This is a genomic window from Paenibacillus pectinilyticus (assembly GCF_001700435.1).
GTDB lineage: Bacteria > Bacillota > Bacilli > Paenibacillales > NBRC-103111 > Paenibacillus_E > Paenibacillus_E pectinilyticus.
In genome coordinates, this window is record NZ_LYPC01000011.1 from 57,672 (window position 1) to 288,357 (window position 230,686).

The 230,686-nt window shown below is 49.3% G+C and carries 191 protein-coding genes, 3 pseudogenes and 1 riboswitch (2 of these 195 only partly in view); of the genes and pseudogenes, 56 read left to right on the top strand and 138 right to left on the bottom strand.

All coding sequences use genetic code 11. From position 1 onward, the window contains the following. From A8709_RS04120 to A8709_RS04190, 15 genes are all read right to left on the bottom strand, one after another. A protein-coding gene (locus tag A8709_RS04120) for an Ig-like domain-containing protein (RefSeq protein WP_244163104.1) crosses the window boundary here: on the bottom strand, positions 1 to 1,996 show its 5' end (the start). 4,463 nt of this gene lie to the left of the window's left edge; the window shows 1,996 of its 6,459 coding nt (coding positions 1-1,996); it begins with the start codon at positions 1,994 to 1,996; its stop codon lies beyond the left edge, outside the window. 273 nt (positions 1,997 to 2,269) lie between these two features. After that, positions 2,270 to 3,106, bottom strand: coding sequence for a MurR/RpiR family transcriptional regulator (locus A8709_RS04125; protein WP_065850927.1), 837 nt, complete (start codon positions 3,104 to 3,106; stop codon positions 2,270 to 2,272). Between the two features lie 25 nt (positions 3,107 to 3,131). Continuing rightward, positions 3,132 to 3,893 (bottom strand): PHP-associated domain-containing protein, encoded by a 762-nt coding sequence (locus A8709_RS04130; RefSeq protein WP_065850928.1) that lies wholly within the window; start codon positions 3,891 to 3,893, stop codon positions 3,132 to 3,134. After that, a complete protein-coding gene (locus tag A8709_RS04135) occupies positions 3,865 to 5,028 on the bottom strand; it encodes an ABC transporter ATP-binding protein (RefSeq protein WP_065850929.1) in 1,164 nt (387 codons plus the stop codon). Before A8709_RS04135 ends, A8709_RS04130 begins: the two co-directional genes overlap by 29 nt. Continuing rightward, positions 5,025 to 6,854, bottom strand: coding sequence for an ABC transporter permease (locus A8709_RS04140; RefSeq protein ID WP_244163095.1), 1,830 nt, complete (start codon positions 6,852 to 6,854; stop codon positions 5,025 to 5,027). Before A8709_RS04140 ends, A8709_RS04135 begins: the two co-directional genes overlap by 4 nt. Positions 6,855 to 6,883: 29 nt before the next feature. Continuing rightward, entirely contained in the window at positions 6,884 to 8,089 is a 1,206-nt protein-coding gene (locus A8709_RS04145; RefSeq protein ID WP_065850930.1) for an ABC transporter substrate-binding protein, read from the bottom strand. A 219-nt stretch (positions 8,090 to 8,308) separates the two neighbouring features. Then, complete coding sequence (locus A8709_RS04150; RefSeq protein WP_065850931.1) at positions 8,309 to 9,514, bottom strand: glycosyltransferase family 4 protein; 1,206 nt, start codon at positions 9,512 to 9,514, stop codon at positions 8,309 to 8,311. After that, complete coding sequence (locus tag A8709_RS04155) at positions 9,504 to 10,505, bottom strand: lysylphosphatidylglycerol synthase domain-containing protein (protein ID WP_065850932.1); 1,002 nt, start codon at positions 10,503 to 10,505, stop codon at positions 9,504 to 9,506. Before A8709_RS04155 ends, A8709_RS04150 begins: the two co-directional genes overlap by 11 nt. Positions 10,506 to 10,718: 213 nt before the next feature. Then, positions 10,719 to 11,141 (bottom strand): hypothetical protein, encoded by a 423-nt coding sequence (locus A8709_RS04160; RefSeq protein ID WP_065850933.1) that lies wholly within the window; start codon positions 11,139 to 11,141, stop codon positions 10,719 to 10,721. Between the two features lie 15 nt (positions 11,142 to 11,156). Continuing rightward, a complete protein-coding gene (locus A8709_RS04165; protein WP_084224658.1) occupies positions 11,157 to 11,852 on the bottom strand; it encodes an ATP-binding cassette domain-containing protein in 696 nt (231 codons plus the stop codon). Then, positions 11,845 to 12,222 (bottom strand): GntR family transcriptional regulator, encoded by a 378-nt coding sequence (locus tag A8709_RS04170; RefSeq protein ID WP_084224659.1) that lies wholly within the window; start codon positions 12,220 to 12,222, stop codon positions 11,845 to 11,847. The genes A8709_RS04165 and A8709_RS04170 overlap by 8 nt, the downstream gene beginning before the upstream one ends. Before the next feature lie 2 nt (positions 12,223 to 12,224). Then, positions 12,225 to 12,947, bottom strand: coding sequence for a hypothetical protein (locus tag A8709_RS04175; RefSeq protein WP_065850935.1), 723 nt, complete (start codon positions 12,945 to 12,947; stop codon positions 12,225 to 12,227). A 166-nt stretch (positions 12,948 to 13,113) separates the two neighbouring features. Further along, complete coding sequence (locus A8709_RS04180; RefSeq protein WP_065850936.1) at positions 13,114 to 13,899, bottom strand: hypothetical protein; 786 nt, start codon at positions 13,897 to 13,899, stop codon at positions 13,114 to 13,116. Positions 13,900 to 14,247: 348 nt separating this feature from the next. Then, positions 14,248 to 14,802: a hypothetical protein gene (locus tag A8709_RS04185; protein ID WP_065850937.1), complete on the bottom strand. Its 555-nt coding sequence runs from the start codon at positions 14,800 to 14,802 to the stop codon at positions 14,248 to 14,250. Positions 14,803 to 14,942: 140 nt separating this feature from the next. Continuing rightward, the gene (locus A8709_RS04190; RefSeq protein ID WP_065850938.1) at positions 14,943 to 15,416 is read right to left on the bottom strand and encodes a MarR family winged helix-turn-helix transcriptional regulator; all 474 of its coding nucleotides are present in this window, start codon (positions 15,414 to 15,416) and stop codon (positions 14,943 to 14,945) included. Positions 15,417 to 15,536: 120 nt separating this feature from the next. On the opposite strand from A8709_RS04190, the gene A8709_RS04195 reads away from it, so the two are divergent. Further along, positions 15,537 to 16,121, top strand: coding sequence for a DUF3238 domain-containing protein (locus A8709_RS04195; RefSeq protein WP_065850939.1), 585 nt, complete (start codon positions 15,537 to 15,539; stop codon positions 16,119 to 16,121). A gap of 24 nt (positions 16,122 to 16,145) precedes the next feature. On the opposite strand, the gene A8709_RS04200 is transcribed toward A8709_RS04195, so the two are convergent. The 3 genes from A8709_RS04200 to A8709_RS04210 form a co-directional block, all read right to left on the bottom strand. Then, on the bottom strand, positions 16,146 to 17,444 hold the full coding sequence (locus A8709_RS04200) for an MFS transporter (RefSeq protein ID WP_084224660.1): 1,299 nt from the start codon (positions 17,442 to 17,444) through the stop codon (positions 16,146 to 16,148). 158 nt (positions 17,445 to 17,602) lie between these two features. Continuing rightward, positions 17,603 to 18,445, bottom strand: a complete 843-nt coding sequence (locus A8709_RS04205; protein ID WP_065850940.1) for a sulfurtransferase — start codon at positions 18,443 to 18,445, stop codon at positions 17,603 to 17,605. A 34-nt stretch (positions 18,446 to 18,479) separates the two neighbouring features. Continuing rightward, positions 18,480 to 18,953 carry a GNAT family N-acetyltransferase gene (locus A8709_RS04210; protein WP_065850941.1) on the bottom strand — a complete coding sequence of 158 codons (474 nt, stop codon included), beginning with the start codon at positions 18,951 to 18,953 and terminating at the stop codon, positions 18,480 to 18,482. Between the two features lie 383 nt (positions 18,954 to 19,336). Here A8709_RS04210 and A8709_RS33495 point away from each other — a divergent pair. Further along, positions 19,337 to 19,848: pseudogene (locus A8709_RS33495) on the top strand (GNAT family N-acetyltransferase). 83 nt (positions 19,849 to 19,931) lie between these two features. Here the strand turns inward: A8709_RS33495 and A8709_RS04220 are convergent. The 3 genes from A8709_RS04220 to A8709_RS04230 all read right to left on the bottom strand — a co-directional run bounded on the left by A8709_RS04220 (position 19,932) and on the right by A8709_RS04230 (position 22,489). Beyond that, the gene (locus A8709_RS04220) at positions 19,932 to 20,240 is read right to left on the bottom strand and encodes a 4a-hydroxytetrahydrobiopterin dehydratase (protein ID WP_065851239.1); all 309 of its coding nucleotides are present in this window, start codon (positions 20,238 to 20,240) and stop codon (positions 19,932 to 19,934) included. A gap of 104 nt (positions 20,241 to 20,344) precedes the next feature. Continuing rightward, a complete protein-coding gene (gene recQ / locus A8709_RS04225) occupies positions 20,345 to 22,156 on the bottom strand; it encodes a DNA helicase RecQ (RefSeq protein WP_065850943.1) in 1,812 nt (603 codons plus the stop codon). A 39-nt stretch (positions 22,157 to 22,195) separates the two neighbouring features. Next, the gene (locus A8709_RS04230; RefSeq protein WP_065850944.1) at positions 22,196 to 22,489 is read right to left on the bottom strand and encodes a hypothetical protein; all 294 of its coding nucleotides are present in this window, start codon (positions 22,487 to 22,489) and stop codon (positions 22,196 to 22,198) included. A gap of 192 nt (positions 22,490 to 22,681) precedes the next feature. On the opposite strand from A8709_RS04230, the gene A8709_RS04235 reads away from it, so the two are divergent. Together A8709_RS04235 and A8709_RS04240 are read left to right on the top strand one after the other, a co-directional pair. Continuing rightward, positions 22,682 to 24,280, top strand: a complete 1,599-nt coding sequence (locus tag A8709_RS04235; RefSeq protein ID WP_065851240.1) for an SWIM zinc finger family protein — start codon at positions 22,682 to 22,684, stop codon at positions 24,278 to 24,280. Beyond that, complete coding sequence (locus tag A8709_RS04240; protein WP_208607636.1) at positions 24,268 to 27,141, top strand: DEAD/DEAH box helicase; 2,874 nt, start codon at positions 24,268 to 24,270, stop codon at positions 27,139 to 27,141. Before A8709_RS04235 ends, A8709_RS04240 begins: the two co-directional genes overlap by 13 nt. 948 nt (positions 27,142 to 28,089) lie before the next feature. Here the strand turns inward: A8709_RS04240 and A8709_RS04245 are convergent. Next, positions 28,090 to 29,271, bottom strand: a complete 1,182-nt coding sequence (locus tag A8709_RS04245; RefSeq protein WP_167356997.1) for an EAL domain-containing protein — start codon at positions 29,269 to 29,271, stop codon at positions 28,090 to 28,092. A 211-nt stretch (positions 29,272 to 29,482) separates the two neighbouring features. On the opposite strand from A8709_RS04245, the gene A8709_RS04250 reads away from it, so the two are divergent. From A8709_RS04250 to pyrH, 3 genes are all read left to right on the top strand, one after another. Then, positions 29,483 to 32,368, top strand: a complete 2,886-nt coding sequence (locus A8709_RS04250; protein WP_065850947.1) for an ATP-binding protein — start codon at positions 29,483 to 29,485, stop codon at positions 32,366 to 32,368. A gap of 199 nt (positions 32,369 to 32,567) precedes the next feature. After that, a complete protein-coding gene (locus tag A8709_RS04255) occupies positions 32,568 to 33,893 on the top strand; it encodes an MFS transporter (RefSeq protein ID WP_065850948.1) in 1,326 nt (441 codons plus the stop codon). Between the two features lie 107 nt (positions 33,894 to 34,000). Beyond that, positions 34,001 to 34,741 (top strand): UMP kinase, encoded by a 741-nt coding sequence (pyrH, locus tag A8709_RS04260; protein ID WP_208607637.1) that lies wholly within the window; start codon positions 34,001 to 34,003, stop codon positions 34,739 to 34,741. A 530-nt stretch (positions 34,742 to 35,271) separates the two neighbouring features. Here the strand turns inward: pyrH and A8709_RS04270 are convergent. Further along, positions 35,272 to 36,153 (bottom strand): GNAT family N-acetyltransferase, encoded by an 882-nt coding sequence (locus A8709_RS04270; protein ID WP_065850950.1) that lies wholly within the window; start codon positions 36,151 to 36,153, stop codon positions 35,272 to 35,274. A gap of 207 nt (positions 36,154 to 36,360) precedes the next feature. On the opposite strand from A8709_RS04270, the gene sigY reads away from it, so the two are divergent. From sigY to A8709_RS04285, 3 genes are all read left to right on the top strand, one after another. Then, the gene (gene sigY, locus A8709_RS04275; protein ID WP_244163096.1) at positions 36,361 to 36,885 is read left to right on the top strand and encodes an RNA polymerase sigma factor SigY; all 525 of its coding nucleotides are present in this window, start codon (positions 36,361 to 36,363) and stop codon (positions 36,883 to 36,885) included. After that, the gene (locus A8709_RS04280) at positions 36,886 to 37,326 is read left to right on the top strand and encodes a DUF5345 family protein (protein WP_065850952.1); all 441 of its coding nucleotides are present in this window, start codon (positions 36,886 to 36,888) and stop codon (positions 37,324 to 37,326) included. It abuts the gene before it with no gap. A 411-nt stretch (positions 37,327 to 37,737) separates the two neighbouring features. Then, the gene (locus A8709_RS04285; protein WP_065850953.1) at positions 37,738 to 38,943 is read left to right on the top strand and encodes an MFS transporter; all 1,206 of its coding nucleotides are present in this window, start codon (positions 37,738 to 37,740) and stop codon (positions 38,941 to 38,943) included. 423 nt (positions 38,944 to 39,366) lie between these two features. Here A8709_RS04285 and A8709_RS04290 read toward each other — a convergent pair whose 3' ends face one another. After that, positions 39,367 to 40,164, bottom strand: coding sequence for a DUF6597 domain-containing transcriptional factor (locus tag A8709_RS04290; RefSeq protein WP_065850954.1), 798 nt, complete (start codon positions 40,162 to 40,164; stop codon positions 39,367 to 39,369). A 93-nt stretch (positions 40,165 to 40,257) separates the two neighbouring features. On the opposite strand from A8709_RS04290, the gene A8709_RS04295 reads away from it, so the two are divergent. Beyond that, complete coding sequence (locus tag A8709_RS04295) at positions 40,258 to 40,707, top strand: SRPBCC domain-containing protein (protein ID WP_065851242.1); 450 nt, start codon at positions 40,258 to 40,260, stop codon at positions 40,705 to 40,707. A 281-nt stretch (positions 40,708 to 40,988) separates the two neighbouring features. On the opposite strand, the gene A8709_RS04300 is transcribed toward A8709_RS04295, so the two are convergent. From A8709_RS04300 to A8709_RS04315, 4 genes are read right to left on the bottom strand one after another with little or no spacing between them, the layout of a single operon-like run. Then, entirely contained in the window at positions 40,989 to 41,660 is a 672-nt protein-coding gene (locus A8709_RS04300; protein ID WP_065850955.1) for a GNAT family acetyltransferase, read from the bottom strand. Positions 41,661 to 41,684: 24 nt separating this feature from the next. Beyond that, a complete protein-coding gene (locus A8709_RS04305; RefSeq protein ID WP_065850956.1) occupies positions 41,685 to 42,350 on the bottom strand; it encodes a GNAT family N-acetyltransferase in 666 nt (221 codons plus the stop codon). 4 nt (positions 42,351 to 42,354) lie between these two features. Then, complete coding sequence (locus tag A8709_RS04310) at positions 42,355 to 43,212, bottom strand: carbon-nitrogen hydrolase family protein (RefSeq protein ID WP_065850957.1); 858 nt, start codon at positions 43,210 to 43,212, stop codon at positions 42,355 to 42,357. Between the two features lie 48 nt (positions 43,213 to 43,260). Beyond that, positions 43,261 to 44,250 carry an acrylyl-CoA reductase family protein gene (locus A8709_RS04315; RefSeq protein WP_065850958.1) on the bottom strand — a complete coding sequence of 330 codons (990 nt, stop codon included), beginning with the start codon at positions 44,248 to 44,250 and terminating at the stop codon, positions 43,261 to 43,263. A 220-nt stretch (positions 44,251 to 44,470) separates the two neighbouring features. Here A8709_RS04315 and A8709_RS04320 point away from each other — a divergent pair, with 220 nt between their 5' ends. Beyond that, positions 44,471 to 46,078, top strand: coding sequence for a histidine kinase N-terminal 7TM domain-containing diguanylate cyclase (locus A8709_RS04320; RefSeq protein WP_065850959.1), 1,608 nt, complete (start codon positions 44,471 to 44,473; stop codon positions 46,076 to 46,078). Between the two features lie 256 nt (positions 46,079 to 46,334). Here the strand turns inward: A8709_RS04320 and A8709_RS04325 are convergent, their stop codons facing one another. From A8709_RS04325 to A8709_RS04340, 4 genes are all read right to left on the bottom strand, one after another. Continuing rightward, positions 46,335 to 48,116: an ABC transporter ATP-binding protein gene (locus tag A8709_RS04325; protein WP_065850960.1), complete on the bottom strand. Its 1,782-nt coding sequence runs from the start codon at positions 48,114 to 48,116 to the stop codon at positions 46,335 to 46,337. After that, positions 48,109 to 49,917: an ABC transporter ATP-binding protein gene (locus A8709_RS04330; RefSeq protein ID WP_065850961.1), complete on the bottom strand. Its 1,809-nt coding sequence runs from the start codon at positions 49,915 to 49,917 to the stop codon at positions 48,109 to 48,111. Before A8709_RS04330 ends, A8709_RS04325 begins: the two co-directional genes overlap by 8 nt. A gap of 42 nt (positions 49,918 to 49,959) precedes the next feature. Beyond that, entirely contained in the window at positions 49,960 to 50,397 is a 438-nt protein-coding gene (locus tag A8709_RS04335) for a MarR family winged helix-turn-helix transcriptional regulator (RefSeq protein WP_244163097.1), read from the bottom strand. A 160-nt stretch (positions 50,398 to 50,557) separates the two neighbouring features. Continuing rightward, the gene (locus A8709_RS04340) at positions 50,558 to 51,292 is read right to left on the bottom strand and encodes an S-layer homology domain-containing protein (protein ID WP_065850962.1); all 735 of its coding nucleotides are present in this window, start codon (positions 51,290 to 51,292) and stop codon (positions 50,558 to 50,560) included. Between the two features lie 272 nt (positions 51,293 to 51,564). On the opposite strand from A8709_RS04340, the gene A8709_RS04345 reads away from it, so the two are divergent. Continuing rightward, positions 51,565 to 52,767 carry a Bcr/CflA family multidrug efflux MFS transporter gene (locus A8709_RS04345; RefSeq protein WP_065850963.1) on the top strand — a complete coding sequence of 401 codons (1,203 nt, stop codon included), beginning with the start codon at positions 51,565 to 51,567 and terminating at the stop codon, positions 52,765 to 52,767. Positions 52,768 to 52,872: 105 nt separating this feature from the next. Further along, complete coding sequence (locus tag A8709_RS04350; protein ID WP_065850964.1) at positions 52,873 to 53,208, top strand: cupin domain-containing protein; 336 nt, start codon at positions 52,873 to 52,875, stop codon at positions 53,206 to 53,208. Between the two features lie 88 nt (positions 53,209 to 53,296). Here A8709_RS04350 and A8709_RS04355 read toward each other — a convergent pair whose 3' ends face one another. From A8709_RS04355 to A8709_RS04365, 3 genes are all read right to left on the bottom strand, one after another. After that, complete coding sequence (locus A8709_RS04355) at positions 53,297 to 54,877, bottom strand: UDP-glucose--hexose-1-phosphate uridylyltransferase (RefSeq protein ID WP_065850965.1); 1,581 nt, start codon at positions 54,875 to 54,877, stop codon at positions 53,297 to 53,299. A 322-nt stretch (positions 54,878 to 55,199) separates the two neighbouring features. Beyond that, the gene (galE, locus tag A8709_RS04360; RefSeq protein ID WP_065850966.1) at positions 55,200 to 56,198 is read right to left on the bottom strand and encodes a UDP-glucose 4-epimerase GalE; all 999 of its coding nucleotides are present in this window, start codon (positions 56,196 to 56,198) and stop codon (positions 55,200 to 55,202) included. A 1-nt stretch (position 56,199) separates the two neighbouring features. After that, positions 56,200 to 57,381: a galactokinase gene (locus tag A8709_RS04365; protein ID WP_065850967.1), complete on the bottom strand. Its 1,182-nt coding sequence runs from the start codon at positions 57,379 to 57,381 to the stop codon at positions 56,200 to 56,202. Between the two features lie 209 nt (positions 57,382 to 57,590). On the opposite strand from A8709_RS04365, the gene A8709_RS04370 reads away from it, so the two are divergent. Next, on the top strand, positions 57,591 to 58,460 hold the full coding sequence (locus A8709_RS04370) for an AraC family transcriptional regulator (protein WP_065851244.1): 870 nt from the start codon (positions 57,591 to 57,593) through the stop codon (positions 58,458 to 58,460). Between the two features lie 95 nt (positions 58,461 to 58,555). Here A8709_RS04370 and A8709_RS04375 read toward each other — a convergent pair whose 3' ends face one another. From A8709_RS04375 to A8709_RS04410, 8 genes are all read right to left on the bottom strand, one after another. Next, entirely contained in the window at positions 58,556 to 61,621 is a 3,066-nt protein-coding gene (locus A8709_RS04375) for a response regulator (protein WP_065850968.1), read from the bottom strand. 127 nt (positions 61,622 to 61,748) lie between these two features. Next, a complete protein-coding gene (locus tag A8709_RS04380) occupies positions 61,749 to 63,749 on the bottom strand; it encodes a methyl-accepting chemotaxis protein (RefSeq protein WP_167356999.1) in 2,001 nt (666 codons plus the stop codon). 530 nt (positions 63,750 to 64,279) lie between these two features. Continuing rightward, complete coding sequence (locus A8709_RS04385) at positions 64,280 to 65,263, bottom strand: ABC transporter permease (protein ID WP_065850970.1); 984 nt, start codon at positions 65,261 to 65,263, stop codon at positions 64,280 to 64,282. Position 65,264: 1 nt separating this feature from the next. Continuing rightward, positions 65,265 to 66,344 (bottom strand): ABC transporter permease, encoded by a 1,080-nt coding sequence (locus tag A8709_RS04390; RefSeq protein WP_065850971.1) that lies wholly within the window; start codon positions 66,342 to 66,344, stop codon positions 65,265 to 65,267. Then, complete coding sequence (locus tag A8709_RS04395) at positions 66,337 to 67,878, bottom strand: ABC transporter ATP-binding protein (protein WP_065850972.1); 1,542 nt, start codon at positions 67,876 to 67,878, stop codon at positions 66,337 to 66,339. Before A8709_RS04395 ends, A8709_RS04390 begins: the two co-directional genes overlap by 8 nt. A gap of 131 nt (positions 67,879 to 68,009) precedes the next feature. Further along, a complete protein-coding gene (locus tag A8709_RS04400) occupies positions 68,010 to 69,065 on the bottom strand; it encodes a BMP family lipoprotein (RefSeq protein WP_065850973.1) in 1,056 nt (351 codons plus the stop codon). Between the two features lie 312 nt (positions 69,066 to 69,377). Then, positions 69,378 to 70,634: a threonine ammonia-lyase IlvA gene (gene ilvA / locus A8709_RS04405; protein ID WP_065850974.1), complete on the bottom strand. Its 1,257-nt coding sequence runs from the start codon at positions 70,632 to 70,634 to the stop codon at positions 69,378 to 69,380. A 177-nt stretch (positions 70,635 to 70,811) separates the two neighbouring features. Continuing rightward, positions 70,812 to 72,320, bottom strand: a complete 1,509-nt coding sequence (locus tag A8709_RS04410; protein ID WP_065850975.1) for a DHA2 family efflux MFS transporter permease subunit — start codon at positions 72,318 to 72,320, stop codon at positions 70,812 to 70,814. Positions 72,321 to 72,528: 208 nt separating this feature from the next. Here A8709_RS04410 and A8709_RS04415 point away from each other — a divergent pair, with 208 nt between their 5' ends. Beyond that, positions 72,529 to 73,143, top strand: a complete 615-nt coding sequence (locus A8709_RS04415; protein WP_065850976.1) for a TetR/AcrR family transcriptional regulator — start codon at positions 72,529 to 72,531, stop codon at positions 73,141 to 73,143. 66 nt (positions 73,144 to 73,209) lie between these two features. On the opposite strand, the gene A8709_RS04420 is transcribed toward A8709_RS04415, so the two are convergent. Continuing rightward, positions 73,210 to 75,570, bottom strand: a complete 2,361-nt coding sequence (locus A8709_RS04420) for a YcdB/YcdC domain-containing protein (RefSeq protein WP_167357000.1) — start codon at positions 75,568 to 75,570, stop codon at positions 73,210 to 73,212. Positions 75,571 to 75,838: 268 nt separating this feature from the next. Then, positions 75,839 to 76,552, bottom strand: a complete 714-nt coding sequence (rluF, locus tag A8709_RS04425; RefSeq protein ID WP_065850978.1) for a 23S rRNA pseudouridine(2604) synthase RluF — start codon at positions 76,550 to 76,552, stop codon at positions 75,839 to 75,841. 248 nt (positions 76,553 to 76,800) lie between these two features. Here rluF and A8709_RS04430 point away from each other — a divergent pair, with 248 nt between their 5' ends. Together A8709_RS04430 and A8709_RS04435 are read left to right on the top strand one after the other, a co-directional pair. Then, positions 76,801 to 77,421, top strand: a complete 621-nt coding sequence (locus A8709_RS04430) for an NAD(P)-dependent oxidoreductase (protein WP_065850979.1) — start codon at positions 76,801 to 76,803, stop codon at positions 77,419 to 77,421. Positions 77,422 to 77,440: 19 nt separating this feature from the next. Next, the gene (locus A8709_RS04435) at positions 77,441 to 77,620 is read left to right on the top strand and encodes a hypothetical protein (protein ID WP_065850980.1); all 180 of its coding nucleotides are present in this window, start codon (positions 77,441 to 77,443) and stop codon (positions 77,618 to 77,620) included. Between the two features lie 747 nt (positions 77,621 to 78,367). Here the strand turns inward: A8709_RS04435 and A8709_RS04440 are convergent. The 3 genes from A8709_RS04440 to A8709_RS04450 form a co-directional block, all read right to left on the bottom strand. Then, positions 78,368 to 78,670, bottom strand: a complete 303-nt coding sequence (locus A8709_RS04440) for a hypothetical protein (protein ID WP_065850981.1) — start codon at positions 78,668 to 78,670, stop codon at positions 78,368 to 78,370. Between the two features lie 123 nt (positions 78,671 to 78,793). After that, positions 78,794 to 80,878 carry an ABC transporter ATP-binding protein gene (locus A8709_RS04445; RefSeq protein WP_065851245.1) on the bottom strand — a complete coding sequence of 695 codons (2,085 nt, stop codon included), beginning with the start codon at positions 80,876 to 80,878 and terminating at the stop codon, positions 78,794 to 78,796. A 90-nt stretch (positions 80,879 to 80,968) separates the two neighbouring features. After that, positions 80,969 to 82,720, bottom strand: coding sequence for an ABC transporter ATP-binding protein (locus A8709_RS04450; protein WP_065850982.1), 1,752 nt, complete (start codon positions 82,718 to 82,720; stop codon positions 80,969 to 80,971). Positions 82,721 to 83,269: 549 nt separating this feature from the next. Here A8709_RS04450 and A8709_RS34395 point away from each other — a divergent pair. Then, a complete protein-coding gene (locus tag A8709_RS34395; RefSeq protein WP_167357001.1) occupies positions 83,270 to 83,443 on the top strand; it encodes a hypothetical protein in 174 nt (57 codons plus the stop codon). Between the two features lie 68 nt (positions 83,444 to 83,511). Here A8709_RS34395 and A8709_RS04455 read toward each other — a convergent pair whose 3' ends face one another. From A8709_RS04455 to A8709_RS04480, 6 genes are all read right to left on the bottom strand, one after another. After that, on the bottom strand, positions 83,512 to 85,707 hold the full coding sequence (locus A8709_RS04455; RefSeq protein ID WP_065850983.1) for a HAMP domain-containing sensor histidine kinase: 2,196 nt from the start codon (positions 85,705 to 85,707) through the stop codon (positions 83,512 to 83,514). Further along, on the bottom strand, positions 85,685 to 86,386 hold the full coding sequence (locus tag A8709_RS04460; RefSeq protein WP_065850984.1) for a response regulator transcription factor: 702 nt from the start codon (positions 86,384 to 86,386) through the stop codon (positions 85,685 to 85,687). The genes A8709_RS04455 and A8709_RS04460 overlap by 23 nt, the downstream gene beginning before the upstream one ends. 281 nt (positions 86,387 to 86,667) lie before the next feature. Next, the gene (locus A8709_RS04465) at positions 86,668 to 86,922 is read right to left on the bottom strand and encodes a hypothetical protein (protein WP_065850985.1); all 255 of its coding nucleotides are present in this window, start codon (positions 86,920 to 86,922) and stop codon (positions 86,668 to 86,670) included. Positions 86,923 to 87,301: 379 nt separating this feature from the next. After that, on the bottom strand, positions 87,302 to 87,952 hold the full coding sequence (locus A8709_RS34870) for a DUF2231 domain-containing protein (protein WP_208607638.1): 651 nt from the start codon (positions 87,950 to 87,952) through the stop codon (positions 87,302 to 87,304). Between the two features lie 117 nt (positions 87,953 to 88,069). Beyond that, positions 88,070 to 88,909: a M56 family metallopeptidase gene (locus A8709_RS04475; protein ID WP_065850986.1), complete on the bottom strand. Its 840-nt coding sequence runs from the start codon at positions 88,907 to 88,909 to the stop codon at positions 88,070 to 88,072. 2 nt (positions 88,910 to 88,911) lie between these two features. After that, on the bottom strand, positions 88,912 to 89,328 hold the full coding sequence (locus tag A8709_RS04480) for a BlaI/MecI/CopY family transcriptional regulator (RefSeq protein ID WP_065850987.1): 417 nt from the start codon (positions 89,326 to 89,328) through the stop codon (positions 88,912 to 88,914). A 165-nt stretch (positions 89,329 to 89,493) separates the two neighbouring features. Between A8709_RS04480 and A8709_RS34875 the strand changes: the two genes are divergently transcribed. Both A8709_RS34875 and A8709_RS04490 read left to right on the top strand, forming a co-directional pair. Beyond that, positions 89,494 to 90,372, top strand: a complete 879-nt coding sequence (locus A8709_RS34875; RefSeq protein WP_065850988.1) for a pirin family protein — start codon at positions 89,494 to 89,496, stop codon at positions 90,370 to 90,372. A gap of 710 nt (positions 90,373 to 91,082) precedes the next feature. Beyond that, positions 91,083 to 91,895, top strand: coding sequence for a (2Fe-2S)-binding protein (locus tag A8709_RS04490; protein WP_084224668.1), 813 nt, complete (start codon positions 91,083 to 91,085; stop codon positions 91,893 to 91,895). 93 nt (positions 91,896 to 91,988) lie between these two features. On the opposite strand, the gene A8709_RS04495 is transcribed toward A8709_RS04490, so the two are convergent. The 5 genes from A8709_RS04495 to A8709_RS04515 all read right to left on the bottom strand — a co-directional run bounded on the left by A8709_RS04495 (position 91,989) and on the right by A8709_RS04515 (position 100,100). Beyond that, positions 91,989 to 94,508, bottom strand: a complete 2,520-nt coding sequence (locus A8709_RS04495; protein WP_065850990.1) for a S1C family serine protease — start codon at positions 94,506 to 94,508, stop codon at positions 91,989 to 91,991. 95 nt (positions 94,509 to 94,603) lie between these two features. Beyond that, positions 94,604 to 95,539, bottom strand: coding sequence for a formate dehydrogenase accessory sulfurtransferase FdhD (gene fdhD / locus A8709_RS04500; RefSeq protein ID WP_084224669.1), 936 nt, complete (start codon positions 95,537 to 95,539; stop codon positions 94,604 to 94,606). A 2-nt stretch (positions 95,540 to 95,541) separates the two neighbouring features. Further along, a complete protein-coding gene (locus A8709_RS04505) occupies positions 95,542 to 97,899 on the bottom strand; it encodes an FdhF/YdeP family oxidoreductase (RefSeq protein WP_065850991.1) in 2,358 nt (785 codons plus the stop codon). Positions 97,900 to 98,407: 508 nt separating this feature from the next. Beyond that, the gene (locus A8709_RS04510) at positions 98,408 to 98,776 is read right to left on the bottom strand and encodes a Na-translocating system protein MpsC family protein (protein WP_065850992.1); all 369 of its coding nucleotides are present in this window, start codon (positions 98,774 to 98,776) and stop codon (positions 98,408 to 98,410) included. A gap of 94 nt (positions 98,777 to 98,870) precedes the next feature. Then, positions 98,871 to 100,100, bottom strand: coding sequence for a helix-turn-helix transcriptional regulator (locus A8709_RS04515; RefSeq protein ID WP_065851248.1), 1,230 nt, complete (start codon positions 100,098 to 100,100; stop codon positions 98,871 to 98,873). Between the two features lie 175 nt (positions 100,101 to 100,275). Between A8709_RS04515 and A8709_RS04520 the strand changes: the two genes are divergently transcribed. Beyond that, the gene (locus A8709_RS04520) at positions 100,276 to 102,594 is read left to right on the top strand and encodes a glycoside hydrolase family 2 protein (RefSeq protein ID WP_065850993.1); all 2,319 of its coding nucleotides are present in this window, start codon (positions 100,276 to 100,278) and stop codon (positions 102,592 to 102,594) included. Between the two features lie 107 nt (positions 102,595 to 102,701). Continuing rightward, positions 102,702 to 104,111 carry an MFS transporter gene (locus A8709_RS04525; RefSeq protein ID WP_065850994.1) on the top strand — a complete coding sequence of 470 codons (1,410 nt, stop codon included), beginning with the start codon at positions 102,702 to 102,704 and terminating at the stop codon, positions 104,109 to 104,111. 332 nt (positions 104,112 to 104,443) lie between these two features. Here A8709_RS04525 and A8709_RS04530 read toward each other — a convergent pair whose 3' ends face one another. After that, positions 104,444 to 105,277, bottom strand: a complete 834-nt coding sequence (locus A8709_RS04530; protein ID WP_065850995.1) for a DUF72 domain-containing protein — start codon at positions 105,275 to 105,277, stop codon at positions 104,444 to 104,446. Positions 105,278 to 105,502: 225 nt separating this feature from the next. Between A8709_RS04530 and A8709_RS04535 the strand changes: the two genes are divergently transcribed. The 4 genes from A8709_RS04535 to A8709_RS04550 all read left to right on the top strand — a co-directional run bounded on the left by A8709_RS04535 (position 105,503) and on the right by A8709_RS04550 (position 109,197). Next, positions 105,503 to 106,783, top strand: coding sequence for an ArsB/NhaD family transporter (locus tag A8709_RS04535; RefSeq protein ID WP_065850996.1), 1,281 nt, complete (start codon positions 105,503 to 105,505; stop codon positions 106,781 to 106,783). A 19-nt stretch (positions 106,784 to 106,802) separates the two neighbouring features. Beyond that, positions 106,803 to 107,081, top strand: a complete 279-nt coding sequence (locus tag A8709_RS04540) for a hypothetical protein (protein ID WP_065850997.1) — start codon at positions 106,803 to 106,805, stop codon at positions 107,079 to 107,081. A 63-nt stretch (positions 107,082 to 107,144) separates the two neighbouring features. Beyond that, complete coding sequence (locus A8709_RS04545) at positions 107,145 to 108,326, top strand: cation:proton antiporter (RefSeq protein ID WP_065850998.1); 1,182 nt, start codon at positions 107,145 to 107,147, stop codon at positions 108,324 to 108,326. Positions 108,327 to 108,717: 391 nt separating this feature from the next. Beyond that, positions 108,718 to 109,197, top strand: a complete 480-nt coding sequence (locus A8709_RS04550; RefSeq protein ID WP_065850999.1) for a hypothetical protein — start codon at positions 108,718 to 108,720, stop codon at positions 109,195 to 109,197. 66 nt (positions 109,198 to 109,263) lie between these two features. Here A8709_RS04550 and A8709_RS04555 read toward each other — a convergent pair whose 3' ends face one another. From A8709_RS04555 to A8709_RS04565, 3 genes are all read right to left on the bottom strand, one after another. After that, positions 109,264 to 109,932: a hypothetical protein gene (locus A8709_RS04555; RefSeq protein WP_065851000.1), complete on the bottom strand. Its 669-nt coding sequence runs from the start codon at positions 109,930 to 109,932 to the stop codon at positions 109,264 to 109,266. Between the two features lie 68 nt (positions 109,933 to 110,000). Continuing rightward, positions 110,001 to 111,419, bottom strand: a complete 1,419-nt coding sequence (locus A8709_RS04560) for a sensor histidine kinase (RefSeq protein ID WP_065851001.1) — start codon at positions 111,417 to 111,419, stop codon at positions 110,001 to 110,003. Continuing rightward, a complete protein-coding gene (locus A8709_RS04565) occupies positions 111,413 to 112,147 on the bottom strand; it encodes a response regulator transcription factor (RefSeq protein WP_065851002.1) in 735 nt (244 codons plus the stop codon). The genes A8709_RS04560 and A8709_RS04565 overlap by 7 nt, the downstream gene beginning before the upstream one ends. Positions 112,148 to 112,317: 170 nt before the next feature. Between A8709_RS04565 and A8709_RS04570 the strand changes: the two genes are divergently transcribed. Next, entirely contained in the window at positions 112,318 to 112,668 is a 351-nt protein-coding gene (locus tag A8709_RS04570; protein ID WP_065851003.1) for a hypothetical protein, read from the top strand. Positions 112,669 to 112,712: 44 nt separating this feature from the next. Here the strand turns inward: A8709_RS04570 and A8709_RS04575 are convergent, their stop codons facing one another. Together A8709_RS04575 and A8709_RS04580 are read right to left on the bottom strand one after the other, a co-directional pair. After that, a complete protein-coding gene (locus A8709_RS04575; RefSeq protein ID WP_065851004.1) occupies positions 112,713 to 113,156 on the bottom strand; it encodes a DUF5412 family protein in 444 nt (147 codons plus the stop codon). A gap of 334 nt (positions 113,157 to 113,490) precedes the next feature. Beyond that, positions 113,491 to 115,164 (bottom strand): glutamine--tRNA ligase/YqeY domain fusion protein, encoded by a 1,674-nt coding sequence (locus A8709_RS04580; RefSeq protein ID WP_065851005.1) that lies wholly within the window; start codon positions 115,162 to 115,164, stop codon positions 113,491 to 113,493. 84 nt (positions 115,165 to 115,248) lie between these two features. Between A8709_RS04580 and A8709_RS04585 the strand changes: the two genes are divergently transcribed. Next, a complete protein-coding gene (locus A8709_RS04585; RefSeq protein ID WP_065851006.1) occupies positions 115,249 to 116,478 on the top strand; it encodes an aminopeptidase in 1,230 nt (409 codons plus the stop codon). A gap of 92 nt (positions 116,479 to 116,570) precedes the next feature. Here A8709_RS04585 and A8709_RS04590 read toward each other — a convergent pair whose 3' ends face one another. Together A8709_RS04590 and A8709_RS04595 are read right to left on the bottom strand one after the other, a co-directional pair. Beyond that, positions 116,571 to 117,437: a hypothetical protein gene (locus tag A8709_RS04590; RefSeq protein WP_141692427.1), complete on the bottom strand. Its 867-nt coding sequence runs from the start codon at positions 117,435 to 117,437 to the stop codon at positions 116,571 to 116,573. Positions 117,438 to 117,511: 74 nt separating this feature from the next. After that, complete coding sequence (locus tag A8709_RS04595) at positions 117,512 to 118,954, bottom strand: amidase family protein (RefSeq protein ID WP_065851008.1); 1,443 nt, start codon at positions 118,952 to 118,954, stop codon at positions 117,512 to 117,514. Between the two features lie 176 nt (positions 118,955 to 119,130). On the opposite strand from A8709_RS04595, the gene A8709_RS04600 reads away from it, so the two are divergent. After that, positions 119,131 to 120,072: a helix-turn-helix transcriptional regulator gene (locus A8709_RS04600; RefSeq protein WP_065851009.1), complete on the top strand. Its 942-nt coding sequence runs from the start codon at positions 119,131 to 119,133 to the stop codon at positions 120,070 to 120,072. Positions 120,073 to 120,160: 88 nt separating this feature from the next. Here the strand turns inward: A8709_RS04600 and A8709_RS04605 are convergent, their stop codons facing one another. Then, positions 120,161 to 122,113, bottom strand: coding sequence for an S-layer homology domain-containing protein (locus A8709_RS04605; RefSeq protein WP_084224670.1), 1,953 nt, complete (start codon positions 122,111 to 122,113; stop codon positions 120,161 to 120,163). Positions 122,114 to 122,568: 455 nt separating this feature from the next. On the opposite strand from A8709_RS04605, the gene A8709_RS04610 reads away from it, so the two are divergent. Next, positions 122,569 to 123,087: a DinB family protein gene (locus tag A8709_RS04610; protein ID WP_341833412.1), complete on the top strand. Its 519-nt coding sequence runs from the start codon at positions 122,569 to 122,571 to the stop codon at positions 123,085 to 123,087. Between the two features lie 276 nt (positions 123,088 to 123,363). Here A8709_RS04610 and rpiA read toward each other — a convergent pair. Then, positions 123,364 to 124,014, bottom strand: a pseudogene (rpiA, locus tag A8709_RS04615) (ribose-5-phosphate isomerase RpiA); the annotation flags it as partial. A 160-nt stretch (positions 124,015 to 124,174) separates the two neighbouring features. Between rpiA and A8709_RS04620 the strand changes: the two are divergent. Next, a complete protein-coding gene (locus A8709_RS04620; RefSeq protein WP_065851012.1) occupies positions 124,175 to 125,023 on the top strand; it encodes an SDR family oxidoreductase in 849 nt (282 codons plus the stop codon). A 924-nt stretch (positions 125,024 to 125,947) separates the two neighbouring features. On the opposite strand, the gene A8709_RS04625 is transcribed toward A8709_RS04620, so the two are convergent. From A8709_RS04625 to A8709_RS04635, 3 genes are all read right to left on the bottom strand, one after another. Then, complete coding sequence (locus tag A8709_RS04625) at positions 125,948 to 126,565, bottom strand: TVP38/TMEM64 family protein (protein ID WP_425262307.1); 618 nt, start codon at positions 126,563 to 126,565, stop codon at positions 125,948 to 125,950. Between the two features lie 119 nt (positions 126,566 to 126,684). Next, positions 126,685 to 127,338 (bottom strand): glycosyltransferase, encoded by a 654-nt coding sequence (locus tag A8709_RS04630; protein ID WP_065851013.1) that lies wholly within the window; start codon positions 127,336 to 127,338, stop codon positions 126,685 to 126,687. Positions 127,339 to 127,480: 142 nt separating this feature from the next. After that, positions 127,481 to 128,704, bottom strand: coding sequence for an MFS transporter (locus tag A8709_RS04635; RefSeq protein ID WP_208607639.1), 1,224 nt, complete (start codon positions 128,702 to 128,704; stop codon positions 127,481 to 127,483). Between the two features lie 132 nt (positions 128,705 to 128,836). Between A8709_RS04635 and A8709_RS04640 the strand changes: the two genes are divergently transcribed. Together A8709_RS04640 and A8709_RS04645 are read left to right on the top strand one after the other, a co-directional pair. Continuing rightward, positions 128,837 to 129,727 carry a LysR family transcriptional regulator gene (locus A8709_RS04640; protein ID WP_065851015.1) on the top strand — a complete coding sequence of 297 codons (891 nt, stop codon included), beginning with the start codon at positions 128,837 to 128,839 and terminating at the stop codon, positions 129,725 to 129,727. Positions 129,728 to 129,880: 153 nt separating this feature from the next. Beyond that, positions 129,881 to 130,630 carry a C1 family peptidase gene (locus tag A8709_RS04645; RefSeq protein ID WP_084224671.1) on the top strand — a complete coding sequence of 250 codons (750 nt, stop codon included), beginning with the start codon at positions 129,881 to 129,883 and terminating at the stop codon, positions 130,628 to 130,630. A gap of 153 nt (positions 130,631 to 130,783) precedes the next feature. Here A8709_RS04645 and A8709_RS04650 read toward each other — a convergent pair whose 3' ends face one another. From A8709_RS04650 to A8709_RS04675, 6 genes are all read right to left on the bottom strand, one after another. Continuing rightward, positions 130,784 to 131,413, bottom strand: a complete 630-nt coding sequence (locus tag A8709_RS04650) for a LysE family translocator (RefSeq protein WP_065851016.1) — start codon at positions 131,411 to 131,413, stop codon at positions 130,784 to 130,786. Between the two features lie 19 nt (positions 131,414 to 131,432). Beyond that, positions 131,433 to 132,347 carry a Rossmann-fold NAD(P)-binding domain-containing protein gene (locus A8709_RS04655; protein WP_084224672.1) on the bottom strand — a complete coding sequence of 305 codons (915 nt, stop codon included), beginning with the start codon at positions 132,345 to 132,347 and terminating at the stop codon, positions 131,433 to 131,435. Positions 132,348 to 132,791: 444 nt separating this feature from the next. Then, positions 132,792 to 134,456, bottom strand: a complete 1,665-nt coding sequence (locus A8709_RS04660; protein WP_065851253.1) for a glycerol-3-phosphate dehydrogenase/oxidase — start codon at positions 134,454 to 134,456, stop codon at positions 132,792 to 132,794. Between the two features lie 247 nt (positions 134,457 to 134,703). Beyond that, positions 134,704 to 136,212 (bottom strand): glycerol kinase GlpK, encoded by a 1,509-nt coding sequence (gene glpK / locus A8709_RS04665; RefSeq protein ID WP_065851017.1) that lies wholly within the window; start codon positions 136,210 to 136,212, stop codon positions 134,704 to 134,706. A 2-nt stretch (positions 136,213 to 136,214) separates the two neighbouring features. Further along, the gene (locus tag A8709_RS04670; protein ID WP_065851018.1) at positions 136,215 to 136,790 is read right to left on the bottom strand and encodes a glycerol-3-phosphate responsive antiterminator; all 576 of its coding nucleotides are present in this window, start codon (positions 136,788 to 136,790) and stop codon (positions 136,215 to 136,217) included. Positions 136,791 to 136,958: 168 nt separating this feature from the next. Then, a complete protein-coding gene (locus A8709_RS04675) occupies positions 136,959 to 138,959 on the bottom strand; it encodes an elongation factor G (RefSeq protein ID WP_065851019.1) in 2,001 nt (666 codons plus the stop codon). 237 nt (positions 138,960 to 139,196) lie between these two features. On the opposite strand from A8709_RS04675, the gene A8709_RS04680 reads away from it, so the two are divergent. Next, positions 139,197 to 139,868, top strand: coding sequence for a DNA-3-methyladenine glycosylase family protein (locus tag A8709_RS04680; protein ID WP_084224674.1), 672 nt, complete (start codon positions 139,197 to 139,199; stop codon positions 139,866 to 139,868). 288 nt (positions 139,869 to 140,156) lie between these two features. Here A8709_RS04680 and A8709_RS04685 read toward each other — a convergent pair whose 3' ends face one another. Further along, positions 140,157 to 140,738 carry a TetR-like C-terminal domain-containing protein gene (locus A8709_RS04685; RefSeq protein ID WP_065851020.1) on the bottom strand — a complete coding sequence of 194 codons (582 nt, stop codon included), beginning with the start codon at positions 140,736 to 140,738 and terminating at the stop codon, positions 140,157 to 140,159. Positions 140,739 to 140,753: 15 nt separating this feature from the next. Further along, on the bottom strand, positions 140,754 to 141,479 hold the full coding sequence (locus A8709_RS04690) for an MBL fold metallo-hydrolase (RefSeq protein ID WP_065851021.1): 726 nt from the start codon (positions 141,477 to 141,479) through the stop codon (positions 140,754 to 140,756). A 204-nt stretch (positions 141,480 to 141,683) separates the two neighbouring features. On the opposite strand from A8709_RS04690, the gene A8709_RS04695 reads away from it, so the two are divergent. From A8709_RS04695 to A8709_RS04705, 3 genes are all read left to right on the top strand, one after another. Further along, positions 141,684 to 142,760, top strand: a complete 1,077-nt coding sequence (locus A8709_RS04695; RefSeq protein ID WP_065851022.1) for a M42 family metallopeptidase — start codon at positions 141,684 to 141,686, stop codon at positions 142,758 to 142,760. A gap of 812 nt (positions 142,761 to 143,572) precedes the next feature. Further along, positions 143,573 to 144,016, top strand: a complete 444-nt coding sequence (locus A8709_RS04700) for a hypothetical protein (protein ID WP_065851023.1) — start codon at positions 143,573 to 143,575, stop codon at positions 144,014 to 144,016. A 70-nt stretch (positions 144,017 to 144,086) separates the two neighbouring features. Continuing rightward, the gene (locus tag A8709_RS04705) at positions 144,087 to 144,479 is read left to right on the top strand and encodes a DUF2500 domain-containing protein (RefSeq protein ID WP_167357003.1); all 393 of its coding nucleotides are present in this window, start codon (positions 144,087 to 144,089) and stop codon (positions 144,477 to 144,479) included. Positions 144,480 to 145,187: 708 nt separating this feature from the next. On the opposite strand, the gene A8709_RS04710 is transcribed toward A8709_RS04705, so the two are convergent. Further along, positions 145,188 to 146,330 carry a HAMP domain-containing sensor histidine kinase gene (locus tag A8709_RS04710; RefSeq protein ID WP_341833413.1) on the bottom strand — a complete coding sequence of 381 codons (1,143 nt, stop codon included), beginning with the start codon at positions 146,328 to 146,330 and terminating at the stop codon, positions 145,188 to 145,190. Continuing rightward, entirely contained in the window at positions 146,327 to 147,001 is a 675-nt protein-coding gene (locus tag A8709_RS04715; RefSeq protein ID WP_065851024.1) for a response regulator transcription factor, read from the bottom strand. Before A8709_RS04715 ends, A8709_RS04710 begins: the two co-directional genes overlap by 4 nt. Before the next feature lie 186 nt (positions 147,002 to 147,187). On the opposite strand from A8709_RS04715, the gene A8709_RS04720 reads away from it, so the two are divergent. Continuing rightward, positions 147,188 to 147,673: a hypothetical protein gene (locus tag A8709_RS04720; protein ID WP_065851025.1), complete on the top strand. Its 486-nt coding sequence runs from the start codon at positions 147,188 to 147,190 to the stop codon at positions 147,671 to 147,673. A gap of 2 nt (positions 147,674 to 147,675) precedes the next feature. Here the strand turns inward: A8709_RS04720 and A8709_RS04725 are convergent, their stop codons facing one another. Then, a complete protein-coding gene (locus tag A8709_RS04725) occupies positions 147,676 to 148,215 on the bottom strand; it encodes a PadR family transcriptional regulator (RefSeq protein ID WP_065851026.1) in 540 nt (179 codons plus the stop codon). Positions 148,216 to 148,331: 116 nt separating this feature from the next. Here A8709_RS04725 and A8709_RS04730 point away from each other — a divergent pair, with 116 nt between their 5' ends. Then, complete coding sequence (locus A8709_RS04730; RefSeq protein WP_065851027.1) at positions 148,332 to 149,834, top strand: MDR family MFS transporter; 1,503 nt, start codon at positions 148,332 to 148,334, stop codon at positions 149,832 to 149,834. A gap of 97 nt (positions 149,835 to 149,931) precedes the next feature. On the opposite strand, the gene A8709_RS04735 is transcribed toward A8709_RS04730, so the two are convergent. Then, entirely contained in the window at positions 149,932 to 150,909 is a 978-nt protein-coding gene (locus A8709_RS04735) for a Gfo/Idh/MocA family protein (protein WP_141692428.1), read from the bottom strand. Positions 150,910 to 151,089: 180 nt separating this feature from the next. On the opposite strand from A8709_RS04735, the gene A8709_RS04740 reads away from it, so the two are divergent. Then, a complete protein-coding gene (locus A8709_RS04740) occupies positions 151,090 to 151,695 on the top strand; it encodes an FMN-binding negative transcriptional regulator (RefSeq protein WP_065851028.1) in 606 nt (201 codons plus the stop codon). 90 nt (positions 151,696 to 151,785) lie between these two features. Here the strand turns inward: A8709_RS04740 and A8709_RS04745 are convergent, their stop codons facing one another. Together A8709_RS04745 and A8709_RS04750 are read right to left on the bottom strand one after the other, a co-directional pair. Further along, positions 151,786 to 153,618, bottom strand: a complete 1,833-nt coding sequence (locus A8709_RS04745; protein ID WP_065851029.1) for an ABC transporter ATP-binding protein — start codon at positions 153,616 to 153,618, stop codon at positions 151,786 to 151,788. A gap of 214 nt (positions 153,619 to 153,832) precedes the next feature. Next, positions 153,833 to 154,228 carry a VOC family protein gene (locus tag A8709_RS04750; protein WP_065851030.1) on the bottom strand — a complete coding sequence of 132 codons (396 nt, stop codon included), beginning with the start codon at positions 154,226 to 154,228 and terminating at the stop codon, positions 153,833 to 153,835. A gap of 244 nt (positions 154,229 to 154,472) precedes the next feature. Between A8709_RS04750 and A8709_RS04755 the strand changes: the two genes are divergently transcribed. From A8709_RS04755 to A8709_RS04765, 3 genes are all read left to right on the top strand, one after another. Next, on the top strand, positions 154,473 to 155,198 hold the full coding sequence (locus A8709_RS04755; protein ID WP_065851031.1) for an SDR family NAD(P)-dependent oxidoreductase: 726 nt from the start codon (positions 154,473 to 154,475) through the stop codon (positions 155,196 to 155,198). A 22-nt stretch (positions 155,199 to 155,220) separates the two neighbouring features. After that, positions 155,221 to 155,868: a ThuA domain-containing protein gene (locus A8709_RS04760; protein ID WP_065851032.1), complete on the top strand. Its 648-nt coding sequence runs from the start codon at positions 155,221 to 155,223 to the stop codon at positions 155,866 to 155,868. A 183-nt stretch (positions 155,869 to 156,051) separates the two neighbouring features. Beyond that, positions 156,052 to 157,215 carry an iron-containing alcohol dehydrogenase gene (locus A8709_RS04765; RefSeq protein ID WP_065851033.1) on the top strand — a complete coding sequence of 388 codons (1,164 nt, stop codon included), beginning with the start codon at positions 156,052 to 156,054 and terminating at the stop codon, positions 157,213 to 157,215. A gap of 393 nt (positions 157,216 to 157,608) precedes the next feature. On the opposite strand, the gene A8709_RS04770 is transcribed toward A8709_RS04765, so the two are convergent. The 4 genes from A8709_RS04770 to A8709_RS04785 all read right to left on the bottom strand — a co-directional run bounded on the left by A8709_RS04770 (position 157,609) and on the right by A8709_RS04785 (position 162,172). Next, entirely contained in the window at positions 157,609 to 159,948 is a 2,340-nt protein-coding gene (locus A8709_RS04770; RefSeq protein ID WP_065851034.1) for an ATP-dependent DNA helicase, read from the bottom strand. A 107-nt stretch (positions 159,949 to 160,055) separates the two neighbouring features. Further along, entirely contained in the window at positions 160,056 to 161,525 is a 1,470-nt protein-coding gene (locus A8709_RS04775) for a M23 family metallopeptidase (RefSeq protein ID WP_065851035.1), read from the bottom strand. Positions 161,526 to 161,653: 128 nt separating this feature from the next. Beyond that, entirely contained in the window at positions 161,654 to 161,881 is a 228-nt protein-coding gene (locus A8709_RS04780; protein WP_056622331.1) for a cold-shock protein, read from the bottom strand. A 90-nt stretch (positions 161,882 to 161,971) separates the two neighbouring features. Next, positions 161,972 to 162,172: a cold-shock protein gene (locus A8709_RS04785; RefSeq protein ID WP_028555206.1), complete on the bottom strand. Its 201-nt coding sequence runs from the start codon at positions 162,170 to 162,172 to the stop codon at positions 161,972 to 161,974. 307 nt (positions 162,173 to 162,479) lie between these two features. On the opposite strand from A8709_RS04785, the gene A8709_RS35050 reads away from it, so the two are divergent. Together A8709_RS35050 and A8709_RS04795 are read left to right on the top strand one after the other, a co-directional pair. Beyond that, complete coding sequence (locus A8709_RS35050) at positions 162,480 to 164,696, top strand: multicopper oxidase family protein (protein ID WP_065851036.1); 2,217 nt, start codon at positions 162,480 to 162,482, stop codon at positions 164,694 to 164,696. A gap of 129 nt (positions 164,697 to 164,825) precedes the next feature. After that, positions 164,826 to 164,925: riboswitch (purine riboswitch) on the top strand. Positions 164,926 to 164,995: 70 nt separating this feature from the next. Continuing rightward, positions 164,996 to 166,330: a 5'-deoxyadenosine deaminase gene (locus tag A8709_RS04795; protein ID WP_065851037.1), complete on the top strand. Its 1,335-nt coding sequence runs from the start codon at positions 164,996 to 164,998 to the stop codon at positions 166,328 to 166,330. A gap of 144 nt (positions 166,331 to 166,474) precedes the next feature. On the opposite strand, the gene A8709_RS34405 is transcribed toward A8709_RS04795, so the two are convergent. From A8709_RS34405 to A8709_RS04935, 29 genes are all read right to left on the bottom strand, one after another. Next, positions 166,475 to 166,612: a hypothetical protein gene (locus A8709_RS34405; RefSeq protein ID WP_167357004.1), complete on the bottom strand. Its 138-nt coding sequence runs from the start codon at positions 166,610 to 166,612 to the stop codon at positions 166,475 to 166,477. A gap of 172 nt (positions 166,613 to 166,784) precedes the next feature. Continuing rightward, entirely contained in the window at positions 166,785 to 166,985 is a 201-nt protein-coding gene (locus A8709_RS04800; protein WP_028555213.1) for a cold-shock protein, read from the bottom strand. Between the two features lie 169 nt (positions 166,986 to 167,154). Beyond that, the gene (locus A8709_RS04805; RefSeq protein ID WP_065851038.1) at positions 167,155 to 167,373 is read right to left on the bottom strand and encodes a helix-turn-helix domain-containing protein; all 219 of its coding nucleotides are present in this window, start codon (positions 167,371 to 167,373) and stop codon (positions 167,155 to 167,157) included. A gap of 12 nt (positions 167,374 to 167,385) precedes the next feature. Next, positions 167,386 to 167,784 carry a pyrophosphohydrolase domain-containing protein gene (locus tag A8709_RS04810; RefSeq protein WP_065851039.1) on the bottom strand — a complete coding sequence of 133 codons (399 nt, stop codon included), beginning with the start codon at positions 167,782 to 167,784 and terminating at the stop codon, positions 167,386 to 167,388. Between the two features lie 78 nt (positions 167,785 to 167,862). Next, entirely contained in the window at positions 167,863 to 168,408 is a 546-nt protein-coding gene (locus A8709_RS04815; RefSeq protein ID WP_065851040.1) for a C40 family peptidase, read from the bottom strand. Positions 168,409 to 168,565: 157 nt separating this feature from the next. Then, the gene (locus tag A8709_RS04820; protein WP_065851041.1) at positions 168,566 to 169,765 is read right to left on the bottom strand and encodes a response regulator; all 1,200 of its coding nucleotides are present in this window, start codon (positions 169,763 to 169,765) and stop codon (positions 168,566 to 168,568) included. Positions 169,766 to 169,774: 9 nt separating this feature from the next. After that, on the bottom strand, positions 169,775 to 171,625 hold the full coding sequence (locus A8709_RS04825) for a sensor histidine kinase (protein WP_425262308.1): 1,851 nt from the start codon (positions 171,623 to 171,625) through the stop codon (positions 169,775 to 169,777). Positions 171,626 to 171,678: 53 nt separating this feature from the next. Continuing rightward, the gene (locus A8709_RS04830) at positions 171,679 to 172,560 is read right to left on the bottom strand and encodes a carbohydrate ABC transporter permease (RefSeq protein WP_065851043.1); all 882 of its coding nucleotides are present in this window, start codon (positions 172,558 to 172,560) and stop codon (positions 171,679 to 171,681) included. Between the two features lie 16 nt (positions 172,561 to 172,576). Beyond that, positions 172,577 to 173,467 (bottom strand): carbohydrate ABC transporter permease, encoded by an 891-nt coding sequence (locus A8709_RS04835; RefSeq protein WP_065851044.1) that lies wholly within the window; start codon positions 173,465 to 173,467, stop codon positions 172,577 to 172,579. 104 nt (positions 173,468 to 173,571) lie between these two features. Continuing rightward, positions 173,572 to 174,924 (bottom strand): extracellular solute-binding protein, encoded by a 1,353-nt coding sequence (locus A8709_RS04840; RefSeq protein ID WP_065851045.1) that lies wholly within the window; start codon positions 174,922 to 174,924, stop codon positions 173,572 to 173,574. A 258-nt stretch (positions 174,925 to 175,182) separates the two neighbouring features. Further along, positions 175,183 to 177,483: a DUF4962 domain-containing protein gene (locus A8709_RS04845; RefSeq protein ID WP_065851046.1), complete on the bottom strand. Its 2,301-nt coding sequence runs from the start codon at positions 177,481 to 177,483 to the stop codon at positions 175,183 to 175,185. 86 nt (positions 177,484 to 177,569) lie between these two features. After that, complete coding sequence (locus A8709_RS04850) at positions 177,570 to 179,789, bottom strand: heparinase II/III domain-containing protein (protein ID WP_065851047.1); 2,220 nt, start codon at positions 179,787 to 179,789, stop codon at positions 177,570 to 177,572. After that, on the bottom strand, positions 179,786 to 180,553 hold the full coding sequence (locus A8709_RS04855; RefSeq protein WP_065851048.1) for an SDR family NAD(P)-dependent oxidoreductase: 768 nt from the start codon (positions 180,551 to 180,553) through the stop codon (positions 179,786 to 179,788). The genes A8709_RS04850 and A8709_RS04855 overlap by 4 nt, the downstream gene beginning before the upstream one ends. A 111-nt stretch (positions 180,554 to 180,664) precedes the next feature. Continuing rightward, positions 180,665 to 182,512 carry a cache domain-containing sensor histidine kinase gene (locus tag A8709_RS04860; protein ID WP_065851049.1) on the bottom strand — a complete coding sequence of 616 codons (1,848 nt, stop codon included), beginning with the start codon at positions 182,510 to 182,512 and terminating at the stop codon, positions 180,665 to 180,667. Then, entirely contained in the window at positions 182,509 to 183,549 is a 1,041-nt protein-coding gene (locus A8709_RS04865; RefSeq protein ID WP_065851050.1) for a response regulator, read from the bottom strand. The genes A8709_RS04860 and A8709_RS04865 overlap by 4 nt, the downstream gene beginning before the upstream one ends. 119 nt (positions 183,550 to 183,668) lie before the next feature. After that, positions 183,669 to 185,267 (bottom strand): extracellular solute-binding protein, encoded by a 1,599-nt coding sequence (locus tag A8709_RS04870; RefSeq protein ID WP_065851051.1) that lies wholly within the window; start codon positions 185,265 to 185,267, stop codon positions 183,669 to 183,671. Positions 185,268 to 185,417: 150 nt separating this feature from the next. Further along, the gene (locus A8709_RS04875) at positions 185,418 to 186,299 is read right to left on the bottom strand and encodes a carbohydrate ABC transporter permease (protein WP_065851052.1); all 882 of its coding nucleotides are present in this window, start codon (positions 186,297 to 186,299) and stop codon (positions 185,418 to 185,420) included. A gap of 17 nt (positions 186,300 to 186,316) precedes the next feature. Next, positions 186,317 to 187,249 (bottom strand): ABC transporter permease, encoded by a 933-nt coding sequence (locus tag A8709_RS04880; protein WP_244163105.1) that lies wholly within the window; start codon positions 187,247 to 187,249, stop codon positions 186,317 to 186,319. A gap of 216 nt (positions 187,250 to 187,465) precedes the next feature. Next, on the bottom strand, positions 187,466 to 188,698 hold the full coding sequence (locus A8709_RS04885; protein ID WP_065851054.1) for a Ger(x)C family spore germination protein: 1,233 nt from the start codon (positions 188,696 to 188,698) through the stop codon (positions 187,466 to 187,468). Further along, positions 188,682 to 189,779, bottom strand: coding sequence for a GerAB/ArcD/ProY family transporter (locus A8709_RS04890; protein WP_065851055.1), 1,098 nt, complete (start codon positions 189,777 to 189,779; stop codon positions 188,682 to 188,684). Before A8709_RS04890 ends, A8709_RS04885 begins: the two co-directional genes overlap by 17 nt. Before the next feature lie 18 nt (positions 189,780 to 189,797). After that, positions 189,798 to 191,339: a spore germination protein gene (locus A8709_RS04895; protein ID WP_141692430.1), complete on the bottom strand. Its 1,542-nt coding sequence runs from the start codon at positions 191,337 to 191,339 to the stop codon at positions 189,798 to 189,800. Positions 191,340 to 191,349: 10 nt separating this feature from the next. Continuing rightward, positions 191,350 to 191,571 carry a hypothetical protein gene (locus tag A8709_RS04900; protein WP_141692431.1) on the bottom strand — a complete coding sequence of 74 codons (222 nt, stop codon included), beginning with the start codon at positions 191,569 to 191,571 and terminating at the stop codon, positions 191,350 to 191,352. A 170-nt stretch (positions 191,572 to 191,741) separates the two neighbouring features. Continuing rightward, on the bottom strand, positions 191,742 to 194,852 hold the full coding sequence (locus tag A8709_RS04905) for an MMPL family transporter (protein WP_065851057.1): 3,111 nt from the start codon (positions 194,850 to 194,852) through the stop codon (positions 191,742 to 191,744). Between the two features lie 157 nt (positions 194,853 to 195,009). Then, the gene (locus tag A8709_RS04910) at positions 195,010 to 195,633 is read right to left on the bottom strand and encodes a TetR/AcrR family transcriptional regulator (RefSeq protein WP_065851058.1); all 624 of its coding nucleotides are present in this window, start codon (positions 195,631 to 195,633) and stop codon (positions 195,010 to 195,012) included. A gap of 371 nt (positions 195,634 to 196,004) precedes the next feature. Continuing rightward, positions 196,005 to 197,042, bottom strand: coding sequence for a Delta(5) desaturase DesA (desA, locus tag A8709_RS04915; RefSeq protein ID WP_065851059.1), 1,038 nt, complete (start codon positions 197,040 to 197,042; stop codon positions 196,005 to 196,007). Positions 197,043 to 197,269: 227 nt separating this feature from the next. Next, positions 197,270 to 197,881, bottom strand: a complete 612-nt coding sequence (locus A8709_RS04920) for a flavin reductase family protein (protein WP_065851259.1) — start codon at positions 197,879 to 197,881, stop codon at positions 197,270 to 197,272. Positions 197,882 to 197,921: 40 nt separating this feature from the next. After that, a complete protein-coding gene (locus tag A8709_RS04925) occupies positions 197,922 to 198,530 on the bottom strand; it encodes an alpha/beta hydrolase (RefSeq protein WP_065851060.1) in 609 nt (202 codons plus the stop codon). Beyond that, positions 198,527 to 199,483 (bottom strand): ring-cleaving dioxygenase, encoded by a 957-nt coding sequence (locus A8709_RS04930; protein WP_065851061.1) that lies wholly within the window; start codon positions 199,481 to 199,483, stop codon positions 198,527 to 198,529. The genes A8709_RS04925 and A8709_RS04930 overlap by 4 nt, the downstream gene beginning before the upstream one ends. 109 nt (positions 199,484 to 199,592) lie before the next feature. Continuing rightward, positions 199,593 to 200,036, bottom strand: coding sequence for a MarR family winged helix-turn-helix transcriptional regulator (locus tag A8709_RS04935; RefSeq protein ID WP_065851062.1), 444 nt, complete (start codon positions 200,034 to 200,036; stop codon positions 199,593 to 199,595). A 269-nt stretch (positions 200,037 to 200,305) separates the two neighbouring features. Here A8709_RS04935 and A8709_RS04940 point away from each other — a divergent pair, with 269 nt between their 5' ends. After that, positions 200,306 to 201,517, top strand: coding sequence for an MFS transporter (locus tag A8709_RS04940; RefSeq protein WP_065851063.1), 1,212 nt, complete (start codon positions 200,306 to 200,308; stop codon positions 201,515 to 201,517). 920 nt (positions 201,518 to 202,437) lie between these two features. Here A8709_RS04940 and A8709_RS04945 read toward each other — a convergent pair. Together A8709_RS04945 and A8709_RS04950 are read right to left on the bottom strand one after the other, a co-directional pair. After that, positions 202,438 to 204,186 (bottom strand): ABC transporter ATP-binding protein, encoded by a 1,749-nt coding sequence (locus A8709_RS04945; RefSeq protein WP_065851064.1) that lies wholly within the window; start codon positions 204,184 to 204,186, stop codon positions 202,438 to 202,440. 62 nt (positions 204,187 to 204,248) lie between these two features. Further along, positions 204,249 to 205,979 carry an ABC transporter ATP-binding protein gene (locus A8709_RS04950; RefSeq protein ID WP_065851260.1) on the bottom strand — a complete coding sequence of 577 codons (1,731 nt, stop codon included), beginning with the start codon at positions 205,977 to 205,979 and terminating at the stop codon, positions 204,249 to 204,251. Positions 205,980 to 206,189: 210 nt separating this feature from the next. Here A8709_RS04950 and A8709_RS04955 point away from each other — a divergent pair, with 210 nt between their 5' ends. The 4 genes from A8709_RS04955 (at position 206,190) to A8709_RS04970 (ending at position 209,952) form a co-directional block, all read left to right on the top strand. Continuing rightward, positions 206,190 to 207,206 carry a copper amine oxidase N-terminal domain-containing protein gene (locus A8709_RS04955; protein WP_244163098.1) on the top strand — a complete coding sequence of 339 codons (1,017 nt, stop codon included), beginning with the start codon at positions 206,190 to 206,192 and terminating at the stop codon, positions 207,204 to 207,206. Positions 207,207 to 207,352: 146 nt separating this feature from the next. After that, complete coding sequence (thrC, locus tag A8709_RS04960) at positions 207,353 to 208,741, top strand: threonine synthase (protein ID WP_065851066.1); 1,389 nt, start codon at positions 207,353 to 207,355, stop codon at positions 208,739 to 208,741. A gap of 143 nt (positions 208,742 to 208,884) precedes the next feature. Then, a complete protein-coding gene (locus tag A8709_RS04965; protein WP_065851067.1) occupies positions 208,885 to 209,280 on the top strand; it encodes a hypothetical protein in 396 nt (131 codons plus the stop codon). Positions 209,281 to 209,451: 171 nt separating this feature from the next. After that, positions 209,452 to 209,952 carry a hypothetical protein gene (locus A8709_RS04970; RefSeq protein WP_065851261.1) on the top strand — a complete coding sequence of 167 codons (501 nt, stop codon included), beginning with the start codon at positions 209,452 to 209,454 and terminating at the stop codon, positions 209,950 to 209,952. A gap of 95 nt (positions 209,953 to 210,047) precedes the next feature. On the opposite strand, the gene rlmN is transcribed toward A8709_RS04970, so the two are convergent. The 3 genes from rlmN to A8709_RS04985 all read right to left on the bottom strand — a co-directional run bounded on the left by rlmN (position 210,048) and on the right by A8709_RS04985 (position 214,129). After that, the gene (gene rlmN, locus A8709_RS04975) at positions 210,048 to 211,130 is read right to left on the bottom strand and encodes a dual-specificity RNA methyltransferase RlmN (RefSeq protein WP_065851068.1); all 1,083 of its coding nucleotides are present in this window, start codon (positions 211,128 to 211,130) and stop codon (positions 210,048 to 210,050) included. Positions 211,131 to 211,331: 201 nt separating this feature from the next. Next, positions 211,332 to 212,183, bottom strand: coding sequence for an ABC transporter ATP-binding protein (locus A8709_RS04980; RefSeq protein ID WP_065851069.1), 852 nt, complete (start codon positions 212,181 to 212,183; stop codon positions 211,332 to 211,334). Between the two features lie 161 nt (positions 212,184 to 212,344). Further along, on the bottom strand, positions 212,345 to 214,129 hold the full coding sequence (locus A8709_RS04985) for a methyl-accepting chemotaxis protein (RefSeq protein ID WP_065851070.1): 1,785 nt from the start codon (positions 214,127 to 214,129) through the stop codon (positions 212,345 to 212,347). 276 nt (positions 214,130 to 214,405) lie between these two features. Between A8709_RS04985 and A8709_RS04990 the strand changes: the two genes are divergently transcribed. Beyond that, entirely contained in the window at positions 214,406 to 215,074 is a 669-nt protein-coding gene (locus A8709_RS04990; protein WP_065851071.1) for an HAD family hydrolase, read from the top strand. Positions 215,075 to 215,190: 116 nt separating this feature from the next. Then, complete coding sequence (locus A8709_RS04995; RefSeq protein WP_065851072.1) at positions 215,191 to 215,544, top strand: antibiotic biosynthesis monooxygenase; 354 nt, start codon at positions 215,191 to 215,193, stop codon at positions 215,542 to 215,544. Positions 215,545 to 215,609: 65 nt separating this feature from the next. On the opposite strand, the gene A8709_RS05000 is transcribed toward A8709_RS04995, so the two are convergent. The 3 genes from A8709_RS05000 to A8709_RS05010 are packed head-to-tail and all read right to left on the bottom strand — an operon-like array spanning position 215,610 to position 217,038. Next, positions 215,610 to 216,212: a DUF1349 domain-containing protein gene (locus A8709_RS05000; protein WP_065851073.1), complete on the bottom strand. Its 603-nt coding sequence runs from the start codon at positions 216,210 to 216,212 to the stop codon at positions 215,610 to 215,612. A gap of 44 nt (positions 216,213 to 216,256) precedes the next feature. Further along, positions 216,257 to 216,625, bottom strand: coding sequence for a DUF4180 domain-containing protein (locus tag A8709_RS05005; RefSeq protein WP_065851074.1), 369 nt, complete (start codon positions 216,623 to 216,625; stop codon positions 216,257 to 216,259). Further along, positions 216,622 to 217,038, bottom strand: coding sequence for a winged helix-turn-helix transcriptional regulator (locus A8709_RS05010; protein WP_065851075.1), 417 nt, complete (start codon positions 217,036 to 217,038; stop codon positions 216,622 to 216,624). The genes A8709_RS05005 and A8709_RS05010 overlap by 4 nt, the downstream gene beginning before the upstream one ends. A 136-nt stretch (positions 217,039 to 217,174) precedes the next feature. On the opposite strand from A8709_RS05010, the gene A8709_RS05015 reads away from it, so the two are divergent. The 3 genes and pseudogenes from A8709_RS05015 to A8709_RS05025 all read left to right on the top strand — a co-directional run. Beyond that, entirely contained in the window at positions 217,175 to 218,398 is a 1,224-nt protein-coding gene (locus A8709_RS05015; RefSeq protein ID WP_065851076.1) for an MFS transporter, read from the top strand. Continuing rightward, complete coding sequence (locus A8709_RS05020) at positions 218,395 to 219,285, top strand: aldo/keto reductase (protein ID WP_065851077.1); 891 nt, start codon at positions 218,395 to 218,397, stop codon at positions 219,283 to 219,285. The genes A8709_RS05015 and A8709_RS05020 overlap by 4 nt, the downstream gene beginning before the upstream one ends. Before the next feature lie 191 nt (positions 219,286 to 219,476). Then, positions 219,477 to 221,027 (top strand): annotated as a pseudogene (locus tag A8709_RS05025) (catalase); the annotation flags it as partial. Positions 221,028 to 221,611: 584 nt separating this feature from the next. On the opposite strand, the gene A8709_RS05030 reads toward A8709_RS05025, so the two are convergent. From A8709_RS05030 to A8709_RS05080, 11 genes are all read right to left on the bottom strand, one after another. After that, positions 221,612 to 221,812, bottom strand: a complete 201-nt coding sequence (locus tag A8709_RS05030) for a hypothetical protein (RefSeq protein WP_065851079.1) — start codon at positions 221,810 to 221,812, stop codon at positions 221,612 to 221,614. Continuing rightward, on the bottom strand, positions 221,802 to 223,535 hold the full coding sequence (ptsP, locus tag A8709_RS05035) for a phosphoenolpyruvate--protein phosphotransferase (protein ID WP_065851080.1): 1,734 nt from the start codon (positions 223,533 to 223,535) through the stop codon (positions 221,802 to 221,804). Before ptsP ends, A8709_RS05030 begins: the two co-directional genes overlap by 11 nt. A 33-nt stretch (positions 223,536 to 223,568) precedes the next feature. Further along, positions 223,569 to 223,826 (bottom strand): HPr family phosphocarrier protein, encoded by a 258-nt coding sequence (locus A8709_RS05040; protein WP_065851081.1) that lies wholly within the window; start codon positions 223,824 to 223,826, stop codon positions 223,569 to 223,571. Between the two features lie 23 nt (positions 223,827 to 223,849). Continuing rightward, positions 223,850 to 225,067 (bottom strand): phosphopentomutase, encoded by a 1,218-nt coding sequence (locus A8709_RS05045; protein ID WP_065851082.1) that lies wholly within the window; start codon positions 225,065 to 225,067, stop codon positions 223,850 to 223,852. Next, positions 225,067 to 226,242: an alanine racemase gene (locus A8709_RS05050; protein ID WP_244163099.1), complete on the bottom strand. Its 1,176-nt coding sequence runs from the start codon at positions 226,240 to 226,242 to the stop codon at positions 225,067 to 225,069. Before A8709_RS05050 ends, A8709_RS05045 begins: the two co-directional genes overlap by 1 nt. Before the next feature lie 50 nt (positions 226,243 to 226,292). Next, on the bottom strand, positions 226,293 to 227,198 hold the full coding sequence (locus tag A8709_RS05055; RefSeq protein WP_084224678.1) for a phosphotriesterase family protein: 906 nt from the start codon (positions 227,196 to 227,198) through the stop codon (positions 226,293 to 226,295). A gap of 15 nt (positions 227,199 to 227,213) precedes the next feature. Further along, complete coding sequence (locus A8709_RS05060; protein WP_084224679.1) at positions 227,214 to 228,599, bottom strand: YhfT family protein; 1,386 nt, start codon at positions 228,597 to 228,599, stop codon at positions 227,214 to 227,216. A 27-nt stretch (positions 228,600 to 228,626) separates the two neighbouring features. Beyond that, positions 228,627 to 228,995, bottom strand: coding sequence for a DUF2620 family protein (locus A8709_RS05065; protein ID WP_065851085.1), 369 nt, complete (start codon positions 228,993 to 228,995; stop codon positions 228,627 to 228,629). Continuing rightward, positions 228,996 to 229,403: a hypothetical protein gene (locus A8709_RS05070; protein ID WP_084224680.1), complete on the bottom strand. Its 408-nt coding sequence runs from the start codon at positions 229,401 to 229,403 to the stop codon at positions 228,996 to 228,998. After that, positions 229,381 to 230,301 carry a GntR family transcriptional regulator YhfZ gene (gene yhfZ, locus A8709_RS05075; RefSeq protein ID WP_065851264.1) on the bottom strand — a complete coding sequence of 307 codons (921 nt, stop codon included), beginning with the start codon at positions 230,299 to 230,301 and terminating at the stop codon, positions 229,381 to 229,383. Before yhfZ ends, A8709_RS05070 begins: the two co-directional genes overlap by 23 nt. A gap of 172 nt (positions 230,302 to 230,473) precedes the next feature. Further along, positions 230,474 to 230,686 carry the end of a carbohydrate ABC transporter permease gene (locus tag A8709_RS05080; RefSeq protein ID WP_065851086.1) on the bottom strand. It continues 618 nt past the right edge of the window, so the window shows 213 of its 831 coding nt (coding positions 619-831); the start codon falls outside the window, past its right edge — the gene reads right to left on this strand; the stop codon is at positions 230,474 to 230,476.

Here is a 230,686-nt window from a genome sequence, read left to right on the forward strand (position 1 = left end):
CACTATTCAGCGTTACGCTGCCGTGCGAAGGGTTTGTCACTATCGTATACGTGAGCGGATTCTCTTCAACATCGCTTCCACTAACAGTTCCGTCCACCGCTATATCTTCAGGTGTTGTCTTTGTAGACCCGTTCGCTGTAGGTACATCATTGACCGCTGTAATCGTCAGACTAACCGTAGCGGTTGCTGAATTAACCGTTCCGTCATTTACTTTGAATGTAAAGCTATCTGCTCCATTATAGTTAGCACTCGGTGTGTAGGTATACGTGCCATCTTGATTTAATGTTACTGTGCCGTGTGCAGGTTGTGTAACTACGATATAAGAAAGGCTATCCCCATCTCCATCACTTGCTGTTACAGTACCACTTACTGGAGTATCCTCCAATGTGCTTTTGCTACTATCGGCGACAATCGGCGTTTCGTTTACCAACGTAATCGTAATATTTACCGTAGCTGGAGCAGAATCTGCACTGCCATCGTTCGCCTTGAACGTAAAGCTGTCTGTTCCGTTGTAGTTGTGAACTGGTGTATATGTGTATGTACCATCGGTATTCAAAGTCACGTTACCATGAGCAGGATTCGTCACGATGATATAAGTTAACGGGCTTCCTTCCACATCACTCCCGCTCACAGAAGCGTTCAATGGTGTATTTTCTGGGGTTGTCTTACTCGACCCGTTCGCTATTGGTGCATCGTTGACAGCATTAATCGTTAAGTTTACAGTCGCTGAAGCAGAATCTACTGTTCCATCGTTGACTTTAACGGTGAAGCTGTCTGTTCCGTTGTAGTTGGCACTTGGTGTGTACGTATATGTCCCACCACTGTTTAGTGTAACCGAGCCGTGTGCGGGCTGAGACACGACTGAGTAGGTTAGGGCGTCTCCATTGTCATCTTGGCCAGTTACTGTACCACTCACTGGCGTATCCTCATTCGTTGTTTTCGTATCACCTGTAACCGTTGGCGGTTGATTAACCTTAATCGTCGTATCCGTTGCCGTTGACGCTGGGTTGCCTTGCGCATTAACGGTATTCGCTGTAACTGTTATCGTACCATAGGCGAACGTAGACAGATCTAAATTCAACGAATATGTTCCATTGTTGGCAACGGCCGCTGCATAGCTCTGTTTATAACCTTTGGAGTCAGTTGCTTCAAGGATAACCGACTGGCCCGTACCTGCATTCGTCGTTCCAGATACGTTCACACTGCCAATGTTGTCGTTTCCAGCTGTTAGCTGACCGTCGCCACCGTCATCAATGGCGACACTAAGTGTTGGAGCACTTGCATTTACGATGGTCTGTGGAGTTGTGAAATGGTCAGACGCTCCCAAGGCACCAAAGTTGATCGAGAACTGTCTGCTAGACAATGTCCCTGCGTTTCCTACAGCTAAACTTATAGAACTGATGGGTGCCGTATAGTTCGAAATGAATGACGCTGTATCTTCAAAAGTAATTCCACTAAGCGAAGAACTTCTACCTAAAAACTTCGTCCGTCCATTCGAGCCAGCTCCAATGGTTAGCTGTGTTGGATTATTAACGGTGTAGCTGGCGAATCCGGATAATTCAACAAACTCCTTCTGGGTCGTACTGCTGCCGTCGATGTCAATAACCGTTACAAAAAAGTTCTTAAGTGATACAGCCAATCCTGTATTGTGGTTAATGAAATCTACCTTTAGTGTCATCGATCCCGTTCCATTTGTTGTTGTAACAACGGGATTTAATCGCGTACTAAAAGTCGTATCATCATCTAATTTTTCAAGTGTAACACCATTATTATCGGTAATGGTCACAGTAGCATCTACCTGCACGCCATCTTTGGTGATCACGTTTAGATATTTATACACAGCATTTAGGCTGCCTGCCGTTCCCGACGTTACTGTACCGCCGTGAAAATCCATCGCATTATTTGCGATATCCACAACGTTAACCGTCGTCGCAGCGAAGGCACGCGGAATTGTTATGGACAGCAGCAGGGAGAGTAAAAGAAAAATAGATAGCATCTTCTTCAAAAATAGTGAACCAGTTGAACGCAGTATCATCGTTACCCTTCTTTCTAAATGAATAGGTTTGTTGAACTAATTTAATACATTATAATCTATGATTCGACATATAAATAGTATTAAATAACCAGAAAATCCGCAAGGTTCTTTTGCATATTAATAGGTATTTATACCCATTAAAAATGCTGATATTACGTAAACCTAAGCTAAACAAAAAAAAGCGTAAGCCCGGCGACATTCGCCTGAACTCACGCTATCCTTTTTAAAACAACCCTATACCCGCTTCGGCAGCCACTTCTCGTAACGCCGGCGCAACTGATGCAGCTCCTCACCGTTCGCCAGCGCTTCCTGCTCCCGCAGTTTCCCAACTGCGACAACAAGGGCCTCAACCATGGCAATCGGCGCTACCATGGAGTGAAACTCCCACAGCTGGCCACGCGCAGTGTATATCGACATATCCGCCTTGTCGATCATATCGCTGACGACAAGATCGGTAATCAGCAGCGTCTTACAGCCGCGCGCCGTCGCGAAGTCAAACAGCACCTTCATCTCGGGCGATTCCGAGACGAAGCCGAAAATAACAATCACATCTTGATCCGCGATGTGAACGAGACTATCGAACAGCTCGTGTCCACCGCGGTCCAACCGGCGTACCTGCACACCGAACCGCGTCAGCCTGAAGTCCATGAGGGCCGACAGGCTTTCTGCTGATCCCGGTCCGTACAGATAGACCGTTCTCCCAGAGGCGAGCATGTTAACACCACGATCAAACTCTGCCTGCACTAACCGCGCTGCAGATTGCTGCAAATAATCAGCTCCCGCCAGTAGACTCGCTGTCGCGCCTGAGCTAGGGCTCCACTTGTCAAAAGCGGATTGCAGCTTGCGCGCTGGCGAGATCATCACCTCATCCTTGACGCGCTGTCTGAAGTCCTTGAGGCTCTGGGACCCAATCTCCGCCCAGAATCGGGAAACGGTGGAGATGCTCACCTGACAAGCCTTCGCCAAATCCTCTTCGACCATATAGGGAATATCGTCCACGTTTTTACTGATATAATCCGCGATTCGCTGATGGGCGCGGGACAATTTCTTGTTGGCAAACATCAAATCCATATCTGCTCATCCATTCTTATCGTAGTTAGGACACAACTTCCGTCTTCTTCTTGAGCAGCTTCTTCACCAGATTCGCCGCGCGTACCTGCAAATGCAGGGAAGGAGAGAGTACCCGTTTGTAAGCCCGATCACGGATAGCCATTTTAAGCTCCGCAATAGTTTCATAATGGGCTGGAAATTCATTGTGCACACAGCCTACTTGGAACATTTGATGCGCATCGCTGCCAGCAACGACAGGCACACCCAGTTCTTCGCCAAGTGTCAGCACTTTAGCAATATTCTCTTGAATACCGATTTCATGCAAGTCCTTACCGTTCAAATCAAAGGCATCGAATCTGCGAAGCAGGCTCTTATCGATTTTATAAAGTGAATTCGATTCGCGGAACGGATGGCCGCCAATGACCATCATCCCTCTAGGCTCACATAACTCAAAGAGCTGTTGCAAACCGATGAAATTGTCAGATGACGTATGCGCCTCAAGCGCGGCACGAACCTCCAAAAGCTGATCTCTAGGTCCACTGACCAAAATGTGCCCGCCTTCGGCAATATCAACCTCCATGCCCGTGAACACTTTGAAGCCCTGAATATCATAGTAGTGATTGTTGCAAGGAAATGTTGCGTCGAGCGTGCCATACACATCTTCAAATCGGTGTGTGTTAAAATGTTCCGTTAACGTGAACGCATCTAACCCATTAGCCCGTGCCTCGTCGATCATACTGGTAAAGTGCTCCATGCTGAAATTTGTCTTTTTGGATAGTTTAACGTGAATGTGAAAATCTATTTTCATGATGTAGTTCCTCCCGTGGTTGTATAAATTGAATAGGTACTTCTAGCAGTCTGCCGGTCATCTTATCATACAGATTGATGCGATCCATCCGGGGTTTCGCGTAGAGTTGACTGCCAACCTCAACCTCCATGTCGCCCATAACGCGAATCATTAAGCTTAGTTCCCCTGCTCTCGTCTGCACCAAGGTCTCCGATCCTGATGGAAATACAGCTTCTATATGGACGGCAAGGCTGTCAGGCCCCATCATTTCGGATAAACGAATATCTTCAGGCTTGAGAGTAAGTATGATTTCGCGCCCCGTCTCCCCAACCTCACCATCCACCTCTAGGAAGCCTAATGATGTTTCAAGCCTTTGCCCTCCTTCACTGCCAACAATGGTTCCTTCTATATAATTCAAATGAAGACCTGCATTGCCAATAAATTCGGCAACCTCCAGTGTGCGTGGTCGGTGATACAATTGTCTCGGTTTATCGACTTGGACAACCTTCCCTCCGAAAAACACTGCCACCTGGGTCGATAAGGTCATCGCCTCATGCTGATCATGCGTGACGTAAATGATAGTCGTCTTCAGCTCATGGTGGAGCCGCTTCAGCTCCGCCCTCATCTCGATGCGAAGCTTTGCATCAAGATTCGACAGCGGCTCATCAAGCAGCAGAATCTCCGGCTCTGTTACGATAGCCCGAGCAATAGCGACTCGCTGCTGCTGGCCACCGGACAACTGGCCAGGATACCGAGTCTCAAGCTCAGAGATACGCATGTTAGCCAGCGCCACCCGAACCCGCGCTTGGGTCTGATCCTTGGGCAGCTTCTGCACTTGCAAGCCGAAGGCAACGTTCTCGTACACGGTCATATGCGGCCACAATGCATAGCTCTGGAATACGAGGTTAACGCCTCGTTTGGAAGCCTCCAGGTAGTGCCCAGTCGCACTATTCACCGCTTCTTTGTTTCCGATACGAAGTGTACCCTCGTCTGCTGACTGCAACCCGGCAATGGTGCGGAGCAGTGTCGTTTTACCGCAGCCGGATGGACCTAGGAAGGTCATGAACTCCCCTTTGGCAATCGTCAGGTCAATGCCCTTCAGCACATGCTTGCCATGAATGGAAACGTTAATGTTAGTTATTTCGATGGCGTTCATGAAGATCCTCCTATTCCTTGAGTCAGATCAGCCTTGCCGAACCGCACAGCCAGCAGGTACACGGTAATCACGATGCCAATAATAACCATGAGAATGACATTGGTCAGCTGATCATACCCTTTTTCTGCATAATAGAAAGTTAGCGTTGTCAGTGTTTCTGTGCGGGGTGTAACCAGCAAGATAATGAGCTCCATTTCTTTCATAGCACCAATGAACACAAGCAGGAAGACGGAAGCTATGCTCTTATGCGTGAGCGGCAGCAGGATGCGCCGAAACCTAGTAAGCCAGGATGCCCCGCTAATTTGGGCTGCTTCCTCTAGTTCCGGGCTGATCTGCATCAGCGCAGCGCTGCCTGCTTTAACGGTGAACGGAAGCTCCTTCACGACCGTGATAACGATAAGGATCGCAATCGTGCCATAGAGCGCCGGGATGAACAACGTTGGTTTGGCAAACATCGTAATGTACATAGCGGCCAGTGAGATACCGGGAATTAAGTAAGGCAGGAATGAAATCTGATCGACTGTACGACCGAGCCAATTCTGTCTGCCGCGTGCCACTACATAGCCGATTACTAGACCCACGATGGCAGCAATCACCGAAGAAATACCTGCGATGGTCAGTGAATTCTTCAAAGCGAGCAGGAAAATATCATTTCGAAGGGCGCCTTTCTCCCCTGTATTAATAGCAGGATCCGAACCTCCCCACCAGTAGTGCATCGTCAAGTTGCTTAGCGTATAAACGCCTTCTTTGAGCATGAACGTTTGAAGGAGCAAAATGAGAAGCGGTACAACAGCTAAGATCACCATCAATACGGTCATCATACTCGCAACCGGCCATTTGGATCGGCCTAGTGCAGTCAGCGTCTGTGCGCCTGCTTTCCCCGTAACGGTGATGTAGCTCCTGTGCTTCCCAATCACCCGCTGATTGATATAAATGGTAACCATCGTAATCGCCATTAAGGTTAGGCTGAGCACATTTGCTTCCGTCATTAGGCGGGATCGCATACTGGCATACAGCATCGTAGATATCATATCGAAATTGACTGGCGTACCCAGCATAGCTGGAACCCCGTAAGAGCTAATCGCTTTCGTAAATATAAGAATAAAGGCGGACAGGACAGATGGCATGACGAGTGGAAACACGATACGGCGCATGACCGTTAATCGACTCGCTCCCGTTAAACTGGCCGCCTCTTCCAATTGGCTATTCATGGCACTCAGTGCTGCGCCAACAAGCAGGAAGACGAAGACACTGTCGTGCACCGTTATGGTCAACGTGATCGGTACGAAACCGTAGGCCAGCCAGTCAGGCGGGGTGATATGCAGAATGGACTGCAGGATGCCTGGCGTGCCGCCAATTTTGCTATTTTTGAAAAAAAGCAGCCAAGCTCGTGACAATATCCAATTTGGAAGCAAATAGGGAATCACAATTAGAAATGAAATCATCCGCTTGAGCGGCATATCCGTTCTAGTTACGAACCAAGCCAGCACACAGCCGAACAGCAACGAAAGGACTGAGACCGAAACCCCAACAACGAGCGAATGCAGAATCGGCTTATAAAATAAAGGCAAACTGATGTCACTAGCCAGGACCCTGTGCCAATGAAAGAGTGTGAAATGTCCCGGATTAGCCTGCGGCGCTAACCTTGCGTCCTGCACCTTCCAGACGAAGGTGGTTGAAATCAGCTTCACGACAGGCCATAGAATGACGTATGTTAATAAGAGAAGTGCAGGAACCCCAATCCAGTAGATGGGATTCCTTAGCCTACTCAGGGTATGGTTGCGCAACCGGACAAGACGAGCTTGCGGCATCGTTCTTTCTGTCAATGTGTTCCCCACCCTTGGTCATATGTAAATTACTTTTGCTTAATCCAGAAATCACGTACCTTCGGTGCCGCTTTGTACAACGCATCCCCGTCGAACGTCCATAGATTCAACTGCTTGAATGTCACTTGATTCTTCGTGATGACATCAGAGCGCGGCACCCATGAGCCAATTTGGTTAAATGGCGCCATGCCTTCACCTTTACCATCTGTCTCACCCATCATCCATCGAATGAACAGCTTCGCTGCATCATCGTGTGGCGCTTTCTTCGCAAGGAACAGGTACCCTGCATCGGGAACAGCTGTTTTCGGTTTAATGTCATAGATTGGTTGGATCGTCCAACCCTTCTCTTCGTTCTTCGATACGTCGCCGGAAACCGCCAAACCAATCGCTTCACTATTGGCTTTACCAATCGCATCAAGCACATCATCACTGCCTTTTAACACGACAAGTCCATTCGCAAAAAGTTCCTTAATGAATTCATAGCCTGCATTCTCTGTGCCTTGCAGCACGATATCCTTGCCGAATTTATCTTTATAAGCAGCCGCCATCTCATCGCTATGTAAGACCATCGTTGTGAATAGATCCATGAACGCTGGAGAGCTCAACGGATCTGCCGTATATACTTTCCCCTTGAATTCCGGTGTCGTAAGGTCCCACCAGTTCTTCACAGGAGCTTCCTTGTAATGCGCTGTGTTGTAGAAAATGGTACGGAACTCCACGTAGTTGGCATACGCTTCGTCCTGCGTACGGAACGGTTCTTCAACCTTAGGTGCAATGTCCTCTGGCAAATATTTGAGATAACGTCCTTGCTTGACCATTTCCTCAAATACAGCTCCGCTGACTTCCTTCGTCACGATGACGTCCGGATTGAATTGCCCCGCGTCCTGCTCCTTGGTCACTTTATCCATCATCTGATCGGATTTCACTTTACTCACTTCCACTTTAATGCCAGGATATTGCTTCATGAACGTCTCTGCAGCGTCATTCGCACGCCCTGAGGTCGAGTAGACAATCAACTTGCCCTCTTCCTTCGCTTTTGCATACAATTGATCGACTGTCTCCTGGGGTGCGGCTGTTGTTGCCACAGTTTTGGTTGCATTTGCGCCCGAGTCGCTTGCGGATGCCCCTTTATCACTTCCGGCGGTTTGTCCACATGCGGTCATGAGCATTAGTCCTGATGTCAAAATGAGGCCCACTTTAGCAGGCTTGCGAACAGCTTGAAAACGATTTTTCATATTTACGCTCCTCCTGATAAGATGGACCTGATGAGGTCGCACCCATATTCGTTCTTACTTCTCTGACTATAAGGACGAATTGTCAAAGCGGGATTAACGTTCATCACGATTTTTGTAAAAAAATATTATTTATATAAATTTGGTATAAAATTATTATTTTATGAAAACAGAAAAACAGACCACGGACGACGAGCGTCTGTAGCCTGTTTTGCCATCCTTTTATCGAACATCATGATTCACATCAGAACGATTTCTAACAAACTTCTTCCCTGTAGGAATGTCCACACAGAGACTCTCCACATAATGATCGAACTTCTCCGTGAGCACTTCATATTGGAAAAAGGACTTCGCCCGTTGATAACCAGCCTGCACAAGTCTCTCCCTAATCTCCTCATCCCGTGCCAGAAGGATAACGCTTTCTACAATTTCGGCATGTGAATCCGGATCAACGAGAACTCCCGTCACCCCGTCCAGTACAGCCTCCAAAGCGCCGCCGGATCTTCCAGCAATCACAGGGACTCCCGTAGAAGCGGCTTCTAAATAGACGATGCCGAAGCCTTCCGCGTCGCCCTTCTCGAGCTCCCGACAAACCATGATAAACTGATCCGCCAAGTTGTAATAGTCATTCAAATCTTCGCTTCCACTAACACTTCCTACGAATACTACAGCATCGGCGACACCGTGCGTAATCGCAAGCTGCTCCAAACGCGCACGATCTGGACCATCACCAACAATGACATATACCGCATTCGGAATATGCTGGATGATTTCCGGCATCGACTCGATAACCCGATCCTGCCCCTTGCGGGTGACCAAGCGACCGACAGACAGAATGACATACTTGCCTTCCAGTCCAAACCGTCTTACGAGCTCCAAATTGGCTGTCTCCTTATTGAACACAGCCTCCACGCCAGGATGGACGAGACTGATACGAGAAGGATCAACACCATAGTCTTCCACTAATTTTTTCGTAAATAAACTATTCGTCAACACGCCATCGGCATGAACTAAAATCTGCTTCACCATGTAATTCAAACCAAAGAAACGGCGGAACATCAGCATATCCATCCCATGGGTGGAGATCACATAACACCGTCGTCCAAACACTTTAAACAGCAAACCGATGAAACCGATAAGCACGTAGCCATACACCGTGACATCCGGCTCCTCAACAGTCATCATTTTCTTCACATGACGGAACAATCGACCCCAGCTCGTGAAGTTCGCACGTTCTCCACGCATAAAGGATCCGCGCACAGTCCGAAACGACTGTTCTCCGTCGAACGCATCACTCCCTGGATACTCAGGCGCTAGCACAGTAATATCATGTTTGGTATGCTTCGATAGGTTGTAGTAGTAACTTTGCATGCCCCCGATGCCTGGCGGAAACACACCAGCAACGAGTACGACCTTTCTACGATTCATAACCTCTCACCCTCCTCGCGAGTCTGCTAACCGATTGAATAAGGGCCCAGAATGTAACTTCAGCCATCATGTTCCACAATCGAGCTATGATGGATATTTGCAGCGCCGCACTTGTACCTAACTTCATCGATAAAAAGTAAACAAGAAAGCCCTCTCGTAGACCGAGCCCGCCAGGAAGCGGACTTAATAAACCAAGCAGCCACGCGGTCGCAAACGTTCCCGCCGCATAGAGCACGCTGATATGACCAGCGTCGAAACTGGCTGTCAGCATCCAAAAAGCGATGCCCATCACAAAATGACTGCCCAGAAAACAAGCCAAATACCCAAAAAACTGATTGCGGGTCAACGTATAGGCCGAGTCCCTATTCGGTACTGCTTCATCCGATTTGGTTATTCGATCTAGCAGTTTCTTCATCCATTTCCATCTTGAAGCTCCACCAACTACACGGCTTATCCAGCTTGTCATGCGAGCGTAGTACACATAACCACAAGCAGCAACCGCCAGCATGATGGATAAAAGAATAGGAGATGGCGTCACACCTAGGTCCATCGCAAGTAGGAGCGCGTATGAAAGCGCCGCAGACACCAACAGTATGTTCTCGTACAAAATCGCAGCGAACTGCGCTGCCAACGAGACCCCTGCCCTCGTAGCAAGCACGACGCGGCCTGCATAATTCCAGATGCCGCCTGGGATGTACTTCGCGAATTGGGAATCGATAAAGATCCTTAACCCTGACAGTAAACCGAGCTTCGTGCGGTTGTCTGATTCCACATCTTTTACATGTACCGTGTTGACGATGAGTACCCAGATGCTCGCCTGCAGCATTAAAAAGACAGCAAATAGAACCATCGATAGGTAAAACCGATAATCCGCACGCTTCAGAAAAGCAACCAGGTCGACCGCTCGAAGAGGCAAGCTTCGTAGAGCAAAATACACGATTACTGCTACGAGGATGGTTTTCAGCGTCGTCAGCAACCATTTGGGAATCATCGCCTCGCCTCGCTTCCCTTTCCTTTCATACAGCAATCCACACATTGTATAACTAAATTGTAAAGCCTATTACAGGTAAACATGTTTGTTTTGTTAATTATCGAGAGAATAACAAGTTATCTACTGCCATTTCTAAAAGGAATAGAAAAACCCGGCCTTATGGCCGGGCTTCATCTTCCATTTGATTATCGGTGTCCTAGGGCAACCCCCCATTCACCCGGCAATTCCGGATTTCCTGCCGACCCAACGATCCGAACGCTTCTTTATATAAGAATAGAACACATAACGCCAAGGCATGCAGAAGGGGAAAATCGCCACGACCAAACATTCAAATACGATTCCCAAAGTTGAGTCGTCTAACTGCCCGGCAGTCCAGAGCGGCAGAGCGACGACAGATAGCCAGATCAGCTTCCAAATCATTTCCCATAGGAGCAACGGAAGCATTTGCAAAGGATACCGGAGACCTAAGAGGGAGAGAGCCGAGAAGGCGGCCAGCATGCATTGGACGATGCCCTCCATCAAATCCCACTGTTCGTGGCGGATGACGCCAGGCCATACCACGATTCCGAGTCCTACGACAACAAGAAGGTAAAGAGCACGCAGCAGGTAAAGATGAACCACCGAGACTTCTTTCATAATTAGCCCCTCCTCTTAATAAGCTTTCTTCATCCACGCCTTGATACCCATTCCGTCCGAGTCATGCAATTCCTCGACATCGGCATAGCGAAGCAGAGCTCCGTCCTTGATCGCGATGAAGCTATCCCATATCGGCTCGAGCTCCGAGATCTCGTGGCTGGTCATGATTAGCGTCTGGGATTCCAAGTCAAGGTAAGAAATCATTCCTCTGACAATCGATTCCTGCACCATCGGATCCAGTCCAGACAACGGCTCATCCATCAGAATGTACGGCACTTCTCTGGCTAATGTGAGCATGATTTTGACCCGGCTGCGTTTGCCCTTCGACAGATCACTAATTCTCGCAGTTGGCTCCAACTGCATAAATGCCATGATCTCTTCCGCCTTGGCGGCATTAAAATCAGGGAATTGCGCAGACTGATAGGCGATTGCTTCTCTTACCGTAAACCAGGCATAAGTCGAGTCCTTGTCGGATAAATAGGAGACAAGCGTGCTAATTCTTCGGTGCGCCTTCTCCCCATTTATGGTGACAGAACCCCCAGTTGGCTGAAGAAGTCCCGCAATAAGCTTTAATAAGGTAGATTTGCCGCTGCCGTTCTCTCCTACGATTCCAATGATTTTCCCCACAGGCAATGTTAAAGTAATGTCTCGAATGACGGATTTCTTGTTATATGTCTTCGAAACGTTAGACAATGCGATCACGTTACTCATCTCCCTTATCCTTCTTATTCAAGTGATCCTGCAATCCGGCGACGATCTCCTCTGAACGATAGCCCATCTCCCGCATTACCAGGACAAAGGAGGCAATCTGCTCTTCGATCATGCTTAAGCGAAGCTGAGTCAATAGCTCTTCCTGCTCCGTTACGAACGTGCCTTGTCCTCTTCTCGTCTCCAGAATCCCTTCCCTTTCCAGCTCGCTGTAGGTGCGTTGGATGGTATTAGGGTTAACACTATAGGTTACCGCCATCTCCCGGACGGATTGAAGCTTCTGGCCCGCTTGTAGTTCCTGACTTACGATTTGTCTCTTGATTCGATCGGCAACCTGGAGATAGATCGATTTGGAAGAATGAAAATCATCCATGATTAAACCTCGACTTTCCTGTCAACGATCCATGAACTCAGATAGAAAAGAGCGATGACAATAATTAAGTTATAGAAATATTCGCCCAAGTAGAGGGAGAACGGATCCACCGAGAACGTCGGAAAATTGATCTCCATGCCACCCCATTGCGTAACGAGCTTATAAAGACTCGAAGAAGTGATGATATCGTCGATCCAACTCGACAAGAGAACGACGCCGATAAGGACTACCCAGGACCAACGCCCGATTCGATGTTTGACCGCATGGTAGAGGGACCACAGAAGGATGACCCAGACGCCGATCGCCACAGAAATAAGGATTGCGTGCAGGAAGATCAACCATCCCGCACTCCAAGTATCCGTCCAGTACGCTTCCATTAAACGAAACTTTGCCCGAAGCAAGATTCCAGCCATCGCGTACAGAACGGCCAAGGAGACGATCATCGTGGCCAATCCACTCGTTAGCTTGCTTAGAAGCAAGCTTGCAGCGGATCTCGGATTGTGAAGCCAGACGTGCAATTGAGAGCCTTCCGTTCGTAGGCTTGCGAACAACGCGATCGGAAGATAAAAGACATGGAACCCCGCAGCGGCTAACAACGGAATGAACAGATATTGGCCGACAAGTCCAGCAATGACGATGCTCATGACGTTTATAACAAGCCCCGCGAATAAGACGGTCGTCGATAATCGTAAATCCTTTTTTACTATAGCTGCCCATTTGACCATTGTGCTATCCCCTTTTAATTAGTGTTACCGTATTAGTTATATAGTACACCAATACATTAGATCACGTCAATAGACAAAAATTAAGCTTGCCGCTTACCGGCAAGAAGGGAATTAAACTCAAAAAGCGCTCTCTCACCATCCGGTGGGAGAACGCTTTTTGAGTTTATCAATAATCAAAAGTTATATTCCGTCTACGTCGACGCAGGAAGGTTCTGATACGTCTGTACATATAAAATCCAAGCAGAGACATCTCAAGTCCCCAAATCATATAGGTCGATGTATTACTAACTTCAATTTGCAAATAGTTAAAATCCGCAAACTGCTTTCTCACGAATTGGTCCGCGACCATCTGCGCCACATGATTCACAATCGGCACGAAATCCTGGCCAGCCCCCTGCTCCATCAGGTAATCCTGAACCTCAAGCTTGAGTATATCCACTTCACTCCAAGAGAAAGCGTGTACCCAGTTCATAGAGCCGTCCGATGCTGGGCTAAAGCTGACAATGAAATCATTCTTGTTGCCGTTCTTCCATTTATCCTGAAGAGCGTAGCCATATTCTTGCGGCAGATCCGTCCCCATATTCACAAAAATCAGATTAACCTGCTTCCACGACATCGTCTTTCCCGGATGATCTGGATCAGGCACTGTCTGGTTCAGTTCGGTATTCCTGGCGGCCAACGCGTCCAAGGCTTTCGACTTGTTCGGCACATCGCCTACAATTCGATCGACATGGAGCACCTCCGAGACGTAGCTTGGATAGGACGGCAGATCTGGAAAATCTTTCAGATCAATGTCACTATGTCTAAAAAGGCTGTACGAACTTCTCACCTTATTCACATACCGATGTACGGAGGCTGAAGGCGTCCCCAGCGGATAATACCGGGCCAACTCTGCAGTCGTATTAGGGGACCGATCCGTAAACGATGTCCTTCCGTTTATGGACTCGTCCACCTCAAACCATCCTTTGTCCGACGTTTCAATCTTGTTTGTCGCATCGTGGTGCTCATAGTGCCCGGGCCTTTTGGTGCAGCTCTTGCGACCATTGCTGTCTGTGGAACAATCTTCGCTGCCCGGGATCCACTCATCCCACTCTTCTTTGTGCTCTACGTTAGTAACAGCCCCGGACCATACCTCCGTATCGAACGTTCGCAGATAAAAATCACTGGCTATTACACTTGCGAATAGGATGGCGGCCAGCAGCTAAGTCAAGACAAACCGCCACCATTTGCGGCCCGTCACAAGTTCCGTGGCAAAACCAACAAGCAGAACGAGAAATAACGCTGTCCAATACGCCATTTGCTACCTCAGCTTCACTTCGTTATCTTTGCCTGTTTGATACGCATCGCTCGTTCGGTCCGAAGTAATAATAAATTTCTCCGCGTCCATCGTTTCGAAATGGAAAATCGCGTTCATCAGGACATGCTTCCGAATATGGGTGTTATACTCACGGACTAGATCGGCAATTTTCTTTTGATTGCGGTCAAACTCCGTTCGCGCCGAAGAGACTTCATTTTGCAGCTTCGTATACAAAGAACTACTCATTTGCGGGTTCTGCTCTTGTATCATTTGAAAAAGAGCTTGTGTATTCGTATAACGGCCTCCAATGAGGTCGGTATATACTTTTTTGATATCATCAGCCTGCATGTCGGTAACTTGCGCCATTTCTTTGAAACGTTTCCACATGTTATCGTAGTTGGACTTATTCGCGACGTGCTGCGACTTAATTTGCTCATCCAATGAAATCGCCGTCCCCCGTTGCCCCCATACTACTGCTGCTGTGATGATGGCAATTAACACCAGTATGCCAATAAAACCAAGACAACCCACCACGAGAATCCCACTCTTGTTCCTCATCCATAAACCCCTCTGCTTCTTATTCCATCTGATTCTCTTATTCTAGCATATTGGGGTGACAGATTAGGTCAAGATTTTACAAAATTTGTGGGTCGCGGGGGTGATTTTGGAATGGAAGTCCCTTCTATACGCTCTATGGATTACCAAACAGGTCTTACTGTCGTTGGTAATTTACCTTCATTTGCTTCAATAACTAATTTTGTTAAATCTTCCTTGAGCATTTGCAGTCGTTCGGCACCTATATTTTTAATCCAACGTTCCTCAATTTCATGTAGTATCTTCTCTTTTGCTCTCACTGCCAGCCAACCTCGTTCGGTCAAAATAATCATTTTCCCTCTTTTATCAGTGGGATGATTATCTCGCATTACATAGCCACTTTTTTCAAGATAATCTACCATTTTACTCACAGCTTGCTTTGTAATTCCTAAAAACTCGGCTAGTTCTATACCTGTTGCTCCGTTGAGGGTGATGCATTTTAACATATAACCGTGTACGGGTCTAATATCTCCAAATCCCAATTCACTCAATCTTTCATGTAGTTCATTAATAGATGAACTAAAGGATAATGACAAAAGTGATGTAAGATTCAATTCACTTACTACTTCATGAGTCATACATAAACCCCCTCAAATAAAGTCAATTAAGTTGACTATATTTCGAACACATTGTACTATACAAGAAATAGTCAATCAAGTTGACTATAATAGAATAAATCACTTATGGAGGGGATTCTCATGGCTAACATCGTCAAAATTAGAGCAAGTGTTTTCATCCCAATGTCTTGGACTGAGCCTAGGAAGGATATTAAAACTGGACATATCATTCAATTCGAAGGTGATTCACGTGAGTTTACACCAAATGCGGTAAACACAATGCTTTCCAGAATTGAACAAGAAGTCGTTGTAGATTTTGATAAAAAAGAAATTTTTACATATGCGAATACAGGAATAACAACGGAAAGAATCACACTTCCAGATGGTTCTGTTATTAAAAGATCAGGAAAAGCTAGTACAGATGATATTTTGTGCCTGGATGTTGGTTGGGGGACGGATGACGTCAAATTTCAAATGAGTGCTAGTGCCAGCAACCCATTAAACGAATACGCGCCTCCCGCTGATTATCTATTAACGTTACATGTCACAAAAGATGGTACTGTCGATATCCAAGGTGCGCATGATGGATTCCCTTGTTATGAATTTTATAAACAAGTAAATCTAGGTCCGTTTGAAGAAATTCATACACATGATTTCAGAGAAACTGGCGATACCGCTGAAGCTCTAGGCGGAGAGATGGAGTATAGTTTCAAAAAGATAGTATAAAATCTTAAGCACCGAGTTCGTATTTCACGTGCGTGTCTCCTCCGACAAGGACTTCATCCGCCGAAGCGATGGGAACATATACATCCATAACCCGGCAACCGCCAAAGTGCCAATGCCGCCAATTAACGCCGCAGGCGCTGCGCCGACAAAGCCGGCTACAATGCCTGATTCAAACTCACCAAGCTGGTTTGACGTCCCGATAAACAGCGAGTTCACAGCGTTCACGCGGCCCCTCATCTCATCCGGTGTTTGCAGCTGGACCAACGAAGACCTAATGACAACACTGATCACATCCGAAGCACCGATGAGGAAAAGTGCAAATAACGACAAGTACACATTGGTCGAGATGGCAAAAAGCATCGTTGCAAGCCCAAACACACCCAGTGCTCCAAACAGCTTAAGGCCGACAGATTTTCGCAACGGATAGTAGGCTAGTACAATCGACATCAGCAAGGCCCCAACCGCTGGTGCGGTACGCAGCAAACCTAGTCCCACCGGGCCAGCATGTAAAATATCCTGTGCAAAAATTGGCAGCAATGCCGTCGCTCCGCCAAGCAGCACTGCGAACAGGTCCAGCGAAATCGTACCTAGAATAATTGGATGACGGTATATAAAGGACAATCCCATAAAGACCGAACGCATCGTAATCGGTTCGAATTTTCGTTCGACAGGCTCTGTGCGAATCAAAAACGTCAAAATCGCCCCAGCAAACAAAGCAATTGCCGCAGTGCTGTAAAGAGAAGTTGCTCCTAGCGAAAAAAGTACCCCGCCCAGCGCCGGACCTAAAATTTGCGTCGTTTGCCCGACGGACGTACTCCAGGCGATCGCCTGCTGCATAATCGTTTTGGGTACCAGCATCGGGAGCAAGGCCGACGAAGTAGGGCCTTCAAAGGCTCGACATGCACCGAGCACCGCGGCTGCCACCAAAATCTCCTCACGGCCCAGCCAACCGTGAAGGTTGCCAAATAACAATAAAGCTGCGACAAGTGCTTCAATAACTTGGCAAATATACACAATTTTTCTCCGGTCAAAACGATCGGCGACCTGCCCCACTACGAACGTCAGCAACACCATCGGTAAGAACTGCGCAAGTCCCACAAACCCGAGACTGAACGCATCGTGGGTCAAGTCATACATCTGCCACCCAATCGCAACGGACAACATCTGGAAAGAAGTCGATGAGAACATCCGGGAAACCCAGAACTTGTTAAATGATGGATGACGAAGAACAGAATCTTTTGCTTTAAACAACACGGTCACGCCCTTTTCTGAAAATGAAGTTAGATCACGCGGTCGGGCTGTCCCTTCCCAAGTAGATAACATTCATTATACGACGACCTCTTTGAGAATTGAAACGTTTTACACTGGAGGAATGGAACGTCCTTTCTGAGTCGCTTGCTTACCGATATTCATTATATTTTGAACATAAAAATACATCGCCAGGACATGGAGCCCTAGCGATGTATTTATTATAAGTACTGTTATTCCTTCTCCTCACCCGTCGCAATCGGGTTATCTTCCCACGAAATCCAGTCGCTCCAGCTTCCGCTATAGAGCTTCACGTTATCGAAGCCCGCTTCGCTGAGGCCCAGCACATTCGGGCACGCCGTCACGCCCGAGCCGCAATAGACGATGATTTCATCAGCGTCGCGCAGCGCGGCAAAGTGTTGCTCTTGCTCCGCAGCTGGCAACCAAGCGCCGTTCTCGCCGAGAACGCCTTTCCAGAAGAAGTTGCGCGCACCCGGGATATGGCCGGCCACCGCATCAATCGGCTCTTCCAAGCCGAGGTAGCGGCGCTCCTCGCGCGAGTCCACAAGCACGGTGCCTGGGCGACCGAGCTTGTCCTTCACTTCGTCCATGCTAGCGAGCATGGACCGGTTCACCTTCGGTGAGAAGGTGCGCGGGAATACCGCTGGCTCTTCGTCCGTTACAGGGTATCCGGCGGATTTCCACGCGGTGTACCCTTGATCCAATACATATACCTCGGAGTGGCCGAGGAATTTCAGCATCCACCATAGGCGCGAAGCCATGGCCCCTCCTTGATCGTCGTAAGCTACGACGGTCTTCGTCCCGTCGATACCGAGCTTGCCGACGAGGATGGAGAATCCGCCGAGATCCGGCAGCGGATGTCGACCGCCATGCGCCATCAGGGCGCCGGACAAATCTTTTTCCAAATCGACATACACCGCTCCCGCGATGTGATCCTGTTCATACTGCTCGCGGCCGGAATCCGGCTTCCCAAGCGCAAAACGACAATCAGCGATAACGATATTCGCATCCCCCAGCTGCCCTAGCAGCCAAGTTTGACTTACGATATTTTCCACGGTTCCTGCCACCTTCCCCTACTTACAGTTAATCTCAATCTCCCATCCCACTTGTGGGATTAGCGGAGTACGATTGCCAATTACTTCGGTCTCCACCCATTTTATCGTAAAAAGCTTGCGCGCGTAAGTTATCTGGAGCCGTTGTCCAGGTTAAATTTGCATAACCGTGTCTAGCCGAATACCCTTTGCAAGCAGCGAATAGCTTTGCCGCCGCGCCCTGCCCACGTTCAGCTTCAACAACGAATAAATCATTCATGACCGCAATCTTGGAAGCACGCAGCGTGCTGAATGTGAAGTATAACGTCGCAAAGCCCACTAATGTCCCATCCTCGGTCTCAGCTACGAATTGAATGCCAATCTTCTGTTCGAGCAGTTCATGAATCAAAGCGTTCAGCTTATCATCCTCAGGTTGTCGGTACTGATAGAAATCCACAATATAAGCGATCATTAAAGTTCTGAGCTGGGGGATATCGGACATTGCGGCTTCACGAATGGTTACTTGTGTCATCACGGGTGCCCTCCTTATTCTTCAAATGGTATGGTATACATAATGTGATGGTAGGCTAATCAACTAGCACAAATTAAAATCATAAGAAATGAGTATACACATCATCTCAACAGCGGCCCGATCGGAATTACAATAAGCATACTCGAAGGTCTTTTCCACACTACAATCGAGGTAAATCCTCAAATAGGACCCCGACACATGCTTATTTGACTTATATCTTTACTTTCAGCATGGATATGCCGACAATAAGACAAGTTCGTTTACTTATACAACCATTTATAGATGCATAGATAAAATAGGACATTTTAGTTGTCTTATCCATCGTCTTATCGTCTTACACAATTCACATAACAAATACTGCCTATAGAAAGGTTGCCCCATATATGCCTCAACCTATTACCGAACCTTTACCATGGCTTGTGGTTCCTCTAACCGAAGAGGCTTGTCAGGAAATCTGCACATGGCGCTATCCGGCTCCCTACGATATTTACAACTGGTCGCCCTGGACCCTTATGCTTGAAAATGAATCTGAATTTGCAGATCCGCAAATCAGAAAGAGCAGTACCGCGGAGTCATCGATACCAACGGCACGCTCACTGGGTTCGTTCAGTTCTTCCCGATCGTCGGTGTCACCCGACTGGGCCTCGGGCTTCGCCCTGATCTCTGCGGTGGCATCGGCACACGCTTCGTTCAGCTCCTCGTAGTCGAAGCACAGCGCCGCACCCCCGAGCAGGAGATCGATCTCGAGGTGCTCGTTTGGAACGAGCGCGCCATCCGCGCCTACCAGCGTGCGGGCTTCACGATTACGGATACCTACGAGAAATGGACGCCCACCGGGATGGCTGACTTCCACTGTATGGTATACACAGGTCTACCAAACTCTCAGAGGACTTAGTCCTCTGCTAAAATCACATACACAGGAGGAATGGCGTGGAAATTTCGAGTCAACGTGCTACACCACGAACCCACGTCTCCACACTACTCCCGGTTCGCCGTAATCTCCGCATACGCCTGATCGAACTTTGCAGCGGTCGTAAAATCAAGCTCCGTCAAGCCTCCGGCAGACCACGTGGTCAGGCGCAGTGTCACCATTTGATAATCGATCGCAATCATAGGATGGTGGTTCACTGCTTCTGATAATAGAGCTATCTTATTCACGAATGAGATTCCCTGCAGGAAAGCCTTAAATCGATACTTGCGTATGATCCACTTGCTCTCTTCCGCCTCCAGGCTCCATGTCCCCAGCTCGGCAAGCCTTCCAGCAACCTCAGCACGCTCTAGCTTCACCCTCACCAACACCTTCACTCCCCTACTCGACATTAGTCCACAACGCCATCTAGGAGGCGCATGCCACTCAGGCTAGTTCAGCAATCTAAAGCTATCCATGGCACTTACTCGTAATCGTAAACCACTGCGCCTACATCACTTTCTCCCGCGTAGGTACGCAAAAGCTCAAGGAACGGCTTCCCGTAGTTGCGGTATTTCACCTCTCCGACCCCTTTGATGCGCAGCATGGCGGCTTCCGTCGTCGGACAGCTCTCACTCATCTCACGCAGCGTACTGTCGGCGAAAATAATATACGGCGGCACCTTCTCGCGCGCAGCCATTTCACGACGCAGCAAACGAAGCTGCTCGAATAACGTATTGTCCATCGCGGCGGCAGCGCGAACAGGTTGTTTGCGCACCTTTTGATTCACGGACAGCTTGCCCTGAAGCACCTCAGCGGCAGGCTGCATCAACTGTACAACTGGGTATTGACCCTCGGACAGCCGCAAAAAACCTTCCGAAATCAATACATTGATTAATTCGGCGATCTCTTTCTCCGGCAGATTGCTCATAATCCCGTGCGTCGGCAGACGATCGAAACGATACTCCATGATCTTCTTCGCCTTCGAGCCCTTGAGGACCGATGCGACCATCGAAATCCCGAAACGCTCGTTCATGCGGCGAATGCAGGAGAAAATCTTCTGCGCCTCGACAGTAATGTCGACGGTGTCGCGATCATCCTTGCAGGAACTGCAGTTCCCGCAGGTATCTTTAATATTTTGCTCATCAAAATAATGTAAAATAGCGTTCCGCAAACAGCGCGGCGAATAGCAATAATCGATCATCGTTTGGAGCTTCTTGTACTCGTTCGCTTTGCGCTCCGGCGAAAGCTGGTTCTGCTCGATCAAGAACTTCTGTGTCATGATATCCTGCGCGCTGAACAGCAAAATACACTCGCTCGGCTCGCCATCGCGTCCTGCACGGCCTGCCTCCTGGTAGTAAGCTTCCATGTTTTTCGGCATGTTATAGTGAATGACGTACCGCACGTTGGACTTATCGATCCCCATCCCGAATGCGTTCGTCGCGATCATCACGCGAATATCATCATAGAGAAACGCCTCCTGCATGTAGGAGCGCTCATCATCCGAAAGCCCAGCATGATACTTACCGGCGGCATAGCCTTTTTTGCGCAGCGTTTCATACAAATCCTCAACATCCTTACGCGTCGCAGCGTAAATAATGCCGGGCTGATGGGTATGTTCCTTCACATAATTCTGTATGTAATCGCGTTTATTTTCGCCACGAAGAATCGTTAGCTCCAAATTGTCGCGCGAGAAGCCGTTGATGAAAATCCCTGCGGTATCCAGCTCCAACAAGCGGGCGATGTCCGCTGTCACTTCAGCCGTAGCCGTTGCTGTGAACGCCGCCACAATTGGACGATTCGGCAGCTGACGAATGAAAGGCGCAATCGAGACATAGCTCGGTCGGAAATCATGTCCCCACTGCGAGACACAGTGCGCCTCATCGATCGCAACCAGCGGCAGATTCAAAGCAGCCATGCGTGCGCGGAAACGCTCCGATTCCAGACGCTCCGGCGCGATATAGAGCAGCTTATATTTGCCCTGCATCGCCCCTTGCATGCGCTGTTCCACTTCCCTAGCTTCCAGCGTGCTATTGATGAACGTCGCAGGTACACCGAGTGCACCCAATGCATCGACCTGATCCTTCATTAAAGAAATTAGAGGGGATATGACTAATGTCACACCCTCCATCAGCATCGCTGGCACTTGGTAACAGATCGATTTCCCGCCGCCTGTCGGCATAATGCCGAGCGTATCTTTACCTTCGAGAAGATTCGTTATGATATTTTTCTGGCCCTCGCGGAATTCCGGGTACCCATAAACTTGTTGCAGAACTTTCCTTGCTCCATCCAGCATCGCTTCTTTACACCTTTCTATATCTCACTTCTGGCTGTTTTAGACCAGATAGATGACAGAAACCAACTTCTCACCATCGTGCACCTTGAGCACGTGATTGCTCGCATCATGCCGTACAGAACCCGCTCCAACATTCATAACCGGGCTGCTGCCTAATCCATAGAAAATATCGTCAGCCAGCGTGCGCAGGCATTGTTCCTGATCCTCGGTATCGAGCTCCTGCCAGTCCTCTGCACTCATCTCCAGCAGCTCATAAAATCCATTAACCAACTCGATCCCACGTACAAAATCGGTGACAATATCCTTATATTCCCGACCAAATTTAATACCCATTGCACAGTCTCCCTCCGAAAAGCTTTTCATCTAGCTTCACTTTATCATATTCTAGGTGAGAATGCAGGGTTAACCCCTTTTGAACGGATTAAAAATATCCTCTTTGGCATAAACTGTGGAAATGGGCAATTTCGGAAAAAATCTGTTACTATGGAAGAAGGAATGTACGGCTCGGAGGGTAGGAAAGCACATATGCTGAAACTTCAGATTCCCAAAAATCGAATGAACTACCTGATCAAACAAATCCCGCTTCACTTCGACGCTATCCGTCTGGAGCAAGGCTGGGAGTACTATCATAAAGGCCGTGTGACCGAGGTTGATCTGAAAGGCTCGAGCGTCCATGCGACCGTCACAAGCAAAAAGACGCACCATGTAGAAGTCGATTTAGAAAATTTTGCAGCGAGTACCTGTACGTGTTCCTTTGATGGCTTCTGTCAGCATATTGGGGCTACGTTTTTTAACCTATACGCTACTTATGGCCGACCTGAACTTGTCCTACAGCAGTTAAAACAACAAATACACACACGCAAAAAACCAGCTCGGGGCGCTGCGGCTTCCATTATGCAAGAGCGCAAAGCGGCTGCACAGGCCAATGTACCTCTGGAAGAGAGCATGCCTAGCGATTGGCATCGTTTTTTCGAAGGGAAATTCCATGGTTTCTCGATTTCTCACCAGCACTCCATCGAAACCTTCTATGAGTCCGCCCTAGAGTCGTTGCCCCCTTATGCAGCGAGCTGGCGAGATGCGACTCGTGAGCTTTATATGTTCCATATTGTGCTTTTCATGATGCGGAAGATCGAACAATTTTACCAAGAAACGAAAAGCTCCTACCTGTCTTATTACCATGAAAATGGGTGCAAAATCGCCGCCAAAAACTGTGAGGATAAGCTTGTCGAATTCGTCGAACGCATGGACGTGAATCGTTCCTTCCTAGCGGAGCCGAAGATTTGGCTGTCTACGATGAAAATGGTCGGAGAATCCGCCCTGCAAGGCAAGGACAGTCCCGTAGATTGGCTGTTCGTGTATCGATTCATTTGGTGGAAACTCACGGAGCAGACAGCAGCGCAGAAAGAAGAAATGACACGCCTCGATACCCAGCTTGCGAAGAAAGAAATGCTTCCAAAGAAGAGGGATGTTTTGCTTGCGGCTAGGGCGCATTTTGATATTATGCAGGGGAACACGGATCAGGCTTTCGAACGTCTGGGACAGCTGACGCACCCGCATGCCAAGGATTTCTTCCTTTACTTGAACAAATTTGCGAACGACGGGCAGTGGGATCAGATGCTGATCTGGCTGCGGTGGTTATTCCCCGCGATTGCGAATGCCAATCATGATGATTTCCGTACCTTCTGCCAATATTGGTTAGACACCACCAAGCATTTGGCGAACGATAGTGAGTGGGTACAGGTGATGGAGTCCTTACTTCCGCGTTCCTACTACTATTACACAGCCTATTTGCTGCAAACAAAGCGGTACCGGCAATGGGTAGATTTGCAGCTTGCGAATCGTATTTCCCCCTTGAATCTGTATGGGATGGAGCTCAAAGCGATTGAGGAGCATGATTCCGCGCTGCTTCTTCCGCTCTATCATCAAGCAGCTGAACGGGCTGTACTTGAGAAAAATAGGGCTTCCTATAAGACGGCTGTCCGTCTTCTCAAAAAGCTGCACAGCATTTATAAACAGATTGGCCAGGATGACCGCTGGGAGCACTATATTTATCGCTTAGCGGATAAGTTCTCGCGTTTGCGTGCTTTCCAAGAAGAGCTCAAGAAAGGAAAATGGATTCGATGATCGAAACCAGCGCGCTGACCGTTCACGTTAGTTCATTACCTAACGGGTCATTATTTCTATGGGGTTCCCGCGAAAACGGCGGTATTTGGGATGCTCTTGATTTAAAACATATGCTCTTCGCCTGGCATCGCGCCTCCTTCTTCGGCACCTTCATGGAACCGAGCGAGTGGCAAAATCGGGAGGGCATCGAGCTGCAGCCCTTGGAGGCGCTCGACTATTTCAGCGAGCCGCAGCCGGTGCAGCATCTTCGGCTCAACTGGCACGCTTCCTGCGCAGATCTGATGCGATTAGCTCCGGCTGTGCGCGAGTCGCTTGCGACAGGTCGGTTCATGCCGGACTATGAGAAATGGAAGGCCGGCGAAATCGGCTGGAAGCTGCAGCTGCCAGAAGAGCTGCAGCTCTTAGAAACACCAGCGGTTTCACGCTGGATTCATGCCTTGATCCCCGAGTGGGTCGATGCCGATGGGATCATGAAAGACAATTTACGCAAGCTCGAAGCTGCGTATCCGTTAATGCGCCGCGCGGATGCCAGCGCGGAAGTCTGGCTGGACGAGGAGGACTGGCTCGTCAGCATTGGTTGGCGCCAGGACCGGTCGCCGATGCGGACGTGCCTGCAGCTCGCCGAGCCAGACCTCGCGCATGGCGCGGGCTGGCAGCTGCGCGTGATGCTGCAGGACCGGCTGGCGCCGGAGGTGCTGCGCACCGTCACGACGGGCGGCGAGCCGGTCGCGGGGGAACAGCCACTGCCGGAGGCGTGGCTGCCTGAGATAGGCCGCGTCGAGCGCGACGCGGCGAAGTGGCTGCGCATCCTGCCATGGCTGGATGCGGGCGAGGGCGTCCTCCGTCAGACGTTGACGGAGGAGGAGGCTTGGCGCTTCCTCGCAGAGGGAAGCGTGCGGTTGGTTGAGGCAGGAACGAGTGTGTTCCTGCCCGCGTGGTGGGAGCGCATCCGCAAGATGCGGCCGAAGCTGCGCGCGCGCATTAAGTCTTCCGTCGGTTCGGGACGGGAGACGATGTTCGGGCTAACCCAGCTGATGCAGTTCGACTGGAAGCTGGCTATCGGTGATCTGGAGCTGACGGAGGAAGAATTCCGTCTGCTGTTAGAGGAGAAGCGCAAGCTGATCCAGATTCGCGGCAACTGGATCCAGCTTGACCCGCAATTCATGGCGCAGGTCGAGCAGATCATGAAGCAGGTGCATAAGAAGCAGGGGCTATCTTTCCGCGATGTGTTGGAGCTGCATTTTGCCGGTGATGCGGGCGGCCTACTGCCGGCTGAGGATGATCCCGAAGCAATGCGTTACCTCGACATGGAGGTCGAGCTCAACGAACAACTGCGCCACATGATCGATCAATTGACGCAGACATCAGCCATTCCGACCATCGAGCCGCCGCCTAGCTTTCATGGCTCACTGCGCCATTATCAAGTGGACGGCATCTCTTGGCTGTTGTTCTTACGGCGTTTTGGCCTTGGCGGCTGCTTAGCGGATGACATGGGCCTTGGGAAAACCATCCAATGGATTACCTATTTGCTTACGGTAAAAGAAACCGATCAGCCGGATACCCCGTCACTGCTAATCTGTCCGACCTCCGTGCTAGGTAACTGGCAAATGGAGCTGAAACGATTTGCGCCTTCCCTGCGCGTACATCTTCATTATGGACCGCAGCGGTTAAAGGGTAGTGCTTTTCAAGAAAAAATCGTTGGCAAGTATGATCTTGTTTTGACGTCTTATACGCTTTCCCATCTAGATGAGAGTGAGCTCGGCGCTATTGCTTGGAACTCCATCTGTTTGGATGAAGCTCAAAATATCAAAAATGCTTATACGAAACAAGCTACGGCGATTCGCCGTTTGAATGGGTATCATCGCATTGCACTAACAGGAACGCCGATTGAGAATCGACTGACGGAGCTCTGGTCAATCTTCGACTTCGCGAATCCCGGCTATCTCGGCACGGTGCGCGAGTTCACGCATCGCTATGTGAATGCCATCGAGAAAACACGCGATGAGGCAACCATCGGCAAGGTTCAAAAGCTGATCCGCCCCTTCCTGCTGCGTCGGGAGAAGAAGGATCCTGCCATTCAGCTGGATCTGCCTGAAAAGAACGAGTCCAAAACGTTCATCTCACTCACAGCGGAGCAAGGTTCGTTGTACGAGAACTACATCCAGGATATGTTCGATCGGCTGGATAAGCTCTCTGCCATGGAGCGGCGAGGCCTTATCCTGGCAGCGCTAACGAAGCTTAAGCAGGTGTGTAATCACCCGGCTTTGCTGCTCAAAGAAGGGCTCGGCGCCCCGTGGAGCGGCCGCTCCAACAAACTGGAGCGCCTGCTTGAGATGGTGCAGGAGCTGCGGCAAGAGGGCGACAAATGTTTGATTTTCACGCAGTTTGTCGAGACCGGCAACCTGCTGCAGCATGTGCTGCAACAGGAGCTTGGCGAGAAAGTCTTGTTCCTCCACGGCGGAACATCCAAGAATGGGCGCGATGAAATGATCGCGCACTTCCAAGATCTGAGCCAGCCTGCGGAAGAGCAGCGGAATGTGTTCATCCTTTCGCTGAAAGCCGGCGGCATCGGGCTCAACCTGACGGCGGCGAATCATGTGTTCCACTACGATCGTTGGTGGAACCCCGCCGTCGAGAATCAAGCGACAGACCGTGCCTTCCGGATCGGCCAGACACGTCATGTGCAGGTGCACAAGTTCGTGACGCTGGGCACGTTGGAGGAGCGCATCGACGAGATGATCGAGCGCAAGCTGGGCCTCAGCCAGCAGATCGTCGGCTCCGGCGAGAACTGGATCACGGAGCTGTCGACAGACGAGCTGAAGGATCTGTTCTCACTCCGCCGCGAGTGGGTGGAGGCGTAGAGGGTCGTGGGGTATTTGTATGGGGTAAGGGGTATGGGGTGTCAGGTGTCAGTTCTTGTGGATCTGTGGGTTGCCACTTCCCTACTCTTCACCTTCTATTTACGCAACACAAAAGAGGTTATCCCAAGCTTCACCTGGGGTAACCTCTTTTGTGTTCCCATCACATCCGATTTTCTATACGTTTCCGTTTCTATGTATACATCTCTCAATTTCTAATTCTGCTCATTTGTCTGTCGTCTGTCTATCTCTATCTCTATTTCTATCTCTATTTCTATCTCTATTTCTATCTCTATTCTGCATCTCTATGTATCTTTATGTATCTTTATGTATGTCTATGTATCTCTATGTCTATCTCTATGTCTATGTATCTCTATGTATCTCTTCCCATACCTCATTCTCTCTATCTCCTACGATCTCCACCTATCTCATCTACCTTACACTCTTTATCTCTATCAATCTCTACGCGCCTCCGTCCAATCCCTACCTACTTTAAGGCTCCTCTTTCGATCCCTTTGCCGCTATGCACTTCCAACTCAAGCTTAACTCCCCTTACCTCCTGTCACCTGCCCAACCACTCCACCTCGTCCACCACCAACAAGCTAATCCGTTAACTGTATAACCTCCAGTTAATTTTACGTTCTTTAGTCTTTTTATCCAATTAAATGGAAAAACTACATCTAATTCTCTCGATTCCTTCACCTCGGGTCCAAAAGGTCCGAAATACCTGCATCTTTTCCACTTAAACGTTTCATTTTGAGTTAAACGTCGGAATTAACTGTACCTTTTCCATCTAACGTCGCTGATATTGGCCCAACTGGTTGCTTGAATCTTATACTTGGATCTTCTTCTTGAATCTTTGTTCTTGGATCTTGTTCTTAGATCTTGCTCTTGAATCTTGTTCTTGAATCCTCTTCCTGGCTCAGCACTTACCATGGCTCTTCCCAACCCTCAAATTTCCAAATCCAAAAACAGATAATACCCCTCTCCCAACGCGCACGAATACGTCTGAATCTGACGTGAGGTGTCCAAGTCGGCATAGGCTTGGGAAAGAATCCCTTGCTTTTGCAGATTCATCATCAGAATGTTGGAGATGAAATAAGGGCGCCACGTCCAATTCGCTTGACGGTAGCTCTCGTCCTTGCTCCATCCCTCTTCTCTACGCGTGTAGTTAGAGGAAGTCTGATAGCCATCTTCTCGGCATATGTACATCCGTATGCAATTATCGGAGACGGTGCTGATGGTTTGCTCGATAACGGTGTCCGCCTCATCAGCCGTCGAAATCCCCACGTTCGTGTGGATGAGTGTAGACAAACTTTGATGTACACTCAGCAGTCGGCTGTAACGACTAAATTCCTCTTGGCCGAACAGCTTCATTTCCTTTTCCAGCATGGATTTGTAGGCATCTGGCCGCTGAAGTTCCGGCTCCGCTTTCGAGAAGAGGAAACCCTGCACATATCTAGCGCCAACCTGTAAAGCCGTATGCAGTTCCTGCTTGGTTTCGACACCTTCGACAAGTAAAGATGCCCCCATTTGTGCAGCTAAAATGGAGAACGATTGCATCAAGGCCTTATAGCCGTCATGGATGATGCTTTTTTTCAAAATGTTCAGATCAATCTTCAAAATCTTCGGCTGCAGGCTGGCTATGCGGTCGAAATTGCTAAATCCGCTTCCCACATCATCAATCGCAATCGTGCAGCCAAATTCACGGTATAATTCGACAATCCAAGTGAGCTCTTGGAGCTTACCTGTGAATTCTTCCTCCGTAATTTCAATCACAATACGAGAGGGGTTAATATGATATTTTTTCAATAGCTCGATCGTTGGCAGTACGCCTGTCCGCTTGTAAGTTCGATAGATCCAAGAGGGCTTCAGGTTGATGAATAACGAGCCTTCACCAGGTGCTGCAGCTATCTGTTCTATGGCCTGTTCCCTCAAATGCCGATCGATCATTAACTGCATGTCTTCAGAAATATCAGGATCATTAAAAAATGGCCCTAAGCTTTCCACACCGCTCTCACGTATCCATCTGCCTAGCGTCTCATATCCGATTATTTCTTGACTCTGCAAGGAAATAATAGGCTGAAAAAATGGACGTACCTCATGACGTGGCGGTATCCTGATGTTTTTCACCTGCACTGTGCGCCTCCTTCATCTACCCTTATTTCATGTCTACTTTCATCACATCACTTGCCTATTGACTCATATTTTAAACGACATCACCACTTTCCGCAATCATTGATGGAAGAAAACATGACATTATCGGTTTTTAAAGGAATTTGTTGAGGCTTGTCGAATTTGATGTAGAACTTTCAATCTATTAGAAGCTAGGTGAACGCTTGCTATGAAAACATTCACGAGGTCCCGGATCTCTATGCTTTATGTTATTTTAATCGTTGTTTTGCTGGCTTTCGTCAGTGTATCTAACTATATGGCCTCTCGAAATATGGAAAAAGAGAACAACGCCATCGTGAATGATGCGATACCTATTTTGACGACAGCCAACAGCATCCTGACTAGTTTGATTAATCAAGAAACAGGGATCCGTGGCTATGAATTAACATTGAACGAGCAGTTCCTTGAACCTTACACCATGGGTAAAGCGCAATTAGCTGCCGATTTAAACACGATGGCCACCTTTGACAAAAAGTACCCTACGCTGCAGATCATCATGGATACACAGGCCACACCGGCCATAACGAATTTACAGAAGCACTATGATTCCCAATTAGATTTAATCCGTGCTGGGAAGCTTGAAGACGCCAAGGCTCGTGTGACCACCGGCAAAACGATGATGGATCGTTACCGTGTCATTCATACGAGTATCGCAAATAATATCGAACAGATTACTTCCAATGCTTACTCTGCTTCTCATGAAGCAGGCAAAACTTCCCGCACGATTACCATGATCGGCAGCATTATTGCACTGATCGCAGGCGCGATGTCGATTTTCATCTCTCTACGGTCCTTCGAGGCGGAGAAAGAGCTTCGGAAAAGCGAGGAAACCTATCGCTATATGGCGGAGAGCTTGGAAGCACAGAACGAGGAAATTATCGCGCAGCAAGAAGAGCAGCAAATTACGCTTGCTAAACTATCCGAACGGGAACGGGATTTGGAACTCATCTCCTCTTACCAAGAAAAGCTAACTGGCTATGTGAAGTTAACCGATTTCTTGAAACATACTTTACCTGCCTTGCTGAACTCACTCGCACAAGATGCGGCTTTAGTTGTTCTTGAGCGTCCTTCTGCGGATGGTTCCACCTATGATGTCATTCATTCAATCGGTTATCCGAAAAATCATATTCACACTTCACGCAACGAGCTCTTCGGGCCAGCTAAGCGCGTTTTTGATGAGGGTGTTAACATTGTTCATTCACGCGACGTTTCCGGAGATGAACTTGGTGTGCATGGCGGCATGACTCTCGCTGTCGATCAGTACATTCCTCTCACCGATGATAAACAAGCCGTTCTCGGGTTTCTATTATTAACGAGCTACCAAAGCTCACAGTATCAAGATGATAATCAACGTCTAACCAAAGGAATAGTCCGCCAGTTTGGACTTGCCTTCTACGCCCAGGTCGTAAATGATGAGAAATTGCAGCAGGCTGACAGCTTGGCTGAGTTGAATGATCAATTGACCATAGAGAAACAACTTCTGGAAGGACAGCGCGATCTGATTCAAAATATTTTGGAATCTGCCCACGAAGGCATGATGATGTGCGACTCGCAAGGAACGATCCTCTTCTCCAATCAACGGATGAATCAATATTTCGGACTCAATGATCGTATTGGTGAAAATCTTGTTGCTTGCAGTTATGAAATTGGCGCTGAAACGCCTAGCTTCCATGGGGTAGCCGCTTCCATTGAAGCGCTGATTGACCGCTCGCTTTCTCATTTGACGCAGCGTTTTAGCTTCCAACGGGAGGAGGAACACCTCCAGCATGCGGAGCTGTATGCCACCATCGTAAGTGAAGGTACAGAGCAGCAAGGCTACTTATTCGTGTTCCGTGACCGTACGGAAGAAGAACGTATTGATGAAATGAAGAATGAATTCATTTCGATCGTTTCACATGAGCTGCGGACACCGCTGGCGAGCGTGCTTGGGTTTATCGAGATCTTGCTGCATCGCGAACTTCCGCAAGAGAAGCAGAAGCGCTACATGGAAACCATTTATAACGAAGCGCTGCGCCTATCGAACTTAATTAATGATTTCTTGGATTTGCAGCGCATGGAATCGGGCCGTCAGTCGTACCATTTCTCACCGATAAATCTGCAAGCTATCGTTACTGAGATCGCCGAGCAATGGCAGGATAAGCAGCACCATCGCATTGTCCTGCATCAACAGGAGCCTGAACTTTGGGTGCGGGCTGATGTCGCTCGAATTCGTCAAGTCTTTGACAACTTGATTTCCAATGCGATTAAGTACTCGCCTTCGGCAGATCACATCGACATTCACCTGACTGCTCATGATGGTAAAGTAACGATTGCGATTCAAGATTTCGGACTCGGAATTCCGCAGGATGCGAATGAGCATATGTTCTCGAAATTTTTCCGCGTCGATAACTCCGACCGCCGTCAAATCGGGGGCACTGGCCTAGGACTGGCCATTGTGAAAGAGATCGTCGAGGGGCACAACGGGCATATTTCATATACGTCCGAGATGGGTCATGGCACGACGTTCCGTATTGAGTTAGACCAATATGAAATTTCAGATTTGGATGGAAAAATTATTATTTTTGAAGATGATGATAATCTAGCCAAATTAATTCAGGTAGCCTTAAACAAGTTAAGTCTCCCTTCCATTCAGTTACGTTCAGCCGAAGAGGGCATGATTGCGCTGAACCGTTGTGTAGGAGAAGGCCCGATTCTCTTCATTGTCGATATTCACCTTGAAGGCGAGAAAACCGGCTGGGACTTCATTTCTGACCTGTATAAGCACCCTGTCCATGCACAGACACCGGTGATTGTTTCTACAGCACTCGATCCACCGCATGACTATCATGAGAAGGAGATCGAGAAATATCTCAAAAAGCCGTTCACGATGGAGCGACTCGTGCAGGTGGCGAAACGATTGCTCGACAATAAGAGCAGCTTAGCGTATGTCTTCCCAGCTCAAAACAAAGAAGCACTCTCCACCACTTTACAGCGCAACGGCATCAATGTTCGGAAAATGCAAGAGAATCAGGACATGATTGAGGTCGATATTATTCAGCCGCAGTCAGAAGAGTGATCTTACGAAGCACCTGTTGTCTGATTAGGTTCATGACGAACCCCTTCCTTTCCCAAGGAGGGGGTTATTTTCATAAAGGTCACTTAGCGCTTCACGAAAACTTAAACTTTCCTATGCGGAAAACAAAAGGGATTTCTCTTCTGAATCGCCAATATAGTAATACCATAGTAGGTAAATGAAGAGAAAGGGTGTGCCCTTCATGGCGAAGCTTGAATCCGTTTCCAATCCCTTGCACAAGCGCAACGTATGGGCGTTATTTTTCTCCTTGCCCATTTTGGCATGGGCGATGTACGATTTTGCAAATACGATTTTCTCTTCCAATATCGTGACCGTTTTCTACCCTTTTTACCTCAAAGAAACGCTAGGCAAAAGCGAAGAATTGAACCAAATTGCAAGCACCTTCATCACTTACTCCAATGCACTGTCCAGTTTCTTTCTTGTGCTCTTGTCGCCTCTATTCGGCGTTTGGATTGACCGCACGGGCAAGAAAAAAGCTTACCTCATCCCCTTCACACTTGTGGCCATCATCGCCACGCTGCTCATGGGGGCATCCGCACAATGGAAAACAGATCAAGAATGGCTAGGTCTCAACACATCAATTCTCGGTGTGATTCTCTTTTTCATGATTGCCAAATTTTTCTATAATTCCAGCTTAGTTTTCTACGACTCGATGATTTCTGATTTGGGTACAGAACGGGAGATTCCCCTGATCTCCGGCTTTGGGGTAGCCGTTGGGTATGTCGGCACACTAGTTGGACTCATCGTCTTCCCGTTGGTTCACGATAATCACTTCGAAAGCACGTTCATTCCCAGCGCGGCCATGTTCCTCATTTTTTCCTTGCCCATTATGCTGTTTTATAAAGAGAAACCGCAGAAGCCCGTCGCTAGCAGCAAGTCATTGCTTAGCGGCTACCGCGAGATCTGGGCCACATTCAAGGAAGCGCGTAAGTATCAAGCGGCCTTCACGTTCATGATTGCCTATTTCTTCTTTAATGACGCGATTGCCACAGCCATTGCGGTAATGGCCATCTATGCCAATACGGTGATGGGCTTCTCTACGGGGCAGTTCATTCTGCTCTATCTCGTATCGACGGTGTCGAGCATCATCGGCTCCTTCCTCTTCGGCTATATTACGCGCAGCGTAGGCCCCAAACGAGCGGTGACCATCGTCGCCATCATTCTGATCGTTGCGATTTCGTTGGCCTCGCTGGCAACGAGCAAGAGCATCTTCTGGGTTGCCGGCAGCCTTTACGGCGTGTCCATGGGCGCTATGTGGGTGACGTCCCGTACCCTCATCGTGCAGCTAACGCCGGAAGAGAAGCGCGGCCAATTTTTCGGCCTATTCGCCTTCTCCGGCAAGGTGTCCTCCATCGTTGGACCTGCCTTATATGGCTCGATCACGTGGGCGATGGCCTCCACTGGCAACCTCGCCAGCCGAGTCGCACTGGGCTCCCTTTTAATCTTAGTCATCATAGGACTTATTGTTCACATGCGTGTTCCACAGAAATTGCAAAATCCTTCGTAATTCGTGTACAATTATCTCTAATCACAACTGGAAGACACAGGAAAACACTAGAGCAAATAAGGCTTTAGTGTTTTTTGTAGCATCCGTCAGAGAGAGGGGATATGGTTATGGCTTTGAGGTACAAACGCGTCCTCATTAAACTTAGTGGCGGGGCTGTCGCTGGAGACAATTCCTTCGGATTCGATCCCACACAGCTCGATCATATTGCCAATGAAATTATGACCGTCGTGAATTTGGGTGTTGAGGTGTGTCTGGTTATCGGCGGGGGCAATATTTTCCGCGGGAATATGGGGGAAAGCTGGGGCATCGAAAAGGCCGAAGCCGACAACATCGGCACGCTCGCCACCGTCATCAACAGCCTGATGCTGCGCGGTGTGCTGAAGGCGAAAACCAAAGCCGAAGTGCGCGTCATGACGGCGATTCCGATTGCCTCGGTGGCGGAGCCTTTCATTCGTTTACGGGCGATTCATCACCTGGAAAAAGGGTACATCGTCATTTTCGCCGGCGGCAATGGACAGCCTTTCGTCACGACGGATTACCCATCCGTTCAACGCGCCATTGAAGTGAACTGCGATGCCATTCTGGTTGCCAAGCAGGGCGTGGACGGTGTGTTCGATAAGGATCCGAAGCATCACCAAGAGGCGCTCCAGTACAAATCTCTCCATTACAACGATGTGATACAGCACAATTTGAAGGTGATGGATCAATCCGCTTTTATCTTAGCGAGGGATTATCATATTCCCATTCATGTGTTCAATTTCGACAAGCCAGGCTCGATGAAAGACATCTGTGCCGGGCTCAATACGGGTACGATTATTAGCGGGTCTTCTGAACTCATTTATCATTAAATACACAAAATAAGCAGCTACGCCGTCCTACTAGGACGAGTGAGTTTATGGAGAAATACAGCTAGCTGACTCTCTGCACCAACTACACACTATGGCTCTCTCAGTGCCGCTGCATGTTTAACTGTAAAAACTGCAGTTAATTTCCCATTTTCCTCACATCTGATAAACTAACTGGATTTCCTGTAGTTATAATTTGAACAAGTTTCTCCCAAATGGCCGATAATGGGCATTTTAACTGTAGATTTTCCATTTAATCGTCTGTTTCGAGCTAATTCTGTGAAAATAGATGGAGGATTTCCAGTTAACTTGGGAACTTCGTGTGAAAACAAAGACCAGGCAGTTGGTCTCGGGCAGAAGACCAGGAAGTTGGTCTCGGGCAGAAGACCAGGCAGTTGGCCTCGAGCAGAAGGCCAGGCAACTGGTCTCGAAGAGAGGCGGGGGGCGTGACAAGGTGGAACCGCCGGATAACGTCATCCCCCGAAACAAAAAGGATAGACCGCAGAGGAAATCTGCTGATCTATCCTTTGTTGTTAGCTGAGCAGTAACACGTAGTAATCGTTCGCATTCTTCGTTGCAAAGCCGCAGGACTCATAGAGGCCAAGTGCCTTCTCATTTTCAACCGACACTTCCAGCTTGATATGCTCCGCTTGTTCCTGTTCCTTCAGTGCTGTAATCGTTTGGCTCAAAATCTGCCGACCATAGCCTTTACCGCGCACGCTTGGCACTACGCAAAAACCATAAATAAAGCCGCTGACACCCCGCTCCACCATCGCGCCGATTTTGCCAATGGGCTCTCGGTTTTCGCCTATTTCTGCGATCCAAGTCCGTTCCTTGTCACCTATAATCGTCTGATTCACGTATTCACGCGTGTCGTCTTCCGTCATGTCGAAGCCTGACATATTCAGCTCTACCAGTAGCTCAGTGTCCGTGCTGTCCGCTAAGCGAATACGTAATTCGGTTTGCGTGGAAACGGGTGGAATGACTTGCTCTTGCAGGACCATCACATATTCCGAAAACGAGTAACTTGCGCCCAGCCCCATCAGAAAAGCCTTGCCACTCTCCGACGCGTGCTCATTAATAAAAATGATCTTCGGGACTTCTCTCTCTCGGCACGTTTCTATGGCCCTCTGAACCAGACGCCCGAAAACCCCTCGGCGCCGCGCCTCCGGGTGTACCATCCCGCTGATTTCCACTTCGGTGGAGAGGAAGCTATAGATCGCAAGAAAGCCGATGATCTTGTCTTTTTCATAATAGACGAAGTCATTCGTTATGCCTGCAGGGCGGCTAGATAACGTGCTCCAATTTAGTTTAATTTCGATCGCTTCATGCTCGTTACAGACTTCCCACAACGCTCGAACTTCCTCCAACTCTTGCGGAGTTAAGCCCGCTTTTGCATATATCCCTTGTTTCATATGTTGTCCTCCATTATTCTTCTCATTCGTGACTCTCATCAATGATTATCAATCAAAAAAACGACTTACTTGCAGTCATTATACATGTCTAGCTGCTGATGTGGTAAGCTAAAAAATCATTCTACATATTTTTTCGTAAACGCGTGAACGATTTGCCCCCGTCCTTCGTACTATCTATGAAATCAGACAGAGAGGATGTTCAATCACTTGGAAGAGCACGAACTGATTCGGCAAGCCATGGTAGGCGACACGACTGCTCTGTCTCAGCTGCTGCAGCAGCATTACGCGTTCGTCTATAAGTATTTGCTCAAAATCACGCTAAATCCGTCCCAAGCGGAGGATCTCACCCAAGATACGATGGCACGATGCATCGAAAAAATAAAGCTCTACAACGGGACCTCGAAATTCTCGTCTTGGTTAATCACGATCGCCACACGCTTAATGATTGATCAGGGGAGACGGCGTCTTTGGGAGCGCAAATGGCAGAAGAATGAACAGCAGGTTACCTTGCGTCAGCTGCAATGGCAAACCGCACATCATACGAATGAAGCTTGGCCCGATGTGCTGGATGCACTTGCTGCAATGCCGCGGGAAAGTCGCATTCCACTCATTCTCAAGCATTACTACGGGTACACCTACGAAGAAATTGGCGGTATGCTCGCCATCGCGGAAGGCACCGTGAAATCGCGTGTGCATAACGCATTGAAACAACTACGGAAGGAGCTCAAGTAGATGGACGACGAATCCTTTAAGCGGCAGGAGCCGCAAAATAAAACTGACGCCAATCAAGCGGTCAATGAGAAGCGCAGCGCGGCGACAAGCGACGAGCAAGCGCTCAACGAGACGCAGAGCGAGGAGCAAGCAGATGAGCAGACGGCCCGCGAGCTGCGCGAGGGGCTGGATCTGCTTGATGCGGCCATCCACGTACCGACGCCAAGCGCAGCTTGGTTCGATCAGCACATCGCCGTGACGCAGAGCAGGCGGCGATCCCGATTGCTGCGCGATTTGCTGATCCTGTGGATCGGCGCGATGCTGGTGTTTTATATTTTTTATGTAACGGTAACTGTTCAACCCGTTGCTTTCCTGTCCATCCAGGCCGTAGCCACCCTAGTGCCGCTCGCTTGGTTAATCTTTCGAAGGCTGGTGACATCTCATGACAACAACGGACTCTAAATTCGATCAACTACCACTCTGGGCATGGATCGGCATCGCTTTGATTTTACTGGTACAGGGTACCTGGCTATACATGGACTCGCGTAAACATGGCTCCCGTTACCCCTTGATGTGGGGCATTTGGGGCATCCTGTCTGCCCCCCTGCCCTCTATTGTTTATCTGTTTGTCGTAAGAAAAATTCACCGAAAATGATCCCGTCCCGATCGAATCTCATCATTTTCTACACGTGTAACGGTTGCCTTTGTGGCAGCCGTTTTTTTATTTTGCCTGCCACATCTATCTGTAAATATCTAGAAATCCACAAAACCATATTGACTTCACCACATGTCTGGGCTATGATTTGGTTGTCATTTTACTAACTTAGTAAATTAGTAATTTAGTAAATAATAAATCAAAAAGGAATGAGACTCATGTTTGCCAATCGCTACGTTCGAACCATCATCCTGTCCCGCGTGCTGCTACAGCTCGGTATTTGGATTCGTAATTTCGCCATCCTCCTCTACATTTCGGACATCACTAACAACAATTCAAATTATGTATCCTTGATTTCCGTGGTGGAGACGGCACCTATTTTTATCTTTGCACTCATTGGCGGCACGCTGGCTGATCGTTGGCGGCCCAAACGGACCATGGTGTGGAGTGACCTTATCTCCGGCGGGACGGTGTTCCTTGTACTGCTTACCCTTCTGTCCGGTTCATGGTACGCGCTATTGGTGGGGACGTTCGTTTCCGCTAGTCTGTCGCAATTTTCACAGCCTTCTGCGATGAAACTGTATAAGAAAAACGTACCCGCGGAGCACCTCCAAGGGGTTATGGCGATGTCCCAATCCTTAATTGCTATTTTCATGGTCTTGGGGCCGATTATGGGCACCTTTATCTTTTTACACTATGGCGTTAAGGTATCACTTGCCCTTACAGGCATCCTGTTTCTGGGATCATCGCTCGTCCTTTCTTTCCTCCCGAAAGATGACGCAGCAGAAGCAGCCTCAGCCAGCACGAACTTTATGAACGACTTAATGGCGGGTCTGCGCTATGTGCAAAATAATTTCGCACTCCGAAAGCTGAGCCTTACCTTCGGAATAACGGGATTAGCTGCTGGCTTGACCCAGCCCCTTGCCCTCTTTATTGCCATTGAGAAACTCGGATTGAGCAAACAATCCCTGCAATGGTTTCTAATGGCCAATGGAGCCTCCATGCTGATCGGTGGGGCCCTGATCATGGGGATTGCCAAAAAGGTCAAACCGCAATTTCTGCTAGCAACTGGCTTGCTGGTTAGTGCGATTTGCACCGTGGGTGTAGGAGCCTCTACGTTTGTTCCGGTGACGCTGCTCTTGCAGATCGTGAGCGGATTGTTCTATCCCTGTATTCAGGTGGGGATTCAGACCCTCCTTGTACGCAACACAGAAGGCCCGTTCATGGGGCGAGTTGGCGGCGCGATAACGCCGATTTTTATGGGGATGATGTTGGTGGGTATGGCCTTGTCGGGGTATTTGAAAGATGCAACTTCGCTGCTTGCGGTCTATGTTTTGAGTGGTTTGCTGCTGTTGGTGGGGATCGTCTTCCTAAGCCCGCTTCTGCGGAAAGAGCAACAGAAAGGGACGCCGCAAGTTATGTAGTGATATTTTGGAATAAAAAGAGGAGATAACTGCGGTGCATGTTGCGAGAGTGGGAGTGGGAGTAAGAGTCGGAGTGAGAGTAGGAGTGAGAGTAGGAGTGAGAGCAAGATTGGGAGTGGAAGCGAAAGTGGAGCAGCTCCGATGCAATTAACTGGATAACCTCCAGTTATAATCACCGTTTCCCACTCATTAATCAAATTAGATGTATTTCCTCACGTTAATTCATACCTTTTCAGCGTAATTGGGTAGATAGGGCGTTTTTACATGTACGTTTTACAGTTAAACTCTCCAAATAATCGAAAACAGGACATATAGCTGTACCTTTTCCAGTTAATTTAAAAAAGGGTGAACTAGCGCTGCCCCGATCTGCAGTTCAGACTTGCTGACCTTACAGGGACAGAGAACCTAGCTCACCTGACCGCCTCACTTCGCACGCTTGAGCGCAGCATACTCTTCCGGTGTCTGTCCAATGACAGACTTGAAATCTTTAATAAAATGCGACTGATCGTGATAGCCGAGATCCATGGAGAGCTTCGTCCAGTTGTGTGTATCGTTGCCATCGGTCGTTTCTGCTGCATTCTGAATACGGGCGATCTTGATGACCCATTTCGGGCTGACCCCGACATACTGGTCGAACAAACGCTGAAGCGTTCGGATATTCATTTGAAAATGCTCGCAAAGTGCTTCAACCTTAGTGATATCTCTTTGCTCATACACGTAATCGACCATCCGATTAATCAAGGTGACCTGGTCATCCTGTGCAGGCAGCTTCGCCCTAATCATCTGTTCGACCAAATGAACGTTCCGCCCATCTTCACTGTGGCTAAACACTTGCGCTTCCAAGGAACGCGAATCCGTACCAAAAACATGCTCAACGCTTAGCGGATTGTTCAACATGCTGGATACGGCTTCTTTGACAAAGGGATAGAAACCGCCTGGCTTAAATTTCACGCCAAACACACTTCCCTGACCTTCCAGATGATGTCCATATTTCTCTTTACCTGGCCCATAAATAGCCGTGCGCTCCGGCTCTACAACGAGATTCACGCAGGGATTGGGGATTACATGTTGCGTGTAGGGGTCTTTCCCAGCTAGGTCCCATCTGACAACCCAATAATGCCGAACGAAAAAGGCGACATCGTCAGCAGGCGCATAGCGGCAGAGCTGAAATTTGTGCCCACTTTGCTGAAAATTGATGATACCCAGACTTGGCATTGACATATCGAACACTCCTTGTCGCGTTTTTACAATACATGGGAATACGAGTTCGGTTATGATAGGTAGGATCACTGATATGAAGGAGTGTAAGCGATGATGGAACTGAAGTATGAATTTTATATTGGCGCAAGTCCAAAGCAAATTTGGGATATTCTCATCACACCAGAGGGAACTCGGCAAATCTTGTTCGGCAGTGTCTTGCAGTCTACTTTTGAAATCGGATCGGACTATGCCTACGTAGGGCCAGGCGCTGATGGTGAGGAAACCGTCCACGTGTATGGCAAAATTCTGGCTTATGAGCCAGAGAAACTCCTTAGCTGCACGGAGCACGCAGGCCCTTCTTATCGGGAGAACCACGCTGAGTTTGAATCTCGCATGACCATCACACTGGAAACCGTCGGCAGTTGCACGAAGTTAACCCTTGTGAATGATCAATGGACACCAGACCACCCTAGTTTTGAGTCGACGAAGGCGAGCTGGTGGATGATTTTAAGCAACATCAAGACTTTAGCCGAGACGGGTAAAACGTTAGATTTCGGTTGGTAAGGTTCACCAGCTCTAACCCCATGGTATAAATACAGTGTCTTTTTCAAATAAGAGCAAAAATCGGCTGTTATATTGGATTATTCCAGTAGCAAAGCCCCAAATCGACCCCTACAGGGTCTTTTTTTCTGACTTGAATGGATTTGTCCAATGAAATGAATTTTTTACGCTACCTTTGAATGCTATCCACTGGATTTATCCAATAAAATCACTATCACTCATTAGACTGCGGTATGGATATAGGCAATTCAGGAGTCCATGAGGACTCCTTTTTCATAACCTTCCTACAACGGCTGCAGCGCTAACGTCGTTTGCCCCTCTAAACCAGCAACCATCGCTTCCCAAGCCTCCGGTTTATTCGCAAGTACGGCATAATACTGTCGCAGGAACTTCGCCACCAACGCAGCGCTGATTTCCGTCTGATCTTCATCCGTCGGCAAGAAACAGAGATCCAACTCCTCGACCGCTTCCCCGTTGTTCTCCCAGGATGGGTGCACGTAAGGGAAGTCAATCCGCTTATAACCAAGATGCGATAACACCTCACGCCGTACGTAAGGATCCATCGGCTTCACGCCGCCAAAAGCATGATCTTCGATCCGATATGGATCGTAAATCTCAGCGAACATCCCTGCCATCGGCTTACCCGATTCAGCAGCTAATCGCTCAAGGTCCTGCCAGCGTTTTCTCGCTAGGAACCGACCGATCCCAAGTCCCGCACCACCAATGATCGTGAAATCCGTCATCGCCACTTGCCAATCCTCGTAGTACCGGTACTCGGTCGTACCGACGACTTTACCTTCGTGAACCGCTACGAACACACGGATACCCGGGTCCTCTAACGGCTCCCTCCACAGTGGATAATCCAGCACTTCCTCCGGCGGAAATACCTCTTTCATCAGATCATGCATTGATCGAAACAAAGGATCCTCAATACTCGTTATACGTATGAATTCCATAAGGTCAACTCACTCCTATTTTAGTTATCTAAACGGATTCCGCCACTCCATCAACAACGCATGATTCAGTGACTCCTCATCCTCCAAATAATTCGCAACCACGCGCACAGGCGTCCGGCCGCATCGCAGCAAAAAAGTAACCACCGGGTCCTTCATCTTCCCCGCCATAACCGCCGCCGCATACGCGTCAGCGCTCATCGTCTCGGCTACCCTATGATAGCCCGGCATACGTCCGCCTCCGAGCAAGCGATTCAGCCCCAGCTGCACCACCACCTCGTACATGGACTGCATCAGCCATTTGCCCAGCCCAAACTTACGGTAAGCGGGCATGATGCACACGTCCACAATGTAGAGCGTATCGCCATCAGGGTAATGCGTGCGGATAAACCCATCGTCCGTCATCGCTGACCAGCTATGATCAGCGCCAGCATCCATTGCCTCGCTGCTCACGCGAAGCCCTGTAATCGAGCCCACAACCTGACCCGCCACCTCCACGCACAGCGCTCCCTCCGGGAAACGTGTCACATGCTCCGTCAGTTGCTCCTTCGTCCACCAGAGCTCCGAGGGAAATGGCGGCGGAAAGCTCAACTGCTGAACTCGGATTAACGCATCGAAATCCGCCACGCTGTACGTGCGAATAACCGCCTGCACCGGGGTGTCGCCATCAAACACATAGAGCTGTTTTCTCATGACATCAGGACCAATCTGTGTATAGATCAGTTCTGCGGTCGCGCCAGGTCGTGACGGAGCCTCGCTCACGAACGAGCGTCAGCAGATCCAGATCAAGGTCCGCAGTCACAACCATATCCCCGTTAATCTCGCCTTCGACCAAAATGCCTTTCGGCGGGAATGGCACATCGTTGGGCGTAATGACAGCAGCCTGTCCGAAGTTCGCTCGCATGAAATCAACCGTTGGTAAAGCGCCAACAGTCCCCGTTGTCACCACGTAGATTTGATTCTCAATCGTACGGGCATGACACGTATACCGAACCCGATGGAAGCCGTGCCGGTCATCCGTACACGAAGGTGCGAATAACACATCTGCACCACGCGCTCTCGCCATCCGCACGATTTCTGGAAATTCCACATCGTAACAGACCAGAATGGCAATCCGCCCTTTGTCCGTATCAAAAACCTGCAAGGAATCCCCCGCTCCCATCCCCCATTCCTTCACTTCCGTCGGGGTGATATGCAGTTTCTTCTGCTCACCGATACGTCCATCCGGATAGAACAAGAATGCGGTATTATACAGCTTGTCCCCTTCTGACGTAATGTGCGTGCCACCGATGATTTGCATACCTGTTTGCTGCGCGAGACCTTGAAATAAGTCACGATACTTCTCCGTAAAAGAAGGCAAATCCTCGATCGTCAACGCCTTCCCATTCTCGTCGCCAATGGACATCAATTGCGTCGTAAACAACTCCGGGAATAACACGAAATCCGCCTCAAACTCCTGCGCCACCTTCACATAATGCTCCACCTGAGCAGCGAACTCTTCAAAACTGCTAATCGTATGTAAATGATACTGTACGGCTGACACCCGCATTTTCAATATTCTCAACTCTCCTCATATGCAAAATGGATCTATAAGGCAGAACCCTTACAGCCTAACCAGCACCCGGCCTCTAACTTGGCCTGCTAATACGAGCTGCGCCGCCTCGGCAACGCCTTCTAAGGTCACTTCTTTATATACCGTCTGCTCAAGCAGCTGCGGTTTCAATTCCAACGCGATCCGCTCCCACAACGGTTTGCGTACAGCCACAGGACAATAGACCGAATCAATGCCCAGTACATTCACCCCTCGGAGGATAAAAGGGTACACCGTCGCCGCAAAATCCGCGCCGCCCGTCAACCCGCTCAGCGCCACGGAGGCGCCGTATTTCATGCGGCTGAGCACATAGCCGAGGGACTGCCCCCCGACGGGATCTACAGCGCCAGCCCAGTACTCTTTGCCGATCGGCTTACTCTCGGAAGGCGAAAGCTCCTCTCGCGACAGCACACGCGTCGCGCCAAGCTCAAGCAAGTAATCGTGGTCGGCGGATTTCCCTGTGCTCGCTTCGACCTCGTAGCCGAGGGCGGCGAGCATCGAGACGCTGCTGCTCCCTACACCACCCGTTGCTCCGCGCACGAGCACGGGTCCCTGCCCTGGGCGCAGCCCATTCGCCTCCATGCGGTGAATGGACAGCGCTGCTGTAAATCCCGCAGTGCCGAGGATCATCGCTTCGCGATGCGTCAGTCCCTGCGGGAGTGGTACGACCCAATCGGCGGGAACGCGCGCATATGCGCTGAATCCGCCGAAATGCCCTGTGCCCAGCTCGTAGCTGGTCACGAGTACCTCATCCCCCTCGCGATAGCGGGGATCTGACGAGGCGACCACCGTGCCGGCCAAGTCAATGCCCGGCACCATCGGGTATTGGCGCACGACCCGCCCCGATGGGCTGCAGGCCATCGCATCTTTGTAGTTCATCCCGGAGTAAGCGACGCGGATGGTCACTTCCCCAGCGGGCAACTCCTCGATGCGGAGTTCTTTTATTTGTAAAGAAAACTGATCCTGTATTCGCTCTACGATTAGTGCGTTAAAGCTATCCATGTTCACGCCTCCTCCTCATCACATCATGGCTCGTACCTTGTGTTTATTTTACCACACAAAATAAACGTCTACGCCGTCCTTTTAGGACGAGTGTGTGTATCTAAAAGTATAGTCGAATAACCTATTTTTCCCAAAAATCTCCCTGTGACTTCCTACTCGAATGTGATACCATTAAATCGACAAATTCTCCAATAATCCTACAAATGATGGAGTCCGACTTATGAATCCTATATTAACAATGTTCATTTCACTCATCGCCACTTCGGGCGTTTTTACCGTTTTCCTGTGCATCTATGCGTATTTGAAACGCAAGGATATACCTGGTGCATATACCTTCATCATTTATACGGCGGTCCAAGCTATTTATATTTTTGCACATGCTTTCGAAATGGCTAGCGATACGTTAGCTCAGGTAAAGGGATGGACGATGATCGAATATATCGGCATCGCGGGAGCGCCTGCCATTGGCTTGCTGATTGTCATGCAGTACGTTGGCATCAACATGAATCGTAAACGGATCTCCCTGTTATTCGTTATTCCGACCCTTACATTTATCATCGTGATTACCAATGATTTTCATCATTTGTTTTATAAAAGCATGTATTTTCGCGAAAATACTCCTTTCCTTACGACGGATACGGTCATCGGGCAATATTACATCGTTCACGGGGCTTATACATTCGGTTGCATGCTGGCGGCAGTCGTTCTCCTCCTGCGCAGATGGCGGCAAACCAAGAAAGCCTACCGCTTGCAGCTGCTGACTTTAATGGCAGGACAATTTCTGCCGATGACGGGGGCATTTGTTTATTTGATGGGTGTAACACCTTATGGGGTTGATCCTGTACCAATGCTCCTTTGCGTGACTTCTGCCATGTACATCTGGGCGATCGTATCGACAAAGATGCTGACAGTGATACCGATTGCGAAGGAAAGTATTTTTGAAAGTATGCGTGAGGGTGTTGTTGTTCTGGACTTTGCCGATCGGCTGATTGACTTCAATGGTGCGATGATCTACATGTTTCCAGGCTTATCGACGCAGATGCTAGGGTTAACCCTGGATGAAGCTTGGATTCAGTTGTCGGGTACGCCATTCCCCGTGGAGCGCTCGCAAGATGGTGAGCAAGTAGAAATGGTTTGGCGAAATACCGCTGGCAGAGAGTTCTATTATCAAATCCGGTCCTCCGTTGTGCGGGGGCGTAATGGTGATCCGATCGGGAGCCTGCTAATGCTGATCGATGTGACGGAGCAGCACCTGCTGCAAGATCAACTAGAGCAGTTAGCCTACTATGATGGCTTGACGAAGCTGTTCAATCGGACGGAGTTCCTTCGTCGGAGTAAATCTTTGCTAACGGAAATGCAAAGAGATAATCTACCTTTGAGTATCATTCTCTTCGATATTGACCATTTCAAAAACATTAATGATACGTATGGTCACGATGTTGGCGACCTCGCCATTCAGCACGTTGTGGCCATCGTTAAACGGCTAGAAGCCGAAGCACCTGAAGCGCTTATCGGCCGTTATGGCGGCGAGGAGTTCGTCATCGCCCTGCCGGGTTGCTCGCTGGAGCAAGCCGCCATATTGGCGGAGCGCATTCGCGCGCAGCTCGCAGCGGAGTCGATGAGCGGGAGCTTCGGCACGATGAGCGTAACGGCGAGCTTCGGTTTATCGCAAGCAGGCTCGGGGCAGTTCGAGCTGTCGGGGAAGGCAGGGCAAACGCTGGAGTCATTGCTGCGTGATGCCGACATAGCCCTGTATCAGGCTAAGCGAGCGGGGCGGAATCAGGTACGAGTCTTTGAGCCACAAGCAGCTAGCCCCCTCCTCACCTAACTGGAAAACATACAGCTAAATCTGGGACATGTACCTTCCACACTGTTCGAAATGGAAAAGATACAGCTAATTAGTCCACATGGAGCGATTTCAGTGAAAATGACGTGATTTAACTGGAGGAAATCCATTTATTTAGAGGGCTGTCCTGGTAGACGGGAATTTGAATCTCTCCTCGCTACGACGCATGAGAAAAAGGGAGTTCCCATTCATCGGGAACTCCCTTTTTGCCCTTGCTGCGGTAAGCTACGCGCCGCCGTTAAAGCGAACTAGCCTGGCTGAATTGGTTCGCGTACAAGTCATAATAATGCCCGCGTCGCGCCAGCAGCTCCTCGTGCGTGCCGCGCTCCACGATCTCGCCGCCGTGGATGACCAAGATCGCACTCGCTTCGCGAATCGTGCTAAGTCGGTGGGCGATCACGAAGCTCGTGCGCCCTTTCATGAGCACGCCCATCGCCTGTTGGATGTGCAGTTCCGTGCGCGTATCGACGGAGCTCGTCGCCTCGTCGAGCACGAGAATCGCGGGGTCGGCGAGAATCGCCCGCGCGATCGTGAGCAGCTGCCGCTGGCCCTGACTCAGGTTGCCGCCGCCTGCGGTCAACATGGCGTCATAGCCCTCAGGCAGCTTGCGGATGAATCCGTCCGCGTTGGCCAGCTTCGCGGCGGCCTCGACCTCTTCGTCCGTTGCGTCCAAGCGGCCGAACCGAATATTTTCTCGGATCGAATCCGAGAACAGGTATACATCTTGCAGAACCATACCAAGGTGACTGCGTAGATTATCTTTCTCCATGTCGCGAATATCGAGACCATCGATGGTGATGCTTCCCGCTTCGACATCGTAAAATCGTGTCAGCAAGTTGATGATCGTCGTTTTGCCAGCACCCGTGGGACCGACTAGCGCGATCATATCGCCCGGTTCTGCCGTAAACGAAATACCACTCAGCGTAGGCGTATCATCCGTGTAGCGGAACGTTACCTTGTCGAACACCACTTCCCCTTTTACCCCAGACAATTGTACGCCGCCTCTGCCCGATTCATATTCCGTCTGGCTATCCATCACTTCAAATACCCGCTCCGCCCCCGCAATCCCGGACTGAATCATATTGTACTGATTGGCGAGATCGTTGATCGGCCGGCTGAACTGCTTGGAATAATTAAGGAAACTAATGATCACGCCGACCATCGTCCATCCTTTCAGCACCATCCAACCCCCAATTGCAGCGAGCAGAATGAAGCTAAAATGATTGATCATATTCATGCTCGGCCCCATCATGCCGGAAAGCTGCTGAGCACCTGTTCCAGCTGCACGAAGCTGCTTGTTAATGACAGCGAGCTGATCGACAGAAGCGGCTTCGCGTCGGAAGGTTTTGACCACCTTTTGCCCAGAAATCGTCTCTTCAATGAAGCCATTCAGTTCACCGAGTCGTTGCTGCTGTTCTTTGAACAAGCGCTGTGTGCGTTTTGTAATTTGCTTCGTCGTATAGAGAACGAGCGGTACAGTAACGAGGGCGATCAGCGTCAGCCATATATTCAAGGCAATCATCATGATCAAAGAACCCACAATCATAATGATACTCGTGATGATCTGCGTTAAATTCTGACTGAGCGTCGTTGCTACGTTATCGACATCGTTGGTCGTACGGCTCATGAGCTCCCCATGGGAGGTCTTGTCAAAATAACTAATAGGCAGCTTATGCAGATGGCGAAAGAGATCCTGTCTCATTTCCCAGACCGTTCGCTGGGCAACGCCTGCCATCATGTAAGATTGCACCCAAGAGGCGACTCCGCTGAACAAGTAACACCCGAGCAAAAGAAGGCAAAGCCCGATCAATCCGCTCCGATCCCGCGGTATGATGTACTCGTCGATGGCTACGCCGATTAAGTAAGGTCCGAGCAGAGCAAGGCCGCTGCCGAGTATCGTAAGAGCCGTCACCGTGAACAGCCCTGCGCGTTGGCGTCGTAGATAGCCCCAGGTGCGAAGGAGGGTTGCACCGATGTTTTTGGCGCGCGGTTTGCGCGTGGCCGGTTGCGTTTTAGCCATGAAGGGCAGTCTCCTTTCCTTGCTGGGAGCGATAAATATCCTGATAAATGGCACTGGATGCCAGCAGCTCCTCATGCGTTCCTTGTGCGGCGATGCGGCCTTCATCCAACACAAGAATCCGATCGGCGTGCAGCACCGATGAGACGCGCTGTGCGATCACGATGCATGTGCTGCCAGCCATCAGCGATTGTAAGGAGCGTTGGATACGCTTCTCCGTGCCTAGATCAATCGCACTTGTGCTGTCATCCAGCACGAGCAGCGGTGATCTTAAGAGCAATGCCCGCGCGATTGCTATCCGTTGCTTTTGACCGCCGGATAAATTCACACCGCGCTGTCCGAGCTTCGCTTCATAGCCCTCGGGCAGCTTGCGGATGAAGCCATCTGCTTCCGCAGCTTTGGCGACGGCTTCGATCTCGGCATCCGAAGCCCCAGGCTTGCCGAACAGGATATTGTCGCGTATTGTGCCGCTAAATAAAATAGACTGCTGCAGCACAATTCCGATCTGACTTCGTAACTGTTCGACAGGCAGATCTTTGACATCAACGCCATTCAGGCGGATGTGCCCGCTGGTTACATCGTAGAGTCGGGGGATCAAGCTGACGAGTGTCGATTTACCGGAGCCTGTTGCTCCGAGTATGCCAATCGTTTGACCTGGCAGCGCTTTGAACGAAATATCCGCGAGAATTGGCTGGTCAGGCGCTGTTTCATAGACGAATGAGACATGTTCAAATTCCAGTTCGCAACCCTGAAGAGGTTCAGGAGGACCTTTTTCTGACAGTTGTTGTTCTTGCTGTAGCTGCGGTAGCTGCGGTTGTCGTGATTGTTCCACTTGGTCCGCATGCTTAGGCTCGTTCGGGTCCAGTTTCGTATCAAGGACTTCATGAATACGCTCAGCAGACACTTGTGCTCGTGAAATGTTCATGAGTGTGTTGCTAATCGATACCAGCGAGAACAGTACTTGGCTAATATAGATGATGAATGCGGCCAGATCCCCAATTGCCATCGATCCGCTCCACGTTTGAGCACCCCCGAACCAGAGCACGGCTACGATACTCACGTTCAAAATCAATGTCATCAACGGTCCGCTTGTCGCCAATGCACGTGCGGAGCTAAGACTGGCGTCCAGCAAATCCGTGTTCGCTTTGCCAAAGCGAGTCCGCTCGAAAGCGGCACGAACGAAAGCTTTGATCACACGAATGCCTGACGTGCTTTCCTGCATAACGGTGTTCACACGATCTACCCTGCTCTGCATAAGGCGGAAAAGTGGAGTCGAACGCTTCATCAACACATAGAGAATGATGAACTGAATTGGTACGACGGCTAGCAAAATCAAGGAAAGTCGCGGCGAAATGACCACGGCCATGATGATGCTGCCGATCAGTAGAGACGCTTCACGCGTAAATTGGCGCAAGAGAATCTGCAAGATGTTGAGCATTTGCATGACATCGCCGGTTAATCGGGTAATCAATGACCCGGTCGAAAACGTGTCTAATTGTCGGAACGATAAGGATTGTACCTTTTCGAAAACGCTTAGCCGCAGGTCGGCTCCGAAGTTTTGCGCTGCTTTCACGGTGAAGAAGGTACAGCCTACGCCACCGATTAGACCGATGAAGGCGACGCCTAGCATATGTAGGCCGGTTGACCACACCAACGCGAGATTCCCCTCGGCAACGCCGTGGTTCACAATCGTCGCCATCAGGCGGGGCTGTGATAAATCCATGCACACCTCCATCACCATCAGCAATGGGGCTAGCAGGGTTATGAACCAATATGGTTTAACAAATGAGCGTAGTTTCCACATGTCGGGATATCCTTTCTTTTATTGTTTGTCGGCTAACTAATTTTATTCATCTTTAGGACGAAGATTATCTTGCATTTGAAGCAGAAGGCGTCGAAACAAGAGGATCTCTTCCGGTAAAAAGTTTGAAAAGGTCCTATCATCCGTTTCCTTGATCGCTTCCTTGACATGTACAGTGACTTCCTTGCCTTTATCCGTCAAATAGACACGCGTAACACGCTGATCATCAGGGTCAGGGCGGCGTTCGACGAGGCCTGTTTTCTCCATACGGTCAACCATCACGCTCAGCGTTGCCCGTTTGTTATGGATACGCGAGGCAAGTTCGCTATGGCTGAGACCGTCCTCAACAGACAGCGCCAGCAGCAATGGCGGCTGACCTGGGTAAACATCATAAGGATGAATGATTTGATCAATCGTATGTCGGTGCATTTTCAGCAAATGATGCATGATATGTGTAAGAGATTCTGGATTAGAGTGGTGCAAAGTTTCAACCCCTTATTAGTTAGTCGGCTAACTAATAGTTTAGGTGCGCTTCCTCGTCCTGTCAAGAAGGTATTTGCCAGATGTAACCTGCCCATAGGGACAAATGAAAAAGCAGCACAGGCACCTCTCGGTACCTACGCTGCTCTATAATGAAACTCATTTAGTTCGTTCCGTATGTACTTCCTGTCACTGTGCTATCTGTGGTTGTGTCTGCCGGGACATCAACGATGACGTTGTTTTTGAGCAGCCGATACAGGAGTGTAGCTGCCTCCGCCCGTGTTAGCGTTACATTAGGATGAAATCTGTGCTGATCGTCACCTTGAATGAGGTTATGCTGCACAGCCGTAGCTACATATGGTCGTAATACCTCAGGAATCGAAGCCGTATCCGTAAACGTAGTCGTCAATAACGTGTCCGCTGCCGCAGCATCCATGAGAACGAGTGTTGGATCCTGTTTCATCAACACCTTGACCAAGGTAACGGTCACGTCTTCCCGTTTCGCTCCGAGGACGGGTTCGAAGTTGTAGCCGCCTTCTAGACTTTTGAAACGATCGAAGTAATCCTTCGTCGCCTCAATCACATCGAACGACCAACGTTTGGGTCCGACATCATTAAAATCCTGTATGGTTGACGTATTTTTCAAATGGAACGTACGTGCCACCATCGCTGCGAACGCCTCGCGAGACACCGATTTATCCGGATGAAAATGGTGATCATCCTCCCCTTGCAAAATCCCCTTATCAACCAGCGCATCAATCGCTTCTTGTGCCCAATGCCCTTTAACGTCATCCAGAGCTAATTTCACCTTGACTGTCCCACTCGTCGCGGCAAAAGCCGGCACCGCACTCATCGAAAGCATCGATACGATCGCTGTCATGACAATCCACTTTTTCATCATTTCATTCTCCTTTGGCTTCGTTATTTTATCTATGTATCTCGTTCACATCTTCATTATGGATAAAAGATATTTCTAAATGATGTCATCGGGAAAAAACAATTATATTAAAACCTTGTAATTGTCGGAATCCGTATTGATGTGTTAGGATGAAAACCAGACTCTGCTTCGAATTATACAAGCCGACTTCCGGATCTTGTGCGAGTTCGAAAGCGACAAATAGAGATAACGAGTCTTGGATATGGAATGAAGAAGAGGAGATTCCCTTTACAATGACCAACAAGAACAATCAGCACGTGTTTAGACTCGCTTTGCTGCTCGGTCTATTTTCGACACTCGGCCCTTTTACCATCGATATGTATTTACCGGCATTCCCGGAGATTGTGAAGCAATTCGATACGACGGCTTCGCTGGTACAGCTTAGCTTGACGGCTTGTTTACTCGGGCTCGCGATTGGCCAGCTCGTCATGGGTTCACTCAGTGACGTCTACGGCAGACGTAATCCGTTGCTCATCTCCATGGCTGTTTATGTCATTGCTGCTTTAGCTTGCGCATTCTCGCCAAATATTGGGATGCTAATCGTGTTCCGGTTCGTACAGGGTTTTGCTGCTTCGGCAGGCATTGTCATTTCTCGCGCGATCGCGCGCGACTTGTACAGCGGCCATGAGCTTACCAAATTTTTCTCGTTACTCTTGCTTGTCGGTAATTTAGGCCCGCTCGTGGCACCTGTAACCGGCAGTGGGATTCTATCTTTTACATCGTGGGTCGGCGTATTTATTGCGCTGTCCGTGCTAGGCATCTATCTATTCACGATGACCAAATGGAGGCTGCGGGAGACTTTACCTGCGGATCGCCGCAGGCCCAGCAACTTCATGGAGCAGCTGCGGAACTACGGATTGCTCATGCGAGATCGCCAGTTTGTCGGTTACATGCTAGCACAAGGCATTATGATCGCGGGGGTCTTTGCGTATGTTTCGGGTACGCCCTTTATTTATCAAAACATTTACGGGGCTTCGCCGACCTTATTCGCTCTCCTGTTCGGATCGAACGGCATCAGCCTGATCATCGGCTCCCAAGTGGTCGGACGTATGTCCCATCGGGTATCTGAACACGCCTTTTTATTGTTCGGCCTGTGTCTCGCCGCTCTTGCAAGTATCGTCGTCTTGGTGGTGGCCATCGTCCATGGACCGCTCTTCGCACTCGTGATCCCACTGTTTTTCTTTGTTGGGGCCATCGGTATTACTTCAACGGCAGCCTTCCCACTTGCCATGGAGCGCCAAGGTCATATGGCGGGCAGCGCCGCTGCGCTGCTTGGTGTCATTCCCTTCTTGCTCGGTGCGGTCGTCTCTCCGCTAGTCGGCATCGCAGGCGAAGACACAGCCGTTCCGCTGGGCGTACTTATCTTAGCAACAAGTGCAGCAGCCATGCTGTCATACTTCTTCTTGGTTAGAAAAAGCTCGCATGACGTAGCTTAAAATGAAGGTAAATGAAAACCAGTCTGTCACTGAAAGGTAGTGATGGACTGGTTTTTTAAATCCAAAATTATCGAACCAAAATTGCAGATGAAGGGGGAACCTACAATGAATTTCAAACTAGCTGACTTACATCATCATATCAACCAATTAAAAGAATCAGATCAAACCTCCTATTATGAATTTCTGAAGGTACCCTCCATGAGCGTAGGACTTTATAAGCTGAATAAAGGTGAAGAGGATAAACAACAGCCTCATACCGAAGATGAGCTTTATTTGATCATTGAAGGTAAAGCCTCGTTTCAAAATGGCGATGAAATTACTGAGGTCAGTCAAGGTGACCTCCTTTTCGTAGAAGCTCATAAAGAGCATAGATTCTTTGATATGACGGAGGATTTAACGACCTTGGTCTTTTTCTCCCCAGCCGAACATGCCAATAAATAAAGCATTGGCGAACCTTGTTGCGCGCGCGGAGCATCCGCCTATAGCAAAAAAATCCCTGGTCATCTACCCGACACCAGGGATTTTTCATTTAAGCTTGCGGGGCAAAGCCCACCGCAGCCAAAAACCGTCCGAACGCCGCTTGCCCAGCGACGTCACGTTTGAAGACGCCCGCATCCGCGAGGACGTCCATGAACTTGCTGCCGACCTCGGTCTGCAGCAGCGCATTCGCCGCGTCCGCCGTCAGCGACGCGCCATGCTTCGCGAGCAGCGCCGCGATCCAATCCGCATGCTTATGCAGCGGATGACCGGCATCTGCGAGCGCTTCGCGGCTGAGCTCGGCTTCGCCGGTGAGCAGCTTGGCGATAGCCGCCAGCTCCTCTTGCAGGCGGCCTGGCAGCACCGCCAGCCCCATCACCTCAATCAAGCCGATGTTCTCCTTCTTGATGTGGTGCAAGTGCTGATGCGGATGGAAAATCCCATCCGGATGTTCCTCACTCGTGCGGTTGTTTCGCAGCACCAGATCAAGCTCGTACTCGCCGCGCGCATTGTTGCGGGCGATCGGCGTGATCGTGTTATGCGGGATCCGCTGTCCGTCCTTCTCGCTGAACGCGAGGACGTCCGCTTCCGCATCGCTGTAAGCACGCCAGTCTTCGAGCAGCTTGCTCGCCAGCTTATACAACTGCTGTTTGTTGTGCCCGCTCAAGCGAAGTACAGACATCGGCCACTTCACAATCGCGGCTTTCACACCTGTATAATCCGCATGTGAGAACACTTTCTCACTTGGCGCTTTTTCCATCGGGAACTTGTGACGCCCGCCTTGGAAGTGATCGTGGTTCAGAATAGATCCTCCCACGATCGGCAGATCCGCATTCGATCCGATGAAATAATGCGGGAATTGTTCGATGAAGTCCAGCAAACGATAGAACGTGTTCGCCGTTGTTTTCATCGGAATGTGCTTCTCATGGAAGATGATGCTGTGCTCGTTGTAGTACACGTAAGGTGAATACTGCAGGTACCATTTCTCGTTATCCAATTCCAACGGAATGACGCGAAGGTTCTGTCTAGCCGGGTGATTCACACGGCCTGCATACCCCAAATTGTCGACGCAAAGTAGACAGAGTGGGTAGCTGCTTTGTGGCAGCGTTTTGAGCAGCGCAATTTCCTTCGGATCCTTCTCCGGCTTGGAGAGGTTGATCGTGATTTCCAAATCGCCATAGGCTGTTTCAGCAAGCCAATAAGCATTCTTGGCAATCCGATCCATACGAATATAGTTGGAATCGATCGATTGTTTGTAAAAGTAATCTGTCGCCGCTTCGACGTTCGTTGTTTTTGCTAGCTTCCAGAATTGACTCACGACCTCCGAAGGTCGAGGCATCATGAGCCCCATAATGCGTGCGTCGAGCAAATCGCGGTACGTCATTGTGTTCTCTTCCAAAAGTCCCGCTTCCCACGCTGCATCGAGCAATTCCTCCAGCAGCCCAACAGGAGTGCTCAACTTCTCATTAGGCACTTCCCCTTGGAAGGGCTCCGCAAGCTGAAACAAATCCAGCAAAGCATTGCGCGACGTGTATACATCCAGCTGTTCGATCAACCCATTTTGGGCAGCGAACTGAAGGAGTCTTTCTATAGTTAACGCTGCAAACTGCGGCGTTCGTAATGTGCGTTCCATCATGCCACTTTCCTTTCTTGTCTAACACAACTACCCAACTCATATTTCTAAACACGCTACTCAAGCACCTTACATTGGATAAATCCAGTCAACCGTTCATAAAACACGCTTAAAAAGTAATTTGACTGGACAAATCCACTCAAACTCACTGAAACCGAGCTTTTTGGCTCCTTTTCAAGCCTCTTGAATGGATAAATCCAATAGAACGCCAGAATTTGAGCTTTCAAACGTAGATTCTACTGTATTTATCCAATAGAGAAAGGCTTATGGGCAAGTTTGTGTCGTAGGATAGGTTTGCTAACAAACATAAATTTCGCCTATATTAAACGTTCACTTCAGCCGCATACCCCTTCGGGTGCTTCTGATGCCAGTTCCACGCGCTCTCAATGATCGCTTCCAACGAATCCAAAGCTGGCTTCCAGCCAAGCTCGGCTCTTGCACGCTCTGACGATGCAATCAACGTCGCTGGGTCGCCTGCTCGACGAGGCTCAACAACCGCTGGGATGGCATGACCTGTGACTTTGCGTGCAATGTCGATCACTTGCTTCACAGAGAAGCCTGTGCCATTGCCAAGGTTATAGATGTTGCTGTCCGCACCGCCGCGCAGCTTCTCTACCGCTAGCACGTGTGCACTTGCTAGATCGCTGACGTGGATGTAGTCACGTACGCATGTGCCGTCTTCTGTTGCATAATCCTCGCCGAAAATCGAGATATGCGCTCTTTGCCCCAGCGCAACCTGCAAAATAATCGGGATCAGATGCGTCTCTGGGCTGTGGTCTTCTCCGATTTGGCCGCCAGCATGCGCGCCAGCTGCATTGAAGTAGCGCAGCGACACATATTTGATACCATGCGCAGTATCGAACCATTTCATCATTTTTTCCATCGCCAGCTTCGTTTCGCCATACGTATTCGTCGGCAGGGTACGATCGCTCTCAAGGATTGGAATGTTCTCAGGCTCGCCATACGTTGCAGCCGTGGAAGAGAAGACGATGCGTTTCACGCCGTATTGTGTCATTTTTTCAAGTAAGCAAAGCGTTCCGTACACGTTGTTGTGGTAGTATTTCGCCGGATTGGTCATGCTCTCACCAACGAGTGAATTTGCTGCAAAATGGATAATGGCATCGATCTTATTTTCCGCAAAAACCGTATCCATAAAGTTGCCGTCGCGCAGATCACCCACGTACAATTTACCGCCAAGCACTGCGTCCTTGTGACCTTGTTGCAGGTTATCGACAATAACAACTTCCTCGCCTTTGGCCAATAGCTCTGCTACCGCATGCGAACCGATATAACCCGCTCCACCTGTGACTAGAATTGCCATTTTACAACGCCTCCTCAAGTTGCTCTACACCGTTGCCAATATCGCAAACATAGAAGCTTGGTGTAAGCCCTGTTTTTTCCGTATATTCCGCGCCCACTTGGTCGATGAACGTTTGAACGCTGTCTTCATGCACTAAAGAAACTGTACATCCGCCGAAGCCTGCACCTGTCATCCGCGCACCAAGTACGCCTGGTACTTTCAATGCTGCGGCTACCATCGTATCCAGCTCCACTCCTGTTACTTCATACAGATCACGAAGGGAATCATGGGAGCCAATCATCAGCTTGCCGAAGGACTCAAGATCATTCTTTTCAAGTACTTCGATGGATTTCAAAACACGATCAATCTCTTCCACAACGTGCTCCGCTCTGCGGCGAACCGTTTCGTCTGGGATCAGATGTTTATATTCATTAAACTGCTCTAGGTTCAGTTGACCCAGCAGCGTGATGTTAGGGAATTGCTTTTGCAGATAAGTAACGGCCTGCTCGCATTGGCTTCTTCTCTCATTGTAAGCGGAGTCGACGAGACCTCTGCGTTTGTTCGTGTTACCGATCACAAGCTTATAGCTGCCGCTTTGAAAAGGAACATGACGATACTCCAACGTATCGCACATCAACAGAATCGCGTTGTCTTTCTTGCCATTCGCTACCGCGAATTGGTCCATGATCCCGCAATTCACGCCAACGAATTGGTTCTCTGTTTCTTGTGCGAGCAGCGCGATTTTCACCGTATCGATCGGATAGTTTTCTAGTGTCAGCAAGCTGAACGCTGTAACCACTTCGATGGAAGCCGAGGAGGAAAGTCCTGCGCCATTCGGGATTTCGCCGTGGAACAACAGATCATATCCTTGCGTTACAGGGAAACCTGCTTTCGCCAAGTGAACGAAAATGCCTTTCGGATAATTAATCCAATCATCTTCTTCTTGATAGGACAAGTCATCTATGGAAATTTGTTTGCGCAGTGCCAAATTGGTAGACGCAAAGCCAATCACACGATCTTGTCTCGGACGAATGATCAAAGTCGTTCCGAACGTCAAAGCTGCTGGAAACACATATCCGCCGTTATAATCCGTGTGCTCGCCGATCAAATTCACACGACCTGGCGCGTGGAATGCTGAGATTTTCGCTGCCGTTTCTCCGTAAATTTCAATAAACGTGTCTTTTAGAGCTTGCAAATCTGCCATGTGTGGCACCGCCTTCAGTGGTTTTTGTTAGTTCGTTTAGTGGTTGTGTACAATCAGGTTGATGTAAGTTTATAGCTTAAGTATAAGAGATGAGCCATCGGTTGGCTATGGAGGCATGTTATTTTCACATGGATAAATGTGATATGAAGTTTCCGTTTCGTGTGAGATCTATGATACAGTGGAAGGAACGAAAAGCTTTTCGATCGGAGATGAACATCGGCATGGATAAGCGCTATAGCTATTATGTGGTCTCGAATCCCCTCCCTGCTGGGGAGAGTGATTTCACGGTTTTATTTGCAGGCGAAAGTCAGACCAAACCCGAACATCGACTAGGACCGAAAGTCTACGACTACTACTTAATCCATTATGTCATATCGGGTCGCGGCGTATTCACCTCACATGGAGAAGAGTATGCGCTTGGCGCTGGCGACAGCTTCGTCATCGAGCCAGAGCAATTGATCAGCTATGTCTCCGACGAGGCGGATCCGTGGCACTATTGCTGGATCGCTTTTACTGGGTCGCAGGCAGTGAAGCTAGTTGAGGCAACGGGCCTTACGTCCAGCAGCCCTGTGATTCACATCGCGCGTAATCGGCATATGCCGGTGCTGTGCCGTCAGATTCAGCAGGCGCTGAAATCCAAGAAATCCAACGCGCAGCTCAAAGCGACCGGATACTTAAGCTTACTGCTCGGCGAGTACTGTGAAGCCTTGTCTGCACCTGCGGTGACCGGAATGGTCACCGATGCCGAGAGCGACCGCATCGTGCAGCAAGCCATCCATTACTTGTCCACGCAATATGCGGAACCGATCACTATCGAAATGATGGCCGAGAGCTTAGGCTATAATCGCGCCTATCTATCGCGCATGTTCAAGCGGCACACCCAGGTGACGCCAGTCACCTTCCTGCTCAAGCTGCGCGTGGATAAAGCGCGCTTATTGCTACGGGAGCGGCTAGAGCTCACCATTGAGCAGATTGCCGCGTCGGTCGGCTTCTATGATCCGCTGTACTTCTCCAAGCAGTTCCGGCGGTGGTACGGCGTCTCGCCGAGCGAGTATCGCAATCAGATCAAATCGCTATGATTGCCCGCATGCAAGCCGTTAGCGTCAAGCCACCGTTGACGCACCCAACTACAAAAGGCCAGATCAGCACATCCCCTGCTGATCTGGCCTTCTCTTTATTTTGTCTCAAAATAGTCTCGTATCGCTTGATTCACGAACAGAAGCTTGTTCTCCGCAATGTCTAACAGCTCCTCGAATAGTTCCGACGAGCCCTGATGAATCGCGGTTTGAAGCTCATCTGCGATTTGACTCAGTGGCGTGGCGCCAATGTTAGAGGCAACTCCCTTCAACGTATGCGCAAGCATCAGCGCTTCGGGAAAGTCATTGCTCGTTATGGCATCACGGATCCCCTCAATCGCCTGCTCATGGTTCGCAAGAAACTTCTGTAAGATCCGTTCGTAGAGATTTACGTTGCGTCCCAGACGTTCCAAGGCTTCTTCTACGTTCAGAGCGGGCAATTCCCGGGCCTGTTTCGCTGCTGCAACCTCGGCATAGCCTTTCCCTCGTATGCTCTGTATCGTTCTCTGCAAGACACTGAACAACTGAATAGGCTCGAAAGGTTTTGAAATATAAGCATCCATCCCAGCTTCCAGTACTTGCTCCTTAACGCCCTGCATCGCATCAGCAGTCATCGCAATAATCGGCGTCTCTTGATCAAAATCCCTAATATTTCGAGTCGCCTCAAACCCATCCATCAGCGGCATCTGCAAATCCATTAGAATGGCATCATATCGCTTAGCCACCGTTCGCTTCAACGCCTCGATGCCATTCTCCGCTACGTCGACACGAATATCCATCTCCTGAAGGATGGCTTGTGCCACCTGTTGATTTATTTCATTATCCTCCACCAATAACACTTCCGTGTTGCGGAGCAGATGCAGCTTTTTCGCATCATGTTCACCTTGGGGCAAAGCTTTGTGCATCTGAAGCTGCTCCTGGAACAGATTAGTAATCTGGTTATACAACTGTGACTGACTCATTGGATAATAGAGCACTTTTTTTACCGAGGACGACTGCGCCTTCAATTGAAGCTCCGCTTCATGATACGAGCTAATAAGTACGATAACCTGTATCGGTGTAGCATATTCAAGCTTAATTCGCTCCGCCAAGGATTGCGCTTGCTCATCATGAAGCTTCCAATCAATAATAACCAAATCATAACGTCCATTGGAACGAATTTGTTCCAGTGCTTGCTCAGCAGAATCCACAGCGTTCACAATAAACTGAAACTGTTCAAGCTGACTCTTCAGCACGAGGCGCATTTCCTGATCATCGCAAACGAGAAGAACGCGTAAGAATTTCAAATAGGAAACTACTGGTGCGCTAAACACATGCTCAGAGCCTACGTCGAACTTCACCGTAAAGATGAATGAGCTCCCTCTTCCCAGTTCACTCTCTACATAGATATCGCCTTCCATTAGCTCTACGATACTCTTACTTATGACAAGCCCTAGCCCTGTTCCTCCATACTTACGCGTTGTCGACATATCAGCTTGCGTAAAGCCGTGGAACAATAGCGCTTGCTGCGCAGGTGTCATCCCGATTCCTGTATCCCTGACTTCAAATTGAAGGGAAACCCCGCGGGCGTCTCGCGCAGCAACACTTACCGCAATCGCGATTTCACCTTCATCGGTAAATTTCAAAGCATTGTTCACCAAATTAAGTAAAACTTGATTCAATCGGAAGGGATCACCATTCAATACCTGAGGTACGTCATGATGGATGGAGAAATGCAATTTAAGTCCTTTTTCGTACAAAGAAAAACCGATGATATTCGAAATATTGCTCATGATTTCATACAAGTCAAAATCAATGCGCTCCAGCACGATCTTCTTCGCTTCGATTTTCGAGAAATCAAGAATGTCACTGATGATCGTCAGTAAACTTTTGGCGGACAGTACCGTCTTCTCCACATAACCTTTCTGCCGCTCCGTTAAATCAGTTTGCTGGAGCAAATAATTCAATCCGATGATCGCGTTCATGGGTGTTCGGATTTCATGGCTCATGTTCGCCAGAAATTCGCTTTTCGCGCGATTGGCAGACTCGGCAGATTCCTTCGCATCAGCGAGGAGTATATTTTTATTTTCCAACTCCACTGTGCGTTCCTCTACCAAGATCTCAAGATGTTCTTTATATTGATTCAGCGTTTCTTCGGCTTGTTTACGTTCGGTAATATCTACACCAGCAAGAATAGCACCGCCAATTTCGCCAGTCTCTTTCCATAGCAAATTATTGTTCCACCCCAGAAGACGCTCCTCGCCTGAGCTGCTCAGAATCACATTCTCATAGTAATCCTGTGCTGGGTTGCCATCCATGACTCCCTGAAAGTACTGCTTCCGTACATCCCATTGATCCCTGGGCACACAAATCTCAAACCAGCTCTTTCCGATAAGCTCAGCTTCCTCATACCCCAGCATGGCGCAGCCTTTGCGGTTTAACAGCTCAATTCTGCAATCCCGGTCCAGCACCACAATCATCACATCGACGAGATCGAGATAGCTTTGAGCTTTCTCCTTCTCCTTCATCAGCTTACGTTCGCCCTTTCTCCGAATCGAACGCGTCTGAAACGCGAGACCAGCCCCGACCAATATCGCCACAATAGTAAAAATAACCCCCATCCAGAGTGCAAGCTCTCGCTGACTAGATGTTCGATCTATATCCTTTTGGGATCCTGTCAAATTGTAAGTGATCCAATTGTGTAAACTTGCATCTGCTAGCTCTCTATTCGGTGTAAGCTTATCCAACAGGTTCTTCCCTAGTACATAATCACCGCTTTGAACAGCATCAATAATAAGCTGCCCCTTCTGTAGGTAGTCTATGGTTTTATGAGCCACATCTTCGTAAATTACCCTCTCTTCCTCAGAGTTGATGAATGGCGCATAGTCCTCATATTTCTCATCAAACAGTTTCCGCGTATTCTGATAAGAGGTAATCACCGTGAGAGCACTGCCCTTGTCGGTTTCAAGCAACATTTTATGTAAAAGAACTCTCTCTTGGGTAACGATGTCTTGCATCTCTATGATTCTAGCAATGCTCGGCATCCAATTCCTTTTCACATGATCAATCGTCCCCTTCAGCGCAAACATCTGATAGAAATTCGTTCCAATAACAACTAGTAATAATACAATGATGATGATAAAAGTCCAAATTGACTTCATTATAGTAACCGCTTTCATATGCATCCACACCTCTCATTTCCGATTATAGCATACCGCCAATTACGATAGTATAAAAGTCCTGCTCCTTCACGCAAAGCGGCAGGAATCACATGAAAAAACGCCCCTCCCGAAACCGGAAGAGGCGCCTATTTTATTTCAGCTTGAATCGGCTGATTTGATCTTGTAAATCCACAGCCAGTTCACTGAGTGACTCGGATGAGGAGGTGATTTCCTCCATCGACTGCAACTGGCTGCCAGCTGACATCGCGATGGTTTGCAGCTCGTCCATGCCTTGCTTCACAATGTTGACCGTTTCGTGAGATGACGCGGCCACTTCTTCGGTTCCTGCGGAAATTTGCTCCGTCGCGGCAGAAACTTCTTGAATCAGGTCGTTCACTTGCTCAATGGAGCCTAGGATTGAGTGGAACACACGACCGGCCGTTTCCACAAGCTCGGAGCCCTTCTGAGCTTCGATTAGGCCGCTTTGCATAGCGCTAGACGCTTCTTTCGTCGCTTGCACCGTTTCACCGATCATCGTGGTAATATTCACGGTCGCGCGGCTTGTTTGCTCAGCAAGCTTCTTCACTTCGTTCGCAACGACGGCGAAGCCCCGACCCTGCTCGCCCGCTCTTGCTGCCTCAATCGAAGCATTCAGGGCAAGCAGATTTGTCTGCGAAGCAATTTCCGATATAAACCGGACGATTTGCCGGATTTCCTCTGATTTCTCCTCTAATCGTCGCATAACGTCCGCTGTTTGTGCAACCGATTGACTCACGGTATTCATTTGAGTGATTGCGAGTTGAATCTCCGCATTCCCGCGATTAACTTCTTGAACGACGCTTTGCGCACTTTCAGATACATGCCCAGATGACTCGGCAATTTTCTGCACGCCAGAGGCCATTTCACTCATCGCTGTTGAGATTTGCTCGGATGCCTGATAGTTGGCTTCTGAGCCTTGAACGACACCCTGAACAGCTTTGGTAATGTGTTCAGATGCTTTCGTGGATTCATTCGCGATAGCCGTTAACTGCTCCGAGGAGGCAGCGGTATGTGAAACAGCATCCGCTATTTTGGCAATCATGGTAGAGAAGGAATCCAGCATCATATTAATATTTTGGCGCATCGAGGCGATCTCATCATTTCCACGCTCGGTCAATCTACCAGATAGATCCCCTTGTCCGACCCGCTGCATAAGCGAGGATATCGCCGTAATGGGGCGGATCACCATCTGTGAAATGACAATTGCCAAGCCCGCTACGAGCACTGCTGAAATCACCAGAATCAGGTAAGCTACATGTTTGATATGATCGACCTTGTTGAACACTTCGGATTGTTCAGCCGTTAAAACTAGCTTCCAACCTGTTACATCTATGGTGTTAAAAGCCGCAGATTTCTTCGTGCCATCCGGCTCTGAATAGAAGATATAGCCATCATGCTGAGCAAATACTGTTTTTTTATACAAGTCCATCTTTGCAGGGGTAGAGGATTCTTCCAGCTTTTGGCCTGTCTTCTTAGGATGGACGAGATACGTGCCGCTAGGTGAAAGCAGATACCCGTAGCCTGTTTCACCAAACTTGATCACATTAACGAGTGACTTCAATTGATCAAGACTCACGAACGCCTGAACAATACCTTGGAAAGAACTACTGGCATCAACAATCGGAACATCGATAATGACGATATCTTTACCGCTGCTCCCTTCCTTAATAATACCGGAAACCGCGACTTTCTTATCCGTAGTTGCCTTCTTGAAATTATCAAATCCGCTGGCATCTAACTTCTCACCAGCTGTATCTATCGACATTCCTTTCGCATCAATGTAAGCATAACGAAACACTTCTGGATCGCTCTCATCCATCACCTTCATGACAGATAAAATCGTCGTCGCATTGCCGCCGATAAACTCCGGATGAGCTTTGACAACCGCTTGAATCGCCGTAATTTTACTCATAAACCAGGTATTAATTTCAGCCGTATTAACCGCCGCAAGTTGGCTCTGATGCTGCTTCGTTTCGGATTCCATATCAGCAGACGATTGCGAAGTCAGAATGAGGATTGAAATCAGAAGCGGAATTAGAGCAACCGCTAGTAGTAGTATGGTCATTTTCATCTTCAGTGACTTGGTATTGAACAGGGTTCGCAGATGAGACATGGGTGACATTCTTCCTTCCTGGTTACAAATAGTAAATACTGAAACTGAATTTGTTAGGAAGAGATTCTACAATATTCGACATAATTCCTCTTTATTTCGACATTTATCGCTAGATGACGACAACTTCTCTGACAATCAAAAACAGAAAAAAGACAGCCCTCCAAAGGAGTGACTGTCCCGATGCTTTCAGTTATTCATGTAGGTACAGTATTGCAAGTGATCCATGCCCTGTCAGTAGAAGAAAGCAGCTCGTTCCTGTTGGAAGATACCATCCAGACATATGTACGACTATAGCCACTTCAACTTGAATAAGGCCACCACGATTGCCTATTTTCCTAATAACTACCGTTCAATTCCCCTTAAGCAACCGCAGGTTGCTTATTCATCCTAAATGCGCTGATTATGTGGCAGTTCGCTGATATTAAGCAGATCGGTGGTCTTAATCTATCACCAGCTGCTCTCTATGTCAGAATAAGACAGCTTAGCTTGCTTATTTACCTGCTCGGGGCCACTACCTTCAGTAATTCTCCCTATCTTTTGCCTGGATCGTACGGCTCACCCAGTGCAGACGGTGCTTTCGCCCGGCCAACGGCCCCTGCTAATACAAGGATCGTCAGTACGTACGGCAGCATATACAGGAACTCCTGCGGAATGTTTTTCGAGAAATCGAACAACCGCATGAAGTTGTTGAGCGCTTGCGCCATTCCGAAGAAGACCGCGGCGCCCAGCGCGCCAAATGGATGCCATTTGCCGAAAATCATCGCGGCCATAGCAATAAACCCTTGACCCGAGATCGTGTTATGCGAGAACGCGCTCGTGGTTGTGAGCGTAATCGTCGCCCCGCCAAGCCCACCAAACACACCGCTGATAAGAACGGCGATATAACGGACACGTTTCACTTTGATCCCCACCGTGTCAGCAGCACTTGGATGTTCACCCACGGCACGCAAGCGCAGACCGAAAGGGGTTTTGAACAGCACGTACCACGTCACGCAAACGAGAATTAACGCAAGATAAGTCGTTGGATACGCCGTGAATAACGCCTTCCCCAGATAAGGAATTTGGGAGAGCAGCGGTATTTCCCATTTGGAGAACACATCATTCAAGGTTTCGGTTTGACCCGCACCATTGAACAATACCTTAACCAAATACAAGGTCACGCCTGCTGCCAAGAAATTGATTACCACGCCGCTGATTACTTGATTCGCCTTGAAGGTAATCGTCGCTACCGCATGAATCAAAGCGAATATCAGTGCGAATAGCACCGCGCACAAGAGTCCGATCCAAGGCGACCACGCCCCGAAGTTAGCTTCTTCCGCATAATAAGCCCCGACTGCTGAAGCGAAGGCCCCCGAAACCATGAGACCCTCGATCCCAATGTTCACGACACCGGAACGTTCTGAGTAGATCCCGCCTAAAGCTCCGAAAATAAGCGCTGTGGAATAGACCAGCGTTGTATTAATAAGTTCACTAAATTTCGAGAAGAACGCATTAAGCATACTGAGTAGGTCCATGTTAGGAAGCCCTCTCTTTCTTGCGTTTGCCGTAGAACGGTAGCAGCACCCATTTGACAATACCTTGGGTAGCCACGAAGAAAATAACCGATCCGATGACGATCCGGATAATTTCTGGCGGCACGTCCGCCCCGAAGCTCATCCCCGCAGAACCGTACGATAACCCGCCGAATAGCGTCGCGCCAAGTACAACCCCGATTGGGTTGTTGGCACCAAGCAAGGAAACGGCAATGCCATCGAACCCATATCCCGGAGACGCTGCGGCAACAACCTGGTAGTGGAATACGCCGAGAACCTCGAACACACCCGCCAGACCGGCAAAAACACCGGAAATAAACATCGCTTTGATAATGTTCTTATTCACATTCATCCCCGCGTACTTGGCTGCATCGATATTATGTCCGACCGCACGCAGCTCGTACCCCTGCTTCGTTTTCCATAGAATCAGATAGAAGACCACCGCTGCCAGAATAGCAATCAAGGTCCCCCAATGGAGCCTCGCGTGATTCATTGCATCCGACAACCAACCAATGCTCAGTGAAGCCGAGTCTTGAATCATATATGAACGTTGCTGCTTCGGCTCCAGAAGGAATGTATTCACGATATAGTTGGACAGGAATAAGGATATCCAGTTCAACATGATCGTCGTAATGACCTCGTTCACACCGCGCTTCGCCTTCAAATAGCCCGCGATTGCCCCCCAAAGTCCGCCAACTAAAGCGCCGACAATAACCGCAAGTGGAGCATGAATGATCCACGGCAGGCTATGGATTTTGACACCAATAAAGGTAGCCCCCGTCATCCCCATCACGAACTGCCCTTCAGCACCAATGTTGAAAAGCCCCGTACGGAAAGCGAATGCAACGGATAAACCAGTTAAAATCAAAGGCGTGATCGCCCGAATGGACTCTCCAATGTCATACGGACTGCCCAAAATCCGAGAGAACAGGGAGCTGTAAGCCGCAATCGGATTGTAACCGCCAGCCAGCATCACGAGCGCTCCGAATAGCAGCCCCAGCACAATCGCCACAAGGGGATTTACAGCTGATTCACTTGTCATAATGCGAACAACTTTATTCATGAGGGGCTCCTTTCTGTGTGCGCTTACTGCCTGCCATGAGCAGACCGATCTCTTGATCGTTCGTATCCTGCGGCATCACTTCTCCTACAATTTGGCCTTCATAGATAACAGCAATCCGGTCCGACACATTCATAATCTCATCCAGTTCAAAAGAAATTAACAGAACAGCCTTCCCTTTATTACGCTGCTCAATCAATTGTCTGTGCACGAATTCGATCGCGCCCACATCCAAACCACGCGTCGGCTGAGCCGCAATGAGTAGATTCGGATTCTTATGGATTTCTCTCGCGATAATTGCCTTTTGTTGGTTACCGCCCGAGAGGGAACGCGCTTTGTTGTAGATGCTCGGTGTTCTCACATCGAACTGCTTAATCAACGCTTCGGCATGACGATCGATGGCCTCATAGTTCAAGAAGCCGGCTTTGTTATATTCAGGGTGGAAATATGTTTCCAACACCATATTCTCACTCATGCTAAAATCAAGCACAAGCCCGTGCTTATGACGATCCTCAGGGATATGCGACAAGCCCGCTTCTGAAATCTGTCTAGGCGTTTGATTCGTAATATCGCTGCCCATGAGCAGCACAGTGCCGCTATCCACGCCACGCAAGCCCGTCAACGCCTCGATCAACTCACTCTGACCGTTGCCGTCCACACCTGCAATGCCAAGGATTTCTCCAGCTTTCACCTCAAAATTAAGCCCTTTGAGCGCAGCTAAGCCTTGTTGATTCCGCACCATTAAATCCTGGACCTGAAGAACAGGCGTTCCAAGCTTCACTTCTTCCTTGTTTACTTTGAAGGAAACATCACGTCCGACCATTTTCTCAGCCAGAATTTGCGGGTTTGCCTCAGAGCACGCCAAGGAATCGATCACTTTCCCGCGACGAATAATCGTCACCGTATCGGCGATCTCCATAATTTCTTTCAGCTTATGTGTAATGAGAATGATGGATTTGCCCTCTTTCACAAGGTTGCGCATGATTACCATCAATTCACTAATTTCTTGCGGCGTTAGTACAGCTGTTGGCTCATCAAAAATAAGAATATCGGCGCCGCGATATAGCGTTTTCAATATTTCGACACGCTGCTGCATACCGACTGAAATATCTTCAATCTTGGCTTTGGGATCTACGCGTAAACCGTATTGTTCCGAAAGCTTACGTACTTTGTCCTGCGCTGTCTTAATATCGACGTTCAAACCACGTTTGGGTTCCATCCCCAAAATGATGTTTTCCGTAACGCTAAAAGGTTGTACCAGCTTGAAATGCTGATGCACCATCCCAATTCCCAGCTCAATCGCTCGATTCGGGCTATCAATAAATACTTCTTTGCCTTGTACATGAATACTACCTTCATCCGGCTGATATAAACCGAACAAAATGTTCATCAGCGTTGACTTACCTGCACCATTTTCACCTAGCAAGGCATGAATTTCGCCTTTTCTCAACTTCAAGCTAATAGCATCATTCGCTACAATGCCCGGAAATCGTTTCGTAATGTTGCGAAGTTCAACAACTGGGACTGCTTCACTCATCAGATCACCCTAAGGATCAATTTTTTGGTTCCATGCCCTCTAAAACTAAAGAACAAGGCTAGTTAGTATAACTAGCCTTGTTTGTACAGAAGCAAACCTATCCTTCTTACACCATCTCGTCCGTTCGACGATTATGGAGTTTCAGGAACTTTGATTTCGCCGCTAATAATTTTGGCTTTGTACTCGTCAACTTTTTTCAAGATATCAGCAGAAACGTTTTTCTTGGATGTTTCCGGAAGGCCTACACCATCATCTTTAAGACCAAGTGTTACAACTTTACCACCTTGGAATTTGTTAGCAATGACGTCTTTGGAAACACGAAGTACCGCAGAGTCAACACGTTTCAACATGGAAGTCAGGGTAACTTCATCACCAAACTCAAGGGATTGGTCTTTATCTACACCGATAACCCATACTTTTTTACCGTTTTTCGTGCGATCTTTCGCTTCGTTGAACACACCATTACCTGTGGATCCAGCTGCGTGGAAAATGATATCCGCGCCATCGTTGTAGATGGTTGCTGCTGCTGCTTTACCAAGGTCAGGCTTGTCGAAAGCGCCTGTGTAGTTAATTTGGATTTTAGCGGAAGGATTTACCGCTTTAACACCAGCTACGAAGCCTGCTTCGAAACGTTTGATAACCGGAATGTCGACGCCGCCAACGAAACCAATTTTATTTGTTTTTGTTGTAAGACCTGCAACCACACCTACAAGGTAAGAACCTTCTTGCTCGGAGAAAGTAACAGATTCCACGTTTGGAGCTTCTACAACGTTATCAATGATCGCAAGTTTCGCGTTCGGGTTTTGAGTTGCTACTGTTTTCAAAGCATCACCCATCAAGAAACCAATACCCCAGGTCAGGTTGTAACCGTCTTTAACGAATTGATTCAAGTTAGGCGTGTAATCAGCATCGCTTTTACTTTCAAGGTTTTTCACGCTAGCACTTGTTTGCTTTTTCAGAAGGTTCAAACCTTCCCAAGCGCTTTGGTTAAAGGATTTGTCGTTTACGCCGCCAATATCGGTTACCATACCGATTTTAAAATCTTTACCTGTGTTGTCGCTAGCTACAGCAGTAGCTGCAGGTGATGCGGATGAGCCTGTATTTGTTTCTTCTTTTTTGGCACAACCGGAAAGCACAAGCGCAGATACCGTTACAGACATCAGTACTGTTGCAAAAATCTTTTTCATAGATTTTACCCCCATCGTCTCATCATTATATTGAAAACCATGAAGCCCACACTGTAGGTTGACCAAACTCAGTAAAATTATGTAAGTTGACTACGTAGACTTCGAAATAAGTGTATCACTTCGAATTCTAGCCGCATAGTAAATCGATCTCAGATTCACATAATTCGTCATGTCACACAAGTTGACACAAACTTTTTGTTTTCGCCGACAATATAGGTTCCAAGCCCCAATTATTGATTATACATCCAGTGGTTAATAAAATCTACATAACTATATGTTCTTTTTATTACGGTTGTTGTAACAGCAAATTCCTTAAATAAGAAGGTTAAAAAGCTTAGGATCCTTGTTGATTTCGATATACCCGTAATCCTTACTCGATAGGCGTTCAATGAGCCCTTCGTAGTCATCTTTATTCTTCAGTTCGATCCCGACAAGCGCCGGCGCATCATCCCGATTATTCTTCTTGGTGTACTCAAAACGTGTAATATCGTCCGATGGGCCTAGGACTTCTTCTAGGAATTCACGCAATGCGCCCGCCCGCTGAGGGAAGTTCAATATAAAGTAATGCTTCAAGCCCTCATAGATGAGGGAGCGCTCTTTGATTTGCTGCATCCGGTCAATATCGTTGTTCCCACCGCTGATGATACACACGACGTTCTTACCGCGAATTTGCTCACGATAAGCATCTAGTGCGGCTACAGGCAGCGCTCCCGCAGGCTCAATGACAATCGCGTTGCTGTTATAGAGTTCTAGAATGGTTGTACATTCTTTACCTGACGGGATGATGACGATATCCTCTAACTTCTCTTTGCAGATGTCAAAAGTCATCTCACCCACCTGTGCGACAGCCGCACCGTCAACGAACTTCTCGATGGATGGTAGTTTAATGACGCTTCCTTGCTTCAATGCTTCTGTCATGCTAGCCGCACCCTCCGGCTCCGCACCAATGATACGCGTTCGCGGGGATACGCTCGCTACATAAGTAGCGACACCGGCAGCTAGTCCACCTCCGCCGATCGTGGCAAAGATGAAATCTGGCGTCTCCGGCATTTGGTTCATGATTTCGAGGCCCACTGTACCTTGCCCAGCGATTGTGCGCACATCATCGAAGGGGTGAATGAACACCTTGTTCTCCTTGAGGCAGTAGGCTTTGGCTTGCGTCGAGGAATCGTCGAAGGAATCGCCCGTGAGGATGACTTCCACGAAAGAGCCGCCAAACAGCTTCACTTGGGAGATTTTCTGACGCGGTGTCGTCGTAGGCATGAAAATCTTGCCCTCTATCCCTAGCTGCTTACAGGAATATGCCACACCCTGCGCATGGTTACCTGCGCTTGCACACACAACGCCAGCTGCGCGTTCTTCTTCGGTTAAGCTCTGAATCACATTGTATGCGCCACGGATCTTGAAGGAACGCACGATTTGCATATCTTCACGTTTGAGATAAACGTTGCACTCATACTGGTTGGAGAGCAGCTCATTGCGTTGCAATGGCGATGGATCGATCACCTTGCTGAGCACATGATTGGCTCTAATAATATCTTCTAAACCCACTTTACCAGAAACAACCATTTCCTCTACACCCTTTCTTTGATGAAGCTTCCATTGAATTGAATAACATGTATTGTAACATATGTCCGGCGATCTGTACGAAAATATAGCAACAGAATGAAAGGAAGCCGCCCCCGAGGTCCACGACCTTGAAGAGCGGCTTCTTATACATTGTCACACGTGTGCGACGATTGTTTATTAGTGGCCTACCATCATTGGAATTTCAGCCGTATTCACGGCATCGCCTTCCGCTTTCTTAGGCTTTTGAAGCATCAACCCGAGCAATCCGCCAAGTACTGCGATGCCGAGCAAAATGAGGAACGTATAGCCGAATGAGGAAGCATACAAGCCTACATCTGGCTTCTGTGCATGTTGCTCGGTCATTAGATCTTTCATCTTCGTTGTGAAAATCGTCATCAGAATCGCGATCGCGAAGGACATCATAACTTGCTGCGCCGCATTCGTAAGTGACGTTACGCGGCCAACCAAGTTCTGAGGCGCTGATTGAATCAAATGATTATTCAGCGGCATCATGAATAGTCCCATACCCGCGCCCAGTAATCCAAGCGGAAGCATAACTGTACCCACGCCGGAATCTCCCGAAATGTTGGAGAGCAAGAACGCAGAAATCGTCGTAAGCACCATACCTGCGATAACAAGCGGACGCGCACCGAAGCGATCGGATAGTTTACCGCCAATCGGCATGAATAAGCCAGAAGCCAATGCTTGTGGAAGCATAATAAGTCCAGTTTTCAAAGGGCTGTAGCCATGTGCTTGCTGCAAATACAACGGCACTAGGAACATCGTTCCGAACATCGCAATTTGCGAAATCCATTGTACGATAATGCCCTTCGTGAAGTTACCAGAACGGAATACGCGAAGCTCAAGCAATGGATCTTTGCGTCTTAGCTCTACAATAATAAACAAGATGAGCGCAACAATACCAACACCTGATCCAATCAACGTGTCCGCATCCATCCATGTGGATTTCCCTGTAATTGGATCAATCCCACCGTTGGAAACCCCATAAACAAGAGCAGCGAATGCGATCGGTCCTAGAATCATGCCCCATAGATCCAATGAAGCGACCGATTGTCCCTTCATATTCGGCAAAGTACGAATACCTAGGATAACACCAATGACACCGATTGGCAGATTGATAAGGAAAATCCACTGCCAGCTGTGATACTCAACTAACCATCCTGCAACAACCGGTCCTAAAGCTGGACCAAGTAGAATTGGAATACCCATCATTCCCATGACCGCTCCAACTTTACCTGGAGGGGATAAGCGATAGATGAACGCCATCGCAATCGGAACCACGACGCCTCCACCCAAACCTTGAATAACACGGAATGTAATCAATAATTCAACGGTATTTGCTAATGCACATAAACCGGAACCAATCGTAAATAAGCCTACAGAAATCAAGAAAACCTTCTTAGCGCCGAAGCGATCGGATAACCAACCTGCTAACGGAATCACCGCTGCTTGTGCCAAGGCATAACCAATGACGGTCCATTGAACAAGCGATAAGTTTAAGAGGTTGAACTCTTCTTGCAGCTTTGGAAGTGCAACGTTAACCGCTGTTCCATCCAAAATAACCATGAAAATCCCGACAACAATCGCAATAAGCGGCCCCAAAATGCTGCGCATTGAAAACGGGGCTTCCGTTGCTGCTGTTGTTGATGTTGCTTTCGAAGACATGTAATCCCTCCATCCGATATTTGATTCTCTCTTTGTCTTGTCTATCATTGACCACACATGGCCTTCGGCGTACAATAGTGACTTGTATGAACCCTAATGATAGACTGTTGTAAGCGGACAATTGTCCGTTTACATTATGATGCTAACGGACTTTCATTTCTTTGTCAATACGAACACATTAAATTTCATTCACCGAGGTGGTTATATCATGTCCATTCGTCACGAACGCAAGGACGCCATGGAAAATCGCCAAAGAATCCTTCAAACTGCCAATCAACTATTTGATGAATACGGCGTTCAGTCGGTCAGCATGCACCAAATCGCGAAGATGGCAGGAATCGGACAAGCAACCCTCTATCGCAGATACGCGCATAAAGGTGATCTGTGCTATGACGTTCTCCAGCATTACGGAACGAAATTCATCAACGAGGTTACGTCATATCTGGAAAGCTATCGTACTTCCCCTCCGCTTGAGCGAATTTGTTGGATTTTAGACCATTGGATCGATGCCATAGAGGAAAAAGCCGAGTTAATCGTAGGCATGGCGTCCAAAATGGATCTTACCTGTGAGGATGATCGCGGTAATTTCTTCCTCTCACCCATGTACCGTTTCATCCGGGATAACATGTCGGCGTTAATACTTGAAGTCGTTGGAACGAGCCAAGATAAGCGATCGGCATCGGACTTTGACGCTCATACGCTCATATGCTCCCTGTCGCCCATCGGCTATTTCTATATTAAGAATGAGAAGGCCTATACGAAAGTGGATATGAAAGAGCATTATCACCGAATCTGTTCGCAACTTTTCCAAAAGAACACCTAAAAAAGACCTCTCAATGTGTGCATTGAGAGGTCTTCTGTCGTTCTAGCGTTGTCTACTCACCAACACTTAGTAGTAGTAACGAGGCTGATCCTGCAGTTCAGCTCTTCGTTGTAAGAACCGGAAGAACGCGCTTGCCGCTTGTGCTTTCGTCACTTCCGCTTGCGGAGCGAAGGCCCCGTCCGTAAGGGACATAATGTTCAAACCAACAACAATGGCAGCATCACCTAGGTGGGCAAGCTTTCCTGCGTCGGCAAATTGGTTGTTAAATACGCCGTCGTATTTGGCTAAATTTTGGTAGCCGAGGGCCTTCACAATCAACTGCGCCATAGCTTCACGATCCATTTTAGCCTCTGGATTGAATTCGGAACCCACATCGATCAGTCCGCGATCGACAGCATTTTCAACATAAGCAAAGTAAGGGGAGCTATTGCTGACATCCGCAAAGGATGCTTTGCGCTCCGCTCCGTAATAGATGCCGCCGTTGCCGCCATTCATCGCGATGACCAACATTTTGACCAACTCACCGCGCTTGATCGTTTGATCTGGATTCACTTTCCCATCAGTTACATCCAATGCTTGGTAGTCAAGCATCAGTTGCAGTTCATTGCGAGCCCAGTGGTTATCGATATCGCTGACAGTAATTTTTTCCAAGGAGATCGCATCCCCCGACTGCGCACTGCGCCATTGACCGGACTCCGCATCCAGAAGGAAAGCTTCACGATTGCTGTTTTTGGAAATGAGGCTGTACACAAGCTTCGCTTTCACTTGCCCGTCTTTATTAGCAGCTACTGGTGACATAGGGAGCTCACCTGCTGCCATCATCACTTTGTATTTCTCGATCGGCAATCCACCCATGTACCCATCATTCTCAGCTACATAATTTAGTCTGATATCATACTGAGCGAGCCACAGATCCTTTGCTTTATCCACGGAAATGACTGCTGGCTTCGTCGCTGGATAAGCTACACTGCTCAAGTTTGCATAATAATTCGTAATTTCTCCGGTTACACGGTCGATCGATACGCGCACTTCTTCATTGTTCGCAGCGACACCATCAATCACGCGCTTGTAGCTAATTTCCCACACGCGCATTTGCTTTAAGACATCCTCCGGATAATCCTTCTGAACGCTCAGAACGAGCTGATCGGTCGAGGCAGGAAGCTGCGCCTTCACAAAATTATTACTTTTAGAGATCGCGTCGTCCAACGAGATTTTGCCTACAACAGGCTTATCATTATCAGGGGTATAAGGCACGTAGAAATTGAAGTTGGTGATCTCTCCGGTTTTGCTGTTCACATTCGCCCAGACGTTGCTTCCCAACACCATTTTGGAATTGGCTGATGAATCCGTTACTGGCTTGTTCCAACTCATATTCCAAGTGGACGTTGTCTCCCCTGTTTCTGGATCCTTCGTTTCCGAATAATTGGCTTCTTGCAGCTTATACTCGGAGGACAAGTTAAATGTCGTCGTAATCTTCTTCACCGCTTCTTCCTTCGTCAAATTCAAGGAGGCCGTCGGTTTATCGCCAAGCGGTTTATCGGTCAATGGTTTATTGACTGCTTGTTGTGGGAATGGATTCGAAACTTCGCCTGTTGTCGCGTCTAAGTCAAAACTGTTCATAAAGTAGGAAATAATCGGCAATTTCTTCCCACGGGTGTTATATGGAATTTGATATTGCAGCGAAAGATCTAACTTATCGTGGAATAGCTGAGCTGCTTTTTCTTTGGAGATCGGTGTGCTCGTCTGATCAAATACGATATTATCATCCCAATTGTAGTTGTAATTCGTAATTTGACCATCCCCATTAACGCTAACATTGAGGCCATTACCAGCGTAAGGGATACCTCCCACAGAACGATCATAGCGAATACCGTACTGATAATTGCCGTCTAACGGGGTACGGAATGCTTTCTCCGCCGTATCATTGTATAGCAGTTCCTTCTGCTTCGATGGGTTTACTTTGGCAACGAAGGCAGCAGCAAGCTCTTTCGCAGCTTGATAATCCACCTTAGGCGGGTAGGATAACTTATGGTCAGGATCATTATCATTCATGGAGTAGGATACTAAAGTGCCATCTAACCCATTAATAGCGATATTGGCAGAGCCGTAATAACGATCTTTCACTTTTTTCACATAGCTGATGTTCCACGTTGGGACACTTTTACCATTCATGCCGTAATACGCATTTAGACCAATCGACTGAAACGAATAATCAGCGGGTAGTGTTATGTAGGTTTTGGCGCGTTCAATGGCTTGTTCTTTCGTGATTTTGGCATCGAGAACCGATGCATCGACTTGTCCAGGGAAGGCTGATGTAGATACGGCAACCGGTCCAGGTCCAAAATCAGCCGCCCATACTGCTGGAGCAGCAGTAAGCAGCAAGGTTGAAGCGAGTACCATCGTGCTTGCTTGTTTCAATAATTTCAAAGTCATCTTCCTCCTTAGTGATATCCATACAACATTGGGATCATCATGGCTTTCGGCTGTTCGAACGTGTCCAATTGCCATATATTACTTGACGCGGGCCACAGGAAGAAGGTTGCAAGACACCAAGAAAATATTAACAAAAAAAATAAAGACCCTGCGCATCCATGTTGGATGGTCGGGTCTGTGTTGGTGCAAAAAATATTGGAGGACACGCTAGGCAAATATAGGCCACGTCCATTTAAGGTTAATATCAGCTTGGACTTGTTAGCTAGGGGTTGGACTTGGCATTCTCTTGGCTCAGCATCTGCATTAAATCCTTCAACTCGCCTTGCGTCAAATCCCGCCACTTGCCAACCTTCAAGGCTCCCAAATGAATATGCATGATACGAACGCGCTGCAGGCGCACTACGCGATACCCAAAGGCTTCGCACATACGGCGAATTTGCCGATTCAAGCCTTGTGTAAGAATGATGCGAAACACGCGTTCATTCACTTGCACAATCTCACAAGGTTTCGTCATCGTACCTAGAATACGGACGCCACTGGCCATCCCTTTCAGGAACATCTGTGTAATCGGCCTATTCACGGTCACAATGTATTCTTTATCGTGATTGTTCTCAGCACGCAGGATCTGATTCACAATATCTCCGTTATTCGTCAGCAGGATGAGTCCCTCCGAGTCCTTATCCAACCGTCCAATGGGGAAAATCCGCTCCGAATGCCCTACGAAATCAACGATATTCCCTCGAATATGCGCTTCCGTCGTACTCGTAATCCCAACAGGCTTGTTGAGCGCAATATAGACATGCTCCTTCTTCGCACCAATGGCCCGGCCATCGACCTTCACTTCATCGCCAGGGCCGACTACACTACCTAGTCCTGCGATTTCACCGTTGATGGTTACACGCCGCGCTTCTACCCACTTGTCCGCTTCTCGTCTGGAGCATACCCCAGTCTCGCTAATAAACTTATTAATTCTCATGCTTGGAGAAATCCCCTTCTATCCCGTCATCATCAAACGAACTCAATACCTTCTATTATGCGGGATTCGTCACGACGGTTCAAGTCAGCACGGTTTGGCAGGCTGGAACTGTCCGTTGTACCTACTGACGTATTCCAAATAAATAACGACATTTCCCTCTTAGGATGAGCGCGTCGATGGAACATCCACATCACGGATAAGGTTTGATATACTGGACTAACTAGCTTACCTACCAAAGGAGAACAATCATGCACTTTCTATTATTAGGAGCAACAGGCCGTGTGGGGCAGCGTGTCCTTGCACAGGCTTTGCAGGATGGCCATGACGTAACCGCTATCGTGCGCAATGTTGAAAAAGTAGCCCTGCGCTCCGATCGGCTCACCTTGCTCCAAGGTGATGCTTGCTCCGCAGTGGATCTAGCGAGCGCCATGACCGGCGTTGACACGGTCGTGAGCTGTCTTGGCACCGATGGCGGCACGGTGCTGACCGAGGCGACGCCCCTGCTCATCGGGGCGATGCGGGCTTCTGGCGTGAGCCGCGTCGTGACCGTCGGCACGGCGGGCATCCTGCAGAGCCGAGAGCATCCGGGTCTGCTTCGCTTTGAGGCGCCGGATACGCGGCGCTCGAGTACTCGCGCAGCCGAGGAGCACCGCCAGGCGTGGGCGCTGCTCGCCGCGTCAGGCTTACGTTGGACCGTTGTGTGTCCAACGTATTTGCCAGACGGCGAGCCGCTGGGTCAGTTCCGTGCGGAGCGCGAGTTCTTGCCGGACGGCGGAACGTCCATCTCCGTCGGCGACACCGCGGCGTTCACCTACCGCGTCGCGGTGGATGGGACGTACGTGGGGTGCCGTGTGGGGTTGGCGTATTAGCGGAGGCGTGGATTACGAGATGAGGTGGCTGGTGGGGGGCCGTGAGGGCTGGCGGATTAGCGGTGGCGGCGGATTACGAGTTGAAGCAGGTCGTGGGGCCTTAAGATCTGGCGGATTAGCAGTGGTTCGGATTACTAGAGAGACTGCTCGTGGGGGCCCTGCGGGCTGGCGGCTCGTACTTGCAGGCACACCTCTTTAGCCTCACTTCGAGGCAGATCGGGATTTGCAGCCGTGGAAACCCGTCCCATCAGGAGAACCACTTTCCAGAGCAGCTCCACTGGCGCCTAACTGGATTTTATGTAGCTAATTCCAACGAAATCGACTGATTGAGAGGTTTAACTGGATTTTCTACAGCTATTTGCTGGCTATAAGCACTAGATCGCCATTTCTAGCGAAATTAACTACAGGAAATCCATCTATTTTCACATTTGTGGCATATAGGAAGAAATTAACTGTACTTTTTACAGTTAGTTGTCTGATTTGCCGGGGATATGAGTCCAAGTGTGGTAGTGGCGTGCTGATGTGCTGATGTGCTGGTGTGTGGCGTACCGCTGTGTGGCGTACTGCTGTGTAGCGTACCGCTGTGTGGCGTACCGCTGTGTGGCGTACTGCTGTGTGGCGTACTGCTGTGTGGCGTACCGCTGTGTGGCGTGCTGGTGTGTGACCTGCTGATATGTGGCGTGATGGTATGTGGTGTGCTGCTGTGTGGCGTGCTGCTGTGTGGCGCGCTGGTGTTTTGCTGCAATTTGTTGTGTTGTGTCTTATTCTGCCTTGCGCTGTGCTATAAGTAACCTTGTGAATGTTCTTGAGTAGCTTTGTCTTATTTACTATTCAGTCGGCTAATATGTACGTTCGATTTGCTGCTCCGTGAGCCATCAACCTAAATAAACAACAAAAAAACGGATGCGCTTCTTTCGAAGCCATCCGTTTTCTCATACCATGCCTACTATCGTCCCTTCGACAACTCTTTCAAGTTCAATCCTGACATCAGCAGTCCGCCGAATCGGAAAACGTAGCCAAGCAAAGGGATGAGACTGAGGAACGCCATGACGATGTTGATGATCGTTTTGACCGTAGTCCCGTTGCCTGTGAGAATGGCAAATACCAAATTCACGAAGACGAGCGGGATCACCCATGAGCATGACCACGCATAAACAAAAGGGATCAGACCAAGTAAATACCCTACTGCAATACCAACTTCGGACAGCAGCTGCAATAAGTTTAAAAGACGAATTGTCTCTGAACGCATAACGACTCCTCCATTTCGTGCAAACCTGAATTGCTTTTATTGTAACATATTGGAAAGTTGGAGTCGTTAGCCTTTTGTCGCGTTTCGTCCACGACTCGCGACGGAGTCCTTGCGCCCAAACGCCTACAGGTTGCTACGCACTTCGTCCTCCGCAGCAGCCGCAGCAATCTCCGGATGTCCAGCCTGCAGCTGATACATCTGGTAGTACCGCCCGAGGAGCGCCATCAGCTCCTCATGGCTGCCGCGCTCGACGATCTCGCCGTGGTCGAGCACAAGAATGAGGTCGGCGCTGCGAATCGTCGACAATCTATGGGCAATGATGAAGGTGGTACGCCCCTTCTTCAATACATCGAGCGCGGCCTGAATGATGGCCTCGGTCTCCGTGTCGATGGAGGCCGTCGCCTCATCGAGGATCAAGATCGCCGGGTCGAACGCCAGCGCCCGGGCAAAAGAGATCAGCTGCCGCTGCCCAGCAGACAGCGTGCTGCCCTTCTCGATGACAGGCTCATCGAGGCCGTTCGGCAGCGCACCAAGCATTTCCGCTGCGCCGACCTCGCGCAGCGCCGCTTCCACCCGTTCCCGGGTGATAGACGGATCGTCCAAGGAGACATTGGACGCAATCGTCCCCGTGAACAGGAACGGATCCTGCAGCACGATGCCCATGTGCTGGCGAAGCTGCTGCTTCGATAACTCGCGGATGTCACGGCCATCCACCGTGATGCGCCCTTCGTTAACCTCGTAGAACCGGAAGAGCAGGTTCAGGATGGAACTTTTGCCTGAGCCGGTGTGACCCACTAGGGCAACGGTTTGCCCTTGCTTGGCCTCGAAGGTGATGTCCTTGAGGACATCCTCCCCTTCTTTGTAGGCGAAGCGAACGTGCTCGAAGCTCACGTGGCCCTTGTAACGGTCTGCTTTTTCAGCTGCGACGTCGATACCTTGCTCATCCAGCAGCTCGAATACGCGGTCTGCCGATACAATTGCTCGCTCCAAGTTCGGGAGCTGATTCACAATACCTACCATCGGATGGAACATCCGGTTGAGGTAATCAACGAAGGCGTAGAGGACGCCGACGGTAATCAGGGTATTCAGCGAACTGCCGCCGACATACCAAATCAACCCGAAGAAGAACAGGTTCCGCACCACGTTCATCAAATTATGAGAGGTCAAAGAGTTCAGACTGAGCAGCTTGTTTTGATACCGCGTATATTCCTCGTTGAGGATTTCGAATTCTTCAGTTGTTTCCTTTTGCCGGCGAAAAGCACGAATGATCGTCATCCCTTGAATGGCCTCATTGATCATCCCGTTGATCGCGCTAATACGCTCCCGGATTTCGTGATTGATGGTCGAAGCATACTTACGGTACACAATAATCCAAGCAATGAGCAGTGGAATAATCGGCAATGTGAAGAGCGCCAAACGGTAGTCCAGGATGAAAATAGCTGCAATAATGCCCACAATATAGATCGCACCAGTAAAAAAGTTCGCCAATACCTGCACATACAAATCCCGGACAGACTCGGTGTCGTTCGTAATGCGTGAAACAATTTTGCCCGCAGGCTGATTATCAAAATAATTGATCGGAAGTCGCTGGATTTGCGCGAATACATCTCTGCGCATGCGCTGAATGATGCGGTTCGCCGCGGATTGGAGCAAATATTTCTGCCCGTAGGTAAAGCCGGCTCCCACGAAAATCAGGATCACATAGAATCCCGCCAGCGTCATTAAATCCGCAAATTGCGGCTGATAGAAGGTGTAGAGCTCCTGCACACTTAGCTGTTTCACGGAATATTCGGCCTGCATGCCATCTTGCGTAACTTGCAGCTTACCGCCATCCGCTAGCTTGCGCACCCCATCCCAAGGGAGCGATTGGTCCAGCCATACAAACTTACTCCCGACTTGCAAAATACGAACCTCTTTGCCCTTCGGCTCGCCTTCTGTGAAGTTATCACTCCGCTTATAAAAGGTTCCCGCAAACGCCACAGCCTTCTCGCCCTTTGTCGCGGACTGTGTCTCATACCATGGCTTCTCGATGCCGAGAATGTGGGTGTCAATCATGTGCTTAGCAATGAACGGTCCCGCTAGCTCAGTTGCCACAGCTAAAGATAAGAATACTAGGGCGATGAGCAAGGTTTGCTTGAACTTCGCCGCGTATTGGAACAACCGTTTCCCGGTTTGCTTTGATTTTTTAGTTTGTGCAGCTTGCTTCATTTGTTCTGTTGGCTTCGTTGCCTTCCGTTGTTTCGTTTCTTCCATCAGGAGTCTCACCTTCTTTTCTTTTGTTTCTTTAATCACGATTGTCTACTCCATCCCAACCGTTTCTTCCTCTAACTGCTGCCGGTCGTACTGTTCTTTATACCAGCCGCCATGTGCAAGCAGCGTCTCATGCGTGCCTTCTTCGACGATATAGCCCTCATCCAGCACGACAATCCAGTCCGCATGCTGCACGGCGGAGAGCCGGTGCGTGGTGATCAGGGTTGTTTTTCCAGCTCGTTCGGAGCGAATACCGCGAATAATCTCGGCTTCGGTCTTCGCATCAACCGCGGAGAGTGCGTCGTCGAGCAGGAGAATCTCCGGATCAACGAACAGCGCCCGCGCGATGGACACGCGCTGTTTCTGGCCGCCGGATAAGGCGACGCCTTTTTCCCCGACGAGTGTCTGCAGACCTTCCGGCAGGAACTCGACGTCCTTGCGGAAAGCAGCCAAATCTAGCGCACGCAGCAGTTCTTCTTCGGTACCCTGCGCCTTGCCGAACATGATGTTCTCACGGACGCTTTTGGAGAAAAGAATCGGCTCCTGCGGCACATACCCAATCCAGCTATGAAGCGTATCGATCGCGATCTGCTCAATCGGCGTATCCGTGATCGTGATGCTGCCCTGACCCACCGGGTACTCACGCAGCAGTTGCTTCAATAGTGTTGTTTTGCCGCTGCCTGTTCGGCCGACGATGCCGAGCGTCTGTCCGCGCTCTAGACGGAACGTCATTTTAACCAAATTATCAATAGAGGAGGACGGGTAACGGAAGGTGACTTGTTTAAAATCGATCGAATCCGGCTTCAACTGCGTCGCAGCGTTCGGCGCTTCTTTGACATCGGGCTTGTAGCCGAGTGTTTCGTTCACACGATCTAGCGATGCGTTCCCGCGCTGCATGATATTCATCAGCTCACCGATCGCAAACATCGGCCAAATGAGCATACCCAGGAAGGTATTGAAGGACACCAGCTCACCCAGCGTCAGCTCACTGTGGAACACGAGGAAGCCTCCGTAACAAAGCCCGATCAGGTAAGAAATTCCTACCAGAATTTTGACCGTCGGTTCAAAAAGAGCGTCTATGACCGCTACGGCGATATTTTTGCGATATACATCATCTGTCATCGTCTCGAAGTTGTGTTCACTTGCTTTCTCCTGCACAAAAGCGCGGATCACCCGCACACCTGCAATCGTTTCGAGCACGCGGTCATTCATTTGCCCAAATGCATCCTGCGCAAGGATAAATCGTTCATGGATGCGGCCCCCGTAGATCGTAATGGCGACGGCCATAATCGGCAGTGGCAAAATCGAGGCCAACGTCAGCTTCCAGCTAATGAAAAAGCCCATCATACTAAGGATGGTCACCATGAATAGCGTGGAATCCACGAACGTCAAAATCCCAAAACCCGCTGTCGTCGACACGGCTTGCAGGTCATTCGTCGCTCTCGCCATGAGATCGCCCGTGCGGTTACGTTCATAGAACGTTGGCGTCATCTTCAAGAGCTGTCGCATGAATCGTGAACGAAGCACACGCTCGAGTACGAAGGCCCCGCCGAACAACTGATATAACCAGACATAGGACAGTCCGTAGCCAGCGACGATCAGCACACCCCAAAAGGCGAGTAATTGAACTAATTTGGCCCCCGTCAAGGTGCCCATGTGTATCCCATCAATCGCATAGCCAATCAGCTTCGGCGGCATCACATCAATGATTCCTACGATGATGAGCAGCCCGATGGCGAGGCTGTAGCGTTTCCAATTCATTCTGAAAAACCAAGCTAATTTTTTTAAAACCGTAAACATATATGCATTCACTCCTCTCAAATCGTACCGTTACCTGATAGCCCCAAAGACACAAAAAGACATATCGCACGCAGCGATATGCCTTCTCTCCAATAGAAAAGCGCTCGTTACGAACTTCTCGTAACCCGCGCCTCATAACTAAGCTTATATGAAGGGGTGCTAACTTCCGAACATGCGTATCAATCGCTCGGTCCAGCCAGCGGGTTACCATCTATGAAATTAGGTTGGGCGTGTGTCCATGTATGATGCGCGCGAACATCCATCAACATAATATCCATAGTGAAACCCTCCTTAGCGTTTGGTATGTGCACATGCGTGCTGATCAACTTTTCCAAAAGATGTCTATTCAAACCTTACACGGTGATCTTACCATCCCTCTTCTGAACGTGTCAATCGGAGAAAAAGACTATAACGCAACTATCACAGCCCGACATTTCCGATGTCTATACTCGCCATGAGAAGACTTCTGATTGTCACACATGTTTCAAATTCGAGCCGCATATTCATAAAGTAGTAAGCATTCAGCGCACTCGAAGGGAGTCGATCCGCATGGTAGATCAGGTGTTTGCACTCATGGGTTGGATTGTGGCGTTCGGAACGATCTTAGGCGGCGTCTGCGCCGGTGTTGCCAGGATTATCTCCAGAGACTCGATTAAGTATGACATGATTTTCTTGTGGGACAACCGGTATACGTTGGAGGAGTTAGAGCTTAAGACGAGGTAGCTGAAAATAAACAGAGGAGCTAAGCGCAAACGCCTAGCTCCTTTTCTTCTGATGGGCACGATATACGGCTACGCCTGCATCGCCGACAGCACGTCCCGTTTCTCAAATTCAGCAATCACCTTGAATTGGTCACCATCTATGTCAATCGTGAGCGTGCCGCCTTGCAGCTCTACAATGCTCTTAGCGATCGCGAGACCGAGGCCGGAGCCTTCGGTAAAGCGCGACTGGTCGCCCCGCTTGAAGCGCTCGAACAACTCCTCTACGCCATAATTCAACTCGTGCAGCGAGATATTCTGAATGACGAGGATAATGCGCTCTTGATTTTCCGTCAGCGTGACGTAAACACGTGTTCCCGGCAGCGCATATTTCAAGGCGTTGCCGATGAGATTCTCAAAGACGCGCCATGTTTTTTTGCCATCCAGCAGGGCATACATGTGCGGGCTTTGCACATTTACTCGAAAGGCTAGCGTGGATGCCTCGATTTTATCGCTGAACTCCGCTAGGGCCTGTGTGAGCAAGGCGGAGACGTCGACTTTTTCCCAATAAAGCTCCGTTGCACCGCTCGCCATCTTGGATGCTTCGAAGAGATCTTCGATGAGGACCTTGAGCCGCTGCGTTTTCCGATCTAGCACCTCCAGATAGTGCGTGGATTGATCAGCGGACAAGCCTTCTTTTTTAAGTAAATCCACATAATTGATAATGGAGGTTAACGGTGTTTTCAAGTCGTGTGAAACATTCGTAATCAGCTCCGTTTTGAGCCGATCGCTAACCCGTTGTTTCTCGAGCGAAAGCTGCAAGCCGTACTTCAAATTGTTAATGTTCATCGCCATGCGGGACAGTTGGCCTTTCCCTTTGGCTGGCAGGGTCACATCGAAGTTGCCTTGCGACATTTGTTCCACGCCTTTGATGATGGCACGAAGCTGCTTAATCTTCCGCATCATGTAAGGCAGCACGACAAGGAGGAACATGATGTACCAGGCAAACGTGAACAGGATAACAAACTCTTCGCCCTGTGAAGCAACGACACATACTGGCAGGAAGCCCATAATTGCGATGATCGCCATAAAAGCTACTAGCTTGAAGCGTAAACCTCTCTGCTCAAGAGCCTCTTTCGTCGTTTGCCAGAAGGACGCGGTTAAACTGCTCCTCCATTCTCTGGCAAGCTCTTCCGGATGTGCGAGCAATGTGAAGGCACCACGAATACCGCTGCTTACTAGGACAAGCAAAGCCGATGCGATGATAACGATACTGATTTGATATAAGCTTATATAGGTCGGGGACCAGTAATAGATCTCATTTTTCATCAGGATACCGAACAGCGCAATTGCTGAGATGAAAGTCGTCCAAGCCCGTACATCGAGCGGAAAGCGTTCCCTTACCACCGTTTGGATATGGATTAGCGACATGTCATCTGTCCGATATTTTCTTGCCAAGTAGGTAAGTGCGAGTGTGAGAACCACAAGTGCTGCAAGCAAGTAAACCGTTGCTGTCGCATGCCGCTTCATGGACTGATAGGAGAGATAATCTGCTTGAATAATGCCAGAGCCTTGCGATGGGTTCAAGATGTAGTACGTAGCATTGACCTGATCATCATTCACTGCAACATACATTCGGTTCGGTTCATCGATTTTGGGTAATGTCAGTGTATACATGAACGCCTGTTGATCTATCTTTTTTTGCAGCGCTTCCTGTGCGATATTGCTATAGGTTTCACCCGTTTTCAAATTTTTCACGACGTAGTTAAGTGATTTTAGACGATTATCCAGACTCGTCTTGGCTGCCATGAATTGCTTTTGCTTAGCGGCGATTGCCACCTTCAGATTTTGTTGAAAAGTCGCTTCCTTCTCCTTATTCAACTCCGCAATTTTCGCATCTCTTTCAGCTTCGAGCTGATCTACCTCTGTATTATTTTCACGGCTGCGAGCCGCTTCGATGCGCTGCCTGTACTTCTGCTCCAGATTGTTGATGCGATCTTGTACGGTTCGTTCCGCATCTTGCCTCACATTATAATACTCATTATTGCCGAGTTGTTCCTCGGGCGTTTTCTCACTAAAATGCGGAGCCTCCAGGTAATATAACTCAATGTTCTGATAAACGGAATTCATTTCCCTGGCGAATGCCCCGCTTTTGAAATAGGCGTAATCACCGAAGTACACGCTGTTCTTATAGACATTCGTCGCAGCGAATAATGTCAATGTCCACATGACGAAAACAATGACAAGGAGCACGCGCAGGGTCGATTTATTTCTCCATTTTATAGCCAACACCCCACACCACCTTCAAATATTTCGGATCCTTCGGATTGATTTCGATTTTCTCACGAATTCTGCGCACATGCACAGCCACGGTATTCTCAGCATGGAAGGAGGGGTCTTTCCACACCTTTTCATAAATGTCATCAATGGAAAATACACGTCCCTTATTCACCATCAACAGCTCCAAAATTTTGAATTCTGTTGGGGTCATACGCACATCCTCACCATCAACTGTGACTTCCTTGGTAACTTGATTGAGCACAAGGCCGCGAACGCTTAATGCCTCGCCTGCTGCCTTTTCCGTCGTGCCAAAGGGTCCTAGCGTCGTGTAGCGCCTTAACTGCGACTTCACTCTGGCAATCAGCTCTAGCGGATTGAATGGCTTCGTTACATAATCGTCAGCGCCAACATTGAGGCCGACAATTTTGTCCGTATCCTCCGTTTTGGCGGAAAGCATCAGAATCGGCACATTGCGGCTCTCTCTGATCTTGAATGTCGCTTGAATTCCGTCCATCTGCGGCATCATTATATCGAGGATGATCAAATGGATCTCCTTGTCCTCCAGCACACGCAACGCTTCAAGACCGTTGTTCGCTTTGATGACTTCCATGCCTTCACCTTTCAAATAAATCTCAATCGCTTCCTGAATGTCGATATCGTCATCGACGACAAGCACCTGGTATTTCATTGCGTCAACGCACCCTTTTTTCTTCATCTCACTTCAACCCGCCGTATTAGCCTAATAATAATAGACACTATTTACAAAACAGTTACTAAAATTCTTACGAAATTATGAAGACAAGTCTGACAAACGATTCGTCTCTTTAGTGTAGCATGGAAGTACCCGTTTCATCATGAGGTCTGTACAAGCAGTACGCGTTGGAAAACGCAAAAAAGCCGTCTCCACTGTAGTTATAACTACGGGATACGGCCTTGAAAGCTCCACGTGGGAATCGGGGATTACTGTGTTTATTCCAGATTGGCGAGTCGTTCCTTATCTTCATCTAAGGATTCCATAGCTTGCTGCACTGCAGGGCTGTCGGATTGAGCGCTTGCCTGGGAGACGGCATTTCCCGCCTTGGAAATGGCGTTCTGCGCATCTTCCGTCGTTTGCGCTGTCGGGTGAGATAGGGCATGTTTTACCGCTTGATGAACATTATCTACGGAATTCTGTGCGGATGAGATTGGATTTTGCGATTGCAAGCTTGAGTCAGTTTTCGTCATATCGTGGTTGGTGCCTCCTCAAAAGGATATGTAGTACCTTTGCTAGGATGAGGTATCTGAGGCCATTTTATTCGCAGCTTCCTCGCACTTAAATAGAAGCATGCGAAACGTGCCTATTTCTTCTATATTCGGTGTATTTAGACGAATAGGCACTCCGCAGATGCTTATTGCCTCTGCTGCATCATACTTCGACCCTCATGTGGCAGAATAAGCATTCTAGGCGTGCTTAAGCGGTACGGGTCGAGGGCTACGGGGAGCATAGGCACTCTCTGCGTGCCTATTTTGAATGCGCGCGTTGGGCGTGCTCGCTGGAACAACCAGCATGCACGCAGCAAAAAAGGGATATCCAGTCGCTGATCAGCGCGGATATCCCTTGGTATTATTTCGCTGGTGCAGGAGAAGCCTGCGCTCCTTGGCTGCCTTGAGTACCGGAGCCACCTGTTCCACCTTGGCCCTGTCCTTGTTTGCCTTGTCCTTGCTGGCCCTGTCCTTGGCCACCTTGGCCACCCTGTCCTTGCTGGCCTTGTCCCTGACCGCCTTGGCCACCTTGACCTGGACCCTGTCCTTGGCCGCCAAAGCCGCCGTTGCCACCAGGCCCACCCTGCATACCAGGCCCTCCGCCTGGAAAGCCTGTCATATCGCGGTGCACCATTTTGCCGCCAAGATGCCCTGTGTAACTAACGAGCAGCACCGCTGCAAGCGAAGCAACGAGAAAGATCGGGTTGCGGCCGATTTCGAGTTTTTTCCACACGAGTAAGCCTACGCGCACAACAGCCAGCACAATCGCGAGTGTCATCGTGATCTTCGCGTAAAATTCGTGGGAGCTGACAAGCGTATTCCGCGACTCTGGCCCCGTCATCACGCTGGCAATCGCGCCAAGCGCCCCAACTACGAGGCACAGCATGCCCGCTGAGTGCCATTCTTTCTTTTTAAAAATAAGTGCAGCTACATCAAAAACAAAGCTAAAAATCAAAAGCGCAATCGGTACGTGGATAAATATAAAATGCAGATTTTTCATTATGTAGTCCATGCTATTCTCTCCCTTATATCTCCGAAAATAGTTACACTACAAAGTGTAGTGTTCATGGTCATAAATGTCAATTCTTTTCTGACAAGCCTATTTTCGCACATGCCAAAAAGGGCTTATTCACATAAGCCCCATTACGAATAGGAAGATGAGTATGGAAATCGCCAGTCGAGCGAGCGGCCAACGTAACGTTACCTGTTTCTGCGGATCCAAAATATGCTGAATGCGCACATTCATCGACGTCTCTGCGAAGGAAGCGTGCGAGAGTGGAAACCGCGGCTTGGCTGTTTGTTTCAGCATTTTGAGCAGCGCACTGCCTAAGTCGGTTGCTTGTTCCATTTGTTCAATCGCATACTTATCTGCTCGAAGCTCAATCATCATGGGATATTTGTGCGCGATCCAATGAAAAATAGGGATGTAACGCATCGCTTTGGAAATCATCGCAAGCAGGAAAATCGCTCCTGGATCCCGATGCTGCACATGGCATTTCTCATGCTCAATTACTGCACGCAGCTCGTTTGGCTCCAGCATGTCCATGAGTCCTGTGGAAACGAGAATGCGCGGCCTCCATAATCCAATGGTCATAGCCAGCGAGACGGGATAGCGAACGATCTGGAGTTGTTGCGCTGTAAGCTGAAAGCTTTCCGCATACTGAGCCGACAGCTCCGCGTCGTGATAGGTCTTCACGAGCTTATTCGCCTTCAGCACGTCATAGCCATGCTTGATCGCGATCCAAATCATCGTACCCAATGTGTAAAGAATCAACAGGTTTACCAAGGTCATAGGCACGGGCCCCGGCACATGCAGATAGTGAAAAAGAATCATACACAAATCGAATATGTTATGTGAGGGTCGTAAGTGAAGTAAATGTCCAAGTAGGAAGGCAACCATCTGCCAAACAATCGTGCCACCAATCACCAGTGCAGCCGCGTACAGCCATTTAAACCGCGATTCCGTCATCGTTATCGATCCTTTTTGAGAAGTAGAATGTGCTGCTCCAACTGGTCCAGAAGCTCGGGGTCCACTTTATCGAGAGCATCGACCATATGGGTAACCGCCAAGGAGCCAAACTGTTCAATGAGGTCAAATGTCAGCTCTTTGGATTGCGTGTCCATGAACTCTTCAATGGTGACAACCGGCTTATACTGAAACGATCTGGCGACAGATTGCTTCTGTAAAATCCCTTTATCCACCAACCGATTCATCACGGTCATCACGGTATTGAAATTGATTGCTTTGTCACCGTCCAGCTTGAGTTGGACGTCTTTGATCGTCATTTCTGCGGAGTTCGTCCAGAGAATTTCCATGATTCGAGACTCTAGTGGACCGAAAAAGCGGTTCAATCCGCTCTCCTTCAACTTAAAGTTAGGCATCTTCATGTTAGGCCACACTCCTTACACTATCGATTGTAGTGCTGCCATGGGGAGGAAGTCAAGAATCGATGTGCGGATGAGGAAATACCTTTTGACATCAGGAGGAGACGGCGGTATAATACTTACATAAAGTAAGTTGTTAAAAATAATATAGTTAAGGGAGCGATTCTCATGCGTATTCAAATATATGGCGTGAATGAGCAAGGCGTTGGCGCATTTGATAATGGGAAGTTCATCGAACAACGGGCAATTAGCTTTCCTGGCGAAAAAACAGCGGTAGACCGCGTCGGCCCCCTTTTCTACTGGGCATGGGGCAAAGCGACCGATGTCTCGGAAATCGGTTTGCATCCGCACAAAGCATTCGAAATCGTCACGTACGTGATCGATGGGCTTGTGGAGCACCGCGACACGCTAGGTTCCTTAGAAACCGTGACAAACGGTGGTGCGCAAGTGATTCAAGCAGGTTCAGGCGTCTCCCACGCCGAAGCATTCCGCAGAGCAGGCAGCGAAGCCATGCAGATCTGGTTCGAGCCTCATTTGAGCGAAACGGTGAAGAAGCCAGCCACCTATCGCCAGTACAACCACGAGCAATTCCCCGTCCGCGTGCAAAATGGCGTTACGCTGAAATCAGTGATCGGCGGGGATGCTCCTATTCAGCTGGACGCCGACGTTCGGCTGTATGATTGGGAGCTAGCGCCTGGTACAGCCTTCAGCTATAGCTTGGAGCCAGGCCGCAGGTTGGCTATGCTCGTGATTCGCGGGCATGGCGCGGGCATGGTTGCCGCGGCGGGGCTTGGGGCTGCGGGTGAGATGGGGCAAGAGCTAGAGCAAGGTCAAGAGCAAGGTCAAGAGCAAGGTCAAGAGCAAGGGCAAGGGCAAGAGCAAGGGCAAGGGCAAGAGCGCAAATCCTTGTCACACAAGGATTTTGTAGTGGTGCAAGCGAGCGGTGAAAGCGAGGCTCTTCACCTGCAAGCCGACAGCGCGGAAGGTATGCGCCTCATTGCGATCGACGTGCCGGAGAATCCGGGCTACGCACTGTACCGCAAGTAAGCTAGGATCGCTTAGCTTCTATAAGCAGCAAACAGCAACGGAGATCACAGTCCAACATCTCTAAGCGCCAGCAACAACGGAAAACACTCGTACAGCATCTCTAATCGCCGAACAGCGACGCAGATCACCTGTACAGCATTTCAAAGCACCGACAGCAACGGAGATCCACTCACAGCATCTCTAAGCACCGAACAGTAACGGAGATCCACTCACAGCATCTCTAAGCACCGAACAGTAACGGAGATCCACTCACAGTTTATAGCGCCTCCCAGTCCACACGGATTGGGGGGCTTTGTCTTTCTTTAGGTGCACGATAGCTCCTCTCCTTTCTCCCCTCCCCAACACATCCCCATCTCAAACCAACGCCAACCTTACTCCCATTTCCAACTAGCCAGCACTCCTACCGAATTAGATGGATTTCCTCCAGCTATTCAGAGCGGTTTAGCCGCTTTTTCTCAATTAAATGGAAAACATACAGCTAATATCGACCATTTCCCCTTGGAACGCCGATAATCGCAAATATAACTGCACCTTTTCCATCTATCCGTCCATTTCTGTGAATATGTAGCTAATTACATGTACATTTTCCATTTAAAAGCAGGATCCTCTTCCTTTTCTGAAAGATACCAAATTGACACTTCAGTCTGGCATCTAGTATGATCAACGTAAAGCATTGATAACGATTATCATTATTAAATTGGAGCGTGCTAATGATGCCCATCGAGTCGAACGTTGATTTTTCGCTAGTTGAAAGTTACTTTCACATTTCACCCAAAGGGATGGAGCACCCGCTTCTGCACATCCCAGGACGGCAGCTAGTAGATGGCGCCACCATGCTTGATATCCTGCAGCAGGGCCAAACTTTGCTTCGAGGCAAAGGACTCGATATTTCGGCATCGTTCTTAGGGCGCACGCTTTTTCATTTGGTGGCTACAAACTACCTTTTCTTAGCCCAGTACAATCAATGGTTAGTTTTTGATCTCGAGAATATCGCATTTGAGGTGGAAAATCACGGCGACCATGCCCACGCAGGCTATAAAATCATTCATCTCCAATGGAAGAAAGTTCCGACGGAAGACCGTGATCTTTTCATTGAGTTGGAGATGCGCGCCCTATTTGCAAATCTCATCGTTCCCGTCATGACGGTCATCGCTCAACAGGCGAAAGTAAATCAAGCCATGATGTGGAACCAATTTGCATCTAGAATGACTTTCGTCCGTGACTATGTGATGGAAAATGACCCTCGCCCCCATGTCCGAGAGCAGTTCGCGGCTGACTACGATGCCCTGACAAAGCAGTTCACGCCCGATGTTTTTGGCCATAAGGTAAACCCTTTCGCCCATGAGCCGTGCTACATAGACAGCCCTTATCAAGAAGGCAAGCAGATGCTGATTCGCTCTTCCTGTTGCTTGTACTACCGCCGCGAAGACGGCCAAAAATGCTTCAACTGCCCGCTCCTCAAAGATTCACAACGCGAAGAAATGCGCGTACAGATTAAGCAAGCCAGTGCCGCGGCTGGATAAGACCTTCACAACAAAGCAAAGCCCCCGAGATCATCCTCGGGGGCTTTCATTATTTGAACCATTGGAAATCAACGACACTTAAGCTTATTTACTCTATTTCCCGCCCGTACCGTTCACGAAGGTGAACGAAGTGAACGCTTTATTCAACCGTGCGACATTGGCGTCGGTGCCAACGGCATCATCGATACGCAACGTCACAGTGTAGTTAATTTGTTTCCGAGTAAACAGATACACGGTTTCCGTATAAGGGATATGCTTTTTCGTATAACTCACCGTGTACTTCTTGGCTTTCACATCACCGAATAACGTGACGTCCTCGGACGTGTATTTGTAGTCACTATCGTTGTTGTGATTGGTCTTTTGCCCATCCTCAGCATCTTTCACCATGTCGGCGTAAGCTTTTTTGCTGTCGGTATCCACACGCAAGTAACCGCCTGTGAAGTTAAATGACTTCGACACAGGATCACTGCCATCGTAAGAGCGGATGGACGTCCATTGCTCAGGAATACGCAGCGTGTAGTTGAACTTCTCGTTCTTGTACAGAGTTGTTTGATCCGGGTCCGTGATCTCATCGAGATCCTGAATGAAGCCCAGCTCCCCATCCATCGTCTCTTTATTGACGGAGATGGAAGCCACCATTTTATCCCAAGCCTTCTCAAGTTCTTCCCCTTGATCAGCTTGCGGGTAGGTCATCTGTACCTCGTATTTATACTTGTCTTTGATGAAAAAGAGCGAACTTCCCGCTTCCCACTCATCTCCCAAGGAACTCGCATAGCTTACTTTCCAAGCAGGTACACCAGCTACAGTCAGCTCTACCGGCTTGTCTACACGACGATAATCTGCGGTATACTGCGCTTCGAATTTCCCGGTCTCCCGGTCTATCCAGTTCTGCAGCGTATCACCAGAAGAAGCTGAAGTCACATTAACATGAACGGCTTGAGAATAATCATCGTTATAAAAAGAGGTGCTTCCGCCATGATCCTGCTGCCATTCCGCAGGCAAATCAATCGATAGCCCATACTCACTGGTGTACGTTACATCGTCGGAATTAAAAACGGAGATATCCTTCAGAGACCCATCCGCGTTATTAAAAGATAGCTTAAAGCTATCGAGTAGATCGTTGTAGATGTTTTGCTTGGAATGATTCGTGTACTGCTCTTTCGTAACGAATAATTGTACGGTATACAACCGACCGCCGTGGACGTAGCCGCGTGTCTGCACGTAGCCTTCCTCGCCGGAGCGGCTTACGACTTTGGCATAGGGACTTTCTGCGCGTTTCACATACTGGCGCTCTAGAATCGTCGTGCCTCCGCTCGAATAATTACTGCTATCATCACCTGCTAGTTTGTTCAGTAAGGCAGATGGTGACAGATCATCACTTTGATCATCGTCGACGTGAATGGCAAGGGCGAATTCACCTTTGGCATCGATGAAGCTGATGGAGTCGCCATCGTCGGATTGCTGTCTTTTGACAAGACCAGCCGGATATTTCATCGACCAGCCGAAGTGGCTGTCGCCAATCTTCGTTTTGCCGCTGTCTGCATCGATCGAGGTTCCACCCTCGTTATCCCCCGTTAACGTCACTTCTTTGCTAGCTAGCTCGCCAAGTTTCACTGTCTTGGTAATCGTCGCAGCACCTGATTGGAGCTTAATATCGACCGATTGGCCGGGTAAATAGGTTTTGATCGCCTCGTTGTAGTCCACGAGTGTTTTCACTGCGCTGTTGCCGACAGAGACCAGGATCTCGTCTTGCTCAATGCCCGCCTCAGCCGCTGGTGAGTCTGCATCAACATAAGACACTCTAAGTCCTGTTGAGCTCGGTAAACCTACGACAGCTTCCCAGCTTTCTTCCAGTTCTAGCCCTAAGTAGGCGCGCTTCACTTTGCCATACAGCTCAAAATTCTTCAACACATACTTCACTGTATCCACGGGAATAGCAAATCCGAGATTCTCCACGCCCAAATCGGCGTATTTCATCGTATTAATTCCGATAACTTCACCCTTCATATTGATCAGGGCGCCGCCGCTATTGCCGGGATTGATAGCCGCATCCGTCTGAATGAGCTGATACTGCGAGCTCACAGAGCGGTCTAGACCGCTGACAATACCGACTGTAACGGAGTTGCGGAGGGCGAACGAAATCGGCGTGCCAATCGCCGCCACAGTTTCCCCAACTTTAATATCCGAAGAGGATGCAAAAGTAGCTGGTTTTAAGCCTGTTGCGTCGATCTTCACTAACGCCAGATCGCTCTCCTCATCTATGTTCGACGCGTGCCCACGATAGGTTGTTCCATCTGAGGTGACGACGACGATGTTTTTCATATTTTTCACGACATGCGCATTGGTTACAATCACGCCGTTCGATGCCACAATGACACCCGTGCCGTGTGCAAGGTTAAATCGATTCGTCTCTAACGACTTGTCCATCTCGGAGGATGGCTTTCCAATAATGGCAACTACGGAAGGTGAAGCTTTCTCGATCACCTGCGGAATTTCTGCATTCACTTCAGCTGCATACGCATGCGAAGACACTGGCTGTGCAACCACCCCAAGTACGAAGGCTGCGAGCAGCGTGATGCCCCCTTTTTTCATCCAAACTTTCCAATTCCCCATAGTGTCGTTCCTCTCTTAACAAAAGTTGGCAATAGCTAGAATCTAGCACACTTCTGATAGAGAGACAATATAAATATTTCCACAAAAAGGTAACTTTATCGACATTCGACGATGCGTTCTGGATGCGTATACACGGTTAAATGATCTCTGCGAATGAACCCGACAACCGTAATCCCTAGATCCTCAGCTAAGCGGAGTGCTAAATCGGTTGGAGCGGATTTCGACAATAGGATACCAACGCCCATCTTGGCCGCTTTGAGCGCCACTTCGGAAGAGATTCTACCGCTGAATGCTAAGACCTTATCACGTACCGAAAGGCGATGCCTCAGGATGTGTCCATATATTTTATCCAGTGCGTTGTGCCTGCCGATATCAGCCCTGGTCAGGAGCAGCTTGTTTACCGTGCACAGTGCCGCATTATGCAGACCTCCCGTGAGGCGGAATTCAGCCGATTGCTCTTGGAGCTCGTTCATTAGATGAAAGCATTGGGGGATCGTGAGCTGGAGTTTGGTGGTCACCGTTTTGGCCGTGCGCATATCATTGTGAAAATAAAACTGACGACTTTTCCCACAGCAGGAGCCGATGAACCGTTTGGACACCAACTGACGGCTCAGCTGATGAAGCTGCCGCAGTTTTACATGGGCGAATCCTCGGTCCTCTTCCAAGGTGAGCGACTCGATCTGATCGATGAAGCGGATCAATCCCTCGGAGGCGAGAAAGCCAGTGACCAAATCGATCGTATCGCTTGGCGTGTAGACGAGTGTAGCAAATTCTTCGCCATCGAGCTGAATCGTCAGCGGCGCTTCAATTGCGACGGTATCCTCTTCAGGAAGTACTTCTGAGCCGTTATAGCGGTGGATGGACCAAGTGGTGGTTGTCGGAAACGTAGTCGCAGCGGGCTCCTCAGATATGGCGTGTTCAGTAAGCTTCACGGCTTCCTTAGACAAAGAAAGTTCAGGATGCGGGATTTCAGTGGCTTCTTGCTGCGATTGGCTTTCTGGTTCCACGTGTTCAATTTCCCTTTCCTCCATCCCTATCCCTCCATTTCGGTTTCCAGCTCTAGAATCCGCTTCTCTACATAACGCGTGTCTTTGTGTGCATGATAGGTCTCGGCTTTTTCCACGATAACCGCCGTATTGTACTCAGGAATACCTGCATAGGGCTCATATACCCCCTTAGGTATTAAACTGTTCCCCTCTGGCCAATGCACCTCAATGTTGCCCTGCTTGACCTCCGCCAGCTTGGCTCTGCCATGCATGTTGCCATAGCCATTGTAGACGACGATGGCTTCCCCCTCGTTCAAAGCGAGTGCTTTCGCGTCTTCTTTATGAATCAACACATCGTAGCGATCCGCTTCATTGAAGGGATCAACGTCGCTGTAAATCATCGAGTTGAATTGCTTGCCGCGGCGCGTTGTCACCGCAAAATGCCCTTCCGGCTTCCGCAGCTCTGGAAGCTGAATCGGCAGCAGCGCGCCGCGGCCATCCGTGGTCGGACAGACACCGTCTTCGCACAGCCACGCGCCGCCGTATTGGAACACATCGCCGCGCTCGCGCAGGTGCTGGATGCCGTCGTAGCTCGGCGCGGCCAGCGCGATCTCCGCGCGGATCGCTTCCGCACTCGCGCAGCCTAACTGCGCCGCAGCTTCGGGCTTCACACGGCGAGCGAGATCGACGTAGATATCCCACTCCGCGCGGGCTTCGCCGATGCGGGGACCGGCGATCTCGGGCGAGAAGTACACCATCCGCTCCGTCGAGGTGGAGGTGCCTCCGCCAGGCTGCTCGTAGCGTGTCATCGCGGGCAGCACGACCACAGCCTCCCGCGCGTCTAGCAGCGTGGAGGTATTGAGGATGATGTCCTGGTGGACACGGACGTCCATGCTTGTGAGAGCGGTGCGGACGAAATCCGGGTCCGGCATCGTCTCTAGGAAGTTGCCTCCGGATGTGTAAAACAGCCGGAGCTTCCGCTCCTGCTCCTCGGGCAGGAGCGCGTTCTCGAGGGTGACACCGACGATGTCACCCTGCCAGCTCGGCAGCTCGAAGCCCCAGAGCTGCTCGATGCGTTTGCGGTCGGCGGCGCTATTGATCTCTCCGCCGGGCAGGGAGAAGGGATCGGCGCCCATCTCGCCGGATCCCTGCACGCCGCTGTGGCCGCGGATGGGCATCAACCCACAGTGCTCGCGGCCAAGAAAGCCCCGCAGGAGGGCAAGATTCGCCACCTGCGAGATGTTGTCCGTGCCGAAGCGGTGCTGTGTGAGCCCCATGCTCCACACGAAAACCGCGCTAGCGGCACGCGCAAGCAGTGCAGCGAGCTCGCTGATGCGCTCGCGGGTGAGGCCAGACGACTGCGTCAGCGTCGTCCAGTCTTGCTGCGCCACGTGGGCGCGCAGCTGCTCGTAGCCGTTCGTGTGCGCTTGCACGAACGCATGGTCAATCGCGGAGCCAGGCTCGCGCTCCTCCATCTCAAACCACACCTTCATGATGCCATTCATGAAGGCAATATCGCCGCCGATGTTCACTTGGTACACATCATCGGCCAGCTTGGTGCCGAATAGCGCCGATTCGGCAATCGAAGGGATCCAGTACTTCTCCATGGAAGGCTCGTAGTACGGGTTAATGACAATGATTTTCGTGCCTTTGCGCTTGGCCGCATACATATACTTCGTCGAAACCGGTTGGTTGTTCGCCGCTACACTGCCCCAGAACACAAGGACGTCCGTGCCAATCCAGTCCTTGTAATTACACGTCGATGCGCCCACGCCTACGGAGCGCTTCAAAGCCGTCTTCGACGGTGAGTGGCAGATGCGCGAAGCATTATCGATGTTGTTCGTGCCGAGCAATCTTGCTACCTTTGCTGCCACATAATACGACTCGTTCGTGATACCTCTCGCCGTTAGGTAAAACGCCATCTGCTTCGGATTCAACCCGTGCATCTTCGTTGCAACCAGGTCTAGCGCCTCGTCCCACGTGGCTCGACGGAACTTTCGCTCGCCCTTCCTGCGGATGAGCGGATACGGAATGCGCCCGAGCTGGCGGAGCTCGGTGGAGCTCATGCGGCTGAGCTCGTCGATATCCGCATGCAGCACGTCCTCGCGGATCGCTGGCATCGTATTCAGCCGCAGCACGTTCAGTCGCGTCGTGCAGATATGCGGTCCGGCCAGCGTTTGATCATAGAGACCGGATACGCCCAGTGCGCAGCCGTCACACACCCCCTGTGTCAGAATTCGCACCGCATAGGGTAGATTATCTCGGTTCTGCCAAGCAATTTTGGCAGTTTCCCGAATATGCTTCGGTTTTACTTTGCCAAGTCCGAAAGGTATCTTGCTAACCCACAGCTTCGGATCGGGCTTCGCGGGCAGCTTAATCGGCCCCGTGTGCTTCGTTTTTCCCAATTAAAACGCCTCCTGTTTACGTTCATCTATTGTTCTTCCTTACTCCCATCCACCAAAAACCTGCAATTCTGCATCCTTTTTTAGATCAAGTACCCTTATTTATTCAAAAACCTGCGATTATGCATGTTTTTCTCCTATTTATAACGTTTTATCACTATTTTTCTCCAAATACCTTCATATTTGCAGGCATTCCATCTTTTCGAGGCATTTCTCGAGAAATTCCTGCACTTTTACAGTTTTTCCTATAGGTGGGGGCGGGAGAGTGCGCTTAGCTGGACTGATCTTGTGCCCAGTGTGACCAACCTCAACTTTTCCATCAGGCGCTGGTTACCGCCTATCACCACGCACCCCACCCTCCCCCTAGAAGCAAAAAACCACCGCAAAACAACCCCAAGCCCCTCTTTTACAAGAGGAATCTCGAGTTGTCTCACAGTGGTTAGTCTCCGGCAGGTTCGCTACCAAGTGCCAAGCACCTTACTTATGTATATGTCGGTGTACGAGCGGTTAGTTATCCGGTCTTTGTACCAAATTTCTTTTCCAAATCTTCATCAAATACGAAAATGGACATGCCCACATCCTGCTCAATATCGATATCGACGAATAGCTGGACGAATTTCGCGCCGAGCAGCGTTTCCATTTCTACTGGAGGATGATCCTTGTAAATCTCTTTGACCATTTCGGTGCGCGCCGTGCGGAGCATTTGCCTGCCATCGCCGGTCTTCGCCATAAACTTCTCTACAGGGGAGAGGTTCCCTGCCATTTCACAGATCGCCCAGCTTTTGCAGAAGGTCGTTGTCACACGCTCTGGCCCTTTGCCCATATGCCTCTTGCGGTACGCCTTCACGAGGTTACTGAATTCGGCCTCCATACGGTTCATCGGCCAGCCACCTTTATGTTTACTAGCTTCTATTCCCTTCATCATAGCAAGAAAGCCCTTACCTGACAACATCATAAAGGCCTATTCGCACGGCTTATCTGCTAGCTTTGATATACTGGGTAGGTGTCATCGCTGTAAACTTTTTAAACACTCTAGCGAAGTAATTGAGATCATTAAAGCCGACCATAAACGCGATTTCCGTGATGGCGATGTTCCCTCTTTGCAAATACAGCTTAGATTCCTCGACGCGCTTATGGTTAATGAAATCCATCATATTCATGCCGACCTCTTGCTTGAATTTCCGAGACAGATGCGAAGCATTGACATGAATAACAGCAGCAATCTCTTGCAGCGTTAATGACTTTTCTAAATTTAAATCAATATGGTTGACGGCGTTTTTGACAATGGTACTGTAGCTCCGCGTGGAAAAGGTATGAACCGCTTCGCAATATTCCTCGATCATGACGCTATTGAGCTTTTTCAGCTTCGGCAGGTTCGTAGACCTTTCGATCATGATGGAAAACTTCTCGGAGATATGGTGTAGATACACCGGATGAATGCCGCCTCTCTCGGCTGCAATTCTACACAAGGTATTGAGGGTGATCATGATGTTTTTCGTAGAGCGAATCGGGCTTTCGGGAATACGATCTGGGAGGTTCGCATAGCTATTCATTTCGCCAATCATTCTGGCGATTTCGACCCTGTCCCCTCTAGCAATCGCATCCATGAACTTTTTTTCATAGAGATATCTGTGTTCGATCGTCGTTTTATTATCGGCAATATCCGAAGTTTGCTGCTCTTTGTTCAGATCAGGCTGGATGAAGTCAGCGGTAATGAGCTGGGAATCCGTATGCCGATGGGCGCAAAGATTAACTAGTAAGTCGCCTAGGCTATTTGAATCATTCGAGCTAATCACAGTCAAAGAGCTATAGAATTCCTGCAGCTGCTTCCGCTCACTAACCGGCAAATAATGCTGAGCAATCAGATCGCTAATGAACGCTGTATCTGGATAAATCGAGAGGAAGGGACCCAGCAGGACGAATCCTTGAAAAATTGAATCCCTCCACACACCTACTGCTATATATTCAAGACTGAAGGCATTCGTATAGTAAAAAAAGCGATTCGGCATCGTGGACCGTAGCGTTTCAGCAAGCGACTCGTAGACCGTATCTGACGGCTGAATAACCGCTGGAATCCGATGGTCCACCATTTGCAGCACAACTTGGTTCTCTTTATCGATAAACCTCGCATCCATTCTGGTAATGGCATGCAACAGGCTGAAGGTTTTATTGAAGTCAGTGAGATCGAAATCAACCTCGTTCACCGCGATCATCTCCTTTTTATCCTTTCCTCATTTTAAAACTTACCAATCGCAAAAAGCAATATCTGTGCTAATTCAATCAAAATCGTACGATCCAAGATCTGCGAAATCCATTAATATGATGGTGTAATCGTTTTCACTTAAAGCGTCATCATATGAAAAGGATGGGATACCTACGATGAGAAAACATATAAATTTGAACGCCAATTGGAAATTTAGCAAGCAAGCTGATTTTACTTCAATTGAAGCCACACACGATGATAGCCAATGGGAATCTGTGAACGTTCCACATACTTGGAATGCCATTGATGGGGCTAATGGGTTCGATTTTTATAAAGGTGCCTGCTGGTACCGCAAATCATTCGCTGTCGATCCTTCGGCACAAGGGAATAACGTCTTTATCGAATTCGAAGGTTCTAACAGCATTACAGATGTTTATGTAAACGGTCAGCATTTGGGTCAGCATCGCGGCGGTTACTCTACGTTCCGTTTTGATATGACGCATGTGATTACGTTTGATGGGTTGAACACGCTCAGTGTGAAAGTTGACAATACGGTTGTCGACGATGTGTATCCGCAAATGGCCGACTTTACGTTCTTCGGTGGGATTTACCGGAATGTGAATTTGATCATCGCGAGTCCCGTTCATTTTGACCTGATGGATTATGGCTCTACAGGTGTTTATGTGATTCAAGAAGACATTAGCCATGAGCGGGCAGCTCTTACTATCAAATCTAAACTAACGAATTCGGAAGCTGCTGATAAAAAGGTGCGACTTTGGGTCGACATCCAGGACGCCGCTGGCGGTCACGTGGCTTACGCTGCCAAAGAAGTGGTGCTAGCCGCTGGCGAAACACAGGACGTTGAAACACCTATTGTGATCAAGAACCCAACACTATGGAACGGCCGAAAGCATGCGTACCTGTATACAGCTAACGTCTCCTTGATCTCCTATAACGATACGATTGATGCATTGTCGATCCCATTCGGGGTGCGCTATTTCGAAGTTGATGCAGACAAAGGCTTCTTCTTGAACGGTGAACATCTCGCCTTGAACGGCGTTTCCCGTCACCAGGATCGGAAGGATATGGGTTGGGCGATTACACCTCGTGAGCATGAGGAAGATATGACTTTGATCAAAGAGGTTGGTGCAACGTCCATTCGCTTGGCGCATTACCAGCATGATCAATATTTCTACAATCTGTGCGATCAAGAGGGGATGGTCATTTGGGCAGAGATCCCGTTCATATCCGTCATGTCCAAAACGGAGCTGGAAGGCATCAATGCGAAGCAGCAGATGATTGAATTGATTCGTCAGAATTTTAACCATCCGTCCATTATGTTCTGGGGCATTCAGAATGAGATTCAAATCGGCGGCGACACGCCTGCACTTCGCAAGCTCGTTCGTGAGTTGAATGAGTTAACGAAGAAAGAAGATCCTACGCGGTTGACGACGATGGCGAATGTGATGTTCGTGGAAGATAACGATGACTATAACAGAGCCACCGATATTATCGGCTATAACAAATACTACGGTTGGTATAACGGGAAAGCGGAAGATTTCGCGGAATGGATCGATGGTTTCCGCCGGACGAACCCTACTGCGAAGCTCGGGATCTCCGAATACGGTGCTGAAGGCATACTTCAGTACCACAGCAACGATCCGAAGGTCAAAGATTATACCGAAGAATACCACGCGCTATACCATGAAATTGTGTGGGATATTTTCGCCAAACGTCCTTTCCTCTGGGCTACGTATGTATGGAATATGTTCGATTTCGGCGCTAACATCCGCGATGAGGGCGGCGTGAAAGGTCGTAACAACAAGGGTTTAGTCACCTACGATCGCAAGATTAAGAAGGATGCTTTCTATATGTATAAAGCGAACTGGTCCGATGAGAAGTTCGTGCACATCACGAGCAAACGCTATATCGACCGTGCGGACGACGTGATTACAGTGAAAGTGTACACCAACTGCGACAGCGTGACGCTTACTGTGAATGGCGCAACGTTAGCCGCACAAACGAGCGCGAATCGTATTTTCACTTTCGAGAACGTGGCCTTGCAAGCGGGGAACAATGAAATCTCCGCCGTGGCTCACCACGATGGCCGAACGTTCGAAGACACGGCTTTCTTCAACAAAGTGGCTGTTGCGAATCCGAGCTATGAAGCACCTGAAGAAAAAGGTGGCGTCGTGAAGAACTGGTTCCAAGTACCTGATCTTGGCGATGTTCACATCGAAGAGCTTGTCATCACCGATGACGTCTACTCCACGCGCTGCACGATGGGCGAGATGATGGACAATGACGCGGCACGCGCTGTGCTTGAGAAATATCTCGGCAAATTCTCCGAACATCCGATGTTCGGCATGGCATCAGCGATGAAAATTGATATGCTGGCTTCGCTTGCGAGTGATATTTTCAACGAAACCTTGTTATATGCCCTGAATAAAGAGTTGACGAAGATTAGCAAATCATCCGAAGTCAGCTCACGTTAAATCATAATCGTACAAGATGAGAGGCTTTTTGCCCCTTGTCTTGTACCTATCTTATCTATCACGCCATGCGAAGAAGCAATGGGAATATGGACTTGGAGGGATCACCTATGAGCACAATGACGAATGTACACACCCAACAAATAGAAGTAACAGCTAGTGGAGCTAGAAAATTCGGTATGCGGGACAAAATCGGGTACTTGTTCGGAGATTTTGGAAACGATTTCTTTTTTATCCTGGTGAGTTCATTCCTGATGGTGTATTACACCGATATCTTTCATATCAGCGCAGCTACCGTCGGTATTCTTTTCCTAGTGGCTCGCATCTGGGATGCGGTTGCAGACGTAACATGGGGCAGATTTATCGATACGCGCAAAGCAAGTAAGCATGGTAAATTCAAGCCTTGGATTCTTAGAATGTCCTTCCCGCTTGTCGTGTCCGGCATCCTCATGTTCGTTCACATTCCAGGTATGTCGAATGGCTTCTACCTAGCTTATGCCTTCATTACGTACATTCTATGGGGAACCTTGTACAGTACGGTCAATATTCCTTATGGCTCCATGGCTTCCTTCATTACGAGTGACCCGGTTGAGCGCACCAGCTTATCCACGTTTCGAACGATGGGCGGATTGTTCGCCAGCTTGATTATCAATGTGGTTGGGCCCCTTATTTTGTTCGTTAACAACAAAGCGAATTCGAATCACTTCATGCTGGGGGCGGTGCTTTTCGGCATCCTGTCGATTTCTTGTTACTTAGCTTGCTACAAATTATCTACAGAGCGTGTCAGCACACCTGCCTCACAAGAGAACTCTGCGAATTTAAAAGTTACTTTGAAAGCGCTAGTCAAAAACAAACCGTTACTTTCCATTCTTGCGATTTCGCTTATTTTCATGATGCTGAACATGCTGACAGGTGCGGTGAACGTATATTTGTTTAAAGATTACTTTGGAAGCGCATCCTCCTTAAGCATTGTGGGACTTGTCCAAGTGGTTATCATCCTTATTGCCATTCCAATGGCTAAACCTTTAGTCGCGAAATTTGGTAAAAAAGAAGTTGCCGCCGCAGGCATGCTGCTTGCTGGCATCGTGAATCTGATCCTTGCCTTCCTTCCAGGCCTAACGGCGATGCAGTTCATTGGCATTTCCTCCGTCGCAACGTTCGGTTTCGCTTTCTTCAACCTCGTGGTGTGGGCATTTGTCACCGATGTCATTGACTACCACGAGCTCCTAACCGGCATGCGGGAGGATGGAACGGTCTACTCAGTCTATTCCTTCGCGCGCAAATTAGGGCAAGCCATCGCCGGCGGCATTGGCGGCTTCGCGATTGCCGCAGTCGGTTACAACTCCCTGCTGCCGAAGCAAACGCAAGAAGCGCTGGATGGCATCTACCGACTCGTCACGCTGGTGCCAGGCATTGTGTTCCTCTTGATCTTCGTCATGCTTGTTTTCATCTATCCGTTGAACAAGCAGCGCACATTGAAGCTTGCAACGGACTTGGCTGAAAAACGGAGTAATCTCTAGTCTACCTCAGCAAAACACCCTTGTAAGAAGCACTTTCATTAAGTGCTTCCTACAAGGGTATTTGCGCTTCTAAGCACGCTTTAATCCCGCTGCTATTCCTCATCTTCCCACTTACGCGAATAGGCTTTCTTCGTGATCCAAATCGTCAACCCAATCACAATCAGAATGGCAATGATACTTCCAATGATCGCTCCAACCATTTTTCAGACTTCCCCCTTATCTGCTCTTACTACCCATTGTAACAAATGTGATCTCTACGGACAGCGCTCACTTCGACAATTCAGCGTCAGAGGGCCAGGCGGCGACTCTCAGGTTGCCAGCTCCCCCATGCCCTAGAACAAATCCAACTGTCTCGGCGCAAGCCCCTCGTAATCCAAGCCCAGCATGCTCATCAATGTCTTCGCATTTCCAGCAGCATGTCCACCCGAGTTGTTGTTGAAAATAACACACACCTCGCGCGTCTGCTCCTGCAAGCGGAGCAGTCTCAACTTCCACTCCAACAATTCCTGCGGATTGTAGTCGTACAAATACCGCACATCGCGCCAATTGGCTTCGTTGTTCTGCACCCATCCACTGACGTTGCGTCCGTGGAAGCGAACCATCGTCATGTCGGGATGTGTCGCCTCCAGAACGATCGGAACCGATCCAATACCTGCCTGCGGCTCGTCGCAGATGCTGTGCATCCAGCCCTCGCGCTTCATGAAGGCCAGCGTCTTATCGCGCATGTCCTCCGTGAACCAGCTCTGGTGTCGGAACTCCAGCGCCAACGGCACATCGCCCATTCTCGCCTTCGCATCGCGAATAACATCCACATTCGCCTTGTTGCACGCGAACCAAGGCGGGTACTGAAACAGCACGGCCCTTAGCTTTCCTGCGTCCTGCACAGGCCGAATGGACTGCCGGAACGCTTCATACATTTGCCCCGTCCCGCCTGCAAAAGGGCTCTCCCCCCGCAGATGCCCCGTCATCCCTTGGTAGGCCTTAATGATAAATCCAAAGTTGGCCGGGGTTTCTTGGACCCATTTTGCATAGTTGCGTTCGGGCTGAACCGCGTAGAACGAGGTATCCACCTCGACAATCGGGAAATGCGCCCCGTACATTGCCAGCTTCCCTTTGCTCCCGCCTAATTCATGGTCTCCCCAACCTGCCAAACCGATATGGATCATGATCATCACCCCGTGCTTAATCGTTCCCTCTATTGTATCAAATGACTTTCTCTTTACAACTCCCAATAGAGTCGGTATAGTTGTGGGTATATAGGATTGACCCGGAGGAGCCTGCCAACAGCGGGCTCTTTTTGTCTTTTTCAGGGGACTCCGGGGGTCATGTATCCAAGCATAACTCAGGGGAATTATGGAAAACCTGAAATAACGCTATAGGGGGCAAACATCGTGGGACTACAAGCCTATTGGGCTATCGGCATCTTTTTAGTTATTTATGCCATAATTATTTCAGAGAAGATTCACCGTACCATCATTGCGATGATCGGCGCGGTGCTTATGGTTGTTTTCGGCATCGTCAGTCAAGAAACCGCTCTGCATCACATCGATTTCAACACGCTGGGCCTGCTCATCGGGATGATGATTATGGTGGGCATTACAGCAGAAACGGGACTATTCAAGTACATCGCCGTGAAGGCGGCGAAACTTGCCAAAGGGCAGCCGCGAAGAATTCTGATCGCGCTCGTGATCATTACAGCGGTATGCTCGGCTTTTTTGGACAATGTGACGACGGTCCTTCTGATGGTCCCTGTCACGTTAAGTATTACGAGACAGCTTCGCGTAAATCCGTTTCCGTTTCTTTTTACACAAATCATCGCATCTAATGTGGGGGGGACTGCGACGCTGATCGGTGATCCGCCGAATATCATGATTGGCAGCGCGGTGAAAGAGCTCACCTTCATGGCGTTTATTACGAACCTGACGCCAATCGTGATCATCATCATGCTGGCTTACATTCCTTTATTCCTTGTGCTTTTTGGAAAGCAAATCAAGTCCACACCTGAGCTGCAGCAAAGCATTATGGAAATGGATGAGACGGCGATGCTGACGGATCGCAAGCTGCTTTGGAAGTGCCTAGCCGTGCTAGCCCTTACGATCATCGGTTTCTTCCTGCATCAGAGCTTGCATCTGGAATCGGCAACGGTTGCCTTGTGCGGCGCGTTCCTGCTTCTCCTCCTGACAGGGGAGCACATGCTGGAGCATGCTTTTGCCAGTATCGAGTGGCCTACGATCTTCTTCTTTGTCGGGCTTTTCGTGCTCGTATCGGGACTTGTGGAAACTGGCGTCATTAACCAATTAGCGGAACAAGCGATCAAGCTCACGGGCGGGAATGAATTCGCGACTTCCATGCTGATCCTGTGGCTCAGTGCGATTGCGTCAGCCTTCCTCGACAATATCCCTTTCGTCGCAACCATGATTCCGATGATTCAGGAGATGGGAACGATGGGCGTTAGCAACCTAGAGCCGCTATGGTGGAGTCTTGCTTTGGGCGCTTGTTTGGGCGGAAATGGTACGTTAATCGGGGCAAGTGCCAACCTTATCGTAGCTGGCCTAGCCGGCAAAGAAGGCTATCCGATCTCCTTTATCAAATATTTAAAATATGGCTTCCCGTTAATGCTCCTATCAATTGTGCTGTCCAGCTTGTACATTTACTTCCGGTATTTGATGTGAAAATGAGGAGGTGCCTGCGATGCTAACGTATACATTTGATGTAAAAACGCTTGAAATCAGCGAAATAGCGAACGGACAGGATGTGGAATTTCACATTTATGTTCATGGGGATGCAGCTATGGAGCAAAGGGTGAAAGACATCCAACACGATTTCGAACATAACCATGTGCTTATGGATGTGTTGTTCTATGCCTTTAAGAATCATCACTATCAGTTCATTGTTCGTAAGGATTACTACGAGGAATTTATTCTATCTCTTATGAAGCATCGATTATTAACCAGTGTTAGCTGGGTATAGAACTTTCGTCTCATCTGTGAACACCATGGGTACACTTAGACGGAAACAAGAGGAGGGACTAACATGATACACTACTGGCTCGTCCTGCTTGCCATCGCAGTGGCCATTGCGTATGTAGCTGATAAAACGAAGCAACCTTATCCCACCCTGCTCGTCATCGCTGGCTTGCTCATTGGGATTCTTCCCATCCCTGCCATGCATAAACTCAAAGATTACATTTCATCGGATCACGTGTTCCAAACAACGGTTATCCTGATTTTCTTGTCAGCCCTCATTGGGGATGCGGCGATTAAGCTGCACTTCCATGAGGTGAAAGAGAGCAAAAGGCCGATCCTGCTCCTCTCCTTGCTAGGGACACTGATTACCTTCCTACTCGTTGCCGTCATGTGCTCCCTGTTCTTAGGTCTGTCCTTACAAAAATCGCTCGTATTCGGCGCCCTGATGGCGGCCACCGATCCCGTTTCCGTGCTCAGTATCTTCAAATCGCTGGGGCTCAACTCGAAGCTCTCCACCATCGTTGAGGGTGAAAGTTTGGCTAACGACGGCGTCGCCGTCGTGCTATTCAAAATCGCGCTAGTCACTACGATGCTCAGCATGTCCAGTCTCATGGATGGCACACTTGAGTTCGCCAAGGTTGTGCTGGGCAGCATGCTCATCGGGATTGTCGGTGGCTTCCTAGCTTCCAGAATCACCTCGCGCATTGATAACTACCTCGTGGAAATCGGCCTTTCGATTGTGTTGTTTTATGGCGTTTTCGAGGTCGCCGAGATGTTCCATCTATCCGGCGTGATTTCGGTCGTTTTTGCTGGGATACTGTTAGGCACCTATGGCAAAAACATCGGCATGTCCGACACCACACTGGAGAAAATGGACTCCTTCTGGGAGGTTATCGCCTTCATTGGCAATGCGCTTATTTTCCTTATGGTCGGCTTAGAAATATCGAACATCGATTTCACGGACAAATGGCAGATGATCGCCGGCAGCATTCTGATCGTCTTGGCTGCACGTTTCATCGCCGTGTATGCGAGTCTCTCCCTGGATCGCAGCATGCCTCGTGCATGGAAGCCCATCATCGCTTGGGGCGGCCTCAAAGGCTCGCTGTCGATTGCACTCCTGCTAGGCGTGTCTCCCGCGTTCGAAGGGCGCGATTTACTACTGGCGATGACCTTTAGCAATGTCGTGTTCTCGCTGTTAGTTCAAGGGACAACGTTGAGCCGGTTGGTTACACTTTTGAAGGTGAAATAGTAGCTCTTGAGCTATCTTCTGTTGTAGTCCATTGGACAAATACAGTGGAATCGCCATTTTGCGGCCGATATTTCCTATTTGATTGGACATATCCAGTCACTTGCCCCAATTCAGGCTAATAAGTGACCCTTTTTAGAGGTTTCAATGGATTTGTCCAATGAAATTAATGTTTTTGCTGCGTAGAAGGCAATTTCATTGGATTATTCCAATGGAGGTAGAATTTTCCCGACCCCACCCTCCCCCTGCGTTTCCTTATCCCAAATGACTTCACCTCATCAGCGAAAATGAACACCGCCCTGTAGGATATCAGGAATAACTCTTTCTTCTACAGGACATCCTACTTTAGGTTGTACACATCTAACCGATACCGAAAATGTAGGAGGAGAACAAGATGAAATATGGATTATCGAAGCTGCTCGTAGCTTTCATGCTCTCACTTTCCCTAACAGGGCTGGGGGTGTCACAGGCCCACGCTGCTCAGCATGAAGAACAACCGCCGATGAGGGTAGTCCCCATGCTCGCCGAGCTAAAGCAGATATCCCCCAATCAGCTCCAAGTGACTTATGACCAACCTGTCGACTTGACCAAAGGTATGACACCTACGAATTATTGGATTCAAGATATGATGAACGTGACACCCAAGGGCATTGCCACATTAGGGAAAAACGATACCGTCAATGCGACGAACTCGCTTACTATGGCTACGGTCACGATCCAACCTGTCAGTGGTGCCAATCAGAGCTTTATTCTTACCTTGAAGCACAAAATTCCTAAAGGCAAAGCCTATAAGATGATTATCTGCTATGTGACAAAACCAGGCGATCCGCCATTTAGCGGGGACAATGGCTCAGCTGCATTCGTAGGCAACTAGACTTGTCGACAGACAAACAAACCCCAGCGCCATCTAATTGGCACTGGGGTTTTTACATGTAACAGCTTACTTCGCGGCCTTCTTCGCCCACTTCGCTTGCAACGCGCTTTCAATCTCAGCCGTCACTTGCTCGGTTGTTTTCCCGTCCGTCGAGATGCCTAATTTGGCTGCGCGCTTGTTTAATGCCTCTGACTTCTTCGTGTCTTTCGCAGCTTTCTTAGCGTCTTTGTCAGCCTTCAGTGCTGTACGGAGTTCTTTCGCTGTTTTGCCATCGGTCGCGATCCCCGCTGCCGTTGCTTTCGATTGCAGCTTCGCTAATACCGCAGGCTTCAAAGCTGCTCGCAGCTCTTTGTTCGTCAGCCCATCGGCGTTTACACCAAGCTTAGCAGCTCTCGCTTGCAGCTTTGCACTAACCGCCGCTTTGATCTCCGTTTGGAGTTGATCCGTGGTTTTACCCTCGCTGGAAATACCTAATTTGGCTGCCGCAGCGTTTAAGCGTGCGGTGTGCTTGGCTGTAGCTGCTGCTTTCAGCTCAGTTTTAATCTCTTGATTCGTTTTACCATCCGTCGATAGGCCGAAAGCCTTCGCTTTATCCAACAAAAGTTGCTTCAATGGATGTGTTTTACTTGTTGATGCCGCTGTCGTATCACCTTGTCCACTCTCCGCAAAAGCCGCTATCGGAACTGCACATACAATCGCGCCTACCAGCACGAGTCCTGCTAACTTCTTCAACATAGGAATCACTCCTCGATTCGTCTACTATCATGGGCTAAGTACCCTACGAATCCTATCTTATCTCAGAGTTATGTCATAAGTTTGTCATGTGAAGAGGTAGCGGCATTAGGCAAAAAGATTTTGAAAACCGTCCCAGCCCCCAGCTGCGACTCTACCCTAATCGAGCCGCCATGCGCCTCGACAATATGCTTGCAAATCGTCAAGCCAAGCCCAGCGCCAGTGCGGTTGCGGCTTTCGTCCGCTTTGAAGAACCGATCAAACAGATGGGGCAGCTTCTCTGGCGCGATGCCTTGCCCCTGATCCCACACCTCGATCCAGCGCTCCTGTCGGACCGCTTTCACTCGGATCCCTGCTTGCGAACCTGCGGGAATGTGGTTAATCGCATTATCCAGCAGATTAATGAATACCTGTCGCAGTCGGTCTGCATCCGCCTGCACGATGTATGGACCCTCGACGTCGGCACTGAGCTCAATCTCCTTGCCTTTGGCCTTCATCTTGAGCTGTGTCACGACAAGACCAATCAGATCAGCGACATCCACCACGTGCATATTCATCTTCACCTGCTTCTCCTCAAAAGAAGACAACTCCAGCAGATCATCCACCAAATGGCTCAGTCGAAGTGTCTCCTGGAGGGAGATATCGATGAATTCTCTCGCATCTCCGGGTTCCACGACCGCATCAGTGATCCCCTGCAGGGAAGCCCGAATCGTCGTGAGCGGCGTCCGCAGCTCGTGAGAAATTTCGGAGAGGAACCGCTTGCGGCCTTCCTCGACTTTCTGAAGCTTGCCGGCCATTCGGTTCAGTGAACCCGACAGGGAGGCGATTTCATCTTTTCCACGCACAGGGACCCTGCCACTGAAATCGCCCATCGCCAGCGCCTCCGCCGTCTTGCTCATTTGTTGAATCGGCTTCACAAAATGCCGCGATACAAAATAAAGAACAGCCGTAGCAAGCAACGCTACAACCAAAGCAGACCAATAAATCGCGCGATTGATTTCATTAATCGTTCCCTGAATGTCCTCGAGCGGTGTATACAGAAAAATAGCCCCAACAACGCGATTGTCCAGCAGTACAGGACGACCTACGATCAGCATTTTCACCTTGCTATTCTGTGTGAAATTGCTTTTTACCGTCACGGGTTTACCAGAGAGGACTTTCTCCACCCAATCCAGTCGGGCCGGGACTTCGCCTACCGCTTGGATTTTGTCCAGGGCAGCTTTAGGGTGCTTGACCACCGAGACACGTACATTCGAGCTTTTCTCAATGGTGTTAATTTGCTTGCGGAAATCCTTCTGAGCCGTCGCATTATCGAACAAATCGGTTGCCAGCTCCTCGACCTGCTCTACCTTCTCCAGCAGCAGCGTCTCGCTCCGGTCATACGTCTTCTGCTTCATCGTATACCCGATCGTGCCTGATATCGCTAGAATCGACACCACCGTAATCGTGATATACATCACCAATAATTTACGATAAAAGGAGTTTAGCATGCACCAGGCCCCTCAAATTTGTAGCCCACGCCCCATACAGTGCGGATGCTCCAGTCTTCTTTGCGTTCGGAGTGAGCCGTAAGCTTTTCTCTTAGACGTTTGATGTATAAATCGACCACACGGTCCTCGCCCTCGAAATCCCATCCCCAAATTTTGGTGATCAGATCCTCGCGGGTGAAAACTTGATTCGGGTTCCGCACGAAAAACAAGAGCAGCTCGTACTCCTTCTTCGGCAACGGCACAACCTGACCTTCCACCGTGACCTCATGTCCCAAGCTGTCTATGCGCAGACTGCCGCTTTCATACAGGTGAGGCACTGGCATAACTTGCGTACGAAGCCCTGTGCGACGCAGGATCGATGTAACCCGGGCGACCAGTTCGTTCGGGTCAAAAGGTTTCACCAGATAATCGTCGGCCCCCATCTGCAAGCCCTCCACCCGTTCGTCCACGTGACCTCTCGCCGTCAGCATCAGAATCGGCACATCGCTTTGCGCGCGAATGTTCTGGCAGACCGACCAGCCGTCCCGCTTCGGCAGCATAATATCCAGCACGATGAAATCGGGCTGGATCTCCTTAAACCTCGTGAGCGCCTGCTCACCATCGTTCGCGGTCACTACCTCGTAGCCGCTCTTCTCCAAGTACAGCTTCGTAATTTTACATATATTCAAATCATCATCTACGACCAATACCGTTGTCACGTATGGACACGCTCCCTTATGTATAACCATAATCTCTCTATCCTACTGGATAATTGTGAAGGAAAAATTTATTTCGCTGTCATTCTAGCAAGTGCACCTGATTCATATACACATTTTTAATAGAGTAGGGGAATCTTCCTATCGGGCAATGCTTTTCTAGCATTTACTATAGCAGATAGCAACGAAAGGAGGTGAAACGCATGCCTACTAAACTTCTTCGTCCTACCAAACTTGATAAAGGTCAAGGCAAAGCACTTTATACGCTGCCAAAAAGTATCAAACCCACACAACGACTATCTAGATTCACTGTCCTCTGGGTAAACAACGCAGGTGTTCCTTTCAATACAACTGGCTTTGTTTGCGAAGCGCGTACCCTCGGTGGAATTTTCATTGCTGCTGTTCGATTCGACAGCTTTGGCACAGCTGTATTTAACAACATCTTTACACCAACGAACCGTACACTAATCATCCGTACCTTCAATGCTAACGGTGTCTTATTCCGTACACGCACGGTTCCGGCCCGGGTTGCTGCTTATGCTATTATTGGTTAATTGGGTCAAAAAGACGCTCTCTAGCGAAAGCTGGAGAGCATTTTTTAGTTAGCGTAGCGGATTTGTATACCTTTATAGCTTGTTTCCCGTTCGAATCCATCATTTGCTCTAGCGTGAATGAAAATTGATTTGTCATTCTCCCAAAAGGCTACAAAGTTTTCTTTCGAAACGAATTTATTGCCACCTTGGTTCTTTAGATCGGAATTAGCTTTAATAAGCGAAAGATGATAGCTATAAGCTGTAGTCGCTCCACAATTCCTTTCAAACACAACTAGTTTATAATCACCATCTGGCTGGCTATGTTCAGACAGGATATCGTTTGAGCACATGCCAGATAACATATTAATTGCTTGACTGAATAACATATAAATGCCTATACTTAAAATCAGTCCTACTACAATTACAGCAATTGCTATTGCTTTTACCCCTACTCGAATACGTTCCCTTTTATCCGATTCTTCCCTTGACCAATCCGTAGGTTGATCCATTCGAATCTCCTATCTTTCAGGTTTTCATTTTCATGAATCCCTTAAAAAATTCAAAATTACATAGAACTCCTAACTATCACTAATTCTTACTTATCTTCACTATTCGTGATAGACCAGCGCTATCCTGCTCTTGCGTTCAGCGAGTATCTGCGATTATGCATTCCTTTTCCAGTAGACTCCCCCATGCCTCTAAATATCTGCGATTATGCATCCTTTTCCCACTACGCTCCCTCGTGCGGCTAAATTCCTGCGAATGCTCCGCTTCTCCCCGAGGCGCCTCAAACAAAACACCCCCCAGCATCAGCTAGGGGGTGTGCACCGCACGATTCGTTCGTTACAGCACGAACGAGCTTTTCAACGACACGATCAAGTTGAACACCAGATGATCTGGGGTTGTGTACTTCGGATCCACGTTGAAGTAACCGTGGCGGAAGAACTGGAACTTGTCATGCGGGTTCGCGCTCTTCATGTTGTCTTCGACGAAGCCTTGCACGATTTGCAAGGAATTCGGGTTCAAGTTCTCAAGGAACGATGCTCCCTCTTCGCCTTCCTCATCATCCAAGATCAAAGGCTCATACAAGCGGAACTCCGCCGGTACAGCACTTTTCGCATCCACCCAGTGGATGGTGCCTTTAACTTTGCGGCCAGTGAAGCCGCTACCGCTCTTCGTCTCCACATCATAGGTGCAATGCAACTCAACTACGTTGCCATCCTCATCCTTGATGAAGTCGTTGCACTTGATGAAGTAGGCGTTTTTCAAACGCACTTCGTTGCCAGGGAAAAGGCGGAAATATTTGTTCGGCGGATTTTCCATAAAATCGTCTTGCTCGATGTAGATCTCGCGGGAGAATGGAATCATGCGATTGCCCATCTCCGGATTCTCGGAGTTGTTCTCCGCTTCCAGCATCTCCACTTGATCCTCGGGATAGTTAGTGATGACGACTTTGAGCGGATTCAGCACGCCCATCGTGCGCAGCGCCTTCAGCTTCAAATCCTCGCGAATGAAGTGATCGAGCATTTTCGCATCGACAACGCTGTAGCTGCGAGCTACGCCGATTTCGCGCGCGAAATTGCGGATCGATTCGGCTGTGTAGCCTCTGCGGCGAAGACCAGAGATGGTCGGCATCCGCGGATCGTCCCAACCGTCAACGGCTTTCTCGTCGACGAGTTGTTTCAGCTTTCTTTTGCTCATCACGGTATTGGTTAAGTTCAAGCGTGCAAATTCATACTGTCTCGGCACATTCGGCATCTCACACTCACGAATAACCCAGTCATAGAATGGACGTTGATCTTCAAATTCTAGGGTACAAATGGAGTGCGTTACGCCCTCGATCGCATCCTCCAACGGGTGCGCGTACGCATACATCGGATAGATGCACCATGCGTCCCCAGTGTTATGATGATGTGCATGCACGACACGGTAAATGATCGGATCACGGAAGTTGATATTCGGTGACGACATATCGATTTTGGCGCGAAGCACCCGCTCCCCGTCCTTAAACTCGCCTGCACGCATCCGCTCAAATAGCGCTAAATTCTCTTCCACCGTGCGATCACGGTGAGGACTGTTCGTGCCCGGCTGCGTCAATGTTCCACGCGTTTCACGGATTTCGTCAGCGGTTTGATCATCCACGAAGGCCAAGCCTTTGCGAATCAGCACTAGCGCACGATTGTACATTTCCTCGAAATAATCCGATGCGAAGAACAGGCCATCCCACTCAAAACCAAGCCAAGCGACATCCGCCTTGATGGATTCCACGTACTCGGTATCTTCCTTAACCGGATTCGTATCGTCGAATCGCAGGTTCGTTCTGCCTTTAAATTCATCCGCTAGCTCGAAATTGAGACAAATGGACTTCGCATGTCCTATATGAAGGTAACCGTTCGGCTCCGGGGGAAATCGGGTCACGACCTGACTGACTTTGCCTGATTTCAAATCTTCGTTTACAATGTTCTTAATGAAATTCGATGGCGTGCTTACGTTAGCTTCCGCGTTTTTCGTTTCCATATGTGCCCAGCCTTTCTCCCACGGGTTAAAGTTTTATTTTCTATCATACACTAAATGGTACTCAAATATAAAGGAGCCAATGAGATGGAATCATTCGAGCATTACTTAGATCAATATGCAGAGCTTGCAATACGTGTAGGATTAAATGTACAAAAGGACCAAACGGTCGTCATCACAACGCCAATTGCGTGTGCGGACTTCGTTCGAAAGCTCGCGCAGAAAGCCTATGACGCTGGCGCTAAGGATGTTGTCGTAGACTGGGACGACGATGTCGTGAAGGCGCTACGACTGAAGAATGCCCCCGAAGATACCCTTCGGACCTACCCTGCTTGGCGTGCAGCCGGCATGGAGGAGATGGCCAAGGAAGGTGCAGCGTTCCTGTCTATTTATGCACCGAACTCGGATTTGCTCAAAGACATTGATCCCGCTCGCGTCGCGATGTCCAGCAAAGCAGCAGCAACGGCTCGTGCCGGCTACCTGAACTATACACGCAGCAATAAAGTTAACTGGTTGATGGTTTCCTACCCAACACCGGAATGGTCAGCGAAGGTATTCCCGAATCTGAGCGAGTCCGAGCGGATTAACCAGCTATGGGAGCAAATTTTCAAACTCACACGCGCAGATCAAGCAGATCCAGTGGCGGCATGGAAAGAACATATCGGCACATTGACGGCGAAGCAGAATCTGCTGAACGACAAAAAGTTTAAACAACTTCATTTCCAAGCACCAGGCACCGACCTGTACATAGAGCTAGCACAGAAGCATCAATGGGTTGCCGCAGGCAGCGAGTCTGAGAAGGGCATTTTCTTCGTACCGAACATCCCAACGGAAGAAGTGTTCACGATGCCAGCCCGTAACGGCACGAACGGAACCGTTCGCAGCACGTTGCCGCTAAGCTACCAAGGCTCGTTGATCGACGGCTTCTCCCTCACTTTCAAAGATGGCCGCGTCGTCGAAGCGAAAGCAGAAGTGGGTCAAGAAGTGCTGGACAACATGTTGAACATGGATGAAGGCGCTCGTTATTTGGGTGAAGTGGCACTCGTACCTTATGACTCACCAATTTCACAGTCTGGCCTTATCTATTACAACACTCTTTTTGACGAAAATGCTTCCTGCCACGTCGCGCTTGGCAATTCCTACCCGTTCACCATCGAGGGTGGAACGGCAATGAATGAGGAAGAGCTTGCCTCGAATGGCTATAACAAAAGCTTAATCCACGTGGACTTCATGATCGGTTCGCCGGAGATGGCCATTGACGGCATTACAGCCGACGGTACACGTCAGCCGCTATTCCGCAATGGGAACTGGGCTTAACGGCATTTGAACGTCATCATCTGCTCAAAATAAGATAAAGACCGCACCTACTTGGAGTCAACTCCGTGTAAGAGCGGTCTTTTTCACGTCTACTAGTCCTCGTCTTCCGGACGCGGTACACGCATCAGGCTCGTCTTCAAAGTCTGGACGACGGCTGCTTCTTTCAGCTGCCACTTGCCCTTGTGCCATTTCCATAACGAAGTGACGTAGCCTAGCGTGTCCGCATTGGCGATACCCGTAATTCGCTGAACACCCTTCAGCTCACAGAAGCCATCCTTTTTCACATCAACAGGCTTCAATAAGCTGTAGGCATCGACATTCACGATAATCGGCTTCACAAGCTTCCCTTGGTTGTAGATGCCGAACTGCTCATAAGCTTCCTTGCGATCCGCGATATCGAGAATGAACGCTTTGCCGGTCTCCTGGATTTTCATCTTCACCTTATAGTTATTCTTAAAGGTCGCATTCACATGGAGCGGTTCCGGCATCGGAATCTGCGTGGGTACATTATTTTTCAGCGAGTAGATGTAATTAGAAGTGAAACCACCGCTACCTCCTGTATCATAGGTCACATAGATCTGAGGCATCTTGTCGTGGATAAAATCACAAAAATCCATCCGTGGATTATAGCCGCCCTCCAGCGGAATCACAACCTGTGCCTGCCCTTGGCCTACGACGGAAATAAACAGCCTGTCATAATACGGACTGTTCATGTCCGATTTCAAACCAACGAGCGAAACCATGTCGGCTTTGCCATCACCTGTGACGTCGATTTCACGCGTTTGGATCAGCTGCCCTTGCCCGCTTTGAGGGGGTGTTAGCTGTGAAGAAGATGACGGTGGTGGAACAGCCTCGTTAAAAGCTTCTGCAGGTCCGCTTAAAGACAAGCCTCCGCCCAGAATGATACAGATTGCTGCCATCCGCAGCATGTTGTTAACTCTTTTTCTAAACCGAATCATTGGTCGCACTTCCCATCATGGAATTGATTTCGGTTTATTATTTCAAATTTTTCCATGGGGTATGCGAGGGATTGTTACATAATTGGCGGTTCGCGGTGCTGGGTGGCCTGCTCAAACGCGTACGCCAGCTTAATGAGCATCGGCTCACTGAACGCACTCGCCGCGAACATGACGCCCCTAGGCCCCTTACTTGTGTAACCTGCGGGTACGATCAATAGGGGATAGCCTGCACGAGCAGCCAGATCATACCCTTCATCCCGAGGGAAGAACAGCGCATCTAACTGATGCTCCTTAAGCGCATGATCGATTCCCTGCGACCTCGTGAGCTCCCTGTACTTGTGTAAACTCGCCAGATACGCCTCCTCTGTGAGCGTTCCGTTCTTATCTGCTGCCCATCTCAGCGTATCTTGCCCATACACCAGCGCCTGCTCGGCATGCGACTCGTTGAAGGCGATCACCTCCTGCAAGGAGTGAACTGGTAAGGATGGATCCAGCTTCTGCAGGTACGCATTGAGATCTCTTTTGAACTCATAGAGCAGCACATTGTAGTCCCACACCGCTTCTTGGCAAGGCAGCATCACGCCATCGATGACAATCGCACCCTCATCACGCAAAACCTGAATAGCTTGCTCAGCAAGCTGTCGTTCTTCCTCGTCCAAATGCTGATAATACCAGCGCGGAATACCTATTCTGGCTTGTTGAAGGCCTTCGCGGTCAAGAAATGGCGTATAATCTCGATGTCCCTGGCCATCGCTGGCCTGACTATGCGCATCCTGAGCATCTACACCCGTCATCGCACCTAATAGCACAGCCGTATCACTTACTGAGCGCGTCATCGGACCTGGTGTATCTTGGGAGCTAGAAAGCGGGATAATGCCTGAACGGCTTAGCAATCCGATCGTCGGCTTCAGACCCACTAAGCTATTGTGACCCGCTGGATTGACGATCGACCCTGACGTCTCGGTGCCAATTGCTCCCGCCGCAAAACCCGCTGCAACCGCCGCACCAGAACCCGAGCTGGAACCGCCCACTTCAAACACACCGGGCCCATAAGGGTTCACCACCTGCCCGCCTCTTGAGCTATAGCCTGACGGCATCGCCACGGCCATGAAATTGGCCCATTCCGTCATATTGGCTTTGCCAAGCAGCACGGCTCCAGCCTCACGCAGCTTCGCAGCTATATAAGCATCCTCGGTCGCCACGTGCTCCGCTAAACAAACCGAACCCGCACTTGTGTGCATCCGATCGGCCGTCTGTATATTGTCTTTGAGCAAAATAGGAATCCCATGCAGAGGCCCGCGACTCCCTCCAGTCTGGCGCTCCCGATCTAGCGCTTCTGCAATCTCCAATGCATCTGGATTTAGCTCTAGTACCGCATGAATCGTGGGATTATAAGCTGCAATCCGCTGGGTATAATAGGTAACCAAGTCGACCGAACTGAGTTCCTGACGTTCCATTGCTTGTTGAAGAGAGAGCACATCCGCTTCTGCCAACCATTCTTCTGAACGTAATGTCACCTTGCACCGCCACCCTTCCATCATTCATGCTACACTTATTCCCTAGACTTGCGGTTATACCTTCTAGCAGATGGCGTTTCCCACTAACCTGCTGGCAACGATCGCAGCAAAGGGATTTCCTTCTCTGAAATCGAATAGATAAGAGAACATTATTGGATTAATGAGGTGCTTCTTTTTTGAAAATAGATCGTTTACTGGCCATCACCATGCTGCTGCTGAATCGTCGACGCATAAGCGCAAAGGAGCTCTCCGAGCGATTCGAGGTGTCCATGCGCACCATATATCGGGACGTAGAAGCTATTAACCAAGCTGGTATTCCCGTCGTTTCCTACGCGGGTCTGAGCGGTGGCTATGAAATCATGGACCAATATCGGCTCGACCGTCAGTTCTTGTCCTTGGAGGAGCTCCAGTCCATCATCATCGGCCTCAAGGGCATTCGTGCTACCGTCGGTGAGCAGGAAATCAGCGGGCTGCTGGATAAAGTCGGTGCACTCGTCGCCAAATCAGAGAAGCCTACTGTCGATCATCTCAACAACCAACTGATCATTGATATCAATCCATGGCGCAGCGGCCATCAGAATCAAGAGCAGCTTACGGTGCTTCGCACAGCGGTTCGTGAGACCAAGCTGGTCTCCTTCTCTTACCTCTCCTCGCAGAGCGAATCCTCCACCCGTACGGTCGAGCCTATGGGCATCGTCGTCAAAGGGTTCGGTTGGTATTTGTACGGATACTGCTTGCTGCGCGAGGACTTCCGGGTTTTTCGGTTATCTCGCATGCACGAAATCAACGTGCTGTCACAAACGTTCGAGCGCAAACAAGAAACCATCGAGAAGCTCGATCATCAATGGGGCAAAAGAGACCCTTCTAGTCTCATTCAGCTGGTACTCATCGCTCAGCCCAATGTGCGCGCACAGATTGAGGACTATTTCCGCCCTGAGCAAGTGACTCTGCAGCCTGACGGAACGCTGTTGGTCAAAGCTACGCAACCCGATGAGCCTTGGCTGCACGGTATGTTGCTCGGCTATGGTCCGAACCTCCGAGTTGTCGAGCCTGCGCACGTTGCGGCCGTGATTAAAGAGAAAGCTCAGCAAATTGTTGATCTGTATTCAACTTCATAGCTCAGTAAACTAAAAAACGCTACCCCCGCTGTAAAGCTGGAGAATAGCGTTTTTAAAGCTGCCTACTTCGTCATTCTTCAGGGTCTTCTTAATTCCCGTAGTAGACGCTCTTCGTTACTGTTGTCGTTCCACCAATGCTATTGGTAGCTTTGAATACCAGGTCATTGGCACCTAATTGCAATGTGATCGTCTTGCTAAAATAGGAATAGCCATTGCTGATTTTCACGTTATTTAAATACACAACTGGGAATGAATCGTTAATATCACTTACTGTACCTGAAACATCCAATGAACTCTTCGTCACAGAGTCAGGTAGGTCATTCACTCTTAATACAGGCCCATTCACTTTCAAAGTAACGGTCTTCGTGATCGTTGTTTTCTTGCCTACACTGTTGGTTGCTTCAAAAACAAGGGTATTAGCCCCTTCTTTTAAGGTAATCGTTTTAGAAAAATAAGAGTACCCATTGCTGATTTTTTCATTATTCAGTCTGACAATGGGATTCGAATCATTCTTATCAGATACCGTACCTGAAACACTCAACGATTGATTGGTTACAACCTCGGGTAGATCATCAATTTTTAATGCGGGACCGCCCGCCGTCCATGTAATTCTCTTCGTAATCGTGGTTACTTTACCAAGCTTATTTATCGCTTTAAATACGAGTATATTCTCTCCTTCTTGAAGGTCAACCGTCTTAGAGAAGTAAGAATATCCATTGCTGATTTTCACATTATTTAATTGAACTATAGGTTGGTCATCATTCTTATCTTGCACAGTACCTGAAACAGAAACCGTACTAAGACTCGTTGTATCTGGAATATCATCTATTTTCAGGGACGGACCATTATCGGAGTATGTAATTTGTTTGGTAATCGTCGTCGTTTTGCCATTGCTGTTGGTTGCTTTAAACACTAATGTGTTCTCGCCTTCCACTAGGTTGGCAGTCGCTGAAAAATAACTATATCCGGTACTAATTTTCTTATCATTCAAATAAACCGTTGGAGTTCGTCCATTTTCGTCTTGTACCGATCCTGAAACACTAACCGTATTTATGTCCGTAGTATCTGGCAAGTCATCAACGGTTAAAGTCGGCCCCGGCATCTCAAATTTAATTTTCTTAGTTATGGAATTAGACTTCCCATTCGACCACTTCGCTGTAATTACAATATTGTAAGTGCCTTCTTTATCTAGTTTGAAACCTTCTCTGAATTGCCCATTTTCATCTACCTGTGCTTCTTCATCATTAATCATGACTTTTGCATTTTTATCCGTCTGGCCGGATACATAATAGGTGCCATCCGTTGTGTTAACGGGCACGCTTGCTTTGAGCGTAGGGCCATTGGTTTGATCACCAGAGGATGACTTGATACAACGATACAGGAGTGAAGCCACTTCCGCTCTCGTAATTGGCTGCTCAGGGCGGAACGTGCCATCATCGTAACCATTAATGAGACTTTTCTCTGTAGCAATAGCTACATAATCTCTCAGATTGTATGAGATCTGATCAATATCCCTAAATTTATAGGACAAGATATCGGGATCCTGCAAATCCTTTTGTGTAAACCCTAGTACCTTAACTAAAGCTACCGCCACATCTTCTCTAGTCGCATTTGTATCAGGGCTGAAAAAGGCTTTCCCTTTGGGAGGGTAATATCCCGTTAAGTAGTCTTTGGCCGCTTCAACGTATTTATAGGACCACAGATCAGACTGGACATCAGCAAAAGTCGCTGCGGTCTGTGAAGGTAAATCCAAGTAAAATGAGGTTGCAATTAGCTTGGCAAACTCTTGTCTTGTAATCGGATTGGCTGGTTTAAATGATTTATCATCATAACCATTGATGAATCCCCGCTTATTCATATCAGATATGGCTTGATACGCCCAGTGATCTGAACTAAGATCAATAAACGTAATATTTTGATTAATAACCCCACCATCAACAGCTTGGTTTTGCAAGACAGTATTATCCGCTAAAGCAACATAAGTAGGACATAAGGCCACTATAAAAGTTAGTAGAAATAAGAACATTTTTCTTTTAATCATGTTTATTCGCAACTCCTTGTTTGTATTATAAACGCAACACACAGTCCGAAAAGGCCTGTTAGGAAGGCTCCGTGAAGAATTCACTATTTTATTCAAATAAAGTTAATTGACGTCAAATCCGACGCCCTATTTGTGATCCCCTCTCTTTTTTATCCAAGGTAAACTATTCCAATAATAGCTGATATCTCCCTGTTTGTCATAGGAAATTTTGCCTATATAGACCAAGTAAGCCAATAATCTGTTGAAATATGTAAAAAATATTGTTCCAAGCAACTCTCGTAGATTAAAATCATAATAAAAGATAACGAGAGAAAATATGTTGATCCGTATTCGAATCACTGACAAACTGTTGTCAGTGATGTTTGTCTATAATGAGCGAATAAGGCTGCGAAAGAGACAGCAGGACTACTTTTACACATCGCATGCTCACTGCGCCAGTTTTCTGGCGAAAAACCTTGAGGAGGACCACCCCCATGTTTAGAACGATTGCGGATTTTGTAACCGAATACACGAATGAATCCAAAACCACTCAGCGCGTGATGGATACCCTGACAGATGCTTCACTCGCCCAAAAAATCACGCCCGAGCTCCGCTCGCTTGGCCAACTCGGCTGGCATATCGGCACGACGATCCACGAAATGATTTCGCGTACAGGCCTCGAATTTGCAGCTCCTGAAGGCGAGGAACATGCTCCCGCTTCCGCTTTAACGATCGCAGACACCTACCGCACCTCCGCTGCGGCCGCTATCGACGCAATTCAGTCACAGTGGACTGACGCGAAGCTGTCTGAAAGCAGCGACATGTACGGTGAACAATGGCTCAACGGGCTTACACTGCGGATCTTCCTATCCCATGAGATTCACCACCGGGGTGAAATGATCGTCTTGATGCGACAAGCAGGGCTGCGCGTTCCAGATATTTACGGTCCGACACGGGAAGATTGGATCGAGCGCGGGATGGAGCCGTTGGTGTAGGCTAACTCAACTGCTTTTTAGCAAAAAGAGTCGTTCAGCAAGTAATGATTACTTGTTAAACGGCTCTTTTGTCACGTAGTAAAGGGAGACTAGCCTGTGTATCAAAGTCTAATCAAATCTAATCTCCATGAGCTGATATCCTCAAATCAATTCGTCTCCGGTAATACCAAGATCAATTCCATCGTGATGATCAGAATCCGGCTTTATTTTTGAGAGAAGCATTTTCAAATGAGCTCGCAACTCTTCATTCGACTCTTGCTTTTTCGCAGGCCTCACCACCGAACCATTCTTATACCCAACGATGACCTGACTCGCCATCCCGATAAAAAGCCCATTCTCCACCACACCTGGAATCCCGTTGATCGCTTGGTGAAGCTCCGCTGGGTTCGAAATGCTCTTGAAATGGCAATCGACGATATAATTTCCATTGTCTGTTACATACGGGTTACCTTCGGAAACCCTGACTTTGGGCTCACAGCCTAGCGCACGCAACTTGTTGACCGTCAGTTCATAGCCAAACTTCACAACCTCTACAGGTAGAGGGAAGGCACCAAGTCGTTGTACGATTTTACTCTCATCCACGACAATGATTAGCTTTTTACTCGAATATGCCACGATTTTCTCTCGCAGCAGCGCGCCTCCGCCACCTTTAATGAGGTGCCAAGCTTGATCAACTTCGTCTGCGCCATCTATCGTGACATCAATTTCTGAGATATCTGCAAAAGGAATAAGCGGAATTCCCAGCTCCTTTGCTAGGTTTTCCGAGACTACCGATGTGGCAACTGCCTGGATGCGCAGGCCATTTTGTACCCGTGCCCCAATCCCCTGTATCGCCCAATAGGCCGTCGACCCTGTGCCCAAACCGACAATCATCCCATCTTGGATAGCATCTATCGCTAATTCTGCTGCAGCTTTTTTGGCTTCCATCTGCACTCGCTCCTCACTTTCACAACTCGTAACCTGCTGAACTACTCTTCTCTCTATTTTACCACATTTAGAAAAATCGGCAGAATCCCACGCACGCATAGGAATGTATGCGAAGATTCACCCCTTCCGCTATACTGGAAATAAAAGGAGGCATTCCGCTATGCAAAATCAAACAGTTCTCGTTACCGGGGCCAACTCGGGTATGGGCCTTGCCACCACGGTGGCTCTGGCAAAAGAAGGCGCCCATGTCGTCATGCTCTGCCGCAGCCGGGAGCGCGGCGAGCAGGCGCTCGTAGAAGCGCGCCATCAAAGCAGCTCCGAACGCATCGAGCTCATGCTGTGCGACCTCGCATCGTTAGCGAGCATTCGGGCTTTTGCTGCGGCGTTTCTGGCTAAGCACAACGTGCTTGATGTGCTCGTGAACAACGCCGGTGTCGTCACCTTGAAGAGGCGGACTACAGCAGATGGCTTCGAGAGCATGATGGGTGTTAACCATCTCGGCCATTTCCTGCTGACCCAGCTTCTGCTGGATGCTGTGATCCGCGCTCCGCAGGGGCGGATCGTTAATGTTTCCTCAGGCGCCCACAAAATCGGGCGCATCGACTGGGCGAACCCTCACCTGCAGCGAGGGTTCCGGGTCTGGAACGGATACGCCCAGTCGAAGCTGGCGAATATCCTGTTCACGCGCGAGCTCGCGAAGCGGCTCGCGGGCACTTCAGCCACGGCCAACTCGCTCCACCCTGGAGCCGTGGGCACGAACATCGGTGTCGATCGCGACACCGGCTTTGGCAAGGCCGTCCTCGCGATGGTGCGGCCGTTTTTCTTGACGCCGGCGCAGGGCGCGGATACGGCGGTGTACTTGGCCACGAGCCCGGACGTTAGGACGGTCAGCGGCGAGTACTACTACAGGCGGAAAATTGCGCCTGTGTCCGCCAGAGCAAAGGACGAGGCGCTGGCTCGTCAGCTCTGGGCTTGGAGCGAGGAGCAAGTTGGGCTACCTTCGAAGTAAGGTAAGGATCTTTTCTGGGTTAGAGGTGAAGATACGAGCTGCGGGGGCCCAGCTAGAGCACGATATGCTCGAAGCTATTAATGACCCAAAGCCAGATGTGCGTACACGGCAATATGCATAAGCTCCATTGGACAAATACAGCAGATTTCAAAAAAACAGACCAAAATCACCAGCTACATTGGATTTATCCATTCGAATGACCCGCAATCGGTCAAAAAGAGCGTAAAATGATAAATCCGACTGGATTTATCCAATCAAAGTCAAATTCTGGCTACTTTTAAGAGCAATACACTGGATTTATCCAATGGGAGCAGTGGGAGGAAGACAGCTGGGTTGGCGCGTGAAGTACGGGTATGGCGGTGGGTAGATGAATAATGGTGCTGGTGTGCTGGCGCTAGTGTTTTCTCACTCGTTTGGTGGCGCTCGTGCTGATACTAGTGTTGGGGTTGCGGTTGGTACTGGAGTTGGCGTTTTGGTGCTGGGGTTGGGGTCGGGTTCGGGGTCGGGTTCGGGGTCGGGTTGGGGTTGGGGTCGGGTTGGGCATGATACTAGTGTTGCGCTTCATCTCACCCAACCTAAATGGATTTCCTACATCTATTTCCCCCATTTATGCCCTTTTCGCTAATCTAGATGGAAAACCTCCATCTAATATCCCCGGATTTCCAATTTCAGGTCCAAAAGCACGAAATTAGCTGTACATTTTCCAGTTATTTGTCCCTACTTCGAATTTCCCGCAATTTTAACTACATGAAATCCAGTTATTTCACCACATCTACTCACTTCGTGCCCATAGAGAAGCGATGCCCCTTCATTTTACCTACAATATTAAAATAAAATGACCCCAACCCTAGCTATGGCTTCGCTACCTACACAAAAATAGGTACGTCCAGCGCTAGAGGCGGGGTCATCGTCTAATCTCACATCTCACATAAACCGTTTTTCCACTCGTTTGCTAATCACCAGCGAAATAGCAATGAATAAGGCTACATACAGAAGTTCATAAGGTTTGTCCACGAACCGCTTTAGGTCGTAACCTATGAAGCTCACGGACATGACCATCACTGCTTTTCCCGCCGCAACCGCCACTAAGAAGGAGCGGAAACGCATCCGTACCAGCCCTGCCGCCATATTGATGACGACAAAGGGGCCAAGCGGGAACAGACTTAGTATAAACACATAATTGAAAGCTTGACGACGAGCCCAGTTGAGGCTTTTTTGCACGTTAGGCTTCTGCGACCAGCGTACGAGATAAGGGTGGGCAGCCACCTTTTTCACAATCGCAAACGTGACCAAACAACCGCACACGATGCCAATCCAAGAGTAGAGAAAACCGAGCCACAGTCCATACACAGCCGCATTCACGCTGATAATCACCATGGTCGGGAGCGGTGGAATGAATGATTTCAGGAAAGGGAGCAGCAGCCCCGGCAACGGACCGAGAGAACGATACTTGTCCAGCAGCAGCATGAGATTCGCTTCAGTAAAATAAGATAAGAGCTCTTTGATATCCATATGGTCTGAAAAGCCGACAACGTTCGGCATTTTCTCTCCTCTCGTTCATATGGCACGATTATAGCACGCCCGCACGGTTCCGCGCACCGTTACCGTAACGCAAAGAAGCTGACACCCGACGAATCAGGTATCAGCTTACATTTTTCCGTTCATTTAAACTTATCAGGAAACTGCTTGATAATCCCATCAGCCAGCATATCCGCATACATGATCATATGGTCCTCATTTTTATCATAGGCGAGGATATCGGCCTTCCAATCCTTTTTAAGTCTCGCAACGACTTGGTCGGTAACCAGCTGTAAGTGTGTGTACAGCATGTCCTGCTGGGATTTCATTGACCAATTCGGATTCGCCCCGCTTAGAAACTTAGAGATGTCGTCCGCGTTCCGGTGCCATTCTTTATTATATTTGGCTAAATCGGCTTGATTACCGCTCTTGGCCGCGTCGATGACACTTCCTGCGAGAAGGATATGTTCTCTTAAAAGGTCAGCCAGCTTATTACCCGCGGCCTCGCCATAAAAAGGCTTGATCGCGTTCCCAATATCCTGCTGGTTTTGCAGCAGTCTAGCCAACACGTCCTTCTGATCCTCCAATCCTGCAAGGGCACTGACAATGTAGCTTCTCGTCCAAAGCACATGGTCCATCCATAGCTTTCTTAGATCATTCTGAAGCTTGACCTTAGAAGGCGACCAGCACGCCGCGATACCAGGCTCTTTGCCAGCAGCATGGGCCTGCGTCGGCATCCAAGCGGTTGACACAACCATCGTAACAAGTAACGTGAATAGTAGAAATCTGCGTTTCATGAATGTATCTTCTCCTCTGTAAGCATTTCTGCATTTCTCGAACATGGTTATTGTGAACTAATCCCTTTTATTTATGCCATATCGTGTAAGCAAAAAGAGCCCCTCAGCACCCGCTGAGAGACTCTCCATCTAACAGTTATTTTTAGACCAACTTCGCATTCTGCTTAGGAACCGCCAGCTTCGCGCGCGGGCGATGGTGCAGCACATAGTAGAGCGCTGCGGATAGCAAGGGAACAAGCCCTGCAACCACATACATCATCCGATAATCGGCTACGGACGCGATGAATCCCATCACATACGACCCAATGCCATACCCTAGGTCAAATAATAGGAAAAACGTCCCCGTTGCACTCCCTCTGCGGTGTTCAGGGGCCAGCTTCATCGCTAAAGCCTGAAAACAAGGCAGCAGCGCCCCATAACCAAGTCCCATAATGACACCTGCCACCAAAACCATCGTCCCGGAGTTCGCCTGACTTAATAGCAGCATCCCCACCGCGAACAACACGATCCCTGGATAGTACAGAAAATGCTCGTTATACGTGTCGAAAACTTTCCCAATCAGCGGGCGGAATGCCACGATCATCAGCGCAAATACAACAAAGAACGTACCTGCAACCTGTGTTTGATGAATTTCAATCGTAAATGAGGAGATAAATCCAGATAATGAGCTATAGGCAAAAGCCAAAATAAAGCCGACCACTGAAATTGGCAACGCCTTAAGCTCGATAAAATCACTCCAACGCAGACGTTGTTTCACGTGTTTCACAGGCGCGACCGGCTGCACGACTTCCTGTGTAGTCTTAGGCACACGCATACCCAATGTGAATAGTAACGAGAGGGCCGCAATCACACAAATGGCCGCTAACAAGACATGAATGTTCTTATCCCTCCATAAAAAGAGACCCATCGCCGGCCCAATAACCATTCCTACGCTCATGAACATGCTGAAGTAGCCCATGCCTGTTCCTTGACGTGAATTCGGTACGAGTGACGATGCAATCGTGCTCGTCGCCGTCGACGCAATGGCATAGCTCATGCCGTGAATGAGACGAATCACTAGAAATAGGAACATTCCCTTCGCACTGAAATAGCTAAGGCAAGCCAATAAGAAAATGACCATTCCAATGATGGCCATTTTCTTTTTCCCATAACGATCCACCCATTGCCCCGAGAAAGGCCTCACCAACACGCCCCCAATGACATAAATCGTAATCGACAGCCCCATCTGCTGCTGGCTTCCGTGCAGGCTATCCTTCACATAAAGCGGAAATGCGGTAGCAAGTATATAAAAAGTGAGAAACATGAAAAAGCTGCTCATACACACAACGACAAAATTCTTCGTCCAAATTCGTTCCCTCGTCAACATACGGCACTCCATTCTCTACGCCATTTTCTATCTCTACGTTGAACTAGTATAAGAGGGAAAATCAATTAAGTATAATACATATTTCATGATAAAATGATCACATCAAAGCTATAAGTAAAGCGAGGATTCAGCATGGAATTCTTACAGCTTCATTATTTTCAAACTGTCGCACGCCTGGAGCATATGACCCAAGCTGCCAAAGAGCTGAACGTTTCGCAGCCTTCCCTTAGCAACGCCATTCAACGTCTCGAAAAGAGGCTGGGCATCCCGCTATTCGAGCGCCAAGGCCGGCACGTCAAATTAAATGCCTTTGGGAAAACGTATCTGCGCCGCGTCGAACAAGCCTTCCTGGAGCTCAAAGAAGGCGAGCGTGAAATCCAAGATATGGCTGGCCTCGAGCATGGCACCGTCTCTCTTTTCGTCACATTGCCTTATGTACTGCCGAACCTGCTCAAACAATTCCTGACCGTGCATCCGCACGTCAAAGTCATCCAACGCCAATTGGGCTCTGCCCTAGAAATGCGGAATGATCTTGAGAATGCCGAAATCGACTTCTGCATCTCCTCTACACCCGTGACCGGCCCTGATATTGAATGGCTGACCCTTGTCGAAGAGGAGCTTTGTTTGACCGTGCCGAAGGGGCACCGATTTGCCTCCAGAACGAGCATTTCGCTAATTGAAGCTGCTAATGAGCCCTTCATTTCCCTCTCCTCGCGATCGAATTTCCGAGAAATTACCGACGGCTTCTGTCGTCAGGCGGGCTTTGAGCCTCAGATTGCCTTTGAGCTTGAGGAGGTCAGTGCCATTCAAACTTTGGTAGAAATGGGACTCGGTATCACCTTCACCCTGCCTCTCTCCCTAGGCGGTAGAGCTTCCAACCCTGACACTGTGCAGCTGCAAATAACCGAACCGTACTGCCATCGCACCTTCGGGATTGCCTGGAATCGCAAGCATTATCTCTCGCAGGCGGCGATTCATTTCAGAGCGTTTGTGATTGAATTTTTCAAAATGAAATCAAATTGAATCTATCATCATGATAGAATTAGCATCTTAAGACCCCAGCGATCCGCTGCCGGTCTTTTTATATTTTTATCTCTACTAACAGCTTATCCTCATTGGCCGTTACCGCTTGTACCACAGATTCATATAGTAGTAGAAAAAAGGAGATGTTGTTCGATGTCTCAAATGATCTATCGATTGAAACAAGATTTAGAAGACCTGCGTGATCTCATTTTCCACCATAACCATACCGATGCAACAACACTACCAGCCAGTGTAGATCTACGTCCGAAACTTTCTCCTGTCGTAGATCAGGGCCAACTGGGAAGCTGTACAGCCAACGCCATTGCTTCAGGTTTAGGCGAATACCTTGAACTACAAGCTGGGAAGCCATTAACCCGATTGAGTCGTCTTTATCTGTACTGGCATGAACGCAGTATGGAAGGAACAGTTAATAATGACTCTGGCGCGTACATCCGGGATGGTATGAAGGTGCTGCAAACGCTGGGCTGTGCTCCGGAAACCGATTATCCGTACGACATTAGTAAATTTACACTGCCACCATCCACCAAAGCTGAAACCGATGCACGCGCGTTTAAAATTAGTGAGTACCATCGCGTGACGGACTTCACTTCGATGCAGGCAGCCCTTGCGGCTGGTAGCCCGGTCGTGTTGGGAATTTCCGTGTATGCCAGCTTTGAATCTGCGGCCGTCGCCGCAACAGGAATGGTTTCTCTTCCTAAGCATGGCGAACAGCTTCTAGGTGGACATGCTGTCCTAGCGGTTGGTTACAAGAAAATCGGGGACGCTTTGTACGCGATTGTTCGCAACTCTTGGGGGACAAGCTGGGGGGATCACGGCTACTTCTATTTGCCTAAAACATTCTTTGATAAAGGCTATGTGTCCGATATGTGGACTGGGAAATAGGTGGGGTGACTATTAGGGAATCACGATTTCTACGCCTGTAGCAATGGGAAATATAAGTACAGGCGCGGAAATACTACATATATGCGGAATTGAGAGAGTCTCAAGCTGCAGGGGGAAAACTACCTTAGAGGAGTCCGTTCGTAACTCCCCTCATTATTGCCTCCGCTCGAAAGCCAATCGTACAGCCAAGCCCGTCAGCACCGTTCCCATCAGCCAACGCTGGATCTGCAGCCATTTCGGACGCGTACCGAACCATCTGGCGATATGACTTGCTGTTAGCACGATCAAGAGATTTACCGTAAAACTCACCGTAATTTGCGTGAGTCCAAGCGTCGCACTTTGCAGGAATAAGGAGCCTTTAGCTGGATCTTCGAACTGAGGCAGCAGTGATACATAGAGTACCGCGGCTTTCGGATTGAGCAGATTCGTCATAAAGCCCATCAGAAATAACTTTTTAGGAGGATCCACCGGGAGATCCCGCGGGGTAAGAACTGATCTGGCGCCAGGCCTAACAGCCTGCCAGGCCAGCCAAAGTAAATAAGCCGCGCCAGCTAGCTTCACAGCATCGAACACGTACGGCGCCGCCATAAATAGCGCAGAAAGCCCTAGCATCGTGGTCACGATGTAAACAAGGAAAGCCAGAACGATACCAAAAAGCGAAATAATCCCTGCTTTTCGCCCTTGCGTAATCGAGCGCGAGATTAAATAGATCATGTTAGGGCCAGGAGAACATACCATGCCTAGTGAGACAAGGGCGAAGGCGAGCAGTGTGGTGAGCGTCATAGTGATGTGCTCCTTTCGGTTATGCGTTTAGCAGGTGTAGTAAAAGGCTTTTCTGGACATGCATGCGATTCTCTGCTTGTTGATAAATGATCGCGTTCTCAGATTCAATAACATCTTCCGCGATTTCGAAGCCCGGATGAATCGGCATATCATGCATGATATAGGGTGAATACCCCTTTAAACTTTCACTATTAATTTGATACGGCATCATGATGTCAATTCGTTTATTTTTCTCTTCTTGGTAATTTGCGTCGTTGTAAAACTCCATATCAATCCACGTATCCGTATAAATAAAATCCGTCCGCTCCATAGCTTCAGGCAACGTTTTCACATTTTCAATGTAACCACTTTGGTAGGCTTCTTCCATAAGACCCCCATCCCAAGATGCCTCATTGATGATCGGTGTGACTAGCAACAGCTTTACGCCTAGCGTCATACAGCCTGCAACCAGTGAATTCACAACGTTATTATGTATGCCAACGTAGGCCAAGGTTACCCCCTCAAAGGTGCCTTTAACTTCATAGATCGTCATTAAATCAGCTAGCGCTTGGCACGGATGATACTTCTCACAGCACCCATTGATCACAGGCACCTGCGAATAGGTGGCTAATTCAAGCAAATCCGCATGCTTTTTGAGCCTCGCCATAATCACATCGCAGTTCCTCGAGGCATAACGAACCTCGTATTTAATTGGTGAGAGACTGAAATTACTAGCATCCCAATCCATATTCACCGCATAGCCGCCCAGTTGATGGATCCCTGACTGAAAGGACAGCGCCGTTCGGGTTGATGATTTCTGAAAAAGCATGAGCAGCCCTTTGCGCTCACCGTGATGGTGGTAGGCATTTGGGTTGTTTTTGATCTCAATACCTCTATGAATGATGGAGAGCAAAGTAGCTTTGTCGAGTTCTTTGAGGGATAGTAGGTGCTGCAAGAATATCACCGCTTTCGTATATTTATGCACTAATATGTATTTTAATACATTTTAGTGTGAGGGGGAGTGGGTTGTCAAGGGAGGGAACGGTAAAAACAGGGCTGCAACGGCCTGTAAGCGAGATATCAAAGCGGCCTTCGTAGGGTTACACAAAATAAAACCGCATCCTATTCTGAGGATACGGTCTTATTGGATTTCGATTACGCTATTTTGAATAAGCATTCTAAGCTTACTTATTTATTCAAAAAGAATGATAGACCGTCACATAAGCCCACCACATGTGCTTTTCAGGCCAAATTAGCTGGATTCATAGCAGGTTTTCCATGAATAAGCACTCCTAGCTTGCTTACCCATTCAGTACAGCTGGCGCTCAAGAGAATAAGCAACTTCAGTTGCCTTATCTTCTTGATGAGCCCAGATCCGAGCTCAACTGTTAGGCTAGGATTAAGCCTCCAGCGGATGCACCGCCTCATGGAGCAGCTGCTCCAGCTCGGCCGCATAAGCCGCTGTTTGCGCTTCGCTCCAGCCGAAGCGCTCCGCCAGGAAGGCCGTCGCCGCAGCCTTCCACTGCCTTGCCCACGCGATGTCGAAGAAGAGTGCGCCCGTCCGGCGGATGAAGAAATCCGCCGGCTTCACGACCATCTCGCGCTCGATCGCGTACACGAGCGCAGCGAGCACCGCGGCAGGCATGCCCCGCCGCTCGGCTTCACCCCGATGCTGTTCCAGCAGCGCGAATACGGTGTCCACGTTGGACCCGTATCGCTGCGCGAGCAGCATCGCCTCTGGCTCGGTCAGCCCCAGCCGCAGGCCTTGGCTGACCTTGCTGCGCAAGAACGGCGCCAGCTGCGCGGAGCCGCCCACATCGCCGCCGGATATCGGCAGCGTACGGGTGCGGCTCGGCGGGAGCGCCGCCGAGACCTTGCCCTCCGCCGCCAGCAGGGCGGCGATCTGGTTCACGACCGACTCCGCCATTTTGCGGTAGCCGGTCAACTTGCCCCCGGCCATCGAAATGAGGCCGGACCCCGACACGAAGATTTCGTCGCGACGCGAAATCTCGGATGGGTCTTTGCCCTCCTGATGGATCAGCGGGCGCAGCCCGGTCCAGCTCGACTCGACGTCAGCCTCGGTCAACCCGAGGGACGGAAACATTTCGTTCGCGGCGTGCAGCACGTAGGCGCGATCGGCCACAGTAATACGGGGATTCGCGATATCCCCTTTGTAGTTCGTGTCCGTCGTGCCGACATAGGTTTTGCCATCGCGCGGAATCGCAAACACCATCCGCCCGTCCGGTGTATCGAAATAGATCGCCTGCCCCAACGGGAACCGGCTCTGATCAAAAACCAAATGAACACCCTTGGTCAAATGCAAGGTTTTGCCCTGCTTGGAGTGGTCCATCTCACGAAGTGTGTCTACCCACGGCCCCGCCGCATTCACGATTTTGCTCGCATACAGCGTGTAGGAGGTTGGTTGATCTTTTAAATCCCCCGCTTCTTCTTTGCCCCCAGCTCCAACCAACTGATCCACAACCCGCACCCCGACCAACGTGCCATCCTTCACGATCAGCTCTTCCACCTTCGCGTAATTCACCGCCAATGCGCCAAGCTCCACCGCTTTTTTCATAACCTCGATCGTTAACCGCGCATCGTCAGTCCGATACTCCACATAGTAGCCGCCGCCCTTGAGATCCTTCTTCCGAAGCAAAGGCTCATGCTGCAACGTCACCGCGGGGTTGAACATCTTGCGTCTTTCCGAGCGCTTAACACCCGCCAAGAAATCGTACACCCGCAAGCCGAGAGATGTGGACAATTTACCGAACGTCCCGCCTTTATAAAAAGGCAGCAGCATCCACTCCGGCGTCGTCACATGCGGTCCATTTTCGTACACAATCGCCCGCTCTTTGCCCACTTCCGCCACAACCTTCACGTCCAGCTGCTTCAGATAGCGTAATCCGCCATGCACCAATTTCGTCGAGCGACTTGACGTCCCCGATGCGAAATCCTGCATCTCAATCAACGCCGTGCGAAGCCCGCGACTCTGCGCGTCCAGGGCAATACCTGCGCCGGTAATCCCGCCGCCGATCACAATCACATCGAAGTGCTGCTGCGCCATCGCCTCAAGCGTCTCTCTCCTTTTTAATCCGTTAAACTCTTTATATTGGTCTTTTGCTGTATGTTGATTTGTCCCTTTATGTTTTTCAGCCTGTTTCTCCACTGTTATCATGCTAATCTCTCCCTTTTTTCTGAAAATGAAAAAACCACAACACACCTATCACGTTTGCACGTTTAGGTCCGCTGTGGTTTCTCCTAGTCTCCAACCGAGTATGAACTTGTTAGGTGTAGTATAACACTGTATGCCATTATTTAAAAGCGATCGCGGCATTTACCGCCTTTTTCCATCCGCCATATAACTTTTCTTGCAAATCGGCTTCCATTTCCTGTTCAAAAGCCCGATCCACCTGCCACTGCGCCGCAATTTCCGCCTGATCCTGCCAGAAGCCAACCGCGAGACCGGCCAAGTATGCCGCCCCAAGCGCTGTCGTCTCGTTGATCACCGGACGCTCAACTGTGACGCCCAGCATGTCGCTTTGGAACTGCATGAGGAAGTCATTCTTCACGACACCGCCATCCACCCGCAGCTTCGTAAGCTCAATGCCCGAATCGTCCTCCATCGCCTGCAGCACATCTTTCGTCTGATACGCGAGGGATTCCAACGTTGCCCGGATAAAATGTTCCTTCGACGTCCCCCGTGTCAGCCCAAAAACCGCGCCCCGCACATCGCTGTCCCAATACGGCGTCCCTAGCCCGACAAAAGCTGGAACCACGTACACACCATCGGTCGATACGACCCGTTTAGCATATTCCTCTGAATCCTTCGCGGATTTGATCATGCGCAGCCCATCTCGCAGCCACTGGATTGCCGATCCCGCCACGAAAATGCTGCCTTCCAGCGCATACTCCACTTTCCCGTTCAATCCCCAAGCGATGGTTGTCAAAAGGCCGCTGCGCGATGGAATCGCATGATTCCCTGTGTTCATCAGCATGAAGCAGCCGGTGCCGTAGGTGTTTTTGGCCATACCTTTTTCAAAACAGGCTTGACCGAATAGTGCCGCTTGCTGATCGCCTGCCGCGCCTGCAATCGGAATCGCCGCACCGAAGAATAGGCTTTCCTGCGTATACCCGTACACCTCGGACGACGACCGTACCTCCGGCAGCATCGCTGCAGGAATGTCCAAATGCCCCATCAGCTCCTCATCCCATTTCAGCTCGTGAATGTTGTAGATGAGCGTCCGTGAAGCGTTGGAGTAATCCGTGACGTGCGCCTTACCACCGGTCAATTTCCATATGATCCACGTATCCATCGTGCCAAAGAGCAAATCCCCCTGCTCCGCCTTGGCTCTGGCGCCATCGACGTGGTCGAGAATCCATTTGATTTTAGTCGCCGAAAAATACGCATCAATCAACAGCCCCGTCCGCTCCCGGAACAGGTCGCTGAGCCCTTGAGCTTTCAGCTCCTCACAAATGTCAGCCGTCTGCCGCGACTGCCACACGATCGCGTGGTACACGGGCATGCCCGTATGCCGATCCCACACAACCGCCGTTTCCCGCTGGTTCGTAATGCCAATTCCCGCAATCTCCGCAGGCTGCACCCCGGTCTCGGACAGAAGTGTCGCGATCACACTTTGGATCGACAGCCAAATTTCGTTTGCATCATGCTCCACCCAGCCTGGCTTCGGAAAATACTGCTTAAACTCCTGCTGAGCGGTGTGGATAATACTCCCTTTTTGATCAAATAAAATCGCTCTAGAACTTGTAGTCCCCTGATCGAGGGAAAGAATATATGAGGGCTTGGATCCCGTCGTTGTCATGTTTACGTTTGCCTCCTTTTGGCGCCATCATAATGCTGCCACAGCTCATGGTTCGAGGTCGTCACCGCTGTCGCGCCTGCCGCAAGTGCCTGCTCCACATCATCTACAGAACGAATCAGGCCCCCTGCAAAAATCGGAATACCGGACCGCTCCTTCACCTCTTTAATGATGTGTGGAATAACACCAGGCATAACCTCGATGTAGTCCGGCTGCGTGCGTTCGAGCAGGGTGTAGCTTTTATCAAGCGCCGAGCTATCCAGCAGAAAAAGCCGTTGAATTGCGATCAGGCCGTTCTGCCTTGTCTTGGTAATGACATTACCACGCGTCGAAATGATCCCCGCAGGGCGAATGCTTTGACACAGAAATTCAGCGGCGAACTCGTCGTTTTTCAGCCCCTCGATCAAATCCGCATGCAGCAGCAGTTTCTTCCCGTGGGATCTGCCGAGATCGACAATGCTTTTGAGCTGACCAATATGACTGTCGAGCAATACGATATAGGTGTACGACGACTTCATCAACTTCTCTAAATCCTTCATCTTGCGTATCGCTGGCAAAATACACTGATCCTGCAGTGACATGCGCTCACCTCTATTTTCTGAAAACAAAAAAGACGCACCAAGATATGCCTTCTCTATTCAAAGGGCAATCCGAGTGAGTCTCCTGTTCTCCGTCACATGTTATTAACTTACCTGTATTTTACTCATAGGATGGAAGCCCTGTCAATGGGAGCTGCCACCAGATGAAGCTTAAGTCGATAACGCCTTCCTCACCGCCAAAATATATTTCGACTGATCCAGCGGATTCACACCTCGCCGCTTACGCTCGGCATGAACATCGGGAGGACTTGGCTGATACCCGGCAAAAGAGGACGTAATCACGCCGCGCCCACCTGACATGGCGCTTAACTTCACGGGATATTCCAGCGACGTTGCCACAGGCAGGCGGCCCTCCAGAACAAACCGTCCACCCGCTATGCTAGGCGGATCAAAAGTTGCCCTCATCTGCACGAGGTCGCTCAGCACCTTGCCGCCGAACTCTTCTGGCACGGTGATCCGCACCTGCAGCATCGGCTCCAGCAGCGTAGTGCCTGTCTGTGCCAGCCCTTGCATGATACCCATCGGCGTCGCCACCGCAAAATCGAGCGGATGGGTGTGCCACACGTGGTGCTCACCTTCGAGGAGCGTCACCTTCAAGTCGGTGACCTCCCAACCGAGCAGACCTTGCTGCAGCGCCTCCGGCACGCGGCGCGCCACCTCGTTCTGGTACTGCACGAGCAGCTGCTCGCCGCGTACCTGGGACGCATACACGAGCCCGCTGCCTGGGCTGCCCGGCTCGATGTGGAAACGTAAGATCGCCCAGCACGGCTTGGGCATCGTATAGGCAATGAAGCCTTCCCCCGCTTGCGAAGGTGTTTCTTTGTAGATGACGGAAGGTTGGTCGAACCTTACGTGAAGTCCGAACCGCGAGCTCAAGAGACTCGTCAAAATCTCGAGCTGGATCGCGCCCATGACTTTGACATGCAGCTCACGCTCGTCCTGCAGCCACTGCAGATCGAGCAGCGGATCTTCGTCCGTGAGCTCCTGCAGCGCGGCGACAAGTGCGGGGTACTGCGCGTCGTTCGCCGCGTGCACCTGCACGGTCAACAGCGGCACCGCCATGCGCGGCGCTGGCGGCACGCTGTCCGGTCGGCCCAGCACATCGCCGATGCGCACCTGCGTCAAGCCGCAGACGGCCGCGATGTCGCCCGCCGCGACAACCCCAAGATCTTCGGCTTTGCGCCCGTCGATTCGGCGAATCTGGGTCACCTTCTCCTCCACGCCCTGCGTGGCATTGACGACGGTGTCCCGGTTACGGATCGTCCCCTCGTAGAGGCGGACGTACGCCATGCGCCCCATGGTCTTGTCGCGCTCGACCTTGAAGACCACAGCCGACAGCGGCCGCTCTGCATCGCCGCGCGGCTCAGGCAAGTAATCGAGGATCGCTGCGAGCAGCTCCTCGATCCCTATGGCTTTGCTGGAGGCTCCCACCAGCAGAGGGAAAGCCTCACCCTGCCGCGCGTATCGCTGCAGGGTGGTCTTGACGTCGTGCGCCGCGATGGGCGCACCTTCAATGTAGCTCGTGAGCATCGGCTCATCGAGCTCGGAGAGCTTTTCGACCGCGGATGCGAGGTCGAATCCAGGGAGCGCGCCGTCTGCGGGCAGCGCGGCGTCCAGCACGTTCCGCGCCCCGCGGAACGTATCTTCAATGCCTATCGGCGCATAAATCGGCACCGCCATCCCCGTGAGCTGCTTATGAATCTCTTGCAGGACGCGTTCCGGCTCCGCCCCGACACGATCTAATTTATTCATATATAGCAAAGTCGGAATGCGAAGCGATTGCAGCGCATGCCAGATCATTTCCGTCTGTGACTGTACGCCCTCCACCGCAGAAATGATGAGGATTGCCCCATCCATCACCCGCAGGGAGCGCTCCACCTCCGACAAGAAATCGACATGACCTGGCGTATCGACTAGATTGATCCACGTATTTTGCCAGACTAAGCTCGTCGTTGCACTCCGAACCGAAATCCCCCGCTCACGCTCCACATCAAGGGAATCCGTCTGCGCCGTCCCGCTATCTACACTGCCAAGCGCACGAATACGCCCGCTGAGATACAGCAGGTGCTCTGTCGTTGTCGTCTTCCCCGCATCAACGTGCGCAAAAATCCCTACATTTCTTCTGGATGTTATGCCTTTACCCTCTGTCATGCCAGCTCCGAGCCCCTTTGGCTTTCATTCTTGCATCTATTATACTAAAAGAGCGTCAATTTGGATAAGTTCACCAGCTTTATCAGTCAGTGTTTCGGAGTCATTCCTGGCTGGCCAAGCGCTTGATGAGTGATAGGAACCATCCGAAAGCCGAAATCTCCAAAGCGCATTGTGTGAATAAGCACTCCCCGTATGTGGTAGTCTTTTGGGAAATATTTTTTCTGAGGAGGATCCGTTATGCAGTCCACTGCCCCTGCAACCATCAGACTCGATGACCAGCATCCCGCCATTATCGCGTTATCTCAAGCGGACCCCAAATTGGCTCGTCTTATCACGTTGATCGGCGAGCTCACACTTACACCCAGCGATCGCCCCTACGAATCCCTCGTGATGTCGATTATTTCCCAGCAGCTTTCTGCCAAAGCGGCACTAACCATCAAAACGAGAGTCAAAACCATCCTCCCCGCCATCACACCTGAGCATGTGCTCGCCATGGATGAAGAAGCCATCCGCCAATGCGGCGTCTCCTATCCCAAAATCCGCTACATCCGCGACCTCAGCACCAAAGTGCTAAACGGTGAAGTGATGCTTGATCAGCTGCATGATGTAGATTCCTCCGAACTTTTGAATCAGCTCACAAGTGTCAAAGGTATCGGCGTATGGACCGCGGAAATGTTTCTCCTCTTCGCACTCGGCCGACCCGACATCCTATCGCTAGGCGATGCTGGTCTGCAGCGTGCGGCACGCTGGCTGCATGCCCTCCCTGAGCGCCCTGACAAGAACTACTTAGGCGTAGCCGCAGCTAACTGGGCACCTTATCGCAGCTTCGGCTCGCTCTACTTATGGCGAGCAATTGATACGGGCCTCGTGGATTCTGGCCTGCCGGTAGAGGCGTGTGAGAAAACATAGCCCCCATAACCCCCTAGTCACCCGCTCTTCTAAGTTGCACTTTGTACAACAAGATGAGGGCCATTCCACCTTTTTCACTCATCAGGCTGCATAAACTACAACATTTTTGCCCAAAATGCTGCTCAATGCGCGGAATCGTTTATACATGTTGTATGTTTTACAACATTCTCGGCTAAAATCGAAAAATCGCCTAAATATGTTGCACAAAATACAACAATGGATGCAATGGTTGCCAAACTACATCAATGCAAAAAGACATGAGCAGCCCAACTAGGCTGCTCATGTTTTTCACTTAATCTTATCCGCAGCATCCGCCCGCAGACCCCGCAAATACGTCTGCAATAACCGGCGCAAGCTCTCATCCCGATCCAATTCCATGCGGAAGCCATTCTGATTCTCGAGCGAGGCAAATCCATGCACCATGCTGCGAAAAGCGCGTACCACGTGCAGCGCGTCTTCTTCACTGAGCCCATATGCCGCAAGAATGCGCAGCAGGAAGCTGACGACTTGCGCCCCCGCCTCTTGCAGCTCAGGATCCTCATAGTCCGGAAGCGCCGAGATTGCCTCGTATAGGCCCGGCTGCTTGCGAGCAAAAGCCACATAAGCCATGCCCGCAGCCAAAAGGGCGTCATCCTCGGATTTCCCAAGGACAGCCTCGATCATCGCTTCTTTTACAAGAACAAGTCCTCGCTTGGAAAGCTGCTTCCTCAGGTCTGGCAAGCCTTTGATGTGATTATATAGCGAAGGTGTTTTGATGTTTAATTTGGCTGCCAGCGCAGCAAGTGAAAGCTGTTCTACCCCTAGTTGATCGGCGATTTCTATCGCTGTTTGCAGTACGATTTCTGCGTCTAATCCTTGTCGTGTTGCCATTTACTGTCCTCTTTTCTAAATCGTCGCTGATGCTCCTTGAAATTTCGCCGTTGCTTCTTCAATGGCTGCATCCATGATAGCAACGGGCTTCTCTAGCATACGTCCATGTCCAACAGCAAGCAAGCTGGGCTCTAGCATTCTTAATTTGCGCGTGCTCTCCAAGGAATCCTCTTTACTCCACGTCGCCATTGCTGGGAACGGGAACCAGAATTTCACCACACCAGACACCGCTACCCCGCCTCGTACTTGAAAAGCATCCCCGGCAATTAGCGCCTTGCTGCGCACATCTAGGAAAGCCATCGAACCCGGCGTATGGCCTGGGGCAGCCCATGCTTGCAAAGAACCGATTCGATCCCCATCCGTAAGCAAAACATCAGGCTTCGTCTGAACACCTTTTGGAACCCCGCCTTTAATCGGCGTTTGTGCCTCCCCAGCCTCCAACTCCACATTGCCTGCCAGCAGCTTCGCGTCTCTACGAGAAATGTATACCTGCGCTTGGGGCAGCGCCTTTTTCAATCCATCCAGCGCTCCGATATGATCACCATGCGCATGAGTCAGCACGATTCGTGTGATCGGCTTTCCAATTTGCTCGGCTGCCTGCAGGATCCCTTTCACACTGAATGGCAGAGCGGCATCAATTAGGGTTAATTCCGACTCTTCTTCGACCAAGTAACAATTCACGGGGAACATTCTCGGCATAAAAGCCAGCTGATACAAAAATCCGTTTCGCGTTATTTTCATCTTTCAACGCCTCCTGTTTACTATTTATATTAGTATAATAACTAATGTTATTAGTTTTGTAAATAGGCGATCCCAACTTTCCCCTAAAATATATTGGCGGCCTTGCCCATTAGCCCTCCGACTCGACATTGGCACATTCCGTTGTGGTAAAATAGATCTCATCTTGATCGATGACATTCCATTACAGATAGTGAGGTCCCCCTAATGAATCATGAAACATTAGCACTTTTTAAAACATTAACTGAAATGCAGGCTGCCCCTGGCTTTGAACGAGAGATCCGTGCATTTGTACGCGGCGAGCTTGCCAAATATACCGATGAATTCGTGCAGGACGGGCTTGGCAGCCTTTTTGGGGTTGTGCGCGGCGATGAAACTGGCCCGCGCATCATGGTAGCCGGCCACTTCGACGAGGTCGGCTTCCTGGTCAGTGGCATCACCGAGCACGGCACGGTGAAGTTCCAGCCGCTCGGCGGCTGGTTCAGTCAGGTGCTGCCCGCGCAGCGTGTGCAGATCATGACGGCGAACGGGCCGATCATCGGTGTGATCGGCTCCGTGCCTGTGCACTTGCTGGACGAGGCTGCTCGCAGCAAGCCAGCCGACATCAAGTCGATGTACATTGACATCGGCGCGGAAGATAAAGCCGATGCCATCGCCATCGGCATCAAGCTCGGACAGCAGATCGTGCCGATCTGCCCGTTCACCCCCCTGGCCAATCCGAAACGGATTATGGCCAAGGCTTGGGACAATCGCTACGGCGTCGGCCTCGCGATTGAGCTGTTGAAGGAGCTTCACGGCGGGCCGAAGCTCCCGAATATCCTGTACGCGGGTGCCACCGTACAGGAAGAGGTTGGCCTGCGCGGCGCAAGAACGGCTGCCAATATGATCCAGCCCGACTTGTTCTACGGGCTGGATGCCAGTGCCGCCGGGGATATGACCGGCGACCGCCAGGCTTTCGGGCAGCTAGGGCGCGGAGCGCTGCTGCGGATCTTCGATCCCACGATGATTACCCACCGTGGGATGGTCGAGTTCATTCTGGATACGGCGGAGACGCACAAGATCCCGTATCAGTACTTCATCTCGCAAGGCGGAACGGATGCTGGGCAAGTGCACTTGCAAGGCAGCGGGGTTCCGTCCGCTGTCATCGGGGTGTGCGCGCGCTATATCCACACGTCCACGTCGATTCTTCACGTGGATGACTACGCTGCCGCGAAAGAGTTGCTGATCAAGCTGGTGCAAGCCAGCGATCGCACGACATTGAACACGATTCATGCGCAAGCCTAGACTACCGCATATGTCCCACCACTTCACCGAAGTTAGTCGATTTCATCGACTAACTTCTTTTGCTTTCTCTCTTTTGCCCATCAGTTAACCCGCTTCTCCGACTATCTCCCCTCCATTTCCCTCTCACCCACCAGTTAACCCACTTTCCCGAGTATCTCCCCTCCATTCCTCTCTCTCACCCACCAGTTAACCCGCTTCTCCGACTATCTCCCTTCCATTTTCCTCATTCACTCACCAATTAAACCGCTTCTACGACTATCTCCACTGCCTTCCCCTCATTCACTCACAAGTTAACCCGCTTTTCCGACTATCTCCTCTCCATTTCCCTCTTTCACCCACCAGTTAACCCATTTTTCCGACTATCTCCACTGCCTTCCCCTCATTCACTCACAAGTTAACCCGCTTCTCCGATTATCTCCTCTCCATTCCTCTCTCTCACCCACCAGTTAACCCGCTTTCCCGACTATCTCCCCTCCATTCCCCTCATTCACTCCCAAGTTAGCCCGCTTTCCCGACTATCTCCCCTCCATTTCCCTCTTTCACCCACAAGTTAGCCCGCTTTCCCGACTATCTCCCCTCCATTTCCCTCTCTCACCCACCAGTTAACCCACTTTTCCGACTATCTCCCCTCCATTCCCCTCTCTCAACCACCAATTAACCCACTTTTCCGACTATTTCCCCTCCATTTTCGGCACTAAATCTAACACTTCATGTTATGTAAAATTCCTGGATTTTTTTCATAATTATAGAACTAATGTTCCAATATATGGTACAATTAACATTATCAATCGTATTTAGAAAGAAGGATAACCATGAACTCTAACATTCGTGAAGCAACCCCCCAAGATACTACGGCCATTAGCTCGCTCGTTTCTCACCTGACTGGCAAGGCTATTTCCCCTTTACATATTGAGAACAGGCTACATAATCTGCGGGATAATCCTGATGAATTACTCTATGTTTACGAAGACAAGAATCGCATTCTGGGTACGTTAAGCTTTCGGATTCGCAGAGGAAGCGAGGAGCCGAGCCTATCATTTAGTGAAATTTCCGTCATTTCCATCCAGCAAGATCCAGATAGTAACCAGGATCCGCAGGATCGATTAAGAAATTATGCGGAGCAGCTCACCAGCGAGCATAACTGTGCCGGGATGATGTGGCTAACTGGCGGAGAAACATCCGATAAATCCCGTGCCTCTCAAGCACCCATCGGTTTTCACGAATCCGGTTACCGTTTTGTCAAACGGTTCCTTTAAACCGCACCCTACGGAAATTAACGGTTGATGTACTTGTGATTCTACAATTCATGCTGAGGAGTGCTTTCATTTGCTGACTGGCTTTAATGTAGGACCTTTCCCTAATGGGAGCAGTGGGTATCTGTTTCTTATTATTTTCATCAGTATTTTCATTCTCGTTATTGGTACATTTTTATTCGTCATTATTAAGTCACTTATGGATTGGACATCAAATAACAATGCCCCTATTCAGGATCGGCATTGTCTGGTTGTCGCCAAAAGAATGCAGTTGTCTAGTGGATCCGGCCATTTGAGTTCTGTCACCTCCTACTCCTATTACATTACTTTTGAGTTCGAAGATCAGAGCAGGTTAGAGCTATCCGTTGAACGTCAACCATTTGGACATATCCTAGAGGGTGACAGGGGAAATCTAACGTTCCAAGGTACTCGTTTCAAAGATTTCGTGCGAAGAAATGCCGTATAAACCAACGCGACAACCACGGAATGCCCAGTATGATTCACTTCGCCGCGCCTCCTGTAATCATTGTCTAGCCGTCTGTCCTTCCCTCTTCCACTGACGGCTCCGTGAACCCTATAAGTATAATCTCTTCAAAACAACGCAATCGTGAGATAACCTACGAAAACTTTATAAAACAGGCATATTTCCATCGATAATTGAATAATCTGAATATTTACAATATTTTAATAATAGGCTAATATAAATCCAAGGCACACAGGGAGGACAACCCGCACCAGACGGTGCAGCAAGCAACGAAGAAGCCTAAATACCACCTTAGAGAGGGGATAGTCCATTGGGCCATGTTAGCGAAGCATGCTACTCACTTGATCTCTACACGACAGGAGTCAACTGAGGAACGTCCCACTCGTTCAATGAGCATGCGGGGAATCCGTGAAATCCGATCATAGGTACACATCCGAGGAAAGGTCATCGAGTGAGGGAATGTCGCTCTAGATTCATGAATGGTTGTTTGATAAGGGTTTGACTATCGTGGAAAGGATACTTAGACATCGAAACTTACTTATCTCTTACCAATTCGGGTTTACGAAATTTCGGAGAATGGAGTGTGTAACAACCTAATTGAATAGGCAAAATGACGCATAGAGCCCTCCGGTTATCATTGATAAGCGGAGGGCTTTATTTGCGTTTAACAACGTTGCATCGAGCGACTAGTTAATTCGGTATCTGCTGAAGAATCGGCAATCGCACGACGAAGGTCGTCATCTCGCCTGCCGGGCTTTCCGCGGCAATCGATCCATGATGCATATCCACGATTTTCTTCACAATGGATAATCCAAGTCCATTCCCGCCAGCCGTGCGATTCCTTGATTTATCCCCTTTATAGAATCGTTCGAAGATATGCGTCAAATCCTCTTCTTGGATGCTGGGGCCATTATTAGAAATGCGAACGACAGCCTCTTCGCCGTTGCTTACCACACGAACACGAATGATCCCGCCGGCAGGTACGAATTTCACAGCATTGTGGATCAAATTCGTCCAGACTTGGCTAAGTAAATCCTCATCCGCCGTAATGGTTACGTGGTCTAACTCGATATCCATCTCTATATCTTTATCGACCCATTGGGGCTCACAAGCCAGGATATGATTCCTCAACTGTTTATCCAGTCGATACGTCTTCGGCTCAAAGGGATGATGCTGTGATTCCAACGAAGTTAGCTTGAGCAAATTATCACTCAGCTTCGAAAGTCGTACACTCTCGGTCTCGATGATGTTCAAATAATGTTTACGCTCCTCGGCCGATAGCTGATCATTCTGCAGCGCGCGGGAGAAACCGCTAATGGACGTCAACGGAGATTGGATCTCATGCGATACGTTCGAAATGAACTCCTGTCTCATCTTCTCCAGCTGTCCAAGATCTGTGGCCATTTGGTTAATGGAATCCACCAGCTCTCCGAAGTAACCATTGCGAGGGTCATTTTTCACCGACACCGTGAAATCTCCTCTAGACATACTCCGAATCGCATTGACAAGACTTTTAAAGAAAATCATCTGGTGGCTTTGAATGAAATTACCGAGAATTGCCATCGTAATTCCCCACAAGAACATACCGCCAACACAATTGATCAATTGGACTACGACTTCTGAGGGACGCTTTCCCAAATATGCGTAGATATGCTGCGACCCATAGTAGGCGGCGAGCCAGTACACAATAAGGAGGATAATCACCCCTGTTCCGAACAAGACAGAGCCTACTTTCTGACGAAGGGTCATTTTACCAGAGCGACCATTCCGTTTCTGCCGCCATTCCTTGCGTTCACGTTTCTTTCTTCTTCTTTCCTCTCTGTGATGCGTCACCTCAGCACCTCCATTCGGTAGCCCAAGCCCCGAATGGTCGAGATGCGAAAAGCATGCTTTTCCTCAGGGAATCGTTCACGCAGCCGATTAATATGCACATCGACGGTCCGCTCATTCCCTTCGTAGTCGAAGCCCCAGATCTGCTCGATGAGCTGATCGCGCGAGAACGTTTTGCCCGGATAGCTCGCGAGCTTGTAGAGCAGTTCAAATTCTTTGAGCGGCAGCGTGATGCCCTCGGAACCCGCGATGACTTCGTAGGTTTTGCGATTCATACTGAGATCGCCAGCCTGAACGATCTGAGAAGAGGCGATTTTATACCGCTTCAGCAGCGCTCTCACTCGCACCGCCAGCTCCACCGGTTCGAAAGGCTTGACGAGGTAATCGTCCGCGCCAAGCTCGAAGCCCTTGACCTTCTGAGACGTCTCCCCTTTGGCAGTGAGCATCAGTATAGGAAGTTCGTAATGCGCTCGGAGCTCTTCGCATAGCTCCCACCCATCCATGTTCGGCATCATCACATCGAGGATAACCATATCCACTTGCACCGTTTGCAGCTTCTTAAGCGCTTCTAGACCGTCCGAAGCCTCAACGACATCGAAGCCCTCGTTCAACATAAATACGCGAACCAACTCACGAATATAAGGATCATCATCAACGATCATAATAGGTGCCATTGTTTCTTCAGCCTCGCTTCTTTGAAGTCATGTACTTCCTGTTTTCGTATACTTGATAGCATAACCCCGCAATATAAACTGAATTTAAACCAAGTGCATTACCTGTGAATGAAAGTGCTTTATTTGGTAAAAACTTTATGATAAATTTGGGGAAAGAACCGATTCTTATGGGGGGATGTGGCCTGCATGACAAATAACACATTGGCGGATTTCAACAAGCTGACGACTGCGGAAGCAGAGGCTTTGTATCAACGTGAAGTCCTTGCGGAAGGGTTCGCGGGGTTTAGACGTCTACTGGATAGCCTTACGGAGGCCATCAAAGCAGCGAGAGACACGGATATGGAAACGGTGGCGCATGCGGTCGCCAAAGCAAAGCGGCTTTTCCCAGAGCCTTTGGAATTCAGCCCGTCCTGGGAGAACATTTGGCCCGAACTCGAGTCAACGATTGCCGCGAAAACGCACATTTTCACCAACATCCCCCCGGGCGATCGCGTCGGCGAATGGCAGGTCATCATGGATAACCCGCTCGTTGTGCAAGAGGTTGTCTGCTACCCAGCCCTATCCTTCGAAGATGCCGCATACCTCTATGCGTACTTCAGGCCACAGTTGGAAAAGTCGGAATACATTCGCTTACAGAAAATCCAAACCGTGATTCAAGAAATCGGCGGTTAGTTTCACTTCAGTTTCTCCTTCATCCACTCACACCATATTAAATCCGTATCTACCTTCATTGTTGCTTTATGTACCAAAACATACATGCCAAATGCATCATCACCAATCTCTAATTGCGCGAGCGGTTTGTCACTTCCTTGTTGGAGCTTATCCATCAGGGAGCCGAACCGCTCTTTTTTCTTCCTATAATATACCTCTCTTACCGCAAGCATCTTCCTCGCCTGCTCTTTATCCACTAAACCGATGCAGTACACCTTCAAAGAGAGTTCATCCCTCGTCACAGGCTCATCGGTTGGTTCAGCAATCCATTCCCGCAAAGCTTCCTTTCCTTGCTCCGTGATCGAATAGACCTTCTTATCCGGTTTATCGGATTGTGGAACATGTACGTAAGCAACATGCCCCTTCTGCTCCAGCAGTGCCAAAAGCGGGTAAATCTGACTATGTTTAGCAGACCAGAATGGCTGAATATGCAGCATGAGTTCGTAGCCGGAACGGGAATTTTTGGTTAAAAGGCTTAGTAGTCCATATGAAAGGGTATTCATCGCCGCTCCTTATCTATGTCATTATTGACATATAAATATATCGGTAGTATGATGATTTTCATTCAAATTATAGAGAATTCTATTGTCAAGTTCAATGGATAGAGCGGAGGATTATTTTGAGCAATACAAGTAAAGATGAATTAAAGCAGGTGCGGTTCTGGCCGATTATGATCGCCATCTTCTTCGGATCATTCGTTTCGATCTTAAGTATGAGTACGATCAATATCGCAATCCCGATTCTAAGTGAGCATTTCCATTCCGATTTGAGCAAAATCCAATGGACGATTACCGGATTCATGCTCGCCAGCGGTACGATTGCCCCGATTACCGGATATTTCGGTGAGAAATTCAGTTACAAGCGTTTATATGTAATAGCACTTATCGGTTTTACTGTATTTTCCTTGTTATGCGCACTCTCTTGGGATGCTTCATCCCTCATTGTTTTCCGGATTCTGCAAGGGGCTTTCAGTGGTCTGATTATGCCTGCTACAATGACCATTGTGTATCAAGTTATTCCTCGTGAGAAACAACCTATTGCCATTTCCCTATGGTCTTTGTCTGCCATGATGGCTCCTGCCTTCGGACCGACGCTTAGCGGCTGGTTGCTGCAAAATTGGAGCTGGCACTGGTTGTTCCTTTTAAACGTACCTGTCGGCGTTATCGCTGTTATTCTTGTTATGAAACTAATCCCGTATTATCGTCTTTCCGTTCCTAAAAAATTCGATTTACTCGGCTTAGTAACCGTAGTTACATCCAGTCTTGCCCTCCTTGTTGGCTTCTCGCAAGGTCACGCTTGGGGATGGACATCCGGCCGCACCCTCGGGTTGTTCGCAGCTGGTCTAGCCATTCTTGCCATCTTCATCTGGAGAGAGCTTAAGGCTGATTCACCACTACTTAACATTCGTGTTATGAAAAATGCACGCTACACCCTGTCACTCTTAATCTCGAGTATCGTTACGATGAGCTTGTACTCCGGTACCTTCTTGACGCCGATTTTCCTGCAAAATATTCAACATGTCACACCTCTCGATACAGGATTGATCCTGTTGCCTGCTTCCCTTGTCATGGCACTCTGTATGCCACTGGTAGGTAAGCTTTATACGATTGTCGGGCCACGCGTTTTGATCTTTACCGGGATCACCTTGATTGGCGTCGGGACGCTTACCCTTAGCTGGTTGAGTACTGACGTTTCACGCACTTATATCGTATTCTGGATGATCGTTCGTAACATTGGGATTGCTTGTGCCATGATGCCATCCAGTAATGCTGCAATGGAGCAAATCCCGAGAACGTTGACGGGTCATGCAACTTCGATTAATAACTGGGTCCGTAACGTATTCGGTTCCTTGGCCATTGCCCTATTCACTTCCGTGTTATCCTCCAAAACTGCCACACACAGCAAGGAATTAGTTCTTGGCGGTATGACGGACAAACTGCAAATTGGTTCACATGCCTTTACGATGGGTGTCAATGATGTTTACTTATTAGCTACGTGTATTTCACTTGTTGCGTTGCCGATTTCTTTGTTTATTCGTAAAAATGTCGTTACACCTGACAAAACAGCAGCACCAACGACAACACCTGCGCCTGCTGTCGCAGCAACAAGCACAAAAGCATAAACAACTCCGCCTTCCTACTAGGGAGCGCAGCATAAAGAACCCCAGTCTGATGTGTAAACACGCATCCGGCTGGGGTTTTCGTTGATTAGGGACTTGTCTAGGCCCGGTAAAAATCGCGCAGCAGCTCGTCCATGACGCGATTCGTCCGCGCGGCCGATATGCCTGTGCTCGGGCATCGCCCAAGGCCACTGAGATCGTCTACCATCGTCTGTATCAGCGGTTGCTGGACGTGTGGCGGATTCGGAATCTCCACCTCTTCTACGGTGCCGTCAGCGCTTTCTATGCGAAGATCCCCGCTGAAGGTGGAGAAAGAAAGCTTGCCGCGGCTGCCGACAATTTCATTCAGGTCCAGGTGCTTGTGGGAGCTGAAGCTCCATACGCCTGTCCCCATCACACCGGATTCGAACGCATAACTCGTCGTTACGATATCTTCTACCTTCTGCTGACCGGATTGGTTGCTTGCGAAACCTTTGACTTCACCGATCGGTCCAAGTAAAAAGTCGAGAACATCCAGCGCGTGACTCGCCAAATCCACGAATAAGCCGCCGCCAGACAACTCTGGTTGAATGCGCCAAGGCTCTAGCCCGTCTTGATAGGCTCTCATTGGCTGCGTGTAAGTCGACTGAACAAAACGCACATCACCAATGACGCCGCTATCTAGCAGGCGCTTGATTTCGACGAACTTAGGAAGCCCTCTGCGATAATAGGCCACAAACAAGGGAACACCCGCTTCTTCACAAGCCGCGATCATCTCTTGGCACTCTGCGTGATTGCGAGCCATCGGTTTTTCCACGTAGACGGGCTTGCCGGCCTTTGCAGCCAGCAATGTATATTCGCGATGGAAACCTGGCGGTGTTGCGACATAGATCGCGTTTACATCTGGATCATTCACCAGCGCTTCCGCATCATCATACCACTTTGCGACACCGTGTCTGCGCGCATAATCCTCTGCCAGCGCCCCATTGCGGCGCATCACCGCGACTAGCTCCGAGCCTTCTGCCTTCTGCAAGGCGGGACCGCTTTTGACCTCCGTCACATCGCCGCAGCCGATAATTCCCCAACGTACCTTTTCCATATCTGAAGCCTCCTTATTGATATTGAAGTTAGTTACGTATTCGACGCCCGTAGTCGCTCCTCCTCCGCCCGCAAAGTTTAACCCCGCAGGTGGTCCATTCAAATCAACCTAAATTGGCACTTTGTATGTACCATATGGATTGCTATACTATTCCTCAAAAAGGAAAAGCAGGTGGAAACCATGTATGTTCCCTCCCATTTCAAAATCGATGACCTTACCAGGCTATATGCGTTAATAGATGCGCATAGCTTCGCTACGGTCATTTCGCAGGTTCAAGGACATCCTTTCGCGACGCATATTCCCTTGCTGCTCGATCCGGCGACTCACATCTTATACGGGCATTTTGCCCGCCCCAACCCGCAATGGCAGGAAATCGAAGACCAAGAGACCCTTGTCATTTTCCAAGGTCATCATGGTTATATCTCGCCTTCTTGGTACGGCACAGCCTCCGCGGTTCCAACTTGGAACTATACGGCCGTTCATGTTTATGGCAAAGCACAACTCATGCAAGAGGAAGAGGAGGTACTGCACGTACTGCAACAGTTAACACGCAAATACGAAGAATCCAACAGCCCGTACAACCTAGACGCGGTTGACCCAGCGTATCTAGCTGGCTTGAGCAAAGGAATCCAGGGCTTCAAGCTCCCCATTGCGCGCATCGAAGGGAAGGCTAAGCTGAGCCAGAATCACCCGATCGAGCGGCAGGAACGCATTGTTGCGGCGTTGGAACAGAAAGGCTGTGCCGAGCGAGAAATCGCTGCATGGATGAGGGAGAATCTCAAGTAATTGCGCCACCAGTGACGAACCTGCCTGTCTCCTTAAGAGCACAAAAATGCCCCTATCACCCATATACCATGGGGATAGAGGCATTTTTTATTAGGAATGAACTTGCTCCGCTGCTACGGGCACAGTCTCCGACTTCACCGGTGAATGCTCCGCCACTAGCTGCTCTTGAATCTGCAGCTGCTGCGTGGCAAATTCACGATACATCTCGTGAGACTCGATGAGCTCTTGATGCGTGCCGCGGCCTGTAACGACGCCCTTGTCGAGGAAGATAATCTGATCGGCGTCCACGACCGTGGACAAGCGATGCGCAATAACTAGTGTCGTGCGGCCTTGCATCAAATTCTGCAGAGCTTGTTGCACAACTACCTCGGACTTGCTGTCCAAGCTAGAAGTAGCTTCATCCAACATGAGAATCTTCGGATCACGAAGCAGTGCTCTCGCGATTGCAATCCGTTGGCGTTGGCCACCAGAGAGCTTAATGCCGCGTTCACCGACCTCTGTGTCATATTGCTGCGGTAGATCATCAATGAAGGCATCTGCATAAGCCATCTTGGATGCACGTTTCAGCTGCTCATCCGTCACCTCATGCTGCAAGCCATAACAGATATTATCGCGAATTGTCCCGACAATGAGCGGACTTTCCTGCGAAACATAGCCGATTTGGCTGCGCCACGAAACGAGTGAGTACTGCCCAATGCTCTCCTTACCGAGCGTGATATTCCCTTCCTGCTGTGTGTAAAACCGCTCCAGCAAGGAGAACATCGTTGTCTTCCCGCTTCCGCTCGGCCCTACAATCGCCGTGACCTTACCTGCTTCCATTGTGAAGCTGACATCTTTCAATATCGTATCGTCTTCTTTATATCCAAAGGATACGTTCTCGAAGTGCAGGGACTGGGAAGCATCTGTTACCGGTACACCTGCATGTGGGTCCTCTTCCTCGTGATCCAATACCTTAAGGATTGTATCTGTCGCCCCCATCGCTTTCTGAGCCTGCGTGAAGAATTGCGTGATTTGTGTAATCGGCATGACAATTTGGAACAAATAGAGCATGAATGCTACGAGCTGACCGGCTGAGATCGCGCCTGACGCGACACGCGTCCCGCCATAGCCGAACAGCACGACAAACAGCATTAGCATCACAAACATAATCAGCGGCGACATGAGCGCTTGGATACGGCCTTCTTTGAGTCCGAATTTAAATAGTCTCTGGATCCCTTCGCTGCCTTCCTTGTACTCCACAGGCTCTGCATTTGCCGCTTTCACCAAACGGATTTCGGAAAGCACACGATTCAATACAGAAGTGAAGCTGGCTGTCTCGGCTTGCATGCCTTTAGAGATTTTGTACATTTGCATACCGAGTGGAAAAAGAATAAGAAAAGCGATCGGGAAAATGCTGAACATGATCAACGTCATTTTCCAATCCATATAGAGCAGCACGACGATCGATCCGATAATCGAAATCATACCTGTAATAAAGCCGGCCATATGCTCGGCAATTAATCCTTTGATAATAGCGGTGTCATTCGTCATCCGGGAGATCGTGTCGCCCGTTTGATGATTATCATAATAACGAACTGGCAGCACAAGCAGCTTTTTCCAAAGACGATCCCTGATTCCAGCTACAACCCGCTGTCCTGAATAGTTAAGTAAGTAAGTGGCGACACCGGAAGCCACGGCTGAAGCGATGAACGCAGCGCCCATCCCGCTAATTTGCCACCAATTTAGTGAGGATATCGAGAAGTTATCGACCACATTTTTCGTAAACATTGGAATGACTAAGCTGACTAATGTACCAATTACACTCAACACTAAGGCGATAGTCAGTATGAGCTTGGGAGGATTCGCCCCTGTTAATAAGCGAAGAAACCCTCGCCAGTCATTTTTTTGTTTTGGATTTTCTGATTTTGTTCTTGTTTGTGCCATCTATCTCTACTCCTTTACCCGATCGGATATGAATCTGTTCTTTACGATGGTTTCTCTCTAACACTTGTTTAGATCATACTCCCCTATTTTAAACAGAATATAAACAAGGTCGAATCGGTCCGAGGGCGGAATAGATGTATAGCGCAAAACCCCAAATAAAAAAGCTCCCTCATGTAAGCCGCGCGGCCTCTCACGAAGGAACTCTATGTACAACCTATGATTCCGTCGCCACCTGCCACATGACACCGTAACGATCTCTCACCCGCCCAAGCATCGTTCCCCAGAACATACGCTCAAAGGGCATTATAATATCACCGTCTAGAGCTAATCCTTCGAAAATCTTGCCCGCTTCCTCTTCATCTTTGAAAGAGAGCGCCAAATCCATACCGGTGCCCCGATCATGGGCATCTGCCGCAGCGTCTGCCATAAAGAATCGTAGACCTAGCGCTTGCAGCTCAAGGTGCATGACCAAGTGCTTCTTAGACTCCTCCATACCCGGTAGATCGCCATAGGATTGTATGCTTACAATTTCCCCACCGAATACGTTCACGTAGAAATCTGCGTGCTTTCTTGCATCATGGCTATAAATATAAGGAGATAAATTGGCCATTGCGATTTTCCATCCCTTCTTTACAAAAACGCCTTCATGACACTAATCATAAGTAGGCAACTATATTGATCCGCTTTTAACACTCATTCTATACACGAATTGCATTGTCCTGCTTATCGACTTCTCCATCGATGATACCATTCTTTTGGCTGGAAGAATCGACCCATTTCGCTATCTGAGATTTGGCAGGGCATGGTAAAATAGGACGCATTAGCCCCTCTATTATACGTAAGGAGTGAATACGATGAGCGTTGGACAATCCGTTTGTATATCCGGCACCGATCGAGGTATTGGTTTGGCGCTGGTTAAGAACTATCTCCATCTGGGCTGCACGGTTTATGCTGGCGGTATTAACCCGGATTATGAGGCCCTAGCTCAGCTTGGCGAGCAGTTTCCAGGGCAACTTCATATTAGTAGACTTGATGTCGGAAGTGATGAGAGCGTAAAAGCGTTTGCAGCTTCTATTGCGAGCCAAACAGATAAGCTGGATCTTCTCATTAACAATGCCGCCATTCTTGGCGAAACGAAGCTGACGATTGAGGATGAGATGGATTTCGATGAGATTCAGCGTGTCTACAATATCTCCGCGGTTGGCGCCATCCGCTTAACGAATGCCCTTATTCACCCTATCATGAATGGCGGCAAACAGATCGTCATGATCTCTTCGGAAGCAGGAAGTATCGGGGACAGTTATCGTGAGGCTTGGTTTGGGTATTGCATGGCAAAAGCTGCTTTGAATATGGGCTCAACGATGATACATAACCGGATCCGTGAGCGGGGTGGACGCGTGCTGGTACTCCATCCAGGCTGGGTGAAAACCGCCATGAGCGGTACTTGGAGCGACGAAGGCAGGTACACGCCGGAGAAAGCGGCGGCTAACATTGTGCACCAAATCCATATTCTGCAAGGTGAAATTCGTGAACAACCGATCTATATCGCAGTAGATAGCGGTAAAGAATTGGCTTGGTAGCCGTAAAAGGAGGAGTGTTCCTATGACCAATCTCATGAAGATTTTATTAGTCGGTGACGATGCATCCATAGCTCCCTATCATCCCTTGGAACCGGTCAGCGCGAAGCTTGCCGCGATTTTTGGAGATGAATTTGAACTTGTCAGTACGGATAATTATGACGCTTTTGCTGATTTGAAAAGGAGTGAGTTTCCGATATGCATCTCCTATACAGATTGCTGGAATCGTGACCTTACCGCTAGTCAAACGGCCGGACTGCTGACCTTTGTGGCGGGCGGCGGAAACCTGATCGTCCTCCATAGCGGTATCTCCATCCAGCGCAGCTACGAGCTTCTACAAATGGTTGGTGCCAAATTCATGCATCACCCGCCTTTTCAAACCTTATCGTATTACGGTATCGAAGAGGGGCATCCTTTGTTAGAAGGGGTGACGAATTTCTCGGTGGATGAGGAGCCTTATATGTTCGAATTCGATCCTTTTACACCGAAAACCGTATTCCTGACTTACGAGTTTGAAGGTGCGCGATATCCAGCTGGCTGGGAGCATGATTACGCGTTAGGCAAAATCATTTATTTACAGCCGGGGCATCACGCCCCTTCATTTGACCCTCCCGCTTATCGTCAGCTGCTTCTGAACAGTGCTCGTTGGTTAGCGGCACGAAGGGTTGAGTAGGAGTCGACTGGCGTTTCTGTAGATGGCTGGCAGGTCAGAAGGCTTCTCAGCAACGGTAAATATGTCACCTCTCCTACAGTTGCCCTGTGTATAGCTCGGAGATTTTGTTTTTATGGAATGGTTTCTATACAATAGGAAGAGGACAGAGATTCAATCCCTAGTCATATTCAAGGAGGCATGATCATGAATACTTTCACATTTTATAATCCAACCACCCTGCATTTCGGTCAGGATCAACTAGACAAGCTAACTACCGAGGTACCGAAGTACGGGAAACATATTCTACTCGTGTACGGCGGAGGCAGCATCAAAAGTAACGGCATCTACGACAAAGTCGTAACCTTGCTGCAAGGTTTGGATGCAACGATCGTTGAACTTAGCGGCGTTGAGCCCAATCCTCGACTAACGACCGTTCACCGCGGCGTTGAGTTGTGCCGTAGTCAAAACATCGATCTCATCCTTGCTGTCGGCGGTGGCAGTGTTATCGACTGTGCCAAAGCGATTGCTGTTGGCGCCAAATACGATGGCGACTTCTGGGATATTGCAACGCGTAAAGCTGCTGCTACTGGTGCTCTTCCCCTTGCTACGGTATTGACGATTGCGGCGACGGGCTCGGAAATGAACGCTGGTTCCGTTATCACCAACTGGGAGACTCAAGATAAACTCGGTTGGGGCAGCCCCTACTCTTTCCCAAAATTCTCCATTCTCGACCCAGCTCACACGACATCTTTGCCTGAAAATCAAACTGTGTATGGCATGGTTGATATTATGTCACATGTGTTTGAACAGTACTTCCATCATGGTGCTAACACGCCGTTGCAGGATGGTTTCTGCGAAACCATTCTTCGCACCGTGATTGAAACAGCTCCTTTGTTGCTGCAGGATCTGGGCAATCTCGATCACCGCGCAACGATTCTCTACAGCGGTACAATGGCGCTGAATGGCATCCTTAGCATGGGCGTGCGCGGGGATTGGGCGACACATAACCTGGAGCATGCGGTTTCCGCTGTCCATGATATCCCGCACGGCGGCGGTCTGGCGATTCTCTTCCCGAACTGGATGACCTACACCCTCGATTCCAATGTGGGGCGCTTCAAGCAGTTCGCGCAGCGCGTCTTCGGCATCGATGCCGCTGGCAAAACTGATAAACAAGTGGCAGAAGAAGGCATCGCGGCTCTACGCGCGTTCTTCACAAGCATTGGCGCACCTAGCCGCTTGGCCGACTACAACATCGATGACTCCACCATCGAGCTCATGGCTGATAAAGCCATGATTTATGGCGACTTCGGCAACTTCCAGAAGCTGACGCGTGCGGATGTGGTGAAGATTTATCAGATGTCGCTATAGGCGATAACGAATATAGAAGAAGCGTTGCACTAGGTGCAACGCTTTTTTCCGTGCCCGGCGGCGGTTTGCTCCGCACTGGGCGCTGGTTCCCGAAGCTTAAGGCCTCAAATAGGCCTTACAGCTGCTCCTCCAGCAGCCACGGTATGCTGTAACGACCAAAATGGGCGCTACAGCATCATTTACTCTGCGCCCGCACTGATTCCCAACCCCTAAGGCCCCAAATGGGCCTTACAGCTACTCCTCCAGCAAACACGGGATGCGGTAGCGACCAAAATGGGCGCTACAGTCGCGCTACAGTATCTTTCGCCTACACTGGGCGCTGGTTCCCTAACCGTAGGATCCAAAATGAGCCTTCCAGACGCTCCTCCAGCCATCTCTTGGCTCACGTTACCACTAACGCTGCACCGGCAGCACCGTATATTCGCGCCACTCCTCCGGCAGCAACCGCTGATAGCGCGGCTGCAAGTACCGATCGTCGATCAGCAGCAGCACGCCGTGATCCATTTCGGAGCGAATCAACCGCCCGCCAGCCTGCTGCACTTTGTTCATGCCGGGATAGACATAAGCATAGTCGTAGCCATTGCGGCCTGTACGCTCCATATAATCCTTGATTAGGTTGCGTTCCGGACCCAATTGCGGCAAGCCGACGCCTACGACGACTACGCCCGTGAGTCGGTCGCCAACCAAGTCGATGCCCTCGGAGAAAATGCCGCCCATCACCGCAAAGCCTACCAGCGTCTGCTCCGCCCCCGCCTGGAAGGCCGCAAGAAAGTGCTCCCGCTCCTCTTCCGACATTTTGGCCTGCTGCACGAGCACGTTAAGCTCATTCCCTTCCAGGCTATCCTGCGCCTCGCTCACCAGATCTGTGAAAGCCTCATAGACGCTGCTCATATACGCATACGAAGGGAAAAACACCAAATAATTACCCGCTCGTCCCGCGACCAGCTCATAAATGGAACGAGCAATCTGCGTGCGGCTGATCTCCCGATCTTGATACCGCGTCGACAGCGGCTGCACGAAAACTTCCAGCTGCTCCTTAGCAAAAGGTGACGGTACCGTCACCGAATAATCGTCCTCCCCTGCACCCAGGGTGTCCATGAAATAGGTCAAAGGCGACAGTGTCGCCGAGAAAAACACATGCGCCCGATACCCCTTCCCCATCTGCCGCAGCAGATGCGACGGATCCAAGCAAACGAGCTTCACGCTAACCTCGTTCCGGTCACTCACTGCCAGCGTCACATAACGCTCGTCATACAGCTTAGAGATGCGCACGAAGTTCTGCGCCCCAAAATACGCTTCCAACAGTGCCGCATTCGCTGCACCGCCCCCGGCCGACCTGGCCAATTCTTTTTCAGCTGCTGCAATAAATATCTCTACATGACCAATTAACGACTCCGGGAGCGCGAACTCCACCATCATCTCCCGATCCCCTACCTGCTTGCGCAGCGCAATAAAATACGTATTTATCGCCTTTGCTGCATCATGCAGATCTGCTCGAACCCCTTTAAATTCTCGCTGAAGCGCAAGAAAGCCCGATTTATGCAGCTCGCTCCCATACATCTCCCGCGCACGGTCCACCAGATTATGGGCCTCATCAATAAGTAACGTCGTGTGGCGCTTTTGTTCTTCGAACAGTCTTTTCAAATTGACACGCGGGTCAAAAATGTAATTATAATCGCAAATCACCGCATCCGCCGCGTACGCCACATCCAGCGAGAACTCAAACGGACACACCCGATGCTTGCGCGCATACGTCTCAATCACCGTACGGGTCATCACCGTTTCCTGCCTCAGCAGATCCAGCACCGCCTCATTCACCCGATCATAGTACCCATCTGCGAACTCGCAATGCGCCGGCGTGCACCGCACCTCGTCCTTCAAGCACACTTTATCCTTCGCCGTAATGGTCACAACCTGAAGCCGCAAGCCTTTCTCCTGCAAAAGATAAAAAGCTTCCTCCGCCGCTGTACGTGTAATCGTCTTCGCCGTTAAATAAAAGAACCGTTGCAGCACGCCCTCCCCCATTGCTTTCACAGACGGAAACAGCGTCGACATCGTCTTCCCAATCCCTGTAGGCGCCTTGGCGAACAGCTTGTGCCCATCCTGAATGGTTTTGTACACCGCACCTACCAGCTTGCGCTGCCCTTCCCGATATTGCGGAAAAGGAAACGGCAGCTCCTTGATGCTCTGATTTCGACGCACCTCATGCTCGTGCTTCACTTGTGCATACGGATGGTAGCGCTGAATCACCTCATAGACGAAGGCCTCCAGCTCCTCAAACGTCGCATCCCTTACAAAATGCCGCGTCTCCTCCGTCTCCACCTGCGTATACGTAAGTTGAATTCGCATCCCACGGAGATCCCGGTCTCGAGCCACCATATAGGCGTAGCAGGTCGCCTGCGCCCAGTGCACCGGATAGGAATTCTCCTCGATTAGCGCGATATCGCCGGACGTCGATTTAATTTCATCCACAGTTAGCACGTCGCCGTCATCCTTACCCGCAAGCAGCCCATCACAACGCCCATCTATCACAAATAGGAGCCCCTCATACGCAATCTCGGCGGTTACATACACCTCATGCTGATCGGACTCCCCGTATTCCTTTTGCAATCTTTGATGCGCCTTCGTGCCATCTCTCAGCGCTTTACTTGATCGAAACTCCGAATCGATACTTCCACGGCTAAACACATACTCCACGAGCGATCGTACGGATAGTTGAACAAGAGGCAGCATATCATATCTCCATTTAAGAACATTTGTTCCTTATTATAACATGTGCCAGTTTGAAAAACTACTAACGACAAAAGGACACCAGCCGAAGCTGATGTCCTACACTTTTGTTATTGTTTCACCCACTGAAACGGGGATGTATTAAAAAATAAGTCCGGATTAGCCTGAATATTATGCGCCCAAAAGGTAAAATGCAAATGCGGCCCTGTTGAAAACCCCGTCGTGCCGACAAGACCGATGATATCGCCCTGTTTCACATGGTCGCCTGCTTTGACGCGCAGCTCGGAGAGATGCGCATACTGCGAGAACAACCCCATCCCATGGTCAATATAGATGGAATTGCCGGTCAAATACAGGGGTTCCGCCAACGCGACAACCCCATCGTTCGTAGCCTTGATCGGGGTGCCTTCTTTAGCGGCCAGATCAAGGGCCATGTGCGAGCTGTCGTATTTCCCGTTGACATAACGGGTGTACCCATACGGCGTCGTCAAAATCCCCTCGATCGGCTTCACGAACGGCCCTCGGAACAGAAACGTCGGCTCCGACTTGCTGCGTGCCAGATCAATCTTCTTCTGATCGGCGTCAATGCGCGCCGTATCCTGCTTCATGCTTTCCATCTGCTCCGTGACCTTCAAATACTGCGTCTCGAATTTCTTCGCTTGAATGGTCAGCTTCTGATCACCGATCGGATATATGCCAGGCTTCGTGTCCATCGTGATCGGCAAGTACGTGAAATACCCCGCTTCATACGGTTGCAGCGTGTACGTCTTATTCGCCAGCGTAACGCTGCCAGGCTCCTTGCTCCGCACAAGCACTGCATCGCCCGGCGAAGCATGGTCCGGCAGGAGCTTCCAGCTAGCGCTCATGACCGCCTGCGCCCCTGCTTCTGTGACATATAAAGAAGCTTCATCTTTGAGCTGTTGGAGATGCTTCTCCTCACCGATAATGGCGGCTTTCGTCGCCTCTGTCATCCCATCCACCCAGGTCTGTCCCCCATCCACGGTTACGAGGAGAGGGCTTTTGCTGGCTGCCGAATTGGCCAAAAGCACCCAGCCAATCTTCGGCGTCACGAACTGGGATTGCTTCACAGGCAGTGTATTGCCGTTCATCGTCACGGTGCTTAGAGCACCTTGCGCCGTAGTTGTCCCGCCCGTTCCTACAGTTGCTGCGGCGGCATCTCCTGCTGGGGTCGCTGCACTGGAAGCAGCGCCTCCGGAACCGGCCTCCAAGCTTAGCAGCTTGGCAATCGTTTCAATCCCCGCCGCATCGACACCGCTATCCGTTGACGGCGTTTCCGTCCCCGTAACTGCTACGTCCTGCCAACTTGCACCGCCATCCGAAGTTTGGACAGTACCGTCCGCGTATTTGACCCAGCCTCGATCCAGATCGAGCATCCGAAATGCCAAAGCGACACGCGGTGTCGGTGTTGGCACAGGTGCTGCTGTTACGAGGTCAGCTATTTTATCATTCGATGTTGATAATGATCCCCACGGTGATTTCCCGATCCCGATCACTATACAAGCTGCAAGGATGCAAGCACCGGCCAATAGCGGCCATTGGCGCCTTTTTCTTGATTTCACAGACGCTCCTACCTCCCTTGACGACTACGGGTTGTCCGCTTGCTGGTCGCCTTCATCTCTTCCTTCGCTAATCTCATCGTAACACAAAAAACCCGAAGACATCTACATGTCTCCGGGTTTCATAAAACCTATATTTGTACACCCTTTTTGAGCGTTTTCTGATCACTATTCGTATTATTAACTAATGGAAGTAACTTGACACTTCGAACCATTGTGGACTGACATAAATGACATGTCGGCACGTGATCGAATGCAAAATTATCTCGCATCCAGCCTTTACAGCCTTCATTTTCACAAGACCATACCGTCACATTTTCTAGAGGCATCTCTTCAAGCGACTTTTTTCTGGAATACATGGATAAACCTCCTTAGAGTACTAAGCGTCAGCTAGCTTTAAATTGAAAAAGACTGCCATTACTTACGTAAAGGCAGTCTTTTTAATTATATTACAGTTTTACAACGTTCTCAGCTTGTGGACCGCGGTTGCCTTGAACTACGCTGAATTCAACTGCTTGACCTTCGTCCAAAGTTTTGAAGCCGTCGCCTTGGATTGCGGAGAAGTGAACGAATACATCGTTGCCGCCTTCAACTTCGATGAAACCGAAACCTTTTTCTGCGTTAAACCATTTTACTGTACCAGTAGCCATTGTGAAATACCTCCAAAAATTATTAACATGTTTTTTATTCTTCAAAGAGAAAAAATTCACACATTGTAAAAGGTTCACTAACAAAAATGAAAACCCTTTAAAATATGTGAATTCAGGTTCTATTTGTCGATTGGATTTATCATACCACACGATTTATGAAAACGCAAACTATTTCCAGAGTTTACAAGTAAAAATTATGCATAGCTCGCCCCAACTTTAGTCTAGGTTCGACCTTGGTCTCCAGACGGTTTGAGGCATCGAGCAGGGGATCTATACTGGAAGTACTGAGTCTAGGAGGGTTTTCATCATGTATAACGCAAGTATCCAAACGATATTAGCCGCAAGTTTATTATTTGTCATTTTCACATCGATCGGCGCCAGCAAGGCGTCCCGATTATTGTACAGCGGGAGCTTAGAGAAGCTGAACCGCAAATCGCGTAAGCTGCTTTTCTGGGCGTGGTTCCCGGCCATTCCAGCAGCAGCTATTCTTGCCGCCATCACGTGGCTTCAGGTGAACATGGATCCGATTTTTTGGAAGGACCGCCTGTTCCTGCAGGCGCCCTTAGTCCTTGTTCCTCTTTTGAGCATATGGGTCGTGGCTGTCCCTAAATTGTTGAAGCTTCGCTATGTAATGAAACCAAGCGCAGCTGAAGGCAGCACGACAATCGAACCTGCGTTGTTCCAACGAGCCGCGAGTCTTGCCCTCATTTTTCCCTACCAATTCACTGCGCTAGGTGCCTTAACTTCCCTCTATTTCACGTTAGTGCCTTCTGTTCCTTTCTATTGGATGGACACTGCGATCCCGCTTGCCGTCTTCGTCGCTTTGGCCGCAGGGCTATGGTGGAGGCATCAATTCCGCTCCAAGCAGGTGCGCAAAATGGAGACCTATCAGGCTCCGCAGCTATGGAAACGCGCATTGACGATGACAGGCGTGCTTGCAATTATCGCGGGTGTTGGCTTTTATTTATTCACGTATGCGATGGACCAAAGTGTACTTCCCGCCGAGATGGATATGGCAAGCGGGACGGTGGATTACGGGGGCGGTGCTGCTGGCCAGCATGCCCATCATGATATGGCGGCTATGGCTGGCATGGTGTCCGTCGCAGACCTCACGGGTCCCAAAGAGGGGACACCAGATCGTCATTTCAACCTCGTCGCACAGAAGAAAACAGTCACACTCAGCTCTGGCAAAACCGTAGATGCTTGGACTTACAATGGCCAGATCCCGGGTCCTGAGCTTCGCATGAAAGAAGGGGATCTCGTTGAGGTTACCTTGACGAATCAAGATATTGAAGAGGGCGTAACGGCCCATTGGCATGGTCTTGACGTACCGAATGCGGAGGACGGCGTCGCTGGTGCTACGCAAAATGCTGTTATGCCTGGTGAAACGTATACGTATCGATTCCGTGCTGAGCAGGTGGGAACCTTCTGGTACCATTCGCATCAGGATTCGCAAGAAGCCGTTAGTAAAGGGCTTTTCGGGGCGTTGATTGTGGAACCGAAGGACGTTTCGCAAGCTAGCGGAACGGTTGGTACGGCCGCGTATGGAAGCAGCGGTGAAAATGCAGGTTTAGACCTGAACACAAACTCCAACACAAGTTCAAATTCAAATTCAATCACAAATACCACAGCATTACCCGCTGCTGCTCTGCCTTTGAAAGATATCACCGTTATGACCCATCGTTGGAAAGACACGTTCGCGATTGGCGCCAATGATGAGCTCGATCATCAAACCGTTGCACCTGGGACGCCGGTCCGCATGCGATTAATCAACACGGATGACTGGGTCGATCAAACAAACACACTGGTGGGCACGCCATTTGTAGTGTCCGCTATTGATGGCACGGATCTCAACAAGCCAGATATTCTTACCAATACACACGTAATTGTGCCAACTGGCGGTCGTTATGATCTTACGTTCGTCATGCCCGAACATCCCGTTTATTTACAGGTAGGCGATATGAAAAAGGGGGGCATGCTTCTTTCTTCTGACGGCCAGGGTAATGTCCCGGAGATGCCGAAGTCGGTGGCTTTCGATCCACTTCATTATGGAAGTCCTAAGGCAACGCCTTTTGATGCAAACACGAAATTCGATCGTGATTTCACCCTTATTTTAGATAACAAATTAGGCTTCTATAATCGAAATTTCGATTTCCTGTACACATTGAATGGTAAAGTGTTTCCGGATGCGCCGATGTTCATGGTGAAAGAGGGGGACTTGGTTAAAACGACATTCATCAATCGCGGCAATGTGGAGCATCCGATGCATTTGCATGGACATCATGTGCTGGTGCTGAGTCGCAACGGCAAACCTTCAACAGGAAGTCCGTGGTGGTCGGATACGTTAGATATTCAGCCGGGTGAAACGTATGAGGTGGCTTTCGTCGCCGATAATCCGGGTTTATGGATGGATCATTGCCATAATCTTGTTCACGCTGCTGCCGGGATGTCGATGCACCTCATGTATGAAGGGGTCGCAACGCCTTATTTTGTCGGAAGTGGCACGACGAATCACCCCGAATAACGAAAATAGCGGAAAAGCGTGTCGAATGAAAGCCGATTTTCAGAAAAGAGGGAGGGCATGTTATATTAACTAACACACTGTTGACAAAACAGCCCTCTGCGGTTTACTCTAAAGAAAAGCAGGCACGACATAATTGCATATGACTTCTTTCGTATAACCTTAATAATTGGATTAAGGGTCTCTACTTAGAAACCGTAAATTTCTAGCTACGAAAAATGTGCTGCAGATGGGCATATTTTTCATGGCTAGTTTTTTTATGCCTTCATTTTCATATATTAGGGGAGTAGGGGGATGGTTCGATGACAACGATTGTAATTAAAGATGCACAGATCGTGACGATGAATCGCAATGGAGATATTATTACGGGGGATATACGGATCGAAAATGACCGTATCACCGCGATCGGACCTGATTTGGATACTACACACGCAGATAAAATCATCAACGCCAAGAATCGCACTGTCATTCCTGGCTTTATTCAAACGCATATACATCTGTGTCAGACGTTGTTCCGTGGCAAGGGAGACGATCTGGAGCTGATGGATTGGTTAAAAAAGCGGATTTGGCCGCTGGAAGCCTCCCATGATGAGGAGTCGATCTATTACTCGGCGATGCTTGGGATTGGCGAGTTGATTCAAAGCGGCACGACGACGATCGTGGATATGGAGACGGTGCATCATACCGATTTTGCTTTTCAAGCGATTGCCGAGAGCGGTATCCGGGCATTGTCTGGCAAGGTGATGATGGACAAAGGGGACGAAGTTCCTTTCGCCTTGCAGGAAAATACGAGGGATTCCCTTCAACAAAGCGTCGATTTGCTGGAGAAATGGAACGGACATGATGACGGCCGCATCCAGTACGCGTTTTCACCGCGTTTTGTTATCTCGTGTACGGAAGAGCTGCTGCGCGAGGTGCGCAACTTATCGGAGCAGTACCAAGTGAAGGTGCACACGCACGCTTCTGAAAATCGCGGAGAAATCGAGATTGTGCAAGCCGAAACGGGCATGCGCAACGTCGTTTACCTCGATCATCTCGGCTTAGCCAATGAGCGGCTGATCTTAGCGCACTGCATCTGGCTCGATGATGAGGAGAAACGCATCATTCACGAGCGTGGCGTGCATCTCAGCCATTGTCCCGGTTCGAACCTGAAGCTCGCTTCAGGGATCGCCGAGACGCCAGAGATGCTGAAGCTGGACATCTCGCTCAGCTTAGGAGCCGATGGTGCGCCGTGCAACAACAATCTCGATATGTTCAACGAGATGCGGCTCGCTGCGCTCATCCAGAAGCCCCTCCACGGGCCGACAACGATGAACGCGCAGACGGTCTTCCGCATGGCGACCATCGGCGGCGCTCGCGCGGTCGGCATGGCGGATGAGATCGGTTCGCTCGAAGTCGGCAAGAAAGCCGACTTAGCGATCCTCGATCTCAACAACTTCCACACGTATCCGTCCTACGACGTGGATCCGATCTCGCGCATCGTCTACTCGGCGACGCGCGCTGATGTCGAAACGACCATTATCAATGGTCGCATCGTCATGGAAAACCGCATCCTGCGAACGGTTGATAAGGACATCGTCCTGCCTGAAGCCAACCGCTCGATTCAGCGGTTGTTGAAGCGAGCTAACCTGCGCTGATGTCCGTACCGCACGTTTAGAAACGGAACGAGCGTCCTCTATTTCGGCATTATGCGGTTTTCGGTTGAGTTACGGAACGACGTTCCGTTTCTCCTCAACTTATAGATATAAAATCCTCCAAGCCTCTTAGGAAATGGAGGATTTTTATTTGGCAGGTCTGTCCTCGTAATCGTAGGCCTCATCGCCATGGATGCAGCCATATAGCCCTGTCCGTGAATAGAGCGCGGGCATACCATACAGGGCGCCTTCAGGCTCTACGAGGCCGCAGAGCGTCCACAGCATGTCCATAACACTTGCTTACACTAACCAATCCCACGCACAACGAGCTAAATACAGAAAAAGAAACACTTGCACCCTAAACATTCGCACGCATTACGATCAACATACACAAAAAAGAAAGACCCTTAACAAGTTAAGGGTCTTTCTGGAGAATGCTATATTTGCAAGCTGAAGCTTACAGTTTTACAACGTTCTCAGCTTGTGGTCCGCGGTTGCCTTGAACTACGTTGAACTCAACGCGTTGGCCTTCGTCCAAAGATTTGAAACCTTCGCCAGTGATTGCGGAGAAATGTACGAATACATCGTTTCCACCTTCAACTTCGATAAATCCAAATCCTTTTTCTGCGTTAAACCATTTAACTGTTCCTACTGCCATGGGTAATACCTCCAAAGTTTTATTAACATGTCTTTTTTCTTGTTTCGAACAAAAAAATTACACATTGGAAAAGGTTTCATTTACTTAAATGATAACCCTTTGCAATACGCAATTCAGGTTTTCCCTTTAAGACTATTAATACTGTACCACACAATATTAGGTATTGCAATTATAGCTGAGAGGGATTTATTGCTAAAGCTACGAAGGATTCCCTGTCGTCAATTTTAAGCGCCACAGCTAGTGCTAATGCGACATCTTTCGACGGGACGATTCGACCATTCTCAATAGAATTTAAGATCGAATACGAGATGCCGGCTTTCTCGCCGAGCTTCCGAAGTGTAAGATTTTGCTGCTGCCGCAGCTCTTTGAGCCGGTTGTGAAAGGCCATGAGCGCCTCACCTCAACTTTCTTTATTTTTTTGTCTATGAATTTCAGTTCTAATTTTGTCGAATGGGTCTTCCCACGCTGGCGGCTTGATGGTTTTGCCCATTTCATTCTTGTGAACCGTACCGTCGGGCCAAACTTTGGACATGTTCGCATGCTGAACGATATCAAAGATCGGGCCAGGCTCAACACCCATTTCCACAAGTGTCCCCAGGACAAAATACAGCTCATCAATCATGGCATCGACTTCGTCCTCTAAGGTCGCTGCTTCCTCAAATTCATTCAGTTCTTCCTGCATCCAAGCCAGCCGCGCAGCCTTCCGCTCTTCGGACAAGCGCTGAGGAGTCACGCCCACTGGGTGTTCAAATGTTTCATGGAATTTCTTCACGGCTTCGAACGCTAATTTAAGTGTCATCGTCTATGTAGCTCCCTTGAAATGGTTTTCTACTATATACCATTTCGAGGGAGGAATGGTCAATATACGGTTTATATTTTAAAAATGACGGCCCATAATGAAACGATCTTTCCAATATCCCGAGTTCATTTCACGAACAACAACGCCTGAGCTTGTCGTATTGGAGATGAACTGCCCATTGCCAATATAAATCCCAACATGATTAATCTTGCCAGGTGTCGTCGTGCTGAACATGACTAAGTCACCCTTCACCAGGCTTGTCTTCGATTTCACCAGCGTCCCATAACTCGCTTGCGCTTTGGAGCCCCACGGGATCGTAATGCCATTCTTGCTGAATACCATTTGAGTGAACGCGGAGCAATCCATAATGAGATTCTTCGTATCTCGCACACCGTAACGATATTTCACTTTACCGATGTAGGACTTCGCTGTACTTAGAATGCTGGCAACACGGGACGAGCTTAATGACGTTGCAGACACGGTCGCTGATACATTCGCCTCCGCCACACTTGCCGTCGCGGCAGAAGCATTGTGAGGGCTTAACAGGGCAGTCCCTGTGACGAGTAAGGATAGGCTTAGGCCAACTAGAGAGTGCTTAAGGCGGTTCTTCTTCACAAAAATCATGATTGATTTCCTCCTTCGGATTAGGAATACTAGGCAATTGCCATGCTACAACCATAGCACATGCCAAATACCCTAATATTTAACAACGAAGGAGGAAAGTCGCGCCAATGCTAAACAAATGAGCAATTCTGAAAATTCCCTGAGAATTCCATGAGAATCAATCTCTTGACACCAATGAATCCGCTTTATCGCCAGTCTGTTCCTGCCTAAACTCAGAGGGCGTGACGCCGTACTTTTTCTTAAACACTTGGGAAAAATGACGCATATCTTGATAACCAATTCGCTCGGCTACGTCTGCTAGCTTCAACTTCGGGTTCAGCAGTAGCTGTTTGGCCTGCTCTAACCGCAGGTTAATGACGAAGTCCTTAAATCCTTGGCCTGTCTTTTGCTTAAACAACTGGCTGAAATATACAGGGTTCAAATAGACAATGGAAGCGACTTTCTCCAATGAAAGGTCGTCATGATAATGCGTCCGCATGTATTGGAGCGCAACTTCAACAGAACGGTCGCTGCCGCTAGCCGCGTGATGCTCATAGACCTGTGTTGTTGAGGCTTGCCGCATCCGCTGGACCTCTGCCGGCACGGATTGGAACTGCTCGATCCGCTCTGTGCTCATAATCTGAAAAGGCACCTTCAGATACTTGATGAGATGGCTTCTAAGCTCCTCTACGAGCTGAGCGATACTTGTACCCTCAGGCGGCGTAACGAGCCCTAGGAGGCTCTTACTGTCGTGTACGGTTACGAAACCCTTACCATAGCGGTCAATCAACTCTTGCAGAACGTTCTCGATAATGAAATTTTCGAGGAAGACGGCTTTATCGGTCTCCATTTTAACCATAATCAAATAGAAAAAGGGATGCTGCATAGCGAATGGGCCCATATCGATCCGCCCCGTATCCAGCCCCTGCACCCAGCGTTGGAAGACCGCTTCCTGTAGAAACCGACGATTCGTTTTCAACACTTCGGCCTCTTCGATCAGTTCCGCATCGCGGGCGATTTCCTCGCTGAGCTTCCTAATCATCTCACTGAGCACCTCTTTGCCAATCGGCTTCAGTAAATAATCCTTCGCGCCAAGCCGCACCGCCTCTTGTGCATAGGAAAACTCCGAATACGCGGAGATCACCACCCATTTCACATGGGGATGACGGCTCCGCGACATATTCATCAGCTCTAGACCTGTCATGCCTGGCATCAGAATATCTGTCAGCACGATATGTATCGTGTGGCTGCGCAGCAGAGCGATCGCCTGCTCCGCATTCGAGGCTAAGTGGATCTTATGCTCCGGATAGCGATTCTGAAGCGTTCGCTGAATGCCTTCTCGAATAATCGTTTCATCATCTACGATAAGAATATCCATGATTGATTGTTATACCCCCTTACGAGGAATCGGCATCACAATGATCACCGTAGTTCCTACCTCTTGTTTACTTTGTATACGAAGTCCATAGGTGTCTCCAAACATGAGTACAATGCGTCTATGTACATTTGTAAGGCCGATACCTCGTCGTGTTTGCTTGTTCGTGTCGATGGTGAGATCATGCGTCTTAGAGTATGGATCGCCAATGAACCTAGCATCCTCTACGAGCCGTTCCTGCATCTGGAGAAGCAGCCCTTCTTCAATCCCCACCCCATTATCTGAAATGACGATATGCAGCTCCTGCTCATGAATTTGCGTGTATACACGAAGTACACCAGGCTCACGCAAGGGCTCAAGTCCGTACTTAACGGCGTTCTCGATAATAGGCTGCAAGGTCATTTTGGGCAAAGTTACTTCCAGCCATTCCGGATCAATATCGATCTCGGTTGACACCCTGCCCTCTAAACGGTTCTCAATAATCGTCATATAATGACGCATCTGATCCAGCTCTTGCTGGAGTGTTGTTTTGGAGGCTTCCTGCCAATCACTGCTGTATCGGAACATATGTGATAAAGCTAGGATGACTTTGCCCAGGCGATCGTTCTCCCGTTCGTCCAGCATCCAGTAAATCATATCCAAGGTGTTATAGAGGAAATGAGGGTTCACTTGCGACTGCAGCGCCTGCAGCTCTGCGTTCTTCTCGCTCATTGAAGCCAATGTAATACGCTCAATTAACTCGTCCATCCGATTCACCATGCGGTTAAAAGAGGATACGAGCGAGTTAATCTCTTCGAACGATCTAACCGTTACGGAGCCTTTGAAATTCCCCATCTCGACCTGTTTCATTTCACGAATCAAGAGCTTGAGCGGAGAAGAGATGTTTTGTGAGATCAAACTAGCCAAAGCGGTAGAAAGAATAATAAGGACCACGATGACAACATATAAGTATTCCCTTGTTTTCACTATCTCGGAGTTAATATCTTGCTTGGGCGTTAGGCCAAACACGGTCCAATCCGACATTTTCGCCTTGGCGGCAACAATGAGCTGATCGGTTTGATCATCCACGATGACTTCATCCCGTTCAGGACGTGACAAACCAAGAAAGGATGGGAAGTTCTTCTTATCCTCCGCGGTCGTCGCAATGAGCCGATTCTCTCGGTCAACGATATACACACGGCTGTTCGGACTGATCGTAACGTTCGATAAGGCCGACAGAATCGGCTGCGGATTCGTTTCAATTAGCATGACACCAATGACACGGTGGTCGGTCAGATCATACAGCTTACGTCCAAATACAAAAAGCGGATTTCTCTGAAACTGATTGATCATCGACCCTTGAACCAGTCCTAACCAGACCATTTCTCCCGTGGAATCCTGCAACTTTTGGTACCAGTCCGCGGAGGCATAGTTCGTATCGATAACACTATCGAAGCCGCGCTCATAGTTGTAGTTCTTGCCGGCATTTGTGATGACATGAATCCCGATAATATCATCCCGCGAGTAATAAATCGCTCCCAAAATATTGGTAATCGTCCGCTCATTCAAAATGTTAGCGGTCATATCTGTATTCGTATCCCGATCTTCGATCAATCGAAGCATTTCATAGTTACTATTCAAGGATTTCGTAATACTATCATAGCCTTGCAGCAGCAAATCAAATAAACCAACGGTTTGTGAAATATTTTTTTGGGCCAAATCGTTAATTTTACTATGTATAATTTGAGTCGTCTTCTGATAATAAAGCACACTTACCAGCAGCACCAGTACGAGCATAGAGGTGATAAATAGCATAAAAAGCCGGTTATGAATGGAATTGAAGCCCCGTTTCACGTTGATCGTGATCCCCTTTCGCAGCGGCAATATTTGCTATTTTAACACAGCCACTACCAAATGAAAAAAAGAGAGGGGTGAAGTTAACCCTTCACCGCTCCCGCTACCATACCTTTTGTAATTTTGTCCGCTAGTAAGAAGTACACGATAATAACCGGTAATGCCCCAAGTACGAGGAAGGCACCGATTGCCCCGTAGTTAACGGAATATTGACTGACGAAGCTATTCACCCCGAATGGAAGTGTCTTGAGTCGCTCGGACGAAATGAACGTCGCCGCGAGGATGTACTCGTTCCATATATTAATGAAGGTAAGAATACATACCGTCATCATTGGAGGAACCGAGATTGGAAGAATAATCCCGGTGAAAATTTTGAAGATCCCTGCTCCATCCACAACTGCAGACTCTTCAATTTCTGCCGGAATGGATTTCATAAAGCCGCTGAGAATGAAGACTGCAACCGGCGTCTGAAATGCAATGTAAGGCAGGATAATTGAAAGATGCGTGTTCAGGATGTGCATATGTTTAAAAATAATCATGAGCGGCAACAATGTTGCCTGCATCGGCACCATCATCCCAATAAGGAAGATGAGCATAACGAGCTGGCCGTATTTCCATTTGAACCGCGTAATTGCAAAGGATGTTAGGGAACTCAAGAACAGTACGCACACCATGGTAATCAAGGTAACGAAGAGACTGTTCTTTAAGTATTGAAAGTAATGTCCCGCTTTAATGGCATTCGAGAAGTTGCTCCATTGGAACACATGCGGCAGAGCGAAAAAGCGGCCCGAGAGAATTTCCTCATTGGTTTTGAGCGAGTAAATAAACAGCCAAAGCAATGGATATACCTGTGTGACCACAAGTAGAGATAGTAAAATGATTACAAGCACTTTCAGGATAGAGAAGCCTTTGCGTCTCCGGATGATGGCAGGTTTAGCCGAAACTGCTTCCCTGGCGTTTTGCATGGTGACACTTCCCTTCCTACGTGAATTTCTTCTCTAATTTATTGAAGACGGTGTTGATAATAACGGTAGCTACGAGACATACCACAACCAAGAAGGCTGCAATCGCACTTCCATATCCATATTTCAGGGACAGGAATGAATTGTTGTACATCAGGGTTGAAATAACGTCTGTGGCATGAGCTGGACCCCCGCCTGTCATGACCATAATCATGTCAAACGCTTGTAGGGAACCGATGAAAGCTAGGACGATCGATATTTTGAAAATCGGAATATTCATAGGGAAAGTAATGTACCAGTCGGCTTTGAGGCCATCCGCTCCGTCGATCCGTGCAGCTTCATAAATATCAGCCGGGATGTTCTGAATACCGGTAAACTGGATCAATGTGTGATACCCCAGATACTGCCATAGGGCCACAAAATATAAGGAGTACATAGCGATCTTCGGATCCGTTAACCACGATCTCGTCCAGCTATGTAGATGTAGCAAATCTAACACTTGGTTAAGCATACCGCCCATTGACGCTGGGTTATAGATCGTTTTCCATAATTGACCGACAATAACAACTGATAGAATAACAGGCAAAAAGTAAGCAGAAACGAGGAAATTCGGTTTTTTGATAAAACGATTCAGCAGCATTGCCACAAGCAACGCAACCGGAATTTCAATCATAGAGAAGACAGCAAACATTAACGTACGTTTAACCGATGGCCAGAAAACAACATCATGGAACAACATGGTACGGAAATTATCAAGTCCAATGAATTTCGAAGCACCAATCCCATTCCACTCCAACAATCCACTGTACATGGATACGAGGATAGGTACAAACACAAGACCGACATAGATAATTAAACAGGGCAGTACAAACATGGCAATCGTCCACTTGGAGACTCTTAACACATTCACTTGGCTCGCCTCCTTCATGGGGATATACCCATGGGGAACTTACCTCTGCACCTCTTAGGCGCTCCAGGTAAATTCCCGATGGGGCAACTACATTAATTTATTATTTATTTCTTGTTGTTTGTGTCGTAAGCTGTTTGGTGCTCTTTCGCTACAGTAGCAGGATCTACTTTTTGTACGAATAGGTTTTGAATGCTTGTTAAGTGACCTTGTGCAGTTCCTGGGTTCATTGTGTTATCGAACGCTAGGTCGCCACCTTTAACTTTCTTGAACAGGGCAAGAACGTCCATTGCCATATCGGAGTATCCAGCAGCTTTGAAGTCGCCGTCAACTTTTTGACCTACACCAACTGCGCCTTTAACTTTGAAAGCTTCTTTCGGGTAGTTCAACATGAAGAAGTTTAAGAAATCTTTTGTTTCTTTCAAGTGTTTGCTGTTTGCAGAGATCGCGAATGCGGATCCTGGAGCCAACATGAACTCATCTGGGTTACCTTTACCTTTAACTGTAGGGAATTGGAACACGCCAACTTTACCGTTAACGGATGAAGTTTCGATACCGCCAGTTGCCCAGCTGCCCATGTAGTACATAGCTGCTTTACCTGTTTTGAACAAGTTCTCGCCTGCGTTGTAGTCAAAGGATGTTGCGCCTTCTTGGAATGCGCCAGCTTGGATCAAGTCTTCCATGGAACCAACAGCGTCTGTGAATGCTGGGTCAGCGAATGTTTTCTTACCGTCAACAACTTGTTGTAAGAATCCAGGTCCACCGTTCGTACGAAGCAAGATGTTCATGAACAAGAAGGATCCAGTCCAAGAATCTTTCTCACCGATTGCCATTGGCTGAATGCCTTTAGCTTTCAACGTTTTCACGTCAGCAACCATTTCTTCGAATGTTTTTGGAACGTCTGCGATACCCGCTTGTTGGAACAATTCTTTGTTGTAGTAAACAACACCGATGTTGTTACCGTCTGGCAAAGCGTAGATGTTCTTGTTGAAGCTGTAGAAGTCAAGGATACCGGATTGGAACGTATCTTTAAGTCCGTTTTGCTCAACCATGTCATTCAATGGTGCGAATAGGCCAGCATCTACGAATGGTTTCATTTGTGCAGCTGGGTTCACGATTGTGATGTCCGGAACTTCTTTGGATGCTGCTTGAGTTTTCAATTTAAGCTTTTGTTGATCCGTGTTCAAGGAATCAAGCTCGATTTTGATGTTAGGGTTTTTAGCTTGGTAATCGGCAACGATTTTCTTCAACATGCCGTTTTTCGGATCCGTAGGATCTGGATATATATTTTGGAACGTGATCGTAATGTTCTCAGCTTTTGCTGTTGCAGCTGGAGCAGTTGACGCGCCTGCAGATGGTGAAGCCGTGCTTGTGCTGTCCTTAGTCGATCCGCATGCTGTTAAACTAATAGCAAGTAAGCTTGCTCCAATAACTTGTAGTGATTTGTACTTTTTCACCAATGTAAATCCCCCTCGTTTTGAGTGAATGTCTTTATGTCCTTATTATGCCGTGAAATTGGCACCCCTTACAATGTGTGAACTTTAGGTATCATGTTTGATTTCTATAGATTTATCACTTCACTTAACTTTCCCGCATAGGCGATTTTTTATGAGCTGAAATGAAATTTCATAGATTTCCCTACATCAAAGATGGAAAAAAAACGCCCTCCACTCACAGCAAATTGCTGCAAGGGAAGACGCTGATTATACGGGATATATTTAGTAGGCCTTTGGCACTTCTACGCGGTTGGTGACACCGTCTTCCGTGAAGTAAATGTGCGTATCAAACCCTTGATCGTCCATAAAATAGGATACATATTTCGGCTCGCCATGCTTGATCGGTACGAGGAGCGTCGCAATCCGATGACTCCGCGCAGACTTCGTCGTTGCTTTCAGATGCCATTGCGGCGGCAGTCCCTCGATCTCCGACTGATCGATGTCTGTAAAGCTTTGATGCTGCGAAAGCGCTAGCTCGCCCGAAGAGCAATAGACGAAACGGCCGTCCATGTCGGCCTTCCGGCCTTGCACTTTGAAGGTTTGGCCTTTTAGCTGCATCTCGTACAGCGTTTGGAACAGCCAATCCACGGTTCCCGCTTGCGCCAGATCAATATGATCCACCACCACGACGTAAGTACCAAAGAAGTAAAGCTCTCGGACATATCGTTCTAGATACGGAACGTACTCCTGGTAGGCCGCGGTCGCGTTGCTGCGCGAGTAGCCATAGCCTTTGCGCTGCTCGGCAACCTCGACGAACCCGTTAGCTGCCATGTTCAGCACTTTATTCTTCTCGGCATATTGACCCAAGCCGTCGATTAAGATGTTATTCGTGGAGCGCGTTTGCCGGCGCCAATTCATGTGCATGGTGGAGCTGAATGCCACGTAATAACCGCTCTCGATAGCCAGCGGCTCGCCATAGGCATGCAGCAAGAAGCCATTCTGGTCGCCATGACTATGGCTGACAGAGCCGTATTTGCTGCTCTTGGTCAGGAGCATAATATGACGTTCGGGGTCAGCCATATTCGAATGAAAGGCTACCCAGTCGATGTCGCGGAACCATTTGACCGACTGAATATTCGCATCTGTTGGAGCGATTGCCTCCACCTGCGGATAGTCATGGCGGTAGACCATTTCGTCAAAACGGAAATCCCACCAGCCGTAATTATAAAATTTCATCTCCGAATCCGTATCTGTCTCGCGTACACGTTCAAAGTACCATTGATACAATCCGTTTCCTGTTACCCCTGCAAATTGACGGATATTAAAGCCCGTTTTCAAACTCACGGGGTCGCCTAACGTCGATTGATCGCCAAAGCTAGCTCTTAGCGTGTCAGGACTGAACGTATATAATGGGAAATCACCGGTTTTGGTGAAAAAAGGACGTTTATAGAAGTCAATCCCCGTATACTTCTTGAGTAAATTCATCGCTTCCGTCACGAAAGCCATGCCCGTTGTCCAGTACATCGGGCCTTCCGCCCAACCACCGTCTGGCCCGCCCCATGGCGAATAGAGACACGCATAATACTCAAGCGTATAGTCTAGCCATTCCTGAACCTCTGGCTCTTCCTGCAAAAGCACGATACAGCACGGCACGAGGACGCTCGATAAGGAACGCACAGCGTGACTGTCGAAGGGAACATGATGGATTTTGGAATGTTCGATGACATGCTGAGCAATTTGGCGAGTACGCTCCAGTAGAACGTGTCGAATTTGCCCTCGTTCATCTTCGGAGAGCAAATCATACAACCAATCATAGCCCCACGCTATGGCCCCTGCCATACGAAAAGAGGCTTCATCATTGTAGTCGCGGCAGGTGGTACCGTTGACGTCCCATGTGCAGATATGGAGCAGCCAGGTTTTGGCGCGATCTTGTAAGTCAGCATTGTTGAGTAGTTTGCCTGCCACAGCCAAATGACGTACCGCATATTGCGCTTCCTGCGTATCCATATACATCTGACGCCATAGCTTGGCTACCCGCTTATTTCCTGGGTAATGAAACGGCTCGGGGATCAAATCCCGTTCGATCCAAGGTTTGACAGACTTTTCAAAGAAAATGTCGAACCCGCAATAGGTCGGATCAGCAGCTAGTTCAGTGCGGAAAGCTTCCACCTCCGAAGATTGCAGCCACAATCTTGGATGCTGGGTGTTTATTTCCGCGTAGCGCTTTGCTCTGCTCGGTAACGGCGTTTCAGGCAAATCTGCCGGTACATCGAAACGTCTGGTGCAGCTCCAAGCTGTTTGTTCGCCGCTCTCTTGGAGTAATGCATACCGCCAGTAGTATGTGCCTGCTTCTAGCGCAGCATCAGGCGTATATAAATTATACGGGATTGGTTGGATCGTCTGCGTGCCCGCTGACTCGAATGCCTCAGATTGTGCGATCTGCAGCACATAACGATCATTCTCCAGCTGCGCAGGAATCCACGTGAAGCGAGGCGGGTTCTCAAGCAACACCGTCTTCTCATTCGGCTCATATTGTACAGTTAACACACCGCTCTGCGGTTCATAAAGTGGAGATAATGGCATTGATAATTCCCTCCAGGCTGGGTTCTGTTAGGCATGATTTGGATCGTGACAGGGTCGGATTCCGGGCTTATTCCTATATGAATGGACTACAGGATCTGTAATCCTTTGTCTTTCGTTAATTGAACGTGAACAGCACCCTGCGGATGATTCGGGACGGTGATCCAGATATCATGCTCTGAAGGTTGAGATAGTTGAACTGCACTCCCCGCACGGTACACATGAATGAAATCCGCCTTGCGATCATGGCGGCGGTGGAGAATTGCCATTAATGAACAGCTTGGATCAATAGCATCGCCTGGTGTTTGTACGGCTATAACCTCATCGCCAGGTTGCACAAGTGCGGTATGGAAGACGGAAGCGGTAGTTACATTGCCTGAAGTGCTTGAACTTCTTAAAGTATTGGAAGTGCTTGAAGCACCAGATGTGCTTGGAGTGCTTGGAGTACTAGAAGTACCTAAAACACCTGAAACACCTGAAACACCTGATGACTCTAAAGGAGTTACACCGCTGGAACCCCCATTAAGACCGTAAGTAAGCTGCAGTTGACCCGCTCCTATAGCATCAACCCCCTCATCAGGCACGAATTGACCAAGAATCGGCAGCTGATGCTCCTTCAGCATCGTCTCGTCCCCTGCTTTCTCAGCGACGAACATGCGGTAAGGTGCTGCTTCGGTAAGCGTTTGCTGCGCAACATCTGGCGCTACAATCGGGTGCATCCACCACTCGATTGGCTGCGGCTCATCGCCAGCCAGCTCAACTTGAAACCAATCCAGGAGCCAATCCTCCGTGAGCAAAAGGTGACGATTCATCGTGCAGCCCTCGTAGCTGCCCGTGGATTGCAGCCAGGCGTAGACCGAGGTCTCCGTCGCCTCGTAATGCATGCAGCGCCCTTCATGCGGCGCTTGCGATAGACCGCCCAGCGACACGGTGTTGTGGCTGGCTGTTTCGGCAAACCACGATCTGCGCATGGTCGAGCCGTAAGGCACCATCCCAAGATCGGGCGTTAAGGTCTGAGCCTGATGCATCAACGTCAGATGCAGCTTGTCGTAGTGGCCGTGGGAACCGCCGTGCTCGCCGAAGTCGGCGAGGAACGACAGCGGGTTCCCCGCAACACGGCCGATGACGAAGCCGGCGTCCGGCCAGAGCCGCGAGCCCCTCGGCTCGCCATCCGCAGCGGTGCGGTCAGCGCCATAGAGCAGCGCCTCGAGCTGCTCATCCCCGGCAGCGCCGAGCTGCCGGTACGCCTCGCGCAGCACCGGCGCGAGCCCGGCGATGCCGTAGATCGCGAGCCCCTGCTCCGCGATCTCGGCGATCTCGCGGGCGTAAGGCCCCCGCGCGAGCGGCCCATCATGCAGCGCCGGCAAGGCGCCCTGGTCGTCGGCCAAATCGGCCAACGCCTGAAGCATGCCGTGCATCGACTGTCCCTCTGCGCCTGTCGTGGCGTAGAGATCAATGCCGAAGCGCTGCGCCATTTCCGCAGCGATTAAGTACGCACGAAGCACGAAAACGTGATAATACGTGCTTCCCTCGAATTCAAACTGATCGGGTTTGACACCGATCGACAAATGATGAATGAAGCCCCCTTGGCCTTCAATGAGTGCTTCTAGCTCAGCCTGCTCACCTCGTGCTGCATACACACAAGATAAGGACGCGTTCAGCCAAGCCGTGTAGTTGTTCTCCGCATTGTTCCGCTCATGAATCAACACATGGCGGTACTCTTCCATGCTCTCCGACAACAGCCCCAAAAACACGTCGATCGCGACCTGCTCCCTCGCTTCAAACGCAATCCCCTCATCACGCAGAAGAAGATAGGCGCGTATTAACGTGGTTGACCAAATCGCCTCCGTCAGTGCTTGATGGAAGGCACGTCCTTTGAGCATCCAGCTTTGAGCCTCTGGATGCACAGGATAGAGCGGGAATTGCTCCGCATATTCGACAAGCAGTCGCTTGCTAAGCTCCGCATACCGCTTCTCACCCTGTGCCGCATAGACAGCCGCAGCTTGCAACGCCACTCGCGCTAAAGATTGATGCTTGAACACTAGCCAAGCTCCTTGATAGGCCTCGCCTTCAATGACACAGCCATGCGGGCAGTGAAACTCGGATGCATCCACACAGCTTTCATCGAACAACAGTTCGGTGTGATGGTGTGGACAAACATACTGGTGCCACCATCCCCCAGGATCCTTAGGAACGACCAAGCTGCCAGCTAACTGCAGTTGATCGATCTCATTTTGCAGACGACCCACCGTTTCATCCAACCATACCTTATTCCCATGCTTGGCAGCGAACCTCAATGCGGTACTCATCGCATCATCATCCCGCCGTTAATTTCAATCGTTTCTCCGGTTACATAAGCAGCTAGATCGGAAGCTAGATAGAGCACAGCCCCTGCTACATCATCCGGTGTTCCTTCTCTCTGCAGAGGAATGCCATTAATCGTTGCTTGGCGCGCTGCGTCTGTCGTGAATGTCGCGTGGAACATCGTATTCCCGATAAAGCCAGGGGACACATTGTTCACCGTAATGCCGCTTGCGGCCACTTCTTTGGCTAAACCTTTGGAGAACGTCAGAACGGCCGCTTTACTTGCTGCATACACACTGCCTCCGGGTCCGCCACCATTATGTGCAGCTACGGAAGTCATGTTGATAATGCGGCCGTATCCTTTCTCTTTCATGCCAGCCATGACACGTTTCGACACGAATACTGTGCTTTTCAAGTTAACATCCATAATACGTGCATACATCTCTTCGGTCATTTCCGCATTCGGCACGCGCTGTACCAAATGACCGGCATTGTTGACGAGAATATCGATCGTTCCACCTAACGCTTGCTCAACTTCACTCACCAATCGATCGATTTGTTCCACGTTGGTTACATCAGCCTGAACCAAAACAGCTTCCCCGCCCAGGGCTTGAATCGCTGCAACAACTTCCTGTCCTTGTGCCACATTGTTCAAACAGTTCACGCCAACCTTAGCGCCGTTACTAGCCAAAGCCAGTGCAATTGCGCGCCCAATCCCCGCATTCGATCCTGTGACAAGTGCAATTTTCCCCGTTAAGTTGATGTTCATTGTGATATCCTCCCATGGATGTTCATTATTTTATATGAAAAACGCTGCTTAAGCAGCGTGACTACCGCCATTCCATTAATACAACGTTTACATTCCCCGCAAAATAGAACCTCACCCTCGCAGCCTCGGCCGCATCGTTTCCGGCATCGTCATCGTGAAGCACGTCCCGTGCCCCCACTCGCTGTCGACTGACAGCCCATAGGCTTCCCCGAACACCATCTGAATGCGTCGATGAACGTTCATCAGGCCAATGCCGCCACGGCGCGATGAACCATTCTTCTCTTCCGGCTCCGCCAAGCGATTCTCCTCTAGCTTTTGCCGCAGCTCATGCAGTCGTTCCGGCTTCATACCTGTACCGTTATCCGCTACGGTCACCCGGAATAAGCCGCCTTCTTTGCTCGCATCAATGCGAATCCAATGATGCTCCTCCACACCATCTGGGAACGCATGTTGGAAAATATTTTCGATTAATGGCTGCAGCGTCAGTCGCACCATTTTCTCCAGCAGCAAGCCCGGCGGTATCGCGACATCGATCTCGAATTCCCGCTCCGTGCGATGCTGCAAAATAATCATATAATTACGCACATGATTCAATTCATTGGCTACGGTGATTTCTTCCAAGTTCGTCTGCACCGAGTAACGAAGCATGAACGCCATCGCTTCCACCATTTCGGTGATTTCATGAGAATCTTGGACGATGGCGTAGCAATTGATCGTTTCCAATGTGTTATAAAGGAAATGCGGATTAATTTGCAGCTGCAGGGATTGGAATTCCGCCCTCTGCCTCTCCAGCTCCGATTGACCGAGCTCCAAAGCCTTCTTCTGCTGTTCTAATTCGGCTTCATAGACACGCCCGATCATATCCGATAATCGTGTGACCATGAGATTATAGCTATGAATGAGCCCGCCGATCTCATCGGTTCGACCGACCTCATCGATGTACTGCCAGTTACCTTTTTCCGTTTCGCGCATACTATCCTTTAACCACCGAATCGGCGCGATAATCGAGCGGCCGAAGCGGAATGCCAGCCACAGTGCCACAGCCAAAGTAACCAGACCCACAATAATCGTCGTAGTCCGAATCGTATTGACGGGTCGTCTTAACTCCTTCACCGGCATGGATGCGACCAGATTCCAATCGGAATAACCCGATTTCCGCGATACAAACATACGTTCTTCGCCATTATATTTATGCAAAAAAGTTTGATTCCCACTCGATAAGACAAGCGAAGCCAGTTCATCCTTCGGCGCACGCTGCTCCATCGAAGGCGGATACACATAATTACCGGCATCATCGACGATGAAGAAAAATCCGTCTTTCCCCAAGCTGACGCGATCCCACGTTTTGGCCAGCTCCGCCAACTTGATTTCAATCGCAACAACCCCGCGATTCTCATCACCGTAAGAGGGGCCTCTTACTTTGCGCGCCATGGTCACGACCGTGCCTTTATCCGCAGCTTGAATGCTCATATTGAGGAGGGCTATTCGCCCGTCCCCCGATACTTTCATGAGGCTGTCAAACTTCTCTTGCACAAGAACGGGATCAAAATTAATTACATTCTGATTCTCATAAATGACCGAGCGGCCATGCTGACCCACAACATAAAGCATGTTTAACTGTTTATACAAAGTGACGATGGATTTCACGGACGATTCCGCGAATTTCTTGATTTTGTCCGAATAAACGTAGTACTCATAAGGATCATTCGGATTGATTTCCATGAAGGCACGCACGTCGGAATTCGATGAAAATGCATTGCTAAGCAGCTCATACGCCTGCAAATAGCTATCTGTTTGGTAATTGGCGCTATCGATCATTTGCCCCATGTACTGCTTTACTTGGTCATCCAGGGCGCGTGAAGATTGCACGTAGGAAAAGAGCCCCACCGAGACTAGCGAAAGGATAATCACGATCAGGAAATACACGTATATCTGGCCAGATAGTGTTTTCCTTTTCATGCACGAATCCCCATCTGCTGTCGATATTCCGAAGGCAGACAACCCTCATATTTCTTAAAGGTTTTCGTAAAATGAGGATGATCCGCATAGCCCACCTCACCTGAAATATCGGTGATGCGCCATTGCGGCTGTTGCAGCAGCTTCTTCGCCTTTTCCATACGGCGGCGTGTCCGGTATTGCACGAAAGTCTCTTGTGTGGATTGTTTGAACAATTGACTGAAATAGGATGGATTCAGCCCGATATGATCAGCGACCTCCTCTAAGGAAACCTCTTCCGCAAGATGCGATTCGATATACAGCTTCGCTTCCTCCACGGGATCCTTCAGCTTGCCCTTGCGCTTAGCTTTCAGTTCCTCCAAATAGCCGTGGATCGCAGCTGTAAAGCACGCCCATACCGCTTCCTCATTCTCGGCACCCGCCAAGTCGAAATCACGCTGCATCACATATACATCACGCGCATTTAGACGCTGTTCCAGAAGTGTGTTGATCTCCGCTAACATATCGACCACGCGGTTCAGCTTGAAATGTTTGGTCTTCAGTTCCTCCTGGATCTCGTCCAGCACCAGATCTAGCTCTGCGTCCTGCAGCATCCACACCGCTTGTTCCATGCGGCTCGCCCATTGCTCTAACAGGGTGACAGCGATGAAAGATTCTGAGCTAACCTTGCTTTTGGTGCGGATTAGTTTCTCCAGCACACCTTTAAAACCCTTAACACTGACCGGCTTAAGCAGATACTCTTTAACTCCATAGGACACGCATTTCTGCGCATATTCGAAATCACCATAACCCGAAATCACCACAACCTGAATGTCCGCATCCATCTCGGCCACGTGCTGGCAGAGCTCGAGTCCATCCATTTTGGGCATTCGGATATCCGTAAATACAAAGTCAGGGCGCTCCTCCTTGATCCGTTGCAAGGCCACGACGCCGTTCTCTGCCGTTCTCAGGCTTTCAATCGGCAGCTCCGACTGTTCCACGAGTTTCTGTAATCCTTTCCGTATCATCGGTTCGTCATCGACAATGAGAATGCGGTACATGGGGAATGCTCCTTTCTTCGTATCTACTGTGAATTTTTACCTGCTATATTTAAATAAAAACCCGCTCCCCCTAGGCTTATAGCCCAAGAGGAGACGGTTATCATGTCGTGCGATGCTTCCTATTTTCTACGACTCAACGTGACCGTTGAATCCGAATCTTTGGAATCTTTGTTTTTGAATTTCTCTGTTGCTTCTTTGATCACATCGTTGCCGCCTTTGGACTTCCACTCTTCGATGACTTTCGGCCAGTCGGAGATCGGCTCTTTCCCGTACACCATTTTCACCATATGTTGCAGAACAACTGGAGGCGCTTGGTCGGAAAGCGGTGCGATATCAGGGTTTTTCACATAAGCATCTAGACGAGGCTCGAAGTTAATGCCGTCACGGCCTTCGTTCGCTAACGTCGTATCGTACGTTTTCATTAGCTTTTTACCATCTTCTGTTAAGCTAAGTGTGCCTTTATTATACGTCGTGTCTTGAACAAGCCACAAGAATGATTGACGGTAACGTTCTTCATCGATGCCTGCCGGATCGGTCGGGCTCTTGTATTCGATTTTGCCATCAACGGTCTTGTATGTGTCGCCTTCAATTCCGAAAGTGAAGAATTTCTCCGCTTCATCGGACATCATCCAGTCAAAGAACTTAATAATACCCGCGGCATCTTTCACACTTTTGTTTACAAAATAAGCACGTGTATTCGGGCCATACAAGTAGTGTCCACCGCTGCCATCAGGTCCTGTCGGCGAAGCAATGATATCGATTTTCGCAGTAGGTACCGTCGCTCTCAACTGTTGCTCCCATTGCAGCACTTCGTTCGCATTCATGGACCACATGCCTGCTTTTCCTGCAAGGATCGCATTTTTCCAAACGGTAGCATTCGTTGTCGCGAACTCTTTATTCATCAAGCCATCGTCATACATTGTTTTGTACGTCTGTAGCGCTTTCGTCATGTTCTCCGTATCGAAGAACTTCGGTACGATTTGATCGCCTTGCTGCTCTAGCATAGAAAGGTAAGGGTACACATCATAGGATCCGAAGAAGACATCGGAATACTTGAAGTTCTCGCGGCCCATGTAAGGGAACTCAACGCCCATTTCTTTGAACTTGCGAAGCACAGCCATGTACTCATCCGTTGTTTTCGGCACGCCTAAGCCTGCTTTGTCCAACAAATCTTTACGGATAAAGACGGAACGACGGGATGGATTCGATAGGAATTCTGGAATCGCGTAAATTTTACCTTGGTAGGTCACTTGGTTCCAGGATTCTTTCGGAATCTTTTTCAGCAAATTCTGACCGTACTTGTTCAGCAGGTCGTCCAAGGGTTGAAATACGCCAGCTTTCACGGAACCGGCCATTTCCTTCCCGCTCCAGCTTCCGCTGCCTTGAACGACGTCGGGAATATCATTCGTCGCGAACATTTGGATCATTTTTTGCTCATAGTCCTTGTGCGGCACAAGCACGATATTCATATCGGTATTCGTTAATTCTTCCAACTTTTTAACCCATTTATCTTCGTTGATATTGGGGGATTTCTCCACGTGTCCGAACGCTAGTGTGCGAAGCCCGATCGAGAACTTGGTTTTCTCTGCTGGTTTCGTGCTTGCTGCAGCTGTTCCTTGAGCTCCTGTTGCTTCATTGGTCTTGGTACTCGTTCCACAAGCGGCCAACATACTTGCCATCAATACCGTTGCCATCGTAGCTGGAATCCATTTTTTCATAGTACCCCTCTTTTCATTCTTTGGATGAATAGCCTTTCATACTCTCATTGTAAAAGCGTTTTCATAATCCAACTATGGAATGAATTTAGTTCGTGTTGTCTTTTTTTAGAATTTTGTTTAAATCTTGTATTTTTGTAAAAATCATCATATTTATGATTTCACAGAGCCTACCATCATGCCTTTAACGAAATGCTTTTGCAGAAAAGGATAAATAAGAATGATTGGAATCGTAGCCAGAATAATCGTGGCCATTTTAATACCCTCTGGATCCATATGAGCTAGTCCGCTAAATTGTGAAGATGCAGGATCGATCGCAATATTGTCGCTGTCTATTAATTGGCGAAGCTTTACTTGAAGCGGCCATAAGGCTGGCTTATTTAAATAATACATCGCACTCTGATACGTGTTCCAATGTCCGACTGCGTAGAAAATCCCTAAGGACGCCATAACCGGCTTTGATAAAGGCAGTACAATATTCCAAATCATGCGTAGCTCTGAGCAGCCATCGATCCGTCCGGAATCAATGAGTTCGCTTGGAATTTGCATGAAGAACGAACGCATCACGAAGAAATTAAAAGCGCTGATCGCGCCTGGCAAAAGCAGTGCCCATAAGGTATTCGTCAGATGCAAGCCCTTCATCAGAATGAAGTTCGGAATGAGCGGTGCGCTGAACACCATCGTGATCAATACCATAATGACAATCACTTTGCGGCCTTTGTACTCCGGTCTAGATACGGGATATGCCAGTGAGGACGTGGCGATTAGATTAATCAGTGTCCCCACAACCGTGATATAAATCGTAACACCGAAAGCGCGCCAGATGGAAGCGTCACTGAAAACGTACTCGTAATTGATCGTAGTGAATTGAACAGGAAGGAATAATACCTTGCCTCCAACTATCGCTTCCGAGGAACTGAAAGATTGTGCCAGCACGTTTAGAAACGGCAGTAGCATCGCTAACGATAGCAGCGTTAGAAAAAGCACATTAAACACATTAAAGACTTGCCAACTGGCAGTCGGTTTGCGATTCATCCGATGTACACCTCCGTCTAGTATAAACTCTCGCCTGTCGTTTTTTTGCTAAAGAAGTTACCTGTTGAGATTAAGAATAAGCCCACTAGTGCTTTAAAGAGTCCAATCGCCGTCGTATAACTGAATTGCTGATCCATGAGCCCAGCCTGATAAATATACGTATCTAGAATTTCGCCATTATCTTTGTTAAGCGGGTTCAAGAATACGAAGACCCGTTCGAAACCGAAATCTAAGAATTTCCCTATATGCAACAGGAACAAAATCATAATCGTTGGCAACAACGATGGTAAGGTAATCGAAAGCGTCTGTCTCCAGCGGCTAGCGCCATCTACTTCAGCAGCTTCATAGAGATCTGGATTAATACCAGCCAGCGCCGCTAAATAAATAATCGTACCGTAACCGGAATCCCGCCAAACCCCTGACCCAATGAGCACCGTGCGAATCCAAGATTCTTCACCTAAGAAGTAGATTTTCTCGAACCCTAGCCAAGCGATGAATTGATTCACCGCACCCGTTGAGGGGGAAAGAATCCCAACCGCGATCCCGCTCACAATGACCCACGAAAGGAAATGCGGCATGTAGACGACCGTTTGCAGTAATCGCTTGTACACCACAACTCGCAGTTCATTCAGCAAGAGCGCTAGAACGATTGGTGCTGGGAAGGCAATGACTAAATCATATAAGCCAATGAGTAACGTATTTTTGAGAACATTCAGGAAATCGTAATGAGCGAACATGCGATGAAAATGTTCAAGTCCCACCCATTCGCTGCCTTTGATGCCGCTGAAAATATTGTAATCCTGGAACGCAATCACGGAACCCAATAGAGGGACATACTTGAATACAATGAAATATATAATGCCTGGTACCGAAATCAAATACAACGCCCTATACTTCCAAAACGTCCGTAGCAAGGCTTTCCCCTTACTCACTTGCGCACGCTGATTCATCTGTTTCACTGCTTGTGCGTTGACCGCCATCCTCTGGCCCCCCTCACTCATCTTCGTCGATGTTATACGTGTATCGTACCCCGATAGAGCGCTTCCAACAATGGAATGGCTTTTCACTCACTTGTGTTTTTTTTAGGTGCCCTTAGGTAGCGCAATAGGGGACGACAACGCTTTATTAGTGCGTCATACGTCCCTCTTTTCCAATTTAGCGCTGTATTAAGAATGTTTTTCTTGCACCCATGGGGAGTATAGCGTCCTTGATGTTCGCCGAAGTTTGGCGTTTACTTGGATGTCCAAGTCAGCCTCAGGTAAAATACTTTCCTCCCATTGGTCTTTAATTTGTTTCCACAGTTTGGGATCGCGGTCTTCCAACCGATTGCCAAAAGCAAATATGTCTGATTTATACTTGATAGCAATCTTGCGAAATGCCAATTGTACTTCACTGCGAATCGTACCCGACAATTGATCTTCCAAATAGGTGATCGTTTTGGCATCCGTTTGAAACTGAGTGCTAGCTTTATCCCCAATATTAAATTCCACAGCAATATGGAGCTGGATGGTTGCTTTACCATCGCGGTAATAAACCTTTTGACGACTCTTCTTTTCACCAGCGATTTCCAAGGATATTCGACAATTCGAGTCATCTGGGCAAGGGACGACAACAATCGACGATTTCAGCTTACCCCTGACCCACATGAAGCCTCTCGTCTCTGTGCCATTCAAGGTTCCTACCAGCTTCCCATTGGAGAATACGCCAGTTCCTGATGTGTAAAATAAACTGGATTGATGTGTCTCCCCTCCTTGGTAGGGCTTCACGCCAACCGTGTCTTTCACATAGTCCGATTGTTCAACTAACTGAAGCATAGAAGTGAAAGGTTGCCCGCCCGTTGGTTCTGCAAGCTTGCGAGCGAATTCAGTAAAATGTACTTTGACGGATTTACCTTCTAAATCCGTATTCGTAATGCTATCCTTCAAATAATTCGAAGATAAGGCCGTAATGTCTGGACTTGACTCCAGCATATCGAGCGCACGTCCTTTGGCCAGCGCAATGTATGCTGTACCTCTGAGCTCAGGGTCCGATGAGAAGAAATCCAGATAGTGGTTCACGTTGGTCTTTGCAGCTTCTTCTCCAATTATCAATACCTGCAAGTGGGACCAATATAGCTTTCTTCCCACAATTTTTATATAGCTCCGCGCGGCCTCGAAGGTTGTATTTCCGACAACACTCAATGTTTTCTTTTGCTCACCCTTTAAGCCGCTCGTTGGTTTCATAGCCTCCAATACAGGTGTGAGAACCGTGAGAACGATCTGTCCTTTATCGTTAAGGTCGATACCCGCAGCAAGGACATATTCAATCTTATCGGCTTCTTGTCTATTCCAACATCCCGTGGTTAAGAGGAGAATTGCGATCAGCAACAGCATGTTGATGCTTCTACACCGTGTGCTCATTCGCGGCTCTCCTTGCTTTCATCTTACCTGCTAACCATAGAACCGTGAGTACTACGAGCGCATACAGGCAGAATGTAGCCCCTTTGGCTATTTCGAAACTCACGATGCTAGCGTAGATATTGTCTGGGATTAAAGATAAATAAAAGATGATCACAGATATAGGAATCATCAGTTTCCCAACGTCCACTGTGCCGAACCAGTCACGAGAACCGACACAGCAAGCGTAGAACATCAAAGTTCCTTTGGTTACATTAATGAATAACCATAAGGCCAAGAAGGGACTCTCCAAGTGCTCAATAAATTCAAATATGGCAATGTCTTTTACCAATTCAATAACAGGAAAAATAAGTCTTTGTGTAAAAGCATTCCCGTAGGTCCCCATCGTAATTAAGAAGATCACTTCAAACAAACACACAACAATGAACATCGACCACAAAAGTGCAGGAAACACTTGGCCTTTATTCTTGACTTGCGGGTAAATAAGCAGGAGCACGGTGAACTCAGAGAACACACTGCAAATGCCTAAAGAACCCTTAAAAACATCCATCATTGAGGCATTAAATAAAGGTTCTATACGCTCCATATCTACGTTTTCTAGCGAAAGGGTAAGCATAATAACGAGCAGGACAACAACGCCGGGTGCGATGATTTCCCCCCAGCGAGCAATCGATAACATCCCGCCAAGCGCTAAATAATAACGCAGAACGAGCAACATGAAAATTACCAGCTCCAAGGGCGTTTCCGGAAGAACGAGTGAAACGATAATTTCCGCAATGATACGTATGATAACTGCGGAAAAAAACACCAAGGGCAACAAAAGAAGAAGTGCATACAAACGCCCGAAGATGGGCCCAAATAGGCTTAAGCAATACCCGATAAGGCTCATCTCTTGCATGGATGAACCTATTTGTTTAATTAACCATAAAATGGGAATTGTCATAAGGCTGCCTATGAGAATCGACAACCATCCACTATGCCCTGAAGCTTGAGCTAACGTGCGCGGTAGTGTAAAAAAGATCGTACCAAAAGCAATGAAGCATAGCAGGATCATAATTTGCTTGGTTGTTAGGTGTGCTGACAAGGCTATTCCTCCACTCGCTTACGGTTTGTGCCTCTTAAAACCAAGAAAAGCTGGACGATATTTCAAAGCGAACGCTGGCTTTTTGAGAACAACGGAATCATCCACAACTTGTAAGGATTGAGGGGTCAGAGAAGCCAGATAGCTGACACCAAAGGAACGTAGATGAATCATATGGATGAGAATACAACCGGTGGCGAACACGATACCGAAAATACCCAATACCGCTGCTAACGCCATAATCGGAAAACGCAACAGCCTAATCGCTAAGGAGGCATTATAATTCGGTATAGCAAAGGCGCCAATGGCCGTAAATGATACGATAATGGTCAAGACAGGGCCAACGATATTAGCTTGAACGGCGGCCTGCCCAATCACAAGTGCGCCAACGATGCCAACGGTTTGACCCATTGTGCCAGGCAGGCGGAGACTAGCTTCGCGAAGCAGCTCCAAGCTGATTTCCATAATCAGCGCTTCAGAAAATGCCGGAAATGGGATGCCGCTGCGATTGCTCGCAATGGCCAGCATCAGCTCTGTCGGCAGCATTTCCTGATGAAATGTCGTAATCGCAATATAGATGGAAGGCAGCATCAGCGCCATAAGCATCGCCAGGAATCGCACCCAGCGAATCATCGTGGCCGCCCAAAAGTTCGTGTAATAATCTTCCGTAGCCAGTAGAAATTCGGTGAAAGTGATTGGCATCGTCAGTGCAAATGGCGTGCCGTCAACAAGAACGACAATTTTACCCTCCAAGATCGCCGCCGCTGTTTTATCCGCTCGTTCTGTTGAGCTGATTTGCGGGAATGGCGAGTACGGAGAGTCCTTCAAATAATCCTCCAGCTGACCGCTGTCCAGAATCCCTTCCGTTTCAATCTTGGCAAGTCTTCTCTTAACCTCATTCACGATGCTCGGATTCGCAACATCCTGTAGATACGCGATCACACCATCCGTCAATGTTCGTGTACCTATTTGAATAGGGAAGAGCACCAATTTCGGGTCTTTAATTTTTCTTCTGATCAAGGCTGTGTTCGTTCGAAGCACCTCATTAAACGCATCCTGAGGGCCCCGAATAATAGGCTCACTAGTCGGATTGGAGACGAAGCGATGTTCCCAGCCTTCGGAGGTAATGAGTAAGATGTCCGTACTCCCATCGAGCAAAACAAGCGTATTTGAATAGAGCAATCCGGCGATGCTCTCATGCAGTGTATTGACCCGTTTGATCCCACTAGCCGTTATAACAAAATTCTCAATATACGTTAAGGTGACTTGCGCATTAGCATCGATTTGCATGAGGGGAAGGATGACACATTGATGGACAATATCTTTTTCAGCAAGCCCATCAATGTAAAGAACAGCAGCTCGAATCTCCGAACCATCCCCCTTCTCCAGAAGAAGCTCCCGAACAATAAGATCGGACGGATTCTGAGTAGCTCCACGGATCAAGTTCAAATCCTTCTCTAGGTCGCCGCTCAACTGCTCGACGGACTGCTCTAGTAATTCAACGGCTTCCGTCAGTGTACCGGACGGTGCGCTCGCTGCTGATTTCTTAAGAAGCTTTCCCATAAAAGACACACTATCCGCCCACCTTTTCAGCAATACTGTTCATGATGTTTTGTAATACATTCGTTAGTATATAAGTTGTTTCCGTCACATGAAGAACAGCGAGAATGAGACTAATCACAGCCAAGGAAACATAGGCAATAACGATTCTGCTATCTTGTTGGCGCGTGCTTTTTCGAGGAAAACCAATACTGAGCAGAAAAAGAGTAACAAGGAACGATAGCATAGGTATCACCTAATTTTATTTTGACACTAGGTTCTGCATATTTTCCTACTTTTATCCAAATCTAGCTGTACTGGATGCGAACATTGCAGGAATAAGTGCGTAAACACAAAAGGCCTCCCCCCAGGCACAATCAGCCTGGAAGGAAGCCTTCCTGTAATTACGATAGTTTTATTCTACACTTACACTGTACGACTCTCCGTAGATGCCTTGCGCGACGCCACGCCGCGCTTCGCTCTTAGCGATTCTGGCAGTGCCAGCAAAGCTGGCAGCAGCATCGGCAGCAGAACGAAGCAGAGCACGACAAGGCCGACGATGACAGCCACGGCCAGCTCGATCAACAAGACGAGACCGGATGGCACGAGTGTGGCGAAAGTTCCGCCGAGGATCACCATGGCCGAGATCACCACGCCGCCGATGTGCTTGGCGGCCTGAACAATCGCCTTCGCCGGCGATAATTCGCCAAGCTCTTTGTAACGCATCATGAGGAAGATGCTGTAGTCGACACCAACCGCAATAATAATGATGAAGGAGAAGAACGGTACGAAGGAAGAAACGCCGTCGGCACCGATAATTTTATCCGTGACGACATTCGTCGCCGTCATCGCTACATAGTAGGAAATCAATAAGCTCACTATGATGTAAACGGTTGGCCAGAACGTGCGAATCACGAACAACAAGACAATGAACACGCCGATGATCACGATGATCGCCGTACTGTTGAACGACTTCACCTGCGCCTTGTTCGTGTCATACGTGGTCGAGCTCGGCCCTGCTGCGCCCACCTTCGCGTTCTCTAGAACCGTGCCCTTCACGCTAGCTGCAAGCTCAGCGTTAATGCCTTCAATCGTATCCATCGCTGACGACGAATACGGGTCATCCTTCAAGATGACGATCATCTTCGTCATCGTCCGATCCTTGGACATGAAATTGTCCAAGGACTTCCCGAAATCCGCGCTCGACAGCGCTTCTTTCGGGATAAAGAACGTTCTCGAGCCGTTCAGCTGCGTCAGGAACTGGCTCGTTTTGCCAAGCCCATCGGACACGTCACCGAGTCCGTTGCCGCTCTGGCCAAGGCCGTCCTTCAGCTGGCCCATGCCGCCGCTGAGCCCTGACAAGCCTTCGCTCAGCTTCTGCTGACCGTCCTTGACGCTGCCAAGCGCAGCGTTCAGCTTCGCCATGTTGGCAGCGATCTCGCGGCTGCCAGCGCTGCCTTGCTTCAGCCCTTTCGCGAGCTCATCCGCTCCGCTCTGCAGCTGCGCCAATCCAGCGGCAAGCTGCGCCTGCGCGCCGTTCACTTGCGCCAAGCCTTTCGTCGTGTCCGCGAAAGCGCCATTCAGCTTGGCTGCGTTCTTGCCAAGCTCCGCAAGTCCGCCGCTCAGCTGCGTCAGACCGGAGGCAAGCCCTTCGCCGGTTTGCTTCAGCTTGATGTAATCAGCATCGGTTGTCAGCTGGCTGTACTTCGTACCAAGCCCGCCAATCAACCCATTCATCCCAACAAGTCCTTGCTGGATGCCCGTAAGCTGACTTTCAATCTGCGTGTAACCATCTGTGACTGACGTATACCCCTGCTGTAACTGTGTAAGTCCATCACTGATCTTACCGGTATTGCTCTCGACTTGCGTCATGCCATCTTTCAATCCGGCAATCCCCTTGCTCAGATCTCCCGCACCGTTAGCACCTTGCGCGATACCGCTAGCTACTTGATCCAGCGCCGTCGTTAGCTTGCCATAGCCGTCCTGCACCTGACTCGTGCCATCCACGAGCTGTCCAACGCTGGATGTATCTGGCGCAGCCAGTTTACTTTGCATCTGTGTAAGTCCGTCACGAATTTGGTTCACACCTTTTTGGGAAGCGGTAATCCCATCCGCAACGGTCTTGGTTTGACTAGAAATATAGAAATCGTCGATCGGCTTCGATTGCGGCTGCGTCACACTGGATACTTTGTCGACGCCTGGCACACTTTTCAGCTTCTCCGTCACTTTATCAATCGCGGCTAAGCCGTCGTTCGTATTGAGTGGTGTGTCGTTCTGAATCACGACCATCGTCGGAAGCGCCTGACCGCGGCTGAAATGATCCGCCACAATGCTGAAGCCCTTAGTGGACTCATGCCCCGTGCCTAGCTCCTTCAACTGGTCAAACGACAGCTTCTGATGATTCGACAATGCCAACGGAACCGTCACGATCAGAATGATCACCGTTGTAATGATCGGTCTTTTGACTGCAATACTTGTTAGGCCTGCCCAGAATTTGCTTTCCTTGTGCCCTGTGGCACCTTTGGAAGGCCAATAGAGTTTATTCCCGAGCATTTTCATGAAGAATGGTGTAACCGTTAGAATTTGCAGCAACAGGATCGCCGTTCCAATGGCCACCACGTTACCTGATTTATAAATACCGAAGTCCGAGAACGTCAATGCCGCAAACGCGATAAACACGGTTAAAATGCTGTAAAAAATCGTTTTACCCGCTGTACGGTACGTCACGCTGATCGCTTCATCCACGGATAAGCCGTGGGATAATTCCTCTTTGAATCGATTAAATAAGAGAATGTTATAATCCGTGCCGATTCCGAAAAGAATTAAGATCAGCAGCATCTGCGTCACACTCGTCACCGGGAAATTGAACTTATCAATAAGCTGCGCGGCGATCCCCATCGAAACCAGATAGGAGATACCGACGGCCAGCAGGGAGACGAAGGGAATGACAATCGAACGGAACATAATAACAAGGACTGCGAGGATAAAAATAACCGTTAACGCAGCGCTTTTCGCTACCCCAGATTCCGATGCCTTGATGTAGTCATTCTGGATGAAATCCTCCCCAGAGAGGTAATAATCGACCTTCACATCAGTCAAAACCGCCTCAAATTCCTTCTGAATGTCGTCGACGTGACGTCCTCTTTTATCCAAAGAGAAGCTCGCCATCAAGGTCGTGCCATCCTCCGAAATAAGCGAAGACTTCGCGTCTGGTAAGGAGAAGGGATCCAGCAGTTGATCGAAGCCAAGCTCCTTTTGATGGCTTTTCATACTCGTAATGCCCGCCTCGATACCCTTCATATCCGCATCAGACAGCTTATTCGGGTTATGGAAAACGACGATATCACTCGTCCCCTCGACCCCATTAATCTTGTTCAAAATCGTCGAAGCTACCTTCGAGGGACTGTCACTGCGCAGCGGGTCTTGCCCTCTAAGTCCAAGAATGGCATTCACGTCTGGTTGAATAACCGTCAGCAGCACCGTGGCGACTAGCCAGATCGCAACAATGACCCAGCGCCATTTAATAATTGATTTCATCTCTCTCTTCTCCTCCAGTAAACAAGCGTTCATTATTGAGCCAAAAAAAAGGTCGTGCCTATATATGAAATGACGTGACCGCCCTTGAGGGGCGATCCCGTGTGTCATGGCGAAGCTAGGAACTGCCTGGAACTACATGGACATGCATCACAGCCGCTTAGGCTTTCAGCAGCTTTATTTTTTCTGAAATACCTGTGCAATAGAGGTACAACAGTTCATCAACGAGCATTTTGATCGTATCGCCATCCTCATGGTCGCGCAGGATCAGGCTTATGCTCTCAATCATGGTGGTCGCAATCATGCTAGCGGCTAACTGCTCCTTCGGTGATAACACGCCTGATGGTGCAATCTCCTCGGTGAATACCTCGGTGATAATCTGGTTCACGAGCGTTATCACATCTTGTTTCGCCGACGCGAAGCGCGAGCCCTCGCTCAGATTGAGCAGAATCGTGAGCTCTGTGCTGGACTCCTTAAACAGCAGCATCAGCGAAGCATCAATTCTACGTAGGATCAGCAAATGATCGGATAATTCGGTACAAAGCGTGCTGTCTACTTCTTGCTTCGTTACACGCAGAACTTCGGCTAATTGCTCTTGAATCGGCTGGATCAGCTCGTCGAACAAGTCATCCTTGCTCTTGAAGTAGCGGTAGATGTTACCTGGTGTGATGCCGGCGGCATCTGCAATTTGCCGAATGGAGGCTTTCAAATATCCATGCTTCTTGAACTCGGACAAGGCCGCTTTGCGGATACTCTTTTTGACTTCATCTTTTAAAATTTGCATTAATAAACACCTGTTCACTTTTTGACGTCATAAAGGGATTATACAGCGCCCATCAGGCTATTGCAACAGGAAGTGTTAAGCACTTCACGAGTGCTTATCCAGTCTGATCGCGAGGGATCCAGGCAGATAAGACCACCAGGCTTGCTAGTGAGCTTCATGTCCGCACATATGCAACTGATTATGCACGAATAAGCACACCTCGCTTGCTTATCCCCTCGAGTTGGCTTCGATTTCGACAAATAGGCACGCTGTGCGGGCTTATTTGAGAATACCATAAGAGAGGCACGACTAGTTGATGTGTGCCCTTACTAACCAAAAAACCGTCACCCTGAAGTTATTCAGAACAGACGGCTCCATAATCATTCTACATCTCACTCTACATCTACGGCTTTAATAATACGCGGCTTCACTTTCATCCGGAATTGCTTCAAATCCTTGAACTGAATGAACTTCTTGGACTCCTCATTCCAGATGCGGAATTTGAGAGATTCTAGACTCGTTTTCAACGTAATCGTTTGCACATTGCGAAGCGCTGCGCTCTTATTATGAACTTTGCGCAGATGGTAATTCGGCACGCGAGGACTTAAATGATGAATATGATGATACCCAATATCCCCCGTGATCCAGTGCAGGATACGCGGCAAATTGTAGAACGAGCTGCCGTGCATGGCCGCTTTGACATAATCCCATTCGGTATCGTTTTCAAAATAGGATTCCTCATAATTATGTTGAACATAGAACAACCAGATGCCCGCCATGCCTGAGAAGAAGAACATCGGTCCTTGAATCAGCAGGAAGGATTCCCACCCCATGCCCCAGCAAAGCAATGCACTGCTGCCAACGATGGCAACATTCGTGATATACGTATTGATGCGTTCTTTCATCCCCGCACGCTTGCGGTTAAATCGGTAATCAATCAGGAAGATGAAGATTGGTCCCACAACGAACATCACAAAAGGGCTGCGGTACAAGCGGTACGTCATTCTTTTGAGCCATGATGCTTTCATATATTCATCCACGGTATATGTCCAAATATCACCCACACCTCTACGATCTAAGTTGCCGCTGGAAGCATGATGAACGGAGTGCGTATGACGCCACTGATGGTAAGGTACGAAGGTTAGTATGCCTGTTAGTGTGCCGACAATTTCATTGGCTAATTTGTTTTTGAAAAAGGATTTGTGGCAGCAATCATGAAAAATAATGAAAATTCGGATCAGAAATCCTGCTGCAAGGAGATCGATGGCAAACGTAAGCCATACGGATACTGAAAGACTTAGAAAAGCTAAATACCATAGCACGAAAAAGGGTCCCACTGTATTGATGATTTGCCACACACTATGCTTCATATGTGGTCTTTCGAAAGGCGCGATATCAGACCGCCACCCACCCTTGTCCTCATGCTTCATCCTGTTAGAACTCCTTCTCTCCGCATTGTGTCGGATCTCGTCAGTTATTATCACTTGATGTAGTACGTTGCGAATCGGATTAAGTTCCCGTTCTAGGATAATTAATGTTACATAGCCCTCTCATCATACGGGGGTAACCCGTTTTTGTAAAAGGCAATATAAGTAAGCTATGAAAAAAAAGACGAAGTGCCACTCGTTCTGCGGAAGAACGGGGCCCTTCGTCTCTTTTATTGGGGTCGATCTAGGGTAAAAAGCTCGCCAAGCTTCGCATACGAACTGCCGGCTAACCGGCTGACGGGCTTCAACTGCTGCGGATCAATATGCCCGTGATCGATCAATGTCTCGTTGATGTGAAAAAAGACGACACGGCCGATCAATAAATCTGCCGAAGGCGACTCCTTGGTTCCTCCGAGGGGAACCACCTGCTCGAGCACGCATTCCATGCGAATGCTGGCTTCTGCGACGCCAGGGACCCTGATGCGGCTGCTCGCGACGGGCGTCAGCCCCGTCAGCGCCACTTCGCTTTCCTCGGGCGGCAGCGCGGCCGCAGCTTGGTTGATCTGGTCGATGTAGGACTCGTCGGCGATATGGACGACGAACTCGCCGGTATCGACCGCATTGCGGGAGGTGTCCTTGCGGACACCCTGCTTCCGCTGCACGGAGACGGCCACCATCGGCGGGTCAGCCGTCACGATGGTGAAATAGCTGAACGGCGCAGCGTTCAGCACGCCTTCTGAGGACAACGTCGTGACGAAGGCAATCGGCCGTGGAATGATACTGCCGATCAGCAGCTTGTAGTTGTTACGTTCAGTTTGCGTTGCTGGGTCGATGCCTAACATCGCGTCCATTCGATCACTCCTCCCATGGATGGATCACGGCTTAAAACGAAATGCCCTTCAGCCACTCCGCTGCGGCAAAAACCTCCGAACGCGTCAATTGGTGACCGGAATTCTCCCAATGCACATGCACATCGGAGCCTGCATCGCTCAGCAGGCGCTCCAGCTCCTCTGACTCCTCTGGTGAGCAGATCGGGTCGTTCTTGCCCGCGCCGATGAAAACCGGCGTGTTCGTGAGGTCTGGCAGCTGCAGGCCGCGCCGCGGCACCATCGGGTGATGCAGGATGGCGGCGCGCAGCGCATCCGGGTAATGGAACAACAGGCTGCCCGCGATGTTCGCGCCGTTTGAGTAACCGATCGCCACCACATTGCAGCGATCGAAACCATGCTCTACGGCTGCCGCGTCGAGGAAGTCATACACTTCCTTCGTGCGGAAGATGAGATCCTCCTCATCGAAGATGCCCTCCGAAAGCCGGCGGAAGAACCGCGGCATACCATTCTCTAGGACATTCCCCCTCACGCTTAGCACGGAGGACGTTGGTGAAATGGCCTGCGCCAAAGGCAGCAGGTCTTGCTCGGTCCCGCCCGTTCCGTGAAACAGAACGAGCACAGGAGCAGTTAGATCAGATCCTTGCTGATAGATATGTTTCATTGTTTATCCCCCTCCAATACGCGCACCTCAATTGGCGGCAGGTTTTTCACGATTTGGTCACGGCTTTCTTCGAACCATTCTGGCAGCATTAATTTCTCACCAAGCGCCTCTGGCTGCTCATCTCTCGCAAACCCCGGTGGATCTGTGGCAATCTCAAATAGGATGCCCCCTTCCTCACGGAAGTAAATCGCATTGAAATACTGACGGTCAATGATCGGTGTAGGGTGGTAGCCTTGGCTAGCCACATGGCTTCTCCAGAGCTCGTGCTCCGCATCATCTTTGGCACGCCAAGCGATATGATGCACCGTACCCGCTCCGCCAGCGCCATAGTCCATCGGCGTTACGTTGATATCGACGATGTTGCCGAGGTCGCCAAAGGATGCGAAGCGTGCGTAGGCGCCTTCTTGCCCTACTTTTTGCAGCCCCATCACGTTCTGCAGCAGCTGTGAGGTTTTGTCAGGAGCCGTGCTGTACAGAACAGCGCCTCCGAAGCCTTTGATCGCTTTATCCGTTGGTACGCCGCCGAAGGACCATTGGCTAGCCGCGCCTTGCTCGCGCTCGACGATCTCAAGTTTTAGACCATCGGGGTCTTTGAACTGAAGATAAGTCTCCGCGAAGCGGTTTGTTTTTTCAAAAGCAACACCGAACTGAGCTAGACGCGCTTCCCAGAAGGACAAGCTGCCTATTGGTACTGCATACGTTGTGATTCCAACTTGACCGCCGCCAATCCGACCTTTACGGGAACCCGCATAAGGGAAGAAAGTAATGATCGTGCCCGGGCTGCCGGCTTCGTTACCGAAATAGAGATGATACACTTCTGGCGCATCGAAATTGATCGTTTTTTTGATCATACGAAGTCCCAAAATACCTGCATAAAAGTCTACGGTTGCCTGTGCATGTTGAACGAAAGCGGTGATATGGTGGATACCTGCGGTTTGTTGTTGTGTTGTCATTATAGCCAACTCCTTCATATTTAAGAATCTTTATTTAAAGATAGTTTACATGCAATGGTGATCTACTAGGATGAAAAGAGAGCTGCGTTAGAAGAACTCATTCGTTCCTCTACTTGAATCCCTCTTGTGCGAATTTGCCAAGCTTCTTCAAAAGCTTACTTGCCAGCTTCTTCTCGTCTTCCGTCAGGCCCGCCACTGCATTCTCAATCACTTCGGCATGCCTCGGAAATACATCCTCAATAAATTGTTTCCCTTTTTCCGTAATTTCAGCAAAAATTAATCGGCGATCTTCTGTGGATGTGTTGCGAACTACATATTCCTTTTTCACCAGCTTATCGACGACATACGTAATGTTCCCGCTGCTCATCAGCACCTTGCTGCCTATTTGTTGAATCGCCTGCGCGCCCTTGTGGTAAAGCAGCTCCAGAACACCAAACTCTGTGCGGTTCAGTCCATGCTTGCGAATATCTCGATCCCCGTGGGCATTCACCCACTCGCTCGCTCTGGAAAGGGCGATATACAGATCTAGAGAATCATTTCTCATTTCGCTCATGTTGCTTCACCTCATTTCATCGCTTCGTTTATCTTAATTTAAAGATACTTTATTTAAAGATAAATGTCAACAGGTGTGATTAAAATAATTTACTGACTCAGCAGCTCGAATGGAGGGCCTTTTTATACGTTGCACCTTACTAGCTAGTATGTCCTTTCACTCCCCCTCATACTTATGGCAAAATCTTGAACAGATTGTCACAACTTTTAGACCAGTCCTCATGGTATGATTAGACCTTTAGAACGGAAGAAAGGTTGGTTAGTCCATTCATGCATACTTCACACGTTTTACAAGGGACGGCGGCCGAGAAAGAACGGTTCCCTATCTCCCTTTTCTCCCTTACGGTCGGCGCTTTCGCCATTGGTATGACCGAGTTCGTCATCATGGGAATTCTACCGAATGTCGCGGATGACTTGAACGTTAGTATATCTCAAGCGGGGCAGCTCATTACGGGCTATGCGCTCGGCGTGGCTTTCGGCGCCCCTATTCTTGCCATGCTTACGCACAAGCTGCCGCAAAAGCGCCTGCTGTTGGTGCTGATGCTTATTTTCATCTTAGGTAACGGATTAGCGGCCCTCGCACCGAGCTATAGCGTTGTGCTCATAGCAAGGCTGATCACAGCCTTGGCACACGGTACCTTCTTCGGTGTGGGCTCCGTCATCGCAGCGAATTTAGTCAGGCCCGAGAAAAGGGCGAGCGCCATATCCGTCATGATGGCAGGTCTGACCATTGCCAATATCCTAGGCGTGCCACTTGGCACATTCATCGGTCAGCATCTCGGCTGGCGTGCCTCCTTTGGTTCAGTTGTCATCATGGGGATCATTTCATTCATCGGCATTCTTATCTTCATCCCGCAAATTCAGTCCAAAACGAATAGCAGCCTTCAAAGGCAGGTTCGTTCTCTCTTGCAGCCGCGGCTTTTGCTAGTTTTTCTAATTGGCGCGCTAGGCTGCAGCAGCTTGTTCGCGGTGTTTACTTACATTGCACCGATCTTGATTCAAGTAACGGGCTTTAAAGAAAGCAGCGTGACGTGGATTCTCGTCTTATTCGGCTTTGGGGTCACGTTAGGCAACATCGTTGGCGGCAAACTCGCCGACTGGAAGCTGATGCCGTCCTTGATCGGCAACTTTGCCGCTCTGGCCCTCATCCTAGCCGTATTTGCTTATACGGACCAGTTCCCTGTTGCCGCGATCGTCACCATCTTCATCTGGGGGATCGCATCGTTCGGGATTTTGCCTGGGCTGCAGATTCGCATCATGAATCTGGCCAAAGAAGCACCGGAGCTCGCAGCCACCTCAACGCATTCCGCGTTGAATCTTGGCAATGCGGGCGGCGCTTTCCTCGGCGGCTGGGCGATTACGCACACCGGCCTGACGTCCCTGCCTTGGATCGGCGCCGGTTTAACCGGGGCTGGGTTTGTATTAATGGTGTGGAGTTATTTGAAGGAACGCAACGTGAAGAACTTAAATAAAGCAGCTTAAGCGTAACGCGAGTCTGCATAAGTGCGCCAGCGGCAGCTAGGACTTGGTCATCAAGTCTTAACATGCCGCTGTTTTTTTAGCCTAAATAACCCTCGTCTCGATGCTAGGGGTACGTGTTGTTAACAAATTAATGGTTTGGCTACTCTCTCACGTTCAAGCTAACTGTAAAACGTACAGCTAATTTCGCCACTTTCCTCACTTTCCGTTGTGCTAACTGTATTTCCTGCAGGTAATTTGGCCGTATTTTGCAGATCAGGCGCATTTCGGTGATTTTAACTGTAGGAAATCAATCTAATCCTTCGTCAGGAGTAAAATTCTCGAAATTAACTGGAGGTTTTCCAGTTAGCCGAGGTGGGGTCAGGGTTAGTGACGGAAGAGCCACGAAGTTGCGGGCACTCCGCCACTTCGCAATTCCTGCATCAAATGAAGTAATTAGCGTGTTTATTAGTGCGTTAGCTTGCTGTTGCGAGGATACGTTCTGATGATGGGTTAAGCGACTTTTGAGGGATATGTGTTGTTAACAAATTAAATGGTTTAGCTACTCTGTCACGTTCAAGCTAATGGCCTAATGGTTTAGCTACTCGCTCACGTTCAAGCTAACTGTATAACGTACAGCTAATTTAGCAACTTTCCTCACTTCTCTGCTTGCTAACTGTATTTCCTGCAACTAATTTGGCCGTATTTTGCGGATCAGGCGCATTTCGATGATTTTAGCTGTAGGAAATCCATCTAATCCTTCGTCAGGAGCAAAATATTCGAAATTAACTGTAGGTTTTCCAGTTAGCGTCGGTCGAGCTGCTGGGACTTGGGCTGAACGGCGGTGGAGCCTACGCTTGCGCCGGTATGCCGCGCCATATCACGCGGCGCTTGCCCAACACAAAAAATGCGCTCCCTCAATCACCCGAGGGAGCGCATTTCTACTATCCTACAACTGCTGAAGCGCCCTTCTGCAGTTGGTACATTTTCGCGTAGCGGCCGCCCAGCGCCATAAGCGTGTCATGATTGCCACGCTCGGCGATCTCGCCGCGGTGCAGCACAAGAATTTGATCCGCATCGCGGATCGTGGACAACCGGTGCGCGATGACGAGCGTTGTGCGCCCTTCACTCACAACCTTCAGCGCGCGCTGGATGAGGCCTTCCGTCTCGCTGTCGATGGAGGCTGTCGCCTCATCGAGAATCAGGATCGACGGATCGAACGCCAGCGCTCGCGCGAAGGAGATCAACTGCCGCTGGCCCGAGGACAGCGTGCTTCCCCGCTCGACGACTTGCTCGTCGTAGCCGTTTGGCAGCTGCTCGATAAAACCAGCAGCGCCGACATCGCGCAGCGCCCCCTTCACTCTGTCCAGCGAGATATCCTCGTTGTACAGACTGACGTTGAACTTGATGTCCCCTGCGAACAAGAACGGATCCTGCAGGACGATCCCCATATGCTTGCGGAGCGCTTGCTTGGACATACCCTTGATGTTGCGTCCATCAATCGTAATCGCGCCCTCCTGCGGCTCGTAGAAGCCGAGGAGCAGGTTCATGATGGAGCTTTTGCCTGAGCCGGTGTGCCCGACTAGGGCAATAGTTTCCCCTTTTCGCGCCTCAAAGGAAATGCCTTTCAGTACGTTTTCCCCTTCTTTATAAGCAAAGGTCACATTGTCGAACTTCACGATACCCTCTGGTCGCTGCACGTGGCCAACCTTCTCGACATCTTGACCTTCCATGTCGAGGATGGTGAATACCTTCTCCGCAGACACAAAAGCCCGCTGCGCATTCGTCAACTGATCGAAAATACCGATAATTGGTTGGAAAATCCGACCCAAATAATCAATATACGCATAAAACACCCCGAAGGAGATGGCGCTCCCCAACGATTTTCCGCCAAAATACCAAATTACCATCGCCGTCACCAAGCTGCCGATCGTCCCCACTACGTTCCGCGAGGAAAGGGCATAAATTCGGAACTGTTTCAGCTGGTTTACATAGCGATCTTTGTTCAGGACTTCGAACTCATCCAGTGTAACCTTCTCACGGCGAAAAGCCTGAATAATCGGCATCACGACGATCGATTCATTAATCATCGCATTCATATCGCTAAGTCTAGCGCGCATGATGGTGATGAAGATTTTGGAATATTTGAGATGAACATACATAATCACAACAAAGATCGGCGGAAGCACTAAGCCATATAAGGCCAGATGCCAATCCAACAAGAAGAGTGCCACATAAATACCTATGAGCTGCATGATGCTGACAACGAAGGTCGCCATGAAGCTCATGAAAAGGTCACGTACCGCTTCGGTATCATTCGCAATTCGGGAAACAACCTGCCCAATCGGCGTGGTATCGAAATAACGCAGTGAAATGCGCTGAATATGCTGCATGAGATCCATCCGCATATTTTTGATAATTTGCAGCGCGGTGGATTGTAAGATGTATGCTTGCGAATAATTACAAAGACCAGCCGTTAGCAGCAGCCCCATATAGAGGCCAAGCAGCTTAAGCACGGGAGCAATTTCTTGCGCACCGGTTGAGAGATGGTGATCAATAATGGTTTTCGTTATATAAGGCCCGCCCAGCTCGGCAGCGACGGAACAACAAAGAATGAGCATCGCGCCGAGAATTCTGAACTTGTAGACGAGGGCGTAAGAAATAAGTCGCCTGGCCGTAGTCGGTTTAGACAATCTGTCGTCCTCCTAAAAGTTTTACTTTGGTAAAACGATTTTCGTAAGCATGAGCTAAGTTCTCACTCTTCAAGACTGGCTTCCATCTGTTGACGATCCCACTGCTCGCGGTACCAACCGCCGAACTGCATCAGTTCTTCATGGGTACCTTCTTCAATAACTCTGCCCTCGTCGAGGACAAGAATCCAGTTGGCATGGCTCACAGCGGACAACCGGTGTGTGGAAATCAGCGTCGTACGACCCGCACGTTCCTTACGGATGTGCTGGAGAATACGGCTTTCGGTGCGCGCATCTACCGCGGAGAGCGAGTCATCCAGCAGCAAAATCTCCGAATCAATCAGAAGCGCTCGCGCAATCGCCAGACGTTGTTTCTGTCCACCGGACAGCATGACGCCATTCTCACCGACAATGGTCGCTAATCCTTCTGGCATTTGAGCAATATCTTGGGTAAAAGAAGCCATCTCCACGGCGTGTGCAATCTCTTCCGGCGAAGCCGTGTGCTTGCCTAACGCGATGTTATCGCGAATCGACTTCGATAGCAGCAAATGCTCTTGCGGCACGTAAGCGACCCAGCGCTTCATTTGATCCATGGCGATTTGTTCAATCGGCACATCGGAAATGAGCAATCTGCCTGGCTCGATCTGATATTGGCGCAGCAACTGCTTCAGCAGCGTCGATTTACCGCTACCGGTACGGCCGACAATGCCGAGCGTTTGTCCCCGCTCGAGCTCGAAGGAAACGTTAACCAAGCTCGGATGGTTTGCCGTCGGGTACGTGAAGGTCAAGCCATTCATCGCGATCCGATTTGGAACAGCGACGGGAATCGGCAAGTCGACATCGACCAGATCGGCTTTCTGCGACAGCGCCTTATCCAGACGATCTGCCGAGGCGCTTCCGCGCTGCAGAACGTTAATAAACTCGCCGAAGGAAATCATCGGCCAGATGAGCATACCGAGGTAAATATTGAAGGAAATCAGCTGCCCCAGCGTGATTTCACCTTGGAATACGAGATACGAGCCGTATCCGATGCCAATGGAATAGCTGAGACCAACAATCAACGAAGTCAACGGTTGGAACAGCGCATTGAGCATGGAGACGCGGCGGTTTTTGTTCATGACGTCGGAGGTAACCGCATCGAACGCCTTCAAATCCTGCGTTTCTTGCACGTACGAGCGAATCACACGGATGCCGGAGATCGATTCCAGCGCATGATCATTCATCACACCGAAGGAGGCCTGTGCCGCAAGGAAGCGAACTCTCACTTTTTTGCCTAGCAGATTAATCATCACAGCAAGAAAAGGCAGCGGAATAAGTGCCGCAAGCATTAACTTGAAGGAGATCAGCGACACCATCGTAATGATAACGACTGAAGCACCAACGATCGTAGATACGAGTGTCATGACCCCGTAACCGGAAGTTTGACCAATGGCTAGAATATCATTCGTCGCCAGCGCCATCAGCTGTCCCGTCGAGTTGCGTTGGAAGAACGCCGGAGACATTTTGGACAAATGCGTCAGCAACCGCCCTCGAAGCAGCTTCTCCACCAGCGCGGAGTTACCGAATAGGTTCGTGATCCATAAATAGGCCATCACATAAAGAAGTAGAGAAAGTCCAACAAGCAATAAGACCGTATGATGAAGCCCGGAAGCTGTTAAATTCCCATTACGAATATGGTCAATGGTATTCCCTATCATTTTAGGCGGAATTGTAGCTAATAAATTCACACCGACTAACAGTGAGATTGCCAGTACATAATACTTCCATCTCTCTTTAAAAAACCATCGAAGCTTCATAACAAAAGACAAATTTTCCACCTCTTTTTCAATTTCTAAGCACACTCATTGATTCTATAGTTTCCACTCTATGAAGTCCACTCAGGATCTTGGTTAAAATGAAACTTTCAGCTCGTCTGCAACCTTATCGCGAGACGGAGCGTTAGAGATAGCAGAACAACATCCATAATTTACATACGGAAAGGAAGTAAACGAACTATGAAACCCATGATGAAAAAGACACTAGCGATCCTCTCCCTATCCAGCATGATGACAACAGGAGCGGCTTATGCAGCTACCACGGAAACGGTCGTTCCCGATATGCACACGATGCAAATTCAGCCTGTGAAAACTCAACTTGATGTTACCGTTCAAGTAAACGGGGCAGCAACAGAGAAAGGCTATCTAAAATCCGGCGCTGTTGAGCCTATGATCCCGCTTCGCGCAGTAACTGAAAGCCTTGGCTTTACGTTAACTTGGAACCCAGAAACCTATTCTGTTGATATATCGAAAGGCAATGTATTCACAACCGTGAAGAGGGGTGAGGACCGTTATACGGTTAATAAAATGTTTACTGAGCTAGGTACGGCGCCTGAATTGGTGGACAGTAAGCTGTATGTTCCAGCCTCCTTCGTCGATAAAATTCTTCATGGTTCGGTTGTGACTGACGGCACTTCCGTTTCCGTTTCCAGTAAAGCGGAGGCTAAAAAGGTGCAAACGACGGGTGTCATTACTTCTATTAACACATCGGGTAAATACACATCCATTCATATTCAAGATGCGGGGATGGGCGGTCTTGTTCTCAATATCGGCCCCGATACCACATTTAAAATGCTAGATGGCACAAAACTAAGTCTTGCAGATCTGAACGTTGGTTTAACGATCTCTGCGGAGCACTCCTTAGCGATGACGCTTAGCTTGCCTCCTCAAACATCTGCAACTGCCATCACAGTGCTGGACAAGACCCTTCATAAGGATGCGCTTGGTACTGAGGGTGTTATTGAAGCTGTGCGCGAAGATGGCAGCCTACTCGTTAAAGGGAAAGGCCTTACGGAGAATGCACAAAATGAGATCGTTCTTCAATTAGGCGCTGACACAGCTATCGTGGATGGCAACGGTGACCCTGTAGAGAAATCCGCTCTTGTCAAAGGGGCTAAAGTCATCGGCTTCTACAGCCCTGTGATGACCAAGAGCTTGCCGCCGATCAGCAACGCATGGAAAATCGTTGTGGAAGCGGAGCAAGAGTAACCTATCGCGAGTAACGCATGCGGGCCGTCCTTATGGGACAGCCCGTTTTTGTTATGTGAGGCGAGTACCCCTGATGGATGTACACTGTCCAAATGTTCTGTTTTTTGATACAATAACTGAAAATTCAATCGTATAAGGGGACTCATATGGAATACATTAGCACTCGCGGCAAAGTAGAACCCATCGGCTTTATCGATGCGATCCTGATGGGATTGGCCAATGACGGCGGTCTACTCGTACCGAAAAACATCCCGCAGCTATCCGCTGACACGCTTCAAAGCTGGTCAAAGCTCTCCTACTCAGAGCTGGCCCTAGAAATCTTCTCGCTTTATGTGAACAACGAAATTCCACGCGCTGAGCTGAAGCAGCTCGTTGATGAAAGCTACGCAACGTTCCGTGACGAGGCCGTTACACCGGTTAAACGCCTGAACGACGACACCTACGTGCTCGAATTGTTCCACGGCCCGACGTTTGCTTTCAAGGATATTGCTCTGCAATTCCTTGGCAACCTATATTCGTACGTTTCACGCAAAACGAATTCCATCATCCATATCCTCGGAGCGACCTCCGGTGATACAGGCGCTTCTGCGATCGAGGGCGTTCGCGGCAAAGAGGGCATTCGCATTTGTATCCTGCACCCACACCAGAAGGTGAGTCAAGTGCAAGAGCTGCAAATGACGACTGTCAATGATGCGAATGTGTTGAATCTTTCAGTTGAAGGTACGTTCGATGATTGCCAACGCATTATCAAGGAGCTTTTTGCTGACGTTGAGTTCAAGCACCGCTACCACTTGCGCGCGATTAACTCGATCAACATTGCCCGCATTTTAGCGCAAACGGTGTACTACTTCTACGCTTACTTCCAATTATCTCAGGAGCAACAGGCTGGGAAGGTCAACTTCTCCGTTCCGACGGGTAACTTTGGTGATATTTTTGCAGGCTATCTCGCTCAAAAAATGGGACTTCCGGTCGGCAAGCTCATTCTTGCCACGAATGAAAATAATATTCTTGAGCGCTTCGTGCAAGAAGGCGTCTACCAACCAGGCGAGTTCCGCGGCACGTACAGCCCGTCCATGGATATTCAAGTCGCGAGCAACTTCGAGCGCTACTTGTTCTACCTCTATGGCGAAGACCCGCAAGCGGTCTCTGCGATCATGGAGCAGTTCAAGGCCGAAGGCCGCGTGGTTATCCCTGCTGACAAGCTGCAAGCGGTGCAGGCTGATTTCGCCGCGTATGGCGTGAAGAACGAGGAGTGTCTCGACACAATCAGCGCGTACCACGCCAAATACGACTACCTGCTCGATCCGCACACCGCGTGCGGCGTTGCAGCTGCCGATAAGCTCGCCGTTCCAGGCGAGGTAACGGTGTCCTTGTCCACCGCGCATCCGGCAAAGTTCGATGAGTCGATCCGTTTACGCGGGATTGCGCAGACGTATCCGGAGCAAATCCAAGCTCTGTTCGACAAACCACAGTTCCAGAAGGTGGTTGGCGGTTCGAACGACGAGATCAAGGATGAGCTCGTGAAGTTCTTCTAATTAGAAGGAGGCTCCTGCCTCCAACGCATACCAGCCTTCCTTCCACTTTGAGGTGGAGAGAGGGCTTTTTTGTCATTTTTAAGCAAACCAATACTATACTACTAAAGGGATGCTCATTGGATCTCACTAGAACAGGAGTGAACATGAAAAAATTACTCAGCAAAGGACTGGCATGCAAGATTATCATTGCCATGAACACGATCATCCTTATGATGCATGTCCTGATTCTGCTAAGGATACTGCCCGCAGATTTTGTTTGGGGAGGACGCGTATATAGCGAGTCTGATGTCACGATCTTAGAGAGCATTTCGATCGTCGTGCAAGCACTATTTATCCTCATTATTGCGGTAAAAGCGGGATACCTGCTCCACGGACATTTCAAACGAACGGTGCATGCAGCTATATGGGTAATGTTTGGTTTCATGGTGCTGAATACGCTAGGTAATTTAGCTTCTAACTCGAGTATGGAGACCATCATCATGACGCCTTTAACGGGTGTACTTGCACTTCTGCTATTCCGATTAGGAATTGAAAAATGACAAGCCCTTAAATGACAAGCGGCTTGTCATTTTTGAATTGTTATCCTTTCTCATTTTCACGAATCAGTCCTCAGACCGATATTATCCTCCCCTATAGTCGGAAGACACCTGTACCTTGTCATGGTATTCTAGGAGTAATGAATCTATAAAGTAGGAGTGAGATAATTGAATATGAATCGCAGCGCCTTTCTCGGCCCGATCTTGATTTTGTTAGGAGTTTTCTTGTTTCTCAAAGGGGATGTATCCTTCACCTCTGGTTCCATGTTCGCCTATTTTTGGCCGACGCTGTTCGTTATTCCCATCGGTGTCTTCTTCCATTGGATGTATTTCTTCATCCTGCAACGACGCGGCTCGGGTGTCTTAGTTCCGGGAGGCATCCTGTTAACTGCAGGGATTGTGTGCCAAATCTCCACCTTGTTCGATATCTGGAGCTTAATGTGGCCAGGTTTCATGCTGGCGGTGGCCATCGGTCTATTCGAGCTGTATTGGTTCGGCGGACGCAACCGATATTTGCTTATTCCGATCAACATTCTGGCGGTCATGTCGCTGCTGTTCTTCGCGGTCTTCTCCATCGGATCGCTGTTCTCAGCCCTGTTCCATAATAATTCGATCATCGCCATCGGGCTTATCGTAGTGGGCGGTATCATGATGATGATGCGAAATCGGGGTTAAAAACTAGCAAAATACTCATTCTCTAGGCCATGAAGAAAAGGTGCGTACCCTTAACAGTTTCCGTTAAGAGTACACACCTTTATTTGGGTTACTTATTACCCCACCGAGACGTTATCCCCTGTGGATTGTTTAATTTGTTTGCTGCGCAATTGTCCACAAGCGGCATCAATGTCCGTCCCGTGCTCCAAGCGCACGCTACAGGAGATCCCTTGCTTCTTGAGCGTGTCATAGAAGGCCCGCACAGATTCACGTTCACTCCGCTGATACTGACTGTGCTCATCCACCGGATTGTACGGAATCAAGTTCACATTCGCCAGCTGGCGGATATGCTGAATCAGCTCAGCCAATTGAAGCGCATGCTCCCTGCCGTCGTTCACGTCTTTGAGCAAAATATACTCGAGCGTAATGCGGCGATTCGTTTTCTCCAAATAGTACTCGATCGCTTCCATCAACGTTTCGATAGGAATCGCTTTGTTGATTTTCATAATGCGGGTACGAAGCTCGTTCGTCGGCGCATGTAGAGAAATCGCTAGATTGACTTTCAAATCCGAGTCGGCAAACTCTTTGATCTTGCTAGCGAGACCACTGGTGGAGACTGTGATATGTCTGGCCGCGAGATCCAAGCCCTTCTGATCCTTCACGACGCGGATGAAATCGACCATATTCGCGAAGTTGTCGAACGGCTCACCGATCCCCATCACGACAATGTGGCTGACGCGTTCGTCTTTGCCCATCGCGTCCAAATGAAATTGGACCTTCATTATTTGTTCCACGATTTCCGCGGCGGATAAATCACGGCTTTTGGCCAGCAACCCGCTCGCACAGAAGCTGCAACCAATGTTACAACCGACCTGTGTTGTCACACAGACAGATAAGCCGAATTTATGGCGCATTAAGACCGTCTCGATGAGATTGCCATCCGCTAGCTTGAACAAGAACTTCATCGTCCCGTCGGCCGATTCCTGGCGCGTATGCTCGGTCAAGGTGTGAATGGCAAAATGCTCGCTTAGCGTCGCCAAGCAATCCGCTTTCACATCCGTCATTTCCGCGAACGAGGCGACCCGCTTGCGGTACAGCCAATCCCACACTTGCAGGGCGCGCGACTTTTTGTAGCCCTTTTCCGCGAGCCATGCGACTAATTGATCAAAAGTTAATCCATAAATGGATGATGTATTCATTATGTTATCCTCTTTTCGAGACTATCGCGTGCAGTCTAATTCTTCTAAACAGCCGAAGCTTACTATTTTGCATGACATTCTACCTATCTAGTTAGTATTGTGCCAAAAATCCTCCCTGAACACAAGGGAAGTCCTCAATTCCACAAAGAAAAGGCACCTCCCTCACCCGGGGGCACCTCGATTTATTGTCATTTTAGCTGATTACGCGCTAGTTACTTCCAATTTCCGTTCCTCTACCGCCGGGACCGGGGCTTCATCCGCACTTACCAAACCGTAAGGGATGCAAAGCGGCACGCCCGCTCTCGGATCCACAATCACATCCGCATGAATCGCGAATACATCCAGCAGCATCTTCGGTGTTACAATGTCCATCGGTGCGCCTTCGTAGACGACATTCCCTGATTTGATAGCGATCAAATGGTCCGCATACCGCGTCGCATGATTCAAATCATGCACAACCATCACGATCGTCGTTTGGTGACGTTCGTTGATTTCTTTTAACAGACAAAGAACCTCTAATTGATGCGCCATATCCAAGTACGTGGTCGGCTCATCCAAGAACAACATATCGGTTTGCTGCGCTAACGCCATCGCAATCCACACACGTTGACGCTGTCCACCTGACAGATGATCGATCGGACGATCCTTGAACGGTGTCATTCCTGTCACTTCAAACGCCCAGTTGATGATCTCGCGATCCCCGCTGGACATCTTCTGGAAGCCGCGCTGATGCGGGAAACGGCCATATCCGACTAACTCCTCGGCGGTAATGCCTTCCGGTGCTGTAGGAGATTGCGGCAGAATCGCTAACTTCTTCGCAATTTCTTTCGTCGATTGATGATGAATGGAATGCCCATCTAAGAACACAGTACCGTCTGTCGGCTTCAATAGCCGCGACATGGCCTTCAAAATCGTCGATTTCCCCGACCCATTCGCCCCGACTAGGGCCGTGATTTTGCCAGTTGGAATCTCGATGCTTAAGTCGTTAATGATTTTTAATTTATCATAAGAAACATGTAACTGTTCGGTATAGATGCGAGTAGCTGTTTGCATGAGGAGCCTCCCCTTCTTCCAATATGTATATAGGTTGAATGATTTCGTAATTTCTATCCATTAATAGAAAATGATAATCATTATCAATGGAATTGTCAAGGTTTTTTCCCATAAAAAAAGGATGCCCCCTAGGCACCCTTCTTCTTCCATTCGTGTGTTATTTATACCTTAAACCGAGCGACCGCTAGCTGCAGCTCATCCGACATTTCGCTTAATTCGTTAGCTGTCCGCGACACCTCGGATATCGTCGTCAATTGCTGCTCCGATGCCTTTGCTACCGCCTGCGTAAGCTCCGTTGTCATCCGTGTTAGCTCCGCCATCTCCACGATGCCAGCCAGCACTTCCTCTGAGCTTGCTGACATTTGCTCTGACACGGCGGAAACTTCGCTCATCTGATCAACAACCTCTTGCACAGTGTTGGACAATTGCTTGAAGGTGCCGTCCGTCTGCTCGACGATCGTTTGCATCGCTTCCACCTCGCCAAGCCCGCGATCCATCGCAACAACAGCCGCTCCTGTCTCCTGCTGAACCCGTTCAACAAGCTCGACAATACGCTCTGTTGCCTGACGTGATTGATCCGCAAGCTTGCGAATTTCCGTGGAGACCACTACGAAGCCTTTGCCGTGCTCGCCTGCTCTCGCTGCCTCGATGGACGCATTCAGTGCCAGCAGGTTCGTCTGTTTGGTCACACTGGAGATCAGAATCGTGATCTCGCCGATTTCTTCGGACATCGTTTTCAAACTCTGAATCGCTTGTACAGCATCCTGCACGGAACGAAGTGCTTCCGTAATTTGCTTCATGCTTTGCCCCATACGCGCATTCCCTTCGTTCGTATGCGCATGAGCATTGCTCGAAATGTCCGTCGCGTGCCCCGCCGATTCCGCTACTCGCTGGATGCCCACCGCCATTTCATTCATCGCATGGCTGCTTTCCTCCGTACCTTGGCGCTGTTGCGTCGAGTGCGAAGCGAGCTGCCCCATCATGCCTGAAACCGACGTTGTCGATACACTCGTCTGCTGAGCACCCTCTAGGAGGGTCCCTGAAGCCGTAGAGACCTGCTGTGCGGCTTGCGCGATCTGAACGATGAGTCCCCGCAAATTGCCGACCATATCCTTCAAATGATTGCCGAGCACGCCTAATTCATCCCGGCTATTGCTTTTGATCAGGGCAGCCTGTGATAAATCCCCTGCTGCTGCCGCTTCTGCCAGCTTAACGAGCGGGTTAATCGGACTCATATAAAACCTAACAACAACTCGGATCAAGATCGATCCGATTATAATGGCTATCAATCCTACCCATATCGATTGCATGGTGTATGCATCCATTTGCGCTTGAATAACGCTGTAATTAAAATCGAGTCCAGCAAAAGCAACTAATTTGCCGTTCGTATCTCTAATGGCACTTACTGCACTTATCCATGTGCCTAAGGAGTCCTTGTACGTGCCTGTGATGCCGAATCCCGTCTTCTCGGCTTTTTGCAGTGCATCCCGCAGCTCTTTCACTGGTACATAAGGCTCTGCTGGCTTCTCATCCACATAGAGATCTGAATTTGATAACAGATTCAAAAGCGCCGGCTCTCCCTCCGAAGTGATCCAATCGGGGTAGAATAAGTACGCATTTTCCACTAGGTCACCCTGGGAAACACGGTCCATATCATCCTGTACGCTCATTACTGCAGGCTCATATTTATAAGCTTCATTATTTTTCTTTAACTCAATCTTCGATTTCTCGATGCTATCTATTTTCTGCATGAGCGGCGCATGGAAAATACCTTCGAGCGCACTCAAATTGTCTGCCATTTGTTGCCGATGCTGTTGATAGGAAATGAAGGTTAGCAGCACACAAAGGACAATATAGCAGGTGGCCGTCCAGGCTGAGATTTTGAAAGAAATCGTACGAAAAAAGCCAACGGATGCTCGCTTGCCTTGTGGTTTAGCTTGTGACATAGTTAACAACACACCTCCAGAATTGTACAGCACAGCAGTCAGGAAAACTTATGTAAAATCAGGCTAGTCTACTACTTACTTTCGACAAAGTTTTTAGAAACCCTTCCCTTTTTTTATTTAGAATTTATAGTGGTCACCAGAAATTTGCAGATTTCGACAAAGCCCCTGTGATGATCGAAAAGCTTGAGAATGCCAGCATTCATATGGAGAAAATGATTGAGAAAGTTAAGCATCGCGAATAACGAATGTTCCGAACACTAAGGAGGCTTACTACCTATGTCTGTTATAAAAGCACTGATCTTTGATTTCGATGGTACCATTCTAGATACGGAAACGGCTTGGTATGAGGCCTTTCGCGAGATTGCACGCGAGCATGACATTGAGTTGACCCTGGAAACGTACGGCCAATGTATAGGTACGTCACTTCACGTATTCGATCCCTATGACTATCTGATTACAGATCAGAAAGTACCTATGGATCGTGAGATGCTTCACAAGGACGTACATAGCAGGCATACAAGAATGATGGCCGAGGAAGGGATTCGTCCGGGGATCCTTGATTATTTAGCAGGCGCTAAGCAATTAGGCCTGCGTATCGGCTTGGCATCCAGCTCCAAGCGGTCCTGGATCGATAAGTACCTGGCGCAGCTAGGGATTGGCGACTATTTCGAAACGATCCGCACCGCCGAGGATGTGGAGCTGGTGAAGCCTCACCCAGCGCTGTACGAGCTCGCGCTGCAGGATCTAGGCGTGCAGCCGAATGAGGCCATCGCGATCGAGGACTCGCCGAACGGCGCTCGTGCCGCGGCAGCGGCAGGCATGCACTACATCGTGGTGCCTAACCCGGTCACCACGTTCCTCGCCTTCGACGGCGAGCCGCATCGGCTGCAGTCGCTGGAGGAGCTTTCACTGCAGGCGTTGCTGGACGGTATCGCAGCAAAATAAGCATGACAGGTGTCTATACACGATAAACCTTTGATTGACAGAGCCCCTCCTTTGAATGATAATGATTCTCATATACAATTCTTGAGACAAATTGGTATAAAAAGGAGAACGACTGCATGCTCATTCAACAAAGAACGATTATAGTGCAACCCGGCAACAGCGAGAAAGTCGTGGAACGTTTTAGCAAAGAGGGCCCATTGGACGGGATGGAAGGGCTCATCGATGTGACCGTTATGGTCAACAAAAAGAGTAAAGAGACCGAGGAGGTCGTCGTTCTTATCCGTTGGGAGTCCGAGCAAGCGTGGAAAAACTGGGAGAAAAGCCCCGAGCATCTCGCCGGTCACCGCAACAGCAGAGGGCAGGAGCCGCCTGAGTACGTCATCTCCACGAATGTCAGCATGTTTGAAGTGAAGAAAGTAAGGCCCGGCCAGTTCGGGAAAAGGGAAGCGGTAGATGCTGCCGGTGTCTAGCACGATCCAAATAAAAAACCAGCAACTCCTAAGAGTGCTGGTTTCACAGATATTGGCCGCTCAAACTAGCCAATGGAAATATTTTTAAACACGGCTGTTGCAGACTTATCCTCATTATGTGAAGTGACAGCAAGTCCTACCAGTAACGAGTTGTTTAGCTCTAGCACTTTCGAAGAGAATAGCTGCCAGTCTGTGCCGTCCGCGCTATACCATGAATGGAACTCATTGTTGACGCGTTGCAGTCGCAGCCACGTATTCGGGTAATCGACAGGGAATGTCGGCGGTTCCGTCGTGTAATCTTCCGGGTAAATGGCAGCACTATCACCTTGGCTCACTTCTCTATATTGAAATTCATACCCGCCATTGTTCTTGTTCCGCGGACTATTGTCAGGAAACACGACCAAATAAGCATGTGCGCTATCTGCTGCTAGGGATTCACGGGCCATGAGACCTGCTTTCGTGTACAAGTGCGCCCCTTCCAAAGCCTCCAGCCGAACTTGGATATTAAAATCTCCTTCGCAAGCCTGATGGGAGAAATGAAACTCATCCGATAAACCCCATACATCGGCACCGCCTGCTTGTACTTCATAACCATCCGCCAAACGCTTCGTACTTCCCTCTATCGTTGGATTCCCTATATCTGCACCTTTTAGTTCGATTTGACTCATTTAAATTCGCTCCATTTCTATGATCTATTGATTTCGACAATTTCCTATTTCACGCCATGAAGAGCATCCAGAGCTGCCTGCTCATCTTGGACGAAGAAGAATTGATTTCCATGATTGCATTCGTAGATGAAATCGCGGAGGCTTTTGCTATTGTAGTGGTCAAATTCGCCAATAATCGCCAATTTCACTTGATAGTTCGTATATTTCTGGAGAACATCGCCAGCAAGTTTCGTTTTGAGCTCGAAGAAATCCTCCGTCACATTCCACTGTTGAATGATAAACTTGTCGCATCCCGTCAAATATTGGATAGATGCCATTAAATCCAGCGCATCTTGGACGTTGCTGATCAGAATATCCGTGCTCTCCACAATGGCTACTTGGGAATCGCCCCTCTGATTGACCGTTGTGTTCATGTCATTTCAACCTCTCTCTCCATAAGGTCGGGTACTAGTACCTCTTCGTCTCGTCGATTCAGCTCATTTTCTTCAAGAACGATGAATTTATCTCCGTATTCTTTAATAATATGCCTTTCTCCCCAATTACAGAGCGAATCCAGAATGGGTGTTAAGCTTGCACCGTATTCGCTGAGCTCATACTCCACTTTAGGCGGTACTTGATTGTACACGATCCGCTTCACGATCCCATCGTCCTCGAGCTCTCTAAGCTGCTGTGTCAGCATTTTCTGCGTGATTCTAGGCATGAGACGTTTGAGATCACTGGTTCTCCGTTTACCATGGGTCAAATGGCAAAGAATCACGCATTTCCATTTGCCGCCGATAACTTCTAGCGTGGCTTCTACGGAAATGTTGTACATTTTATGAGCCATGCGGCTGTTCCCCTCCGTTCCGTTCATAGGCACTAGAAAGTACCTACCGTACTTGAAAGTACGTACTGGTCAATCAGACTATAATGTCTGATAATAGCACTTACCGGCCGGGACATTCAAGTTTGGAGGGAATGCAATGAACCACACTAACCATCGCAATACACTGGCGCTGCTTGCCCTCGCGGTTAGCGCCTTCGCCATAGGCACAACCGAGTTTATCAGTGTCGGATTACTTCCGCTCATTGCTGAAGACCTTCATATATCGATCACAGGTGCAGGACTAACTGTCACTTTATATGCCCTTGGCGTTACTTTTGGAGCGCCCATCTTAACATCCCTAACCTCCACCGTCTCACGCAAAACGCTGCTGCTTTGGATCATGCTGGTGTTTATCGCAGGTAATCTACTAGCTGCCACGGCAAGCGGCATTGTGATGTTACTCATCGCCCGCGTCATCTCTTCGCTGGCGCACGGTGTCTTCATGTCGATCGGCTCCACCATCGCCGCCGATCTCGTCCCCGAGAACCGCAGAGCCAGCGCCATTGCGCTGATGTTCTCGGGCCTTACCGTCGCCACCGTGACCGGTGTGCCGATCGGCACCTACCTCGGCCAGCAGCTAGGCTGGCGGGCCGCGTTCTTCGCCATTGTTGCGGTTGGCGTAGTGGCGCTCATCGCGAACCTGGTATTGGTGTCCGGGAATTTGCGCAAAGGCACCCGCACGAAGCTTGGTACACAGCTGAAGCTAGTCACGAACGGGCGACTGCTGCTTGCGTTCTCGATTACAGCCTTAGGCTATGGCGGCACGTTCGTGGTGTTCACGTATTTATCTCCCTTGTTACATGAGATTACAGGTTTTCAAGAGCACACAGTAGCGTTAATTTTGCTGTTGTATGGGGTTGCTATTGCGATCGGGAATTTAATCGGAGGACGCGCGGCAAACCGCAATGTAAGCAAAGCATTGCTCATTATGTTTCTTTTACAATCCCTCGTGCTATTTCTCTTTATGTTTACAGCGCCGTTCAAAGCCGCAGGGTTACTCACGATTGTTGCAATGGGCCTGCTTGCTTTCATGAACGTACCTGGACTTCAAGTTTATGTCGTACAGCTCGCTGAGCGATTTGCACCTGAGGCCAAAGATGTGGCGTCCGCCTTTAATATTGCCGCTTTTAATGCAGGTATTGCAGGTGGAGCTTTCCTTGGTGGTATCATTACGGACTCCATCGGACTGATTCATACCACATGGGTAGGCGGATTAATGGTTTTCGGAGCCGTTATTCTCACCGCTTGGAGCCGAAGGCTTGAAAAATCAGATCAACTAGAACAATCACACTCAACCATTTTAGGAGGAATACCACAATGACCAATCATGTAAACCATACAAACAACAATAGCCCGGAAGAAACAAATGCAAGCAACCTGAGCACTACAATCACGCTGAACAATGGCGTAACCATGCCTTATCTCGGCCTTGGCGTCTTTAAAGTGGAGGATGGCCCAGAGGTCGTGCAAGCTGTCAAATCCGCGATGAAGCTTGGCTACCGCAGTATCGATACCGCGGCGATCTATGGCAATGAAGCAAGCGTCGGGCAAGGCATTCGCGAGGGGATGGCGGCGTACGGCATCTCCCGTGAGGAGCTTTTCGTGACTTCTAAAGTGTGGAATGCCGATCTCGGCTATGAAGCTACACTTGCAGCCTATGAAGCCAGCTTAGCGAAGCTGGGCTTGGATTATCTGGATCTGTACCTCATCCATTGGCCGGTTCAAGGCAAATATGTGGATGCTTGGCGAGCGCTTGAGACACTCTATCAAGAGGGTCGTGTCAAAGCGATTGGCGTCAGCAATTTCCAGATTCATCATCTGGAGGATGTGATGGGCAGCGGGAAAATTAAACCAATGGTCAATCAAGTGGAGCTTCATCCCCTTCTCGCTCAAACGGACTTGCACCAATTCTGTTTGGCGAATGGCATACAGTTAGAAGCTTGGTCACCGCTGATGCAGGGGCAGCTTTTGGACAACCCGATATTGAAAGGTATAGCCGAGCATCATGGGAAATCGATTGCCCAAGTCATCTTGCGTTGGGATTTTCAACGTGGCATCGTGACAATTCCGAAATCAACGAAGGAGCATCGCATCCTCGAAAATGGCTCGATCTTCGATTTTGAACTAACGAACGACGACATGACGGCGATCCAAGGGATGAACGAGAATCTGCGTGTCGGACCGGATCCGGACAATTTTGATTTTTAAGCGTCGTATCGTGTTGAAAATCTTGCAAGATCTTATAAGTCCTCGCCTTCTTTCTCAGGAAAGAGGTTGAGGGCTTTTTGGTAAGGAATAATTTCCCTCTTCTTGGTAAAAGTTACTTCTAACTACGTTTAGGAGGATGTAACAGGAATATGAGCCATGATAAAATCGATCCAACTACAACAACTGACACAAGCAAAATGACCTTAACCAACCGTCAGGGCCATCCGATTTCAGATAATCAAAACATCCGCACGATTGGTAATCGAGGTCCTTCGACGCTCGAAAATTACCATTATATCGAGAAGATTTCCCATTTTGATCGGGAGCGTATTCCAGAGCGTGTCGTGCATGCGCGCGGGGCTGGGGCTCACGGGTATTTCGAGGCGTATGGTACGGTCGGCGACGAGCCGGTCTCTACGTATACGCGGGCTAAGCTTTTTCAGGAGAAAGGGAAGCGTACGCCTGTTTTTGTGCGTTTTTCGACGGTCATACACGGCACGTATTCGCCAGAAACGCTGCGCGATCCGCGCGGCTTTGCCACGAAATTTTATACCGAAGATGGGAACTGGGATTTGGTCGGCAATAATTTAAAAATCTTTTTCATCCGTGATCCCTTGAAATTCCCTGATATGGTGCACGCGTTCAAGCCAGATCCGGTCACAAACCTGCAGAACCCCGAGAAAATGTTCGATTTCGTCTCCAATTCACCGGAAGCGACGCATATGATTACCTTCCTCTTCTCACCTTGGGGCATTCCCGCCAATTATCGGCAGATGCAGGGATCTGGCGTTAACACGTACAAATGGGTCAATCAGAAAGGCGACGCGGTGCTGGTCAAATACCACTGGGAGCCGCTGAAGCAAGGCATGAAGAACCTGACACAGTCCGAAGCCGAGGCGATTCAAGGCAAAAACATCAGCCATGCCACGCAGGATCTGTACGAAGCGATCGCACGTGAGGATTACCCGGAGTGGGAGCTGTGCGTGCAGATTCTAAGCGACGATGAGCACCCTGAGCTCGATTTCGATCCGCTGGATCCGACGAAGCTGTGGGATCATGAGAAATTTCCATTTCGTAAAGTAGGCAAAATGGTGCTGGACCGCAATCCGGAGAACTATTTTGCGGAAGTGGAGCAGGCTGCTTTCGGGACCGGCGTTCTCGTCGATGGCCTCGACTTCTCGGACGATAAGCTGCTGCAAGGACGGACCTTCTCCTACTCGGATACCCAGCGGTATCGCGTGGGAACGAATTATTTGCAGCTGCCGATTAATGCGCCGAAATCGCCTGTCGCGACGAATCAGCGAGATGGGCAGATGACGCTGATTGTGGATAAAGCTGCGGGGCAGAACCCGCATGTGAACTACGAGCCCTCCTCGCTCGGCGGCTTGCAAGAGGCGGCACCTTCGGGCCGCGAGCATCAGCCGATGTACAATGACCGGCTCGTTCGCGAGAAAATTAGCCGTACGAATGATTTTGGGCAGGCGGGCGATACGTACCGCAAGTTCGAGGATTGGGAGCGCGAGGAGTTGATCGCGAATTTGGTCGATGCGTTGAAGATCTGTAAGCCTGTGATACAGGCCAACATGATCACGTATTTCACGAACGCCGATCCGGATTACGGACGGCGTGTAGCGGAGGGGCTCGCGCAAGCGAAGGTTGCGATGGAGCACCTCGGGTCTGACAACGCGAAGGCGGGAGCTGAGCTGGCCGAGAACGCCGGACAGCGGACGGACGGCTATTGATTGGAAGGAGAGGCACCCGTGAGTAAAATTTACTGCTTCTGGAGTGGCTATCTTCTTTTGACAAATAAGCACCCGCAGTGGTCTTATCGTACGAATAATGGTGAGATCTGAAGCAATAGCCACGCTAGGACTGCTTATCAGGCAAATATGCGCTCAAAATGGCACCTGATGTGACCAATACGCACTCGCCGTGGGCTTATCGTATGAAGAATCACGATTTCTGAAGCAATAAGCACACTAGGCTTCCCTATTCGGCAAATACTCGCTCAAACAAGGCTGTCTCTAAGTCTACCAAGACCTAAAAGATAGCTTTGTTTTTTTGTTTTAAAATAGTCAGAAACAAGGGGCTAATCAATTTTTCCCCGATCGCAATTCTGTTGGCTTTTGGGATACATTTTTGCTTTACGTGAGCAAGGCGTCCCCTGGCAGATGGCTTGGCGGTGGAGAGTGCGGAGGTATGCGTGGTGACCTTTATTTACGCAGAAGATCCAATATGAATGTCTGTAAACTTGAGAAATATCACTACAGACTAATTAAGCCTACCTTCGTGCGACTTCTGCACGTTGTAGCGTAGTTCGGATATATCAAACTGAATCATGCATGTTTGCGGGCGCTGTGTCCGCTTCTACTCGCTGCATGCACAGCCTTTTCACTAATGTACAACGCTTGGATGCCGCTAATCCGCCGATATACACCATCCGCGCCCACACCAAAAAGCGTACTCCCAGCACGCTCAGCCCACAGGGCTTAGCACGACTGCGAATACGCTCTTTATCATCTTGCATGCAAGGCCGCACGCACATAGTTCTCAATGTCCTCCGCCGATTCCAGCTGCAAGACCTCCTGCGCAAGCTTCGCCATCGCTTCGCGCTTCAAACCAGCTATCAGCTCTCTAGCTGGCAGCACTGCTGCAGGGCTCATGCTGAATTCATCCAGCCCCAAGCCGAGCAGAACTGGTATCGCATCAGGGTGACCCGCCATCTCACCGCACATACCGACCCATTTCCCCTGTCCGTGTGCAGCACGTATGACGAGATCGATCAATCGCAGCACAGCCGGATGCAGCGGCTGTGTGAGGTACGCCACCTGCTCGTTCATGCGATCCGCCGCCATCGTATACTGCACAAGATCATTGGTGCCGATGCTGAAAAAATCGACTTCTTTGGCAAGCTGATCCGCGATGAGCGCAGCGGCGGGCACTTCGATCATGATGCCGACCTCCATCTGATCGTTGTAGCTCTCACCTTGCGCACGCAATTCCGCCTTTGCTTCCGCCAGCAAGCGATTGGCCGCGCGAAGCTCTTGCAGCGTTGTGATCATCGGGTACATGAGCTTGACGTTGCCGTGTTGACTAGCCCGAAGAATAGCACGCAATTGCGTAAGAAACATCGCCTTGTTCTCTTCCCCCAAGCATAACCGAATGGCTCGGTAGCCTAGGAAAGGATTGGACTCTTTCGCCTGCTGCAGGTAGGCAATTTCTTTGTCGCCACCCACATCAAGCGTGCGAATGATCACTGGATGCTCAGCGCCTGAGGCTAGAACAGCCGCTTTATAAGCGGCGTACTGCTCATCTTCGCTCGGCATCCGATCCCTATCCATGAACAGAAACTCTGTTCGGTACAGGCCAATGCCTTCTGCTCCAACCTTACTCACTGCAAGCGCATCCTGTGGATTCGCAATATTGATCGCGAGCTGCACACGATGACCATCCGCGGTTACCGTTGAAAGCTCCCTAAAACGATCATACTGCGCTAACCGCACGGTCTCCGCCAGCTGTAGGACCCGATACGTATCCTGCACCTCATCCGGCGGGTTCACAAGAATAATGCCTTGATGTCCGTCGACAATGAGAAAGTCTCCCGTCTGTACACAACTGGAGATTCCCACCACGCCTACCACAGCGGGAATGCCAAGCGAACGGGCAATAATCGCGGAGTGCGAGGTTTTTCCACCGATATCAACCGCGAACCCTGCAACCTGGCTGGGTTGTAACTTCGCGGTGAGCGATGGAGCCAAGTCCATACCGATCATGATGACCGGTTCTGGGAATTCCATCGGTACCGCCATGCCATTTCCGCTCAAATACGCACCAATTCTCGCACTGACATCGCGTAAGTCGGAACAACGTTCCTTCAAATAATCGTTGTCCATCGCAGCGAACACATCCATTAACTCCGCGGTCACTTCACTCAATGCTGCTTCTGCATTAATGGCTTCCTCTTGCATACGCTGTGTAACTTCACCGATATATTCAGGATCTCGCAGCAGTGAAAGATGCGTAGCAAAAATGGCCGCTTGAACGTCTCGGTTCTCTGCAGCCGCACTTTCCTGGAGCTTGCGGATATCACCTGCAGCCAAAGAGACCATCTCATTAAATCTGCGTATTTCCGGCTCTACCTCATCCGCGTTTAGCTGCCTTTTGCTCGGGTCATATGAAATCTCCGGAAGCACATAAGCCTTTCCTAGCGCATAGCCAGTCGAAGCAGCAATCCCTTTCCACTCATTCATCTGGCTCTCTCCTTACTTCGACAGTTGCTGCCCTTAGTCCACATGTGATTGCAGGATTTCAGCAATGGCTGCCATGGCCTCCAGCTCATCTTCGCCTTCCGTCACTACCGTGACGGTTTCCCCCATTTTGACACCTAGCTTCAGAAGACTTACCATGCTTTTCGCATTGGCTGTCTTGGCATCCTTCTGAAGGACGATTCGACTAGAGAACGTCACCGCTTTATCCATAATCGCATTAGCCGGTCTAGCATGTATACCTGCAGGATTCATCACAAGAAACTGTTTTTCCATGATTGTACATGCCCCAATCTCATTTAATTTAGTAACTTCGTCAGGAAAGAGTGACCATTCTCAGGCCGTTCGACTCTGAAATAATCCGCCACCGATGCGCCAATATCCGAAAGGGTTGGCAGACACCCCAGCTTAATGCCCTGCACGCCTTCCTTATAGATAAGAATCGGTACCCGCTCCCGCGTATGATGGCTGTGCCCAATCGTTGGGTCATTACCATGATCAGCTGTGACTATCAAGAGATCATCCCCATGAAGCATCATCAACAGCTTACCTAGATACCGATCTGAAACTTGAAGACGATCGGCGTACCGCTCAGCATTTTCAGCGTGTCCAGCTAGATCTGTTTCCTGAATATTCAGGCAAATAAAACCGTGCCCGATCCGCTGCACTTCATTTAAACATTCTTCAAACAACGCTTCTGTTTCCACGCCTGGGAATGCCCGGCCTTCCCGATTATCAACAATATCGCCAACTTTTCCAATGAAGGAAACTTCTATTCCTTTTAACCCGAGTAGGGTGGGCACCTGAACACTAGGATCCACGCCATATCCGAGATGGGTAACACGATAGCCTTGCTCATATAGGCCTGATTTTGGCGTATCAATGCCGGTATATAGACCGTCTGCCTTCGAGCTCTTCGCCTCCATCAGCTGCTCAAAGCTCACCCCTTCACCGCCAAAGGCAATGACGCGCGAAACCTTGACAACACTGCGGACAACACGCCCTATCTGGACAATTTCTTCATAACTCATGGCATCCAAACAGCCTGAAACATTATATACTTGGCCCAAATCTGTCTCTAGATTATCTCCGACAACGGCGCTATCGTTCACCGCTACGAGCTGTGTCTGCTCGCCAACGCCAACCAAGCTAACGCGATATCCTGCCCTAGTCAAAGCAGCAGCGACTTCCTCTTTCACATCTCGAAAAGGTTGCAGAAGCGGCTCCTGCGGCAAGGTTCCCATGATCTCTTGATGACCATAGAACGAGTCTGCGCCGATATGCATCAACTCCGCTACACCATAAACAGCAGTCGAAGAAAAGTGATTCTCCCCGATTTCTTCGCCCAAGGCATTCATCAACCCAAGCTGACACAGCGTTGGCAAGCGCAGCTCAGAAACTTTTTGCATAATATGCTTACATGTATTCGCACCAACGTCCTGCGGCCTAACAAGCGCCACATCGTCCATGGCCCCGACACCGAAGCTATCTAACACAACAACCACGAATCTGCCCATTACTTGGCACCCTTCAACGACTTGCTCAGCGTTTTACCTAAGCTATCATAAAGGCCTAAGAGCTGTGGACGATTCTTGGACAAGCCCCCCACAATTGCAACTACGCTGCGTGTCACGAAGATTTGCGTGCGGAACGCCATGATGACCGATTGACCCACCGCATGACTGCCTTCCAGCTCAAAATGATAATCAATCGAGTCTAACGAAGGGGAATGGACTGCGCTTCGCTGTAAGTTGCCGAATGCATCCGGAACGATCGCTTCTTTGATCAGCGTCCGTTGGTAATACCCCCCACCGTATGCATAACTTTTATCATCCAGCTTATGTGAAATTTCGCTGACATACACAATCGCGGGGCGTTCAACCAAGTTGGTCACAGCGTGCATAGGTGTTGTCCCTAGTAAACCATGCCCCGGCTCCCCGTGCGTACCTCCGCAAGCTTTAATTTTCTCAATACTATGCGTACAGGTGGCCGATGGCATGTTCATCTGTTCCATTTGGAGGCCGTAGCGATCCTGCAGCAGCAGTTTTGCGGCTTGCATCGTACGGACGTTCTCCGTGGCAACGAAGTCCCCTGCTTTCGCATCAAACAGAAAACATGGAAATGAGGTCAATCCACTCACTTTGATATGTTTAAGTTCAAGCAATTGCTCGATGCTGCTAGGAAGATCCTCTAGCCGTATGCCGCCGTACTGCCCTGGATATAGAACATCATTGCGATCGATGACCCGCAGGATCACATTCTGTATGCAGCCTAATTTCCGGCAAGCCTCGTCGATCTCTCTGGCCTTCTCCACGGTATACACAGTCATCCAGGATGGCCTCATACGCACAACACGATCGATCATCCGGGAGGGTGTTTGCACCAAATGACCCACATGCGCCAGCGGTATGCCATATTCATATAGCGTTTCGGCTTCCCTGAAGTCGACCGCAACGGCTCCTTCGAAACCCAATCGAACCAGTTCCTTCGAGACGATGGGGTTTCTACCGAGCTGTTTGGTCATAAAAAACAGCTTGATTTGATGCCGGTTCGCTTCCTGAAGCATGAGACTGGCATTCTCCGATACGGCATCCAAATCAATGACATACGTATCGGGCATAATGATTCCTGATTGATGCAGCTCGATCGCATACTGAATGAGTGCGGCGTTTCTCTCCACCGTTTTTTCCAAGAACATGGCGATCTCCTTACCTTATGTCTTAGTCTTGCTATCTCGTCTGCCTAGAAGGCCAAAAATCGGCGTGGATTGGTCACGAGCATTTTCGTAAATATCGCCTCTGTCACACCGTGATTCCTTAATGCAGGTAGGAAGCTGTCAAATAAATGCCTATAGCCGTACCCGCCCGAATGGCGTAAATGCGACTTCCGTGTAATATCACAGGAAAGCATTAAGCTGTCCTCATAACCATCTTCCAGTAGTTGAACTAAATTCAGGGCACGTTCTTCATCAGGACGATAGTTGTTCTTGCCAACCGTATCGAATTGGATATAAGCGCCGCTTCTGAGCAGTAAACGCTGCTCTTCCACATCGAGATTCAAATCCTGGTGTCCGAAAGACACCCGGCTAAGATCTGCGCCATAGGCCTCGAACAAGGCCAACTGCTCCTTGCCCATCGTTCCGATTTCACAATGTGTACTTATTGGCGCTCCTGTAGCTCGATGTGCAAGAATCGCTGCCCGAAAGACAACCTCTTCCGCTGCTGTGATCTCGTTCAAGCTGCTGCCAATCTCGGCAATTAAGCCAGCCTTGATGGCGGTTCCGTCCATTCCTACTTCGATATCCTGAATAAAAATTTCAGATAATGCCTCACTGCTGCGCTCAAACACATAGGACGGATAAAAGATTTCTTTATAGAAACCGGTCGAAGCCACAATCATGCTTCCGGTTTGTTCGGATATTTCAAGCATGGCCAGAGGGTCCCGACCCATGCCGATATTCGATACTTCGACAATCAAATTACAGCCTACGGACTGAAGGTCTTGGACTTCTTCGATAACGTCGCTGCTGCGCAATTGGGAGTCCATATCATTCCGCACGCCCGTTAAATCGAAAACAAGGTGCTCGTGAATCATCGTACGGCCAATGTCTGCAGCGTCCACAAGTCCGCTAATGGTATGCAGCTTCAATGGTGATTCCTCCTTCTAGAGCAAGTGGGTAACGTGAAGAACGTTCAACGCAATCCCCACCAGCATGGCGGCGAGCGGCCCAAATGCCATACGCATAATGGGTCTGCCTAGCGCTTCGTTCGCAGCATAAAGCAGCATGTAGATCATCAAGCCAAGGCCAGGTACGCTTACGCCCATTTGTGCTACGGCAAAAGCACCGCCGATCATGAGGCCGAGTTCGATCATCGTATTCATCGCGGAACGAACGGCATCCGATGTTTCTCGTACGATGGGGTAGCGCTGCAGCCAAGTGGCAATTCGGGTCAAAAGAATGGCTTCCACGCCAATCACGATAGCCCCCAGCACACCAGCTACCACAGGGTTCGGGGATAGATACCCGATGGGGAATACAACCATGAGGCCTACCAGCCCATATACCCCAGTCGCCAACGCCGTTGTCACCAGCAGCGGGATAAAACTTACTAAACGTATGACATCGATGAGGGCTGCACTTAGTATTAATTCGCTACGTGCCTCACCGGTATTGGCCCAAGCCGTATGTAAGAACGGCATTGCCGCATCTGATCCTGTGAAAATGCCTAAATTACACGCGATAGCTGTACAGCTCCCAATCGCTATAAAAAGAGGGAGTCCTCGCCGCACTTTCTTAGCTTGCTGGTTAACCAATTCCCGCTCCTCTGCCTCCGCTTCAAGCTGCGACGCAGTGTCCTCAACGTCTCCCGAAGTGCGCCGCAGCTCTCGCCTCTCCGCCAATGCCTTGTAGACGACAAAGCAAAGCAAGAGCACGACTGCCACCAGCGTAGCACTGGAAACTTGCAAAAACATGCTGCTATCCGTATGCACCACCAGCAGTTGTCGCACTACGAGCACAACAACAGCGCTGAATAAGGCGCGTTTCCAACCAAACTGATTCAGTATGGCCACCAGCGGGTACACCGAGATGGCAAGCATAAACGGTACCGTCATATCGCCAAGCGGTCCTAGCAGATCTACCGGCAGTTCGGTAAGAGCGGACAAGATGCCCGTAAGTCCCAATAAGGCGACACCGCCCCAAATCGCCCCTAAGCCTGCCGCAATCCACCGGCGGACAGCCAGAATGCCCAGGATATCTGTTGGCAGAAAGAGCAGCCAAGGATTCAGCATGCGGAAGGAAAAGGCAAAGGAAATGCCTACAGAGAAAATGAACCCGAAGCTCAGCCCATAAGCAATTCCTGCTAATTCTCGCCGGCTCATCCGCCCTTCCAGGACTTCTGGTAAAATGGGACGCACGCCATCATGAAATACAGCTTTACCGAGGTGAGCTGCGAGTGCCGATAACGCGGTTAAACACATCACAGTAATAACTTGCGCGATGGATAAAGGCTGCATGAGAACGAAGCGGCTCCAATCGATCTTACCCATCTCCTTTATGTATGACGTAGACGCTCTCTACGTGGCATGCTTCTTCAGTAGGCTATCCATGATAAAAGCAACAGCCGTTTCTATACTCTCTTCGGCGATGCCGAAGGCTATCGTGCCTTTGCTCACAAGCGCCTCAATGTTCTGCGCATCCGGCTTACTGCCACTCTTGGCAACTGTTGCGCAGCGGCCATATCCCAGCAAACCGATGGCGATTGAAAGCGCAGCGCCTCCTCCGGAATTACAGGCGCCAATGTAATAGTCGGCTTGGCCATTTTTCACTTTTTTAGCCCCATCCATATCTGTTGTTACCGTCGCTTCTACACGATCGCCACCCGCGGCCACGACGCATTTCGCAATCCGATCCTTCTGCAAACCAGCGATCACAATCCGTATCATTTAGACTTCCTCCCCGTCGGTTAGCGTTAGTAAATAGGAGGCAATGAAGGCCGCCTCCGCGTCTACATTCGTCTCATGGGCATTAAATGGAGCGAGAATCCCACGGGAGAAGGCGTAGATACGTGAATCTGATGCCGCTTGCTGCTCCAGGGCCGCAGAACAAGATTGCACCGCTTGATTGGTCTTCATCCGCTGCATAGCTTTCATCAAATGAGAGGTGAAGGAACCCGCATTCTCCTCTTCCAATTGCACACCCAAGAAGGCTTCTACCGTACGCAAAACCACGGGTGTCTGCTCGAAGATATCGCGGTCAACCTGGCCTGTTTCATATAAAAGCTCGATCCGCTCGTTCAGTGACATGGTTCCTGTCTCCCATCTGTTGATATCAATAGCTCGGGTCAATGTCATATGCCACCACCTTGCGCTGAACATCGAGTACAATGTCGGTTTGAATCATTTCCTTCAAAATATTTGTGATCCCTTTATTATTCTTGGCCGTCAAAATAACAGCTTCCGAGGTCTCGACAAAGGCCGTATGGTTGGCAATGCTTTGATACGAAATTTGCAATTCCTTTTCCTTAATTTCATCTAAGTTCCATACGCCAGCGTCGATTTTATGAGATTGAATGCTGTGAACGATTTGGTTATACGGCATTTCCAACAGCTTCACTTGTTTGCCTTCGCACAAAGCTTTCGTAATGTAAGATTGGTCAATGGACTTCGGATCCAGCCCGATTGTCATGCCATCCTCAATCTGCTTCTTCGTTCCGTCAGCAAACAGAATAACGTGCTCGGATAAATACGATTTTTCGCCGAAATAGAGCGCAATCTCTACTTCAAGTCCCTCCGCAATCGCTTGCTTCGCAGCCAGTCGTGAAATGACGACGAAATCGTACGCGCCTTTCAGCAGCATTTGGATCCGCACACTCGCCCCTCGGACATAGGCCATATTGAGATCCGCGCTGTGCGTGGCAACGGACTTATACAAGCCTGTCGCGAAGCCTTCATACAGCTTGGAATAAGGCAGCGGCATCGCGCCCATAATGAAATCAATGCCTGTGAACATCCACACGAGCTTGTAGTCGATTTCTCTGACATATGTACCCACGTGTCCTCTGCTCTCTAAGGTAACAGCGCCCTCATTCTTCAATACCGAAAGTGCATTTTGAATCGTGCCTCGAGCATAGCCCAACTCGTGCTCATACTCAGATACCGTTTCAATGCGGTCACCCTTCTTCTTGGTCATAAACATTCTAGCCAAGTGCATAATAACGACGCCGCTTTTCTGATACAATTTATCTTTCATGCCAATCCCGCTCCAATTCATTCATGTATTTCTTCTAAAATACATAATTTTGTATATTGGTTATTATACAGGAGCTTTGGGAAGGATGTAAAGTCTTTATCCGTTGTTCCTAAGGCAGAGAAGAACCTGATCGCTTCCTTTTCTTGACACAGGTTCGCCTGCCCTACATGGACTAGCCCTTCACACTGCCTGCAGTGACACCTTCGATGATGCTTTTTTGGAAAAAGCCATACATGATCATGACCGGAACCACGCTGATCGCGATCGATGCCGTCAAGGCGCCATAATTCATATTGAATTTATCGGCAAAAGCCACCACAGCCACTGGCATCGTACGAAGCTCTTGGGAGGATAAGAATAAGCTGGCCATGATGTACTCATTCCA

What these genes read in the sequence shown, in the direction of transcription:
- A8709_RS04125 (WP_065850927.1), bottom strand. Translation starts at nt 3,106, where the DNA reads ATGGATTTGATGTTTGCCAACAAGAAATTGTCCCGCGCCCATCAGCGA.
- A8709_RS04130 (WP_065850928.1), bottom strand. Translation starts at nt 3,893, where the DNA reads ATGAAAATAGATTTTCACATTCACGTTAAACTATCCAAAAAGACAAAT.
- A8709_RS04135 (WP_065850929.1), bottom strand. Translation starts at nt 5,028, where the DNA reads ATGAACGCCATCGAAATAACTAACATTAACGTTTCCATTCATGGCAAG.
- A8709_RS04145 (WP_065850930.1), bottom strand. Translation starts at nt 8,089, where the DNA reads ATGAAAAATCGTTTTCAAGCTGTTCGCAAGCCTGCTAAAGTGGGCCTC.
- A8709_RS04150 (WP_065850931.1), bottom strand. Translation starts at nt 9,514, where the DNA reads ATGAATCGTAGAAAGGTCGTACTCGTTGCTGGTGTGTTTCCGCCAGGC.
- A8709_RS04155 (WP_065850932.1), bottom strand. Translation starts at nt 10,505, where the DNA reads ATGATTCCCAAATGGTTGCTGACGACGCTGAAAACCATCCTCGTAGCA.
- A8709_RS04160 (WP_065850933.1), bottom strand. Translation starts at nt 11,141, where the DNA reads ATGAAAGAAGTCTCGGTGGTTCATCTTTACCTGCTGCGTGCTCTTTAC.
- A8709_RS04165 (WP_084224658.1), bottom strand. Translation starts at nt 11,852, where the DNA reads ATGAGTAACGTGATCGCATTGTCTAACGTTTCGAAGACATATAACAAG.
- A8709_RS04170 (WP_084224659.1), bottom strand. Translation starts at nt 12,222, where the DNA reads ATGGATGATTTTCATTCTTCCAAATCGATCTATCTCCAGGTTGCCGAT.
- A8709_RS04175 (WP_065850935.1), bottom strand. Translation starts at nt 12,947, where the DNA reads ATGGTCAAATGGGCAGCTATAGTAAAAAAGGATTTACGATTATCGACG.
- A8709_RS04185 (WP_065850937.1), bottom strand. Translation starts at nt 14,802, where the DNA reads ATGAGGAACAAGAGTGGGATTCTCGTGGTGGGTTGTCTTGGTTTTATT.
- A8709_RS04190 (WP_065850938.1), bottom strand. Translation starts at nt 15,416, where the DNA reads ATGACTCATGAAGTAGTAAGTGAATTGAATCTTACATCACTTTTGTCA.
- A8709_RS04195 (WP_065850939.1), top strand. Translation starts at nt 15,537, where the DNA reads ATGGCTAACATCGTCAAAATTAGAGCAAGTGTTTTCATCCCAATGTCT.
- A8709_RS04200 (WP_084224660.1), bottom strand. Translation starts at nt 17,444, where the DNA reads ATGTTATCTACTTGGGAAGGGACAGCCCGACCGCGTGATCTAACTTCA.
- A8709_RS04210 (WP_065850941.1), bottom strand. Translation starts at nt 18,953, where the DNA reads ATGACACAAGTAACCATTCGTGAAGCCGCAATGTCCGATATCCCCCAG.
- recQ (WP_065850943.1), bottom strand. Translation starts at nt 22,156, where the DNA reads ATGCTGGATGGAGCAAGGAAAGTTCTGCAACAAGTTTATGGGTACCCG.
- A8709_RS04230 (WP_065850944.1), bottom strand. Translation starts at nt 22,489, where the DNA reads ATGGGTATTAAATTTGGTCGGGAATATAAGGATATTGTCACCGATTTT.
- A8709_RS04235 (WP_065851240.1), top strand. Translation starts at nt 22,682, where the DNA reads ATGCTGAAACTTCAGATTCCCAAAAATCGAATGAACTACCTGATCAAA.
- A8709_RS04240 (WP_208607636.1), top strand. Translation starts at nt 24,268, where the DNA reads ATGGATTCGATGATCGAAACCAGCGCGCTGACCGTTCACGTTAGTTCA.
- A8709_RS04250 (WP_065850947.1), top strand. Translation starts at nt 29,483, where the DNA reads ATGAAAACATTCACGAGGTCCCGGATCTCTATGCTTTATGTTATTTTA.
- A8709_RS04255 (WP_065850948.1), top strand. Translation starts at nt 32,568, where the DNA reads ATGGCGAAGCTTGAATCCGTTTCCAATCCCTTGCACAAGCGCAACGTA.
- pyrH (WP_208607637.1), top strand. Translation starts at nt 34,001, where the DNA reads ATGGCTTTGAGGTACAAACGCGTCCTCATTAAACTTAGTGGCGGGGCT.
- A8709_RS04270 (WP_065850950.1), bottom strand. Translation starts at nt 36,153, where the DNA reads ATGAAACAAGGGATATATGCAAAAGCGGGCTTAACTCCGCAAGAGTTG.
- A8709_RS04280 (WP_065850952.1), top strand. Translation starts at nt 36,886, where the DNA reads ATGGACGACGAATCCTTTAAGCGGCAGGAGCCGCAAAATAAAACTGAC.
- A8709_RS04285 (WP_065850953.1), top strand. Translation starts at nt 37,738, where the DNA reads ATGTTTGCCAATCGCTACGTTCGAACCATCATCCTGTCCCGCGTGCTG.
- A8709_RS04290 (WP_065850954.1), bottom strand. Translation starts at nt 40,164, where the DNA reads ATGTCAATGCCAAGTCTGGGTATCATCAATTTTCAGCAAAGTGGGCAC.
- A8709_RS04295 (WP_065851242.1), top strand. Translation starts at nt 40,258, where the DNA reads ATGGAACTGAAGTATGAATTTTATATTGGCGCAAGTCCAAAGCAAATT.
- A8709_RS04300 (WP_065850955.1), bottom strand. Translation starts at nt 41,660, where the DNA reads ATGGAATTCATACGTATAACGAGTATTGAGGATCCTTTGTTTCGATCA.
- A8709_RS04305 (WP_065850956.1), bottom strand. Translation starts at nt 42,350, where the DNA reads ATGAGAAAACAGCTCTATGTGTTTGATGGCGACACCCCGGTGCAGGCG.
- A8709_RS04315 (WP_065850958.1), bottom strand. Translation starts at nt 44,250, where the DNA reads ATGGATAGCTTTAACGCACTAATCGTAGAGCGAATACAGGATCAGTTT.
- A8709_RS04320 (WP_065850959.1), top strand. Translation starts at nt 44,471, where the DNA reads ATGAATCCTATATTAACAATGTTCATTTCACTCATCGCCACTTCGGGC.
- A8709_RS04325 (WP_065850960.1), bottom strand. Translation starts at nt 48,116, where the DNA reads ATGGCTAAAACGCAACCGGCCACGCGCAAACCGCGCGCCAAAAACATC.
- A8709_RS04330 (WP_065850961.1), bottom strand. Translation starts at nt 49,917, where the DNA reads ATGTGGAAACTACGCTCATTTGTTAAACCATATTGGTTCATAACCCTG.
- A8709_RS04340 (WP_065850962.1), bottom strand. Translation starts at nt 51,292, where the DNA reads ATGAAAAAGTGGATTGTCATGACAGCGATCGTATCGATGCTTTCGATG.
- A8709_RS04345 (WP_065850963.1), top strand. Translation starts at nt 51,565, where the DNA reads ATGACCAACAAGAACAATCAGCACGTGTTTAGACTCGCTTTGCTGCTC.
- A8709_RS04350 (WP_065850964.1), top strand. Translation starts at nt 52,873, where the DNA reads ATGAATTTCAAACTAGCTGACTTACATCATCATATCAACCAATTAAAA.
- A8709_RS04355 (WP_065850965.1), bottom strand. Translation starts at nt 54,877, where the DNA reads ATGGAACGCACATTACGAACGCCGCAGTTTGCAGCGTTAACTATAGAA.
- galE (WP_065850966.1), bottom strand. Translation starts at nt 56,198, where the DNA reads ATGGCAATTCTAGTCACAGGTGGAGCGGGTTATATCGGTTCGCATGCG.
- A8709_RS04365 (WP_065850967.1), bottom strand. Translation starts at nt 57,381, where the DNA reads ATGGCAGATTTGCAAGCTCTAAAAGACACGTTTATTGAAATTTACGGA.
- A8709_RS04370 (WP_065851244.1), top strand. Translation starts at nt 57,591, where the DNA reads ATGAACATCGGCATGGATAAGCGCTATAGCTATTATGTGGTCTCGAAT.
- A8709_RS04375 (WP_065850968.1), bottom strand. Translation starts at nt 61,621, where the DNA reads ATGCATATGAAAGCGGTTACTATAATGAAGTCAATTTGGACTTTTATC.
- A8709_RS04380 (WP_167356999.1), bottom strand. Translation starts at nt 63,749, where the DNA reads ATGTCTCATCTGCGAACCCTGTTCAATACCAAGTCACTGAAGATGAAA.
- A8709_RS04385 (WP_065850970.1), bottom strand. Translation starts at nt 65,263, where the DNA reads ATGGACCTACTCAGTATGCTTAATGCGTTCTTCTCGAAATTTAGTGAA.
- A8709_RS04390 (WP_065850971.1), bottom strand. Translation starts at nt 66,344, where the DNA reads ATGAATAAAGTTGTTCGCATTATGACAAGTGAATCAGCTGTAAATCCC.
- A8709_RS04395 (WP_065850972.1), bottom strand. Translation starts at nt 67,878, where the DNA reads ATGAGTGAAGCAGTCCCAGTTGTTGAACTTCGCAACATTACGAAACGA.
- A8709_RS04400 (WP_065850973.1), bottom strand. Translation starts at nt 69,065, where the DNA reads ATGAAAAAGATTTTTGCAACAGTACTGATGTCTGTAACGGTATCTGCG.
- ilvA (WP_065850974.1), bottom strand. Translation starts at nt 70,634, where the DNA reads ATGGTTGTTTCTGGTAAAGTGGGTTTAGAAGATATTATTAGAGCCAAT.
- A8709_RS04410 (WP_065850975.1), bottom strand. Translation starts at nt 72,320, where the DNA reads ATGTCTTCGAAAGCAACATCAACAACAGCAGCAACGGAAGCCCCGTTT.
- A8709_RS04415 (WP_065850976.1), top strand. Translation starts at nt 72,529, where the DNA reads ATGTCCATTCGTCACGAACGCAAGGACGCCATGGAAAATCGCCAAAGA.
- rluF (WP_065850978.1), bottom strand. Translation starts at nt 76,552, where the DNA reads ATGAGAATTAATAAGTTTATTAGCGAGACTGGGGTATGCTCCAGACGA.
- A8709_RS04430 (WP_065850979.1), top strand. Translation starts at nt 76,801, where the DNA reads ATGCACTTTCTATTATTAGGAGCAACAGGCCGTGTGGGGCAGCGTGTC.
- A8709_RS04435 (WP_065850980.1), top strand. Translation starts at nt 77,441, where the DNA reads ATGAGGTGGCTGGTGGGGGGCCGTGAGGGCTGGCGGATTAGCGGTGGC.
- A8709_RS04440 (WP_065850981.1), bottom strand. Translation starts at nt 78,670, where the DNA reads ATGCGTTCAGAGACAATTCGTCTTTTAAACTTATTGCAGCTGCTGTCC.
- A8709_RS04445 (WP_065851245.1), bottom strand. Translation starts at nt 80,878, where the DNA reads ATGAAGCAAGCTGCACAAACTAAAAAATCAAAGCAAACCGGGAAACGG.
- A8709_RS04450 (WP_065850982.1), bottom strand. Translation starts at nt 82,720, where the DNA reads ATGTTTACGGTTTTAAAAAAATTAGCTTGGTTTTTCAGAATGAATTGG.
- A8709_RS34395 (WP_167357001.1), top strand. Translation starts at nt 83,270, where the DNA reads ATGGTAGATCAGGTGTTTGCACTCATGGGTTGGATTGTGGCGTTCGGA.
- A8709_RS04460 (WP_065850984.1), bottom strand. Translation starts at nt 86,386, where the DNA reads ATGAAATACCAGGTGCTTGTCGTCGATGACGATATCGACATTCAGGAA.
- A8709_RS04465 (WP_065850985.1), bottom strand. Translation starts at nt 86,922, where the DNA reads ATGACGAAAACTGACTCAAGCTTGCAATCGCAAAATCCAATCTCATCC.
- A8709_RS34870 (WP_208607638.1), bottom strand. Translation starts at nt 87,952, where the DNA reads ATGGACTACATAATGAAAAATCTGCATTTTATATTTATCCACGTACCG.
- A8709_RS04475 (WP_065850986.1), bottom strand. Translation starts at nt 88,909, where the DNA reads ATGACGGAATCGCGGTTTAAATGGCTGTACGCGGCTGCACTGGTGATT.
- A8709_RS04480 (WP_065850987.1), bottom strand. Translation starts at nt 89,328, where the DNA reads ATGAAGATGCCTAACTTTAAGTTGAAGGAGAGCGGATTGAACCGCTTT.
- A8709_RS34875 (WP_065850988.1), top strand. Translation starts at nt 89,494, where the DNA reads ATGCGTATTCAAATATATGGCGTGAATGAGCAAGGCGTTGGCGCATTT.
- A8709_RS04490 (WP_084224668.1), top strand. Translation starts at nt 91,083, where the DNA reads ATGATGCCCATCGAGTCGAACGTTGATTTTTCGCTAGTTGAAAGTTAC.
- A8709_RS04495 (WP_065850990.1), bottom strand. Translation starts at nt 94,508, where the DNA reads ATGGGGAATTGGAAAGTTTGGATGAAAAAAGGGGGCATCACGCTGCTC.
- fdhD (WP_084224669.1), bottom strand. Translation starts at nt 95,539, where the DNA reads ATGGAGGAAAGGGAAATTGAACACGTGGAACCAGAAAGCCAATCGCAG.
- A8709_RS04510 (WP_065850992.1), bottom strand. Translation starts at nt 98,776, where the DNA reads ATGAACCGTATGGAGGCCGAATTCAGTAACCTCGTGAAGGCGTACCGC.
- A8709_RS04520 (WP_065850993.1), top strand. Translation starts at nt 100,276, where the DNA reads ATGAGAAAACATATAAATTTGAACGCCAATTGGAAATTTAGCAAGCAA.
- A8709_RS04525 (WP_065850994.1), top strand. Translation starts at nt 102,702, where the DNA reads ATGAGCACAATGACGAATGTACACACCCAACAAATAGAAGTAACAGCT.
- A8709_RS04530 (WP_065850995.1), bottom strand. Translation starts at nt 105,277, where the DNA reads ATGATCCATATCGGTTTGGCAGGTTGGGGAGACCATGAATTAGGCGGG.
- A8709_RS04540 (WP_065850997.1), top strand. Translation starts at nt 106,803, where the DNA reads ATGCTAACGTATACATTTGATGTAAAAACGCTTGAAATCAGCGAAATA.
- A8709_RS04545 (WP_065850998.1), top strand. Translation starts at nt 107,145, where the DNA reads ATGATACACTACTGGCTCGTCCTGCTTGCCATCGCAGTGGCCATTGCG.
- A8709_RS04550 (WP_065850999.1), top strand. Translation starts at nt 108,718, where the DNA reads ATGAAATATGGATTATCGAAGCTGCTCGTAGCTTTCATGCTCTCACTT.
- A8709_RS04555 (WP_065851000.1), bottom strand. Translation starts at nt 109,932, where the DNA reads ATGTTGAAGAAGTTAGCAGGACTCGTGCTGGTAGGCGCGATTGTATGT.
- A8709_RS04560 (WP_065851001.1), bottom strand. Translation starts at nt 111,419, where the DNA reads ATGCTAAACTCCTTTTATCGTAAATTATTGGTGATGTATATCACGATT.
- A8709_RS04565 (WP_065851002.1), bottom strand. Translation starts at nt 112,147, where the DNA reads ATGGTTATACATAAGGGAGCGTGTCCATACGTGACAACGGTATTGGTC.
- A8709_RS04570 (WP_065851003.1), top strand. Translation starts at nt 112,318, where the DNA reads ATGCCTACTAAACTTCTTCGTCCTACCAAACTTGATAAAGGTCAAGGC.
- A8709_RS04575 (WP_065851004.1), bottom strand. Translation starts at nt 113,156, where the DNA reads ATGGATCAACCTACGGATTGGTCAAGGGAAGAATCGGATAAAAGGGAA.
- A8709_RS04580 (WP_065851005.1), bottom strand. Translation starts at nt 115,164, where the DNA reads ATGGAAACGAAAAACGCGGAAGCTAACGTAAGCACGCCATCGAATTTC.
- A8709_RS04585 (WP_065851006.1), top strand. Translation starts at nt 115,249, where the DNA reads ATGGAATCATTCGAGCATTACTTAGATCAATATGCAGAGCTTGCAATA.
- A8709_RS04590 (WP_141692427.1), bottom strand. Translation starts at nt 117,437, where the DNA reads ATGATTCGGTTTAGAAAAAGAGTTAACAACATGCTGCGGATGGCAGCA.
- A8709_RS04605 (WP_084224670.1), bottom strand. Translation starts at nt 122,113, where the DNA reads ATGATTAAAAGAAAAATGTTCTTATTTCTACTAACTTTTATAGTGGCC.
- A8709_RS04620 (WP_065851012.1), top strand. Translation starts at nt 124,175, where the DNA reads ATGCAAAATCAAACAGTTCTCGTTACCGGGGCCAACTCGGGTATGGGC.
- A8709_RS04625 (WP_425262307.1), bottom strand. Translation starts at nt 126,565, where the DNA reads ATGCCGAACGTTGTCGGCTTTTCAGACCATATGGATATCAAAGAGCTC.
- A8709_RS04630 (WP_065851013.1), bottom strand. Translation starts at nt 127,338, where the DNA reads ATGAAACGCAGATTTCTACTATTCACGTTACTTGTTACGATGGTTGTG.
- A8709_RS04635 (WP_208607639.1), bottom strand. Translation starts at nt 128,704, where the DNA reads ATGTTGACGAGGGAACGAATTTGGACGAAGAATTTTGTCGTTGTGTGT.
- A8709_RS04640 (WP_065851015.1), top strand. Translation starts at nt 128,837, where the DNA reads ATGGAATTCTTACAGCTTCATTATTTTCAAACTGTCGCACGCCTGGAG.
- A8709_RS04645 (WP_084224671.1), top strand. Translation starts at nt 129,881, where the DNA reads ATGTCTCAAATGATCTATCGATTGAAACAAGATTTAGAAGACCTGCGT.
- A8709_RS04650 (WP_065851016.1), bottom strand. Translation starts at nt 131,413, where the DNA reads ATGACGCTCACCACACTGCTCGCCTTCGCCCTTGTCTCACTAGGCATG.
- A8709_RS04660 (WP_065851253.1), bottom strand. Translation starts at nt 134,456, where the DNA reads ATGGCGCAGCAGCACTTCGATGTGATTGTGATCGGCGGCGGGATTACC.
- glpK (WP_065851017.1), bottom strand. Translation starts at nt 136,212, where the DNA reads ATGACAACGACGGGATCCAAGCCCTCATATATTCTTTCCCTCGATCAG.
- A8709_RS04670 (WP_065851018.1), bottom strand. Translation starts at nt 136,790, where the DNA reads ATGTCACTGCAGGATCAGTGTATTTTGCCAGCGATACGCAAGATGAAG.
- A8709_RS04675 (WP_065851019.1), bottom strand. Translation starts at nt 138,959, where the DNA reads ATGACAGAGGGTAAAGGCATAACATCCAGAAGAAATGTAGGGATTTTT.
- A8709_RS04680 (WP_084224674.1), top strand. Translation starts at nt 139,197, where the DNA reads ATGCAGTCCACTGCCCCTGCAACCATCAGACTCGATGACCAGCATCCC.
- A8709_RS04685 (WP_065851020.1), bottom strand. Translation starts at nt 140,738, where the DNA reads ATGGCAACACGACAAGGATTAGACGCAGAAATCGTACTGCAAACAGCG.
- A8709_RS04690 (WP_065851021.1), bottom strand. Translation starts at nt 141,479, where the DNA reads ATGAAAATAACGCGAAACGGATTTTTGTATCAGCTGGCTTTTATGCCG.
- A8709_RS04695 (WP_065851022.1), top strand. Translation starts at nt 141,684, where the DNA reads ATGAATCATGAAACATTAGCACTTTTTAAAACATTAACTGAAATGCAG.
- A8709_RS04700 (WP_065851023.1), top strand. Translation starts at nt 143,573, where the DNA reads ATGAACTCTAACATTCGTGAAGCAACCCCCCAAGATACTACGGCCATT.
- A8709_RS04715 (WP_065851024.1), bottom strand. Translation starts at nt 147,001, where the DNA reads ATGGCACCTATTATGATCGTTGATGATGATCCTTATATTCGTGAGTTG.
- A8709_RS04720 (WP_065851025.1), top strand. Translation starts at nt 147,188, where the DNA reads ATGACAAATAACACATTGGCGGATTTCAACAAGCTGACGACTGCGGAA.
- A8709_RS04725 (WP_065851026.1), bottom strand. Translation starts at nt 148,215, where the DNA reads ATGAATACCCTTTCATATGGACTACTAAGCCTTTTAACCAAAAATTCC.
- A8709_RS04735 (WP_141692428.1), bottom strand. Translation starts at nt 150,909, where the DNA reads ATGGAAAAGGTACGTTGGGGAATTATCGGCTGCGGCGATGTGACGGAG.
- A8709_RS04740 (WP_065851028.1), top strand. Translation starts at nt 151,090, where the DNA reads ATGTATGTTCCCTCCCATTTCAAAATCGATGACCTTACCAGGCTATAT.
- A8709_RS04745 (WP_065851029.1), bottom strand. Translation starts at nt 153,618, where the DNA reads ATGGCACAAACAAGAACAAAATCAGAAAATCCAAAACAAAAAAATGAC.
- A8709_RS04750 (WP_065851030.1), bottom strand. Translation starts at nt 154,228, where the DNA reads ATGGCCAATTTATCTCCTTATATTTATAGCCATGATGCAAGAAAGCAC.
- A8709_RS04755 (WP_065851031.1), top strand. Translation starts at nt 154,473, where the DNA reads ATGAGCGTTGGACAATCCGTTTGTATATCCGGCACCGATCGAGGTATT.
- A8709_RS04760 (WP_065851032.1), top strand. Translation starts at nt 155,221, where the DNA reads ATGACCAATCTCATGAAGATTTTATTAGTCGGTGACGATGCATCCATA.
- A8709_RS04765 (WP_065851033.1), top strand. Translation starts at nt 156,052, where the DNA reads ATGAATACTTTCACATTTTATAATCCAACCACCCTGCATTTCGGTCAG.
- A8709_RS04770 (WP_065851034.1), bottom strand. Translation starts at nt 159,948, where the DNA reads ATGCTGCCTCTTGTTCAACTATCCGTACGATCGCTCGTGGAGTATGTG.
- A8709_RS04780 (WP_056622331.1), bottom strand. Translation starts at nt 161,881, where the DNA reads ATGTATTCCAGAAAAAAGTCGCTTGAAGAGATGCCTCTAGAAAATGTG.
- A8709_RS04785 (WP_028555206.1), bottom strand. Translation starts at nt 162,172, where the DNA reads ATGGCTACTGGTACAGTAAAATGGTTTAACGCAGAAAAAGGTTTCGGT.
- A8709_RS35050 (WP_065851036.1), top strand. Translation starts at nt 162,480, where the DNA reads ATGTATAACGCAAGTATCCAAACGATATTAGCCGCAAGTTTATTATTT.
- A8709_RS04795 (WP_065851037.1), top strand. Translation starts at nt 164,996, where the DNA reads ATGACAACGATTGTAATTAAAGATGCACAGATCGTGACGATGAATCGC.
- A8709_RS34405 (WP_167357004.1), bottom strand. Translation starts at nt 166,612, where the DNA reads ATGCTGTGGACGCTCTGCGGCCTCGTAGAGCCTGAAGGCGCCCTGTAT.
- A8709_RS04800 (WP_028555213.1), bottom strand. Translation starts at nt 166,985, where the DNA reads ATGGCAGTAGGAACAGTTAAATGGTTTAACGCAGAAAAAGGATTTGGA.
- A8709_RS04805 (WP_065851038.1), bottom strand. Translation starts at nt 167,373, where the DNA reads ATGGCCTTTCACAACCGGCTCAAAGAGCTGCGGCAGCAGCAAAATCTT.
- A8709_RS04810 (WP_065851039.1), bottom strand. Translation starts at nt 167,784, where the DNA reads ATGACACTTAAATTAGCGTTCGAAGCCGTGAAGAAATTCCATGAAACA.
- A8709_RS04815 (WP_065851040.1), bottom strand. Translation starts at nt 168,408, where the DNA reads ATGATTTTTGTGAAGAAGAACCGCCTTAAGCACTCTCTAGTTGGCCTA.
- A8709_RS04820 (WP_065851041.1), bottom strand. Translation starts at nt 169,765, where the DNA reads ATGGATATTCTTATCGTAGATGATGAAACGATTATTCGAGAAGGCATT.
- A8709_RS04830 (WP_065851043.1), bottom strand. Translation starts at nt 172,560, where the DNA reads ATGCAAAACGCCAGGGAAGCAGTTTCGGCTAAACCTGCCATCATCCGG.
- A8709_RS04845 (WP_065851046.1), bottom strand. Translation starts at nt 177,483, where the DNA reads ATGCCATTATCTCCACTTTATGAACCGCAGAGCGGTGTGTTAACTGTA.
- A8709_RS04850 (WP_065851047.1), bottom strand. Translation starts at nt 179,789, where the DNA reads ATGAGTACCGCATTGAGGTTCGCTGCCAAGCATGGGAATAAGGTATGG.
- A8709_RS04855 (WP_065851048.1), bottom strand. Translation starts at nt 180,553, where the DNA reads ATGAACATCAACTTAACGGGGAAAATTGCACTTGTCACAGGATCGAAT.
- A8709_RS04860 (WP_065851049.1), bottom strand. Translation starts at nt 182,512, where the DNA reads ATGAAAAGGAAAACACTATCTGGCCAGATATACGTGTATTTCCTGATC.
- A8709_RS04865 (WP_065851050.1), bottom strand. Translation starts at nt 183,549, where the DNA reads ATGTACCGCATTCTCATTGTCGATGACGAACCGATGATACGGAAAGGA.
- A8709_RS04870 (WP_065851051.1), bottom strand. Translation starts at nt 185,267, where the DNA reads ATGAAAAAATGGATTCCAGCTACGATGGCAACGGTATTGATGGCAAGT.
- A8709_RS04875 (WP_065851052.1), bottom strand. Translation starts at nt 186,299, where the DNA reads ATGAATCGCAAACCGACTGCCAGTTGGCAAGTCTTTAATGTGTTTAAT.
- A8709_RS04880 (WP_244163105.1), bottom strand. Translation starts at nt 187,249, where the DNA reads ATGAATCAGCGTGCGCAAGTGAGTAAGGGGAAAGCCTTGCTACGGACG.
- A8709_RS04885 (WP_065851054.1), bottom strand. Translation starts at nt 188,698, where the DNA reads ATGAGCACACGGTGTAGAAGCATCAACATGCTGTTGCTGATCGCAATT.
- A8709_RS04895 (WP_141692430.1), bottom strand. Translation starts at nt 191,339, where the DNA reads ATGGGAAAGCTTCTTAAGAAATCAGCAGCGAGCGCACCGTCCGGTACA.
- A8709_RS04905 (WP_065851057.1), bottom strand. Translation starts at nt 194,852, where the DNA reads ATGAAATCAATTATTAAATGGCGCTGGGTCATTGTTGCGATCTGGCTA.
- A8709_RS04910 (WP_065851058.1), bottom strand. Translation starts at nt 195,633, where the DNA reads ATGCAAATTTTAAAAGATGAAGTCAAAAAGAGTATCCGCAAAGCGGCC.
- desA (WP_065851059.1), bottom strand. Translation starts at nt 197,042, where the DNA reads ATGAAGCATGAGGACAAGGGTGGGTGGCGGTCTGATATCGCGCCTTTC.
- A8709_RS04920 (WP_065851259.1), bottom strand. Translation starts at nt 197,881, where the DNA reads ATGTTAGGCATCGACCCAGCAACGCAAACTGAACGTAACAACTACAAG.
- A8709_RS04925 (WP_065851060.1), bottom strand. Translation starts at nt 198,530, where the DNA reads ATGAAACATATCTATCAGCAAGGATCTGATCTAACTGCTCCTGTGCTC.
- A8709_RS04930 (WP_065851061.1), bottom strand. Translation starts at nt 199,483, where the DNA reads ATGACAACACAACAACAAACCGCAGGTATCCACCATATCACCGCTTTC.
- A8709_RS04935 (WP_065851062.1), bottom strand. Translation starts at nt 200,036, where the DNA reads ATGAGCGAAATGAGAAATGATTCTCTAGATCTGTATATCGCCCTTTCC.
- A8709_RS04940 (WP_065851063.1), top strand. Translation starts at nt 200,306, where the DNA reads ATGCATACTTCACACGTTTTACAAGGGACGGCGGCCGAGAAAGAACGG.
- A8709_RS04950 (WP_065851260.1), bottom strand. Translation starts at nt 205,979, where the DNA reads ATGAAGCTTCGATGGTTTTTTAAAGAGAGATGGAAGTATTATGTACTG.
- A8709_RS04955 (WP_244163098.1), top strand. Translation starts at nt 206,190, where the DNA reads ATGAAAAAGACACTAGCGATCCTCTCCCTATCCAGCATGATGACAACA.
- thrC (WP_065851066.1), top strand. Translation starts at nt 207,353, where the DNA reads ATGGAATACATTAGCACTCGCGGCAAAGTAGAACCCATCGGCTTTATC.
- A8709_RS04965 (WP_065851067.1), top strand. Translation starts at nt 208,885, where the DNA reads ATGAAAAAATTACTCAGCAAAGGACTGGCATGCAAGATTATCATTGCC.
- A8709_RS04970 (WP_065851261.1), top strand. Translation starts at nt 209,452, where the DNA reads ATGAATCGCAGCGCCTTTCTCGGCCCGATCTTGATTTTGTTAGGAGTT.
- rlmN (WP_065851068.1), bottom strand. Translation starts at nt 211,130, where the DNA reads ATGAATACATCATCCATTTATGGATTAACTTTTGATCAATTAGTCGCA.
- A8709_RS04980 (WP_065851069.1), bottom strand. Translation starts at nt 212,183, where the DNA reads ATGCAAACAGCTACTCGCATCTATACCGAACAGTTACATGTTTCTTAT.
- A8709_RS04985 (WP_065851070.1), bottom strand. Translation starts at nt 214,129, where the DNA reads ATGTCACAAGCTAAACCACAAGGCAAGCGAGCATCCGTTGGCTTTTTT.
- A8709_RS04990 (WP_065851071.1), top strand. Translation starts at nt 214,406, where the DNA reads ATGTCTGTTATAAAAGCACTGATCTTTGATTTCGATGGTACCATTCTA.
- A8709_RS04995 (WP_065851072.1), top strand. Translation starts at nt 215,191, where the DNA reads ATGCTCATTCAACAAAGAACGATTATAGTGCAACCCGGCAACAGCGAG.
- A8709_RS05000 (WP_065851073.1), bottom strand. Translation starts at nt 216,212, where the DNA reads ATGAGTCAAATCGAACTAAAAGGTGCAGATATAGGGAATCCAACGATA.
- A8709_RS05005 (WP_065851074.1), bottom strand. Translation starts at nt 216,625, where the DNA reads ATGAACACAACGGTCAATCAGAGGGGCGATTCCCAAGTAGCCATTGTG.
- A8709_RS05010 (WP_065851075.1), bottom strand. Translation starts at nt 217,038, where the DNA reads ATGGCTCATAAAATGTACAACATTTCCGTAGAAGCCACGCTAGAAGTT.
- A8709_RS05015 (WP_065851076.1), top strand. Translation starts at nt 217,175, where the DNA reads ATGAACCACACTAACCATCGCAATACACTGGCGCTGCTTGCCCTCGCG.
- A8709_RS05020 (WP_065851077.1), top strand. Translation starts at nt 218,395, where the DNA reads ATGACCAATCATGTAAACCATACAAACAACAATAGCCCGGAAGAAACA.
- A8709_RS05030 (WP_065851079.1), bottom strand. Translation starts at nt 221,812, where the DNA reads ATGCAAGATGATAAAGAGCGTATTCGCAGTCGTGCTAAGCCCTGTGGG.
- ptsP (WP_065851080.1), bottom strand. Translation starts at nt 223,535, where the DNA reads ATGAATGAGTGGAAAGGGATTGCTGCTTCGACTGGCTATGCGCTAGGA.
- A8709_RS05040 (WP_065851081.1), bottom strand. Translation starts at nt 223,826, where the DNA reads ATGGAAAAACAGTTTCTTGTGATGAATCCTGCAGGTATACATGCTAGA.
- A8709_RS05045 (WP_065851082.1), bottom strand. Translation starts at nt 225,067, where the DNA reads ATGGGCAGATTCGTGGTTGTTGTGTTAGATAGCTTCGGTGTCGGGGCC.
- A8709_RS05060 (WP_084224679.1), bottom strand. Translation starts at nt 228,599, where the DNA reads ATGGGTAAGATCGATTGGAGCCGCTTCGTTCTCATGCAGCCTTTATCC.
- A8709_RS05065 (WP_065851085.1), bottom strand. Translation starts at nt 228,995, where the DNA reads ATGATACGGATTGTGATCGCTGGTTTGCAGAAGGATCGGATTGCGAAA.
- A8709_RS05070 (WP_084224680.1), bottom strand. Translation starts at nt 229,403, where the DNA reads ATGACATTGACCCGAGCTATTGATATCAACAGATGGGAGACAGGAACC.
- yhfZ (WP_065851264.1), bottom strand. Translation starts at nt 230,301, where the DNA reads ATGAAAGATAAATTGTATCAGAAAAGCGGCGTCGTTATTATGCACTTG.